This window comes from Paraburkholderia sp. SECH4 (assembly GCF_030511745.1).
GTDB lineage: Bacteria > Pseudomonadota > Gammaproteobacteria > Burkholderiales > Burkholderiaceae > Paraburkholderia > Paraburkholderia madseniana.
The window spans coordinates 1-230686 of sequence record NZ_JALOCP010000001.1; the positions used below are offsets into that span (position 1 = coordinate 1).

194 protein-coding genes and 3 pseudogenes (1 of these 197 cut by a window edge) are annotated in these 230686 nt (G+C 61.3%); 65 read left to right on the top strand and 132 right to left on the bottom strand.

Annotation, left to right across the window (positions count from 1 at the left end; genetic code table 11):
- Positions 1-92 precede the first annotated feature (92 nt).
- The 4 genes from M0D67_RS00005 to M0D67_RS00020 all read right to left on the bottom strand — a co-directional run bounded on the left by M0D67_RS00005 (position 93) and on the right by M0D67_RS00020 (position 4196).
- A complete protein-coding gene (locus tag M0D67_RS00005) occupies positions 93-911 on the bottom strand; it encodes an ABC transporter permease subunit (RefSeq protein WP_154566208.1) in 819 nt (272 codons plus the stop codon).
- The gene (locus M0D67_RS00010; protein ID WP_154566207.1) at positions 911-1840 is read right to left on the bottom strand and encodes an ABC transporter permease subunit; all 930 of its coding nucleotides are present in this window, start codon (positions 1838-1840) and stop codon (positions 911-913) included. The genes M0D67_RS00005 and M0D67_RS00010 overlap by 1 nt, the downstream gene beginning before the upstream one ends.
- The gene (potA, locus tag M0D67_RS00015; RefSeq protein WP_166618316.1) at positions 1837-3003 is read right to left on the bottom strand and encodes an ABC transporter ATP-binding protein; all 1167 of its coding nucleotides are present in this window, start codon (positions 3001-3003) and stop codon (positions 1837-1839) included. The genes M0D67_RS00010 and potA overlap by 4 nt, the downstream gene beginning before the upstream one ends.
- 92 nt (positions 3004-3095) lie before the next feature.
- Positions 3096-4196 (bottom strand): polyamine ABC transporter substrate-binding protein, encoded by a 1101-nt coding sequence (locus M0D67_RS00020; RefSeq protein WP_154566206.1) that lies wholly within the window; start codon positions 4194-4196, stop codon positions 3096-3098.
- Between the two features lie 359 nt (positions 4197-4555).
- Between M0D67_RS00020 and M0D67_RS00025 the strand changes: the two are divergent.
- Together M0D67_RS00025 and M0D67_RS00030 are read left to right on the top strand one after the other, a co-directional pair.
- Positions 4556-4723, top strand: a pseudogene (locus tag M0D67_RS00025) (divalent metal cation transporter); the annotation flags it as partial.
- Between the two features lie 341 nt (positions 4724-5064).
- On the top strand, positions 5065-5268 hold the full coding sequence (locus M0D67_RS00030) for a DUF1289 domain-containing protein (protein WP_028199276.1): 204 nt from the start codon (positions 5065-5067) through the stop codon (positions 5266-5268).
- A 137-nt stretch (positions 5269-5405) separates the two neighbouring features.
- On the opposite strand, the gene M0D67_RS00035 is transcribed toward M0D67_RS00030, so the two are convergent.
- The 4 genes from M0D67_RS00035 to M0D67_RS00050 all read right to left on the bottom strand — a co-directional run bounded on the left by M0D67_RS00035 (position 5406) and on the right by M0D67_RS00050 (position 10273).
- Complete coding sequence (locus M0D67_RS00035) at positions 5406-6062, bottom strand: OmpW family protein (RefSeq protein WP_154566205.1); 657 nt, start codon at positions 6060-6062, stop codon at positions 5406-5408.
- Positions 6063-6131: 69 nt separating this feature from the next.
- Positions 6132-7322: a nitronate monooxygenase family protein gene (locus M0D67_RS00040; RefSeq protein ID WP_266236679.1), complete on the bottom strand. Its 1191-nt coding sequence runs from the start codon at positions 7320-7322 to the stop codon at positions 6132-6134.
- A 250-nt stretch (positions 7323-7572) separates the two neighbouring features.
- On the bottom strand, positions 7573-9165 hold the full coding sequence (locus tag M0D67_RS00045; RefSeq protein WP_168435958.1) for an ABC-F family ATPase: 1593 nt from the start codon (positions 9163-9165) through the stop codon (positions 7573-7575).
- A 136-nt stretch (positions 9166-9301) separates the two neighbouring features.
- Positions 9302-10273: an NAD(P)-dependent oxidoreductase gene (locus tag M0D67_RS00050; protein ID WP_171926071.1), complete on the bottom strand. Its 972-nt coding sequence runs from the start codon at positions 10271-10273 to the stop codon at positions 9302-9304.
- A 183-nt stretch (positions 10274-10456) separates the two neighbouring features.
- Here M0D67_RS00050 and M0D67_RS00055 point away from each other — a divergent pair, with 183 nt between their 5' ends.
- A complete protein-coding gene (locus tag M0D67_RS00055; protein ID WP_074283352.1) occupies positions 10457-10663 on the top strand; it encodes a dodecin in 207 nt (68 codons plus the stop codon).
- A gap of 192 nt (positions 10664-10855) precedes the next feature.
- Here the strand turns inward: M0D67_RS00055 and M0D67_RS00060 are convergent, their stop codons facing one another.
- The 4 genes from M0D67_RS00060 to M0D67_RS00075 form a co-directional block, all read right to left on the bottom strand.
- Entirely contained in the window at positions 10856-11950 is a 1095-nt protein-coding gene (locus M0D67_RS00060; RefSeq protein ID WP_154566202.1) for a BMP family ABC transporter substrate-binding protein, read from the bottom strand.
- Between the two features lie 67 nt (positions 11951-12017).
- Entirely contained in the window at positions 12018-12947 is a 930-nt protein-coding gene (locus tag M0D67_RS00065; RefSeq protein WP_154566201.1) for an ABC transporter permease, read from the bottom strand.
- 18 nt (positions 12948-12965) lie between these two features.
- Positions 12966-14072: an ABC transporter permease gene (locus M0D67_RS00070; protein ID WP_093639802.1), complete on the bottom strand. Its 1107-nt coding sequence runs from the start codon at positions 14070-14072 to the stop codon at positions 12966-12968.
- 91 nt (positions 14073-14163) lie between these two features.
- Positions 14164-15765, bottom strand: a complete 1602-nt coding sequence (locus tag M0D67_RS00075; RefSeq protein WP_266236693.1) for an ABC transporter ATP-binding protein — start codon at positions 15763-15765, stop codon at positions 14164-14166.
- Between the two features lie 251 nt (positions 15766-16016).
- Here M0D67_RS00075 and M0D67_RS00080 point away from each other — a divergent pair, with 251 nt between their 5' ends.
- A complete protein-coding gene (locus M0D67_RS00080) occupies positions 16017-16949 on the top strand; it encodes a LysR substrate-binding domain-containing protein (protein ID WP_012433318.1) in 933 nt (310 codons plus the stop codon).
- 81 nt (positions 16950-17030) lie between these two features.
- On the opposite strand, the gene M0D67_RS00085 is transcribed toward M0D67_RS00080, so the two are convergent.
- Entirely contained in the window at positions 17031-18428 is a 1398-nt protein-coding gene (locus M0D67_RS00085) for an 8-oxoguanine deaminase (protein ID WP_154566198.1), read from the bottom strand.
- A 527-nt stretch (positions 18429-18955) separates the two neighbouring features.
- Here M0D67_RS00085 and uraH point away from each other — a divergent pair.
- The 3 genes and pseudogenes from uraH (at position 18956) to M0D67_RS00100 (ending at position 21270) form a co-directional block, all read left to right on the top strand.
- Positions 18956-19309, top strand: a complete 354-nt coding sequence (uraH, locus tag M0D67_RS00090) for a hydroxyisourate hydrolase (protein ID WP_074283346.1) — start codon at positions 18956-18958, stop codon at positions 19307-19309.
- Between the two features lie 310 nt (positions 19310-19619).
- Entirely contained in the window at positions 19620-20813 is a 1194-nt protein-coding gene (locus M0D67_RS00095) for a urate hydroxylase PuuD (protein WP_154566197.1), read from the top strand.
- Positions 20814-21029: 216 nt separating this feature from the next.
- A pseudogene (locus tag M0D67_RS00100) lies at positions 21030-21270 on the top strand (transcriptional regulator).
- A gap of 134 nt (positions 21271-21404) precedes the next feature.
- Here the strand turns inward: M0D67_RS00100 and M0D67_RS00105 are convergent.
- The 7 genes from M0D67_RS00105 to M0D67_RS00135 all read right to left on the bottom strand — a co-directional run bounded on the left by M0D67_RS00105 (position 21405) and on the right by M0D67_RS00135 (position 28172).
- Positions 21405-21917: an ureidoglycolate lyase gene (locus tag M0D67_RS00105; RefSeq protein WP_154566196.1), complete on the bottom strand. Its 513-nt coding sequence runs from the start codon at positions 21915-21917 to the stop codon at positions 21405-21407.
- Positions 21914-22927 (bottom strand): allantoicase, encoded by a 1014-nt coding sequence (gene alc / locus M0D67_RS00110; RefSeq protein ID WP_063495873.1) that lies wholly within the window; start codon positions 22925-22927, stop codon positions 21914-21916. Before alc ends, M0D67_RS00105 begins: the two co-directional genes overlap by 4 nt.
- 73 nt (positions 22928-23000) lie before the next feature.
- Entirely contained in the window at positions 23001-23522 is a 522-nt protein-coding gene (gene uraD, locus M0D67_RS00115) for a 2-oxo-4-hydroxy-4-carboxy-5-ureidoimidazoline decarboxylase (RefSeq protein WP_106351861.1), read from the bottom strand.
- Positions 23519-24469: an allantoinase PuuE gene (gene puuE / locus M0D67_RS00120; RefSeq protein WP_154566195.1), complete on the bottom strand. Its 951-nt coding sequence runs from the start codon at positions 24467-24469 to the stop codon at positions 23519-23521. Before puuE ends, uraD begins: the two co-directional genes overlap by 4 nt.
- Before the next feature lie 253 nt (positions 24470-24722).
- Entirely contained in the window at positions 24723-25589 is an 867-nt protein-coding gene (locus M0D67_RS00125; RefSeq protein WP_154566194.1) for an aspartate/glutamate racemase family protein, read from the bottom strand.
- A gap of 24 nt (positions 25590-25613) precedes the next feature.
- On the bottom strand, positions 25614-27095 hold the full coding sequence (locus tag M0D67_RS00130) for an NCS1 family nucleobase:cation symporter-1 (protein WP_154566193.1): 1482 nt from the start codon (positions 27093-27095) through the stop codon (positions 25614-25616).
- 336 nt (positions 27096-27431) lie between these two features.
- The gene (locus M0D67_RS00135) at positions 27432-28172 is read right to left on the bottom strand and encodes a GntR family transcriptional regulator (RefSeq protein ID WP_154566192.1); all 741 of its coding nucleotides are present in this window, start codon (positions 28170-28172) and stop codon (positions 27432-27434) included.
- 45 nt (positions 28173-28217) lie between these two features.
- Here M0D67_RS00135 and M0D67_RS00140 point away from each other — a divergent pair, with 45 nt between their 5' ends.
- Positions 28218-28421 (top strand): hypothetical protein, encoded by a 204-nt coding sequence (locus tag M0D67_RS00140; RefSeq protein ID WP_154566191.1) that lies wholly within the window; start codon positions 28218-28220, stop codon positions 28419-28421.
- A 66-nt stretch (positions 28422-28487) separates the two neighbouring features.
- Here M0D67_RS00140 and ldcA read toward each other — a convergent pair whose 3' ends face one another.
- From ldcA to M0D67_RS00200, 12 genes are all read right to left on the bottom strand, one after another.
- Complete coding sequence (gene ldcA, locus M0D67_RS00145; protein ID WP_154566190.1) at positions 28488-29414, bottom strand: muramoyltetrapeptide carboxypeptidase; 927 nt, start codon at positions 29412-29414, stop codon at positions 28488-28490.
- 27 nt (positions 29415-29441) lie between these two features.
- On the bottom strand, positions 29442-30158 hold the full coding sequence (gene tadA / locus M0D67_RS00150; protein WP_308112548.1) for a tRNA adenosine(34) deaminase TadA: 717 nt from the start codon (positions 30156-30158) through the stop codon (positions 29442-29444).
- Between the two features lie 158 nt (positions 30159-30316).
- The gene (locus tag M0D67_RS00155; RefSeq protein ID WP_154566189.1) at positions 30317-30718 is read right to left on the bottom strand and encodes a DnaJ family domain-containing protein; all 402 of its coding nucleotides are present in this window, start codon (positions 30716-30718) and stop codon (positions 30317-30319) included.
- A gap of 584 nt (positions 30719-31302) precedes the next feature.
- Entirely contained in the window at positions 31303-31902 is a 600-nt protein-coding gene (locus M0D67_RS00160) for a 2'-5' RNA ligase family protein (protein WP_154566188.1), read from the bottom strand.
- A 438-nt stretch (positions 31903-32340) separates the two neighbouring features.
- On the bottom strand, positions 32341-33042 hold the full coding sequence (locus M0D67_RS00165; protein WP_233465083.1) for an OmpW family protein: 702 nt from the start codon (positions 33040-33042) through the stop codon (positions 32341-32343).
- A gap of 140 nt (positions 33043-33182) precedes the next feature.
- On the bottom strand, positions 33183-34973 hold the full coding sequence (locus M0D67_RS00170) for an acyl-CoA dehydrogenase C-terminal domain-containing protein (protein WP_266236705.1): 1791 nt from the start codon (positions 34971-34973) through the stop codon (positions 33183-33185).
- Between the two features lie 14 nt (positions 34974-34987).
- Entirely contained in the window at positions 34988-35935 is a 948-nt protein-coding gene (locus M0D67_RS00175; RefSeq protein ID WP_154566185.1) for an electron transfer flavoprotein subunit alpha/FixB family protein, read from the bottom strand.
- A 17-nt stretch (positions 35936-35952) separates the two neighbouring features.
- Positions 35953-36702, bottom strand: a complete 750-nt coding sequence (locus tag M0D67_RS00180) for an electron transfer flavoprotein subunit beta/FixA family protein (protein WP_171926059.1) — start codon at positions 36700-36702, stop codon at positions 35953-35955.
- 51 nt (positions 36703-36753) lie between these two features.
- On the bottom strand, positions 36754-38358 hold the full coding sequence (locus M0D67_RS00185; protein WP_266236709.1) for an AMP-binding protein: 1605 nt from the start codon (positions 38356-38358) through the stop codon (positions 36754-36756).
- Between the two features lie 98 nt (positions 38359-38456).
- Positions 38457-39698: a thiolase family protein gene (locus tag M0D67_RS00190; protein ID WP_266236711.1), complete on the bottom strand. Its 1242-nt coding sequence runs from the start codon at positions 39696-39698 to the stop codon at positions 38457-38459.
- Between the two features lie 78 nt (positions 39699-39776).
- On the bottom strand, positions 39777-40892 hold the full coding sequence (locus M0D67_RS00195) for a trans-acting enoyl reductase family protein (protein WP_266236713.1): 1116 nt from the start codon (positions 40890-40892) through the stop codon (positions 39777-39779).
- 51 nt (positions 40893-40943) lie between these two features.
- Positions 40944-42200 carry an acyl-CoA dehydrogenase family protein gene (locus M0D67_RS00200; protein WP_200654255.1) on the bottom strand — a complete coding sequence of 419 codons (1257 nt, stop codon included), beginning with the start codon at positions 42198-42200 and terminating at the stop codon, positions 40944-40946.
- Positions 42201-42349: 149 nt separating this feature from the next.
- Between M0D67_RS00200 and M0D67_RS00205 the strand changes: the two genes are divergently transcribed.
- Positions 42350-45079, top strand: a complete 2730-nt coding sequence (locus M0D67_RS00205) for a LuxR C-terminal-related transcriptional regulator (RefSeq protein ID WP_266236715.1) — start codon at positions 42350-42352, stop codon at positions 45077-45079.
- Positions 45080-45087: 8 nt separating this feature from the next.
- Here the strand turns inward: M0D67_RS00205 and M0D67_RS00210 are convergent, their stop codons facing one another.
- From M0D67_RS00210 to M0D67_RS00235, 6 genes are all read right to left on the bottom strand, one after another.
- Positions 45088-46377 (bottom strand): DUF445 domain-containing protein, encoded by a 1290-nt coding sequence (locus M0D67_RS00210; protein WP_266236717.1) that lies wholly within the window; start codon positions 46375-46377, stop codon positions 45088-45090.
- Positions 46374-47207 (bottom strand): poly(3-hydroxyalkanoate) depolymerase, encoded by an 834-nt coding sequence (phaZ, locus tag M0D67_RS00215; RefSeq protein ID WP_266236719.1) that lies wholly within the window; start codon positions 47205-47207, stop codon positions 46374-46376. Before phaZ ends, M0D67_RS00210 begins: the two co-directional genes overlap by 4 nt.
- Positions 47208-47294: 87 nt before the next feature.
- On the bottom strand, positions 47295-47717 hold the full coding sequence (locus M0D67_RS00220; RefSeq protein ID WP_266237182.1) for a phasin family protein: 423 nt from the start codon (positions 47715-47717) through the stop codon (positions 47295-47297).
- 105 nt (positions 47718-47822) lie between these two features.
- Entirely contained in the window at positions 47823-49529 is a 1707-nt protein-coding gene (locus M0D67_RS00225; RefSeq protein WP_266236721.1) for an alpha/beta fold hydrolase, read from the bottom strand.
- 46 nt (positions 49530-49575) lie between these two features.
- Entirely contained in the window at positions 49576-50046 is a 471-nt protein-coding gene (locus M0D67_RS00230; protein WP_266236723.1) for a MaoC family dehydratase, read from the bottom strand.
- A 22-nt stretch (positions 50047-50068) separates the two neighbouring features.
- The gene (locus tag M0D67_RS00235) at positions 50069-51712 is read right to left on the bottom strand and encodes a fatty acid--CoA ligase (protein WP_266236725.1); all 1644 of its coding nucleotides are present in this window, start codon (positions 51710-51712) and stop codon (positions 50069-50071) included.
- Between the two features lie 266 nt (positions 51713-51978).
- Here M0D67_RS00235 and M0D67_RS00240 point away from each other — a divergent pair, with 266 nt between their 5' ends.
- A complete protein-coding gene (locus tag M0D67_RS00240; protein ID WP_154566801.1) occupies positions 51979-52746 on the top strand; it encodes a ParA family protein in 768 nt (255 codons plus the stop codon).
- Positions 52747-52934: 188 nt separating this feature from the next.
- On the opposite strand, the gene M0D67_RS00245 is transcribed toward M0D67_RS00240, so the two are convergent.
- Both M0D67_RS00245 and M0D67_RS00250 read right to left on the bottom strand, forming a co-directional pair.
- Positions 52935-54635 carry a long-chain fatty acid--CoA ligase gene (locus M0D67_RS00245; protein WP_266236728.1) on the bottom strand — a complete coding sequence of 567 codons (1701 nt, stop codon included), beginning with the start codon at positions 54633-54635 and terminating at the stop codon, positions 52935-52937.
- Between the two features lie 65 nt (positions 54636-54700).
- Entirely contained in the window at positions 54701-56833 is a 2133-nt protein-coding gene (locus M0D67_RS00250) for an alpha/beta hydrolase fold domain-containing protein (RefSeq protein ID WP_266236731.1), read from the bottom strand.
- A gap of 63 nt (positions 56834-56896) precedes the next feature.
- Here M0D67_RS00250 and M0D67_RS00255 point away from each other — a divergent pair, with 63 nt between their 5' ends.
- Complete coding sequence (locus M0D67_RS00255) at positions 56897-57574, top strand: TetR/AcrR family transcriptional regulator (protein ID WP_154566805.1); 678 nt, start codon at positions 56897-56899, stop codon at positions 57572-57574.
- Between the two features lie 21 nt (positions 57575-57595).
- Here the strand turns inward: M0D67_RS00255 and M0D67_RS00260 are convergent, their stop codons facing one another.
- The 3 genes from M0D67_RS00260 to M0D67_RS00270 form a co-directional block, all read right to left on the bottom strand.
- Positions 57596-57961 carry a response regulator gene (locus M0D67_RS00260; protein ID WP_154566806.1) on the bottom strand — a complete coding sequence of 122 codons (366 nt, stop codon included), beginning with the start codon at positions 57959-57961 and terminating at the stop codon, positions 57596-57598.
- 45 nt (positions 57962-58006) lie between these two features.
- Entirely contained in the window at positions 58007-58642 is a 636-nt protein-coding gene (locus tag M0D67_RS00265) for a response regulator transcription factor (protein WP_266236735.1), read from the bottom strand.
- A 320-nt stretch (positions 58643-58962) separates the two neighbouring features.
- Positions 58963-60345 carry a sensor histidine kinase gene (locus tag M0D67_RS00270; RefSeq protein WP_266236737.1) on the bottom strand — a complete coding sequence of 461 codons (1383 nt, stop codon included), beginning with the start codon at positions 60343-60345 and terminating at the stop codon, positions 58963-58965.
- Between the two features lie 447 nt (positions 60346-60792).
- On the opposite strand from M0D67_RS00270, the gene M0D67_RS00275 reads away from it, so the two are divergent.
- The 3 genes from M0D67_RS00275 to M0D67_RS00285 all read left to right on the top strand — a co-directional run bounded on the left by M0D67_RS00275 (position 60793) and on the right by M0D67_RS00285 (position 66706).
- Positions 60793-63531, top strand: a complete 2739-nt coding sequence (locus M0D67_RS00275; RefSeq protein WP_266236739.1) for a LuxR C-terminal-related transcriptional regulator — start codon at positions 60793-60795, stop codon at positions 63529-63531.
- A 346-nt stretch (positions 63532-63877) separates the two neighbouring features.
- Positions 63878-66184: a PAS domain-containing sensor histidine kinase gene (locus M0D67_RS00280; RefSeq protein ID WP_266236741.1), complete on the top strand. Its 2307-nt coding sequence runs from the start codon at positions 63878-63880 to the stop codon at positions 66182-66184.
- Positions 66185-66313: 129 nt separating this feature from the next.
- Entirely contained in the window at positions 66314-66706 is a 393-nt protein-coding gene (locus tag M0D67_RS00285; protein WP_266236744.1) for a DUF3331 domain-containing protein, read from the top strand.
- A gap of 48 nt (positions 66707-66754) precedes the next feature.
- Here the strand turns inward: M0D67_RS00285 and M0D67_RS00290 are convergent, their stop codons facing one another.
- The 6 genes from M0D67_RS00290 to M0D67_RS00315 all read right to left on the bottom strand — a co-directional run bounded on the left by M0D67_RS00290 (position 66755) and on the right by M0D67_RS00315 (position 72612).
- On the bottom strand, positions 66755-68224 hold the full coding sequence (locus M0D67_RS00290) for an alginate export family protein (RefSeq protein ID WP_266236747.1): 1470 nt from the start codon (positions 68222-68224) through the stop codon (positions 66755-66757).
- Positions 68221-69165: a VOC family protein gene (locus tag M0D67_RS00295; protein WP_266236749.1), complete on the bottom strand. Its 945-nt coding sequence runs from the start codon at positions 69163-69165 to the stop codon at positions 68221-68223. The genes M0D67_RS00290 and M0D67_RS00295 overlap by 4 nt, the downstream gene beginning before the upstream one ends.
- Positions 69166-69322: 157 nt before the next feature.
- Complete coding sequence (locus M0D67_RS00300) at positions 69323-69559, bottom strand: DUF1427 family protein (RefSeq protein ID WP_154559794.1); 237 nt, start codon at positions 69557-69559, stop codon at positions 69323-69325.
- Positions 69560-69604: 45 nt separating this feature from the next.
- Positions 69605-70003 (bottom strand): DoxX family protein, encoded by a 399-nt coding sequence (locus M0D67_RS00305; protein ID WP_154559793.1) that lies wholly within the window; start codon positions 70001-70003, stop codon positions 69605-69607.
- A gap of 13 nt (positions 70004-70016) precedes the next feature.
- On the bottom strand, positions 70017-71894 hold the full coding sequence (locus tag M0D67_RS00310) for an amidohydrolase (protein WP_266236754.1): 1878 nt from the start codon (positions 71892-71894) through the stop codon (positions 70017-70019).
- A 91-nt stretch (positions 71895-71985) separates the two neighbouring features.
- Positions 71986-72612 carry a hydrolase gene (locus M0D67_RS00315; RefSeq protein ID WP_266236756.1) on the bottom strand — a complete coding sequence of 209 codons (627 nt, stop codon included), beginning with the start codon at positions 72610-72612 and terminating at the stop codon, positions 71986-71988.
- Between the two features lie 474 nt (positions 72613-73086).
- On the opposite strand from M0D67_RS00315, the gene poxB (M0D67_RS00320) reads away from it, so the two are divergent.
- Together poxB (M0D67_RS00320) and M0D67_RS00325 are read left to right on the top strand one after the other, a co-directional pair.
- On the top strand, positions 73087-74808 hold the full coding sequence (gene poxB, locus M0D67_RS00320) for a ubiquinone-dependent pyruvate dehydrogenase (RefSeq protein ID WP_266236758.1): 1722 nt from the start codon (positions 73087-73089) through the stop codon (positions 74806-74808).
- 51 nt (positions 74809-74859) lie between these two features.
- Positions 74860-76134 carry an MFS transporter gene (locus tag M0D67_RS00325; protein WP_266236760.1) on the top strand — a complete coding sequence of 425 codons (1275 nt, stop codon included), beginning with the start codon at positions 74860-74862 and terminating at the stop codon, positions 76132-76134.
- Between the two features lie 51 nt (positions 76135-76185).
- Here M0D67_RS00325 and M0D67_RS00330 read toward each other — a convergent pair whose 3' ends face one another.
- The 7 genes from M0D67_RS00330 to M0D67_RS00360 form a co-directional block, all read right to left on the bottom strand.
- Positions 76186-77430 (bottom strand): acyl-CoA dehydrogenase family protein, encoded by a 1245-nt coding sequence (locus tag M0D67_RS00330; RefSeq protein WP_266236762.1) that lies wholly within the window; start codon positions 77428-77430, stop codon positions 76186-76188.
- Between the two features lie 79 nt (positions 77431-77509).
- Complete coding sequence (locus tag M0D67_RS00335; protein WP_266236764.1) at positions 77510-78274, bottom strand: SDR family oxidoreductase; 765 nt, start codon at positions 78272-78274, stop codon at positions 77510-77512.
- A gap of 42 nt (positions 78275-78316) precedes the next feature.
- The gene (locus tag M0D67_RS00340) at positions 78317-79336 is read right to left on the bottom strand and encodes a phosphotransferase (protein ID WP_266236766.1); all 1020 of its coding nucleotides are present in this window, start codon (positions 79334-79336) and stop codon (positions 78317-78319) included.
- A 22-nt stretch (positions 79337-79358) separates the two neighbouring features.
- On the bottom strand, positions 79359-80033 hold the full coding sequence (locus tag M0D67_RS00345; protein ID WP_154559785.1) for a histidine phosphatase family protein: 675 nt from the start codon (positions 80031-80033) through the stop codon (positions 79359-79361).
- A gap of 140 nt (positions 80034-80173) precedes the next feature.
- Positions 80174-81073, bottom strand: a complete 900-nt coding sequence (locus M0D67_RS00350) for a LysR family transcriptional regulator (RefSeq protein WP_154559784.1) — start codon at positions 81071-81073, stop codon at positions 80174-80176.
- Positions 81074-81311: 238 nt separating this feature from the next.
- Complete coding sequence (locus M0D67_RS00355; protein WP_266236770.1) at positions 81312-83021, bottom strand: thiamine pyrophosphate-dependent enzyme; 1710 nt, start codon at positions 83019-83021, stop codon at positions 81312-81314.
- A gap of 246 nt (positions 83022-83267) precedes the next feature.
- On the bottom strand, positions 83268-86369 hold the full coding sequence (locus tag M0D67_RS00360) for an AAA family ATPase (protein WP_166618171.1): 3102 nt from the start codon (positions 86367-86369) through the stop codon (positions 83268-83270).
- Positions 86370-86680: 311 nt separating this feature from the next.
- Here M0D67_RS00360 and M0D67_RS00365 point away from each other — a divergent pair, with 311 nt between their 5' ends.
- Entirely contained in the window at positions 86681-89647 is a 2967-nt protein-coding gene (locus M0D67_RS00365; protein WP_266236772.1) for an AAA family ATPase, read from the top strand.
- Here M0D67_RS00365 and M0D67_RS00370 read toward each other — a convergent pair.
- From M0D67_RS00370 to M0D67_RS00415, 10 genes are all read right to left on the bottom strand, one after another.
- Entirely contained in the window at positions 89644-91434 is a 1791-nt protein-coding gene (locus M0D67_RS00370) for a LuxR C-terminal-related transcriptional regulator (protein WP_266236774.1), read from the bottom strand. The genes M0D67_RS00365 and M0D67_RS00370 overlap by 4 nt on opposite strands.
- A gap of 192 nt (positions 91435-91626) precedes the next feature.
- A complete protein-coding gene (locus M0D67_RS00375; RefSeq protein ID WP_266236776.1) occupies positions 91627-92025 on the bottom strand; it encodes a DUF3331 domain-containing protein in 399 nt (132 codons plus the stop codon).
- Between the two features lie 2 nt (positions 92026-92027).
- Entirely contained in the window at positions 92028-92606 is a 579-nt protein-coding gene (locus M0D67_RS00380) for a helix-turn-helix domain-containing protein (protein WP_266236778.1), read from the bottom strand.
- A gap of 114 nt (positions 92607-92720) precedes the next feature.
- The gene (locus tag M0D67_RS00385) at positions 92721-93125 is read right to left on the bottom strand and encodes a MucR family transcriptional regulator (RefSeq protein ID WP_168435644.1); all 405 of its coding nucleotides are present in this window, start codon (positions 93123-93125) and stop codon (positions 92721-92723) included.
- 226 nt (positions 93126-93351) lie between these two features.
- Positions 93352-94839 (bottom strand): MdtP family multidrug efflux transporter outer membrane subunit, encoded by a 1488-nt coding sequence (locus M0D67_RS00390; RefSeq protein ID WP_266236783.1) that lies wholly within the window; start codon positions 94837-94839, stop codon positions 93352-93354.
- Between the two features lie 96 nt (positions 94840-94935).
- A complete protein-coding gene (locus M0D67_RS00395) occupies positions 94936-97119 on the bottom strand; it encodes an FUSC family protein (protein WP_266236785.1) in 2184 nt (727 codons plus the stop codon).
- Positions 97116-98207, bottom strand: coding sequence for a multidrug transporter subunit MdtN (mdtN, locus tag M0D67_RS00400; protein ID WP_266236787.1), 1092 nt, complete (start codon positions 98205-98207; stop codon positions 97116-97118). Before mdtN ends, M0D67_RS00395 begins: the two co-directional genes overlap by 4 nt.
- Positions 98208-98249: 42 nt before the next feature.
- Entirely contained in the window at positions 98250-98486 is a 237-nt protein-coding gene (locus M0D67_RS00405; protein ID WP_266236789.1) for a YtcA family lipoprotein, read from the bottom strand.
- Between the two features lie 131 nt (positions 98487-98617).
- On the bottom strand, positions 98618-100339 hold the full coding sequence (gene poxB / locus M0D67_RS00410; RefSeq protein ID WP_266236791.1) for a ubiquinone-dependent pyruvate dehydrogenase: 1722 nt from the start codon (positions 100337-100339) through the stop codon (positions 98618-98620).
- A 329-nt stretch (positions 100340-100668) separates the two neighbouring features.
- Positions 100669-101535, bottom strand: a complete 867-nt coding sequence (locus M0D67_RS00415; RefSeq protein ID WP_266236793.1) for a pirin family protein — start codon at positions 101533-101535, stop codon at positions 100669-100671.
- A gap of 100 nt (positions 101536-101635) precedes the next feature.
- On the opposite strand from M0D67_RS00415, the gene M0D67_RS00420 reads away from it, so the two are divergent.
- Positions 101636-102520 (top strand): LysR family transcriptional regulator, encoded by an 885-nt coding sequence (locus M0D67_RS00420; RefSeq protein ID WP_154559772.1) that lies wholly within the window; start codon positions 101636-101638, stop codon positions 102518-102520.
- 102 nt (positions 102521-102622) lie between these two features.
- Here the strand turns inward: M0D67_RS00420 and M0D67_RS00425 are convergent, their stop codons facing one another.
- Together M0D67_RS00425 and M0D67_RS00430 are read right to left on the bottom strand one after the other, a co-directional pair.
- Entirely contained in the window at positions 102623-103045 is a 423-nt protein-coding gene (locus M0D67_RS00425) for a DoxX family protein (protein WP_266236795.1), read from the bottom strand.
- Between the two features lie 48 nt (positions 103046-103093).
- The gene (locus tag M0D67_RS00430) at positions 103094-103792 is read right to left on the bottom strand and encodes a pirin family protein (protein WP_266237184.1); all 699 of its coding nucleotides are present in this window, start codon (positions 103790-103792) and stop codon (positions 103094-103096) included.
- A 211-nt stretch (positions 103793-104003) separates the two neighbouring features.
- Here M0D67_RS00430 and M0D67_RS00435 point away from each other — a divergent pair, with 211 nt between their 5' ends.
- Positions 104004-104930, top strand: a complete 927-nt coding sequence (locus M0D67_RS00435; RefSeq protein WP_266236797.1) for a LysR substrate-binding domain-containing protein — start codon at positions 104004-104006, stop codon at positions 104928-104930.
- Positions 104931-104968: 38 nt separating this feature from the next.
- On the opposite strand, the gene wrbA is transcribed toward M0D67_RS00435, so the two are convergent.
- The 4 genes from wrbA to M0D67_RS00455 all read right to left on the bottom strand — a co-directional run bounded on the left by wrbA (position 104969) and on the right by M0D67_RS00455 (position 108447).
- Complete coding sequence (gene wrbA, locus M0D67_RS00440) at positions 104969-105568, bottom strand: NAD(P)H:quinone oxidoreductase (RefSeq protein ID WP_154559768.1); 600 nt, start codon at positions 105566-105568, stop codon at positions 104969-104971.
- 439 nt (positions 105569-106007) lie between these two features.
- On the bottom strand, positions 106008-106292 hold the full coding sequence (locus M0D67_RS00445) for a DUF4148 domain-containing protein (RefSeq protein ID WP_154559767.1): 285 nt from the start codon (positions 106290-106292) through the stop codon (positions 106008-106010).
- 193 nt (positions 106293-106485) lie between these two features.
- Entirely contained in the window at positions 106486-107169 is a 684-nt protein-coding gene (locus M0D67_RS00450) for a TetR/AcrR family transcriptional regulator (protein WP_154559766.1), read from the bottom strand.
- A gap of 270 nt (positions 107170-107439) precedes the next feature.
- Positions 107440-108447, bottom strand: a complete 1008-nt coding sequence (locus tag M0D67_RS00455) for a zinc-binding alcohol dehydrogenase family protein (RefSeq protein WP_154559765.1) — start codon at positions 108445-108447, stop codon at positions 107440-107442.
- Positions 108448-108776: 329 nt separating this feature from the next.
- Between M0D67_RS00455 and M0D67_RS00460 the strand changes: the two genes are divergently transcribed.
- The 6 genes from M0D67_RS00460 (at position 108777) to M0D67_RS00485 (ending at position 114780) form a co-directional block, all read left to right on the top strand.
- A complete protein-coding gene (locus tag M0D67_RS00460; protein ID WP_266236801.1) occupies positions 108777-109565 on the top strand; it encodes an enoyl-CoA hydratase/isomerase family protein in 789 nt (262 codons plus the stop codon).
- 34 nt (positions 109566-109599) lie between these two features.
- Positions 109600-111261: an AMP-binding protein gene (locus M0D67_RS00465; RefSeq protein WP_154559763.1), complete on the top strand. Its 1662-nt coding sequence runs from the start codon at positions 109600-109602 to the stop codon at positions 111259-111261.
- A gap of 68 nt (positions 111262-111329) precedes the next feature.
- Positions 111330-111695 carry a VOC family protein gene (locus M0D67_RS00470; protein ID WP_154559762.1) on the top strand — a complete coding sequence of 122 codons (366 nt, stop codon included), beginning with the start codon at positions 111330-111332 and terminating at the stop codon, positions 111693-111695.
- A 38-nt stretch (positions 111696-111733) separates the two neighbouring features.
- Positions 111734-112756 (top strand): LLM class flavin-dependent oxidoreductase, encoded by a 1023-nt coding sequence (locus tag M0D67_RS00475; RefSeq protein ID WP_154559761.1) that lies wholly within the window; start codon positions 111734-111736, stop codon positions 112754-112756.
- The gene (locus tag M0D67_RS00480) at positions 112753-113862 is read left to right on the top strand and encodes a flavin reductase (protein ID WP_266236805.1); all 1110 of its coding nucleotides are present in this window, start codon (positions 112753-112755) and stop codon (positions 113860-113862) included. The genes M0D67_RS00475 and M0D67_RS00480 overlap by 4 nt, the downstream gene beginning before the upstream one ends.
- 51 nt (positions 113863-113913) lie before the next feature.
- Positions 113914-114780 (top strand): alpha/beta fold hydrolase, encoded by an 867-nt coding sequence (locus M0D67_RS00485; protein ID WP_171926048.1) that lies wholly within the window; start codon positions 113914-113916, stop codon positions 114778-114780.
- Between the two features lie 104 nt (positions 114781-114884).
- Here the strand turns inward: M0D67_RS00485 and M0D67_RS00490 are convergent, their stop codons facing one another.
- Complete coding sequence (locus M0D67_RS00490) at positions 114885-115661, bottom strand: IclR family transcriptional regulator (protein ID WP_266236808.1); 777 nt, start codon at positions 115659-115661, stop codon at positions 114885-114887.
- A gap of 287 nt (positions 115662-115948) precedes the next feature.
- Here M0D67_RS00490 and M0D67_RS00495 point away from each other — a divergent pair, with 287 nt between their 5' ends.
- The 6 genes from M0D67_RS00495 (at position 115949) to M0D67_RS00520 (ending at position 122370) form a co-directional block, all read left to right on the top strand.
- Positions 115949-117040 (top strand): porin, encoded by a 1092-nt coding sequence (locus tag M0D67_RS00495; protein ID WP_154559757.1) that lies wholly within the window; start codon positions 115949-115951, stop codon positions 117038-117040.
- A gap of 249 nt (positions 117041-117289) precedes the next feature.
- Positions 117290-118129 carry an aldo/keto reductase gene (locus tag M0D67_RS00500; protein WP_154559756.1) on the top strand — a complete coding sequence of 280 codons (840 nt, stop codon included), beginning with the start codon at positions 117290-117292 and terminating at the stop codon, positions 118127-118129.
- Positions 118130-118673: 544 nt separating this feature from the next.
- The gene (locus M0D67_RS00505; protein ID WP_171926047.1) at positions 118674-119597 is read left to right on the top strand and encodes an amidohydrolase family protein; all 924 of its coding nucleotides are present in this window, start codon (positions 118674-118676) and stop codon (positions 119595-119597) included.
- A gap of 33 nt (positions 119598-119630) precedes the next feature.
- The gene (locus tag M0D67_RS00510; RefSeq protein ID WP_154559754.1) at positions 119631-120515 is read left to right on the top strand and encodes an intradiol ring-cleavage dioxygenase; all 885 of its coding nucleotides are present in this window, start codon (positions 119631-119633) and stop codon (positions 120513-120515) included.
- A 27-nt stretch (positions 120516-120542) separates the two neighbouring features.
- Positions 120543-121616 (top strand): maleylacetate reductase, encoded by a 1074-nt coding sequence (locus tag M0D67_RS00515; protein ID WP_154559753.1) that lies wholly within the window; start codon positions 120543-120545, stop codon positions 121614-121616.
- A gap of 70 nt (positions 121617-121686) precedes the next feature.
- Entirely contained in the window at positions 121687-122370 is a 684-nt protein-coding gene (locus M0D67_RS00520; RefSeq protein ID WP_166618170.1) for a TetR/AcrR family transcriptional regulator, read from the top strand.
- A gap of 75 nt (positions 122371-122445) precedes the next feature.
- Here M0D67_RS00520 and M0D67_RS00525 read toward each other — a convergent pair whose 3' ends face one another.
- The 8 genes from M0D67_RS00525 to M0D67_RS00560 all read right to left on the bottom strand — a co-directional run bounded on the left by M0D67_RS00525 (position 122446) and on the right by M0D67_RS00560 (position 133897).
- Complete coding sequence (locus M0D67_RS00525; protein WP_154559802.1) at positions 122446-123393, bottom strand: hydroxymethylglutaryl-CoA lyase; 948 nt, start codon at positions 123391-123393, stop codon at positions 122446-122448.
- 194 nt (positions 123394-123587) lie between these two features.
- Positions 123588-125342: an FAD-dependent monooxygenase gene (locus M0D67_RS00530; RefSeq protein ID WP_154559751.1), complete on the bottom strand. Its 1755-nt coding sequence runs from the start codon at positions 125340-125342 to the stop codon at positions 123588-123590.
- Positions 125343-125461: 119 nt separating this feature from the next.
- Positions 125462-127198, bottom strand: coding sequence for an AMP-binding protein (locus M0D67_RS00535; protein ID WP_266236815.1), 1737 nt, complete (start codon positions 127196-127198; stop codon positions 125462-125464).
- Between the two features lie 111 nt (positions 127199-127309).
- On the bottom strand, positions 127310-128098 hold the full coding sequence (locus tag M0D67_RS00540) for an enoyl-CoA hydratase/isomerase family protein (RefSeq protein ID WP_154559750.1): 789 nt from the start codon (positions 128096-128098) through the stop codon (positions 127310-127312).
- A gap of 64 nt (positions 128099-128162) precedes the next feature.
- Positions 128163-129902: a CocE/NonD family hydrolase gene (locus tag M0D67_RS00545; protein WP_154559749.1), complete on the bottom strand. Its 1740-nt coding sequence runs from the start codon at positions 129900-129902 to the stop codon at positions 128163-128165.
- A gap of 258 nt (positions 129903-130160) precedes the next feature.
- Positions 130161-131564: an MFS transporter gene (locus M0D67_RS00550; protein WP_154559748.1), complete on the bottom strand. Its 1404-nt coding sequence runs from the start codon at positions 131562-131564 to the stop codon at positions 130161-130163.
- Between the two features lie 96 nt (positions 131565-131660).
- Positions 131661-132761 (bottom strand): porin, encoded by a 1101-nt coding sequence (locus M0D67_RS00555; RefSeq protein WP_154559747.1) that lies wholly within the window; start codon positions 132759-132761, stop codon positions 131661-131663.
- A 347-nt stretch (positions 132762-133108) separates the two neighbouring features.
- A complete protein-coding gene (locus M0D67_RS00560; RefSeq protein ID WP_154559746.1) occupies positions 133109-133897 on the bottom strand; it encodes an enoyl-CoA hydratase/isomerase family protein in 789 nt (262 codons plus the stop codon).
- Positions 133898-134385: 488 nt separating this feature from the next.
- On the opposite strand from M0D67_RS00560, the gene M0D67_RS00565 reads away from it, so the two are divergent.
- The 3 genes from M0D67_RS00565 (at position 134386) to M0D67_RS00575 (ending at position 137562) form a co-directional block, all read left to right on the top strand.
- A complete protein-coding gene (locus tag M0D67_RS00565) occupies positions 134386-135144 on the top strand; it encodes a TetR/AcrR family transcriptional regulator (protein WP_171926045.1) in 759 nt (252 codons plus the stop codon).
- Positions 135145-135363: 219 nt separating this feature from the next.
- Complete coding sequence (locus M0D67_RS00570; protein WP_154559744.1) at positions 135364-135969, top strand: FMN-dependent NADH-azoreductase; 606 nt, start codon at positions 135364-135366, stop codon at positions 135967-135969.
- A 120-nt stretch (positions 135970-136089) separates the two neighbouring features.
- Positions 136090-137562: an MFS transporter gene (locus M0D67_RS00575; RefSeq protein WP_266236821.1), complete on the top strand. Its 1473-nt coding sequence runs from the start codon at positions 136090-136092 to the stop codon at positions 137560-137562.
- Between the two features lie 66 nt (positions 137563-137628).
- Here M0D67_RS00575 and M0D67_RS00580 read toward each other — a convergent pair whose 3' ends face one another.
- Positions 137629-138333, bottom strand: a complete 705-nt coding sequence (locus M0D67_RS00580) for a Crp/Fnr family transcriptional regulator (protein WP_154559742.1) — start codon at positions 138331-138333, stop codon at positions 137629-137631.
- Positions 138334-138544: 211 nt separating this feature from the next.
- Between M0D67_RS00580 and M0D67_RS00585 the strand changes: the two genes are divergently transcribed.
- Together M0D67_RS00585 and M0D67_RS00590 are read left to right on the top strand one after the other, a co-directional pair.
- Entirely contained in the window at positions 138545-139312 is a 768-nt protein-coding gene (locus tag M0D67_RS00585) for a class II aldolase/adducin family protein (protein ID WP_266236823.1), read from the top strand.
- Between the two features lie 138 nt (positions 139313-139450).
- The gene (locus M0D67_RS00590) at positions 139451-140494 is read left to right on the top strand and encodes a 2-dehydropantoate 2-reductase (RefSeq protein ID WP_154559740.1); all 1044 of its coding nucleotides are present in this window, start codon (positions 139451-139453) and stop codon (positions 140492-140494) included.
- A gap of 414 nt (positions 140495-140908) precedes the next feature.
- Here the strand turns inward: M0D67_RS00590 and M0D67_RS00595 are convergent, their stop codons facing one another.
- The 6 genes from M0D67_RS00595 to M0D67_RS00620 form a co-directional block, all read right to left on the bottom strand.
- Positions 140909-142402 carry an aldehyde dehydrogenase family protein gene (locus tag M0D67_RS00595; protein WP_154559739.1) on the bottom strand — a complete coding sequence of 498 codons (1494 nt, stop codon included), beginning with the start codon at positions 142400-142402 and terminating at the stop codon, positions 140909-140911.
- 63 nt (positions 142403-142465) lie between these two features.
- Positions 142466-143896 (bottom strand): amidase family protein, encoded by a 1431-nt coding sequence (locus tag M0D67_RS00600; protein ID WP_171926044.1) that lies wholly within the window; start codon positions 143894-143896, stop codon positions 142466-142468.
- A 52-nt stretch (positions 143897-143948) separates the two neighbouring features.
- A complete protein-coding gene (locus M0D67_RS00605) occupies positions 143949-144329 on the bottom strand; it encodes a cupin domain-containing protein (protein ID WP_154559737.1) in 381 nt (126 codons plus the stop codon).
- Between the two features lie 73 nt (positions 144330-144402).
- Positions 144403-145695 (bottom strand): FAD-binding oxidoreductase, encoded by a 1293-nt coding sequence (locus M0D67_RS00610; protein WP_171926043.1) that lies wholly within the window; start codon positions 145693-145695, stop codon positions 144403-144405.
- Positions 145696-145752: 57 nt separating this feature from the next.
- Positions 145753-147291: a DUF3138 family protein gene (locus tag M0D67_RS00615; protein ID WP_154559735.1), complete on the bottom strand. Its 1539-nt coding sequence runs from the start codon at positions 147289-147291 to the stop codon at positions 145753-145755.
- A gap of 35 nt (positions 147292-147326) precedes the next feature.
- Positions 147327-148448 carry a polyamine ABC transporter substrate-binding protein gene (locus M0D67_RS00620; protein WP_266236828.1) on the bottom strand — a complete coding sequence of 374 codons (1122 nt, stop codon included), beginning with the start codon at positions 148446-148448 and terminating at the stop codon, positions 147327-147329.
- A 289-nt stretch (positions 148449-148737) separates the two neighbouring features.
- Between M0D67_RS00620 and M0D67_RS00625 the strand changes: the two genes are divergently transcribed.
- Entirely contained in the window at positions 148738-149580 is an 843-nt protein-coding gene (locus M0D67_RS00625; protein ID WP_154559733.1) for a LuxR C-terminal-related transcriptional regulator, read from the top strand.
- 105 nt (positions 149581-149685) lie between these two features.
- On the opposite strand, the gene M0D67_RS00630 is transcribed toward M0D67_RS00625, so the two are convergent.
- Entirely contained in the window at positions 149686-150540 is an 855-nt protein-coding gene (locus tag M0D67_RS00630) for a LysR substrate-binding domain-containing protein (protein WP_154559732.1), read from the bottom strand.
- A gap of 105 nt (positions 150541-150645) precedes the next feature.
- Between M0D67_RS00630 and M0D67_RS00635 the strand changes: the two genes are divergently transcribed.
- Positions 150646-151350, top strand: a complete 705-nt coding sequence (locus M0D67_RS00635) for a haloacid dehalogenase type II (protein WP_154559731.1) — start codon at positions 150646-150648, stop codon at positions 151348-151350.
- An 83-nt stretch (positions 151351-151433) separates the two neighbouring features.
- On the opposite strand, the gene M0D67_RS00640 is transcribed toward M0D67_RS00635, so the two are convergent.
- Together M0D67_RS00640 and M0D67_RS00645 are read right to left on the bottom strand one after the other, a co-directional pair.
- Positions 151434-152555 (bottom strand): branched-chain amino acid ABC transporter substrate-binding protein, encoded by a 1122-nt coding sequence (locus M0D67_RS00640; RefSeq protein WP_154559730.1) that lies wholly within the window; start codon positions 152553-152555, stop codon positions 151434-151436.
- A 313-nt stretch (positions 152556-152868) separates the two neighbouring features.
- A complete protein-coding gene (locus M0D67_RS00645; RefSeq protein WP_266236832.1) occupies positions 152869-154272 on the bottom strand; it encodes a PLP-dependent aminotransferase family protein in 1404 nt (467 codons plus the stop codon).
- A gap of 181 nt (positions 154273-154453) precedes the next feature.
- On the opposite strand from M0D67_RS00645, the gene M0D67_RS00650 reads away from it, so the two are divergent.
- From M0D67_RS00650 to M0D67_RS00660, 3 genes are all read left to right on the top strand, one after another.
- A complete protein-coding gene (locus M0D67_RS00650; protein WP_154559728.1) occupies positions 154454-155863 on the top strand; it encodes a glycerate kinase in 1410 nt (469 codons plus the stop codon).
- Between the two features lies 1 nt (position 155864).
- On the top strand, positions 155865-157139 hold the full coding sequence (locus M0D67_RS00655; protein ID WP_154559727.1) for an enolase: 1275 nt from the start codon (positions 155865-155867) through the stop codon (positions 157137-157139).
- Between the two features lie 66 nt (positions 157140-157205).
- A complete protein-coding gene (locus tag M0D67_RS00660; RefSeq protein ID WP_154559726.1) occupies positions 157206-158327 on the top strand; it encodes a tyramine oxidase subunit B in 1122 nt (373 codons plus the stop codon).
- A 90-nt stretch (positions 158328-158417) separates the two neighbouring features.
- Here M0D67_RS00660 and M0D67_RS00665 read toward each other — a convergent pair whose 3' ends face one another.
- From M0D67_RS00665 to M0D67_RS00710, 10 genes are all read right to left on the bottom strand, one after another.
- On the bottom strand, positions 158418-159641 hold the full coding sequence (locus M0D67_RS00665) for a PLP-dependent aspartate aminotransferase family protein (protein WP_154559725.1): 1224 nt from the start codon (positions 159639-159641) through the stop codon (positions 158418-158420).
- Positions 159610-161049 carry an aldehyde dehydrogenase family protein gene (locus tag M0D67_RS00670; RefSeq protein ID WP_154559724.1) on the bottom strand — a complete coding sequence of 480 codons (1440 nt, stop codon included), beginning with the start codon at positions 161047-161049 and terminating at the stop codon, positions 159610-159612. The genes M0D67_RS00665 and M0D67_RS00670 overlap by 32 nt, the downstream gene beginning before the upstream one ends.
- Positions 161050-161140: 91 nt before the next feature.
- Positions 161141-162079, bottom strand: a complete 939-nt coding sequence (locus M0D67_RS00675) for a PhzF family phenazine biosynthesis protein (protein WP_308112552.1) — start codon at positions 162077-162079, stop codon at positions 161141-161143.
- An 89-nt stretch (positions 162080-162168) separates the two neighbouring features.
- Entirely contained in the window at positions 162169-163485 is a 1317-nt protein-coding gene (locus tag M0D67_RS00680) for an MFS transporter (RefSeq protein ID WP_266236838.1), read from the bottom strand.
- Positions 163486-163551: 66 nt separating this feature from the next.
- Positions 163552-165033, bottom strand: coding sequence for an aldehyde dehydrogenase family protein (locus M0D67_RS00685; protein ID WP_266236840.1), 1482 nt, complete (start codon positions 165031-165033; stop codon positions 163552-163554).
- A gap of 89 nt (positions 165034-165122) precedes the next feature.
- Positions 165123-165929: an aspartate dehydrogenase gene (locus M0D67_RS00690; protein ID WP_154559720.1), complete on the bottom strand. Its 807-nt coding sequence runs from the start codon at positions 165927-165929 to the stop codon at positions 165123-165125.
- A gap of 132 nt (positions 165930-166061) precedes the next feature.
- A complete protein-coding gene (locus M0D67_RS00695; RefSeq protein ID WP_171926039.1) occupies positions 166062-166970 on the bottom strand; it encodes a LysR family transcriptional regulator in 909 nt (302 codons plus the stop codon).
- Positions 166971-166975: 5 nt separating this feature from the next.
- On the bottom strand, positions 166976-167692 hold the full coding sequence (locus tag M0D67_RS00700) for a transporter substrate-binding domain-containing protein (RefSeq protein WP_154559718.1): 717 nt from the start codon (positions 167690-167692) through the stop codon (positions 166976-166978).
- 60 nt (positions 167693-167752) lie between these two features.
- Positions 167753-168613, bottom strand: coding sequence for a fumarylacetoacetate hydrolase family protein (locus M0D67_RS00705; protein ID WP_154559717.1), 861 nt, complete (start codon positions 168611-168613; stop codon positions 167753-167755).
- A 28-nt stretch (positions 168614-168641) separates the two neighbouring features.
- Positions 168642-169841 carry a pyridoxal phosphate-dependent aminotransferase gene (locus tag M0D67_RS00710; RefSeq protein WP_154559716.1) on the bottom strand — a complete coding sequence of 400 codons (1200 nt, stop codon included), beginning with the start codon at positions 169839-169841 and terminating at the stop codon, positions 168642-168644.
- A gap of 273 nt (positions 169842-170114) precedes the next feature.
- On the opposite strand from M0D67_RS00710, the gene M0D67_RS00715 reads away from it, so the two are divergent.
- A complete protein-coding gene (locus M0D67_RS00715; RefSeq protein WP_233468783.1) occupies positions 170115-171554 on the top strand; it encodes a PLP-dependent aminotransferase family protein in 1440 nt (479 codons plus the stop codon).
- Between the two features lie 279 nt (positions 171555-171833).
- On the top strand, positions 171834-172100 hold the full coding sequence (locus tag M0D67_RS00720; RefSeq protein WP_154559715.1) for a hypothetical protein: 267 nt from the start codon (positions 171834-171836) through the stop codon (positions 172098-172100).
- Between the two features lie 105 nt (positions 172101-172205).
- Here M0D67_RS00720 and M0D67_RS00725 read toward each other — a convergent pair whose 3' ends face one another.
- The 6 genes from M0D67_RS00725 to M0D67_RS00750 form a co-directional block, all read right to left on the bottom strand.
- A complete protein-coding gene (locus tag M0D67_RS00725) occupies positions 172206-174440 on the bottom strand; it encodes a S8 family serine peptidase (protein ID WP_171926038.1) in 2235 nt (744 codons plus the stop codon).
- Between the two features lie 36 nt (positions 174441-174476).
- Positions 174477-175718 carry a phosphatase PAP2 family protein gene (locus M0D67_RS00730; protein ID WP_266236846.1) on the bottom strand — a complete coding sequence of 414 codons (1242 nt, stop codon included), beginning with the start codon at positions 175716-175718 and terminating at the stop codon, positions 174477-174479.
- Between the two features lie 51 nt (positions 175719-175769).
- Complete coding sequence (locus tag M0D67_RS00735) at positions 175770-177551, bottom strand: adenylate/guanylate cyclase domain-containing protein (RefSeq protein WP_266236848.1); 1782 nt, start codon at positions 177549-177551, stop codon at positions 175770-175772.
- Positions 177552-177897: 346 nt separating this feature from the next.
- Positions 177898-178929 carry a LuxR C-terminal-related transcriptional regulator gene (locus tag M0D67_RS00740; protein ID WP_154565002.1) on the bottom strand — a complete coding sequence of 344 codons (1032 nt, stop codon included), beginning with the start codon at positions 178927-178929 and terminating at the stop codon, positions 177898-177900.
- A gap of 46 nt (positions 178930-178975) precedes the next feature.
- A complete protein-coding gene (locus M0D67_RS00745) occupies positions 178976-179203 on the bottom strand; it encodes a hypothetical protein (RefSeq protein ID WP_154565000.1) in 228 nt (75 codons plus the stop codon).
- Between the two features lie 109 nt (positions 179204-179312).
- Entirely contained in the window at positions 179313-180236 is a 924-nt protein-coding gene (locus M0D67_RS00750) for a LysR family transcriptional regulator (protein ID WP_154564998.1), read from the bottom strand.
- A gap of 174 nt (positions 180237-180410) precedes the next feature.
- Here M0D67_RS00750 and catA point away from each other — a divergent pair, with 174 nt between their 5' ends.
- The 5 genes from catA (at position 180411) to benD (ending at position 185139) form a co-directional block, all read left to right on the top strand.
- Positions 180411-181346, top strand: a complete 936-nt coding sequence (catA, locus tag M0D67_RS00755; protein WP_154564996.1) for a catechol 1,2-dioxygenase — start codon at positions 180411-180413, stop codon at positions 181344-181346.
- Between the two features lie 113 nt (positions 181347-181459).
- On the top strand, positions 181460-182818 hold the full coding sequence (locus tag M0D67_RS00760; RefSeq protein WP_171926032.1) for a Rieske 2Fe-2S domain-containing protein: 1359 nt from the start codon (positions 181460-181462) through the stop codon (positions 182816-182818).
- Positions 182815-183303, top strand: coding sequence for a benzoate 1,2-dioxygenase small subunit (gene benB / locus M0D67_RS00765; RefSeq protein WP_154564992.1), 489 nt, complete (start codon positions 182815-182817; stop codon positions 183301-183303). Before M0D67_RS00760 ends, benB begins: the two co-directional genes overlap by 4 nt.
- 40 nt (positions 183304-183343) lie before the next feature.
- The gene (benC, locus tag M0D67_RS00770; protein ID WP_171926031.1) at positions 183344-184366 is read left to right on the top strand and encodes a benzoate 1,2-dioxygenase electron transfer component BenC; all 1023 of its coding nucleotides are present in this window, start codon (positions 183344-183346) and stop codon (positions 184364-184366) included.
- Complete coding sequence (gene benD / locus M0D67_RS00775) at positions 184363-185139, top strand: benzoate diol dehydrogenase BenD (RefSeq protein WP_154564988.1); 777 nt, start codon at positions 184363-184365, stop codon at positions 185137-185139. Before benC ends, benD begins: the two co-directional genes overlap by 4 nt.
- Positions 185140-185485: 346 nt before the next feature.
- On the opposite strand, the pseudogene M0D67_RS00780 reads toward benD, so the two are convergent.
- Positions 185486-185722 (bottom strand): annotated as a pseudogene (locus M0D67_RS00780) (branched-chain amino acid ABC transporter permease LivH); the annotation flags it as partial.
- Between the two features lie 86 nt (positions 185723-185808).
- On the bottom strand, positions 185809-186870 hold the full coding sequence (locus M0D67_RS00785; protein ID WP_266236855.1) for a branched-chain amino acid ABC transporter substrate-binding protein: 1062 nt from the start codon (positions 186868-186870) through the stop codon (positions 185809-185811).
- Positions 186871-187240: 370 nt separating this feature from the next.
- Here M0D67_RS00785 and M0D67_RS00790 point away from each other — a divergent pair, with 370 nt between their 5' ends.
- On the top strand, positions 187241-187684 hold the full coding sequence (locus M0D67_RS00790) for a PaaI family thioesterase (protein WP_154565010.1): 444 nt from the start codon (positions 187241-187243) through the stop codon (positions 187682-187684).
- Positions 187685-187904: 220 nt separating this feature from the next.
- Here M0D67_RS00790 and phbB read toward each other — a convergent pair whose 3' ends face one another.
- The gene (phbB, locus tag M0D67_RS00795) at positions 187905-188648 is read right to left on the bottom strand and encodes an acetoacetyl-CoA reductase (RefSeq protein WP_171926029.1); all 744 of its coding nucleotides are present in this window, start codon (positions 188646-188648) and stop codon (positions 187905-187907) included.
- 996 nt (positions 188649-189644) lie between these two features.
- Between phbB and M0D67_RS00800 the strand changes: the two genes are divergently transcribed.
- Genes M0D67_RS00800 through M0D67_RS00810 form a run of 3 tightly spaced genes read left to right on the top strand, consistent with a single transcriptional unit; the run spans position 189645 to position 195475 of the window.
- Positions 189645-192836 (top strand): efflux RND transporter permease subunit, encoded by a 3192-nt coding sequence (locus M0D67_RS00800; protein ID WP_266236859.1) that lies wholly within the window; start codon positions 189645-189647, stop codon positions 192834-192836.
- Positions 192826-194013 carry an efflux RND transporter periplasmic adaptor subunit gene (locus M0D67_RS00805; RefSeq protein WP_154564982.1) on the top strand — a complete coding sequence of 396 codons (1188 nt, stop codon included), beginning with the start codon at positions 192826-192828 and terminating at the stop codon, positions 194011-194013. Before M0D67_RS00800 ends, M0D67_RS00805 begins: the two co-directional genes overlap by 11 nt.
- Positions 194006-195475: an efflux transporter outer membrane subunit gene (locus M0D67_RS00810; protein WP_171926027.1), complete on the top strand. Its 1470-nt coding sequence runs from the start codon at positions 194006-194008 to the stop codon at positions 195473-195475. The genes M0D67_RS00805 and M0D67_RS00810 overlap by 8 nt, the downstream gene beginning before the upstream one ends.
- 126 nt (positions 195476-195601) lie before the next feature.
- On the opposite strand, the gene M0D67_RS00815 is transcribed toward M0D67_RS00810, so the two are convergent.
- From M0D67_RS00815 to M0D67_RS00840, 6 genes are all read right to left on the bottom strand, one after another.
- Complete coding sequence (locus M0D67_RS00815; protein WP_154564978.1) at positions 195602-196504, bottom strand: NAD(P)-dependent oxidoreductase; 903 nt, start codon at positions 196502-196504, stop codon at positions 195602-195604.
- 41 nt (positions 196505-196545) lie between these two features.
- The gene (yqhD, locus tag M0D67_RS00820) at positions 196546-197700 is read right to left on the bottom strand and encodes an alcohol dehydrogenase (protein WP_154564976.1); all 1155 of its coding nucleotides are present in this window, start codon (positions 197698-197700) and stop codon (positions 196546-196548) included.
- A gap of 99 nt (positions 197701-197799) precedes the next feature.
- On the bottom strand, positions 197800-198408 hold the full coding sequence (locus tag M0D67_RS00825) for a TetR/AcrR family transcriptional regulator (protein WP_233468779.1): 609 nt from the start codon (positions 198406-198408) through the stop codon (positions 197800-197802).
- Between the two features lie 79 nt (positions 198409-198487).
- Positions 198488-199489, bottom strand: coding sequence for a 4-hydroxythreonine-4-phosphate dehydrogenase PdxA (pdxA, locus tag M0D67_RS00830; protein ID WP_154564972.1), 1002 nt, complete (start codon positions 199487-199489; stop codon positions 198488-198490).
- Positions 199486-200829 carry a four-carbon acid sugar kinase family protein gene (locus tag M0D67_RS00835; RefSeq protein WP_233465015.1) on the bottom strand — a complete coding sequence of 448 codons (1344 nt, stop codon included), beginning with the start codon at positions 200827-200829 and terminating at the stop codon, positions 199486-199488. The genes pdxA and M0D67_RS00835 overlap by 4 nt, the downstream gene beginning before the upstream one ends.
- The gene (locus tag M0D67_RS00840) at positions 200826-201821 is read right to left on the bottom strand and encodes a 2-keto-3-deoxygluconate permease (RefSeq protein WP_154564968.1); all 996 of its coding nucleotides are present in this window, start codon (positions 201819-201821) and stop codon (positions 200826-200828) included. The genes M0D67_RS00835 and M0D67_RS00840 overlap by 4 nt, the downstream gene beginning before the upstream one ends.
- A gap of 339 nt (positions 201822-202160) precedes the next feature.
- Here M0D67_RS00840 and M0D67_RS00845 point away from each other — a divergent pair, with 339 nt between their 5' ends.
- Positions 202161-202961 carry a DeoR/GlpR family DNA-binding transcription regulator gene (locus M0D67_RS00845; protein ID WP_154564966.1) on the top strand — a complete coding sequence of 267 codons (801 nt, stop codon included), beginning with the start codon at positions 202161-202163 and terminating at the stop codon, positions 202959-202961.
- A 68-nt stretch (positions 202962-203029) separates the two neighbouring features.
- Here the strand turns inward: M0D67_RS00845 and M0D67_RS00850 are convergent, their stop codons facing one another.
- The 14 genes from M0D67_RS00850 to M0D67_RS00915 form a co-directional block, all read right to left on the bottom strand.
- The gene (locus M0D67_RS00850; RefSeq protein ID WP_266236867.1) at positions 203030-204187 is read right to left on the bottom strand and encodes a M20 aminoacylase family protein; all 1158 of its coding nucleotides are present in this window, start codon (positions 204185-204187) and stop codon (positions 203030-203032) included.
- Between the two features lie 81 nt (positions 204188-204268).
- Positions 204269-204580 carry an NIPSNAP family protein gene (locus M0D67_RS00855; protein ID WP_154564962.1) on the bottom strand — a complete coding sequence of 104 codons (312 nt, stop codon included), beginning with the start codon at positions 204578-204580 and terminating at the stop codon, positions 204269-204271.
- Positions 204581-204670: 90 nt separating this feature from the next.
- On the bottom strand, positions 204671-205810 hold the full coding sequence (locus tag M0D67_RS00860; protein ID WP_266236869.1) for a porin: 1140 nt from the start codon (positions 205808-205810) through the stop codon (positions 204671-204673).
- 82 nt (positions 205811-205892) lie between these two features.
- Positions 205893-206558, bottom strand: coding sequence for a CoxG family protein (locus tag M0D67_RS00865; RefSeq protein WP_154564960.1), 666 nt, complete (start codon positions 206556-206558; stop codon positions 205893-205895).
- 9 nt (positions 206559-206567) lie between these two features.
- The gene (locus M0D67_RS00870) at positions 206568-207449 is read right to left on the bottom strand and encodes an NAD(P)-dependent oxidoreductase (RefSeq protein WP_154564958.1); all 882 of its coding nucleotides are present in this window, start codon (positions 207447-207449) and stop codon (positions 206568-206570) included.
- Positions 207450-207464: 15 nt separating this feature from the next.
- On the bottom strand, positions 207465-209819 hold the full coding sequence (locus M0D67_RS00875; RefSeq protein WP_154564956.1) for a xanthine dehydrogenase family protein molybdopterin-binding subunit: 2355 nt from the start codon (positions 209817-209819) through the stop codon (positions 207465-207467).
- On the bottom strand, positions 209812-210300 hold the full coding sequence (locus M0D67_RS00880) for a (2Fe-2S)-binding protein (RefSeq protein ID WP_154564954.1): 489 nt from the start codon (positions 210298-210300) through the stop codon (positions 209812-209814). The genes M0D67_RS00875 and M0D67_RS00880 overlap by 8 nt, the downstream gene beginning before the upstream one ends.
- A gap of 3 nt (positions 210301-210303) precedes the next feature.
- Entirely contained in the window at positions 210304-211179 is an 876-nt protein-coding gene (locus M0D67_RS00885) for a xanthine dehydrogenase family protein subunit M (RefSeq protein ID WP_154564952.1), read from the bottom strand.
- The gene (locus tag M0D67_RS00890) at positions 211176-211910 is read right to left on the bottom strand and encodes an ABC transporter ATP-binding protein (protein ID WP_367892343.1); all 735 of its coding nucleotides are present in this window, start codon (positions 211908-211910) and stop codon (positions 211176-211178) included. Before M0D67_RS00890 ends, M0D67_RS00885 begins: the two co-directional genes overlap by 4 nt.
- Positions 211808-212287 carry an ATP-binding cassette domain-containing protein gene (locus tag M0D67_RS42035; protein ID WP_367892342.1) on the bottom strand — a complete coding sequence of 160 codons (480 nt, stop codon included), beginning with the start codon at positions 212285-212287 and terminating at the stop codon, positions 211808-211810. Before M0D67_RS42035 ends, M0D67_RS00890 begins: the two co-directional genes overlap by 103 nt.
- A gap of 19 nt (positions 212288-212306) precedes the next feature.
- A complete protein-coding gene (locus tag M0D67_RS00900; RefSeq protein WP_154564948.1) occupies positions 212307-213194 on the bottom strand; it encodes a carbohydrate ABC transporter permease in 888 nt (295 codons plus the stop codon).
- Between the two features lie 3 nt (positions 213195-213197).
- A complete protein-coding gene (locus tag M0D67_RS00905; RefSeq protein WP_154564946.1) occupies positions 213198-214115 on the bottom strand; it encodes a carbohydrate ABC transporter permease in 918 nt (305 codons plus the stop codon).
- A 7-nt stretch (positions 214116-214122) separates the two neighbouring features.
- Positions 214123-215451: an extracellular solute-binding protein gene (locus tag M0D67_RS00910; RefSeq protein ID WP_154564944.1), complete on the bottom strand. Its 1329-nt coding sequence runs from the start codon at positions 215449-215451 to the stop codon at positions 214123-214125.
- 274 nt (positions 215452-215725) lie between these two features.
- Positions 215726-215974, bottom strand: coding sequence for a hypothetical protein (locus M0D67_RS00915; protein WP_154564942.1), 249 nt, complete (start codon positions 215972-215974; stop codon positions 215726-215728).
- Positions 215975-216771: 797 nt separating this feature from the next.
- Here M0D67_RS00915 and M0D67_RS00920 point away from each other — a divergent pair.
- The 7 genes from M0D67_RS00920 to M0D67_RS00950 all read left to right on the top strand — a co-directional run bounded on the left by M0D67_RS00920 (position 216772) and on the right by M0D67_RS00950 (position 222273).
- Positions 216772-217761 carry a GTP-binding protein gene (locus M0D67_RS00920; protein WP_266236875.1) on the top strand — a complete coding sequence of 330 codons (990 nt, stop codon included), beginning with the start codon at positions 216772-216774 and terminating at the stop codon, positions 217759-217761.
- A 25-nt stretch (positions 217762-217786) separates the two neighbouring features.
- Positions 217787-218290, top strand: a complete 504-nt coding sequence (locus M0D67_RS00925) for a DUF1097 domain-containing protein (RefSeq protein ID WP_154564938.1) — start codon at positions 217787-217789, stop codon at positions 218288-218290.
- Positions 218291-218315: 25 nt separating this feature from the next.
- Positions 218316-219059, top strand: coding sequence for a nitrile hydratase subunit beta (nthB, locus tag M0D67_RS00930; protein ID WP_154564936.1), 744 nt, complete (start codon positions 218316-218318; stop codon positions 219057-219059).
- A gap of 33 nt (positions 219060-219092) precedes the next feature.
- Positions 219093-219734: a nitrile hydratase subunit alpha gene (gene nthA, locus M0D67_RS00935; protein WP_266236878.1), complete on the top strand. Its 642-nt coding sequence runs from the start codon at positions 219093-219095 to the stop codon at positions 219732-219734.
- 2 nt (positions 219735-219736) lie between these two features.
- Positions 219737-220084: a nitrile hydratase accessory protein gene (locus tag M0D67_RS00940; protein WP_171926022.1), complete on the top strand. Its 348-nt coding sequence runs from the start codon at positions 219737-219739 to the stop codon at positions 220082-220084.
- 76 nt (positions 220085-220160) lie between these two features.
- A complete protein-coding gene (locus tag M0D67_RS00945) occupies positions 220161-221216 on the top strand; it encodes a HoxN/HupN/NixA family nickel/cobalt transporter (RefSeq protein ID WP_154564930.1) in 1056 nt (351 codons plus the stop codon).
- A 55-nt stretch (positions 221217-221271) separates the two neighbouring features.
- Positions 221272-222273: a GlxA family transcriptional regulator gene (locus M0D67_RS00950; RefSeq protein WP_154564929.1), complete on the top strand. Its 1002-nt coding sequence runs from the start codon at positions 221272-221274 to the stop codon at positions 222271-222273.
- 31 nt (positions 222274-222304) lie between these two features.
- On the opposite strand, the gene M0D67_RS00955 is transcribed toward M0D67_RS00950, so the two are convergent.
- Complete coding sequence (locus tag M0D67_RS00955) at positions 222305-223945, bottom strand: phospholipase C (RefSeq protein WP_266237188.1); 1641 nt, start codon at positions 223943-223945, stop codon at positions 222305-222307.
- A gap of 749 nt (positions 223946-224694) precedes the next feature.
- Here M0D67_RS00955 and M0D67_RS00960 point away from each other — a divergent pair.
- The 5 genes from M0D67_RS00960 to M0D67_RS00980 all read left to right on the top strand — a co-directional run bounded on the left by M0D67_RS00960 (position 224695) and on the right by M0D67_RS00980 (position 230454).
- A complete protein-coding gene (locus M0D67_RS00960) occupies positions 224695-227460 on the top strand; it encodes a TonB-dependent receptor (RefSeq protein WP_171926021.1) in 2766 nt (921 codons plus the stop codon).
- Positions 227461-227483: 23 nt separating this feature from the next.
- The gene (locus M0D67_RS00965; RefSeq protein ID WP_154564925.1) at positions 227484-228560 is read left to right on the top strand and encodes a PQQ-binding-like beta-propeller repeat protein; all 1077 of its coding nucleotides are present in this window, start codon (positions 227484-227486) and stop codon (positions 228558-228560) included.
- 105 nt (positions 228561-228665) lie between these two features.
- On the top strand, positions 228666-229277 hold the full coding sequence (locus M0D67_RS00970; protein ID WP_154564923.1) for a MotA/TolQ/ExbB proton channel family protein: 612 nt from the start codon (positions 228666-228668) through the stop codon (positions 229275-229277).
- Positions 229278-229308: 31 nt separating this feature from the next.
- The gene (locus tag M0D67_RS00975; RefSeq protein ID WP_168435882.1) at positions 229309-229719 is read left to right on the top strand and encodes a biopolymer transporter ExbD; all 411 of its coding nucleotides are present in this window, start codon (positions 229309-229311) and stop codon (positions 229717-229719) included.
- A gap of 18 nt (positions 229720-229737) precedes the next feature.
- Entirely contained in the window at positions 229738-230454 is a 717-nt protein-coding gene (locus tag M0D67_RS00980) for a hypothetical protein (RefSeq protein WP_266236886.1), read from the top strand.
- A 67-nt stretch (positions 230455-230521) separates the two neighbouring features.
- Here the strand turns inward: M0D67_RS00980 and M0D67_RS00985 are convergent, their stop codons facing one another.
- Positions 230522-230686: the end of a YncE family protein gene (locus M0D67_RS00985; protein WP_154567988.1), read on the bottom strand. The gene runs 861 nt beyond the window's last position; the window shows 165 of its 1026 coding nt (coding positions 862-1026); the start codon falls outside the window, past its right edge — the gene reads right to left on this strand; its stop codon occupies positions 230522-230524.

The window sequence follows — 230686 nt, forward strand, 5'->3', positions numbered from 1 at the left end:
CCGCACAGGGGCAACGCTAATAGACCACTAACAATTCAAGGAAAGGCCAACGCCCTAAGAACACGGACAATGCCGCCGCCAAAGGCAAAAAACTACGCCGCCATTACAGCCCTCTTCCTCTCAGCCCGCTGCATAAAATAGTTCCCCAAAACAACCCCAACAGTAACAACAGCAATAAACAACGTAGCCAACGCATTCATCTCCGGATTCAACCCAAGCCGAACACGAGAAAAAACAACCAGCGGCAACGTCGTCGACCCAGGCCCCGACAAAAACGCCGACAAAACCAGATCGTCGATAGACAACGTAAACGACAACAACCACCCAGAAATAAGCGCCTGCGAAATCAACGGCAACGTAATGAAGAAAAACACCTTCAGCGGCGTAGCCCCAAGATCCAGCGCAGCTTCCTCAAGCGAAGGATTCAACTCCTTCACCCGCGACTGCACGATGATGGCCACATACGAAATACACAACATCACGTGCCCGATCCAGATCGTGAAAATACCGCGCCCGGCGGGCCACCCCAACCACTTGGCCATTTCGATGAACAGCAGCAGCAGCGAGATCCCCTGAATCACCTCGGGAATCACCAGCGGCGCATTGATCATCCCAGTGTAAAGGGTAAAGCCACGAAACCGCCCCATCCGGGCCAAAACAAACCCGGCCCACGTGCCAATAATCACCGAAGCAAACGCCGTCAGCAACGCCACGCGCAAAGATAACCACGCAGCCGCGATCAACTCGCTGTCCTGCAACAACGCCGCATACCAGCGCGTCGAAAACCGTGTCCACACCGTGACCAGTTGCGATTCGTTGAACGAATACACAACCAGACTCACGATCGGAACGTAGAGGAACAGAAAACCGATCCCCAAAGCAATGATCTGCAAAATTCGGTTCGGCTTCATCAGCGCCTTTCCTCCATCGCCTTCGCCTGCGCGTACTGGAAAAACGCCATCGGCACCAATAACAACAACACCATCGCGCACGTCACGGCAGACGCCATCGGCCAATCGGCATTGTCGAAAAACTCATTCCACATCACGCGGCCAATCATCAGCGTGTTCGCGCCGCCCAGCAATTCCGGAATCACGTACTCGCCCACCGCTGGAATAAATACCAGCAAACACCCGGCAATAATGCCGTTCTTCGACAGCGGCAAGGTGATCTGCCAGAACGCCCGCCACGGCTTCGCGCCCAGGTCGTAGGCGGCTTCCAGCAAGGTCATGTCCATCTTCACCAGGTGCGCGTACAGCGGCATCACGAGGAACGGCAGGTACGAATACACCATGCCGATATAAACCGCGGTGTTCGTGTGATACAACTCGATCGGCGTATGGATCAGCCCGGTCGACATCAGAAAGTTGTTCAGCAAACCGTTGTTCTTCAGGATCCCGATCCATGCATATACGCGAATCAGAAACGACGTCCAGAACGGCAGCATCACCGCCATCATCAGCAGATTGCGACTCGCCGGATTCGATCGGGCAATGTAATACGCCATCGGATAACCGATCAGCAAACACAGCAACGTGGAGATCGCCGCGACCACCACCGAATTCACATAGGTCGCGAAATAGAGGCTGTCGGTCAGCAGAAACGCATAGTGCGACAGGTCCAGCGCGACGTGAACCACCCCATCGGTGTACTTGGCGAGTTCGGTATAAGGCGGGATGCCAAGCTGCAAATCGGCAAAGCTGATCTTCACGACCAGCAGGAACGGCACGAGGAAAAACAGCAGCAACCAGATGAACGGGCCGGCCACCACCGCGGTGCGGGCAGTCAGATTGAAACGGCGCACCGGCCACGACGCGAAAGAACTGATCGAGCGCTTCATGACGTCAACACCACGCCGGCCGATGCGCTCCAGCGCACATACACCTCGTCGCCCCAGGTGGGCGGATCGATCTCGGTCAAGGCAAGGCTCGTCACGTTGGCGATCACCGTTTTGCCGGCGTCGAGTTTCACGTGGTACAGCGAATAGCCGCCCATGTAGGCGATATTCGTTACCACGCCCTTGCCCCAGTTGTACGCACCCTCAGGCGGTTTGCGCGTGAGCGCGATGCGCTCGGGCCGCACGGAAATCGTCACCGGCATGCCGAGCGGCCCGGTGATGCCATGGCTCACGTAGAGACGGACCGGCAAGTCGGGCGTTTCAATGAACACGTGATCGGGTTCGTCTTCGACGACGTTGCCGTCGAACAGATTGGTCGAACCGATGAACTCGGCCGAAAAACGGCTATTCGGATATTCGTACACTTCGTGCGGTGTGCCGAGCTGGATGATCTCGCCTTCGCTCATCACGGCAAGACGGTCCGCCATCGTCATCGCCTCTTCCTGGTCGTGCGTCACCATCATGCAGGTCACGCCGACCTTGTCGAGAATGTTGACCAGTTCGATCTGCGTGCGCTGACGGATCTGCTTGTCGAGCGCGGACATCGGCTCGTCGAGCAACAGCAGCTTCGGCCGCTTGACGAGCGAGCGCGCGAGCGCCACACGCTGCTGCTGGCCGCCGGAGAGCTGATGCGGCTTGCGCTTCGCAAAGCGGCCCATCTGCACGAGATCGAGCGCGGTCTGCACGCGGTCTTTCAGTTCAGACTTCGGCACACCTTCCTGCTTCAGGCCGAAGGCGACGTTGGCCTCGACCGCCATGTGCGGAAACAGCGCGTATGACTGGAACATCATGTTGACCGGCCGGCGATAAGGCGGCAATTGCGCGAGGTCTTCGCCGTCGATCAGGATCTTGCCCGACGTGATCGATTCGAGGCCGGCCAGCATGCGCAACAAGGTCGATTTGCCACAGCCGGAACTGCCAAGCAGCGCGAACAGCTCGCCCTTTTTCACCGACAGGTTGACTCCTTTGACCGCTGCAGTCTCGCCGAACTTCTTCACGATGTCGACGATCTGGACGAAATTCTCTGCTGCACCGCCTGCTGCGGCGTTCACGCCCGGGGACGGCACGGCGGCCCCTGCCATCGCGCCCGACTGGTCACTACTCATCACAATGCTTTACTCCGGCGTTTGACGAACAAAGCCCCCGGTGGACACCGAGGGCTTCTTGATGATACTTACCCGTTCACTCTGGCGGCGAATCAGCGGCCGGACTTGAATTCAGTCCACAGCCGCGTTTGCAGACGCTGGATTTCCGGCGGCAGCGGCTTAAGCAGGAACAACGTCTTGATGACTTCAGGCGAGGGGTACACGGCCGGATCGTTCGCCACGTCCTTGTCCACATACTTGCGCGCTTCGAGGTTGGCGCTTGGATAGTAGACGGCGTTGGTGATCGCGGCGTGAACCTGTGGCGTTTCGATGTAGTTGATCCACTCGAGCGCGGCTTCCTTGTTCTTCGCGTCCTTCGGAATCGCCATCACGTCGAACCACACCGGGGCGCCGCCCTTCGGAATGTAGTACTCGATCTTGTAAGCCTTCTTCGCCTCGACCGCGCGATGCTTGGCGATCACGACGTCGCCCGACCAGCCGTACGCGAAGCACACGTCGCCGCCAACCAGGTCATTGATGTAGCCCGACGAGTTGAACTGCGTGATGTACGGGCGGATCTTCTTCATCATCTCGAGCGCGGCGCGGTAGTCGGCCGGGTTCGTGCTCATCGGGTCTTTGCCGATGTAGTGCAGCGCGGCGGCGAACATCTGGTCCGGCGCGTCGAGCACGGACACGCCGCAGGCCTTCAGCTTCGAGATGTTTTCCGGCTTGAAGAGGACGTCCCAGCTGTCGAGCGGCACGTTCTTGCCGAGGATCTGCTGCGCCTTGGTCACGTTGTAGCCGAGGCCGGTCGTGCCGTATGCCCAGGGTACCGTGTACTTGTTGCCCGGATCGGCGCCGGCCACGAGGACCATCAGCGAGGGATCGAGGTACTTCAGGTTCGGCAGCTTCGATTTGTCGAGCGGCGCGAAGATGCCCGCGGCGATCTGCTTGCCGGCGTAATTGCTGGTCGGCACGACGATGTCGTAACCGGAACTGCCGGTGAGGAGCTTGGCTTGCAGCGTGTCGTCGCTGTCGTAGTTGTCGTATTTGACCTGGACACCGGACTGTTTGGTGAAGTTCGGAATGGTGTCCTTGGCGATGTAATCGGACCAGTTATACACGTTGAGCTGCGTGTCTTTCGCAGCAGCCGTCAACCACGGTGTCGCGCACAGAACCAGTGCCGCCACTTGTCCCACTACCCGTCTTTTCATCCCGTTCTCCGATCCTGACCGGCCCGACCCGGCTGTCTTCAACCACGCCGCGGCACACCGCACGCGGCTCCCCTGAAAAATCCGAAAACTACCATTAATTGTTGCGCGCACCAAAAAAAATGCTGGGCTGTCGCGCAAACGGTACAGCGTAAGCCGCGCCGCTACAAAATGGGCGCAATTTTAGCGGGTTATCGGCGCGTGTCTACCCGAAAAAAACACCAGTGGCGGCCCCGGTGTTATCTCGTTGTCAACTTACGCCGACCGCACCCCACCGGGTTCGCATCAAGGCGGCAGCCAGAGGCCGCTTTCCCTGAATCTTATGCCTTACAGCTAACCTCGATGCGAGCGTAAGCCACCCGTCGCGCCACGGCATCGGCACCGGGCGCGACCTTGCACAGATCTGCCGCGAAGGCTCCAGCCGCCGCGTCACGCTGTTCCTGTGGCTGACGGCCGGCATGCTGATGTCGGCGGTCAGCACCTTCGTCCTGTTGGCGCTCCAGCAGGCAGGCGGCCGCCGGCTCGCGGCGGGCATCGTCGGTGCGACGGCGCGTTGTTGTGGCAGTTGGCGTTCGGCGGACAAGGCCGCCTTGTGTGATTTATTTGTGACCGAAGTGGTTTTGTAAGTATTTTCCAACCGTCTACGGCAGTCCGAACGGCTGGCAACTCGACTAAGACCAACTAGCAGCAATGAACGGCGCGAATCAGGTACAGCATTGCGCGCTGAGTGGTGGAATTCGAATCGAGGCGAAGGCGGCAATGGATACTGCCAACCGTGCACGCATCTGTGCCATGGCGAGCGCGACGCCGGGGCGCGATGGCCGCATCGGTTAACATAGCGGAACTTCGCTTCTCCGCCCCAAGGTTTCCGATGGCTTCGAATCTCCACGATCTTCCCGACAGCCCGTGCATCGGTGTCTGTTCCACGCTTTTCGACGAGGTCTGCAAAGGCTGCGGCCGCACCGCCACCGAAGTATCCAACTGGGTGTTCCTGAGCGACGAGGAAAAACGCGCGGTGTGGGTACGCATCGAGCAGGACGGCACCGCGATGCGTTTCAAGAACGACAAGCTGTAGCCTCCCGCGCGCCGTGGCCACCCGCATCGGCCCTCTTGCCGGAAAACCCGTCTCCCGACTGGGATCGCGATTGCAATAAAAAACGCCGGACATTCCGGCGTTTTTGCGTGAGGAGCGCAGCTTCCCGCGCGTGGCGATCAGAACCGCATACCGACACCCAAACCGACCACCACCGGATCGATATTCAGCCGGCCAAGCGACTGACCGCCGAGCGTTGCGTCGGTGTGCATCCAGATCTTCTTGATATCCGCGTTGACGAACAGCGACTTGGTCACCTGCACGTCCACACCTGCCTGCAACGCGGGACCGAAGCTATGATTGGTGACCGAAATCGGCTGACCGCCCGCATTCAGGCCGTTGTTATAGAACAACGTGTAGTTCAGACCCGCACCGACGTACGGCCGGATACGCCCCGCGTGGTTGAAGTGATATTGCAGCAGCAGCGTGGGCGGCAACACGTTCACACCACCGAGATTGCCGAGACTCGACGTCAACTGATGGCGCGACGTGCCGAGAATCAGCTCGACGCCGAGGTAGTCGCGGATCATGTAGGTCAGATCCAGCTCCGGCACGATGGCGTTGTTGACGCCCACATCGAGCGCCGACAGCGACTGGTTGGTCTCCACGTTCGGCATGATGCTGATTGCGCGCAGACGCACCAGTACGTCTCCGGCGTGAATGCCGCTCATCTGGTCGTCGCCGGCAGCCTGCGCCGGTGAGGCCAGCGCGCCCGCGCCTAACAGGCACGTCGCGACGAAGGTTGCCTTGATTCTGTTCCTGAGCAAGTGCTTCATGTGCTTCCCCGAGTGTTGTTTGCGTGCGGGGATTGTCGAAGTTCCTGTCAGGTTTCACGTTGACCCGTATCAACCGAGCGAGAACGCCCAACGACCTGCGACAGCGGGTCGCGTCGCGCCGGTCAGAAGCAGTTCGATCAGGTCGTGGACGCTGCGGATGGCCGTGCCGAACGGCAAGGCTTCGCGGCCGCGAAAGAACAGACCGTTGGCCACGTCGCCGCGCAATGCCGCGGCGAGTCGCGTGTCGATGCAGAAGTGGCCGAACTTCTCGACACCGTCGCGCCAGCCACACACGCTGAGGCATTCGAGCCCGGTCGGGCAGACGTGTTTGAGCGCGCCGACCTTCGCGCGGATTTTCGTTTCGTGGCGCAGATAGCGCATCAGCCATGGTGTTTTCACGGCGCGCGCGGGCAGCCCCGTCACGCTGACGAATTCGACGATGTCGTCGGGCGTCGCTTCGGCCAGTACGCGTTTGAAGTTCGGATGCGCGTCGCCTTCTTCGGTCACGGCGAACGGTGTGCCGAGCTGCACGCCGCTGGCACCGGCGCTCAGCAGTTCGCGCACAGCTTCGTGACTATTGATGCCGCCCGCGACGATCAAGGGCACGTCCTGGCGACGCAAACCAAGCGATGTGAATACCGCATCTAGTTCCTCAAGCACACGCAAGAATTCGAAGCGCGGGTCGCGCATGTCGGCGAGATTGCTCACGCCAAGATGGCCGCCCGCGTGGGCCGGATGTTCGATCACCACGGCGTCTGGCAGACGGCCCTTTTTCATCCACTTCTTCAGCACCAGCGCGACACCGCGGCTATCCGACAGAATGGGGATCAGCGCGATGTCGTGGCCGTGGGTCATGTCCGGCAAATCGAGCGGTAAGCCAGCGCCCATGACAATTGCATCGGCGCCGCTTTCGCAGGCAACGCGCACGTAATCCGCCTGCGCGTTGACCGCTTTCATCACGTTGACGGCGATCATGCCGCGGCCTTCGCTGAGTGCCTTGGCGGCGTGGATTTCACGCGCCAGCGCGGTGAGGTTCGCCTGTTCGAGCGTAGCCCGGTCGGGAGATTGCCGGCAGCGTTCGATCAGATCGGGATGATGATGGCGCAGGTCGATGCTCGCGATGGTGCCGAGTGCGCCTTCGCGAGCGACGCTGCCGGCCAGCCGGTGGGCCGAGATGCCGACGCCCATGCCGCCTTGCACGATCGGAAGCAGCGAGCGGCCGCGGATAAGGAGTGGTGGGAAAGAGTGAGAGGTGTGCATTGACGACCCGATTGGTGGACTATCGAAACGGTGATAATCGATCGTCGGGCGCGGCGTGCCTTGCTTTGGGTCAAGGAGGCAGTTTGCTGGTTTGGTTTTGAGAGCGGTTGGTTGACGTTGGTCACGTCACGGTAAGGTTGATTCGTACGGACGGACAAACCAGAGCCAGCATGCACGACGCCCACCATGAAAAAAGCCCACTTCGAAGAAGCAGGCTTTTTCTTGCACTACACCGTGAAGCAGAAAGCGCTTACTGCACGCCCTGGCTCAACAGGAAGTCTTCATAGTTGCCGCCGAAGTCGTTCAGCGTGCCGTTGGTCTTCACTTCGATGATCCGGTTCGCAAGACCGCTCACGAACTCACGGTCGTGCGACACGAAAATCAGCGTGCCTTCGTACTTGTCGAGCGCGATCTGCAGCGATTCGATCGACTCCATGTCCATGTGGTTGGTCGGCTCGTCCATCAGCAACACGTTGTGACGGCCCAGCATCAACTTGCCCCAGATCATGCGGCCCTTCTCACCACCGGAGAGCACCTTGACCGACTTGCGGATGTCGTCGGCATTGAACAGCAGACGGCCGAGCGTGCCACGCACCATCTGCTCGTCATCGCCTTCCTGGCGATAGCCGTCGATCCAGTCCATCAGCGTGACGTCGGTCGGAAACTCTTCATACGTATCCTGCGGCATGTAACCGACGTTCGCGTTTTCGGCCCACTTCACGGTACCGTGGTCGAGCGTCAGCTTGCCGAGCAGCGAACGCAGCAGCGTGGTCTTACCCGCGCCGTTCTCGCCGATGATCGCGATACGCTCGCCCGGCTGCACGCTGACGCTGAAGTCGTTGAAGATCTGACGCTCGTATTTCTTCGAGATCTTGTCGGCCACCACCGCGATGTTATGCAGCTTCTTCTCGTACTCGAAGCGGATGAACGGATTCTGCCGCGAAGACGGCTTGAATTCCTCGATCTTGATCTTGTCGATCATCTTCAGACGGCTGGTGGCCTGACGCGCCTTCGACTTGTTCGCCGAGAAGCGGCGCACGAAGTCCTGCAGGTCGGCAACGCGTTCCTTCGCCTTGGCGTTGGCATTCTGCTGACGCTCGCGTGCCTGCGTGCTGGCCAGCATGTAGTCGTCGTAGTTGCCCGGATAGACCTTCAGCGTGCCGAAGTCCATGTCGGCCATGTGCGTGCAGACCTGGTTCAAAAAGTGCCGATCGTGCGAGATGATGATCATCGTCGAGTTGTACTGGTTGAGCACGTCTTCCAGCCAACGGATCGAGTTGATGTCCAGGTTGTTGGTCGGTTCGTCCAGCAGCAGCACGTCCGGCTTCGAGAACAGTGCCTGCGCGAGCAGCACGCGCAGTTTCCAGCCCGGCGCGACGTTGCTCATCGGGCCATTGTGGTCTTCGATCGCGATGCCGATGCCGAGCAGCAGCTCGCCCGCACGCGCTTCCGCAGTGTAGCCGTCGTACTCGGCGAACTTCGCTTCGAGTTCGGCGGCGTGCATATAGTCGTCGTCAGTCGCGTCGGGGTTCGCGTAGATCGCGTCGCGCTCGGTCATCGCGGCCCACATTTCGGCGTGCCCCATCATCACGACGTCGAGCACGCGCACGTCTTCGTACGCGAACTGATCCTGGCGCAGCTTGCCAAGGCGGACGTTCGGTTCGAGCATCACGTTGCCGGAGCTCGGTTCCAGATCGCTACCCAGTATCTTCATGAAGGTGGATTTGCCGCAGCCGTTCGCACCAATCAGGCCATAGCGGTTCCCTCCCCCGAATTTGACCGAGATGTTCTCGAAGAGGGGCTTTGGCCCGAATTGCATGGTGATATTGGCGGTAGACAGCACGGCGCGTCCTTTGAATGTGATATCGGCGAACAACCCAATATTTTAGCAGGTTATCGCGAATTCAACCCACGCAAGCGCCGTGTTCACGCGTTTCGACGCCGCTTTCACCCCCGGTTCGCGCTTCCCCGCCCGCCTTCTAGCCGCCGCGCGGCGTCTGCAAAACGTCGATGAAGGCCGACAGATCGGCCTCGCCCAGCCCCATCGCCGCGCCGAGTCGCAACAGTTGCTGGACCGTCGACGAAACCGGCATCGGCGTGCCCGTCTCGTACGCTGTCGCGGCGACCGTGTCGATGTCCTTCTGGAACGTACGGAATGCGCCGATCGGCGCGAGGCCGCTTTGCGTCATGCGCGGCACGAAAATCTGCAGCAGCACCGAATCGGCCCAGCCGCCGGCGAGGCCTTGCGTCAGTTTGGCGGCGTCGATGCCGCTGCGTTGCGCGAGGCTCACGGCCTCGGCGATCGCCGCCAGGGTCGCGGTGACGATGGTCTGATTGCAAAGCTTGGTGGTCTGCCCCGCTCCGACCTCGCCCATGTGTGTGACGCGGGCCGAATAGGCGTCAAGGAGTGGCGTGACCGCCTCGACGTCTGCCGCGGCGCCGCCCGCCATGATCGCCAGCGTGCCCGCCGTCGCGCCCGCCACGCCGCCGGATACCGGCGCGTCGATCCAGCCGACGCTCGCGGTGCCTGTGCCCGCAGATTCTCGCTCTCGCTCTCGCTCACCCTCGCCCGTAGCAGCAATCGGACCTTCCGCCGCAACGGCCGCCACCGCCGCCGCGCGCTGCGCGAACGCGCGCGTGGCGGCCGGCGGAATGCTTGAGTGATCGACGATCCAACGCACGCGTCTCGGCGCGGCGGCATCCACGCTCAGCAGTCCCTCGGCGCCGAACACCGTTTCTTCAACCGCCGCCGCATCCGCGACGCACAGCAGCACCGCCTCGCACCGCGAGGCCAGTTCGCGCGGCGTATCGACCACCTTGGCCCCGTCCGCCAGCAACGCTTCCGCCTTGGCCCGCGTGCGATTCCAGACATGCACGGTATGCCCCGCGCGCAGCAGATGCCGAATCATCGGCGCGCCCATCAGACCGGGACCGCAAAAACCAATTTCCACTTTCAAGCCTCGTCAGGTTTCAGATTGAGTTGCGCGGACATCATAACGGCCCCTCCCCGCCGCGGCATATCGGGCACGCGATGTGCGGAATGACCCGCTCACGCGCGGGACATGGGGGACGTCAACGGCGATCCATTGCCTATACTTTTTTTGCACACCAACGAAGGTCAAAGGAGGAAGTTCATGTCAGAACATGTTTACAAACAAATCGAACTGACCGGCTCATCGACCAAATCGATCGACGACGCAATCAGCACCGCGATTACAAAAGCGTCGAAGACGCTGCGCAATCTGCACTGGTTCGAAGTGACGGAAACGCGGGGCCAGATCGAGAACGACAAGGTCGCCTACTGGCAGGTGACCATCAAGGTCGGTCTGCGCATCGACTAGCGCTTCGGCTGAAACAGCTTCAACACATAATCTGAAGCAAAAAAAAGCTGCGTCCGTACTGGACGCAGCGTCTTAAAGCAGCGGTTGCTGAGACCGCCGCCTGGTCGATGGTGATCCCGTCGATCGCGACCCGATCATTCGCGACCCGGTCAATAGTCACGCGATTCGCTCCCGACGACCGCGCGAGCCGGATTACTTCGGCAGCGAACCGTCCACGCCTTCCACATACCAGTTCAGGCGTTGCAGTTCCGGATCGGCCAGCGTCTTGCCTGCCGGCACCTTCACCGCGCCGGACTGATCCTTGATCGGGCCCGTGAACACGTCCCACTTGCCGCCGGCCAGTTCATCGCGCTTCGCCGCCACCTGCTTCTGCGCATCAGCCGGAATCGCCGACGTGTTCAGGTCTTCAAGATTGACAGCCTTCTGCGGAATGCCCCACCACACCGGATCGTTCTTCCACTTGCCGTCCAGCACCTGCTGAATAGCCGCGTTGTAATACACGCCCCAGTGCGCGACCACCGACCCGAGGTGCGCCTCAGGACCGAACTTCTTCATGTCCGAATCCCAACCGAACGCATGCACGTGCTTTTCCGATGCGGTCGCGAGCGTCGCGCTCGAATCCGTGTTCTGCAGCAGCACATCGGCACCCTGCCCGATCAGCGTTTCAGCGGCCTGCTTTTCCTTGCCCGGATCGAACCAGCTATTGATCCAGATGACCTTGGTGTGGATCTTCGGATTCACCGAACGCGCGCCGAGCGTGTACGCGTTGATGTTGCGGATCACTTCAGGAATCGGCACCGATGCAACAAAGCCGAGCGTGTTGGTCTTCGTCACATAGCCGGCAGCGACGCCTGCCAGGTAGGCGCCCTGGTACATGCGCACGTCATAGGTGCCGAAATTCGGCGCTTTCTTGTAGCCGGTTGCGTGCAGGAACACCGTGTCCGGGAAGTCCTTTGCGACCTTCAGTTCGAAGTCCTGGTAGCCGAAGCTCGAACCGATGATGATCTTGTTGCCCTTGTTCGCCAGATCGCGGAACACACGTTCCGAGTCGGCCGATTCCGGCACGTTCTCGATGCGGGTGATCTTGATCTTGTTGCCGAACTTCGCTTCGGCTTCCTTCGAGCCCTGATCGTGCGCGAAAGTCCAGCCGGCGTCGCCCGGATTGCCGAGGTAGACGAACGCGACGCCCGGTGCGTCGGCCGCTTGCGCGGTTTGCACGAGCGGCGCGGCAAGCGCCAGGGAGGCCGCACCCCATGCGAAGGCGGTCAGCAGATTTCTTCTCTTCATGTTTTCTCCTGTCGTGTTTGTCGATTGATTTGAAACGTGTGATCGGTCATATGAAGCGACAAGCGTGTCATCCCGCCGAGAAAAACGGCTTGCCAAGCGACGCCGGTGCATTCAGACGAATCGTGTTCGGGTTGCGCGAAATCAGCACGAGCACGACGACGGTCGCGACGTACGGCAGCATCGCCAGAAATTGCGTCGGCACCGGCACGCCGATGGCCTGAGCGTAAAACTGCAGACCCGTCACGGCCCCGAACAGCAACGCGCCGATCAGCAGACGCCCCGGGCGCCATGTCGCGAACACCACCAGCGCGAGCGCGATCCAGCCGCGGCCCGACGTAAGCTGCTCCTGCCACAAGTGCAGGTTGACGATCGAGTAATAGCCGCCAGCGAGACCCGCCATGCCGCCGCCGAAGGCCACCGCGCCGTAACGCACGCCGACCACCGGAAAGCCGACCGAGTGCGCCACTTGCGGCGATTCGCCGACCGAACGCAGCACGAGGCCCGCACGCGTGCGATACAGGAACCACCAGATCACCGCGAACATCAGGAACGCGAGGTAATCGAGCGGCGTGAGGCTGAAAAGCGCGGGTCCGAGCACCGGAATCTTCGAGAAACCCGGAATGGTCCACGTGTCGATCGTGGCGCGCACCGCGGCCGACGTGTACGGCTTTCCGACATAGGCTGACAGGCCAATGCCGAAGATCGTCAGCGACAGGCCGGTGGCGACCTGGTTAGCAAGCATGGTCAGCGTGAGGAACGCGAACAGCAGTGACATCGCGAGACCCGCGACGATCGCGGCGACCACACCGAGCCACGGGTTGCCCGTAATGGCGGTGACCGCGTAGCCGGTCACCGCGCCCATCAGCATCATGCCTTCAACGCCGAGGTTGAGAACGCCCGACTTCTCGGTGACGAGTTCGCCCGCGCCCGCGAACATCAGCGGGATCGCGGCGGTGACGGCGCTCGAGGTAAGCGCGCTGGCTTGTTGAATATCCATGGAGATCCGCCGGGAAAATCAGTGGGCTTGCGCGGCGGCGGAGCGCCGGCGCACGCGGTAGTTCACGAACAGGTCGGCACCCAGCAGGCAGAACAGCAGCAGCCCCTGGAACACGCCGGAGAGCGCCTGAGGCAATTGCATCGAGGTCTGCACCGCTTCGCCGCCAAGGTACAGCAGCGCCATGAGCAGGCTCGCGAGCACGATACCGACCGGATGCAGCCGTCCCACGAACACGACGATGATCGCGGTGAAGCCGTAGCCCGGCGACCATGTCGCCTGCAACTGGCCGATCGGACCAGCGATCTCGCCCATCCCGGCGAGACCCGCCAGACCGCCGCTGATCAGCAACGACGTCCAGATGGTTTTCTTGTCCGAGAACCCGGCGTAGCGCGCGGCAAGCGGTGCGAGACCGCCGACGTTCATCCGGTAGCCCGCGAAACTCTTGCGCATGAACAGCCACACGCACGGAATCGCGATCAGCGTGATGAACACCGATGCGTTCAGCCGTGTGCCGCGCAGCCATTTCCAGTGCCAGTCGCCGGAAAAGGTTGGGTAAAGCGCGTCGCCGCTGAACATCTCCGAGAGCGGGAAGTTCATGCCCTGCGGATCGCGCCACGGGCCGCTCACCAGATAGATCAGCAACTGCGTGGCCACATACGTGAGCATCAGGCTCACGAGAATCTCGTTGGTGTTGAAGCGGCTTTTCAGGAGCGCGGGAATCGCGGCCCACACCATGCCGCCGAGCACGCCGGCGATCATCATGGTCGGCAGAATCCACCACCCGGTGGCCTGATCGAAATAGATCGCGACGCCGCTGGCGGCAATGCCGCCAAGCAGCATCTGCCCTTCAGCGCCGATGTTCCAGACGTTGGCGCGATAACCGATCGCGAGGCCGAGGCCGATCAGGCACAAGGGCGAAGCCTTCAGCAGCAGTTCGGACCAGCCGTTCACGCTGGAGAGCGGTTCGATGAAAAACGCGTGCATGGCTGCGAGCGGATCACGGCCGACCAGGCTGAAGATCAGGAAGCCGATCACGAGCGTGAGCAACGCGGCGATCAGCGGCACGGCGATCTGCATCGTGCGCGAGGGCGTCGTGCGTGCTTCGAGTCGATACGGAAGAATCATGGGAGCGTGTGCTTATGTGAGTGCTTGTATCTGGTTCTGGTGCTTATGGAGCTTTAGCGTCGATCAGCTATCCGATCGCGCATCGATCCGTTCAGGCATGGGCCGGCTGTTCCGCCGACGGCGCCGCGCCCTCGCGGTCGCCGAACAGGCCCGCCATCCAGCGGCCGATTTCCTCGGCATTGGTCGCCCCCGTGGCACGCACCGGCGAGAGTCTGCCGCCGGCCAGCACCGCGATGCGATCGCAGATGTCGAACAACTCCTCCAGTTCTTCGGAGATCACCAGAATCGCCACGCCGCGGGCGGACAGGTCGAGCAACTGCTGACGAATAAACGCTGACGCGCCGACGTCGACGCCCCAGGTCGGCTGCGCGACCACCAGTACTTTGGGCGCCTGCAGAATCTCGCGACCCATGATGTATTTCTGCAGATTGCCGCCGGAGAGGCTTTGCGCCAACGCTTCCGAGCCGCCACAACGCACGTCGAAGGCTTCGATGCAACGCTTGGCGAAGGCACGCATCGCGCCCGCCTTGATCCAGCCGGAATTCACCATCTGCTGTCGATGCGCGGTGAGCAGCGCGTTTTCCGACAAGGTCATCGCCGGCACTGCGCCGCGGCCGAGGCGCTCTTCCGGCACGAAACCAAAACCGAGCGCGCGCCGGCCGCCTGCGCCGAGGCGCCCTGCCGCCTTGCCGCAGATCGTGACCGCATCGGCACGCGTGCCGCGCTTTTCACCCGAAAGCGCCGACAGCAATTCGGCCTGACCGTTGCCCGACACACCCGCGATGCCGAAGATCTCGCCTGCATGCACGCCGAACGACACGTTATTGAGCGACGTGCCGAATGGATCGTCGCTTTCCACCGACAACTGCTTCACGTCGAGCAGCACCGCACCCGGCGTGTGTTCACGGCGCGTGTAATCCGGCAGCGAATGGCCGACCATCAACTGCGCGAGCGACGCATGCGTTTCTTCTTTCGGCTTCACGTGACCGGTCACGCGACCGCCGCGCATCACCGTCGCTGTGTCGCACAGTTCCTGGATTTCGTCGAGCTTGTGGCTGATGTAGAGGATGCTGCAGCCTTCCGCCGCGAGACGCCGCAGCGTCTCGAAGAGCTTGCGGACCGCTTGCGGCGTGAGAACCGAAGTCGGTTCGTCCATGATCAGAAGACGCGGATTCTGCAGCAGGCAGCGCACGATCTCGACGCGCTGCCGCTCGCCCACGGTCAGGCTATGCACGTGACGTTGCGGGTCGATGTCGAGGCCGTAGTCGGCGGAGACTTCGCGGATGCGTTTCGAGAGTGTCTTCAGATCGAAGGGTTCGTCGAGCGCGAGCGCGATGTTTTCGCCGACCGTGAGCGTCTCGAACAGCGAAAAATGCTGGAACACCATGCCGATACCGAGCTTGCGCGCGGCCGCCGGGCTCGCGATCTCGACCGGCTGGCCTTCCCAGCGGATCTCGCCGGCGTCGGGCCGCACCGCACCGTAGATGATTTTCATCAGCGTGCTTTTGCCGGCGCCGTTTTCGCCGAGCACGGCATGGATTTCACCCGGCGCGACGATCAACGTGACGTCGTCGTTGGCGCGTACGGCCGGGTACTGTTTGGTGATGCCCTGAAGCATCAACCGGGGCGCCGCCTGTTCCGGCCTGTTTGCCGGCTGCGCGGCGGCGCCGTCGCTATAAGAAGAGTCGCTCATGTGATTCCGTAGTACGTCAGAGACTGCCGGTCGCAGCGCGTCCGCCCGCCCTGTCAGCAGACGATCCGTCACCACAACCGGATGACAATACCTAAATCGACCGGCTCAGTCGAGCCGTCAAAATTCCCCGCAAACCCCCGTCGCAGCGTGCTCTGCGGGTATCCCACTCTTGACGTGGTTTTGTGTTCATATTAAAAGCCATATATACCCACGCCCGTTCGATCAGCCAGAACATATATTTCGGAGAAGTCATGAGTCAGCAACGCGAGGCGATCGATACGTATCTATTACGCGTCTTGCACACCCTGTTGATGGAACGCAGCGTCACGCGCGCGGCCGTCAAACTGAATCAATCGCAACCCGCCATCAGCGCGGCCCTGCGCCGTTTGCGCGACATCACCGGCGACCCGTTGCTGGTGCGCGGCAAATCCGGCATGGTGCCGACCGAGTACGGCCTGCGCCTGCTCGAACCGGTGCAAAACGCGCTGCGCGAGATCGAACGCATCAAGTTCCAGCAGCACAACTTCGATCCCGCCACGTCCATTCGTTGCTACCGGATCGGCTGCCCGGACTACCTGAACGTGCTGTTCGTGCCGACGGTGGTGGAACGCTTTCGTCAGGCCGCGCCGAACGCGACGCTCGAGTTTCACTCGCTCGGGCCGGCGTTCGACTACGAACTCGCGCTCGAGGACGGCAAGCTCGACATCGTGGTCGGCAACTGGCCGGAACCGCCGGAGCAATTGCACCTGTCGAACCTGTTCGTCGATCAGATCGTCTGCCTGATGAGCAACGCGCATCCGTTCGCCAAACGTGGCGGGTTGACGCTCGACCAGTACCTGAATGCCCCGCATCTTGCGCCTACTCCTTACTCGGTGGGCCAACGCGGCGCGATCGACGTGCATCTCGCGCGCGAACGGTTAAAGCGTCACGTGGTCGTCACGTTGCCGTACTTCAATCTGGCGCCTTACGTGCTGATCAAGTCCGATCTGATCTTCACGACGACGCGCCTGTTTGCCGACTACTACGCCAAGTTTCTGCCGCTGACCGTGGTGCCCGCGCCGCTCGATTTCCCGCCGATGCAGTACTACCAGTTGTGGCACGAGCGCGTGCATTACTCCGACGAAGTGCGCTGGCTGCGCAGTCTGGTTGCCGAGGCGACCAAGACGTTGATCGACAAGCCTTAATCTTTGCTATGTGCTCTATCGGCATCCAGTCTTTGTGGATGCCGATAGAGCTGCTTCTTCTACTTCGCCCTTACGCCATCATCAGGCTGCCGCTTCGTAAAGCGTCTTTGCCAACCGGTTGTGCTGCTCGATGACCGGTCCGAGTTCCAGCGTCGTTAATTGACCATTTTTCACCACCACCTTGCCGCCGATCACGCTATGGCTTACCTGCGACGGCGCGCAGAACACCAGTGCCGCGACCGGATCGTGCAACGCGCCCGCAAACAGCGGCTGACGCAGATCGAAGGACACGAAATCCGCCGCCATGCCCGGCGCCAGTGCGCCGATGTCGTCGCGATTCAGCACCTTCGCGCCGCCTAGCGTCGCGATCTCCAAAGCTTCACGCGCGGTCATCGCATCCGGCCCAAAGCCGACCCGCTGCAGCAACAGGGCCTGGCGCACTTCGGCGACCATTTGCGCGCCGTCGTTCGACGCCGAACCGTCGACGCCCAGGCCCACCGGCACACCGGCGAGGCGCATCCGCTTGACCGGTGCAATCCCCGACGCCAACCGCATGTTCGAACACGGGCAGTGCGCAACGCCGGTGCCGGTGCGGGCGAACAGTTCGATGCCCGCGTCGTCGAGTTGCACACAGTGCGCGTGCCACACATCGTGGCCGACCCAGCCGAGGTCTTCCGCATACTCCGCCGGCGTCATGCCGAACTTCTCGCGGCTATACGCGATGTCGTTGACGTTCTCCGCCAGGTGCGTGTGCAGCGACACACCATAGTGCCGCGCCATCACCGCCGATTCGCGCATCAGATCGCGGCTCACCGAGAACGGCGAGCACGGCGCGACCACGACACGCAGCATCGCGTAGCGTCCTTCGTCGTTGTACGTCTCGATCAGCCGCTGCGTGTCCTTCAGGATGTCCGCTTCACGCTCGACCACCGAATCCGGCGGCAAACCGCCGTCCTTCTGCCCCACGCTCATGCTGCCACGCGCTGCATGAAAACGCATGCCGATCCGCTCTGCCGCGACGATGCTGTCGTCGAGGCGGCTGCCGTTCGGGTAGATATACAAATGGTCGCTCGAGGTCGTGCAACCGGACAGCAACAGCTCGGCCATCGCCGTCAAGGTCGAGACTTCGATCATCTCCGGTGTGAGGTTCGCCCACACCTTGTAGAGGTTGGTGAGCCAGCCGAATAGCTCGGCGTTCTGCGCGGCCGGAATCGCGCGCGTCAGGCTCTGATACATATGGTGGTGCGTATTCACCAGCCCTGGAATCACCAGGTGGCCGCGCATGTCCAGCACTTCGTCGGCCGTTTGCGGCAATTCCGCCGTCGATCCGACCGCGACGATGCGGTTGTCCTCGATATACATGCCGCCGTCGCGCAGTTCGCGCCGGGCGCCGTCCATCGTGACCAGCACGTCCGCGTGCTTCACCAGCATCGTTTTCTTAGGCTTGTTTGGCTTCATAGCCGCCTGCTCCATCGTCATTCGTTTCTCCGCTTCATTGCTTCCGTGCAAAGCCGTTCGAACGCGATGGGACGGCACGCCAACCGCGCCGCCGCGTCCCGTCGAGCGCCGTTGGCCCGGTTACCCAGCGTATTTCCGCCGTCTTCGGGGTGTGCCGCGCTTCACTTGTGTTTGCTGCGGCGCACAGGTGTAACCTTCAACGGTCAAAATAATGCTGACAACTCGCGCCAGTGCGATACCCAACCTCACGCTGTCGATATAGTGGGCCTTTTTTGGCGCCGGTACGATCCGCCGGTGAATGAAATGCACGGCAATAGTCGAATGAATCGACTCAAAGTGGCTTTCAACAGGCTGTCTGTCATGCGCCAGGTATTATCTTTCCTATCTCGCGCGCGCTGACGTGAACATCCTTTTTACAATGGCTGCCACGGCGCTCGCTTCAATTCGCCGACGGGTATGTAGCCACTGACGTGGAGCCTCGATCCGCCGCAACGTATTCTGGATCGGGCCGCCGCCGAAACCTCGCATTCACATAAGGAAAATTGCGAATGGGAAAGCTCACTACCCACGTGCTCGACACCGCGAACGGCCGTCCCGGCGCGGGCATCAAGGTCGAACTCTTCGCGCTCTCCGGCGACACCCGCCGCGCGCTCAAAACCACCACCACCAATGACGACGGCCGCTGCGACCAGCCGCTGCTCGAAGGCGACGCATTGGTCCCGGGCGAATACGAGCTCGTATTCGGCGCCGGCGACTACTTTGCATCGATCGGCACGAAAGTGCCGGAGCCGCGTTTTGTCGATCGCGTCGTGTTGCGCTTCGGCGTGGCCGATGCCGGTGCGCACTATCACGTGCCGCTGCTGGTATCGCCGTGGTCGTACAGCACCTATCGGGGCAGCTAAGCCGAACGGAGCGTATTGATAGGCGTTGGAGGAAGACGAGGTTGAAGTCGCGCTGGCTGTATTTGCGAGCGCGCCCGATTGCACTGTGCGGATCTTTGGAGACACCCGCGAAGCGCAATCGAACGCGAGCGACTCGACCCGAAGTTCCAATAAAAAACGGCGCTGTGCGAACTGAGCGCACCGCGTCTCTCACCCCGCAGTCTGCGCAGCGACACCGTGCATGCCGACAACCCGTCAGCCGGGTCACCGAAGGCGTAATCAAGGCACAAGCGTCGTTGCGCGTACAACGAATCAGAAGTGGAGGAGTTTCATGGAAGGCTTTATCACTGACTGGCTGAACCTGGCATTGCGCTGGTTCCACGTCATCGTCGCCATCGCCTGGATCGGCGAATCGTTCTATTTCGTCGCGCTCGACAACAGCCTGAAACCGCCTACGGACCCGAACCAGCGCAAGCGCGGCGTGTTCGGCGAGTTGTGGCACGTGCACGGCGGCGGCTTCTACAACATGCAGAAGTACACCGTCGCGCCGCCGGAAATGCCGGACGACCTGCACTGGTCCAAGTGGCCGTCGTACACCACGTGGCTGTCGGGCGCGAGCCTCTTCACGGTGCTGTATTTGCTCTCGCCGTCCACGTACCTGATCGACAAGAACGTGCTCGACATGGGCCCGGTGGTCGCGGTTGCTTCGGCACTCGGCTTCCTCGCCGCAGGCTGGATCGTGTACGACTCGCTGTGCCGTTTGCTCGGCAATAAAGACAAGGTGCTCGGCATCTGCGTCGGCATTTATGTGGTGATCGCGGCGTACCTCGCGTGCCATATCTTCGCGGGCCGTGCGGCTTACCTGATCATGGGCGCGATGCTGGCAACGATCATGTCGGCGAACGTGTTCTTCGTGATCATCCCGGGTCAGCGCAAGATGGTTGCCGCGATGCTCAAGGGCGAAACGCCGAACCCGATCTACGGCAAGCGCGGCAAGCAACGTTCGGTGCACAACACGTATTTCACGCTGCCGGTGGTGTTCGCGATGCTGTCGAACCACTATGCGATGACGTATACGAATCGGTACAGCTGGGTCGTGCTCCTGATGATCATGCTGGCCGGCGCGCTGATTCGCCAGTTCTTCGTGATGCGTCACCGTGGCCAGGTGCTGTGGTACTTGCCGCTGGTGGGTATCGTGCTGATGTTCGCCGCCCTCTTCTCGACGATGCCCAAGCCGATCGTGCCGCAAGCGCAGGCCGCGAACGCGCCGACGGTCAAGGTGGCCGATATCGCGCCGGTGCTGCAACAGCGCTGCGTGGCATGCCACTCCGCCCATCCGACGATGATGGGCAGCGCCCCGGCTGGCGTGTTGCTGGATACGCCGGACGAGATCTCGCAGAACGCGCAGCGGATCTACCAGCAGGCCGTGACCTTGAAGGCGATGCCGCTGGGCAACGTCACGCACATGACCGACGACGAGCGGATGAAGATCGCCGCGTGGTTCGAAGGCGGTGCGGTGAAGTAAGGCGCTGGCCGGGTGTTGCGCCCGGCTTCGCAAAGCATGAAGCGGGCTTTTCGCGTGAGCGGGAAGCCCGTTTTTTTGTTGGTCATTCGGTTCAGACGGCTTGTCAGAATGACAAGGGAAGTTGTAGCCCGTGAGACACAAAACCATAAGAACAAATTGTGTCTCATGGGCTACAACATGGCTAAAATCTACCGATTTGACGCTCCGGGGCTACAAATGACCAATCTCGCTGACGTATCGAACATGCTGAAGACCGTTCGGCGCGAAAGTCACCTGTCTCAAGAGGAATTGGCGCGCCGCGCGTATGGAAACGCTGGCCAAAAACGATATGAGCGTGTCGGTGCTCGTGCGCCTGCTCGAAGCGGCCGGCTACGACCTCAAGTTCGTCGCGCACGGCCACGGGCGGACACTCGAAGATATCCTGGCTGAACAACGCATGCCGGACGCGGACTCATGAGGCTCGACGTACGAGCTTGCGTCCCGCAGTGCGAAATAGTCCGCATATGAAAAAAAGCCCACAGCGTGCACTGTGGGCTTTTTTATAACCAGCTTGCTCAACGTACTACGCTAAGGCAAGCTAAGGCAACGACCTCAAACGGTCACCGCGCTCAACGCATCTTCAGTCAGCCAGAGCGACTCGGCCAGATCCTGCTCGTTCAGGTTCAACCCGTCGCCGCCACGATCGACGACGATAAAGTCGCTCACGTCGCCCAATGCGATCAGCGGATGGTGCCAGACGCCCTTCGCATAGTTCACACCTTGCCAGCCGCTCGTCACGAACGCGCGAATCTGCTTCGGGTCCAGCTCGCCAGCCGGGGCCACGACCACCAGATACGGTTTGTCGTTCAGCGGCACGAAGGCCTGGCTGCCCAGCGGATGACGTTCGAGCATCTTCACTTCGAACGGCAACGTGCGCGGCTGACCGCGAAACAGGTTCACCAGCGTGCGGCCGTTCTCGTCGGTCACGTCCACTTTCGCAAGGTCGTGATAGCGGATCGTGGTGCCGAGGTTGATCGGAATCTGCTTCGCGCCTTCGAGTTCGACCACGTCGCCGAATGCGGCGAACGCTTCCTTCGTCAAGGGTTCGATCGCCAGCGTTTTCATGATGCGAGCGTGCCCCACAGACGCAGACGCGACACGCCGCCGTCCGGAATGATGTTGAAGCGCACGTGCGTGACAGGACCCAGCGCAGCGATTTCGCTTTCGAAATAGTGCTGGTTGTCCATCTTCAGTTTCTGTTCACCCAGCAGCACCGGCCAGAACATGGCTTGCGTGATCAGCGAGCTGTCCGTGCCGCCCGTCACATACGCGGCCTGGATCGAGCAACGGTCCGGATAATTGCCCTTGAAGTGAGCCGTATCGACTTCGATCTTCCTGATCACGCCCGGTTGCGCCAGCGCGACGATCGCCCAGTCGTTGCCCGGTTCACGGCGGCGACGCGTTTCCCAGCCGTCGCCCATGTTCACGCCGCGGCCCGGCATCAAAATCGTCGATGCAGCGCCGAAGTGCTGGTTGTTCGCCGCGACCAGATACGCGCCGTTTTCCATCGCGGCCAGATCGAACTGCTCCGTGCGGCTTGCGCCTGCCCAGTCGACTTGCGGCTGGCCATACACACGCAGACGCGCAATACCGCCGTCCGGGTAAATGTTCACGCGCAGGTGCGTGTAGGCGTTCGCGTCGCTGACTTCGTGATAGTGGTGGCTGTTGCCCTGCAGCGTGGTCGACGGGACGATTTCGGTCCATTGCGTCGACTGGTTCGGCACGCCGTCCACGACGCGCGCAGCCTCAACCGAAGCCGCCGGCGGGAAGTTGCCCGTGAAGTGGCTGGTGTCGAGGTCGAGACCCTTGATCACGCCCGGACGCGCGAGCTTCACGACGCACCAGTCGTAACCGTTGGCGCGCTTGCGGCGCGTTTCCCAGCCGTCCATCCACTTGCCGTTGTCGTCGTACTTGCCCGGAATGAAGACGGCCGGCTCCGGATTCAGCATGCGTTCCTTCGGTGCGAAGAAATCGTCGCTGGCCTCGAGCGCCTGCGCGCCCAGACGCGGGTCCGCCAGGTTCACATAGCGGCGCGTGAATTCCGGTGCGTTGGGGTCGAGAATCGGGAGTGCCATCTTTGTCTTCCTTAATGTTTGTTGGTACTGAAAAAACGTTTCGGTTCGAGGTCCGCGACGCGTAGTTGAAGCCTTACGCGTCGATCAGGTCGTCGAGCCGGAAACGTGCGATGCGGTAGATCTGATCGAGGCTCGCGCGCAATTCGTCGGCGCGGCTGTTGTTCACGCGCGCCTCGAAGTTCGCGATGATGCCGTGGCGGTCGTAGCCGCGCACCGCGAGGATGAACGGAAAGCCGAACTTCTCGCGATAGGCGCTGTTCAACGCCAGCAGCCTGTCGAATTCTTCCTGCGTGCACTGGGCAAGGCCCGCGCCGCTCTGCTCTCGCGTGGATTCGGCCGTCAGCTCGCCGCGCACGGCAGCCTTGCCGGCGAGCTCCGGGTGGGCGTTGATCAACGCCAGTTGCTTCTCTTCGCCCGCAGTCTCGACGATGTTCGACATCTTGCTGTGCAGTTCGTCGATGCTGGCAAAAGGCCGTTGCTGCGCGGCAATTTCCGCGACCCACGGCGAGTGCTCGAAAATGCCCGACAGCGCTGCGACGAACGCGTCGGTCGAGGTGCTGTTGAGTTGATCCAGAGTGTATTGCATCGCCTTCATGCCGCTGCCCCGCGGTTGTTTTGTTGGTAAGGGTGATGTTCGCGCCAGTGACGCGCGATATCGACGCGCCGCGTCACCCACACGCGATCGTGCTGTTCGATATGGTCGAGGAAACGTTGCAGCGCGCGGAAGCGCCCCGGACGGCCGAGCAGACGGCAGTGCATGCCGATCGACAGCATCTTCGGTGCTTCGTCGCCTTCTTCGTACAGCACGTCGAATGCGTCGCGCAGGTACGTGAAGAAATGGTCCGCGGTGTTGAAGCCTTGCGGGCTTGCAAAGCGCATATCGTTCGTGTCGAGCGTGTACGGCACGATCAATTGCGGGCTCTTGGCTCCGCCCGTCACTTCGACATCCATCCAGAACGGCAGATCGTCGCCGTAGTAATCCGAGTCGTACAGGAAGCCGCCGTATTCGGCGACCAGACGATGCGTGTTGGGACTGTCGCGACCGGTGTACCAGCCGAGCGCGCGCTCGCCGGTGATGCGTTCGATCGCTTCCATTCCGAGGCGCATGTGTTCCGCCTCTTTTTCCGGCGACACGTCCTGATAGTGAATCCAGCGATAGCCGTGACAAGCGATCTCATGGCCGAGCTCGACGAAAGCGCGGCCCAGGTCAGGATGCCGTTCGATCGCCATGCCGACGCCGAACACCGTGAGCGGCAGGCCACGTTTTTCGAATTCGCGCAGGATGCGCCACACGCCTGCCCGCGAGCCGTATTCGTAGATCGACTCCATGCTCATGTGCCGGGATGGATACGACGCCGCGCCGACGATTTCCGACAGAAACTGTTCCGAGCCCGGATCGCCGTGCAGCACGCAGTTCTCACCGCCCTCTTCGTAGTTCAGGACGAATTGCACCGCGACGCGCGCTCGACCCGGCCAGTTCGCCTGCACCGGGTGGCGGCCGTAGCCGATCAGATCGCGTGGATAGTTCGAGTCGAGTGGCATGGTTTGACGAAAGCGTGGAGACGGACCGTAAAATTCGCGCGGCACTCACGTGACATGCACGTGGGATTGCGTGCGTTCTGCATGCGGGTGTGTGCGTTTGCCTTGCAAGCAGGCCGGCCGGCGCAGGCGGAAACAGCCCTGAAAAAGCGGCACCAGAAGCATCAGCAAAACAGCATTCAGGTACCAGCGCCGAGTGGGACCAGTGTAGCGAAAACACCCGGGTGCGCCCATACACCCGGGCAGATAGTGCGTGTCAGACTGGATGTATGTGCGAAGCCGGCCCCACCGGGCGTTCCGTGGTGTTTACCCGCAGTAAACCACTCGAATTTGCACTTTCCGTGGCGCTTGCGGCCGAACTGCGCGACGGCTGCGGATTTGGGTCCGCATCGGTCGGACTGAAGGCTTCCAGTGCGCCGTCGTAACGCTTGGCCAGCGGCCGCGCATAGTCGCCCCGCTTGGCTGTCGACAGCCGCAGCGCGACCAGCGCCTCGGTCCATTTGACCGCCGCCGTCACGCCCTCGATCACCGGCGCGCCCAGCGCATCTTCGATCTCCGCGCACAATTCGGCCATGCCGGCGCAACCGAGCACGATCGCGTCCGAACCGTCCTCCTCCAGCGCGCGCCGGCATTCGTCGAGGATGATGCGACGCGCCGCCGAGCCGGGCTTGTCGAGATCGAGCACAGCGACATCGGTCGCGCGGACGTTGCGGCAGAAGCGCTTCATGCCGTAGCGCTCGGCGAGATGCCACGCCATTCCGCAGGTACGCGCCAGCGTGGTCACCACCGAAAATCCGGGCGCCAGCACGCTTGCGGCGTGCATCGCAGCCTCGGCGATGCCGATCACCGGACCGCGCGCCAACTCGCGCGCCGCGTATAAACCGGGGTCGCCAAAGCAGGCGATCACGTACCCGTCGCAGCCCTCACGTTCGCCGGCGATGACTTCGGCCAGCAAACCGGGTGTCGCGAGCGCTTCGTCGTAATAGCCTTCGATAGATGGTGGCCCCATTGTCGGATTGACCGCGATCACTTCGGTGCCGGGCGCGGCGACATCGCGCGCGCAGCGGCCCATCGCTTCCGTCATGCGTTGCGTCGTATTCGGATTGATCAGTTTGATGCGCATAGCGACTCCTGTTGCGGCACTGACTCAGCGAGCCAGCACGCGGTAAAACACTGCACCCAATGCAGCCCCGATGAACCAGGAGAAATTGGCCAGCCCGTCGAGCGTCGGCACCATCACGCAGATCACGGCGATGACCGCAGCCGGCAACAATGCAGCCACCGCGCGGTAGTTGACCCCGTTTTTGTACCAGTACGAGCCGCTCGGGGAGACCGAGTAAAGATCATCGAGTACGATCTTTTGACGTTTCACGAGGAAATAATCAACGATCAGGACACCATACAACGGTCCAATGAAACTGCCCAGTACGTCAAGCGTGTAGTGAATCACGGCCGGATTGTTGAACAGGTTCCACGGCGTGATGAAAATCGACGCCACCGCCGCGAGCATGCCGCCCGCACGCCAACTGATCAGACGCGGCGCGACATTCGAGAAGTCGAAGGCCGGCGACACAAAGTTAGCGACGATGTTGATGCCGATCGTTGCAATCGTGAAGGTCAACGCACCGAGAATCACCGCGGTCGGATAGTCGATACGGCCCACCGTTTCGACCGGGTCCGTGATCAGTTGGCCAAACACCGGCAGCGTCGCCGCGGTTGTAACCACTGTCACCAGCGAGAAGGCGAGGAAGTTGACCGGCAGGCCCCAGAAGTTGCCGCGCCGCACGCTGCGAAAACTTTTAGCGTAGCGCGAAAAGTCGCCGAAATTCAGCATCGGTCCGGAGAAGTACGACACCACCAGCGAGGTCGCCGTGATCATCACCGGCACCACTTCCATGCCGTGATATTTGACACCGCCCAGGTTGATGCCGATGTTTCGCCATCCTGCGCGATACACCATGTAGCCCGCGAGAATGAACATCACCACATAGACCGCCGGGCCGGCGAAGTCGATGAACTTCTTGATGGTCTCCATGCCGTGCCAGAACACCAGCGCCTGCAGGACCCACAGCAACATGAAACCGGCCCAGCCCAAGGTGGAGAGACCCATGAAACCATGGTGATGCATGTCCGCATACGGCAACAGTTGCGGGACGAACTTCAGCACCACGATTACCAGCGCACTCGAAGCCAGATAAGTTTGAATTCCATACCATGCGACCGCGATCAGGCCGCGAATCACGGCAGGAATATTCGCACCAAGCACGCCGAACGTTGCGCGGCAGGCCACCGGATAAGGCACGCCGTTCGCCTGACTCGGCTTGGCGATCAGGTTGCAGAGCAGGTTGACAATCGTAATGCCGACCAGCAGCGCGATCAGCACCTGCCAGCTCGTCAGCCCAAGCGCGAACAGACTGCCCGCGAACACATAGCCGCCTACGCTGTGCACGTCCGACATCCAGAACGCGAAGATGTTGTAGGCACCCCAGGTTTGATGACGCAGCGGCGCCAGATCTTCGTTGTACAGCCTCTCGCTGTAGCCTGCTGGTGTCGACGGATCGCTGGGCGCGCCATCGTCTGCGTATGTGGGAATTGCGGGACTACTGGGCGCTGCACTGAACTGAGCCATGATTCCTCCTTGGGATAGGGACCATCGATAGCGAATCGAAGGACGTTGCATCGGCCATGCCAGCGGCCCTCTTCTCCCCGATCGGAAAACGGGAGGTTCGAGCCGATTGATTAACCGTGCCGCGGATGTCTCCGTACTTGATGTACTTGTGGTTATCGCACCGCCTGTCGCCGCGAATTCCCGGCGATGCGTTACTACTCCAAGGCTGTCATCCCGTGACGGCCACGCGTGCGCAAGCCGGCAGCGCTCACGCAGAGCCGCCTTGCAACGCCTGATTCGGTTCAGTTCAATTCAGTGCGGCGCGCACCGGCAACGGGCGCGCACCGGCCGCCTGCCTCAGCCTGGCGCGGACTTGGGTCTAGCTGCTTCCTTCGACGCGCCGCCAAGGGCGCCAAACACTTCATGCAGATCGGCCGCGCCACGTGCGGGGCGCTCCAGCATCTTCAACTCGACGCTTTGCAAATGGCGCGACATCAGTGCCGCCGCCTCTTTTGCATCGCCGGCGTCGAGCGCGGCGAGAATCGCTTCATGGTCCTCGAACGAGCAAGGGCTGCGTCCGAGCGACTCGTACAGTGCCGAAATCAGCGTGGAGCGCGCCACTAGTCCGTTCAGGCAGTCGCACAGCACCGCGTTGCCGGTGAGCCCCGCCAACTCGGTATGGAACTCGCCCGACAGGCGAATCCACGCCGGAAAATCACGTGTTTCGAACGCTTTGCGTTCACGGCCGATCATGCTGCCGATGCTCTTCAAACGGCGCAGGCCATGACCGCCGCAAATCTTTTCAACCACGGCCAGTTCGATGATCCGGCGCATTTCGAACACTTCATGCACTTCCTGCAGCGACGGGCTGGCAACAAACGCACCACGATTCGGTTCGAGGTCGACGAGGTGGTCGGTCGCCAGCTGCGCGAGCGCCTGCCGGATCGGGCCGCGCTTCACGCCGAATACTTCGCATAACTGTGCTTCTGTCAGCTTGGCGCCAGGCGCTAGCCGATGCTCGAGGATCGCGGCGCGGATGCGCTCGGCGATCGCTTCGGGTTTCGAACTATTGGCGGCGGCGGAATCTGTGTCGGACATGATGTTCGTCTCGGTATGTTGGTCATCATAGGATGGACATAAAAATTGTCAACAATTTTTGCTTTTAATTTCGACAATCTGGATGCCCTGACCATGCTGTGGCTTGGCGGACAGCCAGCGCAGGCCTTACTCAGCTTCAATACCAGTTTAATTAATGTATGGGATGGTCGTCTATTGGAGACGGGTTTTGTCAACAAAGTGAAGGACCTCCATGGGGCCGTTCTGTTGCGAGTTGCCCTGAAAAGATGACCGTTAGTTGCGTATGCGACTCAAAAAGAAAGCGGGCAAACGCCCGCTTCCCTATCCCACGTCGTTTCAGGCAAGTGTCGGATAGCCCGATAACGACAGTTTGAACCCATGCGCGTTGGCGACGAGGTGCGCGTCAGCGCCGACCGGCAGCGTCAGCATGTTGGGAATATGGCCGAATTGCAGACCGGTAATGACCGGAATCCCGATCACCGATCGCATCTGCTCGATCATTGCGTGCAGATCGTAGCCGTTGTCGTACTCGTACGGGTTGCCGCCGGAAAAATCGCCGAGCACAAGCGCCTGCTGCTGCGCGAGGATGCCCGAGAGGTGCAATTGATAAAGCATCCGCTCGAGCCGGAACGGCTGCTCGTTGACGTCTTCGAGGAACAGAATGCCGCCCTGCACCGGCGGCATGTACGGCGTGCCGATCAGCGATGTCACCACCGCCAGATTGCCGCCCCACAACATGCCCGTCACGTCGGTAGTCTGCGCTTGCGGCACATTGCTCGTCACCGTCAGGGTCGGCCGGGTCAGCGCGGACCAGAAGTGCTGCATGGTGAACTCGCTCACATCTTCCGCGCCGAAGTCGCTCATCAGCATCGGGCCACCGAAAGTTTTCACGCCGGCGCGTGCCAGTAAAGCAAGCTGCACCGCGGTGAAATCGCTATGCCCCACCAGCGCGACCGGCTGACCGGTCAACCGCCGTTGCAGCCCTTCGTAGTCGAGCCCGTGCAGAATGCGCATTGCGCCGTAGCCGCCACGCACGGTCAGCACGATGTCGGGCAACGCACGCGAGGGGTCCGCCAGCCGGTTCAGATCGGCTGCACGCTCGCCGTCGGTGCCGGCGAAGCGCAGGTAACGGCGCCTTGTCGCCTCCACACCTTCGACGCGATGCCCCTGCGCATGCAAGCGGTGCAACGCGCGATGCAACACCTCGGAATCATGCGGATACCCGGACGGCGCGATCAACTCAATGGTGCGATGGACGGTCATTGGCAAGACCTGTTGGACGTTGTTGTTTTAGAGCGGCTCAGCCGGCCCCGGTTCGTTGCGTGCTTCGGCGTGCGCTTCGATGCCTGCGCCGAGATGGACTTCAGCGTGTGCTTCGCTGCGTGCTGTGGTGTGCGTTTCGGTGCGCACTTCGACGTGCGCGCCAGGATGTGCTTCGCCGCTTGCAACGGCGTGCGCTTCGCCCCGTGCCGCCGCGCGTGCTTCCCGGCTAGCGCGCCGCCGCTCGGCAAAGAACGATTTCAGCGCGGCACCGCATTCGGTTTCGAGCACGCCGCCAGTCACCGTGGTGTGGTGGTTCAACTGCGGATTCGCGAATGCGTCGACGACACTGCCGCACGCTCCGGTTTTCGGATCGCGCGCCCCGAACACGACGCGTGCGATACGCGCGTGCATGATCGCACCGGCGCACATCAGGCAAGGTTCCAGCGTCACATAGAGCTCGCAGCCCGGCAGACGATAGTTTTCGACAGCTTGCGCGGCTGCGCGCAAGGCGATCATTTCCGCATGTGCCGACGGGTCGTGCGCCCCGATCGGATGGTTGAATCCTTTGGCGATGACTTCGTCGCCCCGCACGAGCACCGCGCCAACCGGCACTTCGCCGGCTGCGCGGGCCTCTTCGGCAGCGGCCTGGGCGAGCGCCATAAAGCGACGATCACGCTCCGACACAGGCGCTGTGGGTGATTCCGCTGCGGGTGATTCGTCAGGTGTTGGGGTATCGATCAGCATTGTGGCGGCCGCTGCTGGCGTTGGATCACTCGCCGCGGACGCTGGAGCATCGGGATCAACGGACCCGGTCTGGCCAGCCGGCAGTGTTGCCGCCTCAGCCGATTCGCCGGACTCGACAGACCCCGGACCTGCCGAGGTGGAGCGGACAAGCGGCTCGCTCACTGCGAACCCGCATCGGCCATATTGAGGTTGCCGACGCGCTCCGACAGCCGCTCGGCAATACGGCGGCAGTACTCGCGCGGCAGGACCAGCGGGCCGCCGCGCAGCGATTCAAGCGCCATATCGAGCGCCAGCATGCGCGCCTGGAGACGGCAGCGGGTGCTCCGGTCGCTCACGGCGTTCAGCTCCGCCTGCAGGTCGCGCAAGGCGCGCAACTGCTCGACAGCCGGCGGCACGAAGCCCGCATTCTTCAAAATCCGGTTGGCGACGCGCACTTCCTCCGGAACCAGTGCATCGTCCTCGAGAGGCAGCGGCGCGCCCGCGCCCGGCAAATCATCGAACTCACCGCGCGCGGCTGCGGCGGCAATACGCTGTTCGACTAACGCATCAAGCAATTTCATCTGCAGTCCACTACGTTGCGGCCCAAGCATTCTATCAGGGAGCGCGCGACGATTCGGGCTGTCTGACCGACGAATCCCCCTGGTTTTCAGATTCTGCGTATTTGAGGGGCGCATGGCGTGAATTAGGGTGGAGGGTTGCCGGCGCCGCTGCTTCGCACCGGAAAAACTTACGAATATCTTTCGGCATGCACCGCGAAAACGGCCACTCGGCCCTGCCATTGCCCCATTCATGGAGTCCACTTACGTTATGCGATCCGGAATCACCGACCACCACTTCGACACAGCACCTCCAGCTTGCGCCGCACGCGGCGATCCGCGCCTTGGCGCATTGACGGCGCGGCTTCGAAAGCGCGCTTGCAAACGATATCTGCGCGCGACAATGATGGCCATTGCCATGTCGGTCGCGCTATCAGGCTGCGGCGTGTTTTGCGGAGGTGCGGGTGGAAGCGGCGGCGGCTTTGCCGGCGGCTGCGCAACCGGCGTGCGGTTCTAGTCCGGCGCTACGCCTTCGCGATTCATCATGAACGTCCCACCCCTGCGCCGCAACGCATCCGCCTCCCTACGGCCGACGCGAACCCGCACATTCACCCAGCCGCCAATGACCAACGCGCCAGAACGACATGCCGGGTGCGGCCGAGCAGGCTGTGCACCAGCGCAAACTCCCGCACGTTCCAACTGACGGCTTCGACAGGACGAGTTGCGATCCAGGGCATGCCGTAAGCGAGGGTCACGTGCGGGACGTACGGCGTAGTCGGCGAGACCGCACGATCCTCAAATCCAGCGTTCTGCAATGCCAGTCCAAGCGTATCGTGAAGCGCGCGGAGTCCAACGACGCCCTCGCCTCCACCCAACACCAGCGGCCCCGGCCGCGGCTTCACCGCAAAACTGAGCGCACTGTCGAACTCGACGCTAAAAGGCTCCATGCTGACCGACGCGGCCGCGTTCATGGCTGCATCGACGCGCGCCGGCGGCAAGCCGCCCGCGAAATTCCCGAGGTGCAGCAACGTGACGTGCAAGCGGTTGGCCGCGAGAGGTTTGCTCTTCGAGCGCGTCTCTGAGCAGAGCTGCTGCGCCAGCTTCGAGATGCCCGCCGCCGTGCGCGCATCTGGAACGACGGCGAAGAACAGGCCGTCTGTCGGCACAGGTGGCGCCTCGAGCCCCGGCAGCCAGAGTTGCTCAGGCATGGCGCGCCTGAATGGGTGACGCAGACATTTCGAAGAATCTCCTCGCATCGATGCGGGCTTGGCCACGCATCTGAAAATTTTCATGACTCGATGAGGCGGGGCGAGACGAGGTTCGGCACACCCCATGTCCCCGCGCCTGTTCACGCCCAATGGACTTGCGCCCACTGGCCGTCCACGCACGATACTGTACATTCATACAGTATCGATGACAACGTGGAATCGCTCAAAACGCAGGAAGTACTGGCCGACGCAGCGAAATGCCCTGGCTTTTGAGCATGCCCGGCACACGAAAAAAAGGCGCCGCAGCGCCCTCTTCCGTGCCTTCAAATCATCCCGGACGCCGGCTCGGCCGGAAACGAAACCGCCGCTGGCAAAGCTCACCTGTGCGCGCTCGTCCCGAGAACCGCGCAGGGCAGCCGCAACTGGAACGTCCGCCAGCTAAAACCGGTATCCAAGTCCAAGAAAGACGATCACCGGATCCGCCGTGATGTGCGTCTTGTTGGACAACACCGTCTGACCGTTGGCAGCCACGGCATTGACCGTCGCATTTGTCTTGAGAGACAGATAGGTCACCGACGCAGTCGCGTACCAGTTCTTGCTGATGTTGTAAGACGCGCCCGCGACGAACGCGGGATTCCATGACGGACTGAGCGATGCCGTCACCTGTCCACCCGGCCCTGCAATCTGCTGCAACGCTCCCCCAAATCTTGAATTGAGATTGGTATGCGAGAACCAGGTATAGTTCACGCCGACACCGACGAACGGGCGCAGCTTCGCCTGTGCGTCGAAGAAGAAATACTTCAGGAACAGAATCGGTGACCATGACCGGGTGGTAGCGAGCGGCTGCAGATTCCCCAGATTGAGCGATGGCCCGCCAGCACCGAATGGTGCGGCCTTGCCCTGCGCAAAGAGCTGGAGCTTGGGTGGTATGCCCGCCGCCAGGTCAACGGCAATATTGTCCGTCACAAAATAAGTGTTCGAGAGCTCCAGGGTGAACGTGTTATGTATCTGACCACCCGTGCCCGTTGACGTGAATGTGCCCAAAGCCGAACTGCTCTGCAACGATGTTGCGGAAGACGGGGCAAAGTCGAGCCAAACTCCACCCGCGCTGGTTATGAGACTGCCTGCGCTCTGCGCCATTGCGCTACTGGTACATATCGCGCCTGGTATTAACGCAAGGCACGCAATTTTTTTAAACATATCCCCTCCACTTTATTTGGCATTACATATCAATAATTTTGTATCGACGCCTGTTCTTGCAGCACCTCTTGCATCGCCGCTCAGAACTGCTCGATTGGGAGGCTCGACCCGCCCGATGCCCCGCTGCGGATCGCTTCCAGAAGCGCATTCGCTTTGGGCAAGATCTTGTCGGCGTAGAAGCGCGCAGTGACGAGCTTGGTGTGATGAAAGTCCGGATCCTCGTTCGCTGCGATTTTCACTGACGCAACGAGCGCTGCGCGCCCCATCTGCCAGCCGCCGCACACGTAGCCGGTGAGCATCAGATAGTCGACGGAACTGGCAAGCGCGGCATCGGGCTGAGTCGCCAATGCTTGCAGCATCCAGGCGGTGGCATCTTCAAGCGCCTGCACACCGGCCGCGAGTGCCGCGCCCACGGAGGCCACTTGCGTATCCGTGCTGCGCGTGAGCTCCAGCGCGGCCTCACGTATCTCCGCAACAAGATCGGCCATCCCCGCGCCCTGATCTGACGCGAGCTTGCGACCGGCAAGGTCCGCCGCCTGAATGCCTGTGGTGCCCTCGTAGATCGGCGCGATCCGTGCGTCGCGCAGGAACTGGCATGCGCCCGTCTCTTCGATGTAACCCATCCCGCCGTGCACCTGCACGCCCGTCGACGCGATCTCGACGCCCAACTCCGTGCACCACGCCTTCAACACGGGGATCAGAAGATCGACACGCACCTGACGACGTGCGCGCTCACCGGCGTCCGGGTCACGGTGCGCGCGGTCCATGTCCGCGGCCATCACGTACGCGAAGGCACGCATCGCTTCGATCTGGGACTTCATCGTCATCAACATGCGCCGCACATCCGGGTGATGGATGATGGCCACGGCGCCACCTGATTTGCTCGATGCGAGCCGTCCCTGGACGCGTTCCTTCGCGTATTCACGGGCCTGCTGATAAGCGCGTTCCGCGATCGCGAGTCCCTGGATACCCACCTTCTGACGCGCCTCGTTCATCATCGTGAACATATGCGCGAGGCCTTTGTTCTCCTGCCCCACCAGATAGCCAATCGCCCCGCCCTGATCGCCAAAGCTCATCACGCAGGTCGGACTCGCGTGAATGCCGAGTTTGTGTTCGAGGGACACGCAGTGCACGTCGTTGCGCGAGCCCGGCGATCCATCGGCGTTGAGGAGGAATTTCGGCACGAGGAACAGCGAGATGCCGCGCACACCTTCTGGTGCGTCGGGCGTGCGCGCCAGCACGAGGTGAATCACGTTATCCGTCATGTCGTGATCGCCCCACGTGATGAAGATCTTCTGGCCGGAGAGGCGATAGTGATTCCCGTCAGGTACGGCCTTGGTGCGCACGGCCGCGAGGTCCGACCCGGCTTGCGGCTCGGTCAGGTTCATCGTGCCGGTCCACTCGCCGCTGACCATCTTCGGCAGATAGCGTGCTTTCAACTCATCGGAACCATGCTGCCGCAACGCCTCGGTGGCGCCGGCGGTCAACAGCGGACACAGCGCGAACGCCATGTTGGACGAGTTCCACATCTCCACGGTCGCTGCCTGCAGGAGTTCGGGCAGCCCCTGGCCACCGAACTCGGGGTCGCCGCTCAGGCCGCTCCAACCGCCGGCAACGAACTGCCCGTAGGCAGCTGAGAAACCGTCGGCAGCCACCACGCCATCAGGCGTCAGCCGCGCGCCCTGTTCGTCACCCGGCTTGTTGAGCGGCGCAAGCACTTCAGTCGCGAGTCTTGCGGCCTCCTCGAGTACCGCCTCGGCAAGTTCCGGCGTCGCCTCCTCGTAGCCCGGCAGCGAAGACAACTCGCCGAGATTCGCCAGTTCCGTCATCACGAAACGCATGTCGCGCAACGGCACAATATAAGTGCTCATCATGTGCTCCCGCATTAAGCCTGTTGTAATTTGTCCAGTTCGCGGGACAACTCCGGCAACACCTTGAAGAGGTCGCCCACGATCCAGTAATCGGCGACCTGAAAAATCGGCGCCTCCTCGTCCTTATTGATCGCGACGATCACCTTCGAGTCCTTCATCCCGGCCAGATGCTGGATCGCGCCGGAGATGCCGACCGCGATATACAACTGCGGGGCGATGACCTTGCCGGTCTGACCCACCTGATAATCGTTGGGCGCGAAGCCGGCATCGACCGCGGCGCGCGACGCTCCGACCGCCGCGTTGAGCTTGTTGGCAATGTCATCGATCAACGCGAAGTTTTCGCCGGAGCCCATGCCGCGGCCGCCGGAGATCACGCGTTGCGCGGACGTCAGCTCCGGGCGTTCCGAACGCGTGAGCTGATGACTCACGAAGCGCGAGCCTTGCACGTCAGCGGCGGGCTCCAACGCGTCGATTGCGGCTGTGCCCCCTTCGGCGGGCGCGGCCGCGAAGGCCGTCGTGCGAACGGTAATCACCTTGATCGGGTCGGCGCTTCGCACCTTTGCCAGCACGTTGCCCGCATAGATGGGGCGTACGAACGTATCGGCGGATTCGACGGCAATGATCTCGGAGATCTGGGCCACGTCGAGCAACGCGGCCACGCGCGGCATCACGTTCTTCGCGGTCGTGGTAGCAGGTGCGATCACGTGGCTATAGTCAGCGGCGATCTTCACGACGAGCGCCGCCAGATTCTCGGCCAGCGCATGGCCGTAATGCGCGGCGTCGGCGAAACGAACTCGGGTGACGCCGGCAATGCGGGCCGCCTGTTCGGCGACTGCCGCGCTTTGCGAGCCGGCCACGAGAACATGAATGTCGTCGCCGAGTCGGGCGGCGGCGGTAACGGCATTCAGGGTCGCTGTCTTGAGCGCCTGATTGTCGTGCTCAGCAATAACGAGTACGGGCATTTTTCTCCCCTTGTGTGTTAGATGACGTGGGCGACGTTATGCAGCTTGTCGATCAGTTCGGCTGCATCGGCGACGCGAATGCCTGCCTCGCGTTTGGCGGGCTCCGCGAGCCCGAGCGTGGTGAGCCGCGGCTTGACGTCGACACCGAGCGCGTCCGGCGTCACCACATCGAGCGGCTTCTTCTTCGCCTTCATGATGTTGGGCAGCGTGGCGTAGCGCGGCGTGTTCAAGCGGAGATCGGCGGTAATAACTGCGGGCAGATCGACTTCGATCGTTTCGAGGCCGCCGTCGATCTCGCGCGTGACCGTGGCCTTGCCCGCTTCGATCGCGACCTTCGAGGCGAATGTCGCCTGCGGCCAGCCGAGCAGTGCCGCGAGCATCTGGCCGACCTGGTTCGAGTCGTCGTCGATCGCCTGCTTGCCGAGCAGCACCAGTTGCGGCTGCTCCTTATCCACTAGCGCCTTCAGTAACTTCGCGACCGCGAGCGGCTGCAACTCCACGTCCGTGTCGACGAGGATGGCGCGATCGGCGCCCGTCGCCAGCGCGGTGCGCAGCGTTTCCTGGCATGCCTGTACGCCACACGAAACCGCGATCACTTCGCTCACGACGCCGGCTTCCTTGAGGCGCACGGCCTCTTCAACGCTGATTTCGTCGAATGGGTTCATCGAGAGCTTCACGTTGGCGATGTCGACAGCGCTGCCGTCGGCCTTTACGCGGACCCTCACATTCGCGTCGACGACGCGTTTGACAGGAACAAGTACTTTCATTGCCTACTCCATTTGAAAATTGCTTAGGGTTTGCCGCGCACCGTCACACGGTCACGGCGTCTCGGCAAACACGCTGTTACGCTGGCTGTCAAACATGTCGACCAGATAGCGTTCAAGCGGTTTTTCCGACGCTGTCTTCGGTATCTCGGGCACCACCTGCAGCCAGGAGATGACCGAACTCGCTTCCAGCTTCGCGCGGCATGCGCGGAATATCTGCTGCGGGTCGAAACGGGCCGCGTCCTTGAGCACCACGGCCGCGACCACATCCTTCTCGCCGGGCGCGCCCGACGCGGCCTTCACGCCGTACACGTAGACGTCTTCGACCAGACCCGATTCGGCGATCACCTTCTCGATCGGCGCCGGATTGATGAACTCGCCGTTGTGGCGAATGCCACCGCCTTTGCGGTATTCGAAGAAGAGCCAACCGTTCTCGTCTTCGCGTACGACGTCGCCCATATACAGCCAGCCGTCCCTGCACTTCTTCGCCGACGCTTCCGGATTGCCGAAGTATTCGACCTTGAACGGCGAGCCATCCGCCGGACGGAACAGCAATTCGCCGGGCACACCGGGCGCGCAGTCGTTGCCGTCGTCGTCGACAATGCGGTGCCTGAGAATCGGCGCCGGCTTGCCGATACTGCCCACCGGGCCGACTCCGAGCGGCTTGACCGTGATCCCGCCTTCCGCCGCGCCGTAGAACTCGACGATCTGCACGCCGAAGCGCTGCTCGAAGGCCTTCCAGATCGCCGCGGGCATCCCCGCGGATATCACAAAGCGCACGGGGTTGTCCGCGTCATCGGGTTTGTTCGGCTCGCTGTAGACCGCCGTGGTCATGCCACCGAGCAGCGTGAACGTCGTACAGCGGTACTTGCGGGTGATGTCCCACAGACGCGACTTCGTAAAACGGCGCGACAGCACGGCGCGCATGCCGGCGGTGAGCGAAGCGCCCAGCGTCACGATCTGTGCGTTGGCATGCGTTAGCGACAGTCCCGAATACGGCCGGTCGCCGGGCACGTAGCCGAACAGCGCCGACACCGCCGCCGAGGTGCCGCAATAGCGGCGGTGCGTCATGACGATGCCCTTCGGATCGCCCGTGGTGCCGGACGTGAAAATCAACTGCATCGCGCTGTCGGGATCGCGGGCCACGATCGGCAATTCGGGCACCTGCTCCGGCAGCAACGCGCGGTATGACGACACGCCCGGGAAATCGGCGAGCGGCTTCGCGCCTTCGTCGGTTTCCAGGCCGATCACCCAGGACAGTTTGGGGAGCGAAGCACGCACGGCAAGCAGGTTGTCGAGCGCATAGTCAGCGGCGATAATGCCGCGGCAGCCTGGGCTGTCGAGCATGAACGCGAGCTTCTCGCCGCGTGCGCGCGGATCGATCGGCACGAACACCGTGCCCGAAATCGACGCCGCGACCATCGCGTCGATAAACTCCGCGTGATTGGCCATCAGCAGCGCGAAGTGCTCGCCGGGTTGCAGGCCCTGATCGATCAACACCTGCGCGAGCCGCTGGCCGTTCTCCCACAGTTGCCGGTATGTGCGCACCTCGTCGCGCCGCACGCCGGCGCCTTCGACGGTCAGCACGTCGAGATCCGGCATGGTCTCGACGCGGTTGGCGAGCAACGCGGCCAACGTGGTTTCGGGTGTGGTGCTCATGACGCCCTCTCTCCTTGCAGATGCGGTTCGGTCTTGCGCGTGCGCGAAATCTGTCGCGGCTTCACGTGCGGCTTCACGCGCGTTTTCACGATGCAGCCTCAGCGTCCGAGAATCGTGATGCTGGCAACGGCCTCTTCCACGCCGCACAGTCCGCCGCCGTTCTCCGCGATCGCGATGCGCGCGCCCTCGACCTGGCGGGCGCCCGTCTCACCGCGTAACTGGGTCACCAGTTCATAAATCTGGCCGAGTCCTGTCGCACCGATCGGATGCCCCTTCGATTCGAGGCCGCCCGACGGATTGATCGGAATCCGCCCGCCTATCGTCGTCTCGCCTCGTTCCGCGGCCACCCCGCCCATGCCCGGCTCGCACAATCCGAGCACTTCGGACTGGATGATTTCGCCGATCGCCGTCGCGTCGTGGACCTCGGCGACCGAGACATCCTGCGGCGCGACGCCCGCCTGCTCATACGCGCGCAACGAGCCCTGCCGGACCAGATGCCGGTCGAGTGCCGTGGCCGGCCGGTCACTGCCCGTTTGCAGCACGGACGCCAGCACACGAATGGCGCGCGAGCGCCGCCCACCTAACAGCGCGAGGCCGGCCTCGCTGCACACGATCGCCGCGGCCGCGCCATCGCTGACGGGCGAACACATCGGGAGGGTGAGCGGATAGGTGATCGGCGGTGCGCCGAGAATCTCGTCGATCGAATAAGCCTGCCGGTACTGCGCGAGCGGGTTGTGAACCGAATGTCCGTGGTTCTTGGCCGACACGGCGGCGAACTGCCGCTGGGTCGTGCCGTATTCGCGCATGTGCATCCGGCCCATCGACGCGTAGATATCCATGAACACGCTGTACGGTTTCGTCGAGACGCTGCCCGCCGGTGGCTCGATGCCCTCGCCCATCTCGAGCAGCCGACGCTTGCCGTTATCGGTGTCATGCACGTCCCACGCACCGTCGAAGGCGCTGAAGGTGCGCGCCTTGTCCGTGGAGAACATCTTCTCGGCGCCCACCGCGAGCACGATGTCGGCAGCACCGGCTTTCACGTAGTTCACCGCGAGGTGAAACGCGGTGCTGGCGCTCGCGCAGGCGTTCTCGACGTTGATCACCGCGACCTTGTCGATGCCCATCGCCCGCAGCGCAAGCTGGCCGCGAATCATGTGCTGGCCTTCCATGTGCCCCTGCGTGGAGTTGCCGAAAAACGCGCCCTGCAACTGCGCCTTGTCACAGCCTGCGTCCGCGAGCGCGTCTTCCACTGCCGCGCGCGTGAGCTGCTTCACGCTGGTTTCCAGATGCTTGCCGAAGGGCGTCATGCCGACGCCCGCGATATACACTTCGTTACCCATATCAATTCTCCACCGCGAGGAGGCGCACGCCGCGCGTCATAAGCCACCAGCCGCGCGCGCGAGCCGTCCGATTCGTCGTCAAACGCTCTTGACCTCATAGGCGAGGTAACCTTCCTCGGCCTGCGCGGCGATCAGGTTGCGCGCGCCGAACGCCTTCGCCGGCGAAACGAAACCCACTGCGTGCAATTGCCCGCGCAGTACGCGTCGCGCCGCCTCCGCACCGAGCACGCCGGTTTGCGCATAGGGCGAATTGCCACGCAGAATCACGCTGACGGAATTCGTATTGCCACGCCCCTGGCACGACAACGTGCAGCGATTCACGTCCGGGTTTTCACGCGGGGGTTCGACCTGCGTCACGGCCTTGCCCCATTCATTGGTGACCTCTTCCTGTTTGGCGGGATCGAGGTGGCGGCACTCTTCCTCGAATTTCTTCAGCAGGCCGACCACCGCAAGAAAGCGTTCCTGATTTCTGAACGACACGAGCGTCTGGCAGTTGCGCACGCGCGGGTCGTCCTGGTACCAGACCGGCTCGCCGCCACCGCTCCATGGCAACGCATTCAGCAACATGTGCTCACCCGGCACATGAACCTGATACGGCGTTGCCCATGGCCACTGCACCAGTTGCTTGTTGCGCAGGTAGAACTGCGGCTGCGTGCACATCCGCAGAAACGACATCGTCGACGCGACGCTCACTTCCGAGTCGCCGAGATAGAGCACGTCGAGCGTGTCGATGCCCGGGGTTTCCAGCGCGATCTCCGCCGCGAGATTGCCTTCGGCCCACATGTACGAATTGCCGGGACACAGCGCCAGACCGCGGGCCGCGAAGGACTCGCCATATGTGCGCTTCAACAGCGACATCCAGTCGGTTTCGCCGGTGGTGTCGAAGTAGTTGCAACCGGCCGCGAGACTCGCTTCGACAACCGGGCGCCCGAGCTGCATGAACGGCCCGACGATATTGATCACCACCTTCTTGCCCTTGAAGAATTCGGTGAGCGCGTCTGTTTCGTGCTGAACCGCCACGCACTGATAGTCGTGTCCGGCGAGTTCGGGCACCTTCGCAAGTTCTTCTTCCAGCCGTTCCTTGCTGCGCCCGGCGGCAATGAACGGAATGCCGCGCTCCGCGAGCTTCCATGCCGTGAGCTTGCCCGTGTAGCCACTCGCTCCATAGAGGACCACTTCGTATGTCGTTGCCATGTCGTCGTCTCCTTCAGGTTGTCATCGGATTGCGTGGACGCGCCGTGCCGTTCAAAGCAGCTCGGGGTCGATCAGGTAGTAGCCACCCTTGATCGCCAGCACTTCGTTGCAGCCGTCTTCGATCATCGAAGCGCGTGCGTCGCGCCAGATCTTTTCGATCGGATACTCGCGGGTGAGCCCGTTGCCGCAGAAGATCTGCAGCGCGTCGTTGGCGACTTCGAACGCGGTCTGCGTCGCGGTGACCTTCGCCGTCATTGCCGCGTGCAGCGAAGGTTGCGCCGCGGTGAAGTTGTAGTGCACGACACGCTGCGCGAGCGCGCGGGCGGCCTCGACCTTGCGGAACATATGAAAGAGCCGCGACGCGACCGACTGATGGCGGATGATCGGCAAACCACCCTGCTTGCGTTCATGCGCATAAGCGAGCGCGAGTTCGAACGCGGCGCGCGCAGTGCCGGCAAACACGTTGGCCATGATCGCGTTGGCGAACGTGTGGATCGCGTAGACCGCGTCGACGTACTGGTCGGGGCCGGCGAGAAGGTGCTCCTTCGACAACGTGACGTTCTCGAAGAACAGTTCGCCCTGGTTGAGCGCGCGCTGGCCGATCTTGTCGAGCGGCTTGCCGCGCGAGACACCTTTGGCGTCGAGCGGCACGATCACTACCGCGCCGCGTTTCGTGTCGGCGCCGTTGCCGCTGTCCGCCGCGCAATAGAGAATGCAGACGTCGGCGGCGATACCGTTCGACACCCACGCCGACTTCTGCCCGTTGATGATCACCTCGTCGCCGCGCAGCGTCGCCACGCAGTTAGGGCGGCCGTACGAGCCCTGCGGATGAAAGATCATGCCGTTCGCATCGAGCATGTCGGAGCCGTGATCGGGTTCCGTGATGGCCCAGCAACCGAGCTTCTCGTCCGGAGCGAGCGCGCGGCAGAACGGGTTGCCGGACACCGCGCTCATCAGTGCGGGCAGCAAGCCTGCGCCGTAGGTGATCGCGAGTCCCGAATCGCCCCAGCCGAGTTCTTCGAACAGGATGCTCATCGTCGTCGCCCGTTCGGCGGGTTCGAGCTCAAGCAGTCCGTCGACACCGAAACCCAGCCCGACAAACTTCTCGCGCGCTTCCCAATAGGGCGAGCCCTTGGCGATCACCTCCTCGGGCGTCATGCGATCGAGCTTGACGCCGATCGGACGCATGACTTCTTCTGCGTAGCGATGCACGCTCTGCTGGACCATCTGGTTCATCTCGGAGAGTTCGGGCTGTGCGCCGAGCGGACCGAGTTTGTGCGCTGCAATGTGATTCGTTGCGGTTGACATGTCTCCTCCTTCGAGGTGGTTGGGCGTATGATTTCTATGGAATCCATGGTGTCCCGGCGCGACGCTATGCAACATCCCCCTTACAGGGGAACGCGATTGCATGGAGGGGGAATGGCAGCCAGGGTCAACCCGAACGCCCGGAGCAATTAATGCACGTGATAGAAGCGCCGTCCCCGATCAGGCCGCCTCTCTTTCTCGCAACCAAGGTGTTTCCGCCGCGCCTGCCCAGCGGATTGATAGACCGGCCGCGCCTCGTCTCTCTCGCCGGCAAGGCGGAATACAAACGGCTCACGGTCATCAAGGCGCCCGCCGGTTTTGGCAAGACGTCGCTTGCGCTCACGTGGCTCAACGGGCTGAATGCAAGCGGCGCCTATGTCGCATGGCTCTCGCTCGATACGGAAGACGACGAGCCCGCGTGCTTCTTCCATCATCTGGCGCAGGCATTGCGCAACGCGTGCACAAGCGTCGGCGTGTCCGCGGTCAGCCTGACAACCGAGGCGTCACTCGTGCCGGCGCACTCAGTCGTGTCGACGCTGATCAACGAACTCGTCGACGTCGACGACGAGGTCTATCTGTTCGTCGACGACTATCACCTGATCAGCCTGCCCGCCATTCACGAGGCCATGTCGTACTTCATCGTGAATGCACCGTCGAACGTGCATGTTGTGATCTGTACGCGTACCGATCCGCCGCTGCCGCTCGCCAACCTGGAAGCGGGCAACGACCTGCTGGAAATCGACGCGTCGACACTGCGTTTCAACTTCGACGAAACGCGCAGCTTTGTCGAACACGAATGCCCAGGCGAGTTGCGCGCTGCCCGCGTCAAGTCGCTGTTCGCGAGCACGGAAGGCTGGGCTGCGGCGCTGCGCATTTCTACCTCGGTGCTATCGCGTGACGAAGGCAAACCGGATTGGGACATGAGCGCGCCGTCCGGCGCGTCCCGGCCGTTCGCCGCTTACCTTGAAGACATGCTCAAGCGTTTGCCGGCCGAGATGGTCGAGTTCATGCAGCGCACGTCGATACTCGACCGCCTGACGGCATCGCTATGCGAAGCGGTGACCGGCATGGCGGCGGCACAAGGAATGCTGGATACGATCTCCGCACGCCAGTTGCTGCTCGAACCGCTCGATATCGACGGACGCTGGTTCCGCTATCACCATCTCATGGGCGAGTACCTGCATCGGCGGCTCGAAACCCAGCATCCCGATCAGGTGGCGCACTTGCATCGTCGTGCGTGTCAGTGGTACGCCAAAGAGGCGCGCTGGACAGACGCGGTCAAGCACGCGATCGCCGCGGGCGAAACGGAAGACGCCGTCTCCCTGATGGCTCACTGCGCGATGGCGCTCGTCACGAAGGGCGACCTGCTCACGCTGCTCGGCTGGCAACGGCAGTTCCCGGCGCATCTAATGCGCGGGCAGGTCACGATCACGCTCGCGATCGCGTGGGGGATGGCGCTGGCGATGCGTTTTGACGAAGCGCTCGCGATACTCGATGAGATCGAGCGTGACACGGGTACGGGCTCGAGCGACACCGCCGACAACATCCGCTGGGAGTGCCAGGCGATCCGCTCGGTGGTGGCAGCGCTTCAGGACGACTCGCCGCGCGCGCTTGTGATCGCACAAACGTGTCTCGAACGGCCGTCGACAGACAGTTGGACCACCAACGTCGTCTCCAACGTCGTGCGCTTCGGGCACTGGAAAGCGGGCAACCTGAAAGCACTGTACGCGACACCGTGGATCCCCTATTCGCTCGAGGAAGACCAGCGCAACGTGTTCGCCTCGGTCTACCGGCTATGCCTGCTCGGCCACGCGGAAATGCAGCAGATGCACTTCGCGCTCGCCGAGCGCTATTTCACCGAGTCGATCCAGCTCGCCGAGCGCCATGCCGGTCCGAAATCCATCTCGGCCGCGTTGTGTGCGCCCATGATTGCGCAGATCTGGTACGAGCAGGGACGGCTCGACGAAGCGGAAGCGTTACTCGTCGATCTCATGCCGGTGATCGACCTGGCGGTCCTGCTCGATAGCACCTTGATCGCCTACCGCGTGCTGGTCCGGATCGCTATCGCGCGTTCCGACGCCGAGCGGGCCTATGCGCTGCTCGATCAGGCGCAGACTCTGGGTTACGCACGCCGCTGGGACCGGATGATTGCCGGCGTTCTCGTCGAGCGCGGGCGGCTTTATCTGGCTGAAGGCAGGGTAACGGAAGCGTCAGCATGTGTCGTGCAACTGGATCAGCTAGCAGACTCCCATTGCGCCGCGGAGCATGCAGTCTCGCCGGAGATCGAAACCTACCGCGCGATCGCGGTCGCCTGGGTGGCGATGGCCCAGAACCGGACAGAGGAAGCCCTCGGGGCTTTGACATCCGCTTTGCAAAGCGTCGAAAGCCGGCACGGCGACTATCTCGCGCTGCGCTTGCGCACCGTGATCGCGCTCGTCTGGTTGCGTGCGAACAACCAGCCTCGCGCTGTCGAAATCTTTCGCGAGGTGCTGAGCGCCAATAGCGGCATCTACCGCTCGATTCTCGATCAAGGGCCCGAAATCGGGCCGCTTCTGCAGGCGGTTCGCGACGACACGCGTTCCACCCCGCAGACGAAGGAGATCGTCGCTTACATCGATCGCCTGCTAGACGGCTGGCGCGCGCTGTACGAGCCTGTCACGCCGAGGCGCGACTTGGAGCGCGAGCCGTTGAGCGCGCGGGAGCGCAGCATCGTCGAGCTGATTGCCCAGGGACAGTCGAACAAGGAGATCGCGCGCACCTTGGGGATTGCGCCGGAAACCGTCAAGACTCATGTCAAGAACGTCTTCGTGAAACTGGATGTCGACAAGCGCGCACACGCCGTTGCGCGCGCGCAGGCACTGGGTCTGGTTGCGGCCGGCTAGCGCACGTCTTACCTCATGACGACGAGTGTGGCGGCGTGAATCAGCACGCCGACCATGCCGCCCACGAATGTGCCGTTGATCCGGACATACTGAAGGTCACGGCCGATTTCCGCCTCGATCTTCTGGCTCACTTCATCTGCGTTCCAGCCTTTTACAACCTCGGTGATCAGCGCGGAGAGCTGGCGCCCATAACGCACGACGAGTTCGCGAGCGAGCGCGAGCCACCATGCGTTCAGTTTGTGTTGAACCGCGGGTTCACGGCCGATCCGCTTGCCGAGCGAAGCCAGCATGCTCGTCATGGCGTCGCGCACGGCCGATTGCTCGCGACTGAGATCGGCGATCACACGCATGCGCAAACGCTCCAGCAGCACGCGATAGTGGTCTGCATGCCTGAAATAACGGATGCAGTCGCGCATCAACGACTTGCCGAAACGACGGTGCACAGCCGATGTTTGCAATTGCACGCTCAGCCCCTCTAGGGCCTCATCGAACTGGTGGCGCAGTTCATGATCCGGATTCGCCGCCACCTCACGGAGGAGCGCAACGATGCCTTCGACAAATTTACTGACGATATACGTGTCAAGCTGCGCGGGCGTGTATCTCGAGGCCTCGCTGAATTTGGCCTTGATCATGCCGACGTTCGCAGTGAGCCATTTCTCCAGCACTTCGAGTCCGCGAACCAGCCACGGCTGATGCCGCTCGCTTTCAGTCAGTACTTTGATGACGTCGCCGGCTACGCGGGATACATCGAGCGTGCGCAACTGCGGTATCACCAGACGGTCGAAAAACCACTGCGCATCCGCTTCGTCAATACCTTCGAGCAATCCTGCCACGGCATCCGCAACGATATCGGCCACCCCGCGGCTGTTCGCCGGCTGCGCGAGCCACCGGGCAAGCGCCTGGGCGGTATCGTGGCCGCTCAGCCTGTCGACGATGAGTTCCGGCGTCAGAAAATTTTCCTCGACGAACTTGCCAAGGCTCTCGGCGATGCGCTGCTGATTTTGCGGAATGATCGCTGTATGCGGGATCCGCAGACCCAAAGGACGACGGAACAGCGCAACGACTGCGTACCAGTCCGCGATCGCGCCGACCGTGCCGGCCTCCGCAAACGCACGCGGCCACGCAAGCCATGCATGGTCAGCCTGCCAGGCAACACACGCGAACAGCAACGCAATCATGCAGACGAGCAGGCAGGTCGCCGTTCGCCGCATGCGCGTCAGGCCACTTGCCTTGCGGTCTTCGTGTGCATTCGCAATGACCGGCCGCGCGCTATCGCTATCGCGCGCAAAGAAACTCAACTCGCCCCCTGCCGGAGAAACCTGCGCACCACCGGCGCGACTTCAGGCGCGCGCGAGATGAGAAACAGGTGGCCGTCGTCGATCACATAGAGCGTCGCATCGGGGATACGGGCTGCGAGAATCTTCGCGTTGGTGAGCGGCACAATCGGGTCGTCGTTGCCGTGCATGACCAGTGTCGTCTGGCGCAACGCACCGAGCCACGGCAAACTGCTCCAGCCCGTAGCCGCCAGTAGTTGATAGAGGTAGCCGCGGCCACGCGGTGGCTGAATGTGCCGGCTATGCGCCTTCAGCAACGACGGATCGCGCCGGTAAGCGCCCCCGTAGATCTCCGCGCCTACTTGTTGCAGGTAGGTGGGATCCGTATAGCGGCGCGGCCCGATCAGCTTCGACAATACCGACAGTTTGCCCGGCACCATGATGACGCCGGGCGAGGTTGCCGCGAGAATCAACCTGCGGCAGCGCCCCGGGTACAGATGCGCGAACTGCTGCGCCAGCGCGCCGCCCCACGATACACCGAGCACATCGACGGCCCCCTCGTAACCGAGCCGCGTCAGCAGCTTGTCCGCCAACACGGACAACGTCGAAAAGCGATACGGCACGACTGGCGCAGGCGAGCCGCCGACGCCGGGCACGTCGAAGATGATGACGCTCACGTCTTCGAGCGCCGTGACAAACGGCTCCACCAGTTCGAGGTTGGCGCCGATGCCGTTGAAGATAAGGAGCGGCGGCGAAGCATCGCTGCCGCGCCAGGTTGCGACACGCAGTGTCTGACCGTCCAGATCGATCATCTGGATTTCCATGCTGCAAAGAGACTCGGGGTTCGTGTGCATTTTTTGTTTCCGGATCATCTTCTGAAAGGACGCTTCATTCGACGCGTCGGCATGCCGCATGGGCGCTGTCGTATGACTTCTTCGGCATTACTTCTTCGGCTGAAGGAGCGTTTTCAGTTCCTCGACGTGCTCGGCGACGCGCTTGGTAACCACGGCGACGCTGTCCGCCTGCGCACGGTATGCGGTGTCAGCGAGTTCCTGCATGTCCACCAGCGCCTTGTTCAAGGCCTGCCGCACCACTTCACCCGTGTTGGCCGCCGGCTGGCTGCCCGACTGGGCAACGCGGCTGACGAGCGACTGCACTTCGGTCAGCGTCGTGCGGAGGATCTCCGACTGCTTCTGAGCGAGCGACTGCACGCCTGCCAGCGCGGTCGTGTTGGCTTCGACGATCGCCTCGACGTCCTTGCGGCGCGACTCGAGGAGTGCGCCTACGTCGATGCCGGGCAGCTTGAACTGTCCAACGACCTTTTTATACTCGGCGAAAATGCTGTTGAAATTGGTTGAATCCATCATCGATACTCCATTGAAACTACGTTAAGAAAATGTTGACTGCGGTGCGCTCAAAAGTGCGCTCAATGAGTGCGCCGGTGCGTGTGCCTTGGTGCCTTAAGTGCCTTAGGCTTCCATGACATACGTTCCCGGCGCCTTCACGCCCGCGGGATGCTGCTTGTTGCCTACTGTCGTCGGGGTGGCACGCCGCTCGCCGGAATGATCGGCGAGCCACGTGCGCCAGTCGGCCCACCACGAGTCCTTTTCAGCCTGAGCACTGGCAAGCCATGCGTCGGCATTGGCGGGCAAATCGGTATTGAGAAAGAACTTCGCTTTCGGATTGCCCGGCGGGTTGATCAGGCTCTGGATATGACCGCTCGAACTCAGCACGAAACGCGTCTTGCCGCCGAACGTGCGCGCCGTGTTGTACACGCCCTTCCACGGCGTGATGTGATCGGTCATGCCGGCAACGACGTATTTGTCGCACGTCACTTCGGACAGATCAATCGGCGTACCCAGAACCGTCAACGCGCGAGGCTTGCTGAACAGATTGCCCGTGAAGATATCGAGCAGTTGCCCATGCATCGCCGCAGGCAGCCGGGTCGCATCGTTGTTCCAATACAAGATGTCGAAAGCGGGCGGCGCTTTGCCGAGCAGATAGTTATTGACCCAGTAGTTCCAGACGAGATCGTTGGGTCGCATCCACGCGAACACGCGCCCCATTTCTTCGCCGGCGAGCACGCCCTTCGATGTACTGTTCTGCTTTGCGGCCGCAATGGCTTCCGGCGTTGCAAAGAGACCGAGCTGCGAATCAGCCGTGTTGTCCAGCACCGCGACCATCAGCGTGGCGGCATTGACGCTCGTGTCGCCGCGGCTTGCGAGGTGGCCAAGGAGCGCCGAAATCGTCATCGCACCCGAGCAGGCGCCGTGCAGGTTGACGTCGTCGCTGCCGGTAATGTCGCGCACGGCCGTGATCGCTTCGAGGAGCGCCGTCACATAGGTATCGAGGTCCCAGTGACTCTGCGCGGCGGTGGGATTGCGCCAGCTCACCATGAACACCTGGAACTCGCTCTTCACCAGATAGTCGACGATGCTCTTGCCTTCGGACAGGTCGAACACGTAGAACTTGTTGATCTGGGGCGGCACGATCAGTTGCGGGCGGGCGTACACCTGCTCCGTCGCCGGTGCGTACTGGATCAGCTCGAGCACCTCGTTGCGAAAGACCACCGCGCCCTGCGACGTGCCGAGGTTTTCACCCACCTTGAACGCCGACCTGTCGACTTGCGCGGGCATCCCCTGGTTCTGCAGCATATCCGTCACGAGATTGCGCATGCCGCCAAGCAGGCTGGCGCCGCCCGAATCGATGATTTTCTTGAGTGCGGCGGGATTGCCGAGCAGCGTGTTCGTCGGCGACAGCGCGTCGGTGAAGAGCGACAGCACGAACTGCGCGCGTTCCTTGCTCTTCGGGTCGAGCGCGGAGCGGTCGACAAAGCCTGTCAACGCGTTGCGCCACGCCACGTAAGTTTGCAGCGTCATGCGGTAAAGCGAATTCGTCTGCCACGCCGGGTCGGTGAAGCGCTTGTCGCCCTGCGGCGGCGTACTGTCCGCGCTGCCGCCAAGCACCGCGATCAGGTCGCGGACCAGCGCCGCCTCCTGCTCCATGAGCAACGCGGGTTGCCGCAGCGCCTGGGCGCCGATCTGCTGCGCCGTTGCCATAATGTCTCGCGGCCGCAGTCCCACGAACGGATTCGGTCCGAGCATGCCTTCCGCGGCAGACGCCGCAAGGTCGTTCGTCTGCTCGCTGCGTGCCTTGCTTTCGTCATTTGCCGCCATCTTGCTGCTCCTCAAACATCTCTATCCGTTTCGTCAACAGTGCTGCTTACGCTTGCGAGACCAGCATCGCCAATGTCTCGGCGATGAGCGCCGGCTTCTCCTCGCCCTCGATCTGCAGTTCGTTCATCGTCTTCACGATGATCCGGCCGCCGCCCTTCTTTTCCACCGAAATCAGCGTCACGCGGTTTCGCACCCGCGCTCCCGCTTTCACCGGTGTCATGAAACGCACCTTGTCCAGCCCGTAGTTCAGCCCAGCCGATGCGTCCTCAGGAATGAGTCCGATCTCGATCGCGAGCGACGCCAGCAGCGACAGCGTCAGATAGCCGTGCGCGATCGTGCCGCCGAACGGGCTTTCGCGTTTCGCGCGCTCGGGATCCACGTGAATCCACTGCCTGTCGCCCGTGCATGCCGCGAAGGCGTCGATACGCGCCTGATCGACGACAACCCAGTCCGACACGCCCAATTCGCGGCCACCGAAGTCGTCGATCGTGGCGACGCTATATCCTTTGATGCTCATCGTGTTTGCTCCTTGCGACGGGTCAGGCGAATTGCTCGCGCAACCACTTCTTGTTCATCTTGCCGACGCTCGTCTTCTGCAGCGCGTCGACGAACTTGACGATCTGCGGCACCGCGTACTTCGAGATCCGTCCGGTTTTGGTGAAGCCCATGACGTGTGCCTTGACGTCCTCTTCGGTGACCGCGGCACCCGGCTTGCGCACTACTAGCGCAACCGGCCGTTCGCCCCATTTCTCGTCCTTGATCCCGATCACCGCGACTTCCGAGACATCCGGGTGCAGCGAAATCAGGCTTTCGACTTCGAGCGAAGAGATCCACTCCCCGCCCGATTTGATGACGTCCTTGATACGGTCGGTGATCTGGATGTTGCCGGTCGCGTCGATGTTCGCGATGTCCTGCGTATGCAGGTATCCGCCAGTCCAGAGCTGCGCGGACGCGTCCGGATTGTTCAGGTAAGCCTGCGTCAGCCACGGCGCACGCACGACGATCTCGCCGTAGGCCCGGCCGTCGTGCACGATCTCTTCCATGTCCTCGTTGACGATGCGCAAGTCGACGAGCGGAACGGGGAAACCGGTCTTGCAACGCAGGCGTACCTCTTCTTCGAGATCGAGCGGCCCGGTGTTAGGCGGAAGTTGCGCGAGGCTCAACACAGGACCGGTCTCGGACATGCCATAGCCGGTAAAGACGTCGATGCCGCGGTCGAGCGCGGCGCGCGCGAGACCGTGCGGCAACGCGCCGCCGCCGATGATGACCTTCCATTTGCTGAAGTCCGCGTGCTTCGCGTCATCGCACGAGAGCAGCATGTGCAGAATCGTGCTGACGCAGTGCGAAAACGTGACGCCTTCATCGCGGAGCAGTTGCACGAGACGCTCGGGCACATAACGGCCCGGATAGACCTGCTTCACGCCCATTACCGTCGCGATGTAGGGCATGCCCCATGCGTGCACATGGAACATCGGCGTGAGCGGCATATAGACGTCGCCGCGATGAAAGCGCTGTCCCGATACCGGGCTCGACAGCGCCGCCATCAAGGTGATGGTGTGCAGGACCAACTGGCGATGCGAGAAGTACACGCCCTTGGGCAGACCGGTGGTTCCTGTCGTGTAGAACGTGGTGGCCCGGGTGTTCTCGTCGAAGTCGGGAAAATCGTAGCTCGTCGCGCTCGCTGCCAGCATCGCCTCGTATTCCGTGGCGAATGCAATGGTGTGCGCGCTCGCTTCACTGCCCGGCTCGTCGATCCACACGAAGGTGCGGACCGTTTCAAGCTGATCCTTGATCGCTTCGACCACGGGCAGGAAATCGGTGTGAACGAGCAGCACCTCTGCGCCGGCGTGGTTGATCGTGTAGGCGATCTCCGCCTCCGACAACCTCACGTTGACCGTCTGAAGCACGGCGCCCATCATCGGAACCGCAAAGTACGACTCCAGATAGCGGTGGCTGTCCCAGTCCATCACGGCCACGGTGCTGCCGTGCCGCACGCCGAGCTCGTGAAGGCCATTGGCGAGCCGCGCAATGCGTTCCCTCAGCGTGGTATAGGTCATCCGCAGCTGGCCGCGGTACACGATTTCCTGATCCGGCGCCTGAACGAACGGCGTATGCAACAGTTGCTTGATCAGCAGCGGATAGGCATAAGGGGATGGCGTCGATCCCTGCACGGCGTCCTGCATCTACGTCTCCTCAAGTCGAGAAATGGATCGGGCTGACACAGGTCAGTCGGTGCTTGTCGCGCACGGTGGCATCCCGAGTGAAGCCATCATCGAGTTTTTGGCAAGGGGGAGCCATCCCCCGAACAGGGGAACTGTCAGGAAGTGGCCGCGGAGTAAGGGCCGCGGCGCGGGGACGGCCGTTGAGGCCGGGCTAAGGGGGGTTCCGCCAGGGTAAGCTGTGCCTTTCGCAAGTTTTCGCAAGTTCTCGCAAAAAAGGGGCAAACCAGATGCGGCGTGTCGTCTTCAATCAGAAGGGTGGCGTGGGTAAATCGACCATCGTATGCAACCTGGCGGCGATCAGCGCCAGCGAGGGTATGCGCACCCTGGTCATCGATCTCGATCCTCAGGGCAATTCCAGCCAATACCTTCTCGGCGAGCAGGCGAGCGGGCTCAAGCCGAGTGTGGCGGACTTCTTCGAAACGGCCCTGAGTTTCAGCTTCAAGCCGACACCGGTCTCGACCTTCATCCATCCCACGCCGTTCGAGAACCTCGATGTGATGCCCTCCCATCCGGAGCTTGACGCTTTGCACGGCAAGCTCGAATCCCGCTACAAAATCTACAAGCTACGCGATGCGCTGAATGAACTGGACGATGCGTACGACGCGATTTATATCGACACGCCCCCTGCACTGAATTTCTACACCCGCTCCGCACTGATTGCGGTCGAACGCTGCCTGATCCCGTTCGACTGTGACGATTTTTCTCGTCGCGCGCTTTATACGCTGCTCGACAACGTCAAGGAAATTCAGCAGGACCATAATTCCGATCTGGAAGTCGAAGGGATTGTGATCAACCAGTTTCAGCCTCGCGCGAGCCTGCCTCTCCAACTGGTTGAGGAACTGGTAAGCGAGGGTTTGCCGGTGTTGGAGTCCCGGCTGTCTTCTTCCGTGAGGATTCGCGAATCGCATCAGCACGCCAAACCGATGGTTCACCTCGATCCCCGGCATAAGCTTGCTCTGGAGTTCATGGCGTTGCATCGCGAGCTGGTTGGGTAAAAAGGAACTCTTCGTCCCGCAGGAAGCTTAGGGCCTGTTCATGCTGATGACAGGCCCTTGCGTGACTCAATGGGCCGAGATGATCTGATCAACCTGCCAGCTCAACCAACACTTCATCCTTTGGTGTCACCGGTAGGCCTAACCTGCCCTGCTGCGACTACTCATCGCTCGCTTCGGCAGGCAACATATCAATCCAACCGGCGGCCTTCGGATTGAGCGTTTCGACTCCGCGTTTCCTCTTCCTGCAGCAGTCTCCACTGGATCTTTCCGCTCGCCGTACGGGGCAAGCTGGCGGCAAACTGAATGACACGCGGAACCTTGTAGGACGCCATGCGCTCACGGGCCCACGACACCATTTCTTCTTCCGTCACGTGCTCGCCGTTTCGAAGCACGATGACCGCCTTGACCGACTCGCCTCGACGCGGATCGTGAGTCGCGATGACACACGCTTCCTGTACGGCCGGATGCTCGAACAACATTGCCTCGACCTCGGCCGGCCAGACTTTGTAGCCGGAGGCGTTGATCATGCGTTTGAGCCGGTCGACGATGAAGAAGTATCCGTCCCGATCTACATAGCCGAGATCTCCCGTGCGCAAGTAGCGCTTCCCATCGATCAGAACAAATGCCTCTTGCGTGGCTTCCGGCGACTTCCAATACCCGTCGAACACTTGAGGCCCGCTGACGAGAATCTCGCCTGTTTCTCCTTCACCGAGAGGCTCGAGCGTCTCGGGATCGACGACGAGTGAATCGGTATTGAAGACCGGCACGCCCATGCACTGTTGCTTGCTGTGCTTCGGCGGATTGATGTGAGTCGCTGCCATGGTCTCGGTGAGGCCGTACCCTTCCACGTACGGGATGCCCCAACGCTTCTCTATCTCCTGCGCGATAGCCTGCGGCATCGCGGCACCGCCGCCGCTCAGGTACGCAATGGAGCTCAGATCGAACCTGCCGACGTCCGGCAGGTTCAGCAGGTCGATGAGCATCGTGGGAACCGTGACCCATGTGCTTACGCGGTGGCGTTCGATCACGTGCGCGGCACATTTCGCGTCCCAGCGGGTCATGATCGCCATCGTGGCGCCGATGTATATCGGCATGTTCATGCAGTTCTGCATGCCGGTGACGTGAAACAAGGGCACGGAGCACAGCATTACGCTCTCGTTCGCGAGGCTCGGCCATTCAGCGCACGAGACCGTTGAATGCATCACGCTACGATGAGTATGGATGCACCCCTTGGGGCGACCGGTCGTGCCGGACGTGTACGGAATGACCGCCAGATCTTCGGGCCTGGATTCGTGGCCGCGCGGAACGCACGCACGAGCAAGCGCGTCGTTCCAGCCGATTAGAGCGGCATGTCCGTTCACAGAATCTGCATGAGGCTGCGCTACGGACGATGTCAGAACGTCGGGCAGCGGCAGATCGGTCTGGTCGCGAAGATAGTCGGCATAACGTGCAGAGATCACATGGTCCACGTGACGGCCCGACAGCGGCCGCACGTGCTCCATGAGTTCAACGCCCACAAAGGCGACCCTAGCCCCGCTATCTTCAAGTATGTGTTGCAGTTCCGACGTCCGGTTCATCGGATTGACGGGCACGACTACCGCATCCGCGCGCAGCACCGCATAGAAGGCGATGACGAACTGCGGACTGTTCTGCATGTACAGGACGACGCGCTCGCCCCGGGCGATGCCGCAGTGCTGCTGCAGGAATCCGGCCATCGCATCGACTTCGTGCCGCAACTGCCGGTAGCTGACGGTGCTGTCGTAGTAAAGGATTGCGGCCTTTTCCGGATGGCGGTCCGCGGAAACTTCGAGATTCGTGTACAGCGATGTCTGCGGCGCGGATAGTTGCCGCGGCACGTCGACCCGCCGACGCGTTGATGTTGCCGTCATGTCTACTCCGGGCATGAAACCAAATGCGGTGATAGGGCAAAGCGACTTGAAACCGGGTGCTGGCGTCACGCGCAAATCGCGAGCTCGCGACTCCACTGGCCAATTTCTTCGAGCGTCTCGGCGGTTTCGGGCAAGAATGGGAAGAGCGTGAAGACGTGAACCGAATCGCTCACCATCTTCAAGGTCACGTTCGCGCCGGCTGCCTTTGCCCGCTCTGCGAAACGAGTCGTGTCGCTTTCCAGTACCTCGCCCTCCACCGCCGAAAGAAACACCGGCGGAAGGTCTGCGAGATCCGCGAACAACGGCGACACCATCGGATCGGTCGGCTCGTGACCCTGGAAGTAAGACGCGACAAGATTGGAAAGCGTCTCGCGATTCGCGGCCGGGTCGTCTCCGGAATTCGCCATGACGGAGGGGCCGCCAAGCGTGAGGTCAGTGAGCGGGCAGATTGCAATGACGCCGCCTGGCAATGGCAGCCCCGCACGACGCAGCGCAGCAGCCAGCGCCAGGGCGAGGCCGCCCCCGGACGATTCGCCGCTCAGGAACACCGTCGACGGATCGACACCCGAAGCGAGCAAACCGCGATAGGCGCTGAATGCGTCATCGAATGCCGCCGGATACGGATGCTCGGGCGCGAGGCGATAGTCGACCGTGTAGCACGGACCGTTCAGCGCGCGTGAGAGACGGCTTGCGTATTCAACCGAGCTCTTCCCCGAACCCAGCACGTACCCGCCGCCGTGGAAGTGCAAGACGGTCGCCTTGTGCCCTGCTCCCGCTGCAACCACGCGCAACGCGCTCACCCCGTGAAGATCGACGTCCGTCACCTCGGTGCTAGCCTGCGCAGGGAACTGCTCCAGCAGGAACCGTTCGTAGGCTGCACGCTGCCCCCGGTCGCCACGCGCAATGTCATCCGGCTTGAACACGCCCTTCCAGAGATCGAAAGCACGCTGACTCTCGGGGCGCGCCATCCGCTTTCCTTCGCGTGCCGCGCTCAAACCTACGACCTCTCCCGGCGGCAACTTGACGGCCTCGAGGATGTTGTGCCCCCAGGCGAACGACCACGACGCCTCTGCCAGCGGATCGATACGCGAGAGTCCCTTCAGGCGTCCGTTACGCTGGCGCACACGCGCCTCGTCGGGCTCGTGTGCCCAGTCGACGACAAAGCGCGCGCCCGCCTGAATCCGCGTCGTACGCGGCTGGCGGCGCCGTTCGTATTCCAGCAGCGCGTCCTGAATGCCGTCCGGGCCATGGTTCTTGAGACAGGTGGCGAGGACCCATGCGTCTTCGATCGCCTGGCAGGCGCCTTGCGCCAGGTACGGCACCATTGCATGCGCAGCGTCGCCGAGCAGGGCGATGCGTCCGGTACTCCAGTGTTCGATCGGGTCCCGGTGGTACATCCCCGTGATGAACGTTGAATCCACCGCTTCCAGCATCTTCTGGACGGTCGGCTCAGAACCCTCGAACGAGCGCCGCAGTTGCGCTACGTCCCCCGACTGCGTCCACGATTCGCGGCTCACTTCGGTTGCCGGCACCGACGCAAGAATGCTGTAGAGGTCCTTGCGCACCCAGTACGAAACGATATTCCTGCCCACGCCGAACCAGTTGTTCCCCGCCACCGGCAACCTCAGGCCCGCGAGCCGGTCAGCGGGAATGAGCGAGCGCCACATCAGGATGTTGGCGAACTGCTTCTCCTCGGATCCCCGGAGGGCCGTCCGAACGGCAGAGTGAATGCCATCCGCGCCGATCACGGCGTCGCCACGAATCACTTCGCCATTTTGCAGCGTGACGTAGGCGCCTTCGTCGTCCTGGGACACCGACGCAACCTCTGCGCCCAGCCGGATCACATTGGGCGGCACGGCCTTCGCGAGCAGGTCGATCAGGTCGGCGCGGTGAACGTTGTAGAGCAGCGCGCCGTAGCGTGCCTCGGCCTCTTTGCCCAAAGGAGCCACGTACAGGAGACGCCCTGTCGACAGTTCGAGGTAGTCAAAACGCGCCGGCACGGTCGCGATGCTCGCCAGCGCCGGCTCAAGCCCCAGTTCCCGCAGCACAATCGTGCCGTTCGCAGCGATCTGGACGCCCGCGCCGACCTCCGTCAATTGCGGGGCGCGCTCCAGTACAATCGGCTCGATACCGTGGCGCAGCAACGCCAGAGCGGTCGTGAGTCCACCAATGCCTCCTCCAACAACTATGACTTTCATGCTAAGTTTCTCCTACCGAGTTAGTTATTGCAGTGTAGTTAATTAACCCGACACGGTAAAGTAATGACGACGCCAGGGAAAACCCTTCGCTCGGATGGGGCGGAGACACGAACTCGCTTAAAAGAGGAAGCCCAACGCCTGTTCGCGCTGCGCGGATTGGATGGGGTGTCCGTGCAGGACATCATCTCCGCCGCAGGGCAGCGCAACAGCGCCTCGTTGCGCTACTACTTCGGCAACAAACTTGAACTGGCGCGTGAGCTGGTCGTCGACGGTGCGCGCCTGATAGACGAAGACCGTCAGGCGCGGCTCGACAGACTGGAGGCGGAGGAAGGGATAAACGTACGTGCGGTATTAGGTGCGCTGCTCTTTCCGATGCTTGAGCTGGCGGATCGTACGGGTCAGGCGACGTATATCCGCATGATCGCCAACTTGCAGTTGAACGACCGCGCGTTCTTGCGGGAAGCGCTGGAAAACAAGTGGAATCTGGGTTATCAGCGTTGCAACGCCCTGCTCCGGAACCTGCTTGCCGATATTCCGCCGGCAATCGTCGATCACAGACTGTCGCTCGTGGGCATCTACGGCAATGCCTCGCTGGCAGCGTGGGAAGCGAGCCGGGACAGTGGCGATTCGGGAGGGCTTTGGTCGCCGCAATACGCCGTGGCCAACTTGATGGACAGCTTTGAAAACATACTCACCGCAGAGCCGTCGGAAGAAACGCGGTCCCTGTTGGGGGGGATTTGACGGCGAGTGCCAGCGCCGTTATTAAGCAATGCTATCCAGCATGTCCAGCAACGCATTTCCATCAACAGGTTTGCGGAAGAAACCTAGTGCGCCTCTGCGCAGATAGTAGTCTTCCGTTTGCTCGCTCGGCTTGCCCGTGATAATGATGACCGGCGTGGCTGCGCCTGAATGAACCGTTCTATCGAGCACCTGAATGCCGTCAACGGGCCGCATGCCCAGATCGGTAATGACGCATACCAGACCCGCGTAGCCGTCGGCAAAAAAATCCAGAGCGGATTCGTAGGCCCGTGTTCCGTACCCGCCGGAGGCCAGCAGGTTCGCCAGAGACGTCAGAACGCGTCGGTCATCATCAATCACGGCCACGGTTCGAACCGGAGGCGTGGACATTTTTTTTCTCCGGTGATCGAGTCCAACACCGAGTTGGCGTTGGCGTCAGGCGCAGAAAGTGGTTATGGGCGACGTTTCGAGCTGCAGTTTGCCCGCCTGCCTGACCAGCGTGGCAAACGAATCCGCTCGCATCTTTCTCATGATGTGGCCGCGATGGACCTGCACCGTGTATTCGGTAATCCCAAGTACTGCCGCCGCCTGCTTGTTGAGCAGGCCACTGGCAAGCAGCGGCAGGAGTTCCTGCTCACGAGGCGTGAGCGTTTGATAAAGCGCATGTAGCATCGCCGCATCGTCCGCCTCCTTGCGAAGAACGTGCGCCCTTGCGAGCGCCGCAGCAACCACGCGCATCAACTCGTCTTCATCGAGAGGCTTAGTGAGGAAGTCAACCGCCCCACCCTTCATGGCGAGGACCGTGGAAGGCACATCGCCCTTGCCGGTAATGAAAATGACGGGAATCTGCGAGTCACTGACGAGCTTCTGAACTTCCAGCCCACTCATGTCAGGCATTCGCAAATCCAGAATCAGACATGAAACACTATTTTGACGCGGTGTTTCCAGAAACTCCGTGCCGGAATCGAATGCGCGGGCATCTCTTCCGTTTGCGCGCAGCAGCGAGGTGAGTGCTTCTCGCACCCGCCTGTCGTCGTCGACCACATACACCATCTCACTTGCGGATTTCATGCGCCTTCTCCGTTGCCGGGTGAAAACCCAGCCTGACGTCGGCACGGACGGTCCACGACAATCTCGTTGAATGTTGTTCTTACGTGGTCCTGCCGACAAAAAATTATAGCCGCCGGAATCGTCGCCCGGAAGGATAGGAAGCCGTGTTCTGCATTACATAAATATGTAATATCACGGCCCGATATGAAGCAGTAGGCTGGGAAGATGTCTGGCTACAGCGCGTTGCTTTCAGACCGAAGCGAGGCCGAAGCAAGACCAAAGCGAGGCCAAAGCCGATCACGCTGATTGGCGGAGGCGGCTGAGGATACCCTCGGCTATCGTCAACGTGAGGTTGCGTTCGATCTCTCTATCGGAAGGCTGAAGCTGAAGGTCACGCCGCGGGACACATTGCGCACGGCCCCAATCCGGCCCGCATGTGCTTCCACGATCGACTTGCAGATTGCCAAACCCATACCCATGCCTGTTTTTTTCGTGGTAAAGAACGGCTCGAAAATCTTCTCGAAGTTCACCTGCCCTGCACCGTGATCTTCCACATCGACCACCACATTGCCGGCATCGCGACGTGAGCGGATCACCAGCAGCCTCGGTCGCTCCTCCGTTGCCGCTAACGCTTCAATTGCGTTGCGCACGAGGTTGACGATCACCTGCTGAATCTGAACCGCGTCCGCGCTGATCTTCGACACGTCTTCGCCGAGGATTGTCTCGAGCGAAACCGCGTTGTGCTGGATGTCGTCGGCCATCAGCGTGCATACCTGAAGAATCAGCTTGTTGACATCGAGATCGACCTTTTGCGGAGCCGTGTGCCTGAAAAGAGCGCGAATGCGGCTTACCACGTCTGCCGCGGCATTCGCGTCGTGCACAACCTGCTCGGCCGAGTATCTGGCTTTGTCGAGCCTGGGCGGCGTTGCAGCGAGCCATCGCACGCAGGCGTGCCCATGCGCCACGATGGCCTGGAGCGGCTGGTTGAGTTCGTGGGCAATGGAGGCAGAGAGTTCAGCCACGGCCGCGAGCCGCGATGCCTGCGCCAGCCTCTCCTGCGCGTCGCGCAAGGCCTTCGACAATTCCGCGCCGTCGTCGATGTCGACATCGAGGCCGAAGAACTTCATCACCTGCGCGCCGGCTCCTTCGGTACCGCGGTGCTCCCGAACCTGCTCGACGTCGAGCCTCGAGAGCAGGTCTGGCTCGGCCAATAGCTGCTCGATGAGTGCAACGAGATGATGCCGCACGCTTTCGGAGCGGCGCGCGCCTTCCTCGATGGCAACGGCGAGTTCCGCCCACCGTGGCTGCCGGTATTGCTCGCCCAGATAGGCCCGCACAATGGTCTGCGCAATGAAATCGAAGTGGTCCAGCAGATACAGCGAGACGTCGGCCAGAAGTTCTTTGGCAATACGCTCGTCCAACTCGCCGAGCGCGATATAGGCGCTCCAGATTTCCCGCAACCCCAGACGCAATGCCTGCAAATGGCTCTGCAGCGGCACACGTTGATGCTCACGTCGCTGACTGATTTCCCGAAACAAGTCCATGTCCTGCGCAGAAGGGAACTCACCCGACAACAGCGTCTCGAACCAGACTTTGGTCGACAGCGCGACCGATTCGCGAACGTCCCGTTGCGCCACCGGTGCGAGCAACCTGTATCCGTCCATCTGCGTCAGTATCGCCAGCGTGCGTTCGACGACATGCGTCAGATCGGCTGCGATCGACACGGTTTTTTCCCGCAAGTAATCGCTGATTCTTGGAACATTGGCTAACACGGATAGACACCCATCAATAACGGACGCACGATTTCGAAAGACAAGGAGCGCCGGGGCAGCGGCTTATGTGACCTATACGGCTGCGCGCCGACCGGTGCCTGCCGGACACCTGCAACGGGATTCGACGCGGCGTATCATGGGGCGAAAAATGAGTCGATCCTGGCGAGGCGCCAATGAGCCGCCTGGCAGTGATCGGCAGGCGCGTTGCCCCTGGCCTGGGGCACGCTTCAATCTCAATCCGGTACACGTATGGTCGCCTGGCGCGACGCGACCTACCATCCCCCAGATTGGGGAGAGTTCCCCCTCCCCCGACCCGGGGGATGCGCTTCTATAAACGGGGGGTGGCGGCAAGCACGCCTCCCAACAATTGGCTGGCTCAATACAATGGGTGACTGAAACATGCGTGTGACTGGAGAGACATCCGCGAGCGGACTGCACCTTTTCCTGGCAACGAAGATCGTTCCGCCACGCGTGCCGGTGGATCTCATCGCGCGTCCTCGGCTCGCTGGCCTCGCCGAGCGCGCCGCGAACAAACGTCTCACCGTGATCAAGGCGCCCGCCGGATTCGGCAAAACTTCGCTGGCGCTCAGCTGGCTCGACCGGTTGCGCGCGAACGGTGCATTAGTGGCGTGGCTGTCGCTCGACACAGAAGACGATGAACCCGCGCGCTTCCTCAACTATCTGGCGCACGCGTTGCGGCATGCCTGCGACAAGGTCGGCGCCGCGGCGATCAGTCTGACTGCCGACGCCGCGTTCGTCCCGTTACACGCCGTCGTTTCCACACTGGTCAATGAGCTTGTCGAAGTCGATGATGATGTCGTCCTGTTTCTGGACGACTATCACCAGGTGAGCCTGCCAGCCATACACGACGCGATGTCGTTCCTGATCGAAAAGGCGCCGCCTCATGTGCACGTGGTCCTCTGCAGTCGCACCGATCCGCCGCTGCCGCTCGCGAGGCTGAGAGCAGGCGACGAACTGCTGGAAATCGACGGGTCGGTGTTGCGTTTCGACTTCGACGAAACGAGGCGCTTTGTCGAACGCACATTGCCCGGCACGCTGAACGCTTCGTACATCCAGACGCTCTTTGCGGGCACGGAGGGCTGGGCTGCGGCGCTGCGCATCCAGATGTCCATGCTATCGCGCAAGGATGGCGAGGCGGTTCGGGAGCGTGATGCGCCATCCGGTACGTCGCGGCCGTTCGCCGCCTATATCGAGTACATGTTCGAGCGCCTGTCCCCCGACATGGTCAGGTTCATGCTGCGCACGTCGATACTCGACCGGTTGAGCGCGCCGCTCTGCGAGGCTGTAACGGGCCTGCGCGCGAGCCAGCCTATGCTGGACGAAACCGCCGGGGCGCAGTTGCTGTTGCAGGCGCTCGACGACAACGGGCAATGGTTCCGCTATCACCCTCTGATGGGCGAATACTTGCGTGCCCAGCTCGAGACACAGCACGCCGACGAGGTGGCGGAACTGCATTGCCGCGCGTGCGCGTGGTATGCCGATCAGGAACTGTGGACGGAGGCAGTCAAACACGCGATCGCCGCGGGCAGCACGGATAACGCGATTCGTCTGATGGAGCGGTGCGCGATGGCGCTGGTCAAGAAAGGCGACCTGCTCACGCTACTCGACTTGCAGCGCCGCTTTCCCGCCGGTCTGGCCGGGGCGCAGGTGAAGGTCACACTGGCCATCGCCTGGGGCATGGCGCTCGCCATGCATTTCGAAGAGGCGCTCGCGATGCTGGATGTAGTAGAACATGATCTCGCGTCCGACACTGGCGCCGAAGCCAAAGAAATCCGGCGGGAATGCCAGGCGATCCGCTCGGTCGTCGCGGGCCTGCAGGACGATCCCGAGCGCGCGCTCGTTATCGCTGAACCATGCATCGAGGGGCCGACCACCGATATCTGGACCACCAATGTGGCATCCAACGTCGTGCGCTTCGCCCATTGGAAGGCCGGCAATCTCGAAGCGCTTTATGCAACGCCGTGGATGTCCTACTCCGCCGAAGAAAATCAGCGCAATCTGTACTCTTCGGTCTACCGGCTGTGCCTGCTGGGACATGCGGAAATGCAACAGTTGCACTTCGGGCTTGCCGAACGGTATTTCACGGAATCGATGCAACTGGCCGAACGCCATGCCGGTCCCGATTCGATCTCGGTGGCGCTATGCGCACCGATGATCGGCCAGATCTGGTACGAACAAGGCCGGCTGGACAAAGCTGAAACACTGGTTGCCGGGTTGATGCCGGTCATTGACATTGCGGTCCTGCTCGATAGCGTGTTGATTGCCTACCGCCTCCTTATCCGGATCGCCGCCGCGCGTTCGGACGTGACGCAGGCGTACGCATTGCTCGACCGGGCTCAGGCGTTGAGTTGCGAACGTCAATGGGACCGCATGACCGCCGCTGCCCTCGTTGAACGCACACGGCTATATCTTGCGGAAGGCAGGATGGTCGAAGCGGCTGCGTGCGTCGCGCAACTCGATCAGATGGCGGGATCCAACGCCCATCCTTCGCGTTCCATCTCGCTCGAGATCGAGAACTATCGTGCATTCGGAGCGGCCGCTGTTGCCGCGGCCCAACAGCGGACCGAAGAAGCCGCCGCGGTGCTGGGCGCCGCGCTGCAGAGCGCCGAACGACAACATGCAGATTTCCAGGCGATACGCCTGCGAACCGTGCTTGCACTGGTCTGGCTGGCAGCAAACGAATGTGCCCGTGCGATCGGGATCTTTCGCGAAGTCCTAAAGGTCGCCGCGCCCGCGGGCGTGTACCAGTCCATTCTCGACGTGGGGCCGGACATCGGATCGCTGCTGGACGCCGTTCGTGAAGACGTGGAGCAGACGGAGCACTCGAACGAACTGATCGTCTACGTCGATCATCTGCTCGACGGCGCGCGGATTCTCTATCAGCCAGGCGGCCACCGTCGACGCGATACCGAGCGCGGGTCGCTGAGTTCAAGGGAGCGCGAAATCGTCGACCTGATTGCGCGCGGACAGTCGAACAAGGAAATCGCGAATGTGCTCGGAATTGGCGCTGAAACCGTCAAATCTCATCTGAAAAGCGTCTTCGTGAAACTCGGTGTCGATAAGCGCGCTCAAGCTGTTGCGCGTGCGCGGGACCTCGGTCTTGTGGGTTCAGACTAGCCGCATGCTGAAGTTAGCAACATGAGTTAGCGACATGAATATGTAATGGCGCCATCCGATGCGAAGTCTTAAATTAAACTTTTTTCCCTTCTCTTTTTCCTGATCTGCCTGACTGGCAGTTCCTGAAAAGGCACCCGTCCGCAATGGTATGACCTATCTCCATTGCCTCGTACTCGATTCGTGCCACAACGGTGCGCACGATCAGACCTCGCGGTACGACACGAAATAACCATCAACCCTCTCCGCTCACTTTGCAAGCTAGTGAGCTTTTCGCTGGAAAATCCCGGCATTGATGTGAAAATGTGGAGTACCACTATCCAATACGTCGACGAACTCCGAGGTTGACATGCTTACCGTGTTGATTCCACGCTCGTCCCGGGTTGCCGCCCTCAGCGTTGCCATAGCCGGCGCGTCAGGCGTGGCAGGGTTACTCGAACCGGTCACGGGCTGCCTCGGCCTCGTACTGGTTGTTCTGGTCGCGCACTTTTTCGACCGCAGCTTTGGGCGTCTCGCCGCGGGTTTCGTCTCGCTTGGGATCGCCGGAACGATGTTGACTGCCGGTCACCCTTCTCTATCCTCCGGCTCGATCGGCCGTTGCGCCGTCGCAATCGGCGCGGTATGGCTTTGTGCCGAACTGGTCTCCCGACGCCCCCGGCACATCCGCTACACCCGGCAGCCAGACTCAACGGCCCACTCGAAGGATGATGATTTCGATCTCAAGGTTCGACAGGCGCTAACGGCAAGCGAGTCGAGAGAGTTGATCCGTGAACGGGAAGCGCAACTGAACTGGCTGACTGAGAATGTTCCCAGCCTGCTCTGGCGGACGGACGCTCATGGCCGCCTGGAATATATGAACAGGCGCACTGAGGATTACACCGGCCTACCGCTCGAAGACCTGAGCGCGCGCGGCTGGCTTCACCTGGTGCACCCAGACGACGCTGCGTCAACCCTTGAGGTCTGGGAAGATTCCCTCGCTAGCGGGAGACCTTACGACCGGGTCCATCGGCTCCGCGCGGCCGACAACACGTATCGATGGTTTCAATGCAAAGGCGCCTCCGTGCGGGATGCCAACGGTGATGTTGTGAACTGGTATGGTCTTTCGACTGATATCCACGAGCGGCAGCTAGCTCAGGAAGTTCTTCGCACGGAAGAGCTCAATTTGCGAAGACTCGTAGACGCATTGCCCGCGATGATCTGGCGAGCCACGCCGGAAGGAAAAGTCGACCGATGGAGTCGGCAAATGCTCACCTTCATGGGAAAGAGCAATGAAGAATTCGACGGAGAAATGTTGCTTCGTCTCATCCCGGAAGCAGACCGTCTTCGTGTCCGCTCGCGCTGGAGGCAAGCTGTCCACGAAGGTGCGTCGTATCAGGACACGTACCAGGTTGCAGGCGCCGATGGGACTCTGCGCTGGTATCTCGCTCGCGGCGAACCGTTTCGCGACGAAAGCGGACAAATCCTGCACTGGTACGGCGTATGCACGGACATCGACGATCTCAAACAGACAGAAGCCGCGCTCGAACAGCAGGAGCACCAGCTACACGAACTGATCGAGACCATCCCCGCCATGCTCTGGAGCAATGACCCACAAGGGGGGCTCACTTACATCAATCGGAAAATCGTCGAATTCGTTGGTCTGGATCTTTCGCAGCTCGCGGGCGCCGGCTATCAGAAGACCTGCCATCCTGACGACCTGAACACCATGATTCAAGCGTGGACACACTCGGTCGAGACTGGCGAACCGTACTGCCACACCGCCCGGCTTCGCCGAAAAGACGGGATTTACCGGTGGTACCAGCACACGGGTGAAGCAATGAGGGACGCCGACGGCAACATTGTTCAATGGTATGGACTCAGTCTTGATATTGACGAACGCAAGCGTGCAGAAGACCGGCTCAGGCACACTCAGGCTGAACTTGCGCGGGCAACCCAGATTGCCACGGTCGCCGAACTCTCCGCCTCCATCGCGCACGAGCTCAATCAACCCCTCACGTCCGTTATCGCCAATGCGCAGGCTTGCAATCGGTGGCTCGCAGCGTCCCCGCCCAATTTGAGCGAAGCCAGGACTTCCGCGGAAAGCGTCGTTCGAGATGCCCATTCCGCCGACGAGACGATGAAAAGCATCCGTGCGCTGTTCAAGAGCCAATCATTCCAGAAGCGCAAGCGTAACGTGAAAGACATGGTCCTCGAATCCGTGCGGCTGCTACGGGAAGACGAAACCCGGCAAACCGCCGACATCGACCTCGATTTGCCCGATGGCCTGCCGCCGGTGTTCGTCGACCAGATACAGATTCAGCAGGTCCTGATCAATCTGATCACGAACGGAATAGAAGCCACGGAAAACTCGGGGCGCACACCGAAGATTCTCATTACCGCAAAGGCGCTTCGCGACGGGTCCGTGCTACTCGAGGTGGCCGATAACGGTGTGGGCATCGTGGGTGGCGACAGCATATTCGACGCATTCGTCACGACCAAGAGCACGGGAATGGGTATCGGGCTTGCAGTGTCCCGCTCAATTATCGAAGCGCATGAAGGTCGTCTTACTGCCGCCAATAATCAGGGCTACGGATCGACTTTTAGCGTCGTCCTGCCAGTCCTGAGCGAAGAAGCCGCGTATCCGGACGTCGAGATCAGTGGAGCGGCCAGTCGCTGAGCGAGGCATGGTGCTGGAGGGCGAATGAGGGACGCCCTCCACAATCATGTAATTGCGGCCCGCCAGTCTGCTACCTATCATCCAGTCAAGGTCGAGGGTTAGCTCTAACGAGAATCGAGGAACCGCATCATGCAAGCTCCCTTTGAAACAGACAGAACGTGGCAGTCAACAATGGCGCTCCTCTCGAACGAAGGTGAAACACAGGCGCCTGTTGTGTCCAGTTGCTTCCGCCCGCACGGCAGCGAAAGCGACTTCCGCAAATGCGTCATCCGGGTGCTGGAGCGCAGCGGGCGGACCTCGGCAACGCTCGCGTGGAGCGACGCGACGTCCTGCTGCTACGGCGAACAGCATTGGCGGCGCTGTGTTGCGAAGAAAGCCGGGGTTTGCGCCCTGAGTGGCCTGGCCATTACAAGAGGCAACGCAGTCTATCGACCCAAGCGGGTTCAACCCGCACCCCGAAACATCGAAGCGATGATTCTGGCCACGGTCCTCGAAGCCGTCTCTCTGGAAGAAGGCTTCTGACGGTTCAGATCCAGTCGAAGCGTTGAGCGGGCCCGCTCCTGTCATCGGTCACCATCCGAACTTCGCTTCGACGCCCACATAGTCCGCGTTGCGCGCCCCTAGCGCACGGATCGAATCGCCGACTTCGAAATGCACCGCTTCCAGCGCGAGCGCGACGTTCGGGCTGACGAGCCAGTCGGCGCGAATCTGCGCATACATGCCCGTCCAGCGGGTTCCCTTTCCCGCCGTGCCGGGCACCACGGCCATCCCCTGACCGTAGATCGCATCGCCCGTCGTCGCGCGCCACTGGAAACCGAGTGCCGTCAGTAACGTGACCTTCGGCGATACCTTGAAGGTGATCGACGGCTTCACGTGAATCAGGTTGCTGTAGCCGGTGTAGCCCGCCAGCGTGAAATAGTAGCCGTTCGGAAACAACGGATTGAAGGTTTCGACGCGTCCATCGCCCGGATGCCGGTCGCCCGATGCGCCGTCGATCTGCAAACCGAACCGCGGCGAGCCCGCCACCGTTGCGAGCGTATAGCCGCCCAGCAACCCGAATGCCCACGCGCCGATGGTGTCCTTGCCGACGTGCCCCGTCTGCACCATCGATTCGACATCCCAATCGAACGGCGTGACCTTGCCCGCATAACGCACGTCGAATACATCGCGATGCTCGGTGCCTGCCGCATCGAGAAAGCGTGCGTTGTCGCGGTTGTAGCGCGACCAGTACGCTGACAGATCGCCTGGCCCCGTGTTCGCACGTTCCACGCGCACACCACTGAACGTGAGATGCCGGTTCGACACGTCGTCGAAGGCCGTGACGTCGCGATTCTGCACGGGCTGCGTCATATAGCCGATGAAGCGCCACTTGTCGATTTCATAGTCGGCCCACAGCGCATCGAACGCCTGACGCACGTTCGGCCCGTCGCGCACCGAGACGAACCGCTGCAAGTCGAACGCCATCTCCTGCCGGCCGACGCGCGCCTTGAACGTGCCGCTGCCTACGCCATAGACGAACGCGACGAACGCCTGCTCGATGTCGAGCGGATTCTTGTCGACGGGCGAAACAGCATCCTTGCCGAAGGGCCGGGCATCCTCGAGTTGGAAAAACGCCTGCACATGCATGCCGATGCGCGCATCGGCATGCACTTCGGCGCGCTGGATGACGTAGCTGTCGGGCCGCGCGGCGCCGAGCCCGAAGAGTGGCGCGTTGTTCAGTTCGAAGCGTTCACGCAGAGTCGCGCCGAGCGACAGATAGGTCGACGGATCGCTGCCGGGCGAGATGTACTTGAGCGCATCGAACGGCTCGCGCGGCACGCACGGATTGGCCAGCGCCGACCAGTCTTCCTGCCAGCGGTTGAACGATAGCGCCGACGGCCGCTTCGCGGTGCATTGAGGCGCAGCGGCCACGCCTGCAACCGCATCCGCTGCGTTATCGGCGGCGAACGCGTTCACGCCCTCTGCCCATCCGCACACCGCGAGCACGGCGCAGGCAGCCGCCTTCGACGCCGCGTGCCTCAGTGAGCGACGCTGCATCATTTCGCCAGCTCGTGAATCTCGGCGACGTAGCCGCCGGGAAACTCGACCATCGCCGTACGCCCTTCAACTGTCCTGTTCGCCGGCGACAACACCTTCACGCCGACGCCCTGCGCCTTCGCGAGCGTCGCGTCGAGATCGGCGACCAGATAGCCGGTGACTTCGCGGCCGAACGGATAAGGCAGCTTGCCGTCGGTCACGAACACGAGCATGGTGCCGAAGCCGGACGTGATGCGTACGCGCCGGATCGTCTCGCCGGGCCGGCCGATTTCGCCACCGTCCGCGTGACGGTTGTCGGACACGACCTTGCCGTGCGAAAAGCGTACAAAGCGCTTGATGAAGTTATCCGCGGATTGCGCGGACGCATAGACGCGATTGTCGGGGACCGTCTCCAGCGGATCATACGAAGGCGCCTTCCTATGCCAATACAGTTGCATGTTCAGGCCGCCCGGCCACTGGATTACCGCGTCCTTGCCGATCGGATCGTCGAACGTATCCACGATCACGTCCGCGCCCGCAGCGTGCGCGGCACGAACGGCCTTGTCCATGTCGGTGACGAGATAGCCCGTGCGCTCGCTGCCGAACGGATACGGTATCGGCGTCTGGAATGCAAACACCGACAGCATGCCGACAGGCGTGCGCACGTATTGCGAAGCGGTCTTGCTCGGCGTCGGCGTGACCGTGAACACGGCGCGCGGCGAAGCGGTGCCGCCGAACGTCGCGATAAAACTGTCGACGAACGCGTCGATGTCCTGGCTCGCCACATAAACATGCGTCGTATCGTATTGCGGACCGACCGACACGACCGGCAGGCTCTTGCCTATGTTCTGATGATCGGCCTCGGCGAAAGCCGGCGAGCCGCTCAGCGCCATGCCGAGCGCCGTGACAGAGACAATCGAAACGACAGCGGCCCGCAACACTCGAACCGTCTTGACGGTACTCATAAAAAACACTCCTGGCTGGTAAGGGATGCCGCAGCGTTGTGCGGCACAATCAGATTCCGACCTTTGGCGTGCCCGTCCTGCGCACCAGCACAGCGAGCACGCACAACGCGACGAGCGGCAGCGTGCGCAACATCCGGTTGTGCGCCGCCTGCCGCGCCTATCGATCCTCGTTGCATAGCGGAGTCGGCTTGGTGCTGGCGACAGGCGGTGCACCTTGCGTTTGCGCATCGGGCGTGCGTATGCGCGCCTGCACGAACGGAATCGCATGCTCGCCAATCACAATGCCAAGCAACCCCGCAAGCGCAATCAGCGGAGGCGCGGGCGATTGCACGCGCACAAGGAAATACAGCAGGCCGACCACGAGGCCCGCACCCAATGCAATCAGATATGACATGGTTCACTCCTCACGCGCCGCGGCAAACGCGCCGTGCGCTCAGGCTTACCGCTGCCCGGACTGGGGCCGCAGCGCAATCCGGTAGCGTCCCGCACCGCCGATCGCGATGGTTCCGAACATGATCAGCAGCATCCACGCGAATTGCGCCTGGGCCAGCGTCCATTCGCGATGCACGAGGCTCAGCGCGACCACGCAGACGAGCATGATCGGCAGCGCGGCAAGCCGCGTCGCGATGCCCGCGATCATCAGCAGCGGGCACACGACCTCCGCGAAGATCGCGCAGCCTAGCGTCAGCGTCTTGCCGAGATGCAACGGGTCTTCGATCGCCTCGAACTGACTCGCGTAGTGGATTGCCTTCGGCAGTCCATGCACGAGCAGCACGAGCACGCTCGCGGTGACGCGCAGAAACAGCAGCGCCACATCGGGAGTGAGAAAACGCTTCATCGCCTGCCTGCTCCTAGAACGCGAAACAACTGCAGCCGAGCGCGCCCCAGAACGCGTTCGCGTCGCCAGCGGGCACATTGCTGCGCCATGCCCACGCATGCGCGTGACGATGCACGCCGCACAGGTTCACGCACGCGTCGTTGCACGACTGCACGAGCGGCGCCGCGGGACGATAGCGCGCATAGCCGCCGTACTCCGCGACGGGCGACCACGTGGGGCTAACGGGCAGCGCCGGCGGGTCGAACGTTTCGAACTCTTCGGCCGCGTAGACAATCCGCCCATTGACCGCCGTCAGCACCGAGCTCAGATGCCTGATGCCGTCTTCTTCCATCGTGAAATAGTCGTCGCTCAGCACCACGAAATCGGCAAGCTGGCCAGGCACGAGCGCGCCCTTCTTCGTCTCTTCATTCGAGAACCATGCGCTACCCACCGTATAGCGGCGCAGTGCCTCCATGCGATCCAGCCGGTCCTGCGCGGCGTACATCAGCGTGCCGCCCACCGTGCGCCCCGAAACAAGCCAGTACAGCGAAACGAACGGATTGAAGCTCGCGACGCGCGTCGCGTCCGTCCCCGCGCCGACCGGCAGCCCGGCCGCGAGCATCTTGCGCACAGGCGGCGTATGCGCGGCGGCTTCGGCGCCATAGCGGGAAATGAAGTATTCGCCCTGATACGCCATCCGGTGCTGGACGGCGATGCCGCCGCCCAGTGCGGCAATGCGGTCGATGTTGCGCGCCGAAATCGTTTCGCAGTGGTCGAAAAACCAGCGCAGGCCGCCGAACGGCGTATCCTGGTTGACACGCTCGAAGACGTTGAGGAAACGTTCGATCGATTCGTCGTAAGTTGCGTGCAGCCGGAACGGCCAGCGATTTTGCACGAGCAGCCGCACGACGGCTTCGAGTTCGCTTTCCATCACGTCCGGCAGGTCCGGACGCGGCTCCAGAAAATCTTCGAAGTCCGCGCCGGAGAACACGAGCATCTCGCCTGCGCCGTTCATCTTCAGGAAATCGTCGCCGTCACCCGGTTTGGTGACCTTGACCCACCTCGCGAAATCTTCGATTTCCTTTTTCGCGTTCTGCGTGAACAGGTTGTACGCGATTCGCACGGTCAGCTCGTTACGCTTCGCGAGTTCCATGATGACGGCGTAGTCGTCGGGATAAGACTGGTAGCCACCACCTGCGTCGATCGCGCTCGTCACGCCAAGGCGGTTGAGTTCGCGCATGAACTGACGCGACGAATTCAACTGGTCGTCGAACGGCAGCTTCGGCCCTTTTGCGAGCGTCGCGTACAGCAAGCCCGCGTTCGGACGCGCAATCAGCATGCCGGTCGGATTGCCGCGGCGGTCGTGCTGGATCTCGCCGCCCGGCGGATTCGGCGTATCACGGTCATAGCCGACCGCACGCAGCGCGGCAGCGTTCAGTAGCGCGTTGTCGTAGAGATGCAGGATGAAGACGGGCGTATCTGGCGCGATCGCGTTGATCTCTTCAAGCGTCGGGCCCCGCTTCTCCGCGAACTGGAATTCGTTCCATCCGCCGATAACACGCACCCATTGCGGCGCGGGCGTGCGCGCAACCTGCGCGCGCAGCATCTCGAGCGCGTCGCGCAGCGAGGGCACACCATCCCAGCGCAGTTCGAGATTGAAATTCAAACCGCCGCGAATGATGTGAAGATGCGAATCGTTGAGACCGGGAACGACCGCGCGTCCCTTCAGATCGATGCGGCGCGTGGACTCGTTCGCCCATTGCATCATGTCGTGGTCGCTGCCGCTCGCAACGATCTCGCCCTTCGCGATGGCGAGCGCCGTCACGAACGAACGCTTGTCGTCCTGCGTCGCAATCTTGCCGTTATAGATCACCAGGTCCGCAATGCGACTGGGCTGAATCGATGCGGTCATCGTCGCTCTCCGTGATGTTTGGTCAGACGCGTTTCACGCGCGACGACAAACGCGTCGCGCGTGAAAAAATGGCGAGAGGCAATCAGTCCGCCTAGCTCGCGTGACCGCCAAGAATTTGCTTCGCGTAGCGCACGCCGATGCCATACGAGGTATGCGCCTTGAAAATCTCCATGCAGCCTTCGTACGTTTCGCCGCGCGCCCAGTCACGTTGCAGTTCGCACATGAACTGCACCGAGGTTAGCGGCACCGCGCCCGCCTGGATGACGCGCTGCACGGCACGCTCATGGGCTTCCCCGGTGATGTCGCCGCAGGCGTCCGTCGGCACGTAGATTTCGAAGCCCTCGGCGAGCATCTGCACGGTCGGGAAAGCGACGCACACTTCCGTCCACAGGCCCGCGATCACGATCTTCTTGCGGCCCGTCGCCTTGATCGCGTCGCGAAAGCCCTTGTCTTCCCACGAATTCATAGACGTGCGGTCGATCGGTTTGATCTGCGGAAACACCGACTGCACTTCCGGCAGCAGTTGGCCACTGAAGGTATCGGCGGCGACCGTCGTCAGAACAGTCGGCACCTTGAAGAGCTTCGCGGTCTTCGCGAGGATCTGAATGTTGTGAAGGATGGTGGTGCGCTCGTGCGAGTGCGTGCCGAAGAACATCTGCGGCTGATGGTCGATAAGCGCGAGCGCGCACGTGTCGGGCGTCAACAATTCATGGGCCATGAGTAGCTCCAATTTACGAGAATGCGAGGACCCGCACGGTTGCACGAAGGCCACCGTGTCAGCGTCCGGTTAGTGGATGGGTCGAGTCGATGTTGCATCGGCAAGGCGGATGCGAGCGGCTTCCCGGCGAAGCTTGAGCGTGAGTTTCACGATGCCGCAATGGCACGACGACAAGGTATAACTTCGCACCTTGCCGGGACATTACATATTTATGTAGCGCGGTGGTCCACGACAAGTTCGGATGCCTGACCTCATTGCTCGACCGACGCGGAGCACGAATTGCCTCGCCACGATGTTCCAGATTTATGTAATGGTCGCCTTAAGACCGGCCAACTACTATCGGACACATCGCATGGCGAACAGGTCTTCATTCGTCCTGCGCCAAAGGACGACGCACTCACGCGGAATGCGCTTCTTTTGCCTCCCCGATAAGCATCCGATGGGCCGCAAATTCTTAATCTATGGAGATGTGAAATGGCAACGATAGCTGCCGACTACATGGTTGGTGCACTGGTCAATGCGGGTGTGAAGCGTGTGTTCGGCGTGGTGGGAGATTCGCTGAATGGCTTCACGGATTCCCTGCGCCGGGAAGGTTCCATTGAATGGGTTCACATGCGGCATGAGGAAAGCGCGGCTTTCGCCGCCGGCGCCGAAGCGCATCTCACGGGGCAACTCGCAGTCTGTTGCGGGAGCTGCGGCCCGGGGAACCTGCACCTGATCAACGGCTTGTTCGACTGCCAACGCAGCGGCGTTCCTGTTCTCGCTATCGCCGCGCACATTCCAAGTTCGGAAATCGGCATCGACTATTTTCAGTCGACCCATCCCGAAGTGCTGTTCAAGGAATGCAGTCATTACGTCGAGCTCGTCACCCACCCCGACCAATTGCCGCAAATTCTGGGCCGTGCGATCCGGACGGCCGTTGCGCGTAAAGGCGTCGCTGTTGTCGTCATACCTGGCAATGTGGCACTCGGGCCGCTCACAAAACCTGTGCCGAACTGGAGCGCACCGTCCGCTCCAATGATTCGCCCCGCGGACGCCGACATCGCGAAACTCGCCCTTCTGTTGAACCAGTCGTCGCGCGTGACGTTGCTTTGTGGAGCGGGTTGCAAGGATTCGCACGCGGAAGTCGTGGAACTCGCCCGCAAGTTGCAAGCGCCGATCGTGCATTCGCTGCGAGGAAAGGAGTACATCGAATACGACAACCCGTTCGATGTGGGAATGACAGGCCTTGTCGGGTTCTCCTCCGGGTATTCCGCGATGAAGAGCTGCGACATGCTCCTGATGTTGGGTACCGACTTTCCTTATCGACAGTTCTATCCGGAGGGAGTGACGATCGCGCAAGTCGATACAAGGGCAGAAACCCTCGGCAATCGATGCCCGATCGAGCTTGGCGTATTGGGAACGGTCAAGGATACGCTCAACGAACTTCTCCCCATGGTTCAGCAGAATACGGACAGCAGCTTCCTGAACCGTGCGCTCGACGATTATCGCAAGGCGCGCGCGAATCTGGATTCGCTGGCGGAGCCGGAAGCAGGCAGCAGCACCATTCATCCGCAATACGTGACCCGACTCGTCAGCGAACTCGCCAACGAGGATGCCATCTTCTCCTGCGACGTCGGCACCCCCATCGCATGGACTGCCCGATATCTGAAGATGAACGGCAAACGGCGACTGGTTGGTTCGTTCAATCATGGCTCGATGGCCAACTCGCTTCTCCACTCGATTGGCGCGCAGGCCGCTTTCAGGGACCGGCAGGTGATCTCGATGTCGGGTGACGGCGGCTTCACCATGATGATGGGTGAATTTCTCACGCTGATTCAGGCAGGCTTGCCGGTGAAAGTCGTCGTGCTCAACAACGGAACGCTGGGCTTCGTGGAAATGGAGATGAAGGCCAGTGGGTTCGTTGATACGGGATGCGACCTGAAAAATCCGAACTTCGCCGCGATGGCCAATGCAATCGGAATCAAAGGCATACGCGTCGAGCACCCTGCGGAACTGGAAGGCGCGCTAAGCGAAGCATTCGCTCATCCGGGTCCGGCGCTCGTCGATGTAGTAAGCGCACGTCAGGAGCTCGTGATGCCTCCCACGACCAGCGCTGATCAGGCTTATCACTTCGGCCTGTTTATGCTTCGTGCCGTCATGGACGGTCGGGGCCTGCAACTCATCGACCTCGCAAAGGTCAATCTGTTCCGGTAATGCAGTCCGCAAGCGTGTAGGGACCGTTATCCACGCAATGGGAATCGAACCATGTCCAGCAAAATCATCGGCACTGTAGAAGCTCCATCCGAGCGCGAACCCATCCACATGGGTTTCGTCATCGCCTGGCTTTTCTGTGCCGCGTTCTACTTCATGCAGTACATGCTGCGTTCCGCGCCGGGCGTGATGGTGCCCGAGTTGAGCGCGGCATTCGCGCGCGATGCGCTGGGCGTGGGCGCGCTCGTCGGCCTGTACTACTACACCTATGCGCTGTTCTCGATCCTTTGCGGTGCACTGCTCGATCGGCTCGGCGGCAAGGCGGTCATTCCAGCCGGCATCGTTCTCGTTGCTGTGGGGGCGGCCCTGTTTGGCCTCGGCAGCGTGGAGGCCGCGCAGGTCGGCCGCTTGCTACAAGGCGCGGGTTCGGCGTGTGGCTTTATCGGCGCGGTGTATCTCGCCACGCACGGCTTTCCTCCACGCTCTCTTGCGACGGCGGTAGGCTTCACTCAATGCTTCGGCATGCTGGGCGGTTCCGCGGGTCAGTTCGCCGTTGCGCCGCTCATTCACGGCCTCATCACATGGCAGCAGTTCTGGTGGCTGTCCGGCCTCCTGATCTTTGTGATCGCCGTACTGGTGCTATTCGTGACACCAGCAGCCCATGACGACAGCCCGGCCGGCCAGGGCTCGTGGATGAAGATGTTTGCGCCGTACAAGCAGGTACTCACGAATCCGCAGTCCTACCTTTGCGGCTTCTGCGCCGGCCTGCTGTTCCTGCCGACTACGATTGGCGACATGATCTGGGGCATTCCATTCCTGCACAACGGTCTCGACGTCAGCTATGGAGAGGCCGTCAATCGCGCGAGCATGGTGCCGCTAGGCTGGGTAATCGGCTGCCCGCTGCTAGGCTACCTGTCCGACCGTCTGGGCCGCCGCAAGCCGGTGTTGATCGGCGGCGCGCTGCTGATGCTTGTGTCGGCCACTGGCATTTTCTATCTGCCGGCCGGCGTGGCGCCGCCTTACGTGCTCGGCCTGCTGCTCGGCATCGGCTCCGGTGCGGCGATGCTGCCCTACACGGTGATCAAGGAAGTCAATCCCGACAACGTGAAAGGCAGCGCCAGCGGCGCGATCAATTTCCTGGTGTTCACGTTCAGCGCGTTGCTCACGCCGGTGTACGGCAAGCTGCTCGCCCATCATGCGAACGGCGGCACAATGAACCTGTCTACGTTCCGGGCAGCCGGTTCGTGGCTGCTCGGTGGCATCGTGCTGGCCATGCTGCTCGCTATATTCATGCGCGAGACCGGACCGCGCGGACGCGCGAACGCATGAGGACGGGCCAGGTTCTTCAGCAAGATCGAGCCTTGAACCTGGCGCTATCCGTTACACCGACGGCGTCAGGTAAGGATTATCCTTCCCCGGCGCATAGGGCTGCGCCTTAAGTTCCATCCGTGCAATGCTCTGCAGGTGAACCTCGTCTGGGCCATCCGCGAAGCGCAATGCGCGGCCCCACGTCCAGCTATCGGCCAATGGCGTGTCGGGGCTCAACCCCATCGCGCCGAACACCTGCATCGCCCGCTCGCAAACGGCGGTGTGAACACTCGGCACGAGCGCCTTGATCATCGAGATCTCCTTGCGCGCATCCTTCGCACCCACGTTGTCGATCATCCACGCGGCCTTGAGAACGAACAGCCTCGCCTGATCGATTTCGATTCTGGACTTCGCGATCCACTCGGCGACTGTCCCGTGTTCGAACAGCGTCTTGCCGAATGCCGTGCGCGCCTGGGCCCGCTCCACCATCAACTCGAGCGCCAGTTCCGCGGCGCCGATCGAGCGCATGCAGTGGTGAATCCGTCCCGGCCCAAGACGCGCCTGCGCCAATGCAAAGCCGCTGCCCTCTTCACCGAGGAGATTCGATCGCGGCACGCGCACGCCTTTGAACTCGATCTCGCAGTGGCCTTCCGGCGCCACGTGATTGACCACCGGGATATTGCGGATCACCTTGACGCCGGGTGTATCGCGAGGCACGAGAATCATGCTCTGCTGACTGTGGCTCGGCGCGTCCGGATCCGTTTTGCCCATCACGATGAAGATCTGGCAATTCGGATGGGCTGCATTCGTGATGAACCACTTGCGGCCGTCGATGACATAGTCGTCCCCGTCACGACGAATCGACGTGGTGATATTGGTCGCGTCCGAAGAGGCCACCGCCGGTTCCGTCATCGCGAACGCCGAACGGATCTTGCCGTCGAGAAGGGGCTTGAGCCACTTCTCGCGCTGAGCGGGCGTGGCAAACATATGGAGCAGTTCCATATTGCCCGTGTCCGGCGCATTGCAGTTGAACACCTCGGACGCCCACGACACCCGCCCCATGATCTCAGCGAGAGGCGCGTACTCGAGATTGGACAGGCGGGTACCGGGCTCGTCATCGCGCAGATGCGGCAGGAACAGGTTCCAGAGACCCTCTTCACGCGCCTTGTCCTTCAAGGTCTCCATAAAGGAAACCGGATATTGACCGGCACTCACTTCATCGTGCCATTGCCGGATGCGCGGAACGATGTGCGTGTCCATGAACGCACGCACCTGGGTGCGCAGCGCTTCGACTTTCGGGCTGTATGCAAAGTCCATTTTTACTCTTCCATAATCTGATTACTGGAGTCGATGCATCGGCAAACCGCGCGGTCAATACCGTGCCTCGACCACGTGACTAGATCGTCAGTCCACCGTCGACGACGACACACTCTCCATTGGTATAGCTCGCAGCGTCGGACACCAGGTACAGCACGGTACCCGCCATCTCTCGAGGTTCCGCATGGCGTCGCAGCGGAATCTGCGACACCCAGCTCTCGTACGTGGCCTGATCTGCGAACAGCGCCCCTGCAAAGCGGGTTTTGGTCAGTCCGGGGAGCAGCGCATTCACCCGAATCCCCAACGGCCCGCACTCCTTCGCGAAGGCCCGCGTCATGTTGACAACGGCGGCCTTGGTGATCGAGTAGATGCCCTGCCTGTCGCCAGGCTGCAAGGCATTGACCGAAGCCGTGTTGACGATCGCACCACCGCCGTTCTCCCGCATCAACTTGCCCGCCTCGACGGACATGAAGAAGTAACCGCGCAGATTGACTTCCACTGTCTTTTCGAAGGACGACAGATCGGTATCGAGAATGTGGCCAAAATACGGATTGGTCGCCGCGTTGTTGACGAGAATGTCCAGACGGCCATGCCGTGCCCGAATATGCTGGAAGATCGCGAGAATGTCCTCGATACGCCCGACGTGGCACGGGTACGCTTCGGCGCTCCCGCCCGCTTCTTTGATCTCGCTTGCAACGGATTCACAATCTTCCAGCTTGCGGCTCGACACAATCACGTGGGCGCCCTGCTCGGCGAGCAGTTTCGCGATCTCCTCACCGATGCCCCGGCTCGCGCCCGTCACCAGAGCAATCTTTCCTTTCAGGTCAAACAAATTCGTAGCCACAATCAGTCTCCCTATTTCTACGTTCCGATTTCCTGCCTGTCTTCAGATCAGGTCAATGCCCATCTTCGCAAGCGCCCCGGCCATCTCCCCCACCTGCCGCGCTTTTTCATTCGATGCGTTGCCGCTCAAGGCCCGCTTCTTCACGCCCTGTGCGATAGCGGCGAGCCGGAAGAAGCTGAACGCCAGGTAAAAATTCCAGTTCTCAATCGACGAAATTCCCCGGAGCGCGCAATATCGCTCAACAATCGACGCCTCGTCCGGCACGCCCAACGCGCCTCGATTCAGGCCTGCGAGTCCGGCGATATGGCTGCCGGGCGGAAGCCGCAAACACATGCAGAAGTACGCGATGTCAGCCAGCGGATTGCCAAGCGTGGAGAGTTCCCAATCGAGAACGGCACGGACTTGAGGCGCATCGCGCATGAAGATGATGTTGTCGATACGGAAATCGCCGTGCACGAGCGAAGGCTTTCCCGTTTCCGCCGGACAGTGCGCAGGCAGCCATTCGATCAGCGACTCCATTGCCTCCAATGTATCGGTCTGCGCAGCGCGATATTGCCTGGTCCAGACGTCGATCTGACGCTCGAAATAGTTGCCCGGGCGGCCGTAGTCGGACAATCCGGCTTCGTCGATATCCACATCGTGGAGAGCGGCCATTGTGCCGAGCAGTGCGTCGTAGATGGCGCCACGCTCCTCGACGGGTACGTCGGGCAGCGCCGGGTTCCAGAAGATTCGCCCGTCTTCGTAGCTCATGACGTAAAACAGGCTACCGATAACATCGCGGTCCTCGCAGAGGTGATACGCGCTGGCGACAGGGACCGGTGTCCGGCCGAGCGCCGATATCACGCGAAACTCACGATCAACCGCATGAGCCGCCTTGAGCAGGTCGCCGGGAGGTTGACGCCTCAGCACGTAGCTTCCGCTTTGGGCCTTCAGGAGAAACGTCGGATTGGATTGTCCGCCGGAAAATTTCTCGACGGACAACGGCCCTTGAAACCCGGGCACGTGCGCCGTCAGATAACGTGTGAGATTTTCGATGTCGAATTGGAGGCTGGGGTAGTTCATCTAGCAGGAATCCGGATTGAGGTCAGCCGTAGGTGACAAATTCACGCCTCTCGGCATGTTCGAGATGCGGCACTGAATTGAAACTGACCAGCGACATCGCGTTGTCGTTAAAGACATATTGGCAAACGCTGCTGTTTCGAATCTGCAGGTTCAGTGCAATCGCGGTCGCGGCGGGTGTCTGCAGAACCTGCTGGGCAGTGACTGCGATCGGACCACCCGAACTCACCACCAGAACGCGCCTGCCGCCAGCCCGCTGGATATCGCTGCGCGCACGCTGGACACGCGTCTGGAATTGCTGCCATGTCTCTGGAACAACGCCCGGCAAGCGGTCATCGGCCCAGAGCTGCAGCACTTGCCGGAGCCCTTTGTAGAAGTCCTTTTTTGAACTGGTGACCGACAAACCTGACGGCAAACCCTCATCGCCGAGCGCCGCGAACAATGCCTCGAAATCGTATTCGTTCAAACCCGCGTCTTGCGCGAGCTCGACTTGGGGGCCGCCCATGGCGGCGAGAATGGCGTCGGCGGTTTGCCGATGCCGCTGCATCGTGCCAATGACAACGCGATCGAACCGCAAATCCGCCTGCGCGAAGTACTCGCCGAGCCAACTTGATTGGGTACGACCGGAGGGGGATAGCTCGTCATAGTTTTCAGCGCCGAAAGACGCCTGACCATGCCGTACAAGATAGAGTTCTGCCATGCCAGCCTCGCTTCAACATGGCTAGCAGAATACCCAGCGCCGTATCATTCAGGAAATTGATTGTTGTGATAGTCGGCTATAAATTCTCGTGACACCGGGCATGTATGCCCCGAATGTGCCGCATGCCCCGTGGGTCCGAGCTACTGGTTCATTTCCAGCATGAGCCGGCCAACCTGCTCGCGCAGCCAACGATGAGCCGGGTCCCCGGTCACGCTTCGATGCCAGTAGCCATGAGACTGGAGATCCGGAAGATCGAACGGCAGCGCCAGGATTCGCGCGTCATAGCGCTTGAGGAGCACGAGGGGGGCCGTGAGGACGAGATCGGTTCGCATCGCGATCAACGGGGCGACCAGATAGTGTTGAACCCGCGTCTGAATCGATCGCCTGACGCCTAGCTTGGTCAGTTCCGCATCGACGAGACCCGATCCCTGGGGGCGGCTGGATACGTGGATATGGCCGAAGCTGAGGTAGTCGTCGATCGTCAGCTTCTTCTTCGTAAACGGATGGTCGTGACGCAGCATGCATGCATACCGGTCGCGGCCCAGCGGCTCCTGTTCGAGGTAGGGATCGTCAATCAGCGGGGCGTCGATTGCGAGATTGACCGCACCGCTGGCTAGCGCTTCCGGAACGTCCTTACGCGTCGTGAAGTAGCTCTCGATACGAATGCCGGGCGCCAGTCGCTGCAGCACCTCCTCCAGCGCGGGCAGAAGGAGCGCCTCCGTGAGGTCGGTCATGCTGAGCCGGAACGTACGCTCGGACGAGGCGGGGTCGAAGCGTCCTCCGACGTGAGTACTCGAGTCGAGCAGTTGCAGTGCCTCGCGAACCTGGCCGATGATGTTTTCCGAAACGGGAGTCGGCATCATGCCGGCTGACGTACTCACAAACAGCTGATCGTCGAATGTTTTGCGCATCCGCGCCAACGCATTGCTGACAGCAGGCTGGGTGATGAACAGCATCTCCGCTGCGCGCGTCAGGTTTCGTGTTCTGTAGACGGCTTCGAAGACAACGAAGAGATTCAGATCAACCTTTGACAGACGCATTTTCAAATTCCCCGACGCCACTCGAACTGTATTTTCGACTCCTCCTGTTCACGCGCACTTGTCGGCGCAAGGCGACGATCGGCGTGGTATCACGGAGCAACCCCGGCGAGTCTACTCCTGCCATGGCGAGACAGCCAAACAGGGGCATGAGGACGCTTCGCGCACGCTGATCCTTCGGTTCAGCGCGATCGCAAAGGCGGTGATCAACTCGCCCACCGCCCCTCTGCTCCAGCAAGTCCTATAAATTTTCGCGGATCATGGCGAACACATCGGCGGACTGCCCCTGCAGCATGGCTTTCGCTGAATACAAAACCATTCCGTACGCAGCACCCCACTCGATCTTCGGCGGCATCACGAGTGTCATCGTGTCGACCTTGACGTTCAGAAGCGCCGGGCCGGGCTCGTTCAACCATGCGATGACGGCCTCTTCGAGTTCATCGGCTTTCGACACCGTGCGCCCCCACAAGCCGATCGCCTCGGCGACCTTGCCGAAGTCCGGGTTTTGCAGGCCCGTATAGAGCGGGAGCATGCCTTCGGACTTCTGCTCGATGTCGATAAATCCCAGCTTGCCGTTGTCGAACACCACCACCTTGACGGGCAGCTTCTCCTGCACGAGCGTCATGAGTTCACCGAACAGCATGGCGAGACCGCCGTCGCCGGACATGGAGATCACCTGGCGTCCAGGCTGGCACTTCTGCAGGCCCATCGACATCGGCAGGGCCGCCGCCATCGTGCCGTGGAGCAGACTCGAAAACACCCGGCGTTTTCCGTTCGTGTCGATATGCCGGTAAAGCCAGACCGTGGGCGTCCCATCGTCGGCGCAGAAGAGTGCATCGCTCGCTGCGTACCGGTTGATCAACTCGGTCAGGTAGATGGGCGGAATCGTTCCGCGGTTGGACGCAACGGCCTTCGACCGGTGAGTTTCCACTGCGCGTGCATGCCGCTCGACGAGCTTGTCGCGGAACTCGGTCGACGTACGCGGTTCAAGGCGCGGCAGCAACGCCTCCATCGTGGCCTTGATATCGCCAACCAACCCAAGCGTGACCGGATGCCGACGGCCGAGATGGTCGGGCGCCATGTCGATCTGAACGATTCTGGCCTTCTCCGGATAGAACTGCCGCCACGCGAAGTCGGCGCCCAGCAGCAGCAAGGTCTCGCATTCGGATACCGCCAGATAGCCTGCTTCGCCGCCGATAATGCCGGTCATGCCGACGTTGTACGGGTTGTCATGTTCCAGCGCGTCTTTTGCGCGGGACGTGTGCGCAATGGGTGCCTTGAGCCGCTCGGCAACCGCCATGATTTCGGCGTGCGCGCCACGGCATCCGGAACCGCCGTAGATCGCAATCTTCTCGCCCGAATTGAGGATGTCAGCCACACGGTCGAGGTCTGCGTCACTCGGCCGGACCACCGGCACATTCGTGTGGACCGAATATGGGACGTTATCGCTGGCATCCGCGTGGGCGATGTCAACCGGAACGATCAGCACGGCGACGCCACCTTTTGCAATGGCGGTCTGACAAGCAATCACGGTTTTGCGTCGCGCCTGCTCGGGCGTAATGATCATGTCGCAGAACACGCTGCACGATCCGTAGATCGCCTTGAAGTCGACTTCCTGCGGAAAGTTGAAGCCGAGTTCCTCGCTCGCGACCTGGGTTGCAATCAGGATGACCGGCGCCCGATTGCGGTTGGCGTCCACGAGGCCATTGATGAAGTGAAGGCTGCCAGGGCCGCAGCTTCCCGCCACGGCCGTGAGGTTGCCGGTCAACATGGCCTCGGCTTCGGCGGCGAACGCCCCCGCCTCCTCATGGCGCACATGGACCCACTCGATGTCGCTCTCGTTGATGTGATGAGCAATAAGATTCAGCGTGTCGCCCACGATCCCGTAGCAATGCTTGACGCCCGCCGAGGCGAGCGTATCCACAATGATTTCGGCAACTTTTTTACTCATCCCGGCTCTCCTGAAAGTGCTCCATGCATGAAATGATCCGCTGCCGATATGAACCGCGGGACCGGAGTTTGTCACTGCGGGTCGCGCTGATTCCATCGGTGGGAGGATTCACTTATCTTGCATCGACTCCTTGTCGGCCGATATCACCCTGCGGGGGGATTGGCGCCATGATGGCTCCCCCATGTCTCATGTCTCATGTCTCATGGCTAATACCTCATGCCTCATGTCCCACGTTTGAAGCATGTGTCAGCTTGTTGAAAGAGCGAGCAGACGCCGGCCGATCTGAGCGCCACGCGGCAAGGAATTCGACAGGCGCTCGAGCGTCGACATGAAATGGCGCTGTTGCACATCCGCCTGTTCGGCGTCGCCGCAGGCCTCGTGAATCGCCGCCGCCGTGCGGTGAAGCCGCCAGTCCGCCAGCGGGGTTTCGACGCCTTCCGTGGCCGCGAACGCGGCGTTGATGTGCTCGCGTGCAATGACCGGATCGCCACTCGCGAGCGCCTCTCGCGCGACGACTTCCCAGGCGAGCGCCTGCCACGTCCGGTCTTCGGTGGCGAGGGCGAGCTTGAGGAACGCCTCCCCGCGCGATCGCGCGGTGCGATGGTCGCCCGCCATCATCGCGGCCTCGGCGGCACCCCATTCGATTGCCAGTCGCCAGTACCAGTCGAACATGATGGGTGTAGCGTCCAGTTGCCGTTGCGCTTCAGCAAACAGCGCCGAGGCGCGTACGCCGTCCTCCAATCCAATATACGCGAGGCCCGCGAGCACGATGCACGCACGGTGTTGCACGGGCAGCAGCGCGCCGGAGTCGGCTTCGACCACTCGATCGGACGAGTTTGAAGCCGGCACAAAGCGTTCGTACATTTCAATGACTGACTCGTAGTCCATCGTGTGCACGAGCAACCAACCCCGATAGACCTCGAGTGTGCGGGCCGCAAAATAGTCGCCGTTCTCGTGAAACGAAGCCATACCCTGGTCGAACGATTCCATCGACCGCCCCAACTCTCCAAGGAAGAGATAAGCCCACGCAGTACCCAGCCGGACCATCCACGTCGCCCGCGCGAGGTCAAAGCCCGGATGTTCCACCGCATGCTCAAAGAGGATCTGGTAATTCGCCCGCACCGTGCCGAGCGCTTCGCGATAGCGGGTGGAAATGATGCACAGCATGCTGTGTTCCATATTCGCCCGGGCGATCAGCAAGGGATCCCCCGTCTCGCGCAGCGCACGCATCGCCGTCTCGCACTCAATCAGATCGGCATGCGACCAGCCGTCCGTCCAGATACGGCGTACGTAGGCACTCACGCGCACCAGCGCACTGACGCGCAGGTCGGGATGCGACGCGCTGAGCGCCAGCGCAACGTTTAGCACCTCGATGCAACGTTGCCTGTCGCTCCAGCTAAAGACGTAGGCCAGGCCGAGCATGGCGCGCAATTGCGCATCGAGCCGGCCAATCGTGCGTGCCTGCTCCTCCAGTTCGATCCAGGCGGCCTCGGCGCGCGGATCATGCGCGGCAGCGTAAAGCGACGCGCGCGCCTCGGCAAACTCAAAGCTTTTCAGTGGACGCAAATCAGCCGGCAACCTGGTGGTGAGCGAAGCGGCAAAGTCGAGAATCGACTGCGCCTCGCGATACGCAAAGCGAACCTTTGCGGTTTGCAGCGCCATGCGTAGATAGTCAATCGCCTTGAGCCAGTCTCTCGCGTCGGCGAAATGATGTCCGAGCTCGTATGCCACCTCCGCTCGCTGATCGCGAGCGTAGATCGCCTCGAGCCGTTCCGCGATTTGCCGATGCAAACGGGAGCGGCGAGTCAGCCCTTGACGTCCATAGAACGCGTGACGAATGAGCGCATGGTCGAAACAGAACATCGCCGCCGCTCCCCCGTCGGGTAAGCGCTTCACCCCGCAACGTTGAATGAAGCGTTGAGTGCGTGCCAGCGCCTCGCAGATATCGTCGAACTGCTCCGTCGACAGACCCGCGGCCTCGGCCACGGTCGCCGATGAAAAGCAGAGCCCTGCCACGCTAGCGGCCTCAAGCACATTCCGTTCGTCGGCACCGAGGCGCCGGATTCTACCTTCGAGCGCCCGGGTTATCGTGTGTGGCGCTGCCGCGCCGATCGTCGCGAGAGGCGCCAGCGGCCGCCAGCCCGTCGCTGTCTTGCGGAGCATGTTGCGCTCCACGAGATCGGCAAGGGTCGCCCGCATAAACAGTGGATTGCCGCCGCAACGTTGCGCGATGAGATAGGACAGCTCTTCCTCGGCAGGGTCGATGTGATCGCGGTCTGTCAGCCACGCAACCACCGCATCGCGAGGCAACGGACCCAGCGCCAGCTCCCGGCATAAGCCTCTCAGCGAAAGCTCGTGGTGCAGTTGCTCGATGGGGTGTTCGGCCAGCGCCGCCTCGTCCGGCCGGTAAGTGACGACGACCATCAGGCGCAGCGCGCCTGGCTGGCGCGCCAGCGCCGCCAGAAAATCGATCGTCGAGTAGTCGGCCCAATGAAGATCTTCGAATATCAGAAGCAGCGGTTGCGTCTGCGTCAGAGCGCTCAGCAAGGCTCGGATCTCCCGCAGCATGCGTTCGCGCGACGCGTGAGGAAGCTGCCGATGCAGGGACTCGCGCACCTGACTCGCCACCTGACCCGGGAGCTGCCATGCCCACGTGGGCGCCAGCGTCACCAGCGCTGTCACGACTTCGCTGCCGCCGGTTCCCTGGCAAAGTTGGCCGAGCGCCTGCAGAACCGGATAAAACGGCTCCGCGCCCCCATAGCCCTCGACACAATGCCCTTCGGCAACCCACGCATCCTCAGGTCCGGACCGTTGGGCGGCAACGAACCGCCTGAGCAACGCTGTCTTGCCGATGCCCGGTTCACCTGCAACCACCACGATCTGAGCGTTTCCGCATCGGGCCTGGTCCATTGCGGCACACAGTTGCCGCAGTTCGCTCGTGCGTCCGGCAAAGCGGCCGAAGCTCTCCTCGCTTACGGCTGGCGCAAGTTCCGTTGCAGGGATCTCGACCGGCGCGACGAAACGATAGCCGCGTCCGCGCAGCGTTTCGATGTAGCGAGGGCGCTGCGCGCTATCGCCGAGCCGTGTCCGGATCGTCTGTATGTGGCTCTTCACGACTTCGGGCTGCACGTGCACGTCGGGCCACACGGCTTCGAGCAGCGCGTCATGGGTAATCAGCGCACCGCGATTCTCGATCAGAAACCGCAACACGCCGAAGGTCTTGCGCGTCAGGTCGATCCGCTCGGGTGTCGTGCCGGAAGAAGCCAGCCGCCAAAGACATTCGTTCGTCGTATCCAGACGAAAGCCTTCGAAACTGATCGACGATAACCTGCTCGAATGAGCCTTCATGCCAACCTTGCTCCTCATGCCTTTAGCCAACCCTCTGAAGAACAAACGCGCCCGCCTGCCAGGGCGAAACGCACACATTTCCCGTCAGGGTAAGGTGTTCGAAATCCGAAAGGGTGATTTTCCGGTCCTGATTGTGTAATGGAATGCTTCACTCAGCATGACCGACAGGTGCAGTATAAAATCGCGGCAACCAAGTCGGGTTGCAGCGCCATCGGAGAACCTAGGTGATCGATTTCCCACCCTTTCGGCTGGATCGAGTGAATCGATGTGTCTGGCAATGTGCGCCCGACGGCACGAGCCGGAGGCTCACGTTGGCGCCGCGCGCCTACGACATGCTGCAATACCTGATCAACCACGCCGGGCGGCTCATCACCCACGAGGAATTCCTCGATGCGCTCTGGCAGAACGTGCATGTCCAGCCCGAAGTGCTGAAGGCCCACATGCTGACCATCCGCACGGCGCTCGGCGACGATCCCGCACGTCCAAGCTTTATCGAAACCCATCGCGGCCGCGGCTATTGCTTCATTGCGCCGCTCTCCGCCAGTTCCAGCACTGGTCCGCGCGAGGCGGACCAGCGCAGCCATGGCGGATTCGTCGGCCGCAAGCAGCAACTGAACCGCTTGAAGACGCTGTTCGACGAGGCACGTCATGGTGCATCGCGCATCGTGTTCGTGGCGGGCGAACCAGGCATCGGCAAGACGACGCTCGTCAATCGGTTCCTGGACTCGCTCGATGGCGATGCCACGGTGTTGACGTCGCTCGGGCGCTGCGTCGAAGGCTACGGCGGCATCGAGCCTTACTACCCGGTGCTCGACGCGCTGACCCAGTTGACCCGCAGCGAAGCGGGCCCGATGATCACCCGCACGCTCGTGTCGATCGCACCGACCTGGGCGCTCCAGATGCTGGGATCGGTGCCGCAGCAATACCGCGCCGAGCTGCAGCATCAGGTGATCGGCGCGGCGAGCGGGCGCATGTTGAGAGAGATCTGCGAATTCCTCGAAGCGCTCTCGCTTGAGCGGCCGCTCGCGCTGGTGTTCGAAGACCTGCATTGGTCCGACTATTCGACGGTCGACATGCTGTCCGCGCTTGCCCGCCATCGCAGCGGCGCACGTCTGATGGTGATCGCCACGTACCGCCCGGAAGACGCCGAACTCGCGCAACACCCGTTGTGCCGGCTGAACCGCGATCTGGGGGTGCAGAAGCTGTGTCACGACATCGTCCTGGAACCCTTGACCGAAGGCGCCATCGCCGAATATCTGACGGGCGGCCCGCGCGACGCCCGGCTCGACAGCGCGAACGGCTTCGCTCAGCTCGTGCGCGAGCGCTCCGGGGGTAACCCGCTGTTCATGGTCGCGACGCTCGATCACCTGGTCGAACAAGGCATCGCGCAATCGACGCCCGAGGGCTGGAAGCTGCATCTGTCGCCCTCGGAAGTGCGGCTGGAAGTGCCGCTCACGTTGAACCAGGTCATCGAGCATCGCATCCAGCGGCTGACCGACGACCAGCAACGCGCGCTCGAAGGCGCGAGCGTCGCCGGCCTCGCGTTTAGCGTGACCACTGCGGCGCCGGCCGCCGCCTTGAGCCACGAGCATTTCGAGGATATCTGCGAGGCGCTCTGCCGTCAGGAAAGCTTTATCCGGCGCGAGCCGACGTCTGCGCTCGAGGACGGGTTCGCCGCGAGCACCTATGTGTTTCGCCACACGATGTACCGGCAGACCTTCTACGAGCGGCAGGGACCGCTGCGCACCGTCCGCTCTCATCTGCGCGTCGCCGAGGCGCTCGAGGCGCTGTTCGCACCCGAGGAGCGCGGCGGGGTCGCCGCCGAACTCGCCCAGCACTTCGCCGCCGCGAAACGTTGGGAACGTGCGCTCGGCTATCTGCGCATTGCGATCCAGACGGCGAAGAAACGTCTCGCCTACAACGACGCGCTCGCGGTCCTCGACCGCGCGCTGATGTTCGCGGCCAACCTGCCCAGTGAAGCCCGCGCGGCGGCGGAAACGGAATTCCTCGAAGGCCGTGCTTCGATCTTCGCGGCGGCCCACGACTCCCGCGCGCGGGAAACCTGCGAGCAGCTCGCGGAGCGTGCCGCGCAGCACGGCCTGATCGATATCCAGAGCCGCGCGCTGATGAGCCTCGCGTACACGTATAGCTGGCGCGACCAGTTGCGCTGCAGCCAGATCATCGACGAAGCACTCGCGCTCAGCGACCGGCAGACCAACCCGCAGCAGCAGGCCCGCACCCGCATCAGTTGCTACGTATGGCGGATGTGGGTGCGCGGCTGGTGCGCCGAAGACATCGTGCGGTGCGAGGCCGCGCTCGTCCCCCTGCGCGCCGGTGACGATCCCTACACGACCGCCTGGTCGCTGTGCGAATACTCGATGGTCTTGCTCGTGTCGTCGCGCTACCAGGAAGCCCAGGACACCATCCTCAAAAGCTACCGTTTCCTCGTCGAGAACGACGAAAACCGCCCCGAGTTCAACATGGCACGCGCGACCTGGATGGTCCATCTGGGTGTGCCGTGGACGCAGCTCTATCTCGGCGAATTCGGCCGCGCGCAGCGCGAGTTCGACAAGGCAATCGCGATGTTCGCGCACAACGGCAACCCGTACGGCGCGGACACGCTCACGCTCTATCGCTGCTGGGTGCAATTCCACGCGATGGATTTCGACGCGATGCTGCTAGCCTGCACGCAGGTGCTGGCCGGCAAGTCGCCCGAGCCGGGCAGCGGCAAATCGATCCTGCCGGCCGAATACCGGCTCTGCCTGCTGCTGACCGGGCTCGCACAGCTCGGCCTCGGCGATACGCGCGCCGCACGCGACGCGCTCACACAGGTGATGCAACGAATGGACGCGCTGCCGGTGATCTTCGACTGGTACTGGCGTCTGCCGCTCGAATGGGGGCTCGCGGGCGTCGCACTCGAGGAGCGCGATCTCGACGCAGCGATCACGCATGCCGACCGTCTCGTCAAACTGGCGACCTCGATCGAAGAACGCACGTGGCAGGGCTTCGCGTGGGAGATGCGCGCGCGGGTCGCGTGCGAACAGCATGACGCAACCCATGCGTTGCGCTGCGTGCAGCATGCGCTCGACGCGACGCGGGGTTACCAGACGCCGCTCGCGGACTGGCGCATCCATCGCACGGCTGCCCGCGCCTGCGAGTTGGCCGGCGACACGCAATCGGCCGACTACCACGCAGCACTTGGCCGGACGATGAAAGACGCGCTCGCGGCAAAGCTGCCGTCGGGCCATCGTCTGCGCGAAACATTCGAAGCGGGCTAGTCGCCGGCGTGCCCGCATCCGGATAACCGGACGAGACCCAGACGGCTCGCCAGCGTCACCGCTTCGATCCGGTTCCTCACCGACAGCTTCGTGTACAGATGCTTGGCGTGCGACTTCACCGTCTCGGGCGCGATGCACAGCCGGATCGCAATCTGCTTGTTGGTCAGCCCACGCCCCATCAGTCCGATGATCACGCGTTCACGCTCGCTGAGACCCATGGCGGCCACGGACCGTGCGATGTCCCGCGCCGTATCGCACTCCGGTTGCGCATGGGCGGCGCCCCGCCGGCGTCGCGACATCAAGGCGGCTGCGTAGGGAAGCAGCTCGCGGACATCCCCGGCGGGCACGATCGACCCGCGCACCATCCCGTCGATCAGTTTCGCCACGCGCTCGCTGCAGTCGACGAGCGTCTGCTGCAGTCCCGCCGAAGCCGCCTGCTTCAGCAGCGTGACGAGCGCCTCGACCGCTTCATCGCGCAGACCGGCGACCAGCAACGCTTCGATCAGCAACAGCGCGATCGTCACCGCGCCGTATCGATCGCGCCTCAGGACGGTATCGCAATGGAGCTGCCGCAGCGCTGCGAGATCGACCGCGGCGGATACCTCGATGGGTGCCTGAGGGAACGCCAGAGCGGATGCCTGGGAGAGCGTCTGAGCGCATGCTTGTGAATGCGCCTGTGCGAGCGCAAGCCGTGCCTGCGCGAGTACGTGGTAGCGCGCGATCTCGAAGCGCGCGCTGCTGCTCGCCGCGCCGCATTGCCCGGCCAGCATGGCGAGCCGTTGTGCGCAGAGCGCCGCCTGGTCGATGCGATCCGCGGCCACGTGCAGCTCGACCTGCTGCGCGAGGCTGGCGGCGCGCAGCCGCGGCCAGTTGCGCTTCATCCCAAGCGCGTCCGCCTCGGCCAGCAGCAGGAGCGCCTGTCCCGGTTGCCGCCGGTTCGCGGCGATGCGGGCAAGCAGTCCGTAAGCGCGCACCGCGCCTTCGATCGCACCGCCCTGCCGGATGCCCGGCAGCCGCGCCGCGACCAGCGCCTCGCTCTCGTCGACGCGGCCCTCCTCGTACAGCACCTGCGCCATCACGCAGGCGGGCAGCGCGTCGATTGCCGCCGGACCGGCCCCGAAACGGCGCACGACATCGAGCGCGTCGTCGGCCAGCAAGCGCGCGGCATTGAAATGCATCTGAGCGAATTCGACTGCGGCATCAAGCGCAAGGTCGAGCATCGCGGTGATCGCGCGCAGCCGGCCCGGCTGCCCGTCCGGCGCGCGGCGTTCCACCGCGTAGAAACTCTCGGGGTCGCCCAGGCGCAAGTAAGCGCAGCGGCACACCGTCAGCGCGACATGCGCGGTGGGCGTTGCGGTGCCGAGCCGCAGCGCGGAAAGCGCAGCGGCCAATGCGGCTCCCGCGTCGTCCTGCAGCAGGAGCGCCGCGGCCCGCACAGCCGCGATCTCGCAACGCACAGTAACCGCAACCGGGCCCATTAGCGGACCGACCTGCCCTTCAATCCGCTGCGCGCTCAGCAGCGCCTCGGCGGCCTCGCCGCGGATCACCATCTGCCACGCGCGCGCAAGGTCCGGATGGATGCGCGCTGCACTTACCGCAGGCCGTTCCCGGCCAACGCGAGCCAATGACTGAACTTCGGACTGAACTTCGTCCACATACACCGGCCCGGGCGGCACGACATGAAGCGCCCGCGTCACGAGGGCGTCGGACTGCCCCCGCGGCGGCACCGCGCGGGGTTGAAGATGCCCCGCTTCCTGATGAATTTCGCAGACAAATGCCTCGTTCATTCCTCGCTCCGTCGGACACCCGATCGTCACAATTGCTGGACGAACGCAGTACCGTCCAGACTAGAGATGACCGTCCGGAAAAGCGTGATGATTCGGTTCTTTTTCGGTAAAGGATGGGTTGTTGTCCGGTATTGCCCGGACTGAAACCGAAACGAAAGCGATCAATACCGAGATTTGTAATACGGCCAACGATCAGCCGGGTGACACGCGTTCGACCTCGGAGGCCAGCATCATCGCGGCCGCGTTGACGGGCCTCGGCCGCCCCTGTCGCGGACGATAGACCGCGTCGCCGGCCTTGATCGGCGCACCCGACAACGCGCAGCGACCGCGCCGCCTCGAGACGCCCACCCGCCACAACTGGTCGCCGTAGCGGCAGGACGTTGCATCGCACCAGTACACGACCACGATCTTCGTCGAAACGCGATCGAGCACGCGCACCACGCATTCGCGGCACGCGTCGGTTGGCGCACCCCGCACCTTTACTGCTTCGACGCGCGGCGCCAGCCGGCTCGCGGCCCACTCCCACGAGCCCCCGTCGAGCAGGCGCAACGCGGCGCACCAGCATGCATCATCCGCCAGGTCGGTCTGCATGATCAGGCTCCGGTGTCGCGGCGGCGCGGGTCGATAGCCGCGAGCGGCTCCTCGTCCCGCATGCGGGTCCGCCAGCTATTGGGCGGCTCGCCGACCATCCGCCCGAAGACGGTCGTAAAGTGCGCATGCGATCCGAAACCACAACTGAGCGCGACGTCGAGTACGCTGAGCGCCGACGAGCGCAGCAGCATCTGGGCATGCTCGATCCTGCGCCGCAGCAGATACGCGTGCGGCGAATAGCCGGTCGTCGAGCGGAACTGCGCGGCGAAATGCATGCGGGTGAGTCCAGTGCTGGCGGCGACATCGGCAAGTCCGATCGGCTGTGCGAGATTCGCTTCGATGAAGTCGAGCGCGCGCCGCAGACGCCACTGCGGCAGCGACGCCGCGCGCCGCGCGGACGGCCGCGTTTGCTCAGCAGCCCGCGCGACGAGGCGCGCGACGATCGCGTCGCAGACGCTGTCTGAGTGGAGCCGATGAGACGCGTCGGCGACCGGTTCGGTTTCCTCGAGCGCAGTCTCATCGTCGGCGGCGAAATCTGCCGCCTCGTTGCCGCACGCTGCATTCGGTGTCTGCGTGAACATGTGCGCCTCCGCAGGGCGTAAGTCGACGGCTCCTATCTTGCGCAGTCTGGCGGCGGCGCGACATCCCCTCATCGGGTGAGCACGACGGGCGCGGCATCCCTCGTTTGTGCGTTGTCAGGCGCCGCGACGCGGTTTGATTGCGCCCGCGGGATGGCGCTTCGCAATCGACGAGCGCAGCGCGGAATAGGCCGGCGCGACCATCGGGTAGTCGGCCGGCAGGCCCCACTTCGCGCGGTATTCGTCAGGGGTCATCGCGAAGTGGCGCTGCAGGTAGCGCTTGAGCGACTTCAGCTTGCGTCCGTCTTCGAGACAGACGAGATAATCGTCGCGCACCGATTCCTCGATCGGCACCGCCGCCCGCTGCCGCGCGGCCGGTACCGACGTCGTGTGCAATGCGGCTAGCGCCGCGTAGGTGCTCCAGATGAACTCCGGCAGGTCGGCTGCCGGCAACGGATTGCACGACACGAAGCTCGCCACGATTTCGGCGGTGAGTTCGATCAGATTGACGTCCTGCGTCACGACCGGCCTCGACGGATCAACGGCTCCGGGTGGAGCAGCGGCGTTGCCCGAAGTGGAGTGCGGATTTCCGAAGCATCATGATTCTTCATGACCTGGCTCCATGGCAGACGGGTCATCGGTCGCGTTAGCATTCGCGTCGGCAGGCACGGCGATCCCTCCCCCGACAGAGGGTCGGCACGCTCGCGTGGGCGACCGGCAGCCGCAACGAAGCCGGCGTGCTCGCCGCCTAGGGCTTGTTCGTGTTGGCCGACGCCCCCGGCAGGTCGTCGCTGCGATAGCCGCCGCCCAGCGCGCGGGTCAACACGATGCCCGCTTCGATCTCGTCGCCGGTAAGTTGCACGAGTTCGAGGCGCCCAGCGATGACCGGCGCCTTCGCCTGCATCGCGCTCGTCCTGTCGCCGAGGCCGGTCTGATAGCTCGCCTCGGCACTGTCGCTCGCAAAGCGCAACGCGTCGATCCGGCCACGCTGCAGATGCGCGCGATGATCGAGGTCGTCGATCTGGCTGCCGCTCTGCGCGACGTCGCGCACCGCGTCGAGCACGGCCTGGTCGTACTGCTCGATCAGCGTGTTGCTCGCCGTGCGCGCGCCGTGCAGGTTCGCGTTCAGGCGGCCGCCGTCGAAGATCGGCAGCGTGAGGCCGGGAATGAGGTTGATCTGCTGGCTCGAATGCAGGAACAGGTCACGCATTCGCAGCGCGTTGAAACCGAAGAACGCGGTGATGTCGAAGCTCGGGTAGAACGCGGCCTTCGACGCATCGATCTTGTCGAACGACGCCTGTACCAGCCAGCGCATTGCCTGCAGATCCGGGCGCCGCGCGAGCAGCTCATACGACAGCGTCGACGGCAGCGAGCCCGATGGCGCCGGCAACGGCACCGGCGCGATTGCCGGCAGATCGTCGGGACCGACGCCCGCCAGCGCACGCAGCGCTTCGCGCGCGTGGACGATCTGCTCTTCGCTCGAGGCGATCTGCTGGTCGATTGCGAGCACCTGCGAGCGCGCCTGGGCGGTCTGGGTCAGCGCTTCGAGGCCGCGTTCGTGCCGCGCCGATCGCGTGTCGAGCTCGAACGCGCGCACTTCGCGAAGCTGGCGCAACAGATCAAGGCTCGCGTAAGTGATCTGGATGCTGTAGTAAAGCTGCGCGACGCCTGCCGAGAGTTCGAGTTCGGCCTGCGCCGCCTCCGCGCGCCGCGCGTTCTGCTCGCCGATCGCCGCGCGCACGAGGTCGCGCTGCTTGCCCCAGATGTCGATGTCGTAGTGCGCGTCGACGCCCACCAGCCCGGTCCAATACCACGGCCCAAACGCTCCGATCGCCGGATCGTGCGACGCGTACGCGCTGAGGAAACCGTGCCCCGAGACATGCTCGCGATCGGCCTCCGCCAGCGCGGACATCTGCAGACCGGCCGCCGCCTGGATCAGCTCGACCTGCGCGTGGGCTTGCGAGACGTGCTCGCGCGCAATGGCGAGCGAAGGCGCATGCGCGAGCGCCAGCTCGACGAGCGTATTGAGCTGCGGATCGTGATACTGCTCCCACCAACGTGCGGACGGCCAACCTTCGTTGGCCAGATGGATGTCGTCGGCGAGGCGGATCTGCTGCGGCGCGATCATCGCGGCGGGCGGACTATCGTGGTGAATGATCGCACATGAGGCGAGCAATGGCAGCGCTAGAGACGCGAGGCAGTGGTTGAGCAGTCGTGCGGCTGGTCGTGTGGCCAATCGTACAGCCGCCATGCGCGTCTGGCGCCACAGGCTCGGTAAGTGCGGTAAGCGCAACACGCGGCGCAGGATGCAAGCGAAGTGCGTCATCGCCGATCACCCCGCGCTCGCGAATTCGCCGGACGCACGTTCGTCGGGCAACCAGCGTGGCAACCCGGCGAGCGCCGCGTCAATGCGTTGCGCGAGCCGCTCCAGCGTTTGCTCACCTGCCGTCCCCGCTTCGCCTGCCGGCGGCAGTGCGGCGCGCAATCCGCTCGGGTCGAGCCGCGCCGGCGTCATCGCGGCCGGTGACTCGGCCGTGAGCTGTGACGCGTATCGCTCCAGCGCATCCGCGACATCTGACTGAAACTTCGCGGCGCGCTCCATCGGTGCGCTTGCCGACGCATTGATCATCGCCTCATGGTGAAACGCTTCGAGCGCGACAAGCATCGCCCGGCTCTGCGCGAGCACCGTCTGCGACAGCAGCGCAATACGTGTCGTCTCTCCCTCGCGCCAGTCGGGTTCGAGCGCGACACGCGCGAGCGCCATCTCGCAATCCGCGACCATGGCCCACGCTTCAACCACCGCTGCAGAATCCGTCGCGCGTGGGCCGCTCTGCACCGCCTTCGCCTCGATACGCGCCAGCGCCGCGATCTTGCGCAATATCGACGTCAATTGCGTACGCAGGCCATCCGCTTCGCGCTCCGGCCACATCGACATCTGGATGAAGGTGGCCACGCCGACACCCAGGACGATGCCGACGATCCGGTCGCGGATCTCGGTGAGATCCGACGGTGGCGAGAACGATTCGAGCAGTGCCAGCGCAAACGTAAACATGATCTGGATTCCTGCATAGCTGATCCGCTCGGATCCCGCCGCCACCCAGGCGCCGAGCGCGATCACGGGCAAGCTCATCAGCAGCAGCCCGGTCACGCTTTCCAGTTGCGGAATCACGAACGCGACCATGAACAGCGCCAGTGCACTGCCGATCATTGCACCGGTGAGCCGCAGCACGCCCTGGCGGCTCGATGCGCCAAGGCTCGGCAGCGCGACCACGAGACACGTCAGCATGATCGTGTGGATACCCGGCCAGTTCACCGCGTTGTAGAACACGTAGCAGATCAGTACCGAGAACAGCGTACGCAGCGCGAAGCGCGCGTAACGCGGATTCGCGAAGACGTCCGGTTCGGGGTGCGCGGAAGGCGCCGCCGCCTTCTCCGCTTTCGCCTCTTTCGCCGCTGCACTGCCGGCGGGCGTATCTTCCGGTGGCGTCGGCGCGACGGCACCCCGCGTGGCCTCGGAGAACGCGTTGAGCGCGCGTTGCATCGCGTCAAGCGCGGGTATCGAGGTCAACACCGACGCCTGGCGCGATGCGCCCCAATGCCGCCATTGCAGGTTGTCGCCGATCGCGTGATCGAGCGACACGAGTTCGTCCCGCACCACACGGATGGCATCGATCTGCCCGGCGTCGTGCGCGACTGCATGCTCAGGCAGCACCGCCGCAGCTTCGAAGATGCGCGATACCACGGTCACGCAGGCCAACCACGCCGAGGCATCGTCCTCGCTGTAGTGGTGACGCATGGTCGAAAAGCGCAGCAGCTTCTGCAACGCGAGTGCGCCGCGCTCGAGATCGAGCGCGCCAATGTGCACGGCCGGCGCATTCGTGTCGATCATGACCGCGAGCCGCGCACGGGCCGTCGCGAGCTGCCCTTGCATGGCGGCGCGCAACTGCTGCTCCGGTTCGGCTGGCAGAAACAGCGTGTTGATGATCAGCGACAGCACAACTGCGTAGTTGACCGCCACCCACACCCACAGACAGGCACGCACCAACGCTTCCGCGTTATCGGTCCGATCGACAAAGGTCTGCGCGTAAATCACGATCAGCGAGACGAGAAAGAACACCAGCCCCAGTTTCGCCACGGCCCGCATCAGATAAGCGCTGCAAAAAAAGATGGCGCTTGCGACGATGATGCGCAGCAGCGGGTAGTCGAACGTCAGCTTGAAGACGCCGATGATGCAGGCGATCGCGCAGGTCGTGCCGATCACGGCCAACAATGCGACAAGGCGGGTCAGCACGATGTTCGACTGCGTGACGAAGAACACCGCGATCAGCGACAACGCCAGCTCGGGCACCTGCAAGGTCATCGACACGACAATCACGATCGCGCAGCCGAGCACGCTACGCATGGCCACATTGGCTCGCCCCGGAAACCCGCCAAGCTCCGAGCGCAGGAAGCCTGCCAGTTGCCCGAGCGGCCGCGGCCAGGCGAGATGACGCCCGACGCCGTCGAGCCCGCTCATGACGGCGCTCCATTGGGCGTCGCGCGAGTGTCACGATTATCGCGACGTTCGGGCTGCAGCACAGCGACAGCGGACGTGCCAATCCGGAACATCTGCGGATCGGGATGATCGACCAGTATCTTCACCGGAAAACGCTGTGAGACGTGCACCCAGTTGATGCTGCGCTGAATGCTCGGCAGACCGTTCGCGGTGCCGCCGCCGTCCGGCGGATCGACGCCGAAGCCGATCGAGTCGACCGAGCCGCTGAAACGGATGCGGGTATTGCTCATCAGGTAAACGGTCGCGCGGGTGCCGGGCCGGATGTTGCCGAGCTCGTTCTCGCGGAGATTGGCGATCACGTACCAATGCCGCGTATCGATCAGCGTGAAGACGGGTTTTTGCGCGGACACGAATTGCCCGACGGACGTGCGCAACTCGACGACGCGGCCATCGAACGGCGCACGCACGGTCGCGTATTCCAGGTTGAGTTGCGCCGTGGAGATTTCAGCCGTCAGCACCGCGCGCTGCGCGACCAGCGCGGCGACGCTGCTGACCGCCGCCTGCGCCTCGCGGGCCTGCGCCTGCGCGGCCGCAAGCTCGGCGAGCGCCGAGCGTTGCGTGGTGCGCGCGCGCTCCAGATCGTCGGCGGAAATGTAGCCCTTGCCGATCAGCGGCTCCATTCTCGCCAGCGTGTCTCCCGCCTGCTTCGCGGCGGCCTGGGCACGCGCGACCGACGACTTCGCCGCTTCGGCACTGAATCCTTGTGCATTGACGGTGCGCTGGGTCAGCGGAATCTGCGCATCGAGTTGCGCGAGCGCCGCCTGGGCGCGCTGCAACGCGAACTGATACGGTCGCGGGTCGATCTCGAACAGCAGATCGCCCTGCTTCACCGCCTGGTTGTTGCGCACCGCAAGCGTCACGATCTTGCCGCTGACTTCGGGCGAGACGCCGATCGTGTCGGCGTACGCATAGGCGTCGTCGGTGCGCGGCACGGTATCCACGCGCCAGATCACGGCGATGATCGCGATTACGGCCAGCGCGATCAGCAGCATGGCGGGCCAGGTTCGCGGACGCTGCTTTCCTGCGTCCGTGCTTTGGGCAGCAGTCATGGTCACACGGTCAGCTAAAGGTTAAGGGGACCATAAAAGGTCTTAAAGGTTGAAGCCTGCTACCCAGAGCGCGATGGAAAACAGCACCGTCAGCGCCGGATAGACGATCGCAGGCGGCGTGAGCCAGGCGCCGCGGCCGCTTCGCGACAGCAGCACATGCACGCATACGACCAGCAGCGCGCCACCCACGATACAAAACAGCCAGTCCGGAAAATACGCGCCCAGCACGCCCACCGACGGCGCGTCGCTACACGCTGTCAACGTCGCGCACGACATCATGACCGTCCATCCATGGCGCCTACGGCGCACACCACTCGACATCGCCGTCTCTCCCTGATGGCAGGCAATGAAGCATTACGATTCAACTGCACGCGCGATCCGGGCGCACCGGAAACACCGGATGCCAAGGTTCAGCGCGTCAGGTTCACTTTCGCGAGATCGATCAACTCGCCGCCACGGCCGTCCATCACCGCCTTCATCATGAAGAGGCCGAAATGCCAGGCTTCATCGACGGTGGTCTTCGGCGGCATGATCAGTTCCTGGCGTGCGCTGACGACGTCGACGAGCGCGGGCCCGTCGTGGGCAAGCGCTGCCGTGATCGCGCCTTCGAGTTCCTGCGGTTTCTCCACGCGAATGCCCTTCACGCCCATCGCTTCGGCCATGCGCGCGAAGTTCGGATTGACGAGGTCGGTGCCGGTATCGACGAAGCCCGAGGCGCGCATTTCGATCTCAACGAAACCCAGCGTGCCGTTGTTCAGCACGATCACCTTCACCGGCAGCTTCGCCTGAACCAGCGTGATGAAGTCGCCCATCATCATCGTGAAGCCACCGTCGCCGGACATCGAGATCACCTGGCGGCCGGGATACGCGGCCTGAGCGCCGATCGAATGCAGCATTGCGTTCGCCATCGAGCCGTGATTGAACGAACCGATCAGCCGGCGCCGGCCGTTCAGCTTCAGATAGCGCGCCGTCCAGGCGATCGGCGTGCCGACGTCGCAGGTAAAGATTGCATCGTCTGCCGCGAGCTGGCTCACGAGCCGCGTCACATACTGAGGATGGATCGTCGTGCTCGACGGATTGCTCTCGGCAAGCGAGTCGAGATCCTTGCGCGCCTTCTGATAATGCGCGAGCGCGCTGTCGAGATGCGACGATTCGGTTTTTTCCTCGAGGACCGGCAGCAACGCGGCGAGTGTGTCCTTGACCGTGCCGACGAGACCAAGATCCAGCGAACAGCGGTTGCCGAGCGCTTCGGGACGCACGTCGATCTGCGCGGTCGTGGCGTCCTCCGGATAGAACTGCCGGTAAGGAAAATCGGTGCCGAGCAGCAGCAGCATGTCGCACGCCTTCATCGCGGCGTAACCCGATGCGAACCCCACCATGCCCGTCATGCCTACGTCATATGGGTTGTCATGTTCGATGTGCTCCTTGCCGCGCAGCGAGTGCACGATCGGCGCCTTCAGGCGCTTCGCGAGCTCGACCACTTCGTCGTGCGCGCCCGCGCAGCCGGCGCCGCACATCAGCGTCACGCGCGATGCCGCGTGCAACATATCCGCGAGGCGCGAGATCTCGTCGTCGGCCGGACGCAGCACGGGCGGCGCCGACGGTACCAGCCAGGGGGCGACCTTGGCGGTCGTCGGCGACAGCGCGACGTTGCCCGGAATCACAACGACCGCCACGCCGCGCCGTCCGACCGCGGCGCGCATTGCGCGGGTCAGGATCTGCGGCAACTGGTCGACGTGCGACACGAGTTCCACGTAGTGGCTGCACTCCTTGAACAGGATTTCCGGATGCGTCGCCTGAAAGTAGTCGATGCCGATTTCCGAGCTGGGTATGTGCGCGGCGATCGCGAGCACAGGCACGCCGCTGCGGTGGCAGTCGAATAGTCCGTTGATCAGGTGCAGGTTGCCCGGTCCGCAACTGCCGGCACAGACCGCCAGTTGACCGGTGAGATGCGCTTCCGCACCGGCCGCGAAGGCAGCGCCTTCCTCGTGCCGCACATGGACCCAGTCGATCTCGCCGGAACGCCTGAGCGAATCGGAGATGCCGTTCAGCGAGTCGCCAACAACGCCGTAAATGCGCTTCACGCCGGCCTGTGTCAGGGCATCGACCAGATAGTCCGCTGCCGTGGTCATGATGCCTCCTGCCGACGCGCGCTAACGGACGTAGCCGCCCCCTTGGCGGGCAGCGAACCTGAATGAGCGTGGGGGTAATTCACGATGCGCCTCCTTCTCCCGGTGACGGGGCGTGCAGGCACATGTGCCGGCGGCCACGGTTTAACTTCGACCATGGTGTCGCGGCTCGTCCGGGCGTGCTTTAGGATTCGCACGGTGACGTATTGAATTCGCGTGAACCGGCGGCGCACCGATCTCGCAAGCAAATCGTGCCCGCCGGGGTTACCGTGACTTACCTACCGTCACGGGGATCCACATGCACGACGGGCACGCACTCCGTCGATGCCCGCTTACCGGGCGCGGCGCTGCGTGGCCAGATCGCGACCGATGCGGCGGATCTCGGCCTCGCCCTGCGCAAGCGCGTCTGCGTTCGTATGCACCGAGTAGTAGCCGAGCACCAGGGGATAGGGATGCTTGATGGCGGAGCCGATGACGAACGACGTCGCGTGCTCGGCATGCAGCTCAATGGGCGCCCCGTCGGATTCCTCGAATACGGCGAGCTCCCCTGCCTCGATCGGCTCGGATGCGTTCAACCGCCCCTTGTCGATCGCCAGCCACGAGACGTTGTGTCCGACAGGCGGCACGTAGCGCCACGTCTCCCCAGCGTTCAGTTCAACATGGAAGTAGTTGATGCCTTCGGGCGCGCGGATATCGCTCGTCGCCGACCCGTGGCGGCCGATGATGACGCGGACCGGTCCATCCCGCTGGACCTCGGCCGGCGAGATGTACTGGCTCTCCGCCGGCGAGTTCTCCTGCGAAGGCGGCAGCGCGACCCAGAGTTGGAAGAGGCGTACCGCTTCGCCCGGCAATACGTTTCCGTCGTGCCAGACACCATTGCCGGCCTTCATCCATTCGAGGCCGCCGGCGGGAAGTTCGCCACTCTTGCCGGTCGTGTCCGCATAGGAAATTCCGCCACTCAGCACGGTGGTGAGTGTGGCGAGACCCGAGTGCGGGTGCATCCCGAACATCGGCTTGCCGGTCGGCACGACCACGGCGTGATCGAGGAACACAAAAGGCTTGATCAACTCGCCGATATCGGAGGGACTGGCCAGACGCGTAATGCCGCCGTGCGCACTGCCAGTGGTACGAAATGCGACCCGGCGCGGGGCCAGCGTTGTCTCTGGAATCGGGGTGAGTACCGCTGTGTCAGTGTTCATGGCTCTGCCTTAAAAAACGCGATACACGTAAGGTAAGAGCTTGCACTCCATCTGAAAAGCCTATATTTTTAGATTCTAGATATCGTTTGGAGCGATGGATATGCTTGACGGCGTAACGCTGGACCAGCTTCGGACCTTCATCGCGGCGGTCGATGAAGGCAGCTTCTCAGCAGCCGGACGCAAACTCCGGCGCGCGCAATCAGTGGTTAGCCAGACCCTTGCGAATCTCGAGGCACAGCTCGAGGTGAAGCTGTTCGATCGCACGGCCCGCTACCCGCAGCTCACCGACGCAGGCAAGAGCTTGCTGCTCGACGCCCGCTCCGTGGCCGACACGATCGATGGTTTCAAGGCGCGAGCACGCGCGATGCGAGAGGGTCTGGAGCCCGAACTCTCCGTCGCGATGGACGTGATGTACCCCATGGATAGTTTGACGCGCGCGGCGGCTCAGTCCCAGAAGGATTATCCGCACACGCCACTGCGGCTTTATGTCGAAGCGCTGGGCGGTGTGATGAAGCTGGTGCTCGACCGGATCTGCAACATTGGCGTGATCGGCACGCTGCCGATCGTGACGGATGAACTACAGGTCGAATCCTTGCGCGAGCTGAAACTGGTGACGGTCGTCAGTCCCGCTCATCCGCTCGCAAATACCCGGGGCCTCATTTCCGCTGCCGCAATCAAGAAGCACGTGCAACTCGTACTCAGCGACCGAACCGCATTGTCCGCGGGACGCGAATTCGGCGTGCTGTCCGCCTCGACGTGGAGGCTCGCGGATCTGGGGGCCAAGTATGCATTCCTGAAGGCCGGCCTGGGCTGGGGGCATATGCCGCTGCACATGATCAAGGAAGATCTCGAGAGTGGCACCCTGGTGGCGATTCGCATTGAAGGCCTGCCGCGCGATGTAGCGATGCCGATGAAGGTTGTTTACCGCAAGGACGCGCCGCCGGGGCCGGCCGCTCGCGCCTTCATTGCACAATTGGGGAAATAAGCGGTAATGCGGCTGCCCGCTGGCGTTCCTGCGAGCGCCGATCCCGGTGAGACGATCCAGCCGGTCAACTGGTCAGCCGGTCGTCTCAGCGGATCAGACTTGTCAGCTCGCGTTCACAGGCGAGACACGCAAAGCTGTCCGGCCGGTGAGCGCGTCCAGGCTGAACGCGCCGGCGCCGAACCAGGTGATTTGCAGGAGACCACCGGCCATCATCACGTTCTTGAGGAAGTGAATCATCTGGTTTTGGTCGGCGAAGTTATGGTGAAAGAACAGCGCAGTGACCACACAGAATACCGCCATCCCCAGCGACACGGCGCGAGCCCTGTAGCCCGACAGCAGCAGCAGGCCGCCGCCCAGTTCGGTCAGCACGGCAAGAATAAACGCGAGTGGCGGCACGGGCAGACCCATGGCCGCAATATAGCCAACCGTCGCGCCATACGCCGCGAGTTTGCCCAGCCCGCTCATGACAAACGGTGCACCGATCAGAACACGACCCAACAACGGAAGAAATTTAAAACGTTCCATGACTAACTCCTAAGATGAATTTACGCAGGTGGATTAAGAGCAAGGGAATTAGCCGGCGTCCACCATCACCAGCTCGGAATCTTCAAGAGCAGAAATCTGTGCCGCGGCGACTTTCGTGATCGCCACGCCGTCCAGCGGCCCAACGGGCTCGCCATTCACTTCGATGCGTCCCGAGGCCACGACGAGATAGGCGCGACGCGCCGGACTCAACTCGTATCGAACGCTTTCGCCTGCCTTCAGCATTGCGCCGAACACACGCGCATTGGCACGAATCGGCAGCGCACCTTCGTCGCCCGCGAACCCGCTGGCCAGGACTACAAAGCGCCCTGAGCGGTCGCTTCTTGGAAACGGCTTGGTATCCCATGCGGGTTCACCACCGGCTTTGCGAGGCAACAGCCAGATCTGGTAAACCTTGAGCGGCACTTCGCCCTTGTTGAATTCGGCGTGGCGTATGCCCGTGCCGGCGCTCATGACCTGGACATCGCCTGCGTGGATCGTTCCTTCGGATCCCAAAGTGTCTCGGTGCCCGAGCAGGCCCTGGCGCACATAGGTGATGATTTCCATGTCACGATGCCCGTGCATGGGGAAACCGCTGTCAACCGCGATCTCGTCGTCGTTCCACACAATCAGGGGACCGAGAGCGGCATGGTCGGGATTGCCGTCGGCGCTCACCGCGAAATGGTATTTCGCGCGCAGCCAATCTCGGTTCGCCGTGTCCAGTGATTCCCAACGCCTGTGTGTGAGCATGTTCGCCTCCGTTTCTCGCTGCCGATTCCCGCCGCCGCCAATGCGACGCTTGTCACCTGTGCGACCGACCGAATTCAGCGCTGATACAGGTGACGCAGGTGATGCAGGTGATGGGAAGAATGCTATATTCGCAATGAACTCGCGCATATCTCCTACAATGAAACGCTTCATTGCCACCAATAGAACGATCAGAAGGGGTTGAAGTCCGCCTATGAACGCAATCACTGACCTCAACGATCTTCGGCTCTTCGCAGAGGTGGTCGAGCGTGGTAGCTACACGGCGGCCGCGCGCGGCCTCGGCCTGCAGACGTCGAAACTCAGCCGGCGCGTTCGCGCACTGGAAGAAGAACTTGGCGTTCGCCTGCTCAATCGCACCAGCAGGAGCCTTTCCCTGACGGAGACCGGGCGGCAGTTCCACCAGCATTGCCTTGCACTGGTGGCGGAAGCCAAGGCCGCGAAAGAGATCGTGGAGCGCACGCGCTCCAAGCCGCAGGGCACCGTCCGCATCGCCTGCCCCGTGGCCTTGCTGGAGTCCGGCATCTCAACGATCATCGCGCGATACGTAGAGGACAATCCTGATGTCCAGGTCCTGCTGGATGCAACCAACCGCCGCGTGGATGTCGTCGAGGAAGGCCTGGACTTTGCCATCCGGGTCAGGCTGCCGCCGTTGGAGAACACCGATCTCGCCGTCCGCCAACTGGGCTTGTCGATCCACATTCTGGTTGCCAGTCCCGAACTGGCCGCGCGCCATTCGGTGCCCAGTTCGATCGATTCCGTAAAGGGATGGCCCACCCTCTCAATGGCGAGCAGCAACGAGCGATTCGTGTGGAATCTGGTCGACGCCGAGGGGCGCGTGACCTCATGGGCGCACCAGCCTCGCCTCGCCACCGACGACCTGGCAAGCCTTCGGGTGGCGGCGATATCCGGCGTCGGCGTGGCCATGCTGCCGAGGGAACTGGTTGAGGCCGATATTCAGGCCGGCCGCCTGCAGCACCTGCTGCCAGGTCTGGCTAGCACGCCGGGCCTTGTGCATGCGATCTTTCCCACGCGCCGAGGCATGGTTCCCGCCGTGCGTCACTTGCTCGATGCGCTCGTGGCCGGATTCGAAGCCGTGTCGGTCAGGCAGGGATCTGCCTGACCGCCTCATGCGCGTCAACGGTGCGAATAGCCTGACGTTCAGCCAAACAGCTTGTTGGCCGTCCGGGCGATCAGTTCGCCCTGGTGACGAGCGCCGGCGAGCTCGATCGCGCTCGGCTGGCGTTGACCTTGCCCACCGGCGATCGTCGTGGCGCCGTAAGGCGAACCACCGACGATTTCGTCCAGCGTCATTTGCCCCTGGTGGCTGTACGGCAGGCCGACGATGGTCATGCCGAAGTGCAGCAGATTGGTAATGATCGAGAACAGCGTCGTTTCCTGGCCGCCGTGCTGGCTCGCCGACGACGTGAACGCACCGCCGACTTTGCCATTCAATGCACCGCTCATCCAGAGGCCGCCGGCTTGATCCAGGAATGCCGCCATCTGCGATGAGACGCGCCCGAATCGGGTCGGCGTGCCGACGACAATAGCGTCATAGTTGGCGAGCTCGGCGACGGTCGCGACCGGCGCTTGCTGATCGAGTTTGAAGTAGGCGGCCTTGGCCACCTCCGCCGGCGCGGTCTCGGGCACCCGCTTGACGTCGACCGTGGCGCCCGCGGAACGCGCCCCTTCGGCGACGGCATCCGCTAGCGCTTCGACATGGCCATACGAGGAATAATATAGAACCAGAACTTTCGACATTTCGATCTCCTTCCTATATCTGCGTGATACCACTGTGGGAAATGATGTGCGCCGGACAACGCGCACGGAGTTGCAGTAAGCGCCGGTCCGGGTGAGACGATCCGGCCGGTCAGGCGGTCGTCTCAGCGGATCCGTGTTCTCAGCTCGCGTTCAGCGTTGCCGCACGCGAGCCTGCCCTACCGGAGCGCGCGCCATGACGAGCACCCGAAATGAAATGATGACTCGACCTGAAGGCTACGACCGAAATGCTTATGCGCATAGCTCCACGGCTGCAACGAATCGTTGCTTTTGACAGAACGACAAGAATTAATCAATGCATCCGAATGATGGCTTGCAAACGCCCATAAAGCAAAACGGCTGAGTCTTTCCCACCGATACAGGTGGGAAAGACTCAGCCGCAAACTACGCGATTCTCGAGAATCGCGTCTTTACATCAACATTACATACCGCTTGCTGCGCCCGAACGGGACGTCCCGTCAGCACCACCACCGTAACCCGAGACAGGGGCTTGGGCTGCGGCATTCTGCGCCGCGACTTTTGCTTCAGCTGCCTGAATGTTCTCGGGGTAGTGAATCCAGTCGTGCGGGTCGTAGCCAGCTTTCTCGAGCTGGGCCAGATCGGCGCGCACCTGCGCACGGCTTACCGGCTGACTGGACTGTGCGAACGACGCAACCGGTGCTGCAATAAGGGCAGCAATAAGAACCATCCTGGTGAACGACTTCATGGTGACCTACCTCAACGATTGTTTTAGTTGCAATACAGAGCAGCTTCGCTGCCATGGCTGCACGCAGTCTAAAGGGCAAAAATCGTTAGGGTAAGTACTAGTTTTTGAACTCTCTATTGCTGATGCGGCAACAATCGGCCGACGTCGCCGTCGAGCATGCGAACGAGGATGATGCGACCTCCTCCCTGCGTGCCTACAGCATCACGTAGCTCTTGATGATGTGGTCGACCAGGGTCGGCAGACGCTGAGCGATCCGCCGGGAGTCGCTGCCTGATTTGAAGTTGCTTGTTGTTGCATTTTCCCAAAGCATCATCAACGTATCCGCCAACGCCTCGGCATCTACTGCATTTGCGGCAATAGCCAGCCGCATCAATAGTGCCCGAAACTCCCGGCTAAGCTTCGCACGCGATAGCCTGACAGGATGATCCTTGTCGACGAACTGTACCGCCGGCAATTGAGGCTGCCCTGGCTGACGACTACCGGAAGCCAGTTCGACGGCGACATCGATAAAGAGTTCGAGCAAGTGTTGGACGGGCTCCTCGCCGGACCGATGTCCGGCTTCCCGCCATTGGGCACGCTCACGATCACAAAGCAGGTCGGCATAAGCTTGTAGAAACGCCTTACGTGACCCGAAAATCCGATAGATGTGCCGCTTACCGAGCCCCGTTTGATCGGCAAGCCGATCGAGATTCAACGACTCGACCGGCTCGCGATAGAAAAGCGCTACTGCGGCTTCAAGAATGGTGTTCCGGAGATCGTCCGTTGCAGCCTGCGGAAGTCTGCTGTTCTTTCGACGGATCGCGGACCGCCCAACTCGCAATGAGTCGGGTTCACGTTCGTCTTGCTGAGCAAATTCATCCACCAATGCTTTCCACATCGTTTAGCCATCCTTTGTGTCAGCAGCCGAACCGGCATCGACGACTGTTGCAGCGGTTCTTCTAACAAAGCATTTTTGCGAATCACGCGTGATCGACCCGGGAAGCATCACCTCGTACGCCATGTCGCTCTACGCACGCCTCGCCGCATTACTATACGATTGGAAAATATAATGTCAAGTGTGGTTAACACCCTGCAAAACCGTGGTGGTTAAAGCCGGAATCATGACGCGGCGCTGACCACGCCACGCGAAAACGACACTCGACAATCATTACTGGAAGCCTTCCAGCACGGTCTTCCCGATAGCCTTTCCTGTTTCGATCCGTTCGTGGGCACGGCGAAGATTCGCTGCAGTCAAGGGCCCTTCCACGTGCGTGAGTGTCGTCTGCAGCAGGCCGGCGTCAACCATCTCCGACACTTCTTTCAGCAAGCGGTGCTGGGCATCCATGTCCGCTGTCTGGAACAGCGACCGGGTAAACATCATCTCCCACGAAACCGTGATGCTCTTCGGCTTGAACGGCGCAATGCTGTCGTCGAAGTTGTCGATCAGCGTGATATGGCCTTGGGGATTCAACGCACGGGCGAGACTGGGGGCGCTACCGGGCATGGAAGTAATCGCCCCGATATAGTCCACGCCATCGAAGCCGATTGCGTGCAGCGCTTCGTCGATAGGCTTGCTGTGGTCGGCAACGTGCTTCGCACCGAGCTTCTTCACCCACTCGACAGTTTCGGGCCGGGACGCAGTGGCGATGACAGTGAGGCCCGTGAGGCGGTTCGCCAGTTGGATCAACATGGAGCCAACGCCCCCTGCTCCGTTCAGAACGAGCAGCGTGCCGCCAGGTGCGCGCAAGCCACGCGGCACCTTCATGCGGTCGAAGAGCATTTCCCATGCAGTTATCGAAGTGAGCGGCAAGGCCGCCGCCTCGGCGAACGACAATGAGGTGGGCTTGGGCCCGACGATCCGCTCGTCGACGAGGTGAAACTCCGAGTTGGTCCCGGGGCGATCCATCGCGCCCGCATAGAAGACCTCATCGCCAGGGCTAAAGAGCGTGACCTCGCTTCCCACCGCAACGATCACGCCTGCCGCGTCGTAGCCCAACACTCTGGGCAGCGGACTCTCCGAAGGATCTTCCCAGCGACGGCGCTTCACATCGACAGGATTCACCGACACGGCCTTCACGGCGACCCGCAAATCGCGTGGGCCCGGTTCCGGCATCGGGAGTTCGAGCTCGGTCAAAACCTCGACGCCACCCTTTGCTTTATAGCCAATCGCCTTCATTACATTCTCCAATGTCGCTTATGCCGAACTTTTTCGGCCAAGCCATGCGAAGCGCAGGTCAAATCGCTAGCCACTGAAATTGCCGATGGTTTGTGGTTTGACCCGTCTGGAATCCTATCTCCACAACGGTCGCCCGCCAGTGTCCTGAATGGCAAAGCACCATTGCGCGCGGCAGAACGTCATCAGCGAATGGTTGACACGTCTCCGCCAGCATCCTAATATACAACAATGCTGCACGCATTCACTATTGTTGAATATATGCAGTGCAGTGCCTGGCAGGAGACATCGAGCTTTTTACGATCGCCATCATTTATTAAGGATTCCTTTCAATGGAAAGCATCTACTTTGAACGTCGTCAGAACGTAGGCCATATCGTATTGGCCAATCCTCCCTCGAATCTCATCGCGGCTGATTTCGCTGACTGCCTTGAGAGGGCCGTTCGGGAAGCCAGCAAGGCCGATATCCGGTCGCTCCTGATCCGCGCACAAGGCCCCGATTTCAGCAAAGGCGGCGACGTCCTCGATTTCATCGACAAAGATTTCGATGACTGGCGGACGTTCATATCGCAGATTCACCATACCTATCGGTCAATCGAATCCCTCCAGATCCCGACGATTGCCGCCGTGCGCGGCGCGGCATTCGGTGGCGCATTCGAACTGGCTCTCGCTTGCGACTTCATCGTCGCAGCGGAGAACGCCACCTTCCGCTGCATTGAAGCATCCGTTGGCTCGGCGCCTGTCGCGGGCGGCGTGCAGCGCCTGGCGGAAAGAGCCGGTCGTGCATTTGCAGCGCGCTACGCAATGCTGAGCGAACCCATGTCCGGCGCGACCGCCGGTCGGCTCGGCGTTGCCGCCTTCGTCGTCGGCGAAGATGAGGTCGAGAATGTTGCCGACGATCTCGCCATCAAACTTGCGAACGGCCCTACGCGCTCGTATGGCGCCATTCGCGCCCTCCTCAAGGCATGGGCAGGCGGCGGTGTGCCCGGTGCGGACTCGCTGATCCTGGACCTCACCATGGGGCTGCACATGACGGAAGACGCCAGGAAAGGACGAACTGCACGCGCAGAAGCCTTCGCTCGAGGCGAAGAACCGGCTCCGGTGGTATTTGTCGGCAAATGAGCCGTCAGTCAGGCGCATTGCACGGAAGATACCGATGAACACACTTTCATATCAGCGCGGAGCACGTTTCCCGGAGCTGATCGACAAAACCATTGGTGATTCATTCGATGAGATCGCTAGCAAGATGGGCGAGCACGTCGCGGCAGTCAGCCGGCATGAAGGGATCCAGCTAAGCTACGGCGAACTTCGCGAAAAGTCGGACCGGCTTGCGGCCGCGCTTCTCGAGGCAGGACTCAAGCCGGGCGACCGGATCGGAATCTGGTCCCACACGAACCTCGCCTGGCTGCTGCTGCAGTTGGCCACGGCAAAGGCCGGGTTGATACTCGTCAACATCAACCCGGCATATCGGACCTCGGAGCTGGAGCATGCGCTCAACCTCGTGGGGTGCAAGGCCATCGTCACGATGGTCCGGTACCGGTCGAGCGAGTACTTGAACATGTTGCGGGAGCTGGGAAAAGCCCGGCTGCCGAGCCTTGAGACGATCTGGTGGATAGACGACCCGGACTGCCCGGACGAAGCCGGCGCGCAACGCTTCTCCGACCTGCTCCGCTCCGGCAATGCAAACAGCGCAAAGCTTCAGGACGTACGCCGCACCGTGCGCCCGGACGACGCCGTCAACATCCAGTTCACCAGCGGGACGACGGGACTTCCCAAGGCCGCTACGCTGAGTCATCGCAACATCCTGAACAACGGTTTCTTCGTGGGCGAGTGCATGAAGCTCACCCACGCGGATCGAGTCTGCGTCCCGGTTCCGATGTACCACTGCTTCGGCATGGTGATGGGTAATCTGGCTTGCCTGACCCATGGCTCGACGATCGTCTACCCCGCCGAACGCTTCGACGCCGAAGCCGTTCTGGAGACCGTTCAGGCAGAAAAATGCACAGCGCTGTACGGCGTGCCGACCATGTTCATCGCGGCACTCAATCACCCGCGCTTTGCGGAGTTCGATATGAGCAGCCTGCGCACCGGCATCATGGCCGGTTCTCCTTGCCCTATCGAGATCATGAAGCGGGTTGTCGGCGAAATGCATCTGCCCGAGATCACGATCGCATACGGCATGACGGAAACGAGTCCCGTGAGCTGCCAAAGCATGACGGATACGCCAGTCGAGCGGCGGGTATCCACGGTCGGCCAGGTGTTGCCTCACCTCGACGTAAAGATTGTCGACCCGCTCACCGGCCAGACCGCGGAGCGCGGCCACACCGGCGAGCTTTGCACCCGCGGCTACTCGGTCATGCTTGGCTACTGGAACCAGCCCGACCGGACGCGCGACGCAATCGACGCCGAAGGCTGGATGCATTCGGGCGATCTCGCCACGATGGATCCGGACGGCTACGTCAACATCGTCGGCCGCATCAAGGATATGGTCATCCGCGGCGGTGAAAACCTGTATCCCCGCGAGATCGAAGAGTTTCTGTATTCCTGCCCAGGCGTGCTCGACGTGCAGGTGGTCGGCGTACCGGACCAGCATTTCGGCGAAGAACTCTGCGCATGGATCGTCGTCAGGCCGGAGTCGGTTCTCGACGACGAGGCAGTCCGCGACTTTTGCAAGGGCCGGATAGCGCATTACAAGGTTCCCAAATACATCCGCTTGGTCGACTCGTTTCCGACCACCGTGACGGGAAAAATCCAGAAGTACGTAATCCGGCAAATCATGAGCGACGAACTTGGACTGAAAGAACAGCACACAGCGTGACGCGCCTCGGCATCGAGGTCACATCGGGTCAGATCAATCCCGCTATAACCATTTACCGGAGTGCCGCCATGGCAGAAGTTGACGTACAAACCATCTATTTCGTCGCGAAGGATATGGCCAGGCTGGAAGATTTCTATGCATCGGCGCTGGGGATGCCTGTCCAGTTTCGCGACGAGAACAAGTGGACTCAATTTCGTCTGCAGCGCAGCGCATTTGCACTCAGTTCGGCCGAGGAAGCGGCAGAAGGAGCCGTCGGGGCCGTCCCCGTCTTCCAGATCGCCGGTGAGGCCCAGGACGAGGTCCGGCAGAAAATCCTGTCCGCGGGCGGCCAGCAGCTCGCGCAGCGCGACATGGGCACACACGGCGTCGTTACCACCTACCAGGATCCGGAAGAAAACATCTTCCAGGTATTCAGCAAATCTTCGACACATTAAGTCAGAAGATCACACATTTCGCACTTACTGGAAAAGCCATGAAATTCGGTATATTCGACCAGAACGATCGCAATGGACTGCCTATTCATAAGCAGTACGAAGACAGGATGCAAATTATCGAGCTTTACGACAGGCTCGGTTTCCATGCCTATCATATGTCGGAACACCATGCGACCACGCTGAGCGCTTGCCCGTCGCAAAGCGTGTTTCTTGCCGCTGCTGCACAGCGCACCAAGAAACTGCGCCTGTCGCCGCTCGTCTACATTCTCCCGATCCACCACCCGGTCCGTCTCGCCGAAGAAATTTGCATGCTCGACAATCTGAGCGGCGGCCGCCTGGAGTATGGCGTGGGCCGCGGCGCCTCACCCCACGAAATCGAGGCACTCGGTATCGACGCGGCCACGGCTCAGGCCAGATACGTCGAGTCGTATGAAATCATCAAGCGGTATTTGAGTTCGGATACGCTCGACTATAAGGGGACGTTCTGGCAATTCAACGACATGCCGATCGAACTCAAGCCGCTGCAGACGCCCCCTCCGACCTGGTACGCGCTGGCATCGCCGGAGTCGACGGTATGGCCGGCCCAGGAGAAGATGAACATCGTGTGCGGCGGCCCGGTCCAGCGAGTCAGAGCCATCACCGATCGATATCGCGAAGAATTCGCCAAGCGGCATCCGTCCGCCGCTGAGCCGCTCATCGGCGTGAATCGCTACATCGTTGTCGCGGAAACGGACCAGGAGGCGATGAAAATTGCCTCGCGGGCATGGTCGGTGTTCCATCCGAACTTTTTCAAGCTCTGGAAGAAGCACGGGACGGAACCGGTCAACCAGAAGCTTCCGCCGACGATCGAGCCGCTCGTGGAATCGGGCCTGGCCGTAGTGGGCCGGCCGGAAACCGTGCGTGAAAAGCTGCTGGAGCAGGCGCACGAAGGGGCATTCAACTACCTCATCGGAACGTTCATGTTCGGGGACATGTCCGTCTCCGAAGCGAAGACCTCTATCGGCCTGTTTCACGAGTCCATCATGCCGGCGTTCAGCGAGTCGCAAAGGGTTCTGTCATGACCGGAAGCACTGCGTTAGACGAGGCGCGTCCTGCCATCAGGACGTTCGAGAAGCGTCAGTTGAGAGACGTGCTCGGGTCCTTCGTAACCGGCGTCACCGTGGTCACCACGCTCGATGGCGAGGGGAAAATGCACGGCCTCACCGCCAATTCGTTTTCCTCGGTCTCGCTGGATCCGCCTCTCGTCCTGTGGAGCCAGGCGACCTCTGCGGGAAGCCATACCGCGTTCAGGGACGCCGGGCGCTTCACCATCAACATCCTGGCTGAACACCAGTACGACCTCGCCAATCACTTTGCGACCCGGTCGCCGGACAAATTCGCCGGCGTCGACTATGACCTGGGGGTCGACGGACTGCCGCTACTGCGCGATTGCAGCGCATGGTTGGAGTGCAAGGTGGTCTCCCGCTTTCCGGGCGGCGACCACGTGATTTTTGTCGGGTCGGTGGAATGCATACGCCAGAGCACGCGGCGCCCGCTGGTATTCGGCGGTGGACAATATCTGGTTGCCGACCCGCACGACCTCGGCCGCGCGCCGATCGGAACGGCGGGCACGATGAAATCGCAGCCACATGCAGTCCGGCTGGCCAGCCGCGCCATGTTGCGGCTCGCGCATACGCTGGACAAGACACTTGCGCTGGCAGCGTGGGGCAATCACGGTCCCACGGTGATCGCATGGCAAGCCGCAACCACGCCTGTGGCCGCCGATCTGCCGCTTGGGCTCGTGCTGCCGGTAACGTCTTCCGCTTCGGGCCTGGCGCTGGCGGCGTTCCTTCCGCACGAAGCCGTCGATCGATTTGTGACAGCGGAACTGCGTGACAACGCACGACAAGCGTCTGGCGAAGTGCTCCCCACGGCGGAATCGCTCGCAAGCGTACTTGAATCCGTCAGGGCCTCGCATGTCGCGACGAGACGCCCCGCCCCGTTTTATGACGACCGCGTGCTCGCCAACGCCATCAGCGTGCCCATTCTTTCCCCGAGCGGAATGGCCGTGCTGGCACTGACGGCGATAGGCCCAGCCGAGCATTTCGATGCCGCGGCCAATGGTCCTTGTGCAGAAGCTCTCAGGGCCGCCGCGCATGAGATCTCCGCTGGATTGAGAGATGCGTGAATTGGCATTTGCCTAAGTTAAAGCGACTGATATATCGGCCAGACTTCAATCATGACTGAAACAGAAAGCCATCTACTTGAATCCTCGTTGCCCGCCGTCGAACAGGCACTAGTGAATCTCCCCACACTCGGCGACAAACGGGTCATCACGTATCGCACTGCCGGTGACGAGCGCGCGCCCGCCATCGTGCTGCTGCATGGTATTGGCTCGAGTTCGGCGGGATACCGCGCGCAGCTCGCCGCACTTAGCAGGAACCATCGGGTGATTGCCTGGGACGCTCCCGGCTACGGACAAAGCAGCCCCTTTGCGATCAGCACGCCGGCCGCCACGGATTACGCCGATGTACTCATGGCCCTACTGTCTGCGCTCGGCATATCGCGTGCAACCGTCGTAGGCAGTTCATGGGGTAGCGTTATCGCCGCAACGTTTGCGGCGCGGTATCCGTCGGCTACGCGCGCCCTTGTATTGAGCGCGCCCAATGTTGCACGAGGACATCTATCCGGTGAGGAGCGCGACGCGGCACGAGAAGTTCTGATGCGAAGCGCAGCGGCACAATCGATCGAGGCACGCGCCGCCGTGGTCAATGCTCTGATCGCTCCGAACGCCGGCCCCCTGGTTCGCGCGGTCGTATCCCGGCTAAGAGACGCGGTGACCCCTACAGGCTGGGAACACGCCGTAGACATGCTCTTCTCTGCGTATACACCATCCGTCGTTCCTTCGATCGCAGCGCCGATCTCCGTCATTGTCGGCAACCTGGACCGCGTCGCTCCGATTGACGACCATTCGCAGCCGATTCACAAGGCTGCTCATGGTTCGACACTCCACGTGCTCAATGGGATTGGCCACATGCCGAAGCTTGAAGCGCCGGAAGCGTTCAATTCCATCGTGTTGGCCGCTGCGCAAGTCGGGACAGACTGACGGAAGGATGACTGCGATGAGCAAGCCGCGGCCCTCGTGCTAGCACGTCCGTGGCAATCGTCCGCCGAAACAGATGACGCGCATCGGTATTGAGCGCCCGGCTACTACCCAATTTTTCTGGGGACCTTGCCGCCCAGTGCAGCCGTAGCTCGAACCGCGCTATCGAGTAGCGCCTTTATCTCTTTACCGTCAACGTTCGTGTTCAGTGTTGCAGGCGATCCGATGAGACTGATGGCAAATCGGAGATCGCCGTCCCTGTCCCAGATAGGGGCCGCGACAGACACGTAACCCATATCCCCGCGATGAACCGTTGTGAAGCCACAGTTGCGCAATTCAGCGATCGCTTCTTCCCGCAAGGAAGCCGGAGTCCATTCCTGTCCCGCAGACAGTTCGCGGCTGATGAGATCGTCGGTACGTGCAGGCTGAAGGCAGGCAATGAACAGCTTTCCCGCAGCAGTCGTAACCAGCGGAATCAGGCCTGTTCTCAGCTCGAGAATACTTCGCGTCTGCCCCTCCTGCTTGAAGAGACTAACCGGCCCATCTTCGGTCCATGCGGTGACGGCCGCGCCACTCAGTGTTGCTTCCCGCAAAGCGACCACCTCACGACGCACGATATCGAATCCGTCCAGTTGATTGATCGCGCTCATCCCCAAAGCAAGCGACGCCGGCCCAAGCTTGTAGCACCCCGGTTTTTCATCCGGCGACGCAAGCCCGGTCCGCACCAGACTAATCATGTAGTTGCTCGTCGCGCTCGGCGACAGTTCGGACAGCGCAGCAATTTCCTTCAGAGGGAGTGCTCGCTCACTCGTCTGCAACGCCGAAAGGATTCGGAACGCAATCTCGACAGACTGAATGCCGCGCCTCGCAGTCACATTGGTCATTTTTCAACCGTATGGAAGTGATAAAAAATCGCCGCCCCGGGTTTCCACGGACGGCCGTCATGTTGACACGTCAAGGGGGCGGCCCCTATAGTGTTCAACATAGATTATGTCATTCATTATTGTTGAACGCAACACCAGCAAGTTAGGGCGATCAGAGGCAAGCGAGCAGTCGGAACAAAACGCTTGACTCTTTAGCCCCTCATTTCATCAGTAGTACAGATTTCATACGCTCCCCTTTATTCAAATAACTTTCTTCAGAAAAGTAACAACCGGTTCGGAGACAAGGCATGGCAATTTTTGGACGGACGATGGCAGGCGCGCTCGTCGCACTTTCTGTGACCAGTGCCGCCAACGCGCAATCCAGCGTTACCTTATATGGGATTGCGGACACTGCAGTGCAGTACATCAGCAACGTCAGAGGACACGCCCTTGTCCAGGAGGGAAACACGCACGCACCCGACATTTTCGGCTTGAAGGGAGTTGAGGATCTCGGCGGCGGGATACGCACCATCTTCGATCTTCAGAACGAGTACCTACTGAACAATGGCCGGGCACTTGTTCCTGGAACCTTATTCAACAGAAAGTCGTATGTCGGACTGCAATCGGACAGCTATGGCACGTTGACGCTCGGTCACCAGCCGAGCTTCATGTATGACATTCTGTCCAACTATCAAACGCCCTTCCTCCTCGGCAACATTCTCACGCTTCACCAAGGCAATCTGGATGAAATTGCCAACTTTTTCCAGTTCAACAATGCGGTGAAATATGTGAGCCCGACCCTTGGCGGGTTCTCCTCGGGGGCGGAATTTGCATTTGGCAATGTGGCCGGCAATTTCAGCGAAAGCAGGAACTACTCTTTCTTTGTCCAGTACAAGGGAGGGCCGCTGAGTCTGGCAGCCACGTACGCGAACGAGAACAACCGCTTTCTGGAGCTTTCCAGTTTTATCGGCCTGCCGTCGTTCTTTGGAACGTCACTTCCGCAGGCCGAAGGCGTTGTCGCCAACAAGCTCGTCAATTGGGGGCTCGGCGCGTCGTATCAGTTGAAAAATGTGCTTCTACACGCCACGTTTACGCAATCGCGCATCACGTTGGCGACTGGCCGGGGTAACGCCAACACCGTTGACGCCGGTGCGAACTGGACCATCGTGCCCGATGATGTCCTCTCGATTGGCGGATGGGTGGAAAATCTCGACGGCGGAAACTGGAAGACCATTACCGTCTCGAATGCTTACATCCTGTCGAAAAGAACTACTGTCTACCAGCAGGTGACCTACCAACACGCGTCAGGCGCCAATGGCTTCGCTTCGCTCGCGGCCGCAGGCGTGGCATCCGGTCGGTCCACGACCGGCATCTCGGTTGGTATTCAGCACAACTTTTAGCAGTGCAACGCTAACCTCGACTGGTGGTACGTTCGTTTGGCAGTGCAGCCTCAGGCTGACTCCCACAAACATGTGCAATTGGTCGAAGGAATCCTGCCGGATGTGTATCGTCTCTGACGATAGGTTGCATCGAAATGTATAGGCTTCTTTCCGGGCATGCAATCGCGTACCTTTCCTTTGACGAGATCACACGCCGAGCGGCGGCTTCTTTCACGGCCGCCGCCCGGCACTTAGTCTATGAGGAATAGCATGCAGAACGTCCATGCCGGTAACGCGGCCATTCCGGCCATAGGCTTTGGCACCTACGGGATGACTGGCGACGACATCTATCGAATGATTCCTGAAGCCCTTCGTGCCGGCTTCCGTCATATCGACACCGGGCAAATCTACCGTAACGAGGCAGAAATCGGCGACTGCGTCGCCGCATCCGGCATCCCAAGAAGCGAAATATTTCTGACGACCAAGGTCTGGGTGAGCAACTACTCAGCAAGACACTTCGATGCGTCCGTCAACGAAAGCCTGCGCAAGCTCAAGACGGACTACATCGACCTGCTCCTGCTGCACTGGCCAGGGGGATCGGATGTGCCTCTCGCCGAACAGATTGGGGAGCTCAATGAGGTCGTGCGTGCCGGCAAGGTCCGGCACATAGGCGTCAGCAACTTCAACCGCGCACAGATGACCGAAGCGATCCGGCTCTCGGCGGCTCCATTGGTCACGAATCAGTTCGAATACCATCCGTATCTGAACCAGTCCTTGCTCATCAAAAGCACACGCGAGGCTGGGCTTGCCGTGACAGGATATTGCGGCATGGCGGTTGGCCGCGTGTTCTCGGACCCAACTCTCAAGGAGATCGCCGCTCGCCATGACAAAACCATCGCCCAGATCGTCTTGCGGTGGCTTGTTCAACAACGCGGCGTTGTGGCGCTTTCGAGAACCACGCGGATCGATCGGCTGGCACAAAACCTGGCGGTATTCGACTTCGAGTTAGATGACGCGGACATGGCCGCAATCCACGCATTGGCGACGACAAACAGCCGAATTGTCGATCCGCCCGGTCTTGCCCCGCGGTGGGATAGCACGGGCGTTTAACTGTCTGGTCTCTGGCGCGAGACAGAAAACGAAACAGCGGGTTCAATCATGGTCGGCACGCAGCGGTGACTGTGCAGTGCACAGGTCGCGCCAGCGGAACCGATCGTCTGCACGTTGCCTTCTTTATCATTTCGACTTCCTGATCGATATGGGTCAGCCTGAAACCTGCCCGTACTGGCGTGGGTTATCCACCATAGGTGCTGCAGTTTGACGCCTCCACGCTGGCGTCAGGAATCATGAATCGAGCCGACATCGGCCCAACGAAACCCGCAATGGGTTGATTCGTGGGTCCATAGTATGGTCGCATACCTTCACGCGTGCATCTCCTGAATTGCAAAGCATCATTGCACTTGATGAAACGTTAAGACACCCTTCAATCCGCACCGGCGCATGTGACATCGCATCAATCCAACCGGAAACACGTCGGCGATTGCATCGCTCACTAAACTTTGCAAACGTAAAAAATAACGTATAAGATGGATCTACGCCGAGGAGGGAATGCCCCCGCCCGATGCTAAAGAATTCTTCATAGGAGACAACGGCCATGCCGAAGCGAAAAATTGACACGCACCAACATTTCCTGCCGAAGCTCTACGTGGACGCGGTTGGGCTGGACTTGCTGAATGCGGCGATGCCGGGCGGCGTGGCCCCAACCTGGTCCGTCGAGGCAGCCCTCGCGATGATGGATGAAAACGGAATCGACGAGGGCATCCTGTCGATCTCATCCGGCCCGACACTTCCGGATGCAGCCACGCTGCTGAGAAAATGCAACGACCACGCTGCGGAACTCAGAACCCGGCATCCTGGACGGTTCGGTTCCTTCGCGAGCTTGCCGCTGCCCGACATCGACGCCTCTCTGAAGGAAGTCAGCTATTGTCTTGACGTGTTGAAGGTTGATGGTTTCATTGTCTTTACGAACTACGACGGACGGTATCTGGGGGACGAGCATTTCACGCCGCTGTGGGAAGAATTGAACCGGCGCGGGACGGTGGTTTTCGTTCACCCCAACCAGCCGCCTCACGATGTGCCGTCGGTCGCTCCTGCGTCCGTGCTCGAGTTTCCCTTCGAGACGACACGTACAGCCACCAGCCTGATCATTTCAGGGGCGATGAGCCGCTTCAGGAACATCCGGTTTATCCTTTCGCATGCCGGGGGGACGCTGCCGTTTCTCGTCCCTCGCATCGCCCTGTCAATTTCCATGATGCCCGCGGTGGCCGAGCGCGTGGGCGACACGTTGGCGGCGGTCCGATCCTTCTACTTCGACACGGCACTTTCCGCCGGCAACGCGCCCCTCAGTGCGCTGGCACAAGTGGCAGACCCCGATCACATTCTCTTCGGGACGGACTTCCCGTTCGCACCGGTAAGCGCAATCCGGCAGTTCGGGAAAGTTCTCGATAATATCCACATTCCCGGCATTGAGATGGACAAGGTGTACGGAGACAATGCTGCCCGGTTGCTTGCGCGCTAACTGTATTGCGAACGCGGAGTTCAAGGAAAAACGATGCGTAATATCAACGAAGACACCATCACCCAGGCGGTGCTCGCGGCAATGGCCGGCTGTAACAACGACAGGCTGCGCACCGTAATGACCAGCCTTGTCCAGCATTTGCATTCGTTCGCAAGAGACGTGAAGTTGACCGAAAGTGAATGGGCATACGCCATCAACTTCCTCACCGAGGTTGGCCATATCACGGATGAAAAACGCCAGGAGTTCGTACTTCTGTCCGACACGCTCGGCTTGTCGATGCTGGTTACAACGCAGAACAACCGCAAGCCGGTCGAATGCACGGAAGCAACCGTTCTTGGTCCCTTCTTTGTTGCCGGTGCTCCCGAGTACAGGAACGGTGACGATATCTCCAACGGCGCAGCGGGTCTTCCCTGCTTTGTTGCCGGCAGCGTTCGGGGTCTTTCGGGAGAACCTGTCGCCGGGGCAGCGATCGAGGTCTGGCAATCCGATGAAGACGGGTACTACGACGTGCAGTACGGAGACTCGCAGGATCCAAACGTGGAGTTTCAAGCACGTGGTCGCTTGCAGACGCTGCCCGACGGGCTCTTTCATTTCCGCTCGATTCTCGCCGAGGCCTATCCCATTCCGCACGACGGGCCGGTTGGTCGAATGCTAGATGCGCTCGGACGCCATCCGTGGCGGCCAGCCCACCTGCACTTCTGGATCACGGCGCCAGGGTACGAGCCGTTGATTACGCACGTGTTCCGCAACGGGGACAAGTATCTCGATTCGGACGCCGTATTCGGCGTGCGCTCAACGTTGATCGTCGACTGGGTCGAGCACTCGCCGGGTATCGCGCCGGACGGCACGGCGATGGACACCCCGTTTTATACGCTCGATTACGACTTCGTTCTCAACCCTGCGGTACACGGGTCATGAACGGGCACATTCTCGCCGGAACCCGCCATGTCACCATCTGAATTCGTCTATAACGGGCGCGGCACGCGTGTCGTCTTCGGGTGCGGCTCACGCACCCACATCGAACGTGAATTGCACACGCTGCAAGTACGCCGCGCTCTGGTTCTGTGTAGTCACGAACAACGCACATTGGGTGTATCAGTTGCCGATCAGTTGGGTGTGCTCGCAGCGGGTGTCTTTGATCGAGCTGCCATGCACGTGCCGGTCGAACTGGTCACGGAAGTACGCACGGTTGCCGCGTCGCTGGATGCCGACTGCCTCATCGCCGTGGGCGGCGGCTCCGCAATCGGCCTCGCGAAGGGTCTTGCTCTCGAGACAGGTCTGCCCATTCTCGCCGTGCCAACCACCTACGCCGGCAGTGAAATGACGCCCATATTCGGGTTGACCGAATCGGGCCTGAAACGGACGGGCACGGATCTGCGCGTATTACCCAAAACGGTGGTCTACGATCCGGACCTGACCCTGACTTTGCCGGTAAGCATGTCCGTGACCAGCGGCATCAACGCAATCGCACACGCGGCAGAAGGTCTGTATTCACGCGATGCCAATCCTCTTACCAGCCTCATGGCCGAAGAAGGCATCGCGGCGCTCGCGCGCAGCTTACCCAAAATCGTCGCCCAGCCGAACGACCCATCCGCACGCGCCGATGCGCTTTATGGTGCCTGGCTTTGCGGCGCCGTGCTCGGAAGCGTCGGCATGGCGTTGCATCACAAGCTATGCCATACGCTCGGCGGCAGTTTCAATCTGCCGCACGCACCCACCCATACCATTGTGCTGCCGCACGCCCTGGCGTACAACGCAGGCGCTGTGCCTGATGCGATGAGACGGATTGCGCGGGCGCTCGGGCACGACAGCGCTGCACAAGGTCTGTACGAACTCGCGCGCGCAAACGGTGCGCCCGTTGCGCTGAAGGAGATCGGTATGCTCGAAGAACAACTCGACCAGGCGGCCGACATTGCCTGCAACAACGCCTACTGGAATCCCCGCTCGCTAGAACGCGGAGCAATTCGCGCTTTACTGCAGCGCGCATTCGACGGTAGCGCACCGATTGATGGCTTGTAGAGCGAGTTTCGTCCGGACCAATGATCCAGACACTCATTATTCATTTCAACGTGTCGCAAGGTATTCGCACATGCCGTCACACACACTTTCTGAGGCAAGAGATATCCGGGCACGTCGCCCGGTTGAACTGAAGCGTACTGAACAGCTTCGCGCGCAGGAAACGCGTGCGGCCATCTTAAATGCGGCCCTTACTGAATTTTCATCAAAGGGTTTCGAGGTCGCGAGTATTCGTAGCATTGCAGAGCGGATTGGAATGCAACATCCGCTCGTTACCTACCACTTTCGTTCCAAAGAGATTCTGTGGCAGGCGGTAGCCGAATATGTATTCGAACGTGTCCGGCAAGAACGCGATGCAAGTCTGTCCAGCCTCGGTCCGGCTAGCGCGGTCGATCGGCTCAAGCTGGCATATAGGGCGCTATTTCGATTCACTGTCGCGTTTCCCGAGTTTCACCGCTTCATACTTCAGGAATCGCTAGGTTCCAGCTCGCGGCTGCAATGGCTCGCCGATGCTTTCCTGAAACCGCTGATCGGCTGGTTGCTTCCGCAAATCCGCGCCGCTCAGGAGGAACACGCACTACCCAACGTCGAGCCTATTGTTTTCCACTATATGTTGATTAGTCTGACGTCGACCCTCTCGAGCTTCGGTCCGGAATTTTCGGCGACCAGTGATCTATCACCGTCCGATCCGGCGCTGGCCGAAGAATATTGGCGCACCGTGGAGCAGCTCGTGTTTGGAGCATTTGCGTCACGCTAGGGGGGCCGCATCCCGCAACGCGGTATTTGCGCCGACGCCCGCTCTAAACGGGCGATCTCCGTCGACACAACAACATCAATTGAGCGCCTTGCGCGCCATCAGTGCCTTACCCGCGCGCGCACCATTCTCCCGGCCCATTTGCTGACTCACCCAATCGCCAATCGAAACGACGGCGTCCAAGTCAATGCCTGTTTCGATCCCGAGGCCATCTAGAAGGTAGAGCAGATCTTCCGTAGCAACATTACCGGTTGCGCCTTTGGCATAGGGGCAACCGCCCAGTCCACCAACGGACGCGTGGAACGTTGTCATTCCGACCTGAAGGGCACCGAAGATATTTGCCAATGCCTGCCCATAGGTATCGTGAAAGTGGCCAGCGAGACTTGCCAACGGAAACTCCCTGGAAGCGGCCTCAACCACTCGCTGAACCTGGTGCGCCGTGCCCACCCCAATGGTGTCGGCAATATCGATTTCGTCACACCCCAGATCGCGAAAGCGCCTGACCATATCGACGACGGCATCAACGCTCACCGGCCCCTGGTACGGACATCCGAAGGAGCATGAAATGCTGGCGCGCAATTGCAATCCCGTTTCTTTCGCCATCCGCGCGACCGGCGCAAAGCGTTCGAGCGATTCCGCTACAGAACAATTGATGTTGCGAATGGAAAATGCTTCGCTCGCGGCACCGAAAATGACGACCTCGTCGACCTTGCTCTCAATCGCGGCCTCGAGCCCTCTCATGTTGGGTGTCAGCGCTGCGTACGAGACCCCCGCTGCGCGATCGATCCCAGCCATGACTTGCGCACCGTCGGCCATTTGCGGAATCCATTTTGGCGACACGAAGGACGCAGCTTCGATTCTTCGTACGCCGGCGCCAACGAGTCGATTGACCAGTTCAATCTTGGTGTCCGTTGGTATGAACGTGCTTTCCGCCTGCAAACCGTCTCTAGGCCCGACTTCGACAATGTGTACGCGCTTTGGAAGACCGCTATCCGTGCCCTGCCTCCAACGTTCCTGCTGATTCATTTGAAACTCCATTTCGTGGCGAAGGTCCACCCTCGCGACGTGGGGCACGATTGCGACACCGCAGAAACGGTTCCATCACGAGTGGGCCCACATGCCTGCGGCGAGCAAGACTAACGGTGCCCGACGAATTGTTCATGCGTCCCGCCGTCGACCCGCAATCACACGAATCCAGGCGAGACGCTCGCTTCTAGTATTTACTTCGAGAGCACCTGTCCCAAGGCCCGGCGAAGTTCGGCTGCCGGATCACTCGGCAAAGTAAGGCTACGCCACGCAACATGATGGTCCGGGCGGGTCAATACGCAACCACTGTCGCCGATTTCACGCACGCGAGCCCAGTCGCCCGTGTGGTCCGCATAGGCCTGCCGCGGACCAATTACGTGTACGTCAATCTTCAACCCCAGCTCCTCACCGACTTTTGAGGCGGCCTCAACCCATGCTTCGCCGCCCAGACCGGTGAACAGCACGAATCGCCCATGTCCTGCGAGGTCAAGCGTGGAGTGTTGGCGTCCACGAGCGTCGAAAACCCAGGCATGAGGCAGACGCGCACCCGGCCATGTCGTCGCCTGGTAATAGAGCTCACGGTCGCGCGTGAACTCCGGTTCGGTTTGCCCATCGGTCACCGCAGCGCTCGAGCGATAGCGTTGATTCATCTCTACGCCCTGGGCATCCAGTTCATATCGCTTGAACGCCAATGCTTCCCGGATTTCGTCGCGCTGTTTTTCGGCGGCCGCCGTGGACCCGCTTCGAGCATGCATATTCGCTTGCAAGACCTCGCCGTCGTTCGATTTGTCGATTCCAAGCGCGCTATAGAGCGGAGCAAATTCGGCAATCGACTGGTTCGCGCGGGTTACAACCTGCTTGGCGATCGGCGCACGCTCGGCCGAATAGGTATCCAGAAGCGCTTCACCCGCGCGCCCCTTGATGACTTCCGCGAGCTTCCATGCGAGGTTAAACGCATCCTGAATCGACGTGTTGGAGCCCAACCCGCCGGACGGTGGGTGCCGGTGGGTCGCATCGCCCATGCAGAACACTCTCCCTTCCTGCATGCGGGTCGCGTACATGTTGTTCACTGTCCAGGTATTCGCACCCAACAGTTCGATCTCGAGATCCGGCTTACCCACGAGTTGGCGTGCGATCGTGGTGGCCTTTGCCTCGTCCACAACCGGCACCGGTTCGTTGATGTCATAGCCCCAAACGATCAACCACTCGTGCCACGGCCGAACCATCCGGATCAGGCCCATCCCGATACCGCCCACTTCTGCACCCGGTTGCATGATTGGGTACAACACTGCCGGGCGGTGTGCGACGAATTCAGACAGGTCCGCACGGAACCAGATGTTCATCGATCCCCGCACACCCATCTGCCCTTCGAAAGGCAGACCTGCGTCCTTTGCGACCTTGGAATTCCCGCCGTCCGCGCCGATCAGGTACTTTGATTTGACCGTGAACTCCTCCCCGGACAATCGGTCACGGCAGCGCGTGAGAACACCCTCGTCAGTTTGCGTATGACTCAGATATTCCGTGCTCATCCGCGCTTCAGTTCCTCGCGAGCAAGCCGTTTTGAAAAGCAGCGGCTCCATGAACGTCTGCGGCAAATCGTTCATCTTGGTCGGACTCGACAATTGACGTTCCGCTCTTGAGAGCGGATGCAGTCCCCAACTGGGCACCCGGCCAATCTCCTCACCGGTCAGGCTTTCGCAGAAAACCGTTCCACCCATCAGATCCTGATCGGTCGCGTGCAGGTAGGCCTCCTGCTCCACCTGCTGGCCGAGGTCGCGCAGGACCTCCATGGTGCGCAGGTTCGTGATGTGCGCCCGCGGCGTGTTGGCCAGCCAGCGATACTGGTTGATGACCATGTTGTCGATACCGTACGTCGAAAGCAGCGCGGCACTGGCGGAGCCGGCAGGCCCCGTTCCGACGATGAGTACGTCCGTGGTTATTTCATACATTCGACACCTCCAATTGTCATGCCTTCGTGCCTCACCGTTTCCGTGTAGTTCGGATAACTAATTCAAGGTGAGTGTACGAGTCTCTGTTTTTACGATCCTGTCCGGTTTTCGCTAACCTGTCAGGCGGTCTTGTGCTCGGTCAGATTGAGATAGCGGATCATCTCCTCACGCATGGCGAACTTCTGTACTTTTCCCGTAACAGTCATAGGCAGTTCGCTCACGAAGCGAATATATTTGGGTACCTTATAGTGCGCGATCTGTCCTCGGCAAAAGTCTCTGATGTCCTCCTCAGTCGAACCTTCGCCTTTTCGAAGCACGATCCAGGCGCACAACTCCTCGCCGTTCTTCTCATCCGGCACGCCGAACACCTGCACATTCTGTATTTTTGGATGCCTGAAGAGGTATTCCTCAACTTCGCGGGGATAGATATTCTCTCCCCCTCGAATCACCATGTCCTTCAACCTTCCGACGATGTTGCAATATCCGTCGGCGTCGATCGTTGCGAGATCACCCGTATGCATCCATCCGTCAACGATGCTTTCGCGCGTTTTTGTCTCGTCTTCCCAGTACCCCTGCATCACCGAGTACCCTCGTGTACAGAGTTCTCCCGTCTCGCCGACCGATACAGTCTTACCGTCGAAATCAACGATCTTGACTTCGAGATGAGGTTGAATCCGCCCGACCGTTGTCGTGCGCTTATCGAGCGGATCCGTGGTTCCGCTCTGAAACGATACGGGGCTGGTCTCCGTCATGCCATACGCAATGGTGACCTCTCGCATATTCATCCTGGTCACAACCTGATTCATTGTCTCGACCGGACAAGGCGATCCAGCCATGATCCCGGTCCGCAGACTGCTCAGATCAAACGATGCAAAGTCCGCGTGCCCCAGTTCAGCGATAAACATGGTCGGCACCCCGTGAAGTGCAGTGCAACGCTCTTCCGAGACGGCTGCGAGAGTCGCGCCGGCGTCGAATCCTTCGCCCGGGAAGACCATCTGAGCGCCAACCGACACGCACGCCAGTACGCCGAGCACCATGCCGAAACAGTGGTATAGCGGGACAGGAATGCACAGTGAGTCGGCTTCGGACAGCTTCATTGCCATGCCAACAAAGCGTGCGTTGTTGATGATGTTTCGGTGCGTCAGCGTTGCACCCTTGGGGCTGCCGGTGGTGCCGCTCGTGAACTGGATATTGATCGGGTCCTGAGAAGAAAGTGTTTGCTCGACGGTGTCGATTACCTCACGCCCTTCGTCTCGAAGAATCCCCTCTCCGCGCTGCATGACCGTGTGGAACGACATGACGCCCGATACGCGCCAGTCACCCACGGAGATCACCGTGCGAAGGTCCGGCAGACGTTCGACCTTCAACTCGTCCGGCTGCTGTGACGCGAGTTCAGGCGCAATGTCGAGCAACATCGAAATGTAGTTCGACGTTTTGAAACTCTCGGCGGTGACGAGCGCCTTGCATTTCACTTTCCGCAGCGCGTACTCGAGTTCCGACACACGATAGGCGGGATTGATGTTGACCAGCACGGCACCGATGCGCGCCGTCGCGAACTGCGTGAGCAACCATTCGAACCGGTTGGGAGACCAGATGCCAACGCGATCCCCTTTTCCTATTCCCAACGACAGAAGCCCTGCGGCAAGCTGATCGACATGATCGTCAAATTCGCTCCATGTCCACCGTACAAGTTGCTCCCGCAATACCACAGCTTGCTGATCAGGAAATCTGCGTGCTGTTTCCCTCAGAAACTGGCCGACTGTAGACTCGCTCAACGGAACGTCCGTCGAACCCCGTACGTAGGCAACGCCATCGGCAGGCGCTTCGAGCGTAAGGGAACCGGGTAAAGTGTGCATGAAGCCATCCTCCATCGTTACTGCGCGTTTCCGTCAAAAATTCCGCTGAACGGAGTTATCTAGCGATTGCAATGCCGTCGGCCCCTGTCGAAGGCCGACATCGAAAACGCTTCATTTCCCGTGAAAAACCATCTCGCCCGGTTCTTCATCACGATCGAACGCCTCGGCTGTGTTGGCAAAACCTCGCTTGGCGTCCGCAGTGTTGTACAGGTCCATGCACACATCCAGCATGGTGGCATCCGCACCGGGGATGCCGCCGCTTGACCACACCTTGAGCAGGGTGCGCGTCGCTGCGTACGAAAGCGTCGGACCGTCGGAGAGCTGCGTAATCAGCTCGGCAGCAACACGTTCGAGCGCATCGGGTTCAGCCACGTGCGTTGCAATCCCGAGGTCCCGGGCCACGCTGCCGGGAATCGCCTCACCCAGCATCGCGAAACGGGACGCGTTGCTGCGCCCCACTCGCTCGGCCAGCCGCTGCAGCGCTCCTGCAATGGGAAGCATCGCCGTCGTGACCTCGACGCATCGGAACACGGCGTCGGTTGACGCCACAATGAAGTCACAGTTCAACGCGAGTTCAAAGCCGCCGCCGAAAGCCAGACCCTGCACCACCGCTACCGTCGGGACGCGGAGCGCTTCGATTGCGCGATACGAAGTGTTGATTTCCGCGACGAAGGTGCGAAACCAGTTCAAGTCCTTTCCCGGCCATTCGCGAACCTCGCCACCGAGACTGAAGTTGGGCCCTTCGGCCCGAACGACCAGTACCCGGATGTCGCTTTCGCTGGCTTCATGAACCGCCTGCCGGAGACACTCTGCAAACCGTGCATCGAGACGGTTGTACGGCGGATTCGCCAGAACGATATTCCCGACCTTCCCGTCGCGCTCAAAACGTATGCTTTTCATCGCCTAACCTCACTATTCAGTCAGATTCACCGAGCGCCTGTGACGCTCGGGAATGTTTCGTAATTCAGGAGTTCTCTTGATTCAACGGAATGATCGGAAGAAGCAGATGTGAAGGACGATCCGCGTCACGGTAAACCTTGTGAGTGACCGTGTTGCTGCTGGTGACGTGATACGGAATGTATTCGACATCGGTCATCGCGCCCGTTCCTGTCGGCACGTCCATGCTGCAGATCTCGATACAGATCCGATGGCCGGCCTTGAACTGGTTTGCCGTTGCGAGCACCTGGATTTCATACTTGACGATCTGGCCAGGTGTGACAGGCGAGATCGACTCTTTCGTCAATTTGTGGAACGGCTCCGCAGGCGTGGATCGGGCAGGATCCGTTGCACGGTATGACGCTTTCAGCCAGCCGCGGGTAAGTTCGCGCTCAGGTAGCGTCTCCGGCACCGACCGTTCGCCGACGCGTGCAGTAACCACCGATACGTCCGGACCGACGTCCTTGAGTACGACAATCCAGTTCGTATCCGTCTGATCAATCTCAGCATAGAGCGTCAGCGAAATGGGACCCGCCACCAGTACGTCCTGCGCAAGCGGCTCAGTCATGTAACGCAGGCGTTCAACCTTGGACGTCTTTTTGAGCGGCATTTGCGTGAAGACATCAGGTTCCCGATGCGCGTTGCCAACCTCCGCTGAAGGTCGAGGGGCGTCTGTGGAAAGCTGCTCCCAACCTGAAAGGTAGTACTTCGCCCATTGCGTCTCCGGCAAAGGCCAGTCACTACCCGTTCGCCATTCGTTGGCGCCCATCACCCAGTAACGGACCGGCGGTTCGTTCATGATGCCGGTATCGATACCCTTCAACCAGTAGTCGTACCAGCGAATAACCTCGTCGTGATACTGATGGAATGGCCGCTCCAGATGCGCAGGGCCCGTAAAGATCAGCTTGCGCGGCTGTTTGACATTGCTGAAGTAATGCTGCGCGCCAAGCCAGTGCAATTTGTACGTGTAAGCGTAGGCGCCAGAGCCGGTATAGAACGGCACCTTGATCGACTTGAAAATTTCCTCGGCTCGTTCGACCGTCCCCTCCGGCTCCCACGGGTTCGTCATGATGTGGTACATCACCCCTGTGCGCTGCCCCTTCTGCGTCAGGATGTTGTACAGATTGATGTACATCTTGTAGTCGGGATTGCGCATGGCCGCGCGCCAGAGTTCCTCTTGCGCTTCAGGTAACGTACCCGGCACACCGCGCGGCTCATGCACCGTGCTGAAAACGTCAAGCAGGTACGGGAACGTGTGAATGACGCCACCGGGATTGAAGTCCCGAAACCCGAACATCCCGCCGTATGCGCTACAGGCGTCGTACGGAAAAATTGCCTTGAGCGCGGGGTGGCCCTGCGCCGCCGCACGCCATTGTTCACCCGCAAAACCCGAGATCCCCACCATGCCGACCTTGCCGTCGGACCACGGCTGCTGCGTGATCCATTCGATCATGTCGTAATGGTCAGTATTCTCCTCGCCGTAGTGGCCCTCCGACTTTGCGGAGCCGCGCGGTTGCGCAATAACGTGTACATAGCCATTGGCGATGAAGCGGCGAGTGTCCCCGGCTTCTATCGGCCCGAACCAGAGCGGCGCATGGGCGGGCTGTGGGGGCAAGACATCCGCAATATCCGGACCCTGGAGATCCTTGTTGTGCAGCGCTGAAGCGTACAGCACGGGATACTTGCCATCCGCATCCGGTCGATAAACGTCTACCGCAAGACGGGTTCCGTCCCGCATCGTTACGACGATGTCGCGTTCTTCAATCATGTCTCCTCCTTCGTTGGCCTGTTCGGCGTCAACAGACGGCCGTCTCAAGGCCGAAAATTTGCTTTACCCGCCGACATGCGCTTTTGCGTTCGCTCATCGAGAGCCGCACGATCAGGCAGGTTCCGTAATTCACTATACTTCACGTCCGTAAAGTATGCAAGACGAACGACGTGCCAAAAAATAAAAGTTTGAATCCCAAATGAATTGCGCCCGAGGAACGGCTACGTGTCCATAACCGCGCGTGCTAGCGCCATACCGTCACTGCGTGGTGCTGTTCGGCAACGGTGGATCATCCGCCGATCCGGTACTGATGTCCGCCACGTGTTCGGTCAGCGATCGCCGTTGTGCAGAGAGCACTCGGGCCATGACGATCATGCATACGCAAGCCATCAAAAGCGGTATCGACAACAACGCACATGTGAGCAGGTACGGAAAACCCGATATGACGATCAGGCCAATCAACGACGAACCGACAATCGACCCGAGCCGTCCGATCGCAACGTTCCAGCCACCGCCAGACGCACGCAGCGCAGTTGGATAGAAAATGCCCGGAATGGTGTTGACGCAGATCAGCGGTCCTCCAACAGCTATGCCGGACAGGAAGACCACGCCCGCGTGCCACTGGGTGGCTTCGGAGATGCCCAACGCGACGACAAGCAGCGAGCCTGCGCCGAACGCCACGGAAACGACCGATGCCACGTTATAGCGACGAACAAGGATGGCGAATAGAACCGCGCCGCCGAGCGCACCGAACTGGAACATCGACGATACTTGCGAGGCGTCGTGCATCGATAGCCCCACCTGCTTCAGGTGGGTCGGCATCCAGCTTCCAATCAGAAAGAACACCAGATAACCCGCAAACTCCGCAAGCCACGTCAACACGGTGCCGAGCCGGTATTTCGCGCTCAACAGCGCCCTGCTTCCGCTTATCGATTCACGCGTTTCGGCGATGAATAAATGCATTCCAGAGCAGTCTAAAGACGGAAACACTTTGCCGAGAATTCGCTGCGCCTCGTCATTGGACCTTCGACTGGCCACGACGTAGAGCGGCGACTCGGGGACTTGCCACGCAAACAAGGCAACGACCCCAAGCGGCAAAAGACCACTCAGTACCAGCATGCCTCGCCACCCCAACGTCCCGATAGCGAGAGACGTGACCAAACCAGCGGCTGCCGCACCGAAAAGGAATCCACAGTAAGTCGATGCGAGCATCGCTGAGCGTGAACGGTCGGGGCTATATTCCGCGACGATCGCCGACGTAGCCGGCATCGCTGCTCCGATGCCGAGACCGGTTATGAAGCGCAAGGCAATGAGCTGAAATATCGACTGTGCTTCGCTCGACATCACACCCGCGATGCCAAACCATGCGATTGCCACGATGCTCACCGTTCGACGACCGACTCGGTCAGCCAGCGTTCCTCCAACGATCGATCCAATCAGTAAGCCGGTTAGTCCAAAAGCCACCAGAGGCGAAAGAGCGGCGCTCGATAGCCGCCAATGCTGGCTAATCGCAGGCGCGATAAAACTGATCACAATGGTGTCGAAACCCTCGATCGCCGTTGCCGCGAAGCAGATGAGGAACACCGTCCACTGCTTACGCCCCATAGGCATATCGTTAAAAATCTCGCGCACATCCCGCTGGGCATAGCCTATGCTATTCATCGCATTGTCCTTGATGATCGGTCACCTGGTTTCGGTGTCAATCGGGTGTCAATCGGGTTTCACTTGTCTCTCGACAGCAACGACATCACCTGTTCGTTAAAACCGGTGACGAATTCCAACTCGCAACAGACCCTGCGTTTGTCCACTCGACGGTGAAGGAATCAACGTGATCTGCGCGCGAGTCGCCGAACCCGCCGCTTTCAGCAGTTCAGCCGCAAAGTAAATGTCCGTCCGCTTCGAGAGGAAATAGTTGGTGTAGAGATCGATTGCCCGATAGATTGGCGTCGCGGAGGTCGCATCCACTTTGCCGTGCGTGTAGATGTACGCCGCACCTGCGAGCAGAAAGGGCGTAATGAAGTAGCCGACGTTGCCCTCGTAGTTGTCAAACCGCACGTTACTGCCAAGAAAGCCTTTCTTGAATTGCGTCGACGTGTACGTGAAAGCAATTGAAGCGCTGCCGAGCTTGTACGATGCACCTACCCCTGCGATGGATTCGCTTTGCGCGTTCTGCACGTACGGGGCATAAATGATGTTTCGCGGTGTGATGCTATCGAATGCGGCAGCAAACGGATTCTTGATGATCGTATAGGCAGCCGCAACATACAGTGGGAAGCTAATTCCGTTGTAACTTAGTCCCACCGACGTCACGCTATTCGTGGAGAATTGTCCGGGCTGCCCACCAAAGCTATAGAGCGCACCCAATGTGAACCCTGCTATTTTTGGACTGGCGTATTTGACCGAGTTGTTGATGCGTATGCTCCCTCCAACGTTGTCAACGTCACCGGCGTGAGCGAAGTAGACCGCCCAGTTCAAACCGGCTGCAACGGGGGAAAGCATTTCGGCGACTTCCTCGTATTGACGCCCAAGCGTGAACGTCCCATACGGGCTTGAGATTCCAACGTACGCCTGGCGGCCGAACAGACGCCCATTGTTCGACAGGTTTCCGCTGGACACGTCAAAGCCGTTTTCCAACGTGAAGACTGCTTTGTAACCTCCACCCAGATCTTCGGCGCCGCGCAGCCCCCATCTGGACAGTGATCCACCTCCGCTCTGAAGCAACCAGCCTGAATGTCCGTTCTGATTGCTTGTGTAGGTCAGGCCTTCATCCAGCAGACCGTACAGTGTCACTGAACTTTGCGCGTACACCACCACAGGCGTGACACAAAAAAGCGCGGCGGCCAAGGACAATCTCTTCATCTCCAGTCTCCTTTGTCATTTTGAACGCACTACCAAACGGCACATCGAAGGTGCTGAAAGAAGGATATGTCTAAATTTTCCACTCGTATAGTTTAATTTGGATAGGAGTATCCCCAGGTATGCTTCGCCTGACGAATGAAGGGAACGGGTACCCGACTTCACGCAAGGACCTGGAAGGAGATTGAATCTGGCAGCCGATCAGATCGGGAATCGATGGCGACGTCGCGCAGTAGCGACTTTACGAGGACGCCAACTGGCAGAGGAGATGGGGATGTACGGACCGCACGAGATAACAGCATCTCAGTTCAGGACTTTTGCGGACCTTCCCTGAGACGAGATTTTTATCTTCAGGTCGATGCCCTTCTGGGCGATTCAGAGTTTGCGATGAATTGTGCGACTCGTTCGGAAAACGCTTTCGTCGACGCGCATCGCAGGAAAGCATGTTTTTCCTGTTCAAGATGGCGCTCAAGGTTATCTTCGGCCACCATCCCAACAAGCGATTTCATTTCTCTGACCGCCGCCACGGGTACATCGATGACTTTCCGCGCGAGCGCCAGCGTAGTGTCCTGCAAGGAAGCGGGTTCGGCAATGCTCTGGACGAGCCCTAACTGTCCAGCCTCGTCCGCACTCAATGAGTCGCGCGTCAACAGGATCTCCAATGCCCTCGCCGCTCCCAATCGACGCGCCAGATGAAACGACAGGCCACCGTCGCTGGATGTTCCCAGCTTGGCGTAGCCGACGACAAAGCGCGCAGTGCTCGACGCGACCACCAGGTCGCACGCCATTGCCAGCGAAAAGCCCGCACCTGCTGCCGCCCCTTGAACGCTAGCGATCACAGGTATCGGCAAGCGCCGCATCGCCACAATCGTGGCGTGCAGTGCGGTAATTAACGATTCGAGGTAGGAATCGGAACGCTGCAGTCCGTCGAAGATCTGGCGAAGCTCGCCGCCGGCTGAAAATATCCTGCCCGTGGCTTGAAGTATCACTGCGCGATACTTCGACGCCCCCTCAATCTCGCGGAGGGTGCCCAGCAGTTCATCGCAGAACGCCTTGTCGATCGAGTTCGCGCGTGCTTCGTTCACCAGCGTAACGAAGGCGATGTCGTCACTTGATGTCAGCGTGATTTTGCTTTCCATCTGTCCTTGATCCGTGAATTAAATCTGTAGTCGGATTCAGTTCTGTCGTCGGCCGGTCAGAATACCTGGACCAGTCAAGTTATCTTCATTATACTTTACGATGTGTCAATTTAAAAGGAAATTGAGCGGCAAGGAGCGTCGGATCGACTGAGCATGCGGCATGTGCGGTGCAATTTTTGTCTGACGATTAGGCACCTCTTTAGCCTCGTGATTTTTGCCGGACCAACGGCATGCCTTGCCTCGCTTGAAGTTGTTGGCGCATCAGGCCGGCGGTCGTTAAATAGTGTGTTACTGTGCCGGCCAAATCGACTGTGCTCAACGGGTTCAGCGCGGCCAGGCTTCGGCGGTAAGTGTGTGATACCGTTGCGAAGCCTGCCTTCGTTGACGGTCGCGGCCTGCTGAGCCTACCCGGCGTTGGTCTGTCTGAAGGCGGAAGGCACCGGAGCACAGAAGCAACGCAATAACGAATTTCCCAATCGAGAAACCAAATGGCGGACAGCGCAGGTTCCAAGAACGTTGGTAACAAAAGCAGACCAACCGAACTCAAACGTGCAGAGCAGCAGCGGGCGCAGGAAACCCGCGCCGCGATCCTGAACGCGGCACTTGCCGAATTCGCCACGAAGGGCTTTGAGGCTGCGAGTATTCGTAGCATCGCGGATCGCATCGGCTTGCAACATCCGCTGATCACCTACCACTACCGGTCCAAAGACGTTCTCTGGCAGGCGGTGGCGGAGTTTGTGTTCGAACGCATTCGCCAGGAATGGGACACCAATCTGACGGATACGCCCCCTACCATGGCAGCGGATCGGGTAAAACTTGTGTACCGCTCGTTGTTCAGGTTCACGGTGGATTTTCCCCAGTTTCACCGCTTCATGCTGCAAGAGTTCCTCGTGTACAGCCCGCGTTTACAGTGGCTCGCCGACACAGTGCTCAAGCCATTGATCAACTGGCTAATTCCACAGATTCGCGCGGCGCAGGATGAAAACACCTTGCCCAAAGTCGAACCGATCCTCCTGCACTACCTCATGATCAGCCTGACATCGACGCTGTCTGGATTCGGTCCGGAAATGCTGGCGACCAGCAATGTCTCGGCGTCCGATCCAGCCGTTGTTGATGCGTATTGGCAGATGGTCGAGACACTCGTCTTCAGCAAACAGGCGGAGACGCCATGTGCGGACAAGGCCGAATCACGTTCGGGCAAGTCGGGTAGTCGACCCCGCGCATCCGCACGCGTGAAGAGCAGCTAAGGTATCCCGCGCTACTCCCGGGTTATCCCTCTCACTGGCAACGACTCGCGCATCCGCGAGTCGTTCGCGCCTTAAACTGATCCTCCTCTACTCCGCCAGGCACATATCTACTAAAGCGATGGGTTTCATCTGAAAATATAGGCTATCCAGATTGCAGGTCGGAGCCTATCGTGCGGATTTCCGGCAGACGTTTCGTCTGCCACTTCGGAGATCATTTTCATGAAACTGCTACACGTAGATTCCAGCATCCTCGGACAAAGCTCCGTCAGCCGCGATCTGTCAGCGGAAGTCGTCGCGACTTTCCGGACCCGCCATTCCGACCTTACCGTCACTCGTCTCGACCTGGCCGCCACGCCGATCGGCCATCTGACGGCAGCGCACCTCGCGGCCGCGCAGGGCGCTCCGGTCGACGAGGCATTGAAGTCCGACGTCGCCTTGGGACAGGTCGCGCTCGAGGAGTTCCTGGCCGCCGATATCGTGGTCATCGGCTCGCCGATGTACAACTTTGGCGTGCCCTCCCAACTGAAGGCCTGGATCGACCGCATCTCGGTCGCCGGGAAGACGTTCAGCTACGGTGAGCACGGCCCGGTCGGACTGGCCGGCGGCAAGAAGTTGGTTATCGCCTCGTCGCGCGGTGGTGTTTACAGCGAAGGCTCGCCCGTCGCCTTCTTCGATCATCAGGAAACCTATCTGAAGGCCGCGTTCGGCTTCCTGGGCATCACGGATATCACCTTCATTCGCGCAGAAGGCGTGGCGATGGGTGAAGAGACACGCAGTGGGGCCATCGCCTCGGCGAAGAAAGCGACCGCCGCGCTCGCCGCGTGAGATAGCACCGCCATCAACGGGTTGCCGATCGGGTTTCCGAATCGTGCCGAGTGATGGCGCGTCCGGTATCCGCTTGGACCCGCTTGCGCCCGATCGACCAACGCAAAAAGGAGCCCCTGCATGACCCATTCCATCCACGGCAACAAACGCTGGCTGGCGCTGATCGTTCTGTGCCTCGGCGTGCTCATGATCGTGCTCGATACGACGATCGTGAACGTTGCCTTGCCGTCGATCGCCGCGGACCTCGGCTTTACCGAAACCTCGCTGGTGTGGGTGGTCAATGCGTACATGCTCACCTTCGGCGGCTGCCTGCTGCTGGGCGGACGGCTGGGCGATCTCTACGGCCATCGCAAGCTGTTTCTCGGCGGCATCACGCTGTTCACGCTGGCGTCGCTCGCATGCGGCATGGCGAATTCGCAAATCCTGCTGGTGGGCGCGCGTTCCGTGCAGGGTCTGGGCGGCGCAGTCGTCTCCGCGGTCTCGCTGTCGCTGATCATGAATCTGTTCACCGAACCGGGCGAACGGGCGAAAGCGATGGGTATCTACGGTTTCGTCTGCGCGGGCGGCGGCAGCATCGGCGTGTTGCTCGGCGGTCTGCTGACCAACCTGCTGAGCTGGCACTGGATCTTTCTGGTCAACTTGCCGATTGGCATCGCCGTCTACGCGCTGTGCGTCGCGCTCCTGCCATCGGCACGCGGCCATGCTCATGGCGAACGGCTCGACGTGGCCGGTGCGGCCACAGTCACCGCTTCGCTGATGCTGGCCGTGTACGCGGTAGTGAATGGCAACGAGGCAGGCTGGACCTCGGCGCAAACGCTCGGTCTTCTGTTCGCCGCGCTCGCGCTGCTGGCCGTGTTTCTCGTGATCGAAGCGCGCGTGCAGCATCCGCTGATGCCGCTCGGTCTGTTCCGCTTGCACAATGTCGCGACTGCCAATGTGGTTGGCGTACTGTGGGCGGCGGCGATGTTCGCGTGGTTCTTCATCTCCGCGTTGTATCTGCAGCGCGTGCTCGGCTACCGGCCCCTGCAGGTCGGGCTCGCGTTTTTGCCGGCCAGTCTGATCATGGCGTTCTGTTCGCTGAGCCTGTCGGCGCGCGCGGTGATGCGCTTCGGTCTGCGCGCGCCGCTTGCCGCCGGGCTGCTCTCTGCAGCGTGTGGCCTCGCGTTGTTCGCTCGCGCACCGGTTAATGGCAGCTTTGTGCTCGACGTGCTGCCCGGCATGATCCTGTTCGGCTTCGGCGCGGGCATTGCATTCAATGCGCTGCTGCTGGCCGCCATGAGCGACGTCGATCCGAGCGACTCGGGTCTCGCGTCCGGTATCGTCAATACGTCGTTGATGATGGGCGGTGCACTTGGACTCGCGGTGCTCGCAAGTCTCGCGGCCGCGCGCAGCGACGCGATGCAGGCTTCTGAAAACGCCGTGGCGGCGCTCAATAGCGGCTACCACGTGGCGTTTCTGTTCGGTGCCATCCTCGCGGCGGCGGCCGGCGTGCTGGGCGGTTTGTTGTTGCGTCCTGGGCAGCCAGGCGGCGCCGGCGAACAGGACAAAAGAAGTCCGGTGGCCGCAAAAGAAGAAACCGCCGCGACCTCGTGACGACGGTGACAAAAGCGCATTCATAAGTAACACGCTCACCCACGCCACCACGAACCGTCGTAACAGTTACGAATTGGGATCGCCGAGACTGGCCGCGCGCAATCGGTCGAAATCGAGAATGGTGATTTCCCCGGATTTCAGGCTCACTATGCGTTGACTTTCGAGGTTCCTGAGCAACTGATTCGTGGTCTGTCGCGAGAGCGACACCATCGAAGCCAGGCTGTCTTGCGAGACCCTTATCCTGCTCTGCGAGGCATTGAGACCGCCATAACCTCCGGCGATCATCAGCAAACGGTTGGCCACGCGCTGTGCCGCGGGCAACAGGGTCATCGCTTCGGCATTCTCGAATGAAACCCGAAGTCTTTGCGCCATCAGCAACGCAAAATCTCGCCAATAACGGGGCGTGGAATCGAGCAGGTTCTGCAGCGCGGCCCCGGGCACGTGCAGCAACAACGTCCTGCTGACGGCAGTGGCGTCGTTCGGCCGCGGCAGCCCATCGAACATCGAGATCTCCCCCACCCATGCAGTCGGTCCGAGCACCGCGAGCAACGCCTCTTTCCCATCCATCCCGACTGTGCCGATAGCGAGCGCGCCGCCCAGCACGGCGTACAGGCCGTAAGACTGTTCACCACGCCGATACAGGAATTGGCCCTTGTCCAGCGTGAGCAGGCTGGCATGGCTGATCAGATAGTCCCGCAACTCGACAGGCAGGCCCCGGAACCATGGGGTCGTTTCGAGTTGTGACCGGTAGCGGTGCAGGCTGGATTCCATGGGCGCGTCGACCTGTCGGGTATCCGACAGATTTTAGGCGGGTTCGCGAACATCATGTGGATTCGCATCGGACGACGCAATGACTTTGGCCCTTGCTGCACCTGCAGCGTCGCAGGCGCAAAATGAGCGATTTCGCAGGGCGCTATTCAGTGTTGTTCCGGGTTATTCCAGGTTGTCCCATTGCTTGAACCATCGAATAAGGAGTGTCGACGTGGCCTCATCTGCTGTCAGTCTGAAGAACGACGTTTCACCTGCCGAATGGGAAGCGCGAGTCAATCTCGCGGCCGCGTACCGTCTCACGGCGCTGTTTGGGTGGGACGATCTGGTGTTTACCCATATCTCGGCACGCGTGCCAGGCCCCGAACACCATTTCCTGATCAACCCATACGGGATGATGTTCGACGAAATCACCGCCTCTTCGCTGGTCAAGATCGGCCTCGACGGCCGCAAGGTTGCCGAATCGCCGTATGACGTCAATCCGGCCGGCTTTACGATCCATAGCGCCGTGCATGCGGCACGCGAAGACGCCCATTGCGTAATGCACACTCACTCGGTCAACGGCGTTGCCGTGTCGGCGCAGGAAGCGGGATTGCTGCCGCTCTCCCAGCAGTCCCTTGGTGTGCTGGCGTCGCTCGGCTACCACGACTACGAAGGCATCGCGCTCGATGAAGCCGAGAAGCCCCGTCTCGTTCAAGACCTCGGAAGCAACACTTATCTGATGCTGCGCAACCACGGCCTGCTGACGGTTGGCGCGGCGCCGGCGGACGCCTTCGTCGCCATGTACTTCTTTGAAGCAGCCTGCATGATTCAGGTGCGCGCCCAGTCAGGCGGCGGCAAGCTCACGCCCATCCCGCAGCAAATTCTCGCCGGCATCAAGGAGCAGATCCGGATGGCGACGCGGGGCCTCACGCCCGGAGCGCTGGTGTGGCCTGGGCTGCTGCGTCGGCTCGATCGCCGCAACCCTGGATATGCCGACTAGCGCAGTCCGTTCGCGAGATGTCCGGCGCACGAGGGCATATGCCGGGCAAACAGCGTAAGCATGTATTACGCGTCATAGACCGCGTTTGCCGATTTAACGCAACGCGGATGTAATCTGGTAGGTCACGTGAGAACCTGTATGGCAAAGATCTTTATCTACGGTGCCGGCTCTATTGGTTGCTATGTCGGCGGACGGCTTCTTGCCGGAGGGAGCGACGTCAGTTTCATTGGACGTGCACGCGTGGCCGACCAGTTGCGCAATCAAGGCATCACGCTGTCGCGGCACGACGATAGCCGCTGGCATGCCCCGTCGGAACGCATCGACGTATCGACGGACGCGGCAAGCGCCGCCGCTGCCGATCTCGTGCTCGTCACCGTCAAGTCTGCCGCGACGCCCACCGCCGCGGCCGAACTGGCGAACGTGCTACGCCCCGGCACGATCGTCGTGAGCTTCCAGAACGGCATTGGCAATGCGGACGTGCTGCGCGCCGCGCTGCCACAGCACACGGTGCTGGAAGGGATGGTGCCATTCAATGTCGTCGAACGCGGCCCGGGTGCGTTTCATCAAGGTTCAGCGGGAGAACTGGAGATCAGGCATACGCCGGCCATGCAGCCGTTCGTCGAAGAATTCAGGAGAGCGGGTCTGCCGCTGATCCAGCACGCCGACATGTTGCCGGTGCAGTGGGCGAAGCTGTTGCTCAATCTCAACAATGCCATCAACGCGCTGGCGAACCGGCCTTTGAAGGAAGAGCTCTCGCAACGCGCCTATCGGCTTTGCCTCGCGATGGCGCAGAAAGAAGCGCTCGCGCTGCTGAAGCGGGCCGGCATACGACCGGCCAGAGTGACGCCGCTTCCAGCCACGTGGATACCGCGTGTTCTCAGCGTGCCTGATGCGTTGTTCGAACGGCTGGGCCGCACGATGCTGACGATCGATCCGCTCGCGCGCTCGTCGATGTCCGACGACCTGGCGGCCGGGCGCGCCACGGAAATCGACTGGATCAATGGCGAGGTCGTGCGTCTCGCCCAACGCCTCGGGCAAACGGCACCAGTCAACGCACGGCTATGCGAACTCGTGCGCGAAGCCGAGCGAGCCGACGTGCGCCCTTCATGGTCAGGCGAAGCATTGCTGGCTGAGATGCGGGCCGCGGCGCATACCACCTTGCCATTGCCCGCAAAAATCTGAACGCCGGCGCACACGCACAAGGTCGCGGCCATGCCATCAATGGAGTAGATTGATGTCTTGGTCACGCCCCCCGGCGTCTGACTTGGGAGAGAACCATGAAAAGTCGTTACGCGGTTTCGCTGGCAGTCGCTGCAAGTCTTGCTGTGTCATTCGCTTTCGCCCCGGAAGTCGTGGCACAGACAGGCACCCCCGGGACGAAGCAGATGCAGGACACGCAACGGAAAGCCGAACAAAAGGCTCATAGCGCAGGCAAGAAATCTCACCACAAGACCACTCCCCAGAAAGTCGCGCCTCAAAAGGCCGGAAGCACCGAGGCGGCATCCGCCCCTTAGTTTCCGGTTGTCAGCCGTTGCGGGGGGCTCAGCGGGCTATTAGATCGCGCCGAAAAACTTTCGGTGCGAGCCTGAACATCACCTAGCGCAGCCGCACGATCGTCGACTTCAACTCCGTATATTTCTCGAGCGCGTGCAGAGACTTGTCGCGGCCGTTACCCGACTGCTTGTAACCGCCGAACGGAAAATTCATGTCGTCGGCCCCTTCGTTGTAGCCGTTAATCCAGACTGTTCCTGCGCGCAGGCGCCTCGCCACCTCGTGCGCAGTCGCCAGATCGCCCGACCATACGGCAGCCGCGAGGCCGTATTCAGTGTCGTTTGCGATGTGCACCGCTTCGTCGACGTGATCGAACTCGATCACGGACAGAACCGGCCCGAAGATTTCTTCCCGGGCAATCTTCGCATCCGGCTTGACCTCGAACACGGTCGGTTCGACATAGAAGCCGCCGGTTTCCTCCCTGACTCGCGCGCCGCCCGTCACAAGCCGGCCTTCCCGGCGACCTGCGTCGATATAGGCCGCCACGCGCTCGAACTGGATACGGTCGACGATAGGTCCCATCGTCACCGACGGATCAAGCGGATGACCCGGCTCATAGGCATGTGCCGCAGCGGCCACCTTCGCGACGAACGCGTCCTTGATATCCCGGTGCACGAGGAGCCTCGAACCCGCCGTGCACACCTCGCCCATGTTGAAGAAAATCGCGTCGGCCGCCGCCTTCGCTGCGCGATCGAGATCGGGGTAATCAGGCAGCACGATGTTCGCTGACTTACCCCCGAGTTCGAGCCACACGCGCTTCAGATTGGATTGCGCCGCGCATTCCATGATCTGCCTTCCGGTCCTCGTCGAGCCGGTGAACGCGATGCAGTCGACGCCGTGGTGCAGCGCGAGCAACCTGCCTGGTTCGGCGCCACCCGGCACGACGTTGAATACACCGGGCGGCAGGCCTGCCTCGTGCGCCAGGCGGGCGACGCGAATCGCGGTGAGAGGCGATTTCTCCGATGGTTTGAGAACCACACTGTTACCGACAGCAAGCGCCGGGGCGAACTTCCACGCCGCCATCAGCAGTGGAAAGTTCCATGGCACCACCGCAGCGACGACACCAACGGGCTCGCGTGTCACGAGGCCGACGAGATGATGGTCGGCCGGCACGATCTCGCCGCCCATCTTGTCGATCGCCTCGGCATACCATTCGACACAGTGCGCTGCAGCCGGTATGTCGATGGCCGTGGTGTCGCCGATCGGCTTGCCCGCATCGAGCGTTTCGAGCAAAGCCAGCTCCTCGAGGTGCTCACGCATCAAGGCAGCCCAGCGCAGCAGCACGGCCTTACGATCGCGTGGATTCATGCCCGCCCATACCTGCGTGTCGAATGCCCGCCGGGCCGCCGTCACGGCCGCGTCGACATCCGCTTCACCGCAGTCAGCGACCTGGACCAGCACGCGGCCATCGATCGGGCTCACACAGGCGAATGTCTTTTCGCTGTGAGCGTGGCGCAGCGCACCATCGATAAATGCACGCCCTTCGATTTCCATGCCGGCGGCTTTATTCTGCCAGTCTGAGAAAGTTTTCTTATTCATCAGGATGCCTATATTCACCATTGTTTGACAGGCACACCACGTGCCTCGTTACCTGTCCTCGTCTCAACCCGCGAAACGCGTCGCCGAACCGACTGGATCGATCGGTGTGCAAATTCCCGCGCGCGCTTCGATCACTTCACCCGCGGCGAGACACAGCGCCTCCTGAAAGCGGCCGGCGACAAGCTGAACGCCCATCGGCACACCGTCGCGCACGCCGGTCGGCACGGACAGCCCCGGCAATCCGAGCAGCGCGGTCGCGATCAGCGGACTCTGCATGTCGAGGATGTGCCGCATCGCGTCGTCGCCGCGCTGGTCCTCGTCGATCGCGAAAGGCTGCGCGCATGAGACCGGCATCAGCAGCAGCGGATAGCGCTCGAAGAAATGCTGCCAGTCGCGTAACAGCCCGGTGCGTCGCGCCAGACCGTTCATGTAGCCAGCCAGGTCGAGCGGCGCGGCAAGCCGGCGCTGGCTGCCGAATGCCGTACGAATCGCGTCGTCGCCATGCTGCATGATGACGTCGCCGAGACCACCCCTCGCTTCATTAGTGACGAGGTCCAGCCATAGCGCGCTCGCTTCGGTCATCTGCGGTGGGACGGCTTCTTCGACGATGCAGCCCGCCTCCTCGAGCCAGCCTGCCGCCTGCCGGATCGCGTCGACGACCGCAGCGTCGGAACGGAGGCCCGGCAGTTCCGTACAGACGGCGACACGCGCAGGAAGCGGCGCGCGCTGGCCAGGCGGCTCTACCGGCATCCACCATGCGTCGCGCGGATCACCGCCTGCCATCGCCTCCAGCGCAATGCGCAGGTCGCCGACCGTTCTCGCCAGCGGTCCCTGCACCGACGCGAGCTGGACAGCAAGCGTCCGGTCTTTTACCTGCGTCGGGTTGTACGCGGGTACGCGGCCGGTGCTCGGCCGCAGTCCCGCGACACCGCATGCGTAGGCCGGGTAGCGGATCGAGCCGCCGAGGTCATTGCCGTGCGCGATCGCGCCGATACCAGCGGCAACCGCAGCCGCTGCCCCGCCGCTGGAGCCCCCCGGCGTTAGCCGCGGATTCCATGGATTCAGCGTGCGGCCATGCAGGTCGTTGTCGGTGAACCAGCGATATGAGAACGCCGGTGCGTTACTGCGGCCGATCACGATCGCGCCAGCCTTGCGCAGGTTCGCGACCACAGGGCTGTCCTCCCCCGCGACGAGATCCTTGAACGCGCTCACGCCGTTAGTCGTCGCGCGGCCAGCCATATCGACATTGATCTTGACCGTCACCGGCACGCCGTGGAGCGGTCCGACCGGCTCGCGCCGCGCGATCGCCGCATCGGCCTGCGACGCGGCCAGCAGTGCGCTGTCGGCCAGCACGTCGACAATCGCGTTGATGCGCGGATTCACATCCTCGAGCCGCCGTAGACAACTCTGCGTGAGTTCCGCCGACGACACGTCGCGACGCGCGACGCGTTCGACCATTTCCGTAGCGCTCAGACGCCACAAATCCTGAGTCATGTCATGCTCCTGGTTGATTCCGATGATTGACGTTGCAAGTCGAACTGTCGCGCTATGCGTGGGACGGCTCGACTTGCGGGGCGTGCGACGCATAGATCTTCCTGCACGCCTCCACGACCTCCCAGGTGCCGCGAAAGCCCGAGGGAATTACGAAGCGATCCCCGGCGCGCAGCACCTTTTCGCTCCCCTGCATGTCACGCACGATCACCACGCCACTCAACATCTCACAGTACTCGGATTCGTCGTACTCGATCGTCCAATGGCCGGGCGTGCTCTCCCAGATGCCGGAACTGAACTGTCCGCAAGCACTGATGTAGTGATGCGTGAGCGTCTGCATCGGATTGCCGGCCAGCAGCAGCCCGCGCGGCACGCGGGACTGGGTCAGATCCGCGGGGTCCCGCATCAGGTCCACGATATGGGTGATGTCTGTCATAAGCGCCTCGAAGGTGTGCAATGTTCGATTCAGGTCGGTTGCCGCGCGGCCGGACGAACCGGCTGGCACCGGCTCAAAACGCGTCCATCATCCGGTGCCAGGTCATCGCGAGCATCAGCATCGGCGAGCGCAGCAGGCGTCCGCCCGGGAAGTCGCGGTGTCGGATCTTGCCGAACAGGTCGAAGCGGGCCGCCTGCGCATCGATCGCTTCCGCAATGAGCCGGCCCGCGAGTCCCGTGACGTTCACGCCGTGCCCGGAAAACCCTTGTGCGAAATACACGGTCGGCTCGAGGCGGCCGAAATGCGGCGCGCGATTCATCGTCGCGTCGACGAAGCCGCCCCACGCGTAGTCGATCTTCGCGTCAGCGAGCTGCGGAAACGTCTTGAGCATGTCCCGCCGCATGGCGGCGGCGAGCTCGCGCGGCGTGCGGGTCGAGCTGCTCGCCTTGCCGCCCCACAGCATCCGGCGATCCTTCGTCAAGCGGAAATAGTCGAGCGCCGCATTGCAGTCGCTGATCGCCACATCCGTTGGCATCGTATCGCTCGCCCTTGCGTCGCCGAGCGGTTCGGTCGCAATGAGGTACGTCGCCACCGGCATGATCTTGCGCGCAAGCGCCGGCGCGAGCCGGCCGAGGTAGGCGTTACCCGCGAGCACGACGTAGCGCGCGTCCACCTGCCCGCGCGCGCTCGTCACGCGATGACCTTGCGCGGTCTTCCCGATTGCCTGCGCGCTCGTGTCCTCGTGGATCGACACCCCCGCGTCACGTGCCGCGCGCGCCAGGCCGAGCGTGTAGTTGAGCGGATGCAGATGACCGCTGCCGTCGTGGTGGAGCCCACCCAGGTAGCGATCCGAAGCGACGACCTGACGCATCTCGTCACGCTCGACATACCGGTACCCGCGATAGCCGAAGCGCAACTCGGCGGCTTCTGCCCAGGCACGCAGCGCGTCGACATGGCGCGGCTTGTTTGCCGCGGTCAGGTAGCCGAACGTCAGGTCGCAATCGATCTGATGCTTCGCGACCCGCTCCTTGACGAGCTCCACCGACTCGAGCCCCATCGCCCAGACGCGCCGCACGTCTTCTTCCGGCATGAAGGACGAGAACGTATCGATGTCACACGAATAACCCGCGATCAGCTGGCCGCCGTTGCGGCCGCTCGCGCCCCAGCCGATCTTCGACGCCTCGAGCAGCACGACCGAGTAGCCGCGTTCGGCGAGATTGAGCGCAGTGGAAAGGCCTGTGAGCCCACCGCCGATCACGCAGACGTCGGCGGATACCGATGCATCGAGCGTTGGATGAGACGTCCGGTCGTTCGCGGTAGCCGCGTAATAGGACGGGACGTGCGTCTGATTTTCAAACTTGAGCATGACAAAACCTCGCGATCCGCAGCGGCCCTGTTTCCTCAGGCCGGCGCCGGCATCGCATCAGAAAGAGTAGAGGAATTGCGCGGCAAGCAGGTCGTTCGACCTGGCATACGTACCGTCATTGCGCAGGAACACCTGACGGTTCGCCCAATCGTGCCGGTATTCGACCTTCACAGTGATCTGCTGGGTCGGATAGAACAGCAGGTCGAGCGCGGCGTCCTGGCGCGTCGCGCCCTTGCATTCGAAGCCGTGATTGCTCGATGCCCCGAGGCAATTCACGTCGATGCCGAAGCCGTTATACGGATCCATCCCGTTGCCGTTGAGGGCGATCCCACCACCCCCGCCACCGTTCTTGCTGTCAACCAGCAGGTCGTAGCGCGCCGTCACGCCCATTCGCCCGATCACCGGCAGCCTGAACTTCCGATGCGCGAGCAGCGACAATCCGTACCACTGCGCCTGGCCGCCGTTCCACGCGGCATTCTGCTGCTGGCCGTAGTCGATTTCGGCGTTGTACTGGACGTCGGCCAGCGCGTACGTCATATCGGCTTCGGTGAAGAAGAACGTGCCGTAGCCGTTCGGCGCCTGGCCGCCCCAGCCGTAGCTGACCGAGCCTGTCGATGGGTCGATCGCGCTCGGCAGCGTCTGCCGGCCGATGCTGAACGAGCCGCCGACGTCGAGCTGGCTGCCGCGCAGATAGTCCACCCGCGCGCTGAACGTCGGCATGCGATTGCTCGTCGTGATCGGATCGCCGAACGCGTTCGTGCCGGTCTGCGTCACCGAGCCGGCGGTGCGGAACTGCTCGTTGCCGAGCACGAACTTCCATGCCCATTGGTCACCGGTGTAGTTGACGCCGGCGCCGATCGAGCTGCCCGGATCCGAGAAGTCATACAGCAGGTTGTGCGTGAGCGTCAGCATCTGGTTCGACTGCTGCATCTCGTAGCCGCTCAGCCCCGGCATCAGTCCGGCGACGACCGACGTGGTCGGCGTCAGCGGCACCGTCGCGATCGCGGTATTCAAAATGTTGAACCCGCTTTCGCTGTGTTCGTTCATCAGGTACATCCCGGCGCCCCGGTTTGGCATCAGGGTCACCTCTACGGAGGGCGCCATCGGACCGACGCCGAACATCTTCTTGATATCGAGGTACAGATCGCCGAACGTGCTGTTGTAGTACTGGTATGCGTTCTCGTGGTTCGCAAACTGGAATGACGACGTGCCTGCCGCTCGGTTATACAGATAGGTAGGATCGATGTAGCCGGTCACCGACAGCCCCGCGATCGGGCCGGTCCGAGCGGCGTCGGTCAGCGCGTCGACTTTCAGCTGCTGGTTCGCGGTCTGCTGCTTCAACTCGGCAACCTCGTCGTTGGTCAGCACCGCCGGCGCCTGGCCGTAGTCCGCCGACGACGGATCGGCAGCGGCCGTGCGCGCCGGCGCCGGCGTGGACACGGGCTTCGCGGCAAGCTGCGACTGCAGCCCTTTGACCTCCTGCTGCAGCGCAGCGAGTTGCCGCTGCAGCGCCTTGATCTGATCGCCGGTCGGACTCGCTGCGGCCAGCCCCGGCAGCACCCCAGCCACCAGCACGCTGATTAACCTCTTCTTCATGAAACGTCCCTCTGTTGTTATTTGCTTCGGATTCCTCAACCACCCGACTTCAACCGCAGCCACAAACGGTTCTGCAGCCGTGTGATCTCCGCGCTTATCGGCATCGCGAGCGCCATTCTGGCGAGCACGCTGTCAGGCAGGTAGACGTCCGGATCCTGGGAGATCTCCGGTTTCACGAACGGGCGTGCGGCCTTGTTCGCGGTCGGATAGGCAATCTCGTTCGTGATTGCCGCGTTGGTCTTCGGGTCCTCAATGTAGTTGATCCACTTCAACGCCGCCTCGGGATTCGGCGCATCCTTCGGGATCCCCATCACGTCGAACCACAGCAGGCCGCCTTCCTTCGGATTCACGTAGCGGATCTGGTATCCGTGTTTCGCCTCCACCGAGCGCCGACCCGCGAGGCTGACATCGCCAGACCAGCCGAGCACCACGCACACGTCGCCGTTCGCGAGATCGTCCGCATAGCCCACCGAATTGAACTGCGTGATGTACGGACGAATCGTCTTCAGCACCTCGTAGGCCGCCTGATAGTCCGCCGGGTTCTTGCTCTCCGGATCCTTGCCCATGTATTGCAGCACCGCTGAGAATGCCGCGTCAGGCGCGTCGAGCAGCGACACGCCGCAGCCCTTCAGTTTCGACACGTTCGCCCGATCGAACAGCAGCGCCCAGCTATCGGTCGGCGCGTTGTCGCCAAGCCGCTTCCTGACCGCCTCGACGTTGTAGCCGACCCCCGTCGTGCCCCACGCCCACGGCACACCGTACTGGTTGCCCGGATCGGCCTTCGCGACCATCTTCATCAGCGCCGGGTCGAGGTTCGCAAGGTTCGGGATCTTCGACTTGTCGAGCTTCTGGTAGACGCCCGCCTGGATTTGCCGCGCGAGGTAGTTCGACGTCGGCACGACGATGTCGTAGCCGGAACTGCCGGTGAGCAGCTTGGTCTGCAGTGTGTCGTCGCTGTCATAGCTGTCGTAGCGCACCTTGATGCCGGTCTGCTTCTCGAAGTTCGGCACCGTGTCCTTCGCGATGTACTCGGACCAGTTGTAAACGTTCAGATTGGTGTCGCCGGCCAGCACGGACTGGCTAGCCGCGAACGCGAGGCTGGCTGATGCGGCGAAGACGATCCTGATGACCGGGCAGCGACGAAAACGGGCACGCATAGGAAATCTCCTGATAGTGTGAATTGGCCGCTCCGACCCATGCGGATGCCGCCGGTAAGCAAACTCGTCAATGCGTCGCGAGGCGATCGTCGACGTGCGGACTGAACGCCGTGTCTCCTTCGGTTCAGCTTGTAGAGCACTGTAAAGATCGTGGTACGGGTCGTCTGTCCCGGGAACAAAGGACAAGCTTCATCGCCGATAACGGTGGTTTGGGTGCATTCCCGTGTAGGCATGGGGAATTTGTCGTGGTACCAGTAGCGCCACCCAGAATTAACCGAGAACAGAAGTGATGAACGCCGCGCCCCCTTCCCCGGATCTCCAGCTCAGTCAGGTCGCGTTCGTGACCGAGACGTTGGGCGACATCGCGCAGGCCGTCGGCGCTCCGCAGTTCATGCAGGTCGTGTATGAAAGTCTCGTGCGCTTCGTCGACTTCGACGCGGTGCATCTGGATTACGAACGCGTGTCTCCGTCCGGCCAGCGCAGCATCGGATGGATCGGGAGCTTCGGCCGCGATCGTGAGCTTGTCGAACAGGTGATGCGGGACTATTACCGGAGCTACGCGAGCGAGGACGCGACCTATGAGGGAATCGCAGACAGGCGCGATGTGCAGTTGATCCAGATCTCCGCGCAGAAAGTCGCGAGCGAGCTCCGGCATCTGTTCTTCGACATCGGCAACATCCACGATGAATGCGTGGTCTTCGGCGTGACGAACGGCACGCGATACTCGATATCGATGGCGCGCTCACGGCGCCTGCCGTCGTTTTCGCTGAAGGAGTTGAGCCTGCTGAAACAGTTCGCGCACGTCGTGCTGCCGCTGGCGGCGGTGCACAAGCGGCTGATCGGCGCGATCTCGCCGGACGACGGCCGCCCGGATACGTCGGACAACAATCTGCTCGCGCAGTGGCTTCCGCAATTGCACGGCAAGCTGACGTCGCGCGAAACGCATGTGTGCTCGTCGTTCATCCAGGGAATGACAACACCGGCGATCGCGCAATCGATGGGACTGAAGCCTTCGACCGTCGAGACCTATGCGAAGCGGGCGTTTGCGAAGCTAGGTGTCGATTCGCGGCGGCAGTTGATGGCGCTCGTGCTAAAGAGCGCACCGCTGCGGTATGGCAGCGATGGGGTGTAGTGGAAAGCGTGCAACCCGGGCTGATCCGGAAGCATTCGGCTCGCGATAAGCGCTACCGCGCCCCGCCCGGATCGCAGCGGGCACCTAAGCGAACTCATGGCTCACTCAAGCCTGTCTAACCTTCTGCGTCAGAAAGTCGACCAGATCCTGCTGCACCGTGTCGAGCACGTCGCCTGCGCCGACCAGCGCCAGTTCTGTTGGTGGCAGTGGCGGCATATCAGTGCATATTCGATGCTCGGGCAAAACCGCCGACCTGGGTAACACCGTGATGGCCAACCCTGCGGCAACGGCAGCCTGAATCCCCGTGAGACTTTGACTGCCGAACGCTACTCGCCACGCACGCTTTGCCTTGTCGAGGCTGCGAATCGCGCGCTTCCGGTAGATGCATCCGTCGGGGAAAAGCGCAAGCGCAATGGGCTCATCCGAATCCGGTTTCGGCGACACGGTGTCCCGGCCGCGTACCCAGACAAGTGCCTCTGGCCACGATGCGAAGCAGTCGCCACTACCAGGTTCGCGTTTGACGAGAGCAATATCAATTTCGCTGGCGGAAAGCTTTTGCTGCAAAACCGCGCTCATGCCCGCAAACGTTTCAAGTCGCGCATCCGGACGGATTTTCAGAAAACCGGAAAGCATCGCTGACATACGTCGCGCGTCGAAGTCTTCCGGAACGCCTATCCGCACCGGCGAAAGCTGCACATCTCGCCGGAGCGCCTCCTGCGCCTCCTGAGACAGAGCCAGTAACCTGCGCGCGTACTGCGTGAGCAATACGCCATGCTCGGTGGCAGTCACATGGCTACCGGTGCGGTCTCGAAGAAGCAACGGTCGCCCAACGGATTCTTCGAGTTTGCGCACCTGTTGGCTTACTGTCGATTGCGTGCGATGTACGCGTTCACCGGCACGAGTGAAACTGCCCTCATCAACGACGCAAATCAGCGTCTTCAGCAGCTCGAGGTCAAACATGATTCGTCATTTACCTTTTAACTAAGGATCAGCAGTTTATTTAATTTTCCAATATAGAGCATTCAGCCTATCCTGCAAGACCTTCTCTACTAGACGGAGTCAATGATGTCACTGAAGGGTACGCGGCGGCCGACATGGCTGACTTTTGACTGCTACGGCACGCTCATCCAATGGGACGAAGGTTTGCTTGCTGCAGTGCGAGAGATACTGGGTAGTCGCGGGGCGACTGAAGTCGAGGCGTCCAGGTTTATCGAGGTGTACGACCGGCATGAACATGCGCTCGAACAAACGCCGCCGCATCGCTCCTTTCGGGACGTCTCGGGCCAGGGGTTACGTCTTGCGCTGGAGGAGTTCGGGCTCGACGGCAGCGAAAAGGACGCCACGGTGCTCACATCGCGAATTTCGGCGATGCCGCCGTTTCCCGAAGTCGTCAGCGCGCTCGGGGAGCTGAAGGCGATGGGGTTCCGTCTTTGCATCGTGTCGAACACCGACGACGACATCATTGCAGGCAACGTCGCACAACTAGGTGGTCATATCGACCGCGTGGTGACCGCACAGCAGGCAGGCGCATACAAGCCCGCACCACGTTTGTTCGAGTACGCTCACGAATTGCTCGATGTATCGAAGGACGATGTCGTCCATATCTGTGCCAGCCCGCATCTTGATCACTCCGCGGCACGAGACATCGGATTCCGGTGTGTCTGGATAGATCGCGGCACGGGTCGGAAGCTACTGCCGGATTACACACCTGAGGCTACACTCAAGACGCTGGACGAAGTGCCACAGCTTTTCGCGACACTTGGCTGGTAGTCGTTTCGCTGAATACAAAACGAGCGGCTTCTCGCCGCTCGTTCGCTGTTTTTGAGGTTTTTGCGGAGCGTTTTTGCCGAGCTTCAGCGGATCGGATTGAGGGCGTCGCCCGACACCTTGTAGACCGTTACCGGCGCGTCGATCCACTCACCGGTCTTGTCGAAAGCCACTCTTCCGACCAGGGTCGAGAATTGCGTCTGTTTAAGCAGCGGCACGAACTTCTCAGGGTCGGTTGAATTCGCGGCTTTAATGGCTTGTGCCACAACCATGGTTGCCGAGTAGAAAGCCGGCGAGTAGATATCGTTCTTCGCGCCGAACTTCTGTTCATATCGGGTCGCAAAATCGGCACCGCCCTGCAATGTGGCCAGCGGCGCGCCGCCTTGAGCGCAGTATCCCCGGCCATCCAGCGATCCTGCAGCGAGCTTCGGCATGTCGACGGAGCAGATGCCGTCGCCGCCGAGAATCGGAATCTCGAGCCCTAACTGTTTGGTCTGTCGTCCGATCGAAGCAGCCTGCGCGTAGTAGCCGCCGTAGAAGATGACGTCCGGACGTTCGGCTTTGATGTGAGTCAGGATCGCGTTGAAATCGGTGGCCTTGTCGTTCGAATACTCCCGCCCGACAATCTCGAGACCATTCTTCTTCGCCGTGGCGACGAATACATCGGCGACTCCCGAACCGTATGCGGTGCGATCATCGATCACTGCCGCGCGCTTCGCGTGAAGCACGTTCGCGGCGTATTCGGCCATGCGCGCGCCCATCACATTGTCGCTGGCGGCGAGACGAAACACATACGGAAAGTTCTGCTGGGTAACAGCCGGGTTCGATGCCGCGCCGGTGATCATCGGGATGCGCGCATCGTTATAGATACGCGATGCGGGAATCGTCACCCCGGAGTTGTAGTGGCCGATGACCGCTTTCACTCCCGAATCAACCAGCTTCTGGGCGACGGATACGCCGGTCTTGGGATCCGCTGCATCGTCCTCCGACACCACGGCGAACGTGACAGCCTGCCCGTTGATGATCATCGGCTTGCGGTTCAGGTCTTCGACCGCGAGCCGGACACCTCGCTCATCGTCCTTGCCGAAATTCGACTGCCCTCCCGTCAACGGACCTGCAACGCCCACCTTGACGACTTCCGCTTGCGCAGTCATGCAGATGGTGGATAGCAATGCAGCGAACAAGGCCGAAGTCTTAATACCGTCCATGAATCTTTCTCCTCGCAGTGATCGATTGGTAACCGGCTCTCGCATCATGTGATCCGATATCCGCATTCACTTCTATGGAGCGCCTGCGCCCCAGAAGTCTGCGTATTCTTTTGGTTCAAATTGCCACGCGACATGCACACTCGCCGACGCGCACCCCTACCTGTGCAGTTAGTAAGACCTGCACAGTTGCTGGGGTGTTTTGCTGGAGCAGAATTGCGCCGACGGGATGGAGACGGACAAGGCTGGTTTCGCGAACGGCATTGGCTGGCCGCCAATACCGTTCCGGAAAGGACGCTACTGTGAAGCGAAAACGTTAACGCGCAACGGTTTCCGCCAGGAAAGAAAATAGCCGGTCGAAGTTGCTATGCGCCACGTTGAATCGCAACCAGCCCGTCTTTACGCGTCCGCCGTAAAACAGATGTCCTGGCGCCAGCAGGATACGTTTGTCGAGAGCGCGCTCGGCCAGTTCCGCCGAATCCAGCTCGACGCCAGCCGGCCTCGCCCATACGAACATGCCGGCACGAGGCTCGCAAAAGATCTCAAACCCGATTGCTTCGAGCCGGCGACAGACCCGTTCCTGAGCGGTTGCGAGACGCTCTCGCAACTGTTCCGTCTGTTTGCGAAAATGCCCTTCTGCCAGTATCGCGCTCACTAGCCGTTCCGTGACGGTTGGCGTCGACATGCCCGACACCAGCTTCTGATAGAGCAGACCTTCGAGGATTCCAGCCTCTGCGACCACGAAACCGACGCGCAGACCCGCGCCGATTGTTTTGGAGAAGCTGCCGATATAAATGACGTGTCTCAGTTGATCCATCGAAGCCAGCGTCACGTGCGAACCTTGCACCAGGCCGGCGGAGACATCGTCCTCCACGATCAGGCAGTTGTGGCGTTCCGCAGCTTTTAGCAATTTGAAGGCCGCCGCGGAGCTGTAACTCGCTCCAGTGGGATTGTGAAGCCGGCTATTCGTGAAGTAGACCTTTGGACGGCGCGTTTCGAGCACCGTCTCCATGACGGAAATGTCGGGTCCGGTAGGCGTCATCGGTATCCCGATGCTTTCGACCTCGCGCAAGCGCAAGGCAACGAGCAGGTCGCTATAGCACGGCTCATCGACCATGACCGCGTCGCCCGGTTGGGTGAATTGGCGTATGACAAGGTCTAGCGACTGATTTGCGCCCAGCGTCGTCATGACCCCGCCGGCATCCACCTCGATTTCATAGTCCGACAGCTGTCGGGCTATCTGTTCCCGCAATGGCTCGTACCCCCGCGCGTGCCCATAACCCAGCAGGCTCTCCGGCTGCAACGCGAGTTGTCTGAGCGCCCGCGCGAGACCATCGCTGTCAAACCATGGCTCCGGAAGCCAACCGGCTCCTGCGTAAATCGCCCCTTCATCCGCGCCGAGAAAGTTTCGCAATAGCCAGCCATTGGTCACGCTCTCATCGAGCCTTTCGGCGACTTTCCGCGGCGCGTTGTGGCTCCGCTCAGAGACGTAAAAGCCCGATCCGCGCCGCGCTTCCAGTACGCCCTGCGCGACCAGCCGATCGTAGGCCTCGACGACCGTGAAGGTCGACACACCGTGCGCCCCGGCGAATGCACGGATGCTCGGCACGCGCGCACCTGGTCTCCAGCGCTTTTCAGCAACTTCATTCATCACCCCGGCCACGATCTGCACGGTAAGCGGCGTATCCGATCGGGAATCCAGCGTCAAAACGGGTTTCATCGTGGCCACACAGGGGAAGAACTCGGACGGACGACTAAAAATGTGTAGAGGTGCCGGGCCCTCTACAGCTATCTCGCGACCCCACCAAGTGTACATGTATCTGTGCAGGCCATTTGCCTAAATTGATAGCCATCCCGCCCGACTCTCTCTGTGGCGACAACTCTCACTGTCTTTCCTCAGCATGAACAAGATACGAAATGCAAACGCGATCCTCTCGCAAGGCGACTCGCCCTCCAGACAAGTCGTGCTCGAGATTGCCGATCGCACACTCGAGCGCCTGGACAGCTATCGGCGGATCAGAAACATCATGCGCATGGACGGTACCGTGTTGCATGTTGGAACCCGCTCATGGGATCTATCGCTGAAGCGCAACGTGTACCTGATCGGGGCCGGCAAGGCCTGCAATCACATGGCCATGGCGGTAGATCATGTGTTGGGAGACTTCCTGACCCAGGGGATCGCGATCGTAAAGATCCTGGAGGAAACCGATCGATTCAACAGGACCGAAGTCTTCGTGGGTGGACACCCGCTACCCAACGAAGAAGGCCACCGCGCTTCCAGGAAAATTATCGAACTCGTCGATCAGGCTGGGCCCGAGGACCTGTTCATTGCGGTGATCAGCGGCGGCAGTTCAGCACTCATGTCGTGCCCGATCGAGGGCATTAGCTTGCAGGATGAGATCGATACCACCGACGTGCTGTTGAAATCCGGCGCGGGTATTTACGAAATCAACGCCGTGCGTCGTCACATTTCGGCCTTGAACGGCGGCATGCTAGCGAAGCGCATTCAGGACGTAGGCGCCGAACTGATCGGCTTCGGTATCAGCGATGCGGTGGGCTCGCCTGCCACGGGCGATATCGCCGTGCCCTATCCGGCGTATAAAAGCACGCCGATCGGCCCCGACATGACGACGCTCGACGATGCGCGCGCAACGATCGTCAATCGCAATGTCGCCGAGCGGTTGCCTGCAAGCGTTGTCGATTATCTGATGAACGCCGGCCCTGAAGCGGAAACGCCCAAAGCGTTTCCCGACAACACCTACTTCCTGCTCAACACGCTGCCGGATTCCTGCATCTACGCCAAGGAAATCTGCGAGGAGATGGGTCTTCCGGCCATGATCGTTTCGTCCTTCCTCGAGGGCGAAAGCCGTGACGCCGGCACTTTCTTCGCTTCGATTGCGCGCGAAATCCAGACATACGGCAACCCGCTCAAACCTCCTTGTGTGCTTCTCAGCTCCGGCGAGGTTACGACGCTGATCGACGACAACAGCGTGATCAAAGGCCATGGTGGCCCAGGCCAGGAAATGGCCGTGAGTTTTGCCATCACGGCCGCGAGGACAAAGGGCGCGTGCCTGTTATCGATCGATAGCGAAGGCACGGACGGCACAGCGAACGTCGCCGGTGGCATTACCGATTCCACCAGCTTCAAGGCTGCGGCCGACAAAGGAATCAGCCTGTACCAGGCGCTGCGTGAGCACAGTTGCTTCGAGGCGCTCGATTCGATTCGCTCCACTGTTTTTACCGGTAACACCGGCACCAACCTGTGCGACCTGAACATCCTTTACATTCCTGAGCCGAAGGCGGGTGAATAACATGGAAGACAGGATCGCATCCGTCCGGGCCCAGCAGATCATCGACTGCAAATGCCGCCCCGCTGTCGAAGTCGAGATCCGCACCGAGAGCGGTGCAATCGGGCTGGGCGCCGCGCCCACTGGCACTTCGGTGGGCATGCACGAATCGTTTGTGCTGCGAGACAACGACCCGTCGACCTACAAGGGGCTAAGCGTTCATCAAGCCGTCAACAATGCGGTGAACGTGATTGGTCCGGCGCTCATCGGCATGAACGTGTTCGATCAGCGAGCCATCGACGGAAAAATGATCGCCCTTGATGGCACACCCGACAAGCGTCGTCTCGGGGGCAATACGATCTACTCGGTATCGGTTGCAGCTTTCCGCGCCGCGGCGGCCGCGCTCTCGACTCCGCTTTACAAGCACATTGCGGGTGGCGACATCCGAACGGTGCCCGTCCCCTGTTTCAACGTAATCAACGGCGGCCGATGCGAAGGACTGACGCAGGCATTCAATGAGTTCCTGATTGTTCCCTACGGCACTGATCACGTCGATTCGTCCATCGAGATGGCCGTCGCCGTGTTCCAGAAGCTCGCGGACGTGCTCACAGACTACCTGGGACATAAGCCACAGGTTGCCAGCTCCTATGGCTATGCCGCGCCGTCAGACGACCCTGAAACGATCCTCGCATTAATGCAGAAGGCCGTTGACGCGTGCGGCTATACAGGCCGGATCGCCTTCGCGCTCGATTGCGCGTCGAGCGAGATGTACAACAAGGAGACCCATACCTATCTGCTGAAAGGCAAGTGGGTGTCGTCGGACGAACTGATCGCCTACGCCAGGTACCTGACGGAAACTTTCCCCCTTATTTTCATGGAGGATCTGCTCGACGAGAACGATTGGACCGGCTACGTCAAGGCGGTTCGCGAACTCGACCGCACCATCGTGCTCGGCGACGACCTGACCGTGACCAACCCTGCCTTGCTCAGGAAAGCTTACGAACTCCGCGCCGTGAGTGGTTTCGTACTCAAGCCCAATCAGGTCGGCACGATCACTGAGGCGCTGGACGCTTATCGATTTGCAGAAGAACACGGAATGATCGCGGTGCCATCAGGCCGCTCCGGTGGCGTCGTCGATGACGTCGTGATGGACTTCTCGGTCGGCCTCCAGGTGCCGTTTCAAAAGAACGGCGCGCCGCGTTCCGGAGAACGCATCGAAAAGCTGAACTTCCTGATGCGTGCCAATGCACGCAGCCCCGGTTGCCGCCTCTATGACATCTCGCCACTTCTTCGGTTTTGACGCGCGCTGCTGATGTTTGAAACCCGCCGATATGCCACCCCACTCACTTCGAAAAGGTGAACTCAAATGTATCCGAACATCGACTTTCTCTATCTTTCAGAGCCGGACATGATCACAGCCGGCGTACTGGATGCAGCGCGTTGTGTTTCTGTCTGCGAGGAGACCTTCAGTCTTCTTGGTAAAGGCGATTACCTCATGGGCGGCGCCAATCACAACAATCACGGCCTGAACATCGTCTTCCCGAAAGAGACGAAGTTTCCCAACATGCCGGTGGCGGGACCGGACCGGCGATTCGCCGCCATGCCCGGCTATCTGGGTGGACGCTTCGATGTCTGTGGCAATAAATGGTATGGGTCGAACCATGCCAATGCGGAGAAGGGATTGCCGCGCTCGATTCTGACCATGATGCTCAACGATAAGGACACAGGGGCGCCACTGGCTCTTATGTCGGCGAATCTTCTGAGTGCGGCGCGAACCGGAGCTGTGCCTGGCGTCGCAGCGAAGCATCTGGCCAACAAGGATTCGAAGACCGTATCGGTTATCGGCTGCGGTCCGATCAACAAGGCCTGCTTCACGGCAATCATGACCCAACTCGGCGCGGTCGAGAAAGTCATCTGCTTTGACGTTTTCCTGGACAAGGCGAACGAGTTCGCCGGCTGGGTCGAGGAAAAATACCGTATCAGCGCCATCGGCGTCGACGAGGCTGAACAAGGCTTTCGTGATGCGGACGTCATCACGGTCGCGGCCTCGCGCCTGAAGCCGCTCTACTTCAAGGATGAATGGATCAAGGAAGGGGCGACCATCCTGGTGTCGGGGCCGTTCAATACAGACGAATTTTTCCTGACCGATTGCAAGATCGTTTTCGATCACACTCCCTTGCAAGAGGCGTATGTCGAGGATGCCGACGCGTCCGGGAACAAAGACGCCTACTACAGCGGTGTGATCGGCGGCCCGTTCTACCGGTTGATCGATGCCGGCAAACTGCCCGCGCTGGCGGATTCGACTGGCCTGGGCGACGTCGTCAATGGCAATAAGCCCGGGCGAGAAAATGCGGAAGAGCGAGTCATTTTCATTGCCTGTGGCATGGCTGTTTTCGACATCAGCTGGGGTTTTGAAATTTACAAGAATGCAGTGCGGCAGGGAATTGGCCAATCGCTGAATCTTTGGAAGAAGCCCAGCGCGTTGTGAGTTGACCGAACAAGGTAGGCGCGGCTTCAGTGGGGGCTACCGGCCCCCTGACGATGTGCTACCGTCAGCCACTTTCCAACGCGTTGCCAATCAGGCGAACGTCTCGTCGAGCGCCGCCTTGATATCCGCAATCAGATCGGCTGGGTCTTCGAGACCAATCGACAGACGCAGATGACCATATTCCCGGAAAACGTCCGGATAGCGCTCCGATCCGCCCCGTCCCGCCTTGCCGACGTGCACGATCAGGGACTCGTCGTGGCCAAGCGATACCGCCGAGGTAATGAGACGCAGGTTGGCCACGAAGCGATTCTGTATCTCCGGTTCACCTTCGACGGCAAAAGCCATGACAGCGCCGTATCCCATGCCACCAAACTGGCGCGACGCAAGCGCATGCTGAGGATGGGAAGGCAGTCCCGGAAACGCCACAAATTCAATGCGCGAATCCTTGTCGAGGAATTCGGCGACCCTCTGCGCGGTAGACACGTGCTGAGCCAAACGCAGTGGCAAGGTCACTGAGCCTCGCATGATCAGCCACGCATTGAAAGGCGAGATTGAACCGCCCACATCGACAAGCGCATCGGCCTTCAGACGGCGAATCGGTTCCGTACGCCCGATCACGGCTCCGCCCATCGCATCGCCGTGCCCGTTTATGTACTTCGTCAGCGCATGAACCACGAAATCCGCGTCATGTTCAAGGCCGCGAAACATCGGCGGGGGCGTGAACGTCGCGTCGATCGACAGCATGGCGCCAGCATCGTGTGCGAGCTTTGCAAGCGCCGCCACATCTGCCACCTTCGTGGTCGGATTCGCAATCGTTTCGGCATGAATCAGTTTCGTGCTCGGGCGTACAGCGTCGCGTACCGCAGCGAGGTCGCTGATGTCCACGAACGTCGCTTCGATACCGTACCGTTGCGGAAGCAGCTCACTGAAAAGACGCCAGACAGCCTCATACGTTACATCGCTGACCACGACATGATCGCCACTCTTCAGAAACGTGAAGAAGATCGCATGCAACGCAGCAACGCCCGTGCTGAAAACGGCTGCATCCTCACCGCACTCCATTGCGGCGAGCTTACGCTCGAGGCAAAGCTGATTGTGGCCAGAATTGCGGGTGTAGAACAGCGTTTGAGAATCCGACCAGTCGAGTGAAGACGGGTCATCGGGCAACTGGTACGAGTTCGCCATCACGATCGGCGTACGGATCGCGCCCGTCGTGGCGTCAACGACGTTCCCGGCATGCACGGCCTGACTGGCGAAAGAAAGGCTTGCCGGTTCGTCCTTATCAGGCCGTTGCTGACTGTTCATGGTTGCCATATACCGCCTTCCTGATGCACACGACCTTCGGTTGAGTCATTTCCTCGTACGCAAATCTGACACCTTCGCGGCCGAGGCTTCCGTACTTGAATCCCCCAAATGGCATGGCGTCGAATCGGTAGTCCGATGAATCGTTGATCATGACGCCGCCAGCGTCCAGTTTGTCGGCTGCCTTGAGCGCGGCATGCAGATCATTTGTGAAGATGCCCGCATGCAGACTGTATTCGGAGCTGTTGGCGAGCGAGAGTGCTTCATCCAGTGTCTCAATCCGCTGAAGAACGACAACCGGGCTGAATACTTCCTGCTTCCACAGGTCGCATTCGAAGCTGACGTCCTCAAGTACCGTTGGTGCGTAAAGCGAACCGTCCTGAGTATTGCCGCACAGCAGTGCGGCTCCCTGACTGAGCGCGGCATCCACCACGCGTTTCGTGCGAGCCGCTGACTGAGCCGTGATCATCGGCCCGACGTCCGTGTCAGGCAACGCGGGATTGCCCGTCTTGAGCACTTTGGTGCCGGCAACGAAACGCGTCCTGAACGCGTCATAGATGGACGACTGAACCAGAATGCGTTGCGTGCCAATACAGTTCTGGCCTGCGGCCCAGAACGCTCCTGACACACACGACGTAGCAGCGTCCTCAAGGTCGCAGTCGTTCAGAACGATGACGGGTGCATTACCGCCCAGATCCATCGCAAGCTTTTTGAGGCCTGCGGAACTGGCTATTCTCTCTCCGGTTGCGAATCCACCGGTAAACGAAACCATTCTGACGTCCCGGGATGAGACGAGTGCTTCGCCGAGCGCTGCGCCACCCGTCGCGACCGACACGACGTTCTGTGGCATGCCGGCCGCCACCAGATATCCGACGAGCTTGATCGCCGATAGCGGCGTGAGTTCGGACGGCTTGAGAACGACGGCATTGCCGCCGGCAATCGCCGGGCCGAGCTTATGCGCAACCAGGTTGAGTGGATCGTTGTACGGCGTGATCGCAACGATAATGCCGAGCGGTTCCCGGGTGAACCATCCCTGGCGGTTTTCCGATCCACCATACGCATCGAACGGCACGACCTCACCTGCGTTTCGACGTGCCTCATCGGCGGATAGCTTGAGGGTGTTCACACACCGCAGCACTTCTTTCCGGGCCTGCTTGATCGTCTTACCCGCTTCCGCGACGATGAGATTCGCAAATGCGTCCCCATCACGCTCCACGAGCGATGCGCAGGTCTCGAGCACGCGAGAGCGTTCATGACGGGACAGGCTACGGCAAACGCGCGCGCCCTCCTTCGCGGTCTGGATCAGCACTTGCGCGCCTTCCGGCGGAATGTTCACGACCGTGCCGACTTCGACGCCATCGAAGGGATTGGTGACCGAGATAAAGCCGGGCAATGAGTCAATGGGGAATTCGGAATTCATTTCGAAGCGCCTGCGTCCTTTCTTGCGAATGGGGAAAATTTCAGAAGCCAACGCGCAAACCGTTTCAGCGCGTCTCGCGTCCGGTCCCTGTCTAGAGCGTAAGCGAGCCCTCCACAGATGTGACGCAGGAACCGCCCACGCGCACATTTCCGTTCGCATCCACGCTAACCTTGATTCGCCCATCTCGACCGACGCATCGTCCCTGAGCCGCCACGTAATCTGTTCCGCCGGGCGGCAACAGTCCACGCTGCCACTGGAAAGCCGCCACGCTGCCGTTGCCGCTTCCGCAGACTGGATCCTCCTCCACGCCACAGGACGGCGCGAAGGTACGCACTTCGATTGCCGCATCGTCTCCATGCTCGCGCGGGCCGAATACGGTCAGGCCCGTGACGCCCAGGCGGCGCTCGAGCTCCGCCAACCTGACGAAATCCGGCTTAAGATTGAGTACGGTAGCGGCATCGTTCAGATGCGCCACGATCCAGATGGCGCCGACATTCACGATGCCTGGCGCAGTCTTCTGGTCCACTTTGCAGCCGAGGATCAGCTCCAGTTCCGCCACATCTGCGGCCTGCAGCGGGTCCAGCTTCGCGGGTGGCAGATTAAACGTGAGCTGGCGGTCTGCGCCTCGCTCCTCGAGCGTCAATTCGACGAGGCCGATGCCGCATTGTTGAATCAATCGACCGCTTTCGCGCGGTGTGACACGCCCCGCTTCCACGATGGCGTGAGCACTACCCAGAGTCGGATGTCCGGCGAAGGGAAGCTCGCTACGCGGCGTGAAGATCCTCAAGAGATAGTCGGCCCCGGCTGTTGTGGGCGGAAGGACAAAGGTCGTTTCTGACAGGTTGGTCCAGCGCGCGACGGCCTGCATCGCGTCAGTAGTCAGGCCCTCCGCGTCCAGTACCACGGCCACCGGATTGCCGAGAAGCGGCTTCGCGGTGAAGACGTCAACCACTTTATAAGATCGTTTCATGTTCGCCTCGTCTGACTCGCGTGGACATCTGGGTACTCTTTGGATGCAAGTGCAACACATACATCGTAGCGCGTGCAGCCCAACCATAACAGTCACAGTTTTTCGCCCATTCGACCATTACAATTTCGCCCAACGGGAATGGCAAACGCTCACCGGTTGACGACCCGCTTCGGCATTGCCAGCGCCAGCGCGCAACCCAGCAGCAGGCAGATACCGAACGTGATGACACCCGCGCCCACGCTATGTGTCCGGTCTTTCAGCCAGCCAAGGAAATAGGTACTCGCGAAGCCTCCAAGATTGGCAATCGAGCACGCGAATGCAATGCCGGCTGCTGCTGCCGTGCCGCGAAGAAACGTTGACGGAAGCGCCCAGATCACCGGCATCGCCGCCGCGGCCCCGGCGTTTGCCATCGAGAGAAGGATGACGATGGCGGCCACGCTCCCCGGAAAAAAAGCGCTTGCGATCAGGCCAAACGCTGAGCACAGCAAAGGCACGGCGACATGCCAGCGACGCTCCCGGAACCGGTCAGAACTGATCCCGGTTAGCAGAACCATGACAACCGCCAGGCCATTGGGGATCGCCATCAGCGCACCGATCTCGATCGCACTCTTCGCGCCGGCATCGCGCAGCATCGTGGGCATCCAGAAACTTATCGAATAGAAGCAGAGCAATACGCAGAGGTCGAGGTAGCCCACCACCCATACTTTCGGATTGGTAAACGCCTGCGCCAGCCGATGCTCCTTCTTTTCCTCCCGATCGATTCCGATGTCCCGCTTGAGCCTCGTGAGTTCGGCGGCGCTGAGAAAACGCGCGCCCTGATGCGTTTTCGGCAGGAAGATATAGACGAGCACACCAAGCAGAACAGAAGGCATTGCTTCCAGCGCGAACAACCACTGCCAGCCTCGCAGGCCGTGCACGCCGTTAAAGATCGACAGGATCCAGCCTGAAAGCGGCGCGCCGATCAGACTCGACAGCGGCAAGCCCACCATGAAGAGTGCGACGATCCGGCCACGCCGCGCGTCGGGAAACCAGTAGGTGAGGTAAAGCAGTGCGCCGGGCAGGAACCCGGCTTCCGCCACGCCCAGCAGGAAACGCACGAGATAGAACTGCCCCGGCGTCTTCACGAACATCGTCAGCCCGGAAAGCACGCCCCATGTGACCATGATGCGCGCGATCCAGAAGCGGGCGCCGATTTTCTCGAGCATCAGGTTGCTGGGCACTTCAAACAGGATGTAGCCGACGAAAAACAGTCCGGCACCGAGCCCGTACACCGTTTCGCTAAATCCGAGTGAATCGAGCATCTGCAGCTTGGCAATGCCTACATTCACGCGATCCAGAAATGCGGCAAAGAAGCATAGACCCAGGAATGGGGCGAGCCGCCATGTGAGCTTGCGATAGAGACTGCGCCCGGTCGGAGCGTCGTCTTCAAGATCACAGGAGGGAATGTTCAGGGGAGACGTCGACATGTTGAATCCTGGAAGAGGACATGGAAGACGCGCTTCGCAGTCTTCAGCGAAACGCGCAACCTGGCTTCACGAATAGTTGATCACGAGCAGCTTGATTTCCGACATCTCGTCCATCGCGTACCGTGTGCCCTCACGGCCGGTGCCGGATTCCTTCCAGCCGCCGAAAGGCATGTTGTCGATGCGATAGATCGGCACGTCATTGATCATCAGGCCGCCGACATCCCATTTCTCCAGCGCCCTGAACGCGCGCTGCAGGTCTCGCGTGAACAAGCCACCCTGCAAGCCATAGCGCGAATCGTTGGCGCGCTCTACAGCTTCATTGAATGTGCGATAGCTGTTGAGCGTGAGTACAGGTCCGAAGATTTCCTCGTCCTCGACCAGCATGCCCCGTTGAGTATCCGCCAGCACGGTCGGCTGCACGACTGCGCCGACACGCGGGCCACCAGCCAGCAGACGCGCGCCGCCGGTGAGCGCTGCGTCTATCCAGCCCTGGATGCGGATAGCCGATTTCTCGTCGATCACCGGACCTACGTCGATGCGCTCTTCCATCGGATCGCCGACCTTGCACGCGCGTACCTTGTCGAGCAGCCTTGCCTCGAACTGAGCCCGTACATTCTCGTGCACGAGAATGCGCTGTACACCAATGCAATACTGTCCACCGAACACCACGCCGCCACGAACACACCGCGCCGCCGCGAGGTCCAGGTCCGCGTCTTCCGCCACGATCACCGTGCCGTTGCCGCCGAGTTCAAGCGCGACTTTCTTGTGGCCTGCAATCGACTTGATATGCCAGCCGACCTTGGCACTGCCCGTGAATGTCACCATGGCGAAGCGGTCGTCCCGGACCATCGACTCCGCGAGGGGAATACCGCAGTGACACACCTCCAGCGCACCGTCGGGCAGGCCCGCATCGCGCATGACCTCCTGCAGCAAAAGACTGGTAAGCGGCGTTTGCGGCGCAGGCTTCAGCACGACGGCATTACCTACCGCAATCGCCGGCGCGACTTTGTGCAGGACGAGATTGAGCGGAAAATTGAACGGCGAGATCGCCAGGATGAGGCCAATCGGAAAGCGTCTTGCAATACCCACACGACGGCGCATGCCCGCCAGTTTGTCGAGATCGAGGCGGGACAATTCCGTAGCGCTGCCGCTGGCATCGGTGGTCTGGTATTCGAAAACGCCCGCGTCGACATCGAGCGGTACTTCTTCACCATGACTGCGCCGTGCTTCGGCAGCCGCGTTACGCAAGTTGAAGATGCCACGCGAAACCTCTCCTCGCGCATCGTACAAGGGCTTGCCCGACTCCGCCGCGATCGTACGCACGAACTCATCGCGCCGTGATTCAATCAGGTCCGCCGCGCGTTGCAGAATATCCGCGCGTGCGAATCGAGGCAGTTGGCGCATGATCTCGAACGCGGCTTGTGCACGCTCGATCGATCGCTCGACAGCGTCAGCATCGGCAATCGGCATATAGCCAACCACAGCGCCGTCATAGGGGCTGCGCACAGCGTTGGTGGGTTGGGTTTTCGTCTCAATGTCATATTTCATTTGGCATCCTTATCTATAATCGGTGCTTCTACTCACGGCCGCTCACTTCGAATCCGTGTGAAGGTTCCAACGAGGAGTGTTCTCGCCGGCTATGCGACGACCAGGGTCTGGTTGAGGTCTGCGATCGCACGCACGAGACTGCACGGCGCCAGCATCGAGGTTTTCGGATTGCTCGGCAGGGTCTTGCCCGTGACCGCAATATCAATGTGGCCAAAATCGCCTTCGGCCCTGATCCGGTGCGTGTTGCCGATTGCAAGCGGATCGACGTACAGCACCACCCTGGTCCGATCGAAGCCGACGCCGCCCAGCGCGACCGCGGCGGCCACGTTGGCGTTCTGCGGAAAGAGGCGCGCCGCATCTCGCGCCGTGCCTTCATAGATGGCTGTCGGCGTTTTGATGTCGTCGAGCACAACCAGCGCTTCGGCAGGCGTGCCCCGCCAGGCGCCCGGTGCCTTGTGCGATTCATAGCGCACCTCGCGCAGGCCGGCGAACTTCGCCGCGCCAAGCGCATCGAGCCCGCCCAGCGCCCCGGAGGGAATGCGCAGACGTGCCCCTGCGACGGTCGCGCTGTCGATCAATAGCGTCTCGAGCGTGGGATCCGCCAACGCACCGACTGAGGCGACGAGCATGTCGTGCCCCGCCGCCAGGATGGACGGGCCCAGGTTACGCAACGCTTCGTGGCCTGCACATTCGACGACGAGGTCGAGATCGCTATCAAGGAAGTCATCAACGCTATAGACAATCCGCGCGTCGGCGTCGAGCGCCCTGCGCGCTCCCTCGCGATGTGTGTCCCGTTCATAGACAGCCACGACACGAACGGCGGGTACGTGCCGGCTCAGCAGGTCGTACAGCAGGCTGCCGATGGCGCCGCATCCTATCAATCCAACATTCATCATGTCCCTCACTCGGTTCGTGGTGCCCGGGCTCGGCCCCACGTGATGAATGCATTAGATGGGATACAAATTTCCCGGGGAAGGTGCTCGAAGTGACGTCTATCGTCACAAAAACAGAACACTGGGGGTGCCTGGTCAGGGAAACTGGCGACCTGTTCTGAGACGCCGGATCAGAAGGTCGAGGAAACGCTGTGCCGCGACCGACAGTTGTCGCCCGCGAAAGCTGATCACGTCAATGGTCGCCGACCCGGAATTGCGCTCGTCCAGCGGTACTGCCCGCAACCATCCGTGAGCCGTCTCCTGCTCGAGGGTGAGTGGCGGCATGAAACTGACAAGATCCGATTGCCTGACGAGGTTCTTGATAACCTGCAGTGAGTTCGCTTCAATCGCAACCTGAAGCGCGACGTTCGCCCGTTCGGCAGCTTTTTCGATCAGATAGCGAATGCCGAAGGTCCGCGCCGGCAACGCGACTCTCACATTACCCAGTTCAGACATGGACACTGTTTTCCGGCCGGCGAGTGGATGCTCCGGCCGGCATATCATCTGCAATGGCTGGATTGAGCGGCCATGAAGATTGATGTCGTCGCGATTGAGGACATTGAATGCCATGCCAATCTCGGCGCGATGATCGACGAGGGCGTCGACAATCTGTGCGGTTCCGCAGACCTCGAGATGGACAGCGATACCCGGGTGGTCACGCGAGAACTCCGTGATCAGGTCGGGCATGAAGCTATGCACGGCAGCTTCAACCAGCGCGATCCGGACCACACCATGGCGCAATGAGCTCAGGTCGTCCATTGCAGCGTGCAACTGCTCGACGTGGCGCGTGTTGGCGTTCACGTAGTCGAGCAATAGCTGGCCGGCTGCGGTTAGCGTCGCACCGCGCGGTGAGCGGTCGAACAGCGCCGCGCCGAGTTCCTTTTCCAGGTTGCTGATCTGCTTGCTGATCGCGCTGGGTGCAACGAAGAACGTCTCTGAAGCATGTCTTAACGAACCCGTGCGCGCAACTTCGGCGAAATACCTGAGTGACTGGGGCTGGATCATTCCGCTCAGGTTGCGCTGACGCTGTCGAGTTCCGTCTGTGTGAGCCCGTACTTCGCCATTCGGGCACGGTGATCAGCCGAACCGAGGTACTTGCGAAGTTGCTCATTCACCGCCTGCAGAAGGTCAGGATTGCCCTTGCTGAACGAGAACGCGCCGACAGGTGCTCTGCCATCCTTGCTCGTTTCGTGCGCCACCACTTCCAGTTCCTGATTTGCGCTGGCAAGAACACGGCTGCCAACTGCCGTGCTCGCGTAGGCGTCGATTTTTCCCGCGAGCAGCGCGTCGATCGCTTCGGTTTGGCCCTTGAACGCCACTATCTGGCTATCGCTCACGCCGACCGACTTTGCAGAGTCGAGCTGAACCGTCCCAGCAACGATTCCAAGCCGCGCGTCGTTGCGCGCCGCAACGGCCGCGTAGCTCGTCAGCGCTTTCGGATTGCCCTGACGAAGCAGGAAGCCGTCGCCCAGCGCCCAGACCGGCACGCTGAACGCAACGCGCTCGGCGCGCTCGGCGGTCACGAAAATGGGTACGTTCATGTCCCACCGGCCTTCCTGCACACCAGGCAGAAGTTCTTCGAACGAGGTCAACTGATGTTCGATGGAGGTCACACCGATCGCCCGAAGCACCACCTCGGCCAGTTCGATGTCGGCGCCCGTCGCCGAATGATCTTCACCCGTCCAGTAGAACGGCGGTTCCTCGAGATACGCGATTCTTACTTTCATAGCTGTGCTCCACATGTCCAGTAGTTAAGATTCCGGTCGCCCGCCCTTGGGCGTGGCGATTCATTTGTGCGTCGATGACACAGCTGCCTGAACCGCGCAGCGCTGCGAACCGAGCCCCTCGATTCCGCAAGTAATGACGTCGCTTTCCTTCAGATAGTCTGGCTTCGGTTTGTTGTACGCAACGCCGTGAGGCGTTCCAGTCAGGAGGAGATCGCCGGGCAACAAGGTCATGAATTCACTTAGATGGGCAATGATCTGGCTGACGGAAAACACCATTTTTCCGGTACGGCTTTCCTGCTGGGGCATTTCATTTTTTTGCAACCAGATCCTGAGATCGAGCGACGCGGGAAGGTCGTCCAGCGTGACCAGCCAGGGCCCGAAAGGAGCGAAGGTGTCCGCGCTTTTCGCCTTGCTCCACTGCCCTCCGCGCTCGAACTGCCAATGCCGCTCAGTGACGTCGTTGGCGACAGCCACGCCAGCGATGAACGACGCAACCTCCTCGGGGCGAACGTTGAGCGCCACGCCGCCCATGACCACCGCGAGTTCGACTTCCCAATCGACCGCTTTGGCAGTCGCCGGAATCACAATTGGGTCAAATGGTCCGCTCAGCGCAGTCGGAGACTTGAAGAACACGAGCGGCTCCTGCGGCAGTTCAAAACCGGTTTCCTCAGCGTGATCCGCGTAGTTCAGTCCCACGCATACGATTTTGCCCGGCGCTGCGATTGGACTGCCCAGGCGGGAGGCTGGAGGCGCTTCCGGTAGCCGCGAAAGATCAGCCCGCAATATTTCGCTCAAAGAGCTTGCCTCCAATGCGCTCCCTGACCAATCACGAACCAGGCTGCTGGCGTCGCGTACCGTTCCGGAGGCGTCGAGAATACCTGGTCGCTCGTCACCAGGCGGGCCAAATCGGACAAGTTTCATCGTGATGTTTCCAACCTATGCCGACACGTCATGCCGTAGCGGCGTCCATGACCGTTGAAAGTGCTGACAGTGCGGGTCCGAGACGCGCGGGCGGCAGGTAGCCAAATCCCAGCCGGAATACACGGCTGCTTTCGCCAAACCATGCGCCGGATGCCAGTTGCAAATCGTGACCCGGCAGCAAATCCCAGAAGCGCGCGACAGCAACGTCGTCGAATGCGTCGGCGCGCAGGCGCAGGCAGCATAACGCGCCGGCGTCAGGACGCACCCACTCGATGCGCTCGTGCTCGCTCTCGCACCAAAGCGCCAGTTCCTGGAGCGCAGCGGCGAGCAAGCGGCGTCGCGGTGCAAGCACGCTTTCCCTGTTGCGCAGAAGCGCTGTGGCGAGCGTCTCGTCGAGTACCGATCCGGAAATCACGGTGTTCATTTTGGCGACGGCCAGACGCTCCCGTAGATCCGCGTTCGCCACCGTGAGCCACCCGGTGCGCAGGCCCGGCGCGCCGAGCGCCTTCGACACCGACGCGCCGGTGACGATACGTGGATCGAGTCCCGCGAAACTCTCGAGCGCCGCATTGTCGCCATAGGTGGCCTCCCGATAGGTCTCGTCGATGAAAAGTATCGCGTCCGGAGACCGCTTTTTCATCAGGACGAGGAGCCTCTCGACGTCGGCACGGGACGTCTGGATACCCGCCGGATTCTGTGGCGAAGCGATGCTGATCAGCTTCGTTTTCGACGACAGACTTGCCTCGATCTGGTCCAGGTCCAACCGATAGCCATTCTCGAATGACAGCCTGATCTCGCGGACGCTAACGCCGGCGCCGAGCAGGCAATCACGGCTCGGCGGAAAGCATGGCGTCGCGAGGACAGCCTCGTCGCCCGACCGGCAAACTTCGAAAGCGAGAAGAAACAGACCGAGCGCGGTACCTTGTGTCGTGATGATCTGCTCGGCTGGAACCTTGCAGCCCTCGGCAATTGCCTCGCGAAGCGCGACCGAACCGGCGGATGTGCCATAGCCGAGCTTCAGATTGCGGATATCCTCGAGCCCCGCCAAAGACAAGAGTTCGCCGAGCGTCAGGTCCTGCGACGTACTCTCCGCCAGGTTGAACGGCCGGTTCACATTAAGAAGTGAAATGATCTCGTTGCGAGGAAATCGCCCGCGCCACGACTTGGGACTCGATTCGCTGAAGCCAGCCTGTTGTCGTTCGTCGAGATTCTGTTGAATACCCTGCATGCTTTTGCCTTGCATTTGCTGTGAATTGTTTGTCAGACGATCCGTTGCAAGCAGCCAAACAGCCGCTCCAGCCCGGCCCCGACAGCAGTTTTCGCTGTGCACGGCACCCCGGCTCCTTCAGACGCGATCGCAACGCATGCATCGTAGCGCTCACCCACCGACCATAACAGTCACAATTTTCTGCGAAATGGACCATCACAATTCCTCTTGGCGAGCCGCGGCGCCGGGTCGATAATCGTGGTTTACACCGATTACACCGTTATGAGCCCTTCCATGGACATGGACACGCCCACTCCGTACCGCTACGAGCGCCTGGCTGAGCTCATCGTCGGCATGATCGACAATGGCGCGCTCGCGGCGGGCACGCGTCTGCCATCCGTGCGCGCGGTCAGCGAACAGCACAGCATCAGTATCTCCACGGTGTTACAGGCGTATCGCCTGCTCGAGGATCGCGGCATTCTGGTCGCGCGGCCGCAGTCAGGCTTTTACGTCGCGGGCTCGCGCCGCGGCGCGCTCGCGTTGCCATCGATCTCGCGGCCGCGCGCGAAGGCGTCGACCGTGTCGATCAGCGGCGCCGTCGCGGGACTGCTCGAGCACGTGTCGAACCCGGCGCTGGTGCCGCTCGGCTGCGCCGTACCCGACGCGGCGCTGCTGCAATCGAAGCGGCTCGACCTCGCGCTCGCGCGTGCCGCACGTCAACACGGCACGCGCTACAACATCTATTGCGCGCCGCAAGGCGATCCGCGCCTGCGCCGCGAAATCGCAAAACGGGCGATGCACTTCGGACATGCGCTGTCGCCTGACGACCTGCTCATCACGAACGGCTGCACCGAGGCATTGACACTCGCGCTGACCGCTGTCGCGAAGCGTGGTGATTCGATTGCGATCGAATCACCCACTTACTTTGGCCTCCTCCATACTCTCGAAGTGCTGGGCCTGAAGGCCTTCGAGCTGCCCACCGACCCGACGCGCGGCATCGACGTCGACGCGCTCGCCCGTCTGCTCGATACGGAACCGGTGGCCGCCTGCGTACTGTCGTCGAATTTCAACAACCCGCTTGGCTGCGCGATGGCCGAAGCCGACAAGCGCTCGCTCCTTGCTCTGCTCGCGCGGCATGCCGTGCCGCTGATCGAAGACGACGTCTACGGCGACATCCACTTCGGACGCGAACGGCCCAAGCCGTTCATCGCGCTCGACGGCGGCGCCAATACGATCTACTGCAGCTCGTTTTCGAAGAGCCTTGCACCTGGGTATCGGGTCGGCTGGATTGTGGCGGGCGCCTATGCGCAGCAGGTGATGGAACGCAAGCTGGCTTTCAGCCTCTGCTGCCCCGTTCTGCCTCAGGTCGCGCTCGCGGACTTTCTGGAGAGCAGCGCATACGACGCACACTTGCGCGGCGTGCGGCGCATCTTCGAAGAGAACCTCGGGCGCATGACGCGTGCGATCGAGGCAAGCTTCCCGACCGACACGAAAGTAAGCCGGCCAGCAGGCGGCTTCATGCTCTGGCTGGAACTGCCGAGGCGCTTCGACTCGCGCGCGCTCTTCGACGAAGCGCTCGAACAAGGCATTTGCTTCGCGCCCGGTGACGTCTTCTCCGCAAGCCGGCGCTTTCGCAATTGCCTCAGGCTGAGCGCCGGGCATGCCTGGGACCATCGCATCGAAGATGGCGTCCACCGGCTGGGACGGCTTGCGCGAGCGTTGCTCGAGGGTTAAGCGCCTCGTGTGCGCGGACACCCGACCTCAGCTCTCCCGTGCATCGCTGGCGCAATGCTCCATCACTTCGAAGAGCGCCCCCGTCTATCACCAATGCCATATAGCCGAGCCCGCGCCCGACACACATACTGCAATCAACCTAAGCGTCTCTGCAACCTCGCCCGATCGCACTCACTCCGTTCCACGGAGCGACCCGCTTTCTCCCTGGACACGGCGCACATCGGCGCTTCGGTTCGGCGCAGCGGGTGCATGCGCCGCCATTTCGAAAGGAGAGTCAAAATGAAGACAGCACTTTTACTGGTCAGCGGCGTGCTCTGCGCGTGCTCATGGCAGGCAAACGCGCAGGAAACCACCGCGCAACAGCCGCCGACGGCAACCGAAATCCTGAACAGTTCGCAAGGGTCAGACATGTCGACCAACTCGATGTCGGGCGGCGCCGCGATTCAACAAGGCAAAACCCGTGCCGATGTCTATCAGGACCTCGTGCGCTCGCAGCACAACGGAGAAGCGGCAAGGCTCCAGCAGCTTTTCAAGGGAGGTCAATGATCTTTCTGTCCGCTCCGGAGCGCGGCAGCGGACGCACGTGACGCAGGCGACGCACGACGGGGGCCGGGGTGAACAAGACTCGGTCCTCCTCGCGCTATGGCCTCGCTACAGCTTGATACCTCTTTTCTTCCAGCGCGGCGAAGGCAACCTGCCGGAGCCTGCCCGAATCTCAAGCAGACGCGGCACATAGGCATGTTGACCGAGCGGCACCGGTGGTGGATTCAACGTGCCGAAGCATGGGCCTAGCAGGTGAGGGACCGCCGCGACCTGATCTGGATCGAGGGAATTCGCCTCGGTTTCAATCCACACGCGAGCGGAAGGCTGAGGCGTGAACGTATTGGGCTGCAATCCATTCGCGTACTCGATGATTTTTTGCCGCGCCAGCAAGCGGGCCACCTGCGGCGCCGCGGCGCTGGTTCCGCTCAACGCAACGAGGCAGCCGCTGCGCGTACTCGCGCTCAGCACGCCTGCGCACGCGACGGAGTCTTCGCTGACCGCCGCCGCATCCGGACCCGATCGCTGCGTCGCCAGAAGAGAAGGTCCGGTCGATGAGTAGGTCGCAGCGCGTCCGTCAGTCCTGCGATAGGCACCGACCACGACGGTGTGCTCGCCAGTCGCAATGGAACTCAACGTGCCACTACGCTTGATCCACGTCGACGGATTGCCTTCGTCGAAGTCCCGCACGTGGGCCCCAAAAACAAACCGCTTGTACGCCAGATCCTCGAAGCGCGACTGGCGCCCTCGCAGTGGATAGCCGTAGGCCGTTTCATTACGCTGTACCCACGCGTGAATCTCCAGATCGTCACTCGACCCGTTCGTCAGCGTCACGGTCCAGTTGCCCGCCGGCGCCGGATCGCGCTGCGGATGATTCATCGTTGTAGGGGCGAGTGCGATCAGGATCATCTTGCAGTCCCCCGTGGCGACGCGATCCAGATAGACCGCCGTGCACAGCACATTGCGCCCCGGTTGCCACGTGTAGAGATTCTCGACGGGAAACGCGGGGCTCGTGCCTCCTCCCGGAGGTGTGATCTGAACAGTCAGATTGGATGCGTCGACATTCTTCGGCAACCATATCTCAAGAAAACCGGGCGTGGCGCAATCGGGCAGGACACGCCACGTAAGCGGGCTCGACGTTCCTTTCTCGAGCTTGAGTTCCGCATGACAGCGCAGCATGTTGCTGTTTCCCGCGGGTACGACGATCGATAGATCGCGATGCAGACCGATCAGTTCATCCATCGCGCTTTCAATGATCGAACTGCCGTCGTGCGGACCCGCCATATAGCCGTAGCTCAGGTTGAGTACAACCGAGTACCCCGCGCCTTCGGCAAGATCGTCGGCGCGACGCAGGAGGTAGCGGATCGCGTCGAGTGCATGAACGGCGAACCAGAGCCCGGACGTGTCGCGAATCATTCGCCCTGCCGTCCTGAACTGGACGCACAGGATACGCGGCGGTTGAACCGTTCCCGTCCGCTCCCCTTCCAGGGTCAACGCGGCGGCCTCGATCTTGTTGTGCCTCACGCCGCACGCGAGATCCATCACCTCGGTGCCGTGCGCCCAGCGTTTGCGCGCGCCGACGTAACCGTTGAGCCGATACACGGCGTCTTCATCCACGAGTCCTTTGGTCACGCACTGATTGAGCAAGCCGTTTATGTCGGCGCCGGCTAGCTCACGCCCGTAGTGCACGCCGAGTGATGCCACCGCTGCGTCATCCTGGTTCCAGAAGTATTCGATACGGGTCAACGGAATATCGGCGACGGAACGAAAGCGTTCGTGAGCGAACGCCAGACCGTCGTCCATGACACCCATGAAGACGGCGTGCGGCGCGTCAGTGGCCGCTGCGCCCGGTTGAACGACGGGACCGAAGATGGGCTGCGTTCCCGGCATGGACGCTTCGGAACCAGGAGCCACAGACTGCACCGCGTCGCCAGGAGCGATCGGCATCCCGAGTTCAAAGCGCTTCACGACACCCTTCATGGCGCCATCGATTTCGGTGAAGAACTGCTTTGTCACGATCGCAGTCAGGAAGCGCGACGCTTCCAGATCATGCGGCGGAAAGCGATAGACGGTCGATACTTGAATCCAAGTCTTCCACGCGGCATTCGCGTTTTCCAGACTCTCCGCGAACGTCTGCGCGGTAAGGGGCGGAGCGCCCGCCACTGGCCAGTGCGCTTCCAGTTCAAGGATGACGCGCACCCAACCGGTGGGTTGCCCACCGAGGTGAGCAAACGCCGTTGTGTCCGCCCACGCCAGATAGGGGTCGGCGCGGGTGCTGTTAGCGGCGCGTCCGATCCAGTTGAGACCGCTCCACGCGCCGCCGCCCGCCAAAGATTGCCAGCTCATATGCCACCCTTTCTGCACGCATCGACACGCTTACGGCTAACGCGTGTTCTGGAGACTCTTACCCGTCCACTCGCTCGCCGCTTGGTTCCATAGCCACCACAGAATGTCGGATCCATCCACGGCCGTTTGCGCAGCGTCCCAGTCGATGAACGAGAAGTAGGCCCGCACCTGTGGCGCGGTCATGGCCGGATTGTTCAGGATATAGGCAGCGACATCGGCGTCGCTCAGCGGCTCGTGATAATCGAAATCCGGATTGCCGTGCGGACCGTTGGCGTTGATACCGTTGCCCTTGAAATAGCGCGGAGTAATCATGCCGTTGCCGCCAAGCTTCGGCTTGCACCGCGCGACAAAGTATTCCCCGAGTGAAGTACCGAGCACGTGCCCCGCAATGCTGTCGATCGGAAAATGCACACCCGCCACCGTTCGATTCACCGCGACGCGGTACGCCTGCCTCATCGCCTGCTGACGGAATACGGAGTTGGGCTGCGCATTGAACAATGCGCACAGCACTACCGCGATAATGAACGCCTGAGTCGAATGGCCGCTCGGTAGCGAGCCATGCCCCGGCGTCTGGATCATCGGCTGCACCTGGGTCGAGTACTCGATGGCCCTTTGCGCCGCTATCGCATGCTTGAAGCGAATTTCCGCGAAGATTGCGAACCGCACAGCGGCATCGAGCAGTTCGAGCGTCTTCGGCGTGCGGCTCGGGTGCAGATAGATGAGGGTGCTCCAGAATGCCACTTGTGGGCCCATCTGACACAGTATCTCAGCGGCGCGGTCCTCGCGCAGGTCCGAATAGAAGTCCAGCCAGTCGAGTTGTTTCGTGAAAACGGCCACGTCCGGGCGGCTCAAAGAGACGACTTTCACGTCCGCGCCGCCTGACGCGGCCCGATGAGACAGCATGGCGGTGTAAGGGTCGGGAAACGAAAACTTCAGACTGGTCAGCAGTTCGAAATCGAACACCGTCGCGCGCACCCAAGGTTCCCATCGCCACAGTTGAGCGGGATCGTCGAGCGCAGGCGGCTGCGGTGTGGTGAGATCCTGCAGTTTCTGATTATCTTTGTTGAGCGTCACCAGCTCCGGAGTCCGCCAACTGCCCACTATCCCGTCGCGGTGTCCCATCAGCGCTTCCGCGAGAAGCCGCGGGTCGCCCGAACTGCCGCCGCCCGCATCATAGACGCCACCCGCGCCGCCACCGCCGGGCGGAACGCCAGCGCCGCCCGCCCCACCAGCTCCACCTGCACCGCCTGCCCCACCCGCACCGCCAAGTCCGCTCACGAGATGTCTCCTCTCTCAGGGATCCAGCACCGCATTCATCGCTTCTTCTATCTAGCCAGGCAATCCCGCCTGACGGAGTGCCTCCGACCAGATCTTGCCGGTCTTGTATGCGCCGCTAGGCGAGCGTTCAAGATAACGTCGCACCGTCAGCGCCGGCTCGATGGCCAGCACTTCGCCGACCGTCAAACGCGCCGCCTCGACGTTGCCGAGCAGCGACTGCGCAATCGCCAGCGCACGTAACGTGGACGTGTTGGTACGGTTCACCCGCAGGGACCGTTGCGCCAGTTCCACCGCGCGTTCGTATCGGCCCGCGGATAGCGCGGCCGTTGCGCCTAGCGACTCGTAGAAATAGCGCAAGGGATCGAGCGGCGAAAGCCTGAGGGCGTGCTCAGTTGCGTCGACAGCCTCCTCGCCCTCGCCTTCGAATGCGTGCAGCGTGCCTTTGAGCAGCCATGCAAGCGAATCGTTGGGATTGACCGAGAGCGCGAGCGCGTAGCGCTGCTGCGCGACGTCGAGCTGCTTGAGCAGATTGGTGTGCACGAATCCGTCGATGGTCAACGCGAGCGAACACTCAGGATCGGCGTCGAGCGCGCGCCGCGTGCATTCGAGCGCCACATTTGCTTCGCCGCTGCGGTCATCGGTCCAGCCGCGATTGAAGCGCAAGACATGCCACTTGGCGAGCCATGCATGCGGCAATGCCTGTCTGCCCGCGCGTTCGATCACCACGTCCAGCATGTCCCGCGCACGGTTGAAGTCGTCCGCCACGCCGCGGTGCATCAGCACGATGGCGCTCATCAGCAGTGTCGAGATTTCGAGCGTGGGCAACGCCTGCGATCGTGCCCGATGCAGTTCGCGATTGATGATCGCATTGCTGACCCCGCCGACCACCCGGCCGATCAGTTCGTCTTCACCGAGCGTGATCTCGGACGTGCGGCCTCTGATGCTCTCCGTCCACAAAATGTGACGCGATTTGGCTTCGGCGAGCTCGGCGACGAGCACGAACTGATCGCCCGACATGCGATATGCGCCCGACAGTACGTAACGCGCGCCGAGAAACCTGCTGATTTCGTCGAGTGATGCGCCGCGCTCGCGAAACGCGGTCGTGGACAAACGCGAGATCACCAGAAGCTCGGCCGTGCGAGACAAGGAGGAAATGATCTCGTCGGCGAGCACTTCGCCGAGCATCTGCTGTTCGACGTCGCCGCCACGCAAGACGAACGGAATCACCGCAATGGTGGGCCGCAGCTCCGGCAAAAAAGCGGCACCACGCTCGATCAGCGGACGTGGACCGGGCGGACCGATCCGATAGGCGTGCACCGGATGCTCGAAATGCTTCAGATGGCATTCGCCGAGGTCGTCGATTTCCGCGTCCAGTTCGGAAGTAAGCTGATCCCGTACCTGCGCGGACACCACGATCTCTCCCGGTCCCGCCAGCGTGTAGAGGCGCGCCGCCAGGTTGACGCCGCGACCGTACACGTCACGCTCGTCTTCGTACAACTCCGTGATGTGCAAGCCCATCCGCAAGAGCATGTGCTTGCTCGCCGGCTCGCCTGCGTTGACCTCGCGCGACGCGCGCTGGATCGCGAAGGTCGCGGAGAGTCCATCCTGCAGGCGCACGAACGTGACCATGAGTCCGTCGCCCTCAGTTCTGATCAGGCGGCCGCCATGCGCAGGCACAAACTCATTCTCGATCTGCGCCTTGAACGCGCGCCAGCGCCGCGCTGCTTCGACCTCGTTATCCTGCATCAGCCTGCAGGACTCAACGAGATCCATAAACAGTACGGCGCGAACGACACAAACCAGTCCATCCGGCGAACGGGGGAAATCTGCCATCACTTTTATTCAAGCCATTTTTTGCGTGCACGGGTCTTATACGCAACGGACTTAACTGTCCCTGCGCATTCTTTCAAATGTCACGTCGGAAGAGCTGCGCCCACGCAAGCGCAACCTTTCAGCGTTGAGCCGAAATGCTCGAAATGGTGAATCTCGCCGCCTGACGGAGCGACGCGAACGCGCGGCCGATGTCTTCAGGAGACTGGCGATTTGTATGTGTTATAGGTCAAAAAAACATTGGAAAAACGGCTTTTTTCACCCGCCATCCGCTTTATGTCAGTCGATATCGGACAAAGCCGAAGCACACTGAAATACCGTGTCTGCAATAAACGTTCGACAGTCGCAATTAATGCCTCGTGCGCAGCTTATCTGCCTCCAATCGGCGGGTAATCAAGTGGATCAGATAGGTGGCGAATTCCGGGTCCTGGTAATAAAGTCGCATCGCGTCGGTCGACGAGACCACCAGCAACTCGCATTCGCTCTTGCAACGCGCCGTGCACGTGCGCCGATGGTCGGGAGAGAAGAGCCCGATTTCGCCCAGTATCGTGCCCTGCCCCACCTCGATGCCGATCTCCTCGAGCATGACCGTTCCGTGCACCACGTAGTAAAGCGCATCGCTTCGGTCATCTTTGTGAAAGAGGACGTGGCCGGATTGAAAACGGGTGGGCGTCGTATAAGTCAGCAGCCGACTGATCGAAAGCTGGCCGTCCAGCGCCTGGTGAAGTTGCACATCGCCGACCTTCTGCAACCGCGCCGCGGCAACGCTCGCCTGCCCCCGACTTCCGACCTTGAGTGCTTTGTACACCGTATATAAGTGCACTTTTACGGTGCCTTCCGTAATGTTCAACTGTCGCGCGATTGACTTGTTCGAATCGCCGCGCGCCGCGAGCGCCAGCACCTGCAGTTGGCGAGGCGTCAGAAAGTGGGGATTGGGATCGGCCGCGACGGCGGACCTTTGCAGCGCGTCGGTGGAAGCGGTAGCGGCGGTGGCCGCCGACCAGCGAATGGCCGACGGCAGATACCGCCCGCCGGCAACGAGGAGGCGCAGTGCATCGACCAGTGCATTGCTCGACTCCGATTTACCCAGGTGACCTGCAACGCCTGCCGAGATGAATTGCTCGACGGCCTGAGGATCGACCGAGGTCAGCAGCGCAAGCACCGGCACGTTCGGTGCACCGCGATGAGAAGCGCTTGCGGTAGTGAGCGCCTCCGGCAGATAGTCACCGTCGAGCACGAGTACGTCGACCGTTTGCCCGCTATCGATAGGGCTCAACGTGTAGTCGGCGCATTTCACTTCGGCGCCGTCGGCCACCTCGCCGAGCAGACGTGCGACGCCATCGCGAAACAAACCTGCGGGCGCAATGAAAAGGATCAGCATGAGCCGTGCGCGCCAGACGTGGCGCCTCGGACTGATCGACCTCTCTTCACGACAGCGAGGCAAGCATGATCGACAATCTTTTGATGTGAGCCCTGAACGCGTCGCTCGCTTCCCGATCGGTTGTCGGATTCAGGTGCGAAGTCCCCGCGAGTTCGACCTGCTCATGAAAATCGTTGGCGACCGCGCGTCTGATGTCCGGTGGTAACGACCGTACGATGGAGACCAGTAAAGCCTCTTCGGCGTGAATCATGCCCAGAATCGAATGAGTGTCCATGGAAGAATCCCCGTTGAAGGCGTCGTAAGTACACTCTAGTACACGCCGGTCAATCGTTTCAGGCTACCTGGGAGGTTTCCTACTGATGGCCTCGGACAGTAAGCGAGTATCACCGCCCGGCATCGTTACGGGGCGCGTAAGGCACCCTTTCCTCCTCGTACAACCGATAGATGAGTTCAAGCAGTTCCCGAAGGTCCCGCGACTCGTCGAGCATTCGCGTGCTCATGATGATTGGGGAAACCAGAGTGGGGTCGTCCAGTTCCTTGTAACTCACGTCGTCTCGCTTCAGGCCATACACGCTACTCGGAACGACAGCAATTCCTTCCCCCGCTGCGACCAGGCCTAGCGCAATCTGCAACTCCCGTACTTCATATATCCGGCGAGGCTTGAGACCACGGTCTGCGAATGCCGACAGCACCTGGTCTGCATAACTGGGCCGCGGCGCCTTGGGGAAAATAATCAGCGTCTCGTTGATCAGGTCGCTGAGCGCGAGGACGGGCTTGCCCAATGAGAGTGCATGGCCCTCCGGGAACGCAACAATCATCTTCTCCTCGCGAAGAATCACCCGGCGGATGTTTGCGTCCTCATGGCGGATACGGCCGAACCCGACATCGATCTGGCCGTCTTTCAGCGCGCGAATCTGGTCCATCGTCGACATCTCATGGAGGCTGAGTTCGACGGTCGTGTTCTCGTCGCGAAAGCGCCGGATGATTTTTGGCAGCATGCCGTACAACGTCGAACCCACGAAACCGACAGAGAGGCTGCGCTCGATGTTGCCCACACGCCGCGTCATTGATTCGAGTTCGGACGTCTGAGCCAGCAACTGGACGGCATGAGCATAGAAAAACTTGCCCGTCTCCGTTAGCTTCAACGGGCGCGAGTCGCGCTGGAATAACTGCACCTCGAGAATCTCTTCAAGTTGCTGTATCTGACGGCTCAAAGGCGGTTGGGCCATGTTCAGCCGCTGCGCCGCGCGCGTGAAATTACGTTCCTCGGCTACGGCGACGAAATAGCGAAGATGGCGCAGCTCCATTTCAATACCTTGTAGATATAGACCAATACTAAATCAGTGTTGGACGAGGCCTTCCGGCGTCCACTATTCTGCATTCACACTCTGTTTCAGCACCAATTATACCTTTCAAGCATATCCAAGAGGGTGCTAAACCAAGGGTTTACCCCCAAATAAAATAGAGATTCAGGAGCAGACATGAGCGTCAAGGTGTTTGATACGAAGGAAGCGCAGGACCTGTTAAAGGCTGCTGCCAACGTCGGTAGCCAGGACGGCAGTGCTCGCGCCAGGCAGATTGTCCATCGCCTGCTGGGCGATTTGTTCAAGGCCATCGACGACCTTGACATGACGCCCGACGAAATCTGGGCCGGCGTTCACTATTTCAACAAGCTCGGCCAGGACGGCGAAGCGGCGTTGCTTGCCGCTGGTCTCGGTCTGGAGAAGTATCTCGACATTCGCATGGATGCAGAGGACAAGGCTGCTGAAATCACCGGCGGCACGCCGCGCACTATCGAAGGTCCGCTGTATGTCGCCGGCGCGCCGGTGCGCGATGGCGTGTCCAGGATCGACGTCAATCCCGATCCGGATGCAGGCCCACTCGTCATCCGCGGCACCGTGACCGGCCCGGACGGCAAACCCGTCGCAGGCGCAGTGGTCGAATGCTGGCACGCTAATTCAAAGGGCTTCTATTCGCACTTCGACCCGACCGGCGCGCAGAGCGAGTTCAACCTGCGCGGAGCGGTCAGCACGGGTGCCGACGGTAAGTACGAATTCCGTACGCTCATGCCGGTAGGCTACGGGTGCCCGCCGCAGGGCGCGACCCAGCAATTGTTGAACGTGCTCGCCCGCCATGGCAACCGTCCGGCGCATGTGCACTTCTTCGTCACCAGCGACAAGTACCGCAAGCTGACGACGCAAATCAATATCGAGGGCGACCCGCTGATCTGGGATGACTTCGCCTACGCGACCCGCGAGGATCTGATTCCGCATGTCGTCGAAAAGACCGGCGGCACTGCGTTGGGTATGACGGCTGACGCGTACAAGGAAATCGAGTTCAACATCGAGTTGACTCCGCTGGTTCAAGGCAAGGATAACCAGGTCGTCCATCGTCTGCGTGCGTCTGCTATCGCCTGACCGCTGAACGCGGCAGCTACGTCGTACCACTGCTGCCGCTCAATCCTTCGCAAGAATCTTTCGACACCGATGCGCGTGCTCCATCACCTGGCGCACGCGTAGGGAGAGCACTCATGTCTGCAATTATCGACAAAGCCTCGCAACTGGATGAACTGCTGCATACCGCCGTTCAGGACGACAAGCAAAACGGTGTATTCCGTTGCCGCCGCGATATTTTCACCAACGCTGATCTGTTTGAGCTCGAGATGAAACACATCTTCGAGAGCAATTGGGTGTACCTGGCTCACGAAAGCCAGATTCCCGACAACAACGACTACTACACCACCTGGATTGGCCGCCAGCCCATCGTGATCACTCGCGACAAAAGCGGAGAACTGCACGCGGTCATTAACGCCTGCGCGCACAAAGGCGCCATGCTTTGCCGGAAAAAGCACGGCAACAAAGGCACTTTCACCTGTCCGTTCCACGGCTGGAGTTTCGCCAACACCGGCAAGCTCCTGAAAGTGAAGGACGTGAAGACCACTGAATACCCGGTGCAGTTCAATACCAACGGCTCGCACGACCTGAAAAAAGTCGCGCGCTTCCAGAGCTACCGCGGCTTCCTGTTCGGCAGCCTCAACGCGGACGCGATGCCGCTGGAGGACTACCTCGGCGAGACCAAGGTCATCATCGACCAGATCGTCGACCAGGCCGCGAACGGGTTGGAAGTGTTGCGAGGCAACTCCTCGTACATCTACGACGGCAACTGGAAGATGCAGATGGAGAACGGCTGCGATGGCTACCACGTCAGCACCGTGCACTGGAACTATGCCGCGACGATGGACCGCCGCAAGGTCGATGGCACGAAGGCTGTGGATGCGAACAGCTGGAGCAAGTCGGTAGCCGGCGTGTACGGCTTCGACCACGGCCACATTCTGTTGTGGACCAAGACGATGAACCCTGAAGTGCGACCGGTTTATCAATACCGCGAGGAAATCAAGGCACGCGTCGGCGAAGTGAAGGCGGATTTCATCGTCAACCAGACTCGAAACCTGTGCCTGTATCCGAACGTGTTCCTGATGGACCAGTTCAGCACCCAGATTCGCGTGGTCCGCCCGTTGAGCGTAGACAAGACCGAAGTCACCATCTTCTGCTTTGCCCCCAAGGGCGAGAGCGCAGCCGACCGCGCTACCCGCATTCGCCAATACGAGGATTTCTTCAACGTCACGGGAATGGGCACCGCAGATGACCTTGAAGAGTTCCGCGCGTGCCAAGCTGGCTATGCCGGCACCACGGCGATGTGGAACGACCTTTCGCGCGGCGCGCCGTTGTGGGTCGAAGGTCCCGACGCGAACGCGAAAAGCATGGGCATGAAGCCGCTCATCTCGGGCGAGCGCAGCGAAGACGAAGGCCTGTTTGTGTGCCAGCACGAATACTGGGTTCAGGTGATGCGCGACGCACTGAAACAAGAACGCGAGGAGGCCGTGGCATGAGCTTCGACTACCCAAAAATCTGCGCCACGCTGTACCGCGAAGCGCGCCTGCTCGACGACCGCCAGTGGGACGAATGGCTCGCCTGCTATGCCGAGGACGTCACCTACTGGATGCCGGCGTGGGACGACGACGACCAGCTCACCGATGATCACGAGAGTCAGATTTCGCTGATGTATTACCCGGACCGTGGCGGCCTGGAAGACCGGGTGTTCCGCATCAAGACCGAACGCAGTAGTGCGTCGATGCCCGAACCGAGAACCAGTCACAACGTCACCAATGTAGAAGTGCTGGCCGAACGCGGCAATGAAGTGGACGTGCGCTACAACTTCGACACGCTCAGCCACCGCTACAGAATCAACGATCATTTTTTCGGCACGATGTTCGTTACTTTGCGAAAGGTCGACGATGCCCTGTTGATTGCCAGCAAGAAAATTGTGCTGAAGAACGATTACATCCGCCAGGTACTCGACATTTACCACGTTTGATGTCGACCCCCGGGAGGAAACTGGAAGTAGAGGAGACAACATGTCCAGCTACAACATTGCACTGAACTTCGAAGACGGCGTGACCCGCTTCGTCGCATGCAAGCCGGGCGAGAAGGTGCTTGATGCCGCCTTTCGCGCGAAAATCAACCTGCCAATGGATTGCTCCGATGGCGTGTGCGGTACCTGCAAGTGCCGCGCCGAGAGCGGCAACTATGATCTTGGCGACGATTACATCGAAGACGCGCTGAGCGACGACGAGAAAGACAGTGGCCTTGTACTCACCTGCCAGATGGTGCCGCAAAGCGATTGTGTGATTGCCGTGCCGGCCTCTTCCACTGCGTGCAAGACTGAACAGAGCCGGTTCGCCGCGACGGTATCGAAGGTGGAGCCGCACAACGATGCGGCCGTCGTGCTCGAACTGGACGTGGATGCGACCGCGCCGGCATTCCTGCCGGGTCAGTACGTCAACATCGATGTTCCCGGCAGCGGCCAGCATCGTTCGTATTCTTTCTCATCGGCGCCGGGGCAATCGAAAGTCAGTTTTCTGATCAAGCGGATTCCCGGTGGCGTGATGAGCACCTGGCTCGATTCCGCGCAGCCTGGCAACAAGCTGGAGCTGACCGGGCCGCTCGGTAGTTTCTATCTGCGCGCAGCAGAACGGCCGTTGCTGTTCCTCGCTGGCGGCACGGGCCTGGCGCCGTTCCTGTCGATGCTGGAAGTACTGGTGCGTGCCGATTCGCAGCAGAAGGTCCACCTGATTTATGGCGTGACCCGGGACCTCGATCTAGTGCAGGTCGATGCAATCGAAGCGTACCTGGCGAAGTTGCCGAATTTCACCTACGCCACCGTCGTGGCCGACACGGATTCGACTCATCCCCGCAAAGGTTGGGTGACGCAGCACATGCCGGCCGAGGCCTTGAATGATGGTGATGTCGACGTTTATTTGTGCGGGCCGCCACCGATGGTCGATGCAGTGCGTAAGCATTTCGACGACAACGGCGTGAAGCCCAACAGCTTCCACTACGAGAAGTTCACTCCTAACGCAGCACCGAGGACCGCATGAGCACGCAACGATTTGCCGGCAAGGTCATGGTCGTCACTGGCGCGGCACAGGGTATTGGTCGCGCCGTAGCGCTTCGTGCGGCCGCGGAGGGCGGCAAGGTGCTGTTCGTCGACCGCGCGGAGTTCGTCTCTGAAGTTGCTGCTGAAGCAGGTGGCGCGGAGACGGCAGGCTTCGTCGCCGACCTCGAGACGTACGAAGGCGCGGCATCGGCGATGGCTTTTGCAGTGCGCAAGTTTGGCGGCATCGACATACTGATCAATGGCGTCGGTGGCGCGATTCGCATGCGTCCATTCGCCGAGTTCGAACCTGAGCAAATTGACGCGGAAATTCGCCGTTCACTCATGCCCACGCTGTATGCCTGCCATGCTGTGTTGCCGCACCTGCTCACGCGTGGCGGTGGGACCATCGTCAACGTCTCATCGAATGCCACGCGCGGTATCCGCCGCGTACCGTATTCGGCGGCCAAGGGCGGTGTCAACGCGATCACGCAGTCACTGGCGATGGAGTACGCGGAGCACAACATCCGTGTGGTCGCCACCGCGCCGGGCGGGACCGACGCACCGCCGCGACGCGTCCCTCGCAATACCGCCGGCGACAGCGAGCAGGAAAAGATCTGGATGGGCGACGCGGTGAGGCAGGTCACTGAATCAACCTTTCTCAAGCGCTACGGCAGCATCGACGAACAGGCCGCGCCGATTCTGTTCCTCGCTTCAGACGAGGCAAGCTATATCACGGGCACGGTGTTGCCAGTAGCCGGCGGTGACACCGGCTAAGCCGATTCAAGCTGCGCCCCTCTCCTCCCTGAACAGGTAAAGCGCCTCCTGTATGGGCCGGTCGGAGAAAGAGAACAAGACGCTGTCCTCGTCTGCCTCGTGCTGGACGTGATGCCACGACGGGACGACGAAGATATCCCGCTTGCTCCACTCCACGACAACGTCGCCTCCAATCCGGCTACGGCCCCTCCCTTCGATCGGCACAAAGACGGTCGCGTCGGTTGAGCGATATGCTTCCGTCGAAAACCCCCTTGGCAACAACTGCATGAAAGTAGCCATCGTCGCCATCGCATACTTCCCATTGTTTGGGTTGACGTATCGCATCTTCAATCCATGGCAGGGATCCCAGTGCGATCGATACGATCAGCGTAATTGCAATGCTCGCCACGACCAAGGAGATTCCGCTGCCTGCAAGCAGCGTGAAGCAGGTCACAGCGATGAACGCGCTCACCATGTATATATCGCCGTGAGCGAAGTTGATCATGCCGATAATGCCGTAGACCATCGTGTAGCCGATCGCGATCAGGCCGTAGACGGCGCCCAAGGTCAGCCCATTAATTAGTTGTTGCAGTGCCTGGCTCATGTCCTCTCCGGTGAATCTGCTGCAGAGGCAGCGCAATAGAGCGACGCACCGCCTCTTTCCTCGCTACAAAGACTGGACAGGACGCGTCACTTCACATAGTCGTAGTTGTTGCCTTTCCACCGGTAGACCACATAGCCGGGACTCTTCAGATCGCCTTTCGCGTCGAAGTCCACCTGGCCGACTACCGTACTGAACGATGCGTTGTGAAGCTGTTTCACGATCGCCGCATAGTCCGTGGAGTTGGCCTTCTTCGCGGCCTCTGCGAAAACCTGCATCGCGGCATACGAGTACAGCATGTAGCCTTCCGGCTCGATCTTCTGCGCGCGAAAGGCCGCCACCACCTTTGCAGCTGCGGCGCTCCTACGCGGGTCGGGCGGAAAGGTGAACAGAACCTTGTTGATTTCCGGCCCTGCTGCAGTCACCAGTTCATTATTCGTCGGCGTGTCGCCGCCGAGCACCGTCAGGTTGAGCCCTGCCTGCGCCGCCTGCCGCAGAATCAACGCAACTTCCTGGTAGTAACCGCCGTAAGCAAGAATCTGAATGCCGTTCGCCTTCAGTTTGCTGATCAAACCGGAGTAGTCCTTTTCACCGGCCGTGATCGACTGGCGCAGCGCCACGGGTGCCTGCTTCGCCGCCAGATCTTTTGCAATTTCGTCCGCCAGACCGCCGCCATACGCCGTCTTGTCATCAATGACGGCGATTTTCTTGCCCTTGAAGTTTGCAGCGATATAGTCGGCCGCAACCTGTCCCTGCTGGTCGTCCCTGCCCGTGATACGGAAGATTCCCTCGATACCGCGTTCCGTGATTTTGGGGTTGGTCGACACAGTGACTTGTGGGATCTGCGCGTCGTTGTAGACGTCGGATGCCGGCAACGTGGAACAGGAGCACCAGTGGCCATCGACGAACGCCACCTTCTTGTTGACGAAACTGTTGGCAACGGAAACCGCCTGCTTGGGATCGCAGACGTCATCACCGACGACCAGGTCGAGCTGCTGCCCGAGCAAACCACCTGCCGCGTTGATATCTTTGACAGCCTGTTCCGCGCCTTTGCGAAACTGGTCTCCCCCCGACGCGTGCTCCCCCGTCATCGGACCCGCCACTCCCACCACAACGCTTGCGTCCGCCGTGGCCGAGCAGGCCAGAGCCATTCCGCCCATGCTGAGTGCCGCACCTAATTTAACCAATCCTTTCCGGCCGTTCATAACCATCTCCAAGAGCAGGCTTCGATGCAGGAACGAACAGGTCTCGGCTATCGTTCCTGAGTGTCGCCTCGTGTTCGTTCACGAGGTAGAACCCAGGTTGCCGACGCCAAAAACAGCTTGGAATTTGATTGTTCGAAAGCGGGGATTAGGTGCAGCCTAAAGATGCGGAATACCGCGCTGTGTACGCGGCAAAACGCACAATTCAGCGGTTCGACCAGAGACATGACCGAGTAAACGACTAGTCGGCAAACTACGCGTATTTATCGCCGACAGTGCTGCGGATATGATTGTGGAATTTACCAATACAATCCCCTCTATGGCACATGCACCCGACTCCCTCTTCGCCGAACGCATTCGCGCCAGCTTCATGCGCCAGAATGCGATGACATTGATCCAGGCAACTCTGCCCGTGATTGAACACGGCCACACCGAAATTCACCTACCAGTCTGGAGTGGTGTCGAGCAGCAGCACGGCTTCGTACATGGCGGCGTGGTGGGCATGATTGCCGACTCCGCAGGCGGCTACGCTGCGATGACCTTGGTGCCGGCCAGTGCGTCTGTATTGACTGTCGAATACAAGATGAATCTGGTCGCTCCGGCCGACGGCGAAATCCTGATCGCCCGTGGCCAGGTTGTCCGCCCCGGCCGTACGCTAATCGTCACTCAGGCAGAGGTATTCGCAGTCAAAGACGGCCATGAAACGCTTTGTGCACTGATGCAACAAACGATCATGGTGATGCACGACAAGGTGGAGAAGTAGGACCCGGTGGACCGGTGGGACAGCTTTTTTCCGTCGCCAACCACAAGACCTAGAGATGCCTGCAAAGCCTTGCAGAGGCTAGCTTTTCTGTAGAATTTTATATCGAGGAAATTTAACCCTCATTCCCACTCGATTATCAATCCGAGGCCGGAGGCTCGCTCATCGCCACAACCGAACGACTGATTGTGGCGATGACGCTACGGTGTCACAGGCCGCCGCATCAATGCATGTGCTGGCCGCCGTTGATAGCAATATTGGACCCGGTCACAAAACCTGCATCGTCCGAGCACAAATACCTGACAAGGGCCGCGACTTCATCGGGCTTGCCCAGACGACCGGCTGGAATCTGCGGCAGGATCTTTGTGTCCAGAATCTCCTGCGAAATCGCAGTGACCATCTTCGTGGCAAGATAGCCTGGCGAAACCGTGTTGACGGTCACGCCTTTGCGCGCGACCTCCAGCGCCAGTGATTTGGTGAAGCCGTGCATGCCAGCCTTCGCCGCGGCGTAATTGGTCTGGCCGACAGAGCCTTTCGAACCGTTGACGGACGAGATGTTGATGATTCGCCCCCAGCCGCGCGCGACCATGTCTTCGCACAACGGCTTGGTCATATTGAACACCGAGTCCAGATTCGTGCGAATCACTGCGTCCCAGTTGACCTTGTCCATCTTCCTGAGTGTCATGTCCTGCGTGATCCCGGCATTGTTCACCAAAATGTCGACGGAACCGACTTCAGCCTGAATTCTTGCTACACAGCGCTGGCATGAGTCATAGTCGGCCACATCGACGGAATATGCGCGAAAATTGCGACCCTGAGATTCCATGCCGGCCAGCCAGTCGGCTGAACCAGTATTGATCGTCGAGTGCGTTACTACGACGGCATAGCCGGCGTCATGCAGTTTCGTGCTGATCACTTCTCCAAGTCCGCCCATGCCACCCGTTACTACAGCGATTCGCTTCGTCATCCTTTCCACCCGTGATCGTAGTATCTGCGAGGATCAAGAATACCCAACGGCCGTCCCGCACAACCCGCCATTGGATTGCAACCATGCGTCGCCTCCTCCCAGATTGCAGAGAATGATGGCTCCGGCATTGATCGAACTGCGTGGCTTTTTTTTGTAGGCTTCTGGTATTGCGCGCATGAAGTTTGATACACGGGCGCGCGACACTCACTGGCCGCGCGCCGCAACGGTCTCTCTCAGGTTCAGCATTTTATGGTCCGAAGAATCGATGCATGCCGGTCAAGCAAGCATGCGAAACGATTATTTCAGCGAAATCTGGCGATCACAAGTAGGCACCTGCCGGTTTCATACTTTCGCCATAGAAACTAATTGCTACGACCGGCCTTGCGCCGACGACACAGTGCACAGAAACGAGCAGAAGACGTAGCGAATAAAGACGGCAGTTCGATACCCGCAAGGTCGAAGCCTGACGCATGGATCATGTGTTCGGGGCAGTCTCCTATGACGATTGCCAGACGCCGTCGGCAGCGTGAATGCCATTTTCTAGTCCACCTGTTTTGCACACAACTGTTTTGCGAAAAAGTCACTTTTGCAACGCTCAATCGCCCGTTGTTGTCCGACTCGGCACACTAGTCCTCCTGAACAATTGGTAATAAAAAACGCTGACGATTTGACGTTCATCGAAAGTGACGCTCGTGCGCCTCTGTCCGGTTCTTGCCAGGCATCACTCTGTCCAGCAACGACAAGGTATTCCCGATATGTGCGGGCAAAGCGAAATGAGCTTACCCGGCATCCATACGTGCCTGACGTTTCATTTGTCCTTCAGCAGAACTTCCGAGCTTTGTGTACATTCGCGCTTGGGTTGCGTTGCGGCGCATCGGCACCTGTCCCAAGGCAGAGCTCCTCGTTTCGCATACAGGCACACGGCTACGGGTCATCGCACGCCGCGCTAGCCTCCACCAAAGACTCTTACGTTTTACCCCAAGCTCTGGAATTCTCATGCTCGGCCTAGTCCGTATCGCCCTTCGGCGACCCTACACCTTCGTAGTCCTGGCGATCTTCATCCTCATCATCGGTCCTTTGTCCGCGATGAGGACGCCAACCGACATCTTTCCGGATATCAGGATTCCCGTGATCAGCGTCGTGTGGCAGTACACGGGTCTGCCGCCGGACCAGATGGTCGGCCGCATCACCTCGCCATTCGAACGCACGCTGACGACTACTGTGAACGACGTCGAGCATATCGAGGCAGAATCGGTCGCCGGCTTCGGGATCATCAAGATCTTCTTCCAGCCGGGGGTGAATATCAGCACGGCGAACGCGCAGGTAACTTCGGTCGCGCAAACTCAATTGCGGCAGTTGCCTGCCGGTACGACGCCTCCTCTGATCCTGAACTACAACGCGTCGACCGTACCGATCATCCAGTTGGCGCTGTCTGGCAAAGGACTCTCTGAACAGAACCTCGGTGACCTGGGGCTGAATGCGGTGCGCCCGGTTCTCACAACGGTCGCAGGCGCGGCAATTCCCTACCCGTTCGGCGGCAAGACACGTCAGGTACAGATCGACGTCGATCCGGCGGCGCTCCAGGCGCGCGGCTTATCCGCGCAGGACGTCGCCAATGCGCTTGCCGGCCAGAACCTGATTACACCGGTCGGCACTGAAAAGATCGGTGACTACGAGTACACGCTGCAACTGAACAATGCGCCGTCGGAAATCAAAGCCTTGGGCGATCTGCCGGTCAAGGCAGCCAATGGCACCACCGTCTACATTCGTGACATTGCGAATGTGCGCGACGGCAGCCCGCCGCAGACCAATATCGTGCATGTCGACGGCCGGCGCTCGGTACTGATGTCCGTACTCAAGAACGGTTCGGTTTCGACGCTCGGCATCATCTCCGGCATCAAGCAGCGGCTTGCTGCAGGGAAAGCGTCGTGGCCCGATAACCTGCAGATCGAACCCATCGGCGACCAGTCGCTGTTCGTACGGGCGGCCATCACCGGCGTGGCGCGCGAGGGTGTGATCGCGGCCGTGCTGACGAGCCTCATGATCCTGCTGTTCCTGGGTAGCTGGCGCTCGACGATCATCATCGCAACCTCAATCCCACTCGCCATCCTCGGCTCCATCGCGACGCTATCCGCGCTCGGCGAGACGTTGAACATCATGACGCTCGGCGGTCTTGCATTGGCGGTGGGGATTCTGGTCGACGATGCCACGGTGACGATCGAAAACATCAACTGGCACCTCGAGCACGGCAAGGAAGTGGAGACGGCCATTCTCGACGGCGCCGCGCAGATCGTCACGCCGGCATTCGTCTCGCTGCTGTGTATCTGCATCGTGTTCGTGCCGATGTTCTTCCTGAGCGGGGTTGCACGCTTCCTGTTCGTGCCGATGGCTGAAGCAGTGATCTTCGCGATGATCTCGTCGTTCATCCTGTCGCGAACCCTTGTGCCGACGATGGCGAAATACCTGCTGAAACAGCATGTAAAGGGCGAGCACGCCCAGGAAACCAAAAACCCCGGTCCGCTTGGGCGTTTCCAGCGCGGCTTCGAAGCGCGCTTTGAAAAGGTGCGTAGCGCCTACCGTGGGTTGCTCGAACTCGCGCTGACCCACCGGCGTCCGTTCGTCAGTGGCTTCCTCGGCTTCGTCGCCCTCTCGTTCGCGCTGGTGCCGTTCCTCGGCCGCAACTTCTTCCCTTCGGTCGATTCCGGACAAATCCTGATGCATGTGCGCGCACCAGTCGGCGTTCGCGTTGAAAAGACCGCGCAGATTTTTGCGGATGTCGAAGGCGCGATCCGCCAGATCGTCCCGCCGGCGGATCTCGGCACCGTGGTCGACAACATGGGTCTGCCGGTCAGCGGCATCAATACCGCGTACAACAACACCGGTACGGTCGGCTCGCAGGACGGTGACATCCAGATCGCGCTAAACGAAGGCCATCGTCCAACCGAAGAGTATGTTCGCCTGATGCGCGAGAGATTGCCGCGGGAATTCCCGGGCGTCACGTTTTCGTTCCCGCCGGCGGACATCATCAGTCAGATCCTGAACTTCGGCTCGCCGGCGCCGATCGACCTGCAGATTCGCGGCAATAATCTGAAAGCCGACTACGCGTACGCGGACCGTCTGCTGCGCCAGGTTCGCGATGTTCCGGGCGTGGTCGACGCGCGGATTGCGCAGTCGCAAGGCAACCCGACTTTCAACGTCGATGTCGACCGCACACAAGCGCAATTGCTCGGCATCACCGAGCGCGACGTGACGAACAGCATGGTGGTGAACCTCGCGGGTTCCAGCCAGGTCGCGCCCACGTTCTGGCTGAACAACGCGAACGGCGTGTCTTATCCGATCGTGATGCAAACGCCGCAATACAGCCTCGATTCGCTCGCCGCACTGCAAAATCTTCCGATCACGGCCAGCGGCGGAAGCACCGCCCAGATCCTCGGCGGCCTGGCGACAGTCGAACGCACCAGCAGCAACGAGGTTGTCAGCCAGTACAACATCCAGCCCATGGTCGAGATCTTCGCGACCACCCAGGGCCGCGACCTCGGCGCGGTGGCATCCGATATCCAGCGTATCGTGCACGACAACGCCGGCACCTTGCCCAAGGGCTCGGCCGTCGCGCTGCTGGGTCAGGTGCAGACAATGAACAGCGCCTTTGCCGGTATGTTGTTCGGCCTGCTTGGTGCGGTGGTGCTGATCTATCTGCTGATCGTGATCAATTTCCAGTCGTGGGCCGACCCCTTCGTGATCGTAAGCGCGTTGCCTGCCGCGTTGGCAGGGATCGCCTGGATGCTGTTCGCGACCCACACGACGCTCTCTGTACCCGCATTGACCGGTGCGATCATGTGCATGGGGGTGGCGACGGCCAACTCGATTCTGGTCGTCAGTTTCTGCCGCGAACGTTTTGCCGTACACGGCGACCCGTTCAAGGCCGCCCTCGAAGCAGGCTTTACGCGTTTTCGCCCTGTGCTCATGACCGCGCTCTCCATGATCATCGGCATGGCGCCGATGGCGCTCGCCCTCGGCGAAGGTGGTGAGCAAAACGCGCCGCTTGGCCGCGCCGTGATCGGCGGTCTGCTGTTTGCGACCACCGCTTCGCTGTTCCTCGTCCCCGTCATTTTTTGTATCGTGCACGCGCGCCCCGGGCGCGCGGCTACCCCGGCATCCGTCTCGGGAGGTCCTGCTCATGTCGTCTGAATCTGTTTTTCCCACTAATACACCGTCGCGCCGCCCGCTTCTGGTAGCAGGCGTGGTCGGCCTGCTGGTCGCCTTAGGCATCGTCGCTGCCGGGCTCACACTGCGAGCCGCCGATGCCCGCAAGCTGAAAACCTGGACCGACGCCCAGGCCGTGCCGACCGTCAACCTGATCCAGCCCTTGCGCGACGCCAACGGTCCCTCGCTGCAACTGCCCGGCCGTCTCGAAGCGTTTACGCGCGCGCCGATTTTCGCGCAGGTCAGCGGCTATCTGAAATCATGGAGTGTCGATATCGGTGCGCCGGTCAAAGCGGGCCAGGTACTCGCCGAAATCGAAACGCCCGAGCTTGACCAGCAGCTATTGCAAGCGCGCGCGGATCTCCAGAGTGCGCAGGCGAACGCTTTAGTTGCAGGTACCACGGCCAAGCGCTGGGAAGCGCTAAGAGGCACGGATTCCGTCGCCCAGCAGGATGTCGACCAACGCACCGCTGACTACACCGCCAAGGAGGCGATCGTAGCGGCCGCGAAGGCCAACGTCGACCGCCTCGTCGCCACCAAGGCCTTCGCGCGCATCGTCGCGCCATTCGACGGCGTGGTGACCGCCCGCGATACCGACGTCGGCGCGTTGGTCAACGCCGGCAGCGGCGGGGTAGGACAGGAGCTGTTCGCGGTCTCCGACGTCAAGCAGTTACGCGTGTATGTCCAGGTGCCGCAGAATTACGCACCGACGATACACGACGGCACGACCGCCATCCTGACCGTCCCCGAGTATCCCGACCAGCAGTTCACTGCGCGCGTGGTTGCAGCGGCAGACTCGGTCAATTCGAGTTCGGGAACGACGCTGGTTCAACTGCTGGTTGACAACTCAAACGGCAAGCTGCTGCCGGGTGGGTTCGCCAGCCTGAAATTCACGTTGCCCGCCTCCGCCGATTCGCTCCGTGTACCGGCCAGCGCCCTCGTCTTCGATAGCCGCGGCGTCGTGGTCGCCACGCTTGGCGCGAACGGTCACGTGCTGTTCAAGCAGGTGAAGATCAACCGCGACCTGGGTGACTCAGTGGAGATCGGCTCAGGGCTCGCCGCAACCGATCGCGTGATCGATACACCGCCCGACGGACTCGCTGATGGCGACAACGTGCAAGTTGCGACGGCGACCGACAAGAAGGCAGCGGCACATGGTTAAGTATGGACTTCCGGCGCTTCTCGCGAGCGTCGTCGCGCTCTGCGCCTGCTCGCTCGCGCCGCAATATCAGGTCCCGCCGACGCCGATCGCTGCGCAATACAAGACGGTTGGCCCGTGGACCACGGCACAGCCCGCCGACCGGATAGACCGCAACGGCTGGTGGAAGATGTATGGCGACGCACAGCTCGACGATCTCGAAACGCGCCTGCTGGCAAGCAACACCGATTTGCGCGCGGCATACGCACACTATGCGCAAGCGCAGGCTTTCGTGGCGCAGGTCGAGTCGGGACTGTACCCGTCGATCAGTGCGAGCGCCGTGCCGCAGCGCGATCGCCAGTCCGACAGCCGGCCGTTGCGCGTGGGCGGCCCGAACGACTACAACTCCGTCACGCTTGGCGGCGAAATCAACTACGACCTCGACCTCTGGGGTCGCGTGCGCGACTCTGTGGTGGCCGGCAAGGACGAGGCGCAGGCGACCAAGGCCGATCTGGCCTCGGTCAGGCTAAGCCTGCAGGTCGAGCTGGCGGACAGTTACCTCCGCTTGCGCGGCCTCGACCAGCAAACCGAGCTGTTGAACGAGACTGTCGTGGCGTATGCGAAGGCCCTGCAACTCACGCAAACGTTGCATAACAGTGGGATCGTGTCGGGCCTCGACGTTTCCCGAGCGCAAACGCAACTTTCATCGGCGAAGTCGCAGCTGTCGCAGAACCTGGCGCAACGGGCTCTGATTGAACACGCGATCGCGGTCCTGGTTGGAGCCTCCGCGTCCGAATTCAGCCTGCCGCCCCAGACCGCCGCCATCGCGTTGCCGGCGATTCCGACCGGCCTGCCCTCGACGCTGTTGCAGCGACGTCCCGACGTCGCTGCAGCAGAACGCCGGGTGGCCGAGGCCAACGCGAAAATTGGCGTCGCGCGGGCGGCTTACTTCCCGGACATCATGCTCAGCTTGCAGGGTGGTGTGCAAAGCGCAGCCTACGCCGGCCTGGTGAGCGCGCCCAATCTGTTCTGGGCGGTCGGCCCGCAGCTTGTGCAGTACGTGTTCGACGGCGGCTACCGTCGTGCGCAACTCGATTCCGCCAAGGCCGCAACCGAAGAAGCGGGAGAACGTTACCGCGGCGTGGTGCTGTCTGCATTCCAGCAGGTTGAAGACAACCTTGCCCTGCTGTCGTATCTCGGCACTGCGCTTGGCGAGCAACGGGATGCAGCAAACGCCGCCCAGTACTCGGTCGACCTCGCGTTACGCCAATATCGCCAAGGCACAGTGGGCTACCTCGATGTCGTGCAGGCGCAGACCGTCGCACTCGAGGCGCAACGCAGCGTGCTCGATATCCAGACACGCCAGCTAAGCGCGAATGTCCAACTCCTGCATGCGCTCGGCGGTGGATGGTCGAGCGATGAACTCGCTCAAGCGGCTGCAGCGCCCGCACTCGTCGCGACAGCAATGGAGCGCCGCGCTAATTGAACACCGCTGCACGGCACGGGAGAAGCGTGGGTTCTGGCGCAAATAACGAGTCGAGTCGGTAACCAGTCGCGCGCTGTTCGAAACGTCGAATGCCGCTCACCGCGAGCGGCATCGTCCCCATTGCGCTCAGCAGCCGTGAAGCGCCTTGCTCAAGCCGGCATCGGACAACGCGCAAAGCGCCACCGCCGACCAGTCATGCTCGGCGCCGAGCCCTTGCGAGCGCAACGTCAGGAACCGGTCGTGGACGAGACTTGCCAGCGGCAGCGGAACGCCAAGTGCCTCAGCGGCTGCCAGCATCAGGCGGTTGTCCTTCTGGCCAAGCGGCAACGAGAAGCCAGGCGGCTGGAATTGCTGCGATGCAATCAGCGAACCGTAGATCTTGTATGGCGGCGCATTGAAGTTTGCGCTCGTCAACAGCTCGACCAGACGCATCGGATCGATGCCGGCCTTGCCCGCTACGGCACAGGCTTCGCCCAGCGTTTCGATGATCACGGACAGCATGAAATTGCCGATCAGCTTCACCAGGTTGGCCTGCGAAGGATCTTCGCCGACAATGCCCACCGACTGCCCAAGCGTTTCGAGAAGCGGCACGGCAACCTTGAGGTGCTCGTCCGCGCCTGCCGCCATGATGAACAGCTTGCGCGCCGCCGCGGCATCGGGCCGGCCGAATACCGGTGCGGACACGAAGGCAAGACCCGCTTCACGGTACTTCGCTGCGTGGTCCTGCGCGGTGGCGACACTGATCGTGCTCATCGAGATGTGCAGCGCACCCGGCCTCAGCGTGGTGGCGATGCCCGCCTCGCCGAACGTGACCGCTGCGTGCGCGGCATCGTCGGCCACCATCGTGAACACCACGTCGGCCCCCTGCGCCGCCTGCGCGGGACTCGACGCGATGCTCGCCCCTGCTTCGCGCAGCGGTTCGGCGCGGGCCGGACTACGATTGAAAACCTGCACGTCATGCCCGGACTCGATCAGGTTTTTCGCAATCGCGGCGCCCATCGAGCCAAGCCCTACAAATCCAATTTTCATAATGACATTCCAAATGATCAGCCGCGCGGATGCGGGCCTGTTCAGACTGCAAATTGATAGACCTGACGGCTCACCTCGAGCGTCACGTCGCCGTGTTCGCCCAATGCCGTCATCCCGTGCTCTTCGAGCTTCGCGATCAGCGTGCCGATTGACCGGCCGCCAATCTGGTAATCGCGCAAGCGGGTTCCCACCGTCATGCGCTCGAAGAACACGCGGGTCGCCGTGATCGCCGCACTGATACGCTCGTCCTCGCTGCCCTCGGTGATGTTCCAGACGCGTTCGGCGTACTGGAGCAACTTCGCGCGCTTCGACTCGCGGCGCACGCTCAGCATGGCCGGCAGCACGATGGCGAGTGTCTGTGCGTGATCGAGTCCGTGCAGCGCCGTGATCTCGTGACCGAGCATGTGGGTCGCCCAGTCCTGCGGCACGCCGGCGCCGATCAGGCCGTTCAGCGCAAGCGTTGCCGTCCACATCAGGTTGGCTCGCACCGCATAGTTGTGCGGCTCGGCAAGCGCCTGCGGGCCGACTTCAGTCAGCGTGATCAGCAGGCCTTCGGCGAAGCGGTCCTGTACCCTGGCGTCCACCGGATAGGTCAGGTACTGCTCGACGATATGAACGAACGCGTCGACGACACCGTTGGCAATCTGCCGCGGCGGCAACGAGTAGGTCGTGGTCGGGTCTAGCACCGAGAAGACCGGATAGGTCGCCTCGCTACGGAACGGCAGCTTGTCGCCTTTCGCGCGGTGGCTGATAACGCCGCCGTTGTTCATCTCCGAACCGGTGGCGGGCAGCGTCAGCACGCTGCCGAAGGGCATCGCGTCGCGTATCTCGGCCTGCTTCGCCAGAATGTCCCACGGCTCGCCGTGGAACTTCACAGCGGCAGCAATGAACTTGGTGCCGTCGATCACCGAGCCGCCGCCCACCGCCAGAAGAAAATCGATGTTCTTCTCGCGGGCGAGCGCAACCGCTTCCATCAGCGTTTCGTAAGTGGGGTTCGGTTCGATGCCACCGAACACGTGCCACGCGCGGTCACCGAGCGCCGCCTGCACTTGCGCCAGTACACCGTTGCTCTTGATGCTGCCGCCGCCGCACGTAATCAGCACCCGCGCGTTAGCGGGGATCTGCACATCGAGTGTGGCAATCTGGCCTTCGCCGAAAATGATTCGAGTGGGGTTGTGAAACGTAAAGTTCTGCATTGAATCTCTCTTCCTTACATTGAAATGACCGGTCGTCTCAAAACGGTATAAACGGCTGCCCGAATCGAAACCCGTCGCCGCTCAAGCCAGCTACGACCGTTACTGCGGGGATTTGAAAAACAGATCGAACATTGAATGCACGCAAGCCTTCAGCGGCTCGACCGAGTCATCCAGCTTCATGCGCAACAGGCTGCCTTCCCACGCGTTCCAGAAAAGGTCGGCCATTGCATCAGCCGAAAGATCGCGCCGCACGGAGCCGTATTCCTGGCCGTGCCGCAGATAATCGGCACAGCCGACACGCCATTCGTTGACCGTCCTGCGCGCAGCGACCCGGCACAGATCGCTCGACTGCGCGATCTCGCCCGCAAAGTTGCCGACCAGACAACCGTAGCGGTCGTCACAGTCTTCGTAGTCGCCAACGATGCGCGTGTAGATGCCGCGAAGCGCGAGCAGCGGATCAGGTGACGCCGCTTCGAGCGAATACTGCTTCCATTCAGCGGCCTGCTCCTGCGCGTAGTGGTGCAGGATCGCTGCACCGAATGCCTCTTTGCTCTCGAAGTAGTTGTAGAACGAGCCCTTCGGCACGCCGGCACGCTCGACGATGTCTTTTACGCCGGTGCCGTGATAACCCAATTCGGCGAACAGCGCGACACCCGCTTCGAGTAGTCTTTCGCGAAAGTCTTCAGTGCGTCGTGTGTACATAAGCATTACAACTTCAACCCTAACGGCACAATGCCGCTCCGCGCGAGCGGGCGCCATCGTGCGCATACATCGATTTCAAGCCGCGTCAGGCGCGGCGTGTCGCGAGTTCGGCGCCTTGACGCAGTGCTTCGAGCAGGCTGCGTTCGTCAGCGATGCCTTTGCCTGCAATATCGAACGCCGTGCCGTGATCGACCGAGGTACGGATCACATCGAGGCCGACCGTCACGTTGACGCCGGCTTCGAGGCCGAGCACCTTGACCGGACCGTGGCCCTGATCGTGGTACATCGCCACCACCAGATCGAAGTCGCCACGTCCCGCACGGAAGAACAGCGTGTCGGCAGGAAGCGGGCCCTCGATGTCCCAGCCGCGTTCACGCAAGACCTGCACGGCTGGAACGATCTTTTCCTCTTCCTCGCCATAACCGAACAGGCCGTTTTCGCCGGCATGCGGGTTGATGCCGCACACGGCGATGCGAGGATTGGCGATGCCCGCCTTCACCAGCGTCGCATGACCTCGCTCGATCGTGCGCTGCACGAGGCCCGGTTCGATCTTGCGGATCGCATCGATAATGCCGATGTGGGTCGTCACGTGAATCACGCGCAGTTTCGGTGCGACCAGCATCATCGACACTTCCTCGATGCCCGTGAGGTGCGCGAGCATTTCGGTGTGGCCGGGGTACTTGTGACCGCCAGCGTGCAACGCTTCCTTGTTCAGCGGCGCCGTGCAGATCGCATCGATCTCGTCGGCTTTCGCGAGTTCGACGGCGCGCGCGACGTACTGATACGCGGCGTCGCCTGCGAGCGCCGACAACGCGCCGAAAGGCAAGTCGGCGGGAATCAGCGCGAGGTCGATGCAGTCGATGGTGCCGCGTTCATATTGCGCATCCGACGGCTTCGCGATGCGGCGCACTTTCGTGCTGCCGCCGACAATCCGGTTGGCCTGTTCAAGGCGCGCCGCATCGCCGATGACAAGCGGGCGGCACTGCCGGTAAACGGACTCGTGCGTCAAGCTCTTGACGACGATTTCCGGACCCACGCCCGTTGCGTCGCCCATCGTGATGCCGATGACTGGAAGATAGTTGCTCATGATGTTTTGCCTGAATGACGTTGGTTCGTTTCGCGAGCCGGTGAAGATGTCGTTGTGCCGCCCGGGTGCGCCGATCCGGACTCGCTATCGGCGAACTCCGGTGTGCCCCGCAGATGAAGGTAGGCGCCATACAGCGCGTGCTCGCTGCCAAAGGCGCCGGCTTTGGTGACGACGGTGAGGCGCGGGTTGCCGTGCGGGCGTCCCACCGCCACGCCCGGCTCGATTTCCGAAAGCAATTGCAGGCTGTCGATACCGGCTGTACCGAGCATCGCGCGCGCGGTTTCGCCGCCAGTCGCGATCAAGCCGCTCAGATGCGTGAAAAACGGTGCGACGAGCGAAGCGAGCGCTGCCGACAATTGGGCGCCCTCGGCGGGATCGAACAGATCGTCGCGACCAATTCGCACCAGCAAGTCGGTGTGCTCGCTCAGATGTGCGCCGACGCGCGCTTGCCAGGCCGCCCACTCCAGATGAAGCTCGCCCGCACGCAGCACGACCGGCGGCACGATCAGCTCGCCAACGCACGCACGCTCGCGCAGCATCGCGCATTGCTGTTCCGAGACGGCCGACAGGCTGCCCACCAGAATCAGGATCGCGCCTCTCTGCTGCTCCGACTTCGGCGGCGCGTCTTGTGCTGCTTCCGTGGCAACATCGAACAGATCGCTCAGCGACGCCAGTTCGCGAGCCAAACCGCCTGAGCCCACCCAGAACAGAGCTTTGCCCATCGACGCCGTCGCCTGCGCGAGGGCCCTCAAATCCGCATCCGTTTCCGCATCGACGATGAGCGCCTGTGCACCGCTGCTCGCCACCACGGAAATGGCATCGCGCAACGCTGCGGGATCGCCACGCAGCGCGTCGACACCCAACGGTGCGGTGCGCAAGCCGACCGCCTCGACCATGGCGTTGAGGTCTGCGGAACGCGCGGCGTGTTCGAGCTTCCACGTTTCCGTGTTTTCGAGCGGCACGCCGCGCACGAATACGCGGCCCTCACGCACCGTGCGCCCGGTTGCAGGAAAGGCCGTGGCGACAATGGCAAGGCCCGCGAGCGGCTGCAACGCGGCCACTTCCGTGGCCCAGTTGCCGCGCAAGGTCGAATCGATTTTCTTGTACAGACGTCGCCCTGGCGCGCGCTGCACCAGCCACGCGGCGCGGGTGCAGTGAGCTGCTTCGGCCGGGGACATGCGGCGCGAGTCGGTGTCCACCGCGATCACCTCCGCCGCGCCCATCGCGCGCGACGCATTCAGCGTGACCGCCGTACTGCGCCCCGCGCCCGCAAACGCAATCGCGCAGTCGGCGGCCCCGGACAGGTCGTCGGCGATGATCAGAATGCTGGTGTTGCTCACCGGGTCGCCCCCAATGCAGCAGCGCGGCTGGCGTCGGCACGCTTGCCGGCCCGCTTTGCGACGGCCGCAGTGAGGATCGGCGACACGATCGCAGTCACGACGACGCATGAGGCGACCAGCAAGGTCGCGCTTTTCGCGGCCTCTGCATAGACCGGGTTGGCCGCCGCGATCAGCGCCGGCACAGCCGCTCCGTTGCCTGCCGTGTTGGCTGCCGCCACGCCTGCGACACCCGTGCCGCCGGTCAGGCGATCGGTCAGATAGAGGGGAATGCCCGTCACGATCACCACCGCGACGCCGAGGCCCATGCCGAGCAAGCCGGCCTGCCATACTTTGTGCAGGTCGAGGCTCGCGCCCAGCGCCAAGGCGAAAAACGGAATCATCACAGGCACAGCGCGGCCGAGAAAGCTGCGCATCTCACGGTCCAGATTGCCGAGCAGCATGCCGGCCGCGAGCGGCAGGATGCTGCCGACCAGCGTCTGCCACGGAAACGCCGACAGCCCGGCCACGCCGAGCGTGACCATCGTAAGGAACGGGCCGGATTCGAGCGACATGATCGTGTAAGCGCCGACGTCTTCAGACTTGCCATATTGACCCATCAACGCCATGTACAGGCCACCGTTCGTGTCGTTCATCGCGGCGACCACCGCCAGCGTCGACATTCCCGCGAACAGTCCGGACGAAACCGGCTGCTCGCCCAAAAAGTGGCCCAACACGACACCCACCAGAATCGCCGACCCAACCTTCGCCGCGAACAGCGCCCCGCCCTTTTTCAGCAGATAGGGCGTCGCCTTTACATCGATCGACGAGCCCATGCACACATAGAACACGGCGAGAATCGGCAACGCGCCGGTAAACAGCGCGTTCGTGAACGAGCCGAAGAACTTCGGCATGTCCGGCAAGAAGGTGGCGATCATTGCGCCGAACAGCAGCGGGACGATCATCATCCCGCCCGGAACGCGTTCGATCGCGCGCTTGATAGGAAGTTGGGCCATCATTGTCTCCTGTTTGAAAATGATCGATACAATCATATTAGTTGACTGATTCGGTCATTCAGAGTGTACGTGACGAACCGACTGTGCGCAATCCGATCACCGGCAAGTCGTGGGGTTAATAAATTTGCTACAACAAACCGTTCCAGGCGGGACACGCGCCGAAATTGATCGAATCGATCAAAATAGGCTAAAACACTTGCATACCGTGACGACGCCGCGGTTGCAGCGCGCCCCGTCCGCGGCGTTGCCCCGGCAACTGGTTTGATTACACTTACGCCCGTTGACGCCTTTCCTTTCTATTGCGCGCACCATTCGGACGACCCCTTACCCTCTATCACCATGAAAGTTACAAACCGCCGCGAGGCGATGCTGAAGGCCGTCCTGTCCGGCATGAACGACGTAGGCGCCCTGTGCGAGCATTTCGGCATGTCCGAAGCAACCGTGCGTCGCGACCTGCGTGCGCTCGCCGACGAACGGCTCATCGTGCGCACGTACGGGGGCGCGGCCGCCTCGGTCGGGATTCACGAACCCGAGGAGTCGCTCGATCTGCGGCGCGAAAGCTTCCGCGAGCAAAAGGATGCGATCGCGCTGGCGGCGGTGAGCCACGTTCAGGACGGCGACACCATCTTTCTCGACGGCGGCACCACCACCGCCGCACTGGCCCGGCTGCTGGCCGGCCGCCGCGACATTCGCGTGGTCACCAACAACCTGCTGGCAATCGGCCTGCTTGCATCGAGTGACGTGCCGGTCACACTGATCGGCGGCGACCTACGGCCCTCGAGCATGAGCACACTCGGGCCGCTCGCGCAGATCGCGTTGAACCGCCTGTCCGTCGACAAAGCCTTTCTGGGCGCGGACGGCGTAGTCGCCGGCCGTGGGCTCTGTGAGGCGACCGCCGAGCAGGCCTATCTGAAGGAATGCATCATCAGGCAGGCGGCCAACATCTTCGTGCTGGTGACGTCGCACAAACTGGATCGCGCGAGCCAGCAGCACTGGACACCACTCGAGCGAGACTGGACCCTGGTGACCGATGCTCAACCGGGCGCGCCGGAATTGGCAACGTTCCTGCTGCACGGCGAAGTAACGATCGAAACCGCGTCGCAGCAGGCGCGCCAGCCTCTGCCTCACGGGAAGGCATAGTGTCTTAAGGGGGGCGGCGCCGCGCGGTCCTTACAGACCACGCAGTCGCACAGGACAGCCGCGAGGCTTCAAACACGCGCAACGCCAAACGCCTTCACGACGTTCACCCAATACGACGCACCGGTAGCCAATGCGTCGTCGTTGAAGTCGTAGTGCGGGTTGTGAAGCGGAGCGCCAGGCTTGGGCCCGTCGACGCCCATCCAGACATACGCACCCGGCCTCGCCTGCGCCATGAACGCGAAGTCTTCCGAGGCCATCGACGGCCTGCAGCCCAACGTCACCTTCGCCTCGCCGACCGTTGCGCGCGCCGCATCGAGCGCGACGTCGGCTTCGGCCGTTGCATTGATCGTTGCCGGATAGCCGTAGCGGTAAGACAGCGTCGCTTTCGCGCCATGCGCCTGCGCTGTCAGCGTGCCGATTTCATCCAGCAGGCTCCGTACGCGCTCCTGCACGTTGGCATCGAAGCAGCGTACGGTGCCGCGAATCACGGCGCGATCGGGCAACACATTCCAGGCCTCGCCGCCATGAATCTGCGTGACGCTCACCACGCATGCTTCTTTCGGCGAGACGCGCCGGCTCACGATAGTCTGCAGCGCGATTACGACATGGCTCGCGCAAACCAGCGCATCAATCCCCTCTTCCGGCATTGCGGCGTGCGAGCCTTTGCCGTCCACCAGAATCTCGAAGGTATCGAACGAGGCCATCATCGGGCCGCGGTTGATCGCGAAATGGCCGAGCGGCAAGCCAGGCCAGTTGTGCAGACCGAATACCGCGTCACAGGGGAACCGCTCGAAGAGTCCATCTTCGACCATGACGCGTCCGCCGCCCGCCACCTCTTCGGCGGGCTGGAAGATCACGTGCACCGTACCGTGCCAACCAGTGTCGCGGCTTAACGAAGCGGCGGCGCCCAGCAGCATCGCGGTGTGACCGTCGTGACCACACGCGTGCATTTTCCCGCGGTGTTGCGAACGGTGCTCGAATTCGTTGTACTCCACCATCGGCAACGCATCCATGTCCGCACGCAATCCGAGCGCAGGACCGCTCCCCCTTCGCAGCGTGCCGACCACACCGGTTTTGCCGACGCCCTCGGTCACTTCAAAACCGTAGTCGCGCAGCGCCGATGCCACCAGCCGTGCCGTCGAGACTTCTTCGAACGCGGTCTCGGGATGCGCATGCAGTGCACGACGCCACGTCACCATCTTGTCGACCAAATCAGCTTCAATCATTGATTACCTCACAAACAGACCGCGGCGCAGCGAGTACCATTGCACGCCCGGTGATCAGAGAACTTCACTACTTCCGCTGCTTCAGTCAGCCGGGCAAAACGGCACTGGCGCAAGGAACACCGATTCCTGATGCACCAGGTATGGCAGGATGCGAGGCGTGAAAGCTTGCCAACGCGGATCCGCTGCGAGCTTCGCGCGCTGCGCGGCGCGATGTGCGTAGTCGTCATAGCGCCAGCAGAACACGACCGAATTCAACGTGCCCGAGTCTTTAGTCCAGCAGCCCTTGAGTCGTGCGTACTGACTGATGATCTCGAGCCCCTCGCGCTCGTAGATTTGCAGAAACTCACCCACCTTTCCTGCCGTAATCTGGTACGTACGCATTTCCACCAACATGATTGCCTCCTGTTGCAATTCAAACGCTCACAAAACAACGACCACCGAGCACACTGTCACGCCGCCGGCAGACCTGCACTCCACTGCAAGTTAGAAGCTGTGTCGGATACCCACGCGCACCGCGACCTGATTCGGCGTCGACGAGGGTGACAGATAAGTCAGATCGGCTACCGCAGCGTGTCCCGTCGAATCGACGCCGCTGGCGCGTTGCCACGCAACGATCAGGTAAGTGAAAGTACGTTTGGAAAATGAATACTCGGAACCCGCCGCCAGCTGGTTGTAGTGCGCATGCGGTGACGACGTGTAGTCGTAGGTCAGACCCGCCATGACAGCAGGTGTAAAGCTATGACTGACGAATGCTTCGTACGAGTCGAGTGTCGCGGAACCCTGGAACGAGGTACTGGTGGTCGCTACTGCGTTGCTGAAGCGCGTGTTGGTGTAAAGCGCGCCCAGCTTCGTGGCGCCGAACTGATAGTTGCCGCCTACTCCGAGCGTCTGCATGCTGTGCGCGGTCGCGTAGCCGCTATAAATCGGGTTCGTTACAGGATTCGTAAACGCCTGGCCGGCTGTCGCCGCCGTGGTGCCGTCGAATCGCGTCACTGCCGGGTTATTCACATAGAGATAGGCGGCCGCCAGCTTCAGCGGACCGTTCGCATAGCTCAGGCCGAAGCCGTACTGCCGCGAGTCGCCGACCGAACCCGCCACGCCACCAAAGCTATAGAGTGCGCCCGCCGTGATGCCGTGATACGTCGGGCTCACGTACTTCAGCGTGTTGCTGACGGGATACGTGCCCCAGATCCCGTCCACGTCGCCCGCATGCGACGACAGCGAGCCGCCGAACGCCAGCGAAGAAGTCAGCGGCTGCAGATTGGTCACCATGAAGTCATACTGCCGCCCAAGGCGCACGCTGCCGTAGTTGCCGGATAGGCCCACATATGACTGACGGCCGAACAGCCGGCCGTTATAGCCGAGCTTGCCGCTGTTTACGTCATAGCCGCTCTCGAGCTGGAAGATTGCGCTCGTGCCGCCGCCTAGATCCTCGCTGCCCAGCAGGCCGAACTTGCTTCCGCCCATACCACCGCTGAAGGTCTGGTAATTGGCATGTCCGCCCTGATTGTTGGTGTAGGTAATGCCATCGTCCGCGACGCCGTAGAGGGTCACGCTGCTTTGCGCCTGAGCTGCCTCTGCAAGGCACGTCAATGCTATTAGGATAACTATTTTTTTGCTCACTAGAATTCCTGTCGAATGAGAGATTAATCTGATCAAACGCTGAACTACAGAACGAACAAGCTTGCCATCGCGACGCGGACCGTCAGCCCGCGTGCCCAATCAAAAATCCAACCAGCAAACCGAACAGCCCCGAACCCGCACCCACCAGCCAGACCCGCAGACCCGATGTCGGCCCGGGTTTGGGCGTGACGGTGGACGGCTTCGTCTCGCCGTGCGGCTGACCTTGCACGCCGCCGGTCAGCGGCGCGTCGTCCGGCTGCGTCTGCGGTGCCGGCTCGATGAGTTGCATAGCGTCCACGGGGGCCGCCTCCTTTTCGATGTGCGCCTTCAGCGCGCCGAAGAAGGCGTCGAGATTCTTGCCCGTCGCGGACTGAATCAGGCGGGACCCCACGCTCATTAGCTTTCCGCCGATTTCGACATCCGCGTCGTACACGAGCACGGTCACCTCCGCTTGCGGTTCGAGTTGCACGCGCGCAGTGACCTTGGCAAAGCCAACCGCGCCCGCGTTGCCCGTGCCGACAATCGTGTAAGCCCTGGGCGGATCGAGATCCGACAGCTCCACATTGCTCTTGAAGGTCGCCGCCACCGGACCCACGCGAATCTGCACGGTCGACTCGAAATGCCGCTCGTCCAGCATGGCGAGCGATTTACACCCGGGTAGACACGCCTCGAGCACGGCAGGGTCGTTCAGCGCACGCCACACGGTCTCGGGTCGTGCAGGGAGAATGCATTGATCAGCTAGCTTCATCGCCACACCTCAGCGCTCGTAGAGTTTGAAAAGCGCCTGGGTACCGTTGCGCGTAAAGCCTTGCTCGGCGAGCTTCTGATAAAGGCTGCGCACCAGATCCAGACCCGGCAATTCACGTCGCATGTGAGCGGCTTCCTCATGCGCAATCCGCATGTCCTTGATGAAATGCTCGATAAAGAAGCCGGGCGCGAAATCGCCCTTCGCGATGCGCGGCCCCATGTTATTCAACTGGAAGCCGCCAGCCGCGCCGCCGCCGATCGCGCTCAGTACGGTCTGCGCATTCAGTCCGGCACTGTGCGCATAGGCCAGGCCTTCGCACACGCCTAGCATCGTCGATGCGATCACGATCTGGTTGCACAGCTTGGTGTGCTGACCCGCGCCCGGTCCGCCTTGCAGCACGATGTTGGTGCCGAGGCAGCGCAGCATCGGCTCGACGCGCGCGAGCACGTCGGCCGCGCCGCCCACCATGATGGACAGCCGTCCCTCGCGCGCGCCGACATCGCCGCCTGAAACCGGTGCGTCCAGCATGTGCACGCCGCTGGTTGCAGCGTGTGCGGCTAGCTCTTCGGCCAGTTGCGGGCTCGAGGTCGTCATGTCGATCAGCACGGCATCGCGCCGCGCGTTCATGATCAGACCGTCGTCGCCGAGGTACAGCGCGCGCACGTCGTCAGGCATGCCGACGATCGTGATGACCACGTCCGATGCTTCAGCGAGCGCCTTCGGGGTGGCGTGCCAGGATGCGCCTGCCTCGATGAGCGGCTCGGCCTTCGCACGCGTACGGTTATAGACGTGCAGCGGATAGCCGGCTGCGGCGAGTCGCGCCGCCATCGAGGCGCCCATGATGCCGAGGCCGATAAAGCCGACAGCGGGTTTGCTTGCAGATTGATTCATAATTGTTTGATCCGGTCAGAGTTTGTCGCGCAACAGGTCGCGCAACAGCATGGGAGTCAAAGGATGACGGTCGGCGACCACGCCGAATGGCGCTAGCGCGTCGTTCACGGCGTTGGTCAGGGCGCCGAGCGCGCCCATCACGCCGCCTTCGGCCATCCCTTTGATACCCGCCGCGGTCGCGCGGCTAGGCGTATGCAATGGGATGATTTCGAAATTGGGTAATTCGGTCGACGTGGCGATCAGGTAGTCGGCAAGCGAACCCGTCACGTTCTGTCCCGTTTCGTCGTAGCGCGTATGCTCGAACAGCGCACCGGACAATCCCATCGCCACCGCGCCATGTTGCTGCCCTGTCACAACGGTGGGATTGAGCAGCGTGCCGCAGTCTTCGGCGATCACGTAACGCGCAAAATGGATCGCACCGGTGGCCACGTCCAGCTCGATCTCGCATCCGTGCGTCGAATTCGAGTAGGTCATCGGCGGCGGATCGTAGGTCAGGTGAAACTCGAGTCCAGGCGTGAGGCCCTGCGGCAGCGAAGTAGGATCCATATAGGCACTCCGCGCCACGTCGGCGAGCGTCAGACCCGCGTCGACCCACGTGTCGCCGCTACGGCGCTCGACGCGCGCATCGACAAGGCGCAGCGAGTCGCTATCGGCCAGGTCGAGACGGCCGGCGGCAATTGCGAGCACCTTGCGGCGTGCATCGAGCGCGCACAAATAAAGCGCGCCGCCGCCCGCCGTGCCGCTGCGAGCGCCGCGGCTGCCCATCCCGTATGGTGCAATATCGGTGTGGCCCAGATGAATACGCACGCTCGACGGATGCACACCCAGGCCTTCGGCCACCGCATTGGCCATCGCACTTTCATAGCCCTGTCCGCTGGGGCCGAGACCCACCGATGCGTTCACGACACCACTCGGCTCGATACGGATCCAGCTTGCCTCGTGTCCCGAACCCGGAATGCCGGCCGATTTATAAAAGCGCGAACCGTACGTCGTCGGCTCGACCACATTGCACAGGCCAAGCCCAAGATAGCGCCCGGCCGCCCGCGCCGCCTGCTGGCGCGCGCGAAACGCGTCGTAGTCGAAGGCTGTCAACACCGCCTCAAAGGTCTGCGACGGCGTGATGTCGGCCAGCAATTCGCCGGTGGCCGTGCGGTACGGCAGTTCTTCCGGCGTCAACAGATTGCGGCGGCGCACGTCGACCGGATCCAGCTTCAGTTCGCGCGCGATCGCTTCCATCGTGCCTTCCATGACCCAACTGGTGATGGACATCGGCGCGCGCATGGGTGCATTGCCGCATTTGTGACTCAGCACGACCTTCACGTCGAATGCGTAGTGCTGCAGCCGGTACGGTCCGCTCAACACCATCGCGACGACGCGCGCGAGATAGTTCGCCGGAAAGAAGCAATACGCGCCGAAGTCTTCGCGGATCTCCAGATCGAGCGCGAGCAGCGTGCCGTGCTCATCCACCGCGGCGCGCGTGCGGCAGAAGTCTTCGCGCGAATTGGCCGCTGCGGTCAGATTCTCGAGACGGTCTTCACGCCAGCGCACCGGCCGCTTCAGATGACGCGCGAGTGCAGCGACGGTCAGCTCTTCGCGGTACAAGGCGATTTTCTGACCGAACGAACCGCCGACGTCGGGCGAAATCACCGTCACCTGCGACTCGCTGAGTCTGAGCCGTTGCGCGAGCTGAGTGCGCAAAGGATGCGGCACCTGGGTTCCGATGTGGAACGTCAGGTGGTCGCGCCCGGCGTCCCAGACTGCTGCGCAACCGCGCGTTTCAATGGGCACATGGGTCTGCCGCTGCTGCTGAAAGGTCGCCTCGACCACGCGGTAAGCGTGCTTGCTCACGCTATGCGGGTCGCCGTTCGAGTACGTCTGGTGCGACACCAGGTTGCCGGGCACCCCGGGGTCGACTTGCGCAGCATCGGCTTCGAGCGCCTGCCACATATCGGTCACCACAGGCAACGGCTCGAACTCGACCATGACCTGCTCCGCCGCATCTTCCGCGAGGTACCGGTCCGTGGCGACCACACACGCCACAAGATCGCCCTGAAAGCGCACGATGTCGGTCGGCATCGTCGGGAACTCGACCGGCAACAAGCCTTCAACCGGCGCGGCGACACGCATCGGCGTGGTCCACTGCGCCAGCTCCCGTCCGGTGACGACGGTCACGACACCAGGCATGCCGGCAGCCGCCGTGGTATCCACTGAAACGATCCGCGCATGTGCATGCGGCGAGCGCACGAAGCTCACGTGCAGGGCGCCCGCGATTTCGATGTCGTCGAGATAGCGGCCATAGCCCGTCAGCAGGCGATAGTCTTCGGTGCGCGGCACCGCCTTGTTGAGATAGCGAAACGTCTGCTCAGACATCGGCGCTCTCCCCTCGCATCCGCGCGGCCGCGCGCAGGATCGCCCGCACGATATTCTGATACCCGGTGCAGCGGCACAGGTTGCCAGAAAGCGTCTCGCGCACCTCGGCCTCGGATGGGCTTGGGTGCTCGCGCAGATAAGCCTCGAAGGTCATCACGATGCCGGGTGTGCAAAAACCGCACTGCAGGCCATGACATTCGTGCATCGCCTGCTGCAGCGGAGAGAGGCGGCCGTCCCGCGCGACAGCTTCGATCGTGGTGATCTGCACTTCGTCCATCTGAACAGCGTACGCGAGGCACGAGCGCGCCGGACGGCCGTCGATCAGCACCGTGCATGCGCCGCATACGCCGTGCTCGCAGCCGACGTGCGTGCCGGTCAGACGGCAGTCTTCACGAAGCGTATCGGAAAGGAGCTTGCGAGGCTCGCAATGTACTTCGTGACGGGTGCCGTTCACATTGAGATAAATCGTTTTCTTTTCCATGACTCACTTCGAGGTCGCGTTGGCCGACTGCGTCGCGCGTTGCAACGCGCGCGCCGTGAGCGCCTTGACGAGATCGCGCCGGTAAGCGGCGCTGATGTCCGGTTGATCGTACGGATCGATAGCGCCGGCCACCGCGTCGGCGATTGCAGCCAGCGTCGGTGCATCGACTGGTGCACCGACGAAGTCCGCAGCAAGTTCGTTCAGCACGAGTGGAGCCTCCGCCACGCCGCCGAGTCCAATGCGCAGGCTGGAGAATCTGTTGCCGTCGAGCACGGCGGTGAGTGCGCAAGCCGCAATCGCGAAGTCGCCGTGCCGCCTGCTAAAGACTTCAAATGCGTGCCGCTCGCCCGGGCGTGCAACCGGGAAATGCACGGCTCGAATGATTTCTTCAGCGGCGAGATCGGTCGTCATCACCGCAATCAGGAACGCTGTGGCCGGCACCTCACGGCTGCCGTCCGGTCCGGCAATCTCGATGCGCGCACCCAGCGTGCTCGCGATGAGCGGCATTTGCGCGGCGGGATCCGCATGCGCAAGGCTGCCCCCAAGCGTGCCGCGCTGACGGATCGCGTAGTGCCCAACGGTCGCGGCCGCATCCGCGAGCAGCGGGCAAGCGGCGCGCACCGTGCTGCTGGTGGCCACCTCGTGATGACGCGTCATCGCGCCAATGGATAGCGAATCACCCGTAAGCGTCACGCCGCTGAGTTGCGGCAACGCGTTGAGGTCGATCAGATGCGCCGGCTGCGCAAAGCGCATGTTCATCATCGGCGCGAGGCTTTGCCCTCCCGCGATGACTTTGGCGTCGAAGCCGTGCAGCGCGAGCAGCGACAGCGCATCTTCAAGCGTGTGAGGCCGGTGATACGAAAATACCGCGGGTTTCATGCGTTCTGCGCCTTCAGGTTCACGCCGCTCGCCTGATCGAAAAGGTGCAGACGGCGGCGGTTGATCGACAGGGACACACGTTCGCCGACCTTGCAGGAACGCTCCTTGCCAACACGAAAAAACATCGACTGCCCCAAACATTGCAGGCCGATAAACTGATCGGACCCAACCGGCAGCAACGAGCCGATGTCGCCTGTCAGCGAACAATCGGTCGAGTCGCCATGCTCGTCGATGTCCTCGGCACGAATGCCGGCCGACACTGCCCGGCCACTGCATCCTGCGAGCAGGCGTTGCGTCTCTTCATCGAGGGCGAGCGCAAGATCGCCGCTGCGAAAATGCAAACCGTGGTCGCCTTGCATCAGCACGCCGTCGATAAAGTTGATCGGCGGGCTGCCGAGGAAATTGGCGACGAATTTATTGGCTGGCCGTTCGTAGATGTCGTCGGGCGAGCCGATCTGTTGCACGATGCCCTGGCGCATCACGACGATGCGGTCGGCGAGCGTCAGTGCTTCGGCCTGATCGTGCGTCACGTACACGAAGGTCGTCTGCATCGACTGATGCAGTGCCTTGATGCTCGCGCGCATCGACACGCGCAGCGCCGCGTCGAGGTTCGACAACGGTTCGTCCATCAGAAAGACCGCGGGCTGGCGCACCATTGCGCGGCCGAGTGCGACGCGCTGGCGCTGCCCACCCGACAGTTGCCCGGGCCGCCGCTCCAGCAGATGCTCGATTTCAAGCGACTGCGCGGCCGCGCGCACCCGCGCATCGATCTCCTGTTGCGGATATCTGCGCATCCGCAGGCCGAATGCGATGTTGTCGTACACGTTCTTGTGCGGATACAGCGCGTAGCTTTGAAACACCATCGCCACATCGCGCCGGTGCGCCGGTGCGCCGGCAAGCCGTTGACTTCGACGTCGTCGAACCGCAAGCTGCCCTGAGTGACCTCTTCCAGTCCGGCGATCATGTTGAGCGTCGTCGACTTGCCGCAGCCGGACGGTCCCAGCAGAACGAGAAACTCCTTGTCCCTGATCTGCAGATTCAGGTTGTCCAATGCGACATGCCCGTTTGCATACTTCTTTCCCACCTGCCGAAATTCGATTTGAGCCATGACCTTTCCCTTTATCCCTTTATCCCTTTACCGCGCCGGCAGTCAGACCAGACACGATGTAACGCTCGAACACCACAGCGATGATCACTGGCGGCACGATCGCGACCACGCCGGCTGCGTTGATGAACGAAAAGCTCGTTGTGAAATCCGATGTGAACGACGCGACGATGATCGGGACGGTCTGCGACGCGGCGGTTTGCGTAAACATCAAAGCGAACAGGAACTCGTTCCAGCTAGTCAGGAACGTGAACATGATGACGGCGACGAGCGACGGCACCGCGAGCGGCAAAAACACCTTCAGCAAAGCCTGAATCCGCGAGCAGCCGTCGACTCGAGCCGCCTTGTCGAGCTCGTCCGGTAGCGATTCGAAATAGCTAAGCAACATGAAGACGCTGAACGGCACCGTAATCGCCAGATAGGTGATGATTAGCGACCCGACGCTGTCGAGCAGGCCGAGCTTGCGCACAAACAGAAAGAACGGCACGACGAGTGCGATATCGGGAATCACGCGGGTAGCCAGCATGAAATACACCGACAGATCGCGGCCGATATAACGGATCTTCGCCATCGCATAAGCGGCGGGAACGCTGACGAGAAGGTTCAGCAACACCACCGCAGCGGCAACCACGAGGCTATTGCGCAGCGCCGGCAACAGGTACTGCGCGGTGGACGGAATGAACGCGGCGTTGCCGTCCTCCGACGCTGTGCCGGTGCTCGCCGCGACGATCGCCTTGAAGCTGGACAGCGTCGGCGGATGGGGAATCCAGTGTGGCGGAATGGACGTGATATCCGCTTCGCGCTGCAGAGAAGACGACAGCAGCCACGCAACCGGCGCCAGCACATACAGCAACATCACGATTGAACCGGCCAGCAGCGCCATGCGTTTGACAAAGAGAGAAGATGACATCGCTTAGAGCCTCTTGCCGAGTAGGCGAATGATGGCGTACGACATCGCAAACGTCGCAAGCGCGAGCACATACGCGACCGCTGCACCGGTACCGAACGACAGGTTGCGGAAAGTCTCGACGTAGATATGCCAGGAGAGCACGTGAGACGCGTCGGCCGGACCGCCCTCGGTCAGAATGAAGAAGAGGTCGAAGTGGCGCACGGCCATCATCGCTTCGTAGATCATCACGAGCATGAAGCCGGGACGCATTGCCGGCAGCGTCACGTGCACGAACCGGCTCCACAGGTTGGCGCCGTCTACCCGCGCCGCCGCGTACAGGTCCGACGGAATAGACTTCATCGTCACCAGCAGCAGGATGGTCGCGAGCGGTACTTCCTTCCATACGAATGCGTTGCAGATCAGCGCCAGCGTCTTGTGCGTGTCGCCCAGCCACACCATGTACTGGCCGATCACGCCAAGCTGCAACAGCAGTCCGTTGAGCGCGCCGTACCCTGAGTCGTAGATCCACTTCCACATCAGACCGTCGACCACATACGGAATAGCCCATGGAATCAGCAAGGCGGTCGACAGGATGCGCCGGCCGCGAAACTCCTGATTCAACAATAGCGCCATCAGCGTCGCGATAGCCATGATCGCGAGGACCGACACGACGGTGAACCATGCGGTGCGCTCGACCGCGGCCCAGAACATCGGATCGCGGAAGGTCTGGATGTAGTTGCCCAGCCCGACGAACGACACGCTGTTCATACGCGTCAAATGAATGTCGAACAGGCTCGTCCAGAACGAGTAAAGCACCGGAAACACGGCGACTGCGAGCAGCACCAGCATCATCGGCGTCAGCAGCAGCATTGCGCTACGCTGATCGGAAGGCGCCACGGAATGTCTGGCAAGCCAGCGGCGGCCCAGGGCTTGAACACTCATATCGACCTCAGGCTTTGCTCAACGCGGTCCACTTCTGCGCGGACTGTTTCAGTGCGTCGGCTACGCTCGATTGACCGAGGATCGCCGCTTGCCATGCCGTACCGTTGGTCTCGTCCCATTCGCCGAACCAGCGCGTGATCACATCCTTCTTGCGGGCCAGATCCTGCTGCTTCTGAAACATCGAGAAATCGCCGTACTTTTCATACGCGGTGCGGACTTCCGGGTCGTTAAAGAGCGGCTTCACGCCGAATGCCGTGCCGGTATCCAGGAACATCGCTTTCTGGAACGCATACTGGCCGTCGAATCGTCCGCCGAACGCTTCGATCAGGCGCGTCGCCTCGGCGGCCCGCGTCTTGTTGGCGCCGGCGGCAGCGCTCATCGCGTGCATGCGCATCCACGCCACCGTGGCGTGCGAACCATTCGGGCCGGCCGGCATCAGTGCCTGTTTGATATGGCCCGCGACACGCGACTGGCGCGGATCGTTGAGCGCCTGAACCCGGTAGCGAGGCAACAACGCGAACGCGTGATTGCCCGACGCCACGGCCTTGAAGCCGTTCAATTCTCCCAGTTCGACACAGGCGGGCGAAACGATGTGGTGCTTGTTGACCGCGTCGGCGACCCATTGCAGCGACGTGACTGCGCCGTGCTTCGGATCGTCCATCACTGCCTTGCCGCTGTCGTCGACAAAGCGGCCGCCGTTGGAAAACACCAGCGACGACATGAACTCGATCAGCCAGCTTTCGCGTGCCATCGACAGCATCAGCGGGTATTGCGAGAGATCCGCATTCTTGATCTTCAGCGATTGCGCGACCAGTTCGTCCCACGTTGCAGGAGGCGCCGCGATGCCCGCCTTTGCGAGCTTGTCCGCGTCGTATAGAAACGCCATGTAGTCGGTGTAGTACGTAAGACCGTACTGACGACCCTTGTAGCGCATCGATTGGGTGCAGAAGTCCTGCACCTCGCCGTTGTACTTGAGCAGTTGCGGATAGCCGTCGAGCGGCGCAAGCCAGCCCGCGTCGGCCCACTCGGGCAGCCAGCCGTCGGACACCCACAGCACGTCGATCGGCGCCTGGCCGACGAACTTCGTCACCATCGCCTCGCGATACTGTGCGAATGGGAGGTTGTTGTAGTTGACGTTTAGTCCAGATTCCTTTTGAAACGGCACGAGCATGCGCTTCACCGTATCGACGCCCGCCGACCAGGTATGGAGATTCACGCTGTCGGCAGCGAAGGCCCGTGACATCCCGCCCATCAAACCGGAAGCAGCGAGCCCAGCGCCCGCCGACAACTGTAGAAATCGACGACGACCGTTCCCGAATCTATTGACCTTACTCATGGTTCGCTCCGACCGCCTGCGCGGCGCTGTTCTCACGTGGCGTAGCCGCTGGTTCGGCTACCTCTTGAGACGCGAAGATATCTTCGAGAAAATAAATCGTCAACTGACGACATACGTTTTCCGAAAATTTTTTTACCTGTCGATGGCGCAGACCTGCTGAGCACAGCCGGCCGTTTCATCATACCTTTCCAAGCGGGTTCCGCAACGTCCGCGAGCTTGGCCTTCATGGCTTGCCCGCGCCTACCATTTAACAAATACATCTTCACATGACGACTTATTGTTTGATAAAGTATATCGTCAGGGCGTAAAAAGCAGCCCCGCCTGCAACCTGGGCATAGCCACGTTCGTCCCATGCTGTCGCGAAGCGAGCCTTATCTTTGTCTGCTGACGGCTGCATGTACGTCAACCGGCGGGGCTGCGAGCCGGCCGAGCAATCCGCTTCCGGTTCTTTGCCCATGTCTTTGTCAACCCGCCCGTCAGGCATGGTCGGCTTCAAACGGTTCAGCAACGCGGCAGTGGTCATTGCCTGCGCCGAGCCGGCGCACCGCATCCGCAAAGGACCATTCGACTTTGTGGAACTGGGCTTCACGGAAACCGTGGTGCCCGCCATTTGAGAGGCACTGCTTACAGCACGATGAAGTGACCTACCGACAGGCCGCTTCTCACATAGACCAGATATTTAAACCGGAACCCTCCATTCATGTACTTCCTCGCTGCCTTCATCTCCAAACTCGCCACCGGGCACGCCTTCACTCGTGCGGAGTCGAGCACCACCGCAACGCGCAGAAAGAAATCGCGCTTTCCCTGGCTTTAGTCGTCGATGGCGTTTCCGCCCGCGACGAGGTATGGCATTAGTTTGGGTAATATCACGCGTCAGACGAATGCCTGGCGCCCGCGCAACCAGCTCATCGGCGCCACGCGCCAGCTGGAAAATCGGCTTCATGGTCGTGTCGCTGCGATACACGATTTGCATTACTATTTAATTCGGCATTGCTGAAAGGGATAACTTCACTCGTAATCCGCGAGCCATCCTCGCAACGCCGCCCTCTCCTTACCTCCCCCCCACTCCACCGCACTGCACTGCATATTCACGGAGCATTCCGCACCGTCGCGGCGCATCGAATCCCACATCTGCACCAGCGCTTGGCATCGAATTCATGCTGCATCTTCGTGCCATTTTGTCCTCATTTTCCCTATCGGACAAAAACCGCCACATTTTCAGTTCATTCGGGACAAGCTGATTTCCGGCACAGACGGATGACGGCGACAGGCCTGGTACTCGCTCTATTGAGTCAGCCTCGATCAGCAACGGACTCTCTCATGAATCGCACACCCACACCGCGCAAGCTTCCCGTCACCATCATCTCCGGGTTTCTCGGCGCGGGTAAAACCACCCTCGTCAATCAGTTGCTGCAGCAACGCGCGCCGGGATCAATCGGCGTGGTCGTCAACGAATTCGGCGAAGTCGGCATCGACGGGCAACTAATCGTCGCCGAAGAACGGACGCTGGTCGAAATCAATAACGGCTGCGTGTGCTGCACGGTGCGCGCGGACCTCGTCGGCAGTGTGAAAGCGCTGCTGGCGCGCCCGCAGACCGGCGCGGCACCCATGCAGCGCCTGATCGTCGAGACATCCGGACTGGCCGATCCGGCACCGGTCCTGCAAACGTTCCTCGCCGATCCCGACCTGCGCGAATCCGTGGATCTCGAATCGGTCGTCACTGTGGTCGACGCACTGCATCTGCGCCGACAACTCCAAGACGACATTGCGCGCGAGCAGGTTGCCTTCGCCGACGTCATTCTGATCAACAAGCTCGACCTGATCACGAAAGACGCGCTAACCGCTATCGAACAAACAATCCGTTCATTGAATCCAACCGCCGCCATCATCACGTCGACCCGTTCGCAAATCCGCGCGGACGCTCTGCTGGGTATGCGTCGCTTCTCGCTCCCCACGCTGCTCGCGATCGAGCCCGATCTGCTCGACGAGGGCGCTCACGACCACGAACACGACACGTCGATTCAATCGTGCGCGCTGGTCGAAAAGGGCGACCTCCATGCGACACGCTTTAACCGTTGGATCAATGAACTCGTGCAGCAGCAAGGCCAGCAACTGATGCGGATGAAAGGGGTCCTCAACTTCCACGCCGAAGCGCGGCAGTTCCATTTCCATAGCGTGCATATGTTGCTGGAAGCCGAACCCGGACGCGCATGGCTGAAGGACGAGCCACGCGAGAACAAGCTCGTGTTCATCGGCCGCAATCTGGATTTTCCGCAACTACGCGAATCGTTTCTCAGCTGTATCCACTAGCCGCACTTACCTCAAGGAGTCTGCAATGAAGAAGACTGATGCGCTTACCGTCAGTATCGGCGTGCTCGCCGTCGTCGACACCTACATCACGGCAACGGTGTTTCCGGTCCCGGTGTGGGTCACGTTTATCGCGTGGGCGTCGTTCTTCGTGGTCGGCGGCGGCCCGCGCGGCTTCATGCAGAGCGTCGCATCGAACCTCGCCGGGCTGGCCATCGCGTCGCTCTCGCTGTTGGCGATCGCCAATACCGGCCCGGCGCCGCTCGCCGTAGCGATTTGCGTCGGTGTCGGGAGTGCGACGATGGTACAGGTGTCGAAACTGAAGCTACTCAATGTGCTGCCCGCCGTCGTGTGGGGCTTCGCTTCGACAGTCGGCACCACGGTCACCACCGGTAAGGCAATCACCACGGTCGGCATCCAGAACCCCGCGTTGGTGGCCGCCGCCGCACTCGTCACCGGCGCCGTCTTCGGCATCGTCTCCGAAGCGTTCGGCGAAGCACTGAGCCACAAGCCTCAGCCTCAACTCAACTGACCTCACACTTCAGGAACCGCACACCATGAAACTACAGCACAGCCTTGGCGGGCTCGAAAACCTCGGACCCGTCAATGTCGAGACACGGGTTTTCGTCGAACCATGGGAGAAGCGCATTTTCGGCATTCATACGGTGATGATGGCGGAAAGCACGCATCTGTCGGACGCGCTGCCAAAGTACCCGGTGGCGACGCTGCCTAGCACGTTCAGGAATACGTGGACCTGGGCGTCGCTGCGCACCGGCGCCGAAGGCATGCAGCCGTTCGAATACTTCAAATACCGGTACTACGAAAAGTGGCTGATGGGGATCTCGCAATTCTTCGTCGATCAGGGTTATGTATCGGCCGACGAACTCGCGCAGAAGACCGCGCATTACCGCGCCCATCCAGATGCACCGCTGCCTGCACAGCCGAATCCGGCAATTGCCTCGCAGATCAACGACTACCTCGCAAAAGGCGATTCGGGGCTGAACGCACTGAAGCAGACACCGCGTTTCGAACCCGGTGCCGGGGTATGCATAGCCGATCCGGCCGCCGTCGATCACACGCGTTTGCCGGGCTACCTGCGCAACAAGCGCGGTGTGATCGACCTCGTCTATCCAGGTGCCTACTCCTACTTCGTTTCAACCGGGCCCGACGGCATCGGCGAGCCAATGCCCGTCTATCGCGTTGCATTCAAGGCCGAGGACATCTGGGGCAAGGACAAGAGCGAGCCTAACACGACGATCTACGCCGATCTATACGAAGCGTATCTCGATGCATCGAACTGAATCTCTACACCCATTATCTGGTACGGAACTAACATGAGCGAACTTTTCAAATACGACGACGAGCGCGAGGCCGCCAGCGCGGCCAAGGTACGGGCGCTCGAAGCGCTTCTGATCGAGAAAGGCGTGCTGGGTAGCGACTCCGTCGATACCGTGCTCAGTCATTTCGAAACGATGGCTGGCCCGTTCAATGGCGCAAAAATTGTGGCGCGCGCGTGGATCGATCCGGCGTTCAGGGAACGCCTTGTCGAAGACACACCGAAGGCGATTGCGGAAATGGACTTGCCGGCCGGCATGGAAGGCGCGGAAGGCGAACACATGGCCGCCGTCGCCAACGGCGACGGCGTTCACAACCTCATCATCTGCACGCTCTGCTCCTGCTATCCCTGGCCCGTGCTCGGTCTGCCGCCCTACTGGTACAAGGACCCGGTGTTTCGCGCGCGCGGCGTGCGCGAACCGCGCGCCGTGCTGAAGGAGTTCGGCGTACCAGTTTCGGACGATACAGAAGTCAAGGTATGGGACAGCAGCGCGCAAATCCGCTGGTTCGTCATCCCGGAGCGACCCGCCGGCACCGAAGGCATGAGCGTGGCAGAACTTGCCGCGCTCGTCACACCCGAAGCGATGATGGGTGTGGCGCTGGTGCCCTCGCCTTCTGCATCGCCGCGGCCGGCGGTCTGATCATGTTTACCCGGTTCGAGGAATATGCCGCCTCCAGCATGCTTGGACATCCGGACTCCCCACCGCGCATGCAAGGCAAACTGCTGTTCGACAAGCCATGGGAACGGCAGGTATTCGGGATCGCGCTTTCGCTGTCGAAGGCGGGGCACTTCGAGTGGGAAGACTTCCGTCAGAATCTCATCGAGTCGATCGCCGAATGGGAAGACGGATACTGCGCGGGGCAACCGCCGTGGGATTACTACGAGCGCTTTCTGCTCGCCCTCGAAAAGACCGTGGCGCAGGCTGGCGTGCTGTCGGCCACAGATATGGCGTCGCTGAAGCTGCGCGCGTTGCGTCCGTCCAGCAACTGAGCCGCGCCCTTGCTTCCGGCGTTCGGATCAGAACGCCCGCGATATCGCATAACGAAGTTTCATCAGGATATCTACCATGCTCAAGCAACTGTCCAATGTACTCACCGGATCCGATCCGCAGGTCCAGCGCAAGCTCTTCGGCATCTACGGCCTGCTGTTGGCGACTAATGCCGCCGCGTGGATCTGGGCGTTCGCTTCGTTCTGGGACCACCCGGTCCTGCTCGGCACCGCGTTCATCGCCTACGGACTGGGCTTGCGCCATGCGGTCGATGCCGATCACATTGCCGCGATCGACAACGTGACCCGTAAGCTCATGCAGGAAAAGAAACGCCCTGTCGCCGTGGGTTTATTTTTCTCGCTCGGTCACTCGACCATCATCGTCATCGCCTCGCTCGCGGTCGCAGCAGTCGCAAGCGTGCTGAACACGCGCTTTGCCCAATACAAGGAATTGGGCGGACTGATCAGCACGTCGGTATCGACCGTCTTCCTGTTCGTGATCGCGTTCCTGAACCTACTGATTCTGAAATCGATCTTCCAGGCATGGCGCCACGTACGCGCAGGGGGCGCCTACGTCGACGACGACTTCGACATGCTGCTGGCCGATCGCGGCTTCCTCGCGCGGATCTTTCGTCCGATGTTTCGGTTCGTCGCGCGCAGCTGGCACATGTTCCCGCTGGGCTTTCTGTTCGGACTGGGTTTCGATACCGCGACCGAGGTGAGCCTGCTCGGCATGTCCGCGTCGCAGGCTTCGCGCGGCATTTCGCCATGGGCGGTAATGGTGTTCCCGGCGCTTTTCAGCGCAGGGATGTCGCTGGTCGATACGCTCGACGGTCACCTGATGCTCGGCGCCTACGGTTGGGCGTATCTTAAGCCGATTCGTAAGATCTACTACAACATGACGATCACGCTGGTGTCGGTCGCGGTCGCGCTGCTGGTCGGCACGATCGAGGCCTTGGGCCTGATTTCTGACCACTTGAAGCTCGAAGGCAAGCTGTGGGATGCTATCGGTACGTTGAACGACAACTTCGGCACGCTGGGCTACGTCATCATTGGTATCTTCGCCGCGAGCTGGCTCGTGTCGATGGTGCTTTACCGAACCCGGCGCTTCGACGAACTCGAAACGAGCCGCTAAGCGAGCGCATGCGGCATGCGTCGCGCCAGCCTCGGCTCCATTTTGACTGACACCTATGCGCAAGATCACCGTCGGAATGGTCCTGTTCCCCGGATTCCAGTTGCTCGATATCGCGGGCCCCAAAGACGCCTTTGCGGAGGTCCGCATCCTCAGTCAGGGGGCGTGCGAATACGAAATGCTGACGATCGGAACGACGCGAGGCAGCGTGCTGTCTTCCAGCGGGCTGACGGTCATGCCGGACCGGACCATCTTCGATCCGTGTCCGCATTTCGACACGGTGATCGTGCCCGGCGGCCTCGGCGTATTCGAAGTACTCGAAGACTCGACGCTCAGCGAATGGCTCGCGAAGCAGCACAAGAGTACCAGGCGGATCGCCGCTATCTGCAACGGCGTTTTTGCTTTCGGCGCCGCCGGCATGATCGATAACCGGACGGTCACGACACACTGGATGGACGCCACGCGTCTTTCGTCGATGTTTCCGAAGGCGAAGATCGAACCCGACCAGATCTATGTAAAAGACGACCGCCTCTACACGACCGCAGGCGTGACCGCTGGCATCGATCTCGCGCTGGTCATGATCGAAGAGGACTTCGGCAGGAAAATGGCGCTCGACGTCGCGAAGTATCTGATCGTGTACGTGCGCCGCGCAGGCGGCCAGTCGCAGTTCAGCCCGTTGCTGGAAACCCAGGCCGCCAGCGATTCCCAGATCCAGTCGATTCAGCAGTACCTGCTCGACAATCTTCATCTGAATCATACGACCACGTCGCTTGCGCGTCGGCTCAAAATGAGTCCGCGCAATTTGTCCCGTATCTTCACCAAGGAATGCGGCGTCAGTCTCATCGCATTCCTGAACGACGCGCGCATCGACGCCGCGCGCCGCTACCTCGAAAGCACCCGCCACCCGATCGGCGAAATCGCGAAGCGTTGCGGTTTTGAGAGCGCGGATACACTTCGGCGCACGTTTAGCCGCCGGCTTCAGATCAGTCCCGTCGAATACCGGCAGCGCTTTCGCTCCGGCAATCCGGTGAACGAAGCGGTCCGCGAATCCGGCCGATAACCGGGATTCTTTCAATTTCACACACAGTCGACTAGCGCAGTGGCTGGCCGGTCACTGCATCAAGAAACAACTTGGAGCTCTCAGCCGAGCCGAAGTCGAACATGTTATTGATTGTGCCGGCCATGACATCGAATGAACCTTGCCCAACGCGCACCCCGCTCAGCCAGTTGTCTTCGATGAAGCGAAGAACAGAAGTTTGGTCGGTCAGCGTATGATCGACGTAGTTTGCCTTCGCGTACGGCGAGACCACAAGCAGCGGGAGACGCGGACCATACCCGCAGCGGCCCTGCACCGGTACACCTGTTAGCCCATCGAGCGGTGTGCCTCGGCCGCAAGTATTCGGACCGTTGAGCGCATCCTGCGTGCTTGTCGATCCGTTGACGACGTGAGATACGTGGTCATACCAGCCGTCCGAATCGTCGTAGGCGAGCACGACCGCCGTGCTCTTCCAGTCGTCCTGTTGCTGGAGAAAGTTGATTACCTTCGTCACGAACGCCTGCTCATCGAGGGGGTCCGAATTGCCCGCGTGCGCATCCTGGTACGCCGGCGCCTTAAGAAAATTGACGGCAGGGAAATTCCCCGCGCTCACCGCCGCGTAGAAGTCGTCGATGTCATATTGATGGTTTGCGCCACCGTCACTGCTGGTGCCGATTGCCGCAACAGACGCGGGACGCTCGTGCTTCGGATTAGCGGTGGACGCGTAATACTGGAACGGTTGATGATGCGGCACGTAGTCGACCTTATAGCCCTGCACCACCGGCGAATATGAGCTGCGCGCGCAGCCGGTCGTTCCGTTCGCATTCCTCGCGCCGAGGTCGAAGCCACCTTCAAACCAGCCCCACGAGATATTCTTCGCGTTCAGCAGGTCGCCGACATTCTTCCCCTGCATACTGATTGTCGTGCCCTTGGAACAGACGTCGCCCGTCGGATCGAGGTCACCGACGACTGTCAGGCCGTCGGCGCCGTCGCTAACGATGTTCCGATTGTTCGTATTCGCGGGTGCCACCGTCGCCCCATTCGTCTGCCCGGAGATCAGGTTCAGCGCACCAGGCGTGGATGGGCCAAACGTCGTGTCGAACGAGTTGTCGTTTAGCGCGAAGTGTTGCGCATAGTTCCACAGCGCGGTAACGGTGTTGCCGTCGTAATACCCCATCACGAGCCCCTTTGTGTACAAGGCACTCGAGCCGCCTGTTGCCGAGGTGCGGCCGGTGTATTTCGGAAACAGGTCCATCGCGCCACTATCGAATGCCAATTGCTCCGGCTTGTAGGCGTGATCTTGTGACGCCGTAAGCGCCTGCGAGCGATCGAGACGGAATGGATCTGCAGCGCCGGAGCCGTTGGCGGCGTTCGTCGAATTCGGATTGGACCTGAGTAGCCCGTCCAGTAGCCCGTTGATCCGTCGCGTATTGGGCAATGTGCTGAAGGTCGGCTCACCTGCCGGGTTCAGCGCATTCGGGTATGTTCCAAAGTAGTGATCGAACGAAACGTTCTCGCCAAATATCACGACAAGATGTTTGATCGGGGTAGCCGTCTGCACTCCATCCTGGGGCCGTGGTACCGAGGCAGTTGCGACGCTCGACGTGACGTCGGCTTCATCACCATACGCTCCGAGTGAGACAGACAGGCAAAGCGCTAGTGCAGTTGCCAAGGGAAATTGCCGACGAACCAACATCATGTCTATGTCTACCTATTGAAGTGTTTCCCAATGCATCGCTTTGCGAACGGAACACGCCCATTCTCGCCTGCGCCGGTGTCGTAACTGTTAAGCGACGATTACGAGTTCGTCATCTTCCATCGGAGCCGTCATCTCCGCGTGACTGAGATGACATGTGACCCACACTACAAATGCATATCCGCACCCTCCTCTCGCAAGCATATGCGCGATGAGAACACGGTGGTGTCTAAGCTTTTGCCGCCTCCCCGGCCACCATCCGCCGGCTCAATCAATGATCGTCAAGTGAAGATATTTATCGTACATCATTCCACTCATATCATGTTGAAGCAACATCGACACAACATCCACCCACCATTTTATAGGTCTGTCACGCTCAAAAACAGAGCGTACACCGACTAAAAACAATGTCGTCACATGACGACTACACTTCCGCATTCATTACCAACGATGACACGCTAGCGTCACAGTAGTTCCGTAAAACGTCTCCCTCGGCGAAGGTGAGCGCGTCGGACATGCGATTCATGATGTCGATCCGATCAACGTCGATGAATACCTGCGCTAGTTAGGCGGCTTGAATCATTTTTAGTCATCCTATTTAGCTGTTTACACGGCGCAATTTTCGAGAAGGTGCCGAACTTTTCACAGTCCTGACACTACAGACGTGGGCAACCAGTCGGGATGTTTGCAACGATTGATGGAGAATCAACATGCCGCACAGGCATATGGCAGGGTTGTTGGTCGGATTGATGAGTAGCACAATTATGACCGTCGCACATGCAGCGGACATGGCGACTTTGCAGGGTCACGTGTTGACAAGCGCGAACAAGCGTCCGCTTGCCGGCGCTCGAGTTCAGATTCGCGAGACGGGGACAAGTACCACCACCTCGGCTGACGGCGCCTTTCGTTTCACCGGGCTTCCGGTGGGCAGATACACACTGGTCGTCACGCCCAGTCGCTCATCCGCGGTCGAACGGACTGTGGTGGCGCGCGCGGACAACACCACAAACGACGACGTTATCGTGGACGCACCGGTTGCCTCGCTCGACCACGTGACCGTCGCGTCGCAGCGCACCGCGAACGTCGTCGCACGTGCGACTCAGCAGAGCGCTCCGAACATGGTGACCATCCGGACCGCCGACGACATCCGCAAAGCCCCCGACGTGAGCGCCGCTGAAGCCGCTGCGCGCATTCCGGGCGTGTCGCTCGAGACGGACTCCGGAGAAGGCCGCTATGTCAATATCCGCGGCCTCGACACCAACCTGAACAGCACCACGTTCGGCGGCATCCACCTGCCGCCGACCAACCCGGCTTCGGCCCAGAACGGGGGGCGTGCTGTCGCGCTCGATACGATTCCGGCCGGCATGATCGGGCAGATCCTCGTGACCAACACCAACAAGCCCGAACAGGATGCCGATGCGCTCGGCGGCACGATCGACATTTCGCCTCGCACGTTGCCCGCTTCGGGCAAGCCGTTCCTGGATGCCAAGCTCGGTTCAGGTGTCGAAACGCTGCGCGGGAGCACAGTTTCGGATGTCGAGATGACAGCGGGTGCGCGCTTCGGCGCGCACGGTATTGCCGGTCTCGGCTCGGGCATCACGTCATATTCCGACGCGCCGTTCACCTTCATCGGTACCTTTGCCTACAACCAGGACCACCGCGGCGTCGACGACGAAGAAAACGCCTATGTCGATGCGCCCGGCGTACCGAACAAGGCCTACGCGCAAACCGACCCGCGTTACTACAACTATCATCGCAAGCGCCTTGGCTACGGCGGCGAACTGGACTTTCAGCCTAACGCCGACAACAAGTGGTATTTCCGCTATTACAACTTCGGCTATACGGAGAACGTGAACCGGCAAGATCTCCAGACCAACTTCACTGGCAATCCGGTCCAGAATGCGGACGGCACGCTCACGGATACGGCGACCTATGCGAAGGGATTGCGCGACGAGAAGGAGACGCTGCGAACGCAACTTTTTGCGCTGGGCGGTGAAAACAGGATCGGGCCCGGCAAGATCGACTATCGCGCCGGCTTCACCAGTGGAACCTACGACAAACCGTACGACCTGAATTCGACGTTCAACAACGGCGCCCCGGCCACGGTGACGTATTACCCCGGCTCTGACTTCGCGACGCAATCGATCGTGTCAAGTCCGAACCCGGCTAATCCCGCCGGCTACACGCTGGGCCAGATCGTCAACTCGTCGCAGTACGTCAAGACCAATGAGTGGTCGGCCAACGTCAACTACACGCTGCCGACTCACTTCACGAGTGCCGATGACGAACAGTTCAAGTTCGGCGCTGGCCTGCGCCGAATGACCTTCGCCAGCGCGCAGAGCAACTACACGTACTCGCCGGCCGCGGGAATCCCGCTGTCGCAGGCGGTGTTCGGCGCGCCGAACGTTTTCTACAACGGCATGTACAACATTGGGCCGTCCATCAGCGATGGCGTCATGAGCGGCATTTATGGCGCCGCTGCGGCCAACGGCAGCGTAACGGGTAACCCGTTGAAGGACGCCGCCGCGTTCTCGGCCATCAACGAGAACATCTATAGCATGTATGGCCAGTATCAGTTCGGCTGGGGCCGTCTGGGGGTGCTGGCGGGTCTGCGCGGCGAATGGACGCAGGATGCGTTCAGCGGCAATCTGATCAACGGCAGCTCCGTCACGCCAAACCAGACGTCGAACAACTACTTCAACCTGTTTCCGTCCCTGCAGTTGCGCTACGATTTCACGCCGACGCTGGTGGGTCGCGCGATCTATTCGAGCACGATCGCGCGTCCGGGCTTTGCCCAGAGCAGTGCGTCGGTCATGGCCGATCCGGGGACGGGAACTGTGACCACCGGCAACCCGAACCTGAAGCCGACCACTTCACAGAACTTCGATATTCAGTTCGAGAAGTATTTGCCGCATGGCGGAATCATTTCGCTGGGCGCGTTCGACAAGTCAATGTCCGACTACGTCGTGGGCGAGACATCCACCGTCTTCAGCTCGCCTTATCTCCAGGGGTATTCGGGCCCCATCAAGCTCGTAAGCTTTGCCAATGTCTCGTCGGCACGTGTACGAGGTATCACCGCCAACTATGAGCAGCACTTCACGCAGTTGCCGGGATTCCTGAGCGGCCTGGGCGCGGACGCGAACTGGACATGGACCAATTCACACCTGGACATTCGCCCGGGTGAAGACCACACGCTGCCATCTGGTCCGCGCAATTCGTATAACGCCAGCGTGTTCTACGAGCGTGGTCCGTTGGACATGCGCCTGTCGGCCTCCTATGTGGGCAAGAGCCTGTGGGCAGTGGGCAGTTCTGCTGCAACCGACGTCTACACCGCATCGCGCTTCTCGCTCGACTTCGGCGGCAGCTACCAGATCAGAAAGGATGTTGGCATCTATCTCGACGTGCGCAACATCCTGAACACGCCGTTGAAGTTCTACGAGGGGTCGCCGGACCGTCCAATCCAGCGCGAGTTCTACGGCCCGACCGTGATGGTCGGCGTGACGATCAACGAATAACTTTCTTAACACGGTTGAAAATAATGAAACTCAAAACATTTGTGCAATCTGCAATGGCAGTCGGTCTTTCGTCGACGTTGTTGTGCGGCGCGCTGCAGGCTGCACCGGTCGCCGAGCACGCGCAGTTCGAAGTCGCGAAGCACTATACGCTGGGTGGCACAGACGGCTGGGACTACGTTGGGTATGACCCGGTTCGCCATCACCTGTTTATCAGCCGCGCCAGCCATGTCCAGGTCGTTGATACCGATACGGGCAGGCTGGTCGGCGAGATCGAAAACACCGATGGCGTGCATGGCTTCGCGTTTGTCCAGAACCAGAAGCTCGGCTTCATCACCAACGGCCGTGCCGACACCATTACGGTGGTCGATCTCGACACGTTGCGAACCGTCGACACGATCAAAGCGGGTGGCCCTGACCCTGACGGCATCATGTATGCGCTCAACCTGAAGCGCCTCTATGTCAGCAATGGCCATGACAACAGTGTCAGCGCCATCGACCCCGCCACTCGCAAGGTCGTCGCGACGATGCCTGTCGGCGGTAAGCCTGAATCGCTCGCGGCCGACAACGACGGTCGAATCTTCGTCAACGTCGAAGATAAGGGCGAGATCGTGGCAATGGACGGCAAAGCGAACAAGGTGCTCGCTCATTGGTCGATCGCGCCTTGCGAAGGGCCGTCCGGACTCGCAATCGATACGAAGGCCGAACGGCTATTCACCGTCTGCGCCAACAACCGGATGATGGTGATCGACGCTCGCTCGGGGCATCAGGTGGCCCAGTTGCCGATCGGCGGCCATCCAGATGCCGCCGCCTTCGACCCGGTGCTCAAAACCGCGTTCAGTTCGAACGGCGCGGATGGAACGCTGACCGTGGTGCATGAAGACGACGCGGATCACTACACCGTGCTGCAGAACGTGCCGACACAAGTGGGCGCGAAGTCGATGGCGCTCGACAACGACACTCACCGCGTATTCCTGGTGTCTTCGAAATTCGGTTCGGCCCCCGCTGTGACGGCCGACAATCCGCATCCGCATGCGAGCGTCGTACCCGACACGTTCAACGTACTGGTCGCACAACGCAAGCCGCAGAGCGTCGGCAACTAACGTATAGCCACTGCCTCAACCGCGCCACCGGCGGCATCGCAACGGCGATACCGCCGGTAACGTCGGAAGGTGACACATTCAAGACACAACGTAGAGGGTAGCACCATGCTTCGCAGCATTATCGATTCATCGGCTCAGTCATTCGGCTTGTTGCCTTTGATGGCACTGATCTTTCTGGCCGCGCTCGCCATCATCATCGAACGGCTTATCTTCTTTAGCACCTCTGTGCGCAAAGGCAGCAGCCTGGAATACGACCTCAAGCAGGTCGGCCGGGCAAGGGCCGACGACGTCCAGAAACTGATTCACCATTACCAGGGATCGGTACAAAGCGAACTGATGAAGTCCGCAATCGAATTGCAGGGCCAACCGGCCGAACACTTCGAGCGCGAAGTCGAAGAAAGCATCATGTTCCAGATGAGAAAGCTCGACCGCAATCTGTGGGTGCTGGATACCGCTGTGACGCTTGGGCCGTTGCTGGGCCTGCTGGGCACCATCATCGGCATGATCGGTTCGTTCAACATTCTGGGCGCGTCGGGAACCAGCGACCCGATGGCTGTGTCCGGCGGCATTGCCCACGCACTGATCGCCACTGCCTGCGGCCTGACGATTGCTCTCGTGGGCGTCGTGGCGCTGAACTACCTGAACAAGCGGGTACGGATGGTTCTTCTGCAAATGGATCTCATCAAGTCCATGCTCGTCTCGCGGCTCGCCGCGTGAACCGCGACCACCCCACATACCGGAGAACACCGTGAGAAACCATCGGGCTCACTACTTTGGCAATGACGAAAAACCGCGGATCGAGATCATTCCGATGATCGACATCATGATGTTCCTGCTGGTCTTCTTCATGCTGGTCATGCTCAAGATGATCCAGGGCACTGGCCTCAAACTGGAATTGCCGCAATCGTCCACGGCTGCGCGGCTCGACACGGTCGCCGTGACCGTGGGCGTGGAAAAGGACGGAGAATTGCACCTCGACCGTAATGACATCTCTGCGCCGCAACTGACAGCACGCCTCAAGGACATGGAGGCCACGAAGCAGGTCAATGTCACGATCGCAGGGGACAAGGGGGTCGAATATGAAACGATCATCAAAACCATGGATCTGGTGCGCTCTGCGGGGATCAGTTCAGTCGCGCTCGCGACCGATGTGGACTAGCCTCCGGAGTCAATCAGAATGAACATGAGTATCCCCGGAAAACCCCGTGGCGCGCTGTGGCCGACCGAGACGTCACGGCCACGAGCCCGCAACGCAATGTCGATCGCGATCGTCGCTGCACTTGCGATCGAAGGCGCGCTAGTAGCGGCCGTGATGTCGATGCGGGTGCCGACGCCTACGCCAGCACCCGCGACGCCCGTTATGCAAATGCGGTTCGTAAAAGCCGTTACACCGCCTCCGCCCCCCCCGCCGCCGCCAGTCATCAAGAAGATCGTGAGGCAGCAATCGGAGGCGCCGGCGCCCAGACCCATTGCACGACCGGCCGCGCCAGCACAACGGCACGTTGCTTCGCCAACCGTCGCACCGGTCGCGGTCGCAACGCAGGACGCGCCCTCCAATACGCAGGCTGCGCCAAGCATGCCCGGCCCCACAGCCGCGGCGTCCGGCAACACGACGGCGGCTCCCGCGGAGCCGGCCGACATTGCAATCGTTTGCCCCGTAGAGGCCAAGCCGGAGATGCCGCCGCGGGCGCTCGCTGAGGGAATTGTCGGCGCAGTAACGGCGCGCGCCACGATCAAAGGCGGCAAGGTCGTCCGTGTCGACATCGTCAAGTCGACGCCCCCGGGGGTTTTTGACGCGTCGGTACGGCGCGCGATGACTCAGTACCAATGCAAGGTCGACGGCGACGATCAGGTTGTCGTCGAACAGTCCTTTGATTTCACCCAGACAGACTAGAAAATCGCGTCCTGCGCCTGGAACATGAACTTCGACGGCGACACTAACGTGGTCGAAGTCGCCCGTGTCAGCGGACGCTGAGCACCTGGAGTCCGGCCTCCGATGCCTGGGGGCCCTTCGTGTGGACGACGTACAACCTCTGTAGCGACGGAATATAGATCGAGGTCTTGCCACCGAGAGTGTCGATATGCTGCTCAATGGCGTAATGGTTCGAATCGACCTGTTTAACGAC

Excerpts from the sequence above, each read along its gene's own strand:
- M0D67_RS00060 (WP_154566202.1), bottom strand. The coding sequence starts at position 11,950 with ATGAAGAGAAGAAATCTGCTGACCGCCTTCGCATGGGGTGCGGCCTCC.
- M0D67_RS00250 (WP_266236731.1), bottom strand. The coding sequence starts at position 56,833 with ATGAAAGTCATAGTTGTTGGAGGAGGCATTGGTGGACTCACGACCGCT.
- M0D67_RS00630 (WP_154559732.1), bottom strand. The coding sequence starts at position 150,540 with ATGTTTGACCTCGAGCTGCTGAAGACGCTGATTTGCGTCGTTGATGAG.
- catA (WP_154564996.1), top strand. The coding sequence starts at position 180,411 with ATGAGCGTCAAGGTGTTTGATACGAAGGAAGCGCAGGACCTGTTAAAG.
- M0D67_RS00940 (WP_171926022.1), top strand. The coding sequence starts at position 219,737 with ATGTTTACCCGGTTCGAGGAATATGCCGCCTCCAGCATGCTTGGACAT.
- M0D67_RS00340 (WP_266236766.1), bottom strand. The coding sequence starts at position 79,336 with ATGAACTACCCCAGCCTCCAATTCGACATCGAAAATCTCACACGTTAT.
- M0D67_RS00260 (WP_154566806.1), bottom strand. The coding sequence starts at position 57,961 with ATGTCCACGCCTCCGGTTCGAACCGTGGCCGTGATTGATGATGACCGA.
- tadA (WP_308112548.1), bottom strand. The coding sequence starts at position 30,158 with ATGCTGATCGATACCCCAACACCTGACGAATCACCCGCAGCGGAATCA.
- benD (WP_154564988.1), top strand. The coding sequence starts at position 184,363 with ATGAGCACGCAACGATTTGCCGGCAAGGTCATGGTCGTCACTGGCGCG.
- mdtN (WP_266236787.1), bottom strand. The coding sequence starts at position 98,207 with ATGACTGCTGCCCAAAGCACGGACGCAGGAAAGCAGCGTCCGCGAACC.
- M0D67_RS00505 (WP_171926047.1), top strand. The coding sequence starts at position 118,674 with ATGCCGAAGCGAAAAATTGACACGCACCAACATTTCCTGCCGAAGCTC.
- M0D67_RS00035 (WP_154566205.1), bottom strand. The coding sequence starts at position 6,062 with ATGAAGCACTTGCTCAGGAACAGAATCAAGGCAACCTTCGTCGCGACG.
- M0D67_RS00640 (WP_154559730.1), bottom strand. The coding sequence starts at position 152,555 with ATGGACGGTATTAAGACTTCGGCCTTGTTCGCTGCATTGCTATCCACC.
- M0D67_RS00575 (WP_266236821.1), top strand. The coding sequence starts at position 136,090 with ATGACCCATTCCATCCACGGCAACAAACGCTGGCTGGCGCTGATCGTT.
- M0D67_RS00815 (WP_154564978.1), bottom strand. The coding sequence starts at position 196,504 with ATGAAAATTGGATTTGTAGGGCTTGGCTCGATGGGCGCCGCGATTGCG.
- M0D67_RS00330 (WP_266236762.1), bottom strand. The coding sequence starts at position 77,430 with ATGGACTTTGCATACAGCCCGAAAGTCGAAGCGCTGCGCACCCAGGTG.
- M0D67_RS00510 (WP_154559754.1), top strand. The coding sequence starts at position 119,631 with ATGCGTAATATCAACGAAGACACCATCACCCAGGCGGTGCTCGCGGCA.
- M0D67_RS00910 (WP_154564944.1), bottom strand. The coding sequence starts at position 215,451 with ATGAGTAAGGTCAATAGATTCGGGAACGGTCGTCGTCGATTTCTACAG.
- M0D67_RS00020 (WP_154566206.1), bottom strand. The coding sequence starts at position 4,196 with ATGAAAAGACGGGTAGTGGGACAAGTGGCGGCACTGGTTCTGTGCGCG.
- M0D67_RS00205 (WP_266236715.1), top strand. The coding sequence starts at position 42,350 with ATGCACGTGATAGAAGCGCCGTCCCCGATCAGGCCGCCTCTCTTTCTC.
- M0D67_RS00290 (WP_266236747.1), bottom strand. The coding sequence starts at position 68,224 with ATGATGCAGCGTCGCTCACTGAGGCACGCGGCGTCGAAGGCGGCTGCC.
- M0D67_RS00620 (WP_266236828.1), bottom strand. The coding sequence starts at position 148,448 with ATGCGTGCCCGTTTTCGTCGCTGCCCGGTCATCAGGATCGTCTTCGCC.
- phaZ (WP_266236719.1), bottom strand. The coding sequence starts at position 47,207 with ATGCACACGAACCCCGAGTCTCTTTGCAGCATGGAAATCCAGATGATC.
- M0D67_RS00465 (WP_154559763.1), top strand. The coding sequence starts at position 109,600 with ATGAACACACTTTCATATCAGCGCGGAGCACGTTTCCCGGAGCTGATC.
- M0D67_RS00550 (WP_154559748.1), bottom strand. The coding sequence starts at position 131,564 with ATGAATAGCATAGGCTATGCCCAGCGGGATGTGCGCGAGATTTTTAAC.
- M0D67_RS00355 (WP_266236770.1), bottom strand. The coding sequence starts at position 83,021 with ATGAGTAAAAAAGTTGCCGAAATCATTGTGGATACGCTCGCCTCGGCG.
- M0D67_RS00350 (WP_154559784.1), bottom strand. The coding sequence starts at position 81,073 with ATGCGTCTGTCAAAGGTTGATCTGAATCTCTTCGTTGTCTTCGAAGCC.
- alc (WP_063495873.1), bottom strand. The coding sequence starts at position 22,927 with ATGGCACTCCCGATTCTCGACCCCAACGCACCGGAATTCACGCGCCGC.
- M0D67_RS00530 (WP_154559751.1), bottom strand. The coding sequence starts at position 125,342 with ATGTATGAAATAACCACGGACGTACTCATCGTCGGAACGGGGCCTGCC.
- M0D67_RS00480 (WP_266236805.1), top strand. The coding sequence starts at position 112,753 with ATGACCGGAAGCACTGCGTTAGACGAGGCGCGTCCTGCCATCAGGACG.
- M0D67_RS00160 (WP_154566188.1), bottom strand. The coding sequence starts at position 31,902 with ATGCCTGAGCAACTCTGGCTGCCGGGGCTCGAGGCGCCACCTGTGCCG.
- M0D67_RS00220 (WP_266237182.1), bottom strand. The coding sequence starts at position 47,717 with ATGGATTCAACCAATTTCAACAGCATTTTCGCCGAGTATAAAAAGGTC.
- M0D67_RS00900 (WP_154564948.1), bottom strand. The coding sequence starts at position 213,194 with ATGTCATCTTCTCTCTTTGTCAAACGCATGGCGCTGCTGGCCGGTTCA.
- M0D67_RS00315 (WP_266236756.1), bottom strand. The coding sequence starts at position 72,612 with ATGGCCCATGAATTGTTGACGCCCGACACGTGCGCGCTCGCGCTTATC.
- M0D67_RS00105 (WP_154566196.1), bottom strand. The coding sequence starts at position 21,917 with ATGAAAACGCTGGCGATCGAACCCTTGACGAAGGAAGCGTTCGCCGCA.
- M0D67_RS00055 (WP_074283352.1), top strand. The coding sequence starts at position 10,457 with ATGTCAGAACATGTTTACAAACAAATCGAACTGACCGGCTCATCGACC.
- M0D67_RS00645 (WP_266236832.1), bottom strand. The coding sequence starts at position 154,272 with ATGAAACCCGTTTTGACGCTGGATTCCCGATCGGATACGCCGCTTACC.
- M0D67_RS00865 (WP_154564960.1), bottom strand. The coding sequence starts at position 206,558 with ATGAAGCTAGCTGATCAATGCATTCTCCCTGCACGACCCGAGACCGTG.
- M0D67_RS00475 (WP_154559761.1), top strand. The coding sequence starts at position 111,734 with ATGAAATTCGGTATATTCGACCAGAACGATCGCAATGGACTGCCTATT.
- M0D67_RS00655 (WP_154559727.1), top strand. The coding sequence starts at position 155,865 with ATGGAAGACAGGATCGCATCCGTCCGGGCCCAGCAGATCATCGACTGC.
- M0D67_RS00590 (WP_154559740.1), top strand. The coding sequence starts at position 139,451 with ATGGCAAAGATCTTTATCTACGGTGCCGGCTCTATTGGTTGCTATGTC.
- ldcA (WP_154566190.1), bottom strand. The coding sequence starts at position 29,414 with ATGACCGTCCATCGCACCATTGAGTTGATCGCGCCGTCCGGGTATCCG.
- M0D67_RS00680 (WP_266236838.1), bottom strand. The coding sequence starts at position 163,485 with ATGTCGACGTCTCCCCTGAACATTCCCTCCTGTGATCTTGAAGACGAC.
- M0D67_RS00660 (WP_154559726.1), top strand. The coding sequence starts at position 157,206 with ATGTATCCGAACATCGACTTTCTCTATCTTTCAGAGCCGGACATGATC.
- M0D67_RS00200 (WP_200654255.1), bottom strand. The coding sequence starts at position 42,200 with ATGTCAACCGCAACGAATCACATTGCAGCGCACAAACTCGGTCCGCTC.
- M0D67_RS00230 (WP_266236723.1), bottom strand. The coding sequence starts at position 50,046 with ATGAGCATCAAAGGATATAGCGTCGCCACGATCGACGACTTCGGTGGC.
- uraH (WP_074283346.1), top strand. The coding sequence starts at position 18,956 with ATGGGAAAGCTCACTACCCACGTGCTCGACACCGCGAACGGCCGTCCC.
- M0D67_RS00955 (WP_266237188.1), bottom strand. The coding sequence starts at position 223,945 with ATGTTGGTTCGTCGGCAATTTCCCTTGGCAACTGCACTAGCGCTTTGC.
- M0D67_RS00515 (WP_154559753.1), top strand. The coding sequence starts at position 120,543 with ATGTCACCATCTGAATTCGTCTATAACGGGCGCGGCACGCGTGTCGTC.
- M0D67_RS00305 (WP_154559793.1), bottom strand. The coding sequence starts at position 70,003 with ATGAAGCGTTTTCTCACTCCCGATGTGGCGCTGCTGTTTCTGCGCGTC.
- M0D67_RS00075 (WP_266236693.1), bottom strand. The coding sequence starts at position 15,765 with ATGAGCGACTCTTCTTATAGCGACGGCGCCGCCGCGCAGCCGGCAAAC.
- M0D67_RS00135 (WP_154566192.1), bottom strand. The coding sequence starts at position 28,172 with ATGTCCGACACAGATTCCGCCGCCGCCAATAGTTCGAAACCCGAAGCG.
- M0D67_RS00405 (WP_266236789.1), bottom strand. The coding sequence starts at position 98,486 with ATGATGTCGTGCGCGACGTTGACAGCGTGTAGCGACGCGCCGTCGGTG.
- M0D67_RS00760 (WP_171926032.1), top strand. The coding sequence starts at position 181,460 with ATGTCTGCAATTATCGACAAAGCCTCGCAACTGGATGAACTGCTGCAT.
- M0D67_RS00625 (WP_154559733.1), top strand. The coding sequence starts at position 148,738 with ATGAACGCCGCGCCCCCTTCCCCGGATCTCCAGCTCAGTCAGGTCGCG.
- pdxA (WP_154564972.1), bottom strand. The coding sequence starts at position 199,489 with ATGAGCAACTATCTTCCAGTCATCGGCATCACGATGGGCGACGCAACG.
- M0D67_RS00030 (WP_028199276.1), top strand. The coding sequence starts at position 5,065 with ATGGCTTCGAATCTCCACGATCTTCCCGACAGCCCGTGCATCGGTGTC.
- M0D67_RS00745 (WP_154565000.1), bottom strand. The coding sequence starts at position 179,203 with ATGGACACTCATTCGATTCTGGGCATGATTCACGCCGAAGAGGCTTTA.
- M0D67_RS00925 (WP_154564938.1), top strand. The coding sequence starts at position 217,787 with ATGAAGAAGACTGATGCGCTTACCGTCAGTATCGGCGTGCTCGCCGTC.
- M0D67_RS00715 (WP_233468783.1), top strand. The coding sequence starts at position 170,115 with ATGGACATGGACACGCCCACTCCGTACCGCTACGAGCGCCTGGCTGAG.
- M0D67_RS00180 (WP_171926059.1), bottom strand. The coding sequence starts at position 36,702 with ATGAAAGTACTTGTTCCTGTCAAACGCGTCGTCGACGCGAATGTGAGG.
- M0D67_RS00185 (WP_266236709.1), bottom strand. The coding sequence starts at position 38,358 with ATGAGCACCACACCCGAAACCACGTTGGCCGCGTTGCTCGCCAACCGC.
- M0D67_RS00610 (WP_171926043.1), bottom strand. The coding sequence starts at position 145,695 with ATGCTCAAGTTTGAAAATCAGACGCACGTCCCGTCCTATTACGCGGCT.
- M0D67_RS00695 (WP_171926039.1), bottom strand. The coding sequence starts at position 166,970 with ATGATCCAGCCCCAGTCACTCAGGTATTTCGCCGAAGTTGCGCGCACG.
- M0D67_RS00545 (WP_154559749.1), bottom strand. The coding sequence starts at position 129,902 with ATGATTGAAGAACGCGACATCGTCGTAACGATGCGGGACGGAACCCGT.
- M0D67_RS00535 (WP_266236815.1), bottom strand. The coding sequence starts at position 127,198 with ATGCACACTTTACCCGGTTCCCTTACGCTCGAAGCGCCTGCCGATGGC.
- M0D67_RS00380 (WP_266236778.1), bottom strand. The coding sequence starts at position 92,606 with ATGTTCACGCAGACACCGAATGCAGCGTGCGGCAACGAGGCGGCAGAT.
- M0D67_RS00155 (WP_154566189.1), bottom strand. The coding sequence starts at position 30,718 with ATGAAATTGCTTGATGCGTTAGTCGAACAGCGTATTGCCGCCGCAGCC.
- M0D67_RS00460 (WP_266236801.1), top strand. The coding sequence starts at position 108,777 with ATGGAAAGCATCTACTTTGAACGTCGTCAGAACGTAGGCCATATCGTA.
- M0D67_RS00845 (WP_154564966.1), top strand. The coding sequence starts at position 202,161 with ATGAAAGTTACAAACCGCCGCGAGGCGATGCTGAAGGCCGTCCTGTCC.
- M0D67_RS00275 (WP_266236739.1), top strand. The coding sequence starts at position 60,793 with ATGCGTGTGACTGGAGAGACATCCGCGAGCGGACTGCACCTTTTCCTG.
- M0D67_RS00370 (WP_266236774.1), bottom strand. The coding sequence starts at position 91,434 with ATGAACGAGGCATTTGTCTGCGAAATTCATCAGGAAGCGGGGCATCTT.
- M0D67_RS00485 (WP_171926048.1), top strand. The coding sequence starts at position 113,914 with ATGACTGAAACAGAAAGCCATCTACTTGAATCCTCGTTGCCCGCCGTC.
- puuE (WP_154566195.1), bottom strand. The coding sequence starts at position 24,469 with ATGCCACTCGACTCGAACTATCCACGCGATCTGATCGGCTACGGCCGC.
- M0D67_RS00945 (WP_154564930.1), top strand. The coding sequence starts at position 220,161 with ATGCTCAAGCAACTGTCCAATGTACTCACCGGATCCGATCCGCAGGTC.
- M0D67_RS00810 (WP_171926027.1), top strand. The coding sequence starts at position 194,006 with ATGGTTAAGTATGGACTTCCGGCGCTTCTCGCGAGCGTCGTCGCGCTC.
- M0D67_RS00690 (WP_154559720.1), bottom strand. The coding sequence starts at position 165,929 with ATGATGAATGTTGGATTGATAGGATGCGGCGCCATCGGCAGCCTGCTG.
- M0D67_RS00165 (WP_233465083.1), bottom strand. The coding sequence starts at position 33,042 with ATGGCGCAGAGCGCAGGCAGTCTCATAACCAGCGCGGGTGGAGTTTGG.
- M0D67_RS00125 (WP_154566194.1), bottom strand. The coding sequence starts at position 25,589 with ATGCGCATCAAACTGATCAATCCGAATACGACGCAACGCATGACGGAA.
- M0D67_RS00785 (WP_266236855.1), bottom strand. The coding sequence starts at position 186,870 with ATGGCTCTGGCCTGCTCGGCCACGGCGGACGCAAGCGTTGTGGTGGGA.
- M0D67_RS00595 (WP_154559739.1), bottom strand. The coding sequence starts at position 142,402 with ATGAATAAGAAAACTTTCTCAGACTGGCAGAATAAAGCCGCCGGCATG.
- M0D67_RS00130 (WP_154566193.1), bottom strand. The coding sequence starts at position 27,095 with ATGGCTCAGTTCAGTGCAGCGCCCAGTAGTCCCGCAATTCCCACATAC.
- M0D67_RS00345 (WP_154559785.1), bottom strand. The coding sequence starts at position 80,033 with ATGGCAGAACTCTATCTTGTACGGCATGGTCAGGCGTCTTTCGGCGCT.
- M0D67_RS00435 (WP_266236797.1), top strand. The coding sequence starts at position 104,004 with ATGAACGCAATCACTGACCTCAACGATCTTCGGCTCTTCGCAGAGGTG.
- M0D67_RS00095 (WP_154566197.1), top strand. The coding sequence starts at position 19,620 with ATGGAAGGCTTTATCACTGACTGGCTGAACCTGGCATTGCGCTGGTTC.
- M0D67_RS00085 (WP_154566198.1), bottom strand. The coding sequence starts at position 18,428 with ATGACGATGGAGCAGGCGGCTATGAAGCCAAACAAGCCTAAGAAAACG.
- M0D67_RS00605 (WP_154559737.1), bottom strand. The coding sequence starts at position 144,329 with ATGACAGACATCACCCATATCGTGGACCTGATGCGGGACCCCGCGGAT.
- M0D67_RS00430 (WP_266237184.1), bottom strand. The coding sequence starts at position 103,792 with ATGCTCACACACAGGCGTTGGGAATCACTGGACACGGCGAACCGAGAT.
- M0D67_RS00960 (WP_171926021.1), top strand. The coding sequence starts at position 224,695 with ATGAGTAGCACAATTATGACCGTCGCACATGCAGCGGACATGGCGACT.
- M0D67_RS00255 (WP_154566805.1), top strand. The coding sequence starts at position 56,897 with ATGACGACGCCAGGGAAAACCCTTCGCTCGGATGGGGCGGAGACACGA.
- M0D67_RS00540 (WP_154559750.1), bottom strand. The coding sequence starts at position 128,098 with ATGAAAAGCATACGTTTTGAGCGCGACGGGAAGGTCGGGAATATCGTT.
- M0D67_RS00800 (WP_266236859.1), top strand. The coding sequence starts at position 189,645 with ATGCTCGGCCTAGTCCGTATCGCCCTTCGGCGACCCTACACCTTCGTA.
- M0D67_RS00920 (WP_266236875.1), top strand. The coding sequence starts at position 216,772 with ATGAATCGCACACCCACACCGCGCAAGCTTCCCGTCACCATCATCTCC.
- benB (WP_154564992.1), top strand. The coding sequence starts at position 182,815 with ATGAGCTTCGACTACCCAAAAATCTGCGCCACGCTGTACCGCGAAGCG.
- M0D67_RS00450 (WP_154559766.1), bottom strand. The coding sequence starts at position 107,169 with ATGTGGAAAGCATTGGTGGATGAATTTGCTCAGCAAGACGAACGTGAA.
- M0D67_RS00725 (WP_171926038.1), bottom strand. The coding sequence starts at position 174,440 with ATGAGCTGGCAATCTTTGGCGGGCGGCGGCGCGTGGAGCGGTCTCAAC.
- M0D67_RS00885 (WP_154564952.1), bottom strand. The coding sequence starts at position 211,179 with ATGAAACCCGCGGTATTTTCGTATCACCGGCCTCACACGCTTGAAGAT.
- M0D67_RS00040 (WP_266236679.1), bottom strand. The coding sequence starts at position 7,322 with ATGCACACCTCTCACTCTTTCCCACCACTCCTTATCCGCGGCCGCTCG.
- M0D67_RS00470 (WP_154559762.1), top strand. The coding sequence starts at position 111,330 with ATGGCAGAAGTTGACGTACAAACCATCTATTTCGTCGCGAAGGATATG.
- M0D67_RS42035 (WP_367892342.1), bottom strand. The coding sequence starts at position 212,287 with ATGGCTCAAATCGAATTTCGGCAGGTGGGAAAGAAGTATGCAAACGGG.
- M0D67_RS00170 (WP_266236705.1), bottom strand. The coding sequence starts at position 34,973 with ATGAGCACTTATATTGTGCCGTTGCGCGACATGCGTTTCGTGATGACG.
- M0D67_RS00875 (WP_154564956.1), bottom strand. The coding sequence starts at position 209,819 with ATGTCTGAGCAGACGTTTCGCTATCTCAACAAGGCGGTGCCGCGCACC.
- M0D67_RS00225 (WP_266236721.1), bottom strand. The coding sequence starts at position 49,529 with ATGGCGGCAAATGACGAAAGCAAGGCACGCAGCGAGCAGACGAACGAC.
- M0D67_RS00685 (WP_266236840.1), bottom strand. The coding sequence starts at position 165,033 with ATGAAATATGACATTGAGACGAAAACCCAACCCACCAACGCTGTGCGC.
- M0D67_RS00825 (WP_233468779.1), bottom strand. The coding sequence starts at position 198,408 with ATGCTTATGTACACACGACGCACTGAAGACTTTCGCGAAAGACTACTC.
- M0D67_RS00855 (WP_154564962.1), bottom strand. The coding sequence starts at position 204,580 with ATGTTGGTGGAAATGCGTACGTACCAGATTACGGCAGGAAAGGTGGGT.
- M0D67_RS00500 (WP_154559756.1), top strand. The coding sequence starts at position 117,290 with ATGCAGAACGTCCATGCCGGTAACGCGGCCATTCCGGCCATAGGCTTT.
- M0D67_RS00005 (WP_154566208.1), bottom strand. The coding sequence starts at position 911 with ATGAAGCCGAACCGAATTTTGCAGATCATTGCTTTGGGGATCGGTTTT.
- M0D67_RS00010 (WP_154566207.1), bottom strand. The coding sequence starts at position 1,840 with ATGAAGCGCTCGATCAGTTCTTTCGCGTCGTGGCCGGTGCGCCGTTTC.
- M0D67_RS00635 (WP_154559731.1), top strand. The coding sequence starts at position 150,646 with ATGTCACTGAAGGGTACGCGGCGGCCGACATGGCTGACTTTTGACTGC.
- uraD (WP_106351861.1), bottom strand. The coding sequence starts at position 23,522 with ATGAAGGCGATGCAATACACTCTGGATCAACTCAACAGCACCTCGACC.
- M0D67_RS00880 (WP_154564954.1), bottom strand. The coding sequence starts at position 210,300 with ATGGAAAAGAAAACGATTTATCTCAATGTGAACGGCACCCGTCACGAA.
- M0D67_RS00455 (WP_154559765.1), bottom strand. The coding sequence starts at position 108,447 with ATGAAGGCGATTGGCTATAAAGCAAAGGGTGGCGTCGAGGTTTTGACC.
- M0D67_RS00360 (WP_166618171.1), bottom strand. The coding sequence starts at position 86,369 with ATGAAGGCTCATTCGAGCAGGTTATCGTCGATCAGTTTCGAAGGCTTT.
- M0D67_RS00805 (WP_154564982.1), top strand. The coding sequence starts at position 192,826 with ATGTCGTCTGAATCTGTTTTTCCCACTAATACACCGTCGCGCCGCCCG.
- M0D67_RS00445 (WP_154559767.1), bottom strand. The coding sequence starts at position 106,292 with ATGAAGTCGTTCACCAGGATGGTTCTTATTGCTGCCCTTATTGCAGCA.
- M0D67_RS00240 (WP_154566801.1), top strand. The coding sequence starts at position 51,979 with ATGCGGCGTGTCGTCTTCAATCAGAAGGGTGGCGTGGGTAAATCGACC.
- M0D67_RS00235 (WP_266236725.1), bottom strand. The coding sequence starts at position 51,712 with ATGCAGGACGCCGTGCAGGGATCGACGCCATCCCCTTATGCCTATCCG.
- yqhD (WP_154564976.1), bottom strand. The coding sequence starts at position 197,700 with ATGCAGAACTTTACGTTTCACAACCCCACTCGAATCATTTTCGGCGAA.
- M0D67_RS00720 (WP_154559715.1), top strand. The coding sequence starts at position 171,834 with ATGAAGACAGCACTTTTACTGGTCAGCGGCGTGCTCTGCGCGTGCTCA.
- M0D67_RS00285 (WP_266236744.1), top strand. The coding sequence starts at position 66,314 with ATGCAAGCTCCCTTTGAAACAGACAGAACGTGGCAGTCAACAATGGCG.
- wrbA (WP_154559768.1), bottom strand. The coding sequence starts at position 105,568 with ATGTCGAAAGTTCTGGTTCTATATTATTCCTCGTATGGCCATGTCGAA.
- M0D67_RS00705 (WP_154559717.1), bottom strand. The coding sequence starts at position 168,613 with ATGAAACTTGTCCGATTTGGCCCGCCTGGTGACGAGCGACCAGGTATT.
- poxB (WP_266236791.1), bottom strand. The coding sequence starts at position 100,339 with ATGACCACGGCAGCGGACTATCTGGTCGATGCCCTGACACAGGCCGGC.
- M0D67_RS00675 (WP_308112552.1), bottom strand. The coding sequence starts at position 162,079 with ATGTGTTGCACTTGCATCCAAAGAGTACCCAGATGTCCACGCGAGTCA.
- M0D67_RS00970 (WP_154564923.1), top strand. The coding sequence starts at position 228,666 with ATGCTTCGCAGCATTATCGATTCATCGGCTCAGTCATTCGGCTTGTTG.
- M0D67_RS00670 (WP_154559724.1), bottom strand. The coding sequence starts at position 161,049 with ATGAATTCCGAATTCCCCATTGACTCATTGCCCGGCTTTATCTCGGTC.
- M0D67_RS00580 (WP_154559742.1), bottom strand. The coding sequence starts at position 138,333 with ATGGAATCCAGCCTGCACCGCTACCGGTCACAACTCGAAACGACCCCA.
- nthA (WP_266236878.1), top strand. The coding sequence starts at position 219,093 with ATGAGCGAACTTTTCAAATACGACGACGAGCGCGAGGCCGCCAGCGCG.
- M0D67_RS00565 (WP_171926045.1), top strand. The coding sequence starts at position 134,386 with ATGGCGGACAGCGCAGGTTCCAAGAACGTTGGTAACAAAAGCAGACCA.
- M0D67_RS00300 (WP_154559794.1), bottom strand. The coding sequence starts at position 69,559 with ATGTCATATCTGATTGCATTGGGTGCGGGCCTCGTGGTCGGCCTGCTG.
- M0D67_RS00195 (WP_266236713.1), bottom strand. The coding sequence starts at position 40,892 with ATGGCAACGACATACGAAGTGGTCCTCTATGGAGCGAGTGGCTACACG.
- M0D67_RS00265 (WP_266236735.1), bottom strand. The coding sequence starts at position 58,642 with ATGAAATCCGCAAGTGAGATGGTGTATGTGGTCGACGACGACAGGCGG.
- M0D67_RS00175 (WP_154566185.1), bottom strand. The coding sequence starts at position 35,935 with ATGCCCGTACTCGTTATTGCTGAGCACGACAATCAGGCGCTCAAGACA.
- M0D67_RS00070 (WP_093639802.1), bottom strand. The coding sequence starts at position 14,072 with ATGATTCTTCCGTATCGACTCGAAGCACGCACGACGCCCTCGCGCACG.
- M0D67_RS00375 (WP_266236776.1), bottom strand. The coding sequence starts at position 92,025 with ATGCAGACCGACCTGGCGGATGATGCATGCTGGTGCGCCGCGTTGCGC.
- M0D67_RS00915 (WP_154564942.1), bottom strand. The coding sequence starts at position 215,974 with ATGACCACTGCCGCGTTGCTGAACCGTTTGAAGCCGACCATGCCTGAC.
- M0D67_RS00555 (WP_154559747.1), bottom strand. The coding sequence starts at position 132,761 with ATGAAGAGATTGTCCTTGGCCGCCGCGCTTTTTTGTGTCACGCCTGTG.
- M0D67_RS00750 (WP_154564998.1), bottom strand. The coding sequence starts at position 180,236 with ATGGAGCTGCGCCATCTTCGCTATTTCGTCGCCGTAGCCGAGGAACGT.
- M0D67_RS00570 (WP_154559744.1), top strand. The coding sequence starts at position 135,364 with ATGAAACTGCTACACGTAGATTCCAGCATCCTCGGACAAAGCTCCGTC.
- M0D67_RS00600 (WP_171926044.1), bottom strand. The coding sequence starts at position 143,896 with ATGACTCAGGATTTGTGGCGTCTGAGCGCTACGGAAATGGTCGAACGC.
- M0D67_RS00080 (WP_012433318.1), top strand. The coding sequence starts at position 16,017 with ATGAGTCAGCAACGCGAGGCGATCGATACGTATCTATTACGCGTCTTG.
- M0D67_RS00790 (WP_154565010.1), top strand. The coding sequence starts at position 187,241 with ATGGCACATGCACCCGACTCCCTCTTCGCCGAACGCATTCGCGCCAGC.
- M0D67_RS00840 (WP_154564968.1), bottom strand. The coding sequence starts at position 201,821 with ATGGCCCAACTTCCTATCAAGCGCGCGATCGAACGCGTTCCGGGCGGG.
- M0D67_RS00415 (WP_266236793.1), bottom strand. The coding sequence starts at position 101,535 with ATGAACACTGACACAGCGGTACTCACCCCGATTCCAGAGACAACGCTG.
- benC (WP_171926031.1), top strand. The coding sequence starts at position 183,344 with ATGTCCAGCTACAACATTGCACTGAACTTCGAAGACGGCGTGACCCGC.
- M0D67_RS00490 (WP_266236808.1), bottom strand. The coding sequence starts at position 115,661 with ATGACCAATGTGACTGCGAGGCGCGGCATTCAGTCTGTCGAGATTGCG.
- M0D67_RS00615 (WP_154559735.1), bottom strand. The coding sequence starts at position 147,291 with ATGAAGAAGAGGTTAATCAGCGTGCTGGTGGCTGGGGTGCTGCCGGGG.
- M0D67_RS00295 (WP_266236749.1), bottom strand. The coding sequence starts at position 69,165 with ATGAGTACCGTCAAGACGGTTCGAGTGTTGCGGGCCGCTGTCGTTTCG.
- M0D67_RS00850 (WP_266236867.1), bottom strand. The coding sequence starts at position 204,187 with ATGATTGAAGCTGATTTGGTCGACAAGATGGTGACGTGGCGTCGTGCA.
- M0D67_RS00950 (WP_154564929.1), top strand. The coding sequence starts at position 221,272 with ATGCGCAAGATCACCGTCGGAATGGTCCTGTTCCCCGGATTCCAGTTG.
- M0D67_RS00245 (WP_266236728.1), bottom strand. The coding sequence starts at position 54,635 with ATGACGGCAACATCAACGCGTCGGCGGGTCGACGTGCCGCGGCAACTA.
- M0D67_RS00190 (WP_266236711.1), bottom strand. The coding sequence starts at position 39,698 with ATGGGTAACGAAGTGTATATCGCGGGCGTCGGCATGACGCCCTTCGGC.
- phbB (WP_171926029.1), bottom strand. The coding sequence starts at position 188,648 with ATGACGAAGCGAATCGCTGTAGTAACGGGTGGCATGGGCGGACTTGGA.
- M0D67_RS00965 (WP_154564925.1), top strand. The coding sequence starts at position 227,484 with ATGAAACTCAAAACATTTGTGCAATCTGCAATGGCAGTCGGTCTTTCG.
- M0D67_RS00710 (WP_154559716.1), bottom strand. The coding sequence starts at position 169,841 with ATGCAGGGTATTCAACAGAATCTCGACGAACGACAACAGGCTGGCTTC.
- M0D67_RS00905 (WP_154564946.1), bottom strand. The coding sequence starts at position 214,115 with ATGAGTGTTCAAGCCCTGGGCCGCCGCTGGCTTGCCAGACATTCCGTG.
- M0D67_RS00420 (WP_154559772.1), top strand. The coding sequence starts at position 101,636 with ATGCTTGACGGCGTAACGCTGGACCAGCTTCGGACCTTCATCGCGGCG.
- M0D67_RS00650 (WP_154559728.1), top strand. The coding sequence starts at position 154,454 with ATGAACAAGATACGAAATGCAAACGCGATCCTCTCGCAAGGCGACTCG.
- M0D67_RS00280 (WP_266236741.1), top strand. The coding sequence starts at position 63,878 with ATGCTTACCGTGTTGATTCCACGCTCGTCCCGGGTTGCCGCCCTCAGC.
- poxB (WP_266236758.1), top strand. The coding sequence starts at position 73,087 with ATGGCAACGATAGCTGCCGACTACATGGTTGGTGCACTGGTCAATGCG.
- M0D67_RS00325 (WP_266236760.1), top strand. The coding sequence starts at position 74,860 with ATGTCCAGCAAAATCATCGGCACTGTAGAAGCTCCATCCGAGCGCGAA.
- M0D67_RS00665 (WP_154559725.1), bottom strand. The coding sequence starts at position 159,641 with ATGGCAACCATGAACAGTCAGCAACGGCCTGATAAGGACGAACCGGCA.
- M0D67_RS00065 (WP_154566201.1), bottom strand. The coding sequence starts at position 12,947 with ATGGATATTCAACAAGCCAGCGCGCTTACCTCGAGCGCCGTCACCGCC.
- M0D67_RS00870 (WP_154564958.1), bottom strand. The coding sequence starts at position 207,449 with ATGAATCAATCTGCAAGCAAACCCGCTGTCGGCTTTATCGGCCTCGGC.
- M0D67_RS00525 (WP_154559802.1), bottom strand. The coding sequence starts at position 123,393 with ATGAATCAGCAGGAACGTTGGAGGCAGGGCACGGATAGCGGTCTTCCA.
- nthB (WP_154564936.1), top strand. The coding sequence starts at position 218,316 with ATGAAACTACAGCACAGCCTTGGCGGGCTCGAAAACCTCGGACCCGTC.
- M0D67_RS00740 (WP_154565002.1), bottom strand. The coding sequence starts at position 178,929 with ATGCTGATCCTTTTCATTGCGCCCGCAGGTTTGTTTCGCGATGGCGTC.
- M0D67_RS00520 (WP_166618170.1), top strand. The coding sequence starts at position 121,687 with ATGCCGTCACACACACTTTCTGAGGCAAGAGATATCCGGGCACGTCGC.
- M0D67_RS00425 (WP_266236795.1), bottom strand. The coding sequence starts at position 103,045 with ATGGAACGTTTTAAATTTCTTCCGTTGTTGGGTCGTGTTCTGATCGGT.
- potA (WP_166618316.1), bottom strand. The coding sequence starts at position 3,003 with ATGAGTAGTGACCAGTCGGGCGCGATGGCAGGGGCCGCCGTGCCGTCC.
- M0D67_RS00735 (WP_266236848.1), bottom strand. The coding sequence starts at position 177,551 with ATGGCAGATTTCCCCCGTTCGCCGGATGGACTGGTTTGTGTCGTTCGC.
- M0D67_RS00495 (WP_154559757.1), top strand. The coding sequence starts at position 115,949 with ATGGCAATTTTTGGACGGACGATGGCAGGCGCGCTCGTCGCACTTTCT.
- M0D67_RS00395 (WP_266236785.1), bottom strand. The coding sequence starts at position 97,119 with ATGAGCGGGCTCGACGGCGTCGGGCGTCATCTCGCCTGGCCGCGGCCG.
- M0D67_RS00980 (WP_266236886.1), top strand. The coding sequence starts at position 229,738 with ATGAACATGAGTATCCCCGGAAAACCCCGTGGCGCGCTGTGGCCGACC.
- M0D67_RS00560 (WP_154559746.1), bottom strand. The coding sequence starts at position 133,897 with ATGGAAAGCAAAATCACGCTGACATCAAGTGACGACATCGCCTTCGTT.
- M0D67_RS00700 (WP_154559718.1), bottom strand. The coding sequence starts at position 167,692 with ATGAAAGTAAGAATCGCGTATCTCGAGGAACCGCCGTTCTACTGGACG.
- M0D67_RS00310 (WP_266236754.1), bottom strand. The coding sequence starts at position 71,894 with ATGACCGCATCGATTCAGCCCAGTCGCATTGCGGACCTGGTGATCTAT.